Source organism: Arthrobacter sp. 05L44 (genome assembly GCF_056397605.1).
In genome coordinates, this window is sequence record NZ_JBFTNS010000002.1 from 397,873 (window position 1) to 625,647 (window position 227,775).

At 67.7% G+C, this 227,775-nt stretch carries 205 protein-coding genes, 8 tRNA genes and 2 riboswitches (2 of these 215 cut by a window edge); of the genes, 97 read left to right on the forward strand and 116 right to left on the reverse strand.

Annotated features, from left to right (window positions below; translation table 11 throughout):
- A protein-coding gene (locus AC1DHY_RS07095; protein WP_476903390.1) for an acyl-CoA dehydrogenase family protein crosses the window boundary here: on the forward strand, window positions 1–1,146 show its 3' portion. Its footprint begins 993 nt before the window's first position; 1,146 of the gene's 2,139 nt are visible here — the last part of the coding sequence; its start codon lies beyond the left edge, outside the window; it ends in the stop codon at window positions 1,144–1,146.
- Between the two features lie 73 nt (window positions 1,147–1,219).
- On the opposite strand, the gene glgA is transcribed toward AC1DHY_RS07095, so the two are convergent.
- The gene (gene glgA / locus AC1DHY_RS07100) at window positions 1,220–2,419 is read right to left on the reverse strand and encodes a glycogen synthase (RefSeq protein WP_476878338.1); all 1,200 of its coding nucleotides are present in this window, start codon (window positions 2,417–2,419) and stop codon (window positions 1,220–1,222) included.
- A gap of 101 nt (window positions 2,420–2,520) precedes the next feature.
- Here glgA and glgC point away from each other — a divergent pair, with 101 nt between their 5' ends.
- The 3 genes from glgC (at window position 2,521) to AC1DHY_RS07115 (ending at window position 6,023) form a co-directional block, all read left to right on the forward strand.
- Entirely contained in the window at window positions 2,521–3,921 is a 1,401-nt protein-coding gene (gene glgC, locus AC1DHY_RS07105) for a glucose-1-phosphate adenylyltransferase (protein ID WP_476903391.1), read from the forward strand.
- 39 nt (window positions 3,922–3,960) lie between these two features.
- Entirely contained in the window at window positions 3,961–5,469 is a 1,509-nt protein-coding gene (locus AC1DHY_RS07110) for an SDR family NAD(P)-dependent oxidoreductase (RefSeq protein ID WP_476878336.1), read from the forward strand.
- Between the two features lie 86 nt (window positions 5,470–5,555).
- On the forward strand, window positions 5,556–6,023 hold the full coding sequence (locus tag AC1DHY_RS07115; protein WP_476878335.1) for a pyridoxamine 5'-phosphate oxidase family protein: 468 nt from the start codon (window positions 5,556–5,558) through the stop codon (window positions 6,021–6,023).
- 40 nt (window positions 6,024–6,063) lie between these two features.
- Here the strand turns inward: AC1DHY_RS07115 and AC1DHY_RS07120 are convergent, their stop codons facing one another.
- Window positions 6,064–6,507, reverse strand: coding sequence for a universal stress protein (locus AC1DHY_RS07120; RefSeq protein WP_476878334.1), 444 nt, complete (start codon window positions 6,505–6,507; stop codon window positions 6,064–6,066).
- Window positions 6,508–6,876: 369 nt separating this feature from the next.
- Here AC1DHY_RS07120 and AC1DHY_RS07125 point away from each other — a divergent pair, with 369 nt between their 5' ends.
- Window positions 6,877–7,605, forward strand: coding sequence for a response regulator (locus AC1DHY_RS07125; protein WP_476878333.1), 729 nt, complete (start codon window positions 6,877–6,879; stop codon window positions 7,603–7,605).
- A gap of 43 nt (window positions 7,606–7,648) precedes the next feature.
- On the opposite strand, the gene AC1DHY_RS07130 is transcribed toward AC1DHY_RS07125, so the two are convergent.
- On the reverse strand, window positions 7,649–9,346 hold the full coding sequence (locus tag AC1DHY_RS07130; RefSeq protein WP_476878340.1) for a GAF domain-containing sensor histidine kinase: 1,698 nt from the start codon (window positions 9,344–9,346) through the stop codon (window positions 7,649–7,651).
- A 160-nt stretch (window positions 9,347–9,506) separates the two neighbouring features.
- Here AC1DHY_RS07130 and AC1DHY_RS07135 point away from each other — a divergent pair, with 160 nt between their 5' ends.
- Entirely contained in the window at window positions 9,507–9,992 is a 486-nt protein-coding gene (locus AC1DHY_RS07135) for a pyridoxamine 5'-phosphate oxidase family protein (protein ID WP_476878332.1), read from the forward strand.
- 28 nt (window positions 9,993–10,020) lie between these two features.
- Here AC1DHY_RS07135 and AC1DHY_RS07140 read toward each other — a convergent pair whose 3' ends face one another.
- From AC1DHY_RS07140 to AC1DHY_RS07150, 3 genes are read right to left on the reverse strand one after another with little or no spacing between them, the layout of a single operon-like run.
- On the reverse strand, window positions 10,021–10,872 hold the full coding sequence (locus tag AC1DHY_RS07140) for a transglutaminase family protein (RefSeq protein WP_476878331.1): 852 nt from the start codon (window positions 10,870–10,872) through the stop codon (window positions 10,021–10,023).
- Complete coding sequence (locus tag AC1DHY_RS07145; RefSeq protein ID WP_476878330.1) at window positions 10,869–11,795, reverse strand: alpha-E domain-containing protein; 927 nt, start codon at window positions 11,793–11,795, stop codon at window positions 10,869–10,871. The genes AC1DHY_RS07140 and AC1DHY_RS07145 overlap by 4 nt, the downstream gene beginning before the upstream one ends.
- On the reverse strand, window positions 11,788–13,383 hold the full coding sequence (locus AC1DHY_RS07150; RefSeq protein WP_476878329.1) for a circularly permuted type 2 ATP-grasp protein: 1,596 nt from the start codon (window positions 13,381–13,383) through the stop codon (window positions 11,788–11,790). Before AC1DHY_RS07150 ends, AC1DHY_RS07145 begins: the two co-directional genes overlap by 8 nt.
- 109 nt (window positions 13,384–13,492) lie before the next feature.
- Between AC1DHY_RS07150 and AC1DHY_RS07155 the strand changes: the two genes are divergently transcribed.
- Both AC1DHY_RS07155 and pepN read left to right on the forward strand, forming a co-directional pair.
- Window positions 13,493–14,527: a YeiH family protein gene (locus AC1DHY_RS07155; protein WP_476903392.1), complete on the forward strand. Its 1,035-nt coding sequence runs from the start codon at window positions 13,493–13,495 to the stop codon at window positions 14,525–14,527.
- A 46-nt stretch (window positions 14,528–14,573) separates the two neighbouring features.
- Entirely contained in the window at window positions 14,574–17,198 is a 2,625-nt protein-coding gene (gene pepN, locus AC1DHY_RS07160; RefSeq protein ID WP_476878327.1) for an aminopeptidase N, read from the forward strand.
- Between the two features lie 5 nt (window positions 17,199–17,203).
- Here the strand turns inward: pepN and AC1DHY_RS07165 are convergent, their stop codons facing one another.
- The 5 genes from AC1DHY_RS07165 to AC1DHY_RS07185 all read right to left on the reverse strand — a co-directional run bounded on the left by AC1DHY_RS07165 (window position 17,204) and on the right by AC1DHY_RS07185 (window position 21,295).
- Window positions 17,204–18,307 carry a lipoate--protein ligase family protein gene (locus AC1DHY_RS07165; protein WP_476878326.1) on the reverse strand — a complete coding sequence of 368 codons (1,104 nt, stop codon included), beginning with the start codon at window positions 18,305–18,307 and terminating at the stop codon, window positions 17,204–17,206.
- 122 nt (window positions 18,308–18,429) lie between these two features.
- Window positions 18,430–18,687 (reverse strand): type B 50S ribosomal protein L31, encoded by a 258-nt coding sequence (locus AC1DHY_RS07170; RefSeq protein ID WP_056739465.1) that lies wholly within the window; start codon window positions 18,685–18,687, stop codon window positions 18,430–18,432.
- A gap of 200 nt (window positions 18,688–18,887) precedes the next feature.
- Window positions 18,888–19,697, reverse strand: coding sequence for a TrmH family RNA methyltransferase (locus tag AC1DHY_RS07175; RefSeq protein WP_476878325.1), 810 nt, complete (start codon window positions 19,695–19,697; stop codon window positions 18,888–18,890).
- A 7-nt stretch (window positions 19,698–19,704) separates the two neighbouring features.
- Complete coding sequence (locus tag AC1DHY_RS07180) at window positions 19,705–20,490, reverse strand: sulfite exporter TauE/SafE family protein (RefSeq protein WP_476878324.1); 786 nt, start codon at window positions 20,488–20,490, stop codon at window positions 19,705–19,707.
- Window positions 20,491–20,509: 19 nt separating this feature from the next.
- On the reverse strand, window positions 20,510–21,295 hold the full coding sequence (locus tag AC1DHY_RS07185) for an ABC transporter ATP-binding protein (RefSeq protein WP_476878323.1): 786 nt from the start codon (window positions 21,293–21,295) through the stop codon (window positions 20,510–20,512).
- 133 nt (window positions 21,296–21,428) lie between these two features.
- On the opposite strand from AC1DHY_RS07185, the gene serB reads away from it, so the two are divergent.
- Complete coding sequence (serB, locus tag AC1DHY_RS07190) at window positions 21,429–22,325, forward strand: phosphoserine phosphatase SerB (RefSeq protein ID WP_476878322.1); 897 nt, start codon at window positions 21,429–21,431, stop codon at window positions 22,323–22,325.
- A gap of 76 nt (window positions 22,326–22,401) precedes the next feature.
- On the opposite strand, the gene AC1DHY_RS07195 is transcribed toward serB, so the two are convergent.
- From AC1DHY_RS07195 to fabG, 3 genes are all read right to left on the reverse strand, one after another.
- Window positions 22,402–23,166, reverse strand: a complete 765-nt coding sequence (locus AC1DHY_RS07195) for an SDR family oxidoreductase (RefSeq protein ID WP_476878321.1) — start codon at window positions 23,164–23,166, stop codon at window positions 22,402–22,404.
- Window positions 23,167–23,337: 171 nt separating this feature from the next.
- Window positions 23,338–23,757, reverse strand: a complete 420-nt coding sequence (locus AC1DHY_RS07200) for an Hsp20/alpha crystallin family protein (RefSeq protein ID WP_476903393.1) — start codon at window positions 23,755–23,757, stop codon at window positions 23,338–23,340.
- A 113-nt stretch (window positions 23,758–23,870) separates the two neighbouring features.
- Complete coding sequence (fabG, locus tag AC1DHY_RS07205) at window positions 23,871–24,596, reverse strand: 3-oxoacyl-ACP reductase FabG (protein WP_476879629.1); 726 nt, start codon at window positions 24,594–24,596, stop codon at window positions 23,871–23,873.
- A 150-nt stretch (window positions 24,597–24,746) separates the two neighbouring features.
- Between fabG and AC1DHY_RS07210 the strand changes: the two genes are divergently transcribed.
- The 4 genes from AC1DHY_RS07210 to AC1DHY_RS07225 are packed head-to-tail and all read left to right on the forward strand — an operon-like array spanning window position 24,747 to window position 26,819.
- Window positions 24,747–25,202: a DUF3099 domain-containing protein gene (locus AC1DHY_RS07210; RefSeq protein ID WP_476903394.1), complete on the forward strand. Its 456-nt coding sequence runs from the start codon at window positions 24,747–24,749 to the stop codon at window positions 25,200–25,202.
- Entirely contained in the window at window positions 25,199–25,453 is a 255-nt protein-coding gene (locus AC1DHY_RS07215) for a hypothetical protein (protein ID WP_476879627.1), read from the forward strand. Before AC1DHY_RS07210 ends, AC1DHY_RS07215 begins: the two co-directional genes overlap by 4 nt.
- Window positions 25,454–26,341, forward strand: a complete 888-nt coding sequence (locus tag AC1DHY_RS07220) for an SURF1 family cytochrome oxidase biogenesis protein (protein ID WP_476903395.1) — start codon at window positions 25,454–25,456, stop codon at window positions 26,339–26,341. It begins immediately after the preceding gene.
- Window positions 26,325–26,819, forward strand: a complete 495-nt coding sequence (locus AC1DHY_RS07225) for a YbaK/EbsC family protein (RefSeq protein WP_476879625.1) — start codon at window positions 26,325–26,327, stop codon at window positions 26,817–26,819. Before AC1DHY_RS07220 ends, AC1DHY_RS07225 begins: the two co-directional genes overlap by 17 nt.
- 222 nt (window positions 26,820–27,041) lie before the next feature.
- On the opposite strand, the gene AC1DHY_RS07230 is transcribed toward AC1DHY_RS07225, so the two are convergent.
- Window positions 27,042–28,640 (reverse strand): ABC-F family ATP-binding cassette domain-containing protein, encoded by a 1,599-nt coding sequence (locus AC1DHY_RS07230; RefSeq protein WP_476903396.1) that lies wholly within the window; start codon window positions 28,638–28,640, stop codon window positions 27,042–27,044.
- A gap of 289 nt (window positions 28,641–28,929) precedes the next feature.
- Between AC1DHY_RS07230 and AC1DHY_RS07235 the strand changes: the two genes are divergently transcribed.
- From AC1DHY_RS07235 to AC1DHY_RS07245, 3 genes are read left to right on the forward strand one after another with little or no spacing between them, the layout of a single operon-like run.
- Window positions 28,930–29,673: a biotin transporter BioY gene (locus AC1DHY_RS07235; protein WP_476879623.1), complete on the forward strand. Its 744-nt coding sequence runs from the start codon at window positions 28,930–28,932 to the stop codon at window positions 29,671–29,673.
- Window positions 29,670–30,509, forward strand: a complete 840-nt coding sequence (locus AC1DHY_RS07240) for an energy-coupling factor ABC transporter ATP-binding protein (RefSeq protein ID WP_476879622.1) — start codon at window positions 29,670–29,672, stop codon at window positions 30,507–30,509. The genes AC1DHY_RS07235 and AC1DHY_RS07240 overlap by 4 nt, the downstream gene beginning before the upstream one ends.
- Window positions 30,506–31,138 carry an energy-coupling factor transporter transmembrane component T family protein gene (locus AC1DHY_RS07245; protein WP_476879621.1) on the forward strand — a complete coding sequence of 211 codons (633 nt, stop codon included), beginning with the start codon at window positions 30,506–30,508 and terminating at the stop codon, window positions 31,136–31,138. Before AC1DHY_RS07240 ends, AC1DHY_RS07245 begins: the two co-directional genes overlap by 4 nt.
- A 516-nt stretch (window positions 31,139–31,654) precedes the next feature.
- Here the strand turns inward: AC1DHY_RS07245 and AC1DHY_RS07250 are convergent.
- Window positions 31,655–32,857 (reverse strand): thiolase family protein, encoded by a 1,203-nt coding sequence (locus AC1DHY_RS07250; RefSeq protein WP_476903480.1) that lies wholly within the window; start codon window positions 32,855–32,857, stop codon window positions 31,655–31,657.
- Between the two features lie 7 nt (window positions 32,858–32,864).
- Window positions 32,865–34,304 (reverse strand): class I adenylate-forming enzyme family protein, encoded by a 1,440-nt coding sequence (locus tag AC1DHY_RS07255; protein ID WP_476879620.1) that lies wholly within the window; start codon window positions 34,302–34,304, stop codon window positions 32,865–32,867.
- Window positions 34,305–34,362: 58 nt separating this feature from the next.
- Here AC1DHY_RS07255 and ypfJ point away from each other — a divergent pair, with 58 nt between their 5' ends.
- Window positions 34,363–35,247: a KPN_02809 family neutral zinc metallopeptidase gene (gene ypfJ, locus AC1DHY_RS07260; protein WP_476879619.1), complete on the forward strand. Its 885-nt coding sequence runs from the start codon at window positions 34,363–34,365 to the stop codon at window positions 35,245–35,247.
- Window positions 35,248–35,398: 151 nt separating this feature from the next.
- On the opposite strand, the gene AC1DHY_RS07265 is transcribed toward ypfJ, so the two are convergent.
- From AC1DHY_RS07265 to AC1DHY_RS07290, 6 genes are all read right to left on the reverse strand, one after another.
- Window positions 35,399–35,731, reverse strand: a complete 333-nt coding sequence (locus tag AC1DHY_RS07265) for a metal-sulfur cluster assembly factor (RefSeq protein WP_138769377.1) — start codon at window positions 35,729–35,731, stop codon at window positions 35,399–35,401.
- Window positions 35,732–35,744: 13 nt separating this feature from the next.
- Window positions 35,745–36,542 (reverse strand): Fe-S cluster assembly ATPase SufC, encoded by a 798-nt coding sequence (gene sufC, locus AC1DHY_RS07270; RefSeq protein ID WP_476903397.1) that lies wholly within the window; start codon window positions 36,540–36,542, stop codon window positions 35,745–35,747.
- Window positions 36,543–36,654: 112 nt separating this feature from the next.
- Window positions 36,655–37,014, reverse strand: coding sequence for a non-heme iron oxygenase ferredoxin subunit (locus AC1DHY_RS07275; RefSeq protein WP_476878767.1), 360 nt, complete (start codon window positions 37,012–37,014; stop codon window positions 36,655–36,657).
- Window positions 37,015–37,032: 18 nt separating this feature from the next.
- Window positions 37,033–38,319 (reverse strand): Fe-S cluster assembly protein SufD, encoded by a 1,287-nt coding sequence (sufD, locus tag AC1DHY_RS07280; protein WP_476878768.1) that lies wholly within the window; start codon window positions 38,317–38,319, stop codon window positions 37,033–37,035.
- A complete protein-coding gene (gene sufB, locus AC1DHY_RS07285; protein WP_476903398.1) occupies window positions 38,319–39,782 on the reverse strand; it encodes a Fe-S cluster assembly protein SufB in 1,464 nt (487 codons plus the stop codon). Before sufB ends, sufD begins: the two co-directional genes overlap by 1 nt.
- Window positions 39,782–40,612, reverse strand: coding sequence for a helix-turn-helix transcriptional regulator (locus AC1DHY_RS07290; RefSeq protein WP_476878770.1), 831 nt, complete (start codon window positions 40,610–40,612; stop codon window positions 39,782–39,784). Before AC1DHY_RS07290 ends, sufB begins: the two co-directional genes overlap by 1 nt.
- A 113-nt stretch (window positions 40,613–40,725) precedes the next feature.
- Between AC1DHY_RS07290 and AC1DHY_RS07295 the strand changes: the two genes are divergently transcribed.
- The 4 genes from AC1DHY_RS07295 (at window position 40,726) to AC1DHY_RS07310 (ending at window position 44,172) form a co-directional block, all read left to right on the forward strand.
- A complete protein-coding gene (locus AC1DHY_RS07295) occupies window positions 40,726–41,691 on the forward strand; it encodes an ABC transporter ATP-binding protein (RefSeq protein ID WP_476878771.1) in 966 nt (321 codons plus the stop codon).
- Window positions 41,688–42,467, forward strand: coding sequence for an ABC transporter permease (locus AC1DHY_RS07300; protein WP_476878772.1), 780 nt, complete (start codon window positions 41,688–41,690; stop codon window positions 42,465–42,467). The genes AC1DHY_RS07295 and AC1DHY_RS07300 overlap by 4 nt, the downstream gene beginning before the upstream one ends.
- Window positions 42,468–42,474: 7 nt before the next feature.
- Window positions 42,475–43,419: a COX15/CtaA family protein gene (locus tag AC1DHY_RS07305; protein ID WP_476903399.1), complete on the forward strand. Its 945-nt coding sequence runs from the start codon at window positions 42,475–42,477 to the stop codon at window positions 43,417–43,419.
- A gap of 114 nt (window positions 43,420–43,533) precedes the next feature.
- A complete protein-coding gene (locus AC1DHY_RS07310) occupies window positions 43,534–44,172 on the forward strand; it encodes a DedA family protein (protein ID WP_476878774.1) in 639 nt (212 codons plus the stop codon).
- On the opposite strand, the gene AC1DHY_RS07315 is transcribed toward AC1DHY_RS07310, so the two are convergent.
- The gene (locus AC1DHY_RS07315; RefSeq protein WP_476878775.1) at window positions 44,169–45,131 is read right to left on the reverse strand and encodes a heme o synthase; all 963 of its coding nucleotides are present in this window, start codon (window positions 45,129–45,131) and stop codon (window positions 44,169–44,171) included. The two genes, AC1DHY_RS07310 and AC1DHY_RS07315, sit on opposite strands and share 4 nt — an antisense overlap.
- Before the next feature lie 504 nt (window positions 45,132–45,635).
- Between AC1DHY_RS07315 and tkt the strand changes: the two genes are divergently transcribed.
- The 6 genes from tkt (at window position 45,636) to pgl (ending at window position 53,921) form a co-directional block, all read left to right on the forward strand.
- Window positions 45,636–47,753, forward strand: a complete 2,118-nt coding sequence (gene tkt / locus AC1DHY_RS07320; RefSeq protein ID WP_476903400.1) for a transketolase — start codon at window positions 45,636–45,638, stop codon at window positions 47,751–47,753.
- Between the two features lie 69 nt (window positions 47,754–47,822).
- Window positions 47,823–48,941, forward strand: a complete 1,119-nt coding sequence (gene tal, locus AC1DHY_RS07325) for a transaldolase (protein WP_476903401.1) — start codon at window positions 47,823–47,825, stop codon at window positions 48,939–48,941.
- A 6-nt stretch (window positions 48,942–48,947) separates the two neighbouring features.
- A complete protein-coding gene (locus AC1DHY_RS07330; RefSeq protein ID WP_476903402.1) occupies window positions 48,948–50,597 on the forward strand; it encodes a glucose-6-phosphate isomerase in 1,650 nt (549 codons plus the stop codon).
- Between the two features lie 15 nt (window positions 50,598–50,612).
- Window positions 50,613–52,175 (forward strand): glucose-6-phosphate dehydrogenase, encoded by a 1,563-nt coding sequence (gene zwf / locus AC1DHY_RS07335; RefSeq protein WP_476878778.1) that lies wholly within the window; start codon window positions 50,613–50,615, stop codon window positions 52,173–52,175.
- On the forward strand, window positions 52,172–53,113 hold the full coding sequence (locus tag AC1DHY_RS07340) for a glucose-6-phosphate dehydrogenase assembly protein OpcA (RefSeq protein WP_476878779.1): 942 nt from the start codon (window positions 52,172–52,174) through the stop codon (window positions 53,111–53,113). The genes zwf and AC1DHY_RS07340 overlap by 4 nt, the downstream gene beginning before the upstream one ends.
- The gene (gene pgl / locus AC1DHY_RS07345; protein WP_476903403.1) at window positions 53,103–53,921 is read left to right on the forward strand and encodes a 6-phosphogluconolactonase; all 819 of its coding nucleotides are present in this window, start codon (window positions 53,103–53,105) and stop codon (window positions 53,919–53,921) included. Before AC1DHY_RS07340 ends, pgl begins: the two co-directional genes overlap by 11 nt.
- On the opposite strand, the gene AC1DHY_RS07350 is transcribed toward pgl, so the two are convergent.
- From AC1DHY_RS07350 to AC1DHY_RS07435, 18 genes are all read right to left on the reverse strand, one after another.
- Window positions 53,874–54,269 (reverse strand): RNA polymerase-binding protein RbpA, encoded by a 396-nt coding sequence (locus AC1DHY_RS07350; protein WP_476879178.1) that lies wholly within the window; start codon window positions 54,267–54,269, stop codon window positions 53,874–53,876. The genes pgl and AC1DHY_RS07350 overlap by 48 nt on opposite strands.
- 117 nt (window positions 54,270–54,386) lie before the next feature.
- Window positions 54,387–54,644: a preprotein translocase subunit SecG gene (secG, locus tag AC1DHY_RS07355; protein WP_476879179.1), complete on the reverse strand. Its 258-nt coding sequence runs from the start codon at window positions 54,642–54,644 to the stop codon at window positions 54,387–54,389.
- Between the two features lie 49 nt (window positions 54,645–54,693).
- Complete coding sequence (tpiA, locus tag AC1DHY_RS07360; RefSeq protein WP_476879180.1) at window positions 54,694–55,509, reverse strand: triose-phosphate isomerase; 816 nt, start codon at window positions 55,507–55,509, stop codon at window positions 54,694–54,696.
- A gap of 77 nt (window positions 55,510–55,586) precedes the next feature.
- Window positions 55,587–56,813: a phosphoglycerate kinase gene (locus AC1DHY_RS07365; RefSeq protein WP_476879181.1), complete on the reverse strand. Its 1,227-nt coding sequence runs from the start codon at window positions 56,811–56,813 to the stop codon at window positions 55,587–55,589.
- 10 nt (window positions 56,814–56,823) lie between these two features.
- On the reverse strand, window positions 56,824–57,834 hold the full coding sequence (gene gap / locus AC1DHY_RS07370) for a type I glyceraldehyde-3-phosphate dehydrogenase (protein ID WP_476879182.1): 1,011 nt from the start codon (window positions 57,832–57,834) through the stop codon (window positions 56,824–56,826).
- Between the two features lie 266 nt (window positions 57,835–58,100).
- On the reverse strand, window positions 58,101–58,724 hold the full coding sequence (locus tag AC1DHY_RS07375) for a superoxide dismutase (protein WP_476879183.1): 624 nt from the start codon (window positions 58,722–58,724) through the stop codon (window positions 58,101–58,103).
- 175 nt (window positions 58,725–58,899) lie between these two features.
- Window positions 58,900–59,880: a DNA-binding protein WhiA gene (gene whiA / locus AC1DHY_RS07380; protein ID WP_066438143.1), complete on the reverse strand. Its 981-nt coding sequence runs from the start codon at window positions 59,878–59,880 to the stop codon at window positions 58,900–58,902.
- 10 nt (window positions 59,881–59,890) lie between these two features.
- Complete coding sequence (locus AC1DHY_RS07385) at window positions 59,891–60,910, reverse strand: gluconeogenesis factor YvcK family protein (RefSeq protein WP_476879184.1); 1,020 nt, start codon at window positions 60,908–60,910, stop codon at window positions 59,891–59,893.
- Complete coding sequence (rapZ, locus tag AC1DHY_RS07390; RefSeq protein WP_476879185.1) at window positions 60,910–61,833, reverse strand: RNase adapter RapZ; 924 nt, start codon at window positions 61,831–61,833, stop codon at window positions 60,910–60,912. Before rapZ ends, AC1DHY_RS07385 begins: the two co-directional genes overlap by 1 nt.
- A 116-nt stretch (window positions 61,834–61,949) precedes the next feature.
- On the reverse strand, window positions 61,950–63,959 hold the full coding sequence (uvrC, locus tag AC1DHY_RS07395) for an excinuclease ABC subunit UvrC (protein ID WP_476903404.1): 2,010 nt from the start codon (window positions 63,957–63,959) through the stop codon (window positions 61,950–61,952).
- Between the two features lie 91 nt (window positions 63,960–64,050).
- Window positions 64,051–64,719: a lysophospholipid acyltransferase family protein gene (locus AC1DHY_RS07400; RefSeq protein WP_476879187.1), complete on the reverse strand. Its 669-nt coding sequence runs from the start codon at window positions 64,717–64,719 to the stop codon at window positions 64,051–64,053.
- Window positions 64,720–65,122: 403 nt separating this feature from the next.
- Entirely contained in the window at window positions 65,123–67,978 is a 2,856-nt protein-coding gene (gene uvrA, locus AC1DHY_RS07405) for an excinuclease ABC subunit UvrA (RefSeq protein WP_476903481.1), read from the reverse strand.
- A gap of 183 nt (window positions 67,979–68,161) precedes the next feature.
- The gene (locus tag AC1DHY_RS07410) at window positions 68,162–68,554 is read right to left on the reverse strand and encodes a GntR family transcriptional regulator (RefSeq protein ID WP_476879510.1); all 393 of its coding nucleotides are present in this window, start codon (window positions 68,552–68,554) and stop codon (window positions 68,162–68,164) included.
- Window positions 68,551–70,410, reverse strand: coding sequence for an ABC transporter ATP-binding protein (locus AC1DHY_RS07415; RefSeq protein WP_476879509.1), 1,860 nt, complete (start codon window positions 70,408–70,410; stop codon window positions 68,551–68,553). The genes AC1DHY_RS07410 and AC1DHY_RS07415 overlap by 4 nt, the downstream gene beginning before the upstream one ends.
- Window positions 70,407–72,158, reverse strand: coding sequence for an ABC transporter ATP-binding protein (locus AC1DHY_RS07420; protein ID WP_476903405.1), 1,752 nt, complete (start codon window positions 72,156–72,158; stop codon window positions 70,407–70,409). The genes AC1DHY_RS07415 and AC1DHY_RS07420 overlap by 4 nt, the downstream gene beginning before the upstream one ends.
- Window positions 72,159–72,327: 169 nt before the next feature.
- On the reverse strand, window positions 72,328–73,107 hold the full coding sequence (locus AC1DHY_RS07425; RefSeq protein WP_476903406.1) for a trans-aconitate 2-methyltransferase: 780 nt from the start codon (window positions 73,105–73,107) through the stop codon (window positions 72,328–72,330).
- 96 nt (window positions 73,108–73,203) lie between these two features.
- Complete coding sequence (locus AC1DHY_RS07430) at window positions 73,204–73,836, reverse strand: alpha/beta hydrolase (protein ID WP_476879506.1); 633 nt, start codon at window positions 73,834–73,836, stop codon at window positions 73,204–73,206.
- Entirely contained in the window at window positions 73,836–74,477 is a 642-nt protein-coding gene (locus tag AC1DHY_RS07435) for an NADPH-dependent F420 reductase (RefSeq protein ID WP_476879505.1), read from the reverse strand. Before AC1DHY_RS07435 ends, AC1DHY_RS07430 begins: the two co-directional genes overlap by 1 nt.
- Window positions 74,478–74,661: 184 nt before the next feature.
- Between AC1DHY_RS07435 and AC1DHY_RS07440 the strand changes: the two genes are divergently transcribed.
- The 3 genes from AC1DHY_RS07440 to AC1DHY_RS07450 all read left to right on the forward strand — a co-directional run bounded on the left by AC1DHY_RS07440 (window position 74,662) and on the right by AC1DHY_RS07450 (window position 79,059).
- Window positions 74,662–77,208 (forward strand): DEAD/DEAH box helicase, encoded by a 2,547-nt coding sequence (locus tag AC1DHY_RS07440; protein WP_476903407.1) that lies wholly within the window; start codon window positions 74,662–74,664, stop codon window positions 77,206–77,208.
- Between the two features lie 20 nt (window positions 77,209–77,228).
- Window positions 77,229–77,729, forward strand: coding sequence for an N-acetyltransferase family protein (locus AC1DHY_RS07445; RefSeq protein WP_476878381.1), 501 nt, complete (start codon window positions 77,229–77,231; stop codon window positions 77,727–77,729).
- Between the two features lie 64 nt (window positions 77,730–77,793).
- Window positions 77,794–79,059, forward strand: coding sequence for an alpha/beta fold hydrolase (locus tag AC1DHY_RS07450; RefSeq protein WP_476878384.1), 1,266 nt, complete (start codon window positions 77,794–77,796; stop codon window positions 79,057–79,059).
- A 4-nt stretch (window positions 79,060–79,063) separates the two neighbouring features.
- On the opposite strand, the gene AC1DHY_RS07455 is transcribed toward AC1DHY_RS07450, so the two are convergent.
- The 4 genes from AC1DHY_RS07455 to coaE form a co-directional block, all read right to left on the reverse strand.
- A complete protein-coding gene (locus tag AC1DHY_RS07455) occupies window positions 79,064–80,416 on the reverse strand; it encodes an MFS transporter (protein ID WP_476878380.1) in 1,353 nt (450 codons plus the stop codon).
- A 74-nt stretch (window positions 80,417–80,490) separates the two neighbouring features.
- The gene (locus AC1DHY_RS07460) at window positions 80,491–81,519 is read right to left on the reverse strand and encodes a TerC family protein (RefSeq protein ID WP_476878379.1); all 1,029 of its coding nucleotides are present in this window, start codon (window positions 81,517–81,519) and stop codon (window positions 80,491–80,493) included.
- A 178-nt stretch (window positions 81,520–81,697) separates the two neighbouring features.
- Complete coding sequence (gene uvrB, locus AC1DHY_RS07465) at window positions 81,698–83,779, reverse strand: excinuclease ABC subunit UvrB (RefSeq protein ID WP_476878378.1); 2,082 nt, start codon at window positions 83,777–83,779, stop codon at window positions 81,698–81,700.
- A gap of 40 nt (window positions 83,780–83,819) precedes the next feature.
- Window positions 83,820–85,061 (reverse strand): dephospho-CoA kinase, encoded by a 1,242-nt coding sequence (coaE, locus tag AC1DHY_RS07470; protein ID WP_476878377.1) that lies wholly within the window; start codon window positions 85,059–85,061, stop codon window positions 83,820–83,822.
- A gap of 22 nt (window positions 85,062–85,083) precedes the next feature.
- Between coaE and AC1DHY_RS07475 the strand changes: the two genes are divergently transcribed.
- The 3 genes from AC1DHY_RS07475 to AC1DHY_RS07485 all read left to right on the forward strand — a co-directional run bounded on the left by AC1DHY_RS07475 (window position 85,084) and on the right by AC1DHY_RS07485 (window position 87,682).
- The gene (locus AC1DHY_RS07475; protein ID WP_476878376.1) at window positions 85,084–85,809 is read left to right on the forward strand and encodes an IMPACT family protein; all 726 of its coding nucleotides are present in this window, start codon (window positions 85,084–85,086) and stop codon (window positions 85,807–85,809) included.
- Window positions 85,793–86,356, forward strand: a complete 564-nt coding sequence (locus AC1DHY_RS07480; RefSeq protein ID WP_476878375.1) for a GNAT family N-acetyltransferase — start codon at window positions 85,793–85,795, stop codon at window positions 86,354–86,356. Before AC1DHY_RS07475 ends, AC1DHY_RS07480 begins: the two co-directional genes overlap by 17 nt.
- A gap of 888 nt (window positions 86,357–87,244) precedes the next feature.
- Window positions 87,245–87,682 carry a DUF1810 domain-containing protein gene (locus AC1DHY_RS07485; RefSeq protein ID WP_476878374.1) on the forward strand — a complete coding sequence of 146 codons (438 nt, stop codon included), beginning with the start codon at window positions 87,245–87,247 and terminating at the stop codon, window positions 87,680–87,682.
- Window positions 87,683–87,804: 122 nt separating this feature from the next.
- On the opposite strand, the gene rpsA is transcribed toward AC1DHY_RS07485, so the two are convergent.
- From rpsA to polA, 3 genes are all read right to left on the reverse strand, one after another.
- Entirely contained in the window at window positions 87,805–89,280 is a 1,476-nt protein-coding gene (gene rpsA, locus AC1DHY_RS07490; protein WP_476903408.1) for a 30S ribosomal protein S1, read from the reverse strand.
- 237 nt (window positions 89,281–89,517) lie between these two features.
- Window positions 89,518–90,804, reverse strand: coding sequence for a GNAT family N-acetyltransferase (locus AC1DHY_RS07495; RefSeq protein WP_476878372.1), 1,287 nt, complete (start codon window positions 90,802–90,804; stop codon window positions 89,518–89,520).
- A gap of 132 nt (window positions 90,805–90,936) precedes the next feature.
- Complete coding sequence (gene polA / locus AC1DHY_RS07500) at window positions 90,937–93,624, reverse strand: DNA polymerase I (protein ID WP_476903482.1); 2,688 nt, start codon at window positions 93,622–93,624, stop codon at window positions 90,937–90,939.
- Window positions 93,625–93,823: 199 nt separating this feature from the next.
- On the opposite strand from polA, the gene AC1DHY_RS07505 reads away from it, so the two are divergent.
- Entirely contained in the window at window positions 93,824–94,288 is a 465-nt protein-coding gene (locus AC1DHY_RS07505; RefSeq protein WP_476878370.1) for a hotdog fold thioesterase, read from the forward strand.
- A gap of 22 nt (window positions 94,289–94,310) precedes the next feature.
- On the opposite strand, the gene AC1DHY_RS07510 is transcribed toward AC1DHY_RS07505, so the two are convergent.
- The 10 genes from AC1DHY_RS07510 to AC1DHY_RS07555 form a co-directional block, all read right to left on the reverse strand.
- Window positions 94,311–94,859: a dihydrofolate reductase family protein gene (locus tag AC1DHY_RS07510; RefSeq protein WP_476878369.1), complete on the reverse strand. Its 549-nt coding sequence runs from the start codon at window positions 94,857–94,859 to the stop codon at window positions 94,311–94,313.
- A gap of 48 nt (window positions 94,860–94,907) precedes the next feature.
- Window positions 94,908–95,129, reverse strand: a complete 222-nt coding sequence (locus tag AC1DHY_RS07515; RefSeq protein ID WP_476878368.1) for a hypothetical protein — start codon at window positions 95,127–95,129, stop codon at window positions 94,908–94,910.
- Window positions 95,126–96,337, reverse strand: a complete 1,212-nt coding sequence (locus tag AC1DHY_RS07520) for an inorganic phosphate transporter (protein WP_476878367.1) — start codon at window positions 96,335–96,337, stop codon at window positions 95,126–95,128. Before AC1DHY_RS07520 ends, AC1DHY_RS07515 begins: the two co-directional genes overlap by 4 nt.
- Before the next feature lie 162 nt (window positions 96,338–96,499).
- Entirely contained in the window at window positions 96,500–97,183 is a 684-nt protein-coding gene (locus AC1DHY_RS07525; RefSeq protein ID WP_476903409.1) for a hypothetical protein, read from the reverse strand.
- A gap of 79 nt (window positions 97,184–97,262) precedes the next feature.
- Window positions 97,263–98,132 (reverse strand): universal stress protein, encoded by an 870-nt coding sequence (locus AC1DHY_RS07530; protein WP_476878365.1) that lies wholly within the window; start codon window positions 98,130–98,132, stop codon window positions 97,263–97,265.
- Between the two features lie 223 nt (window positions 98,133–98,355).
- Window positions 98,356–99,666, reverse strand: coding sequence for an erythromycin esterase family protein (locus tag AC1DHY_RS07535; protein WP_476878383.1), 1,311 nt, complete (start codon window positions 99,664–99,666; stop codon window positions 98,356–98,358).
- Between the two features lie 2 nt (window positions 99,667–99,668).
- Window positions 99,669–101,051, reverse strand: a complete 1,383-nt coding sequence (locus AC1DHY_RS07540) for an MBL fold metallo-hydrolase RNA specificity domain-containing protein (RefSeq protein ID WP_476903410.1) — start codon at window positions 101,049–101,051, stop codon at window positions 99,669–99,671.
- Between the two features lie 157 nt (window positions 101,052–101,208).
- Window positions 101,209–102,093 carry a hypothetical protein gene (locus AC1DHY_RS07545; RefSeq protein WP_476903411.1) on the reverse strand — a complete coding sequence of 295 codons (885 nt, stop codon included), beginning with the start codon at window positions 102,091–102,093 and terminating at the stop codon, window positions 101,209–101,211.
- Window position 102,094: 1 nt separating this feature from the next.
- On the reverse strand, window positions 102,095–103,798 hold the full coding sequence (locus AC1DHY_RS07550; RefSeq protein WP_476903412.1) for a multicopper oxidase family protein: 1,704 nt from the start codon (window positions 103,796–103,798) through the stop codon (window positions 102,095–102,097).
- Window positions 103,799–103,910: 112 nt separating this feature from the next.
- Window positions 103,911–109,370, reverse strand: a complete 5,460-nt coding sequence (locus tag AC1DHY_RS07555) for a peroxidase family protein (RefSeq protein ID WP_476903413.1) — start codon at window positions 109,368–109,370, stop codon at window positions 103,911–103,913.
- A gap of 353 nt (window positions 109,371–109,723) precedes the next feature.
- Here AC1DHY_RS07555 and AC1DHY_RS07560 point away from each other — a divergent pair, with 353 nt between their 5' ends.
- Window positions 109,724–112,075: an FdhF/YdeP family oxidoreductase gene (locus AC1DHY_RS07560; RefSeq protein ID WP_476903414.1), complete on the forward strand. Its 2,352-nt coding sequence runs from the start codon at window positions 109,724–109,726 to the stop codon at window positions 112,073–112,075.
- A gap of 103 nt (window positions 112,076–112,178) precedes the next feature.
- Here AC1DHY_RS07560 and AC1DHY_RS07565 read toward each other — a convergent pair whose 3' ends face one another.
- Window positions 112,179–112,496: a DUF6457 domain-containing protein gene (locus AC1DHY_RS07565; RefSeq protein WP_476880613.1), complete on the reverse strand. Its 318-nt coding sequence runs from the start codon at window positions 112,494–112,496 to the stop codon at window positions 112,179–112,181.
- Between the two features lie 108 nt (window positions 112,497–112,604).
- On the opposite strand from AC1DHY_RS07565, the gene AC1DHY_RS07570 reads away from it, so the two are divergent.
- The 3 genes from AC1DHY_RS07570 (at window position 112,605) to AC1DHY_RS07580 (ending at window position 115,340) form a co-directional block, all read left to right on the forward strand.
- On the forward strand, window positions 112,605–113,225 hold the full coding sequence (locus AC1DHY_RS07570) for an L-threonylcarbamoyladenylate synthase (protein ID WP_476880612.1): 621 nt from the start codon (window positions 112,605–112,607) through the stop codon (window positions 113,223–113,225).
- A gap of 358 nt (window positions 113,226–113,583) precedes the next feature.
- Window positions 113,584–114,015 (forward strand): LexA family protein, encoded by a 432-nt coding sequence (locus AC1DHY_RS07575; RefSeq protein WP_476880611.1) that lies wholly within the window; start codon window positions 113,584–113,586, stop codon window positions 114,013–114,015.
- A 35-nt stretch (window positions 114,016–114,050) separates the two neighbouring features.
- A complete protein-coding gene (locus tag AC1DHY_RS07580) occupies window positions 114,051–115,340 on the forward strand; it encodes a Y-family DNA polymerase (RefSeq protein WP_476903415.1) in 1,290 nt (429 codons plus the stop codon).
- A 39-nt stretch (window positions 115,341–115,379) separates the two neighbouring features.
- On the opposite strand, the gene AC1DHY_RS07585 is transcribed toward AC1DHY_RS07580, so the two are convergent.
- Complete coding sequence (locus AC1DHY_RS07585) at window positions 115,380–116,312, reverse strand: AfsR/SARP family transcriptional regulator (protein ID WP_476878669.1); 933 nt, start codon at window positions 116,310–116,312, stop codon at window positions 115,380–115,382.
- A 497-nt stretch (window positions 116,313–116,809) separates the two neighbouring features.
- On the opposite strand from AC1DHY_RS07585, the gene AC1DHY_RS07590 reads away from it, so the two are divergent.
- The 3 genes from AC1DHY_RS07590 to AC1DHY_RS07600 are packed head-to-tail and all read left to right on the forward strand — an operon-like array spanning window position 116,810 to window position 118,518.
- Window positions 116,810–117,250 carry a cupredoxin domain-containing protein gene (locus AC1DHY_RS07590; RefSeq protein WP_476878670.1) on the forward strand — a complete coding sequence of 147 codons (441 nt, stop codon included), beginning with the start codon at window positions 116,810–116,812 and terminating at the stop codon, window positions 117,248–117,250.
- Window positions 117,247–117,708: a hypothetical protein gene (locus AC1DHY_RS07595; RefSeq protein WP_476903416.1), complete on the forward strand. Its 462-nt coding sequence runs from the start codon at window positions 117,247–117,249 to the stop codon at window positions 117,706–117,708. The genes AC1DHY_RS07590 and AC1DHY_RS07595 overlap by 4 nt, the downstream gene beginning before the upstream one ends.
- Before the next feature lie 54 nt (window positions 117,709–117,762).
- Window positions 117,763–118,518 carry a CDP-alcohol phosphatidyltransferase family protein gene (locus AC1DHY_RS07600; RefSeq protein ID WP_476903417.1) on the forward strand — a complete coding sequence of 252 codons (756 nt, stop codon included), beginning with the start codon at window positions 117,763–117,765 and terminating at the stop codon, window positions 118,516–118,518.
- On the opposite strand, the gene ligD is transcribed toward AC1DHY_RS07600, so the two are convergent.
- The gene (gene ligD, locus AC1DHY_RS07605) at window positions 118,515–119,537 is read right to left on the reverse strand and encodes a non-homologous end-joining DNA ligase (RefSeq protein WP_476878673.1); all 1,023 of its coding nucleotides are present in this window, start codon (window positions 119,535–119,537) and stop codon (window positions 118,515–118,517) included. The two genes, AC1DHY_RS07600 and ligD, sit on opposite strands and share 4 nt — an antisense overlap.
- A gap of 53 nt (window positions 119,538–119,590) precedes the next feature.
- The gene (locus AC1DHY_RS07610; RefSeq protein ID WP_476878674.1) at window positions 119,591–120,874 is read right to left on the reverse strand and encodes a class I SAM-dependent methyltransferase; all 1,284 of its coding nucleotides are present in this window, start codon (window positions 120,872–120,874) and stop codon (window positions 119,591–119,593) included.
- 148 nt (window positions 120,875–121,022) lie between these two features.
- On the opposite strand from AC1DHY_RS07610, the gene AC1DHY_RS07615 reads away from it, so the two are divergent.
- From AC1DHY_RS07615 to AC1DHY_RS07635, 5 genes are read left to right on the forward strand one after another with little or no spacing between them, the layout of a single operon-like run.
- The gene (locus tag AC1DHY_RS07615; RefSeq protein WP_476878675.1) at window positions 121,023–121,373 is read left to right on the forward strand and encodes a hypothetical protein; all 351 of its coding nucleotides are present in this window, start codon (window positions 121,023–121,025) and stop codon (window positions 121,371–121,373) included.
- The gene (locus AC1DHY_RS07620; RefSeq protein WP_476878676.1) at window positions 121,360–122,085 is read left to right on the forward strand and encodes an alpha/beta hydrolase family protein; all 726 of its coding nucleotides are present in this window, start codon (window positions 121,360–121,362) and stop codon (window positions 122,083–122,085) included. Before AC1DHY_RS07615 ends, AC1DHY_RS07620 begins: the two co-directional genes overlap by 14 nt.
- On the forward strand, window positions 122,069–122,290 hold the full coding sequence (locus AC1DHY_RS07625) for a hypothetical protein (protein ID WP_476878677.1): 222 nt from the start codon (window positions 122,069–122,071) through the stop codon (window positions 122,288–122,290). The genes AC1DHY_RS07620 and AC1DHY_RS07625 overlap by 17 nt, the downstream gene beginning before the upstream one ends.
- 10 nt (window positions 122,291–122,300) lie before the next feature.
- Window positions 122,301–123,041, forward strand: coding sequence for a class I SAM-dependent methyltransferase (locus tag AC1DHY_RS07630; RefSeq protein WP_476878678.1), 741 nt, complete (start codon window positions 122,301–122,303; stop codon window positions 123,039–123,041).
- A 36-nt stretch (window positions 123,042–123,077) separates the two neighbouring features.
- Window positions 123,078–123,215 carry a hypothetical protein gene (locus AC1DHY_RS07635; RefSeq protein WP_476878679.1) on the forward strand — a complete coding sequence of 46 codons (138 nt, stop codon included), beginning with the start codon at window positions 123,078–123,080 and terminating at the stop codon, window positions 123,213–123,215.
- A 31-nt stretch (window positions 123,216–123,246) separates the two neighbouring features.
- On the opposite strand, the gene hrpB is transcribed toward AC1DHY_RS07635, so the two are convergent.
- A complete protein-coding gene (hrpB, locus tag AC1DHY_RS07640) occupies window positions 123,247–125,886 on the reverse strand; it encodes an ATP-dependent helicase HrpB (protein ID WP_476903418.1) in 2,640 nt (879 codons plus the stop codon).
- A gap of 114 nt (window positions 125,887–126,000) precedes the next feature.
- Between hrpB and AC1DHY_RS07645 the strand changes: the two genes are divergently transcribed.
- From AC1DHY_RS07645 to AC1DHY_RS07665, 5 genes are all read left to right on the forward strand, one after another.
- A complete protein-coding gene (locus AC1DHY_RS07645) occupies window positions 126,001–126,270 on the forward strand; it encodes a hypothetical protein (protein WP_476878681.1) in 270 nt (89 codons plus the stop codon).
- Window positions 126,271–126,650: 380 nt separating this feature from the next.
- Window positions 126,651–127,694 (forward strand): NAD(P)-dependent alcohol dehydrogenase, encoded by a 1,044-nt coding sequence (locus AC1DHY_RS07650; RefSeq protein WP_476903419.1) that lies wholly within the window; start codon window positions 126,651–126,653, stop codon window positions 127,692–127,694.
- 244 nt (window positions 127,695–127,938) lie between these two features.
- Complete coding sequence (locus tag AC1DHY_RS07655; RefSeq protein ID WP_476878683.1) at window positions 127,939–128,439, forward strand: N-acetyltransferase family protein; 501 nt, start codon at window positions 127,939–127,941, stop codon at window positions 128,437–128,439.
- Window positions 128,440–128,487: 48 nt separating this feature from the next.
- On the forward strand, window positions 128,488–129,423 hold the full coding sequence (locus AC1DHY_RS07660; protein WP_476878684.1) for a hypothetical protein: 936 nt from the start codon (window positions 128,488–128,490) through the stop codon (window positions 129,421–129,423).
- A gap of 111 nt (window positions 129,424–129,534) precedes the next feature.
- Window positions 129,535–129,684, forward strand: a complete 150-nt coding sequence (locus tag AC1DHY_RS07665) for a DUF7340 domain-containing protein (protein WP_476878689.1) — start codon at window positions 129,535–129,537, stop codon at window positions 129,682–129,684.
- 15 nt (window positions 129,685–129,699) lie between these two features.
- Here the strand turns inward: AC1DHY_RS07665 and AC1DHY_RS07670 are convergent, their stop codons facing one another.
- Window positions 129,700–130,074, reverse strand: a complete 375-nt coding sequence (locus AC1DHY_RS07670) for a winged helix-turn-helix transcriptional regulator (RefSeq protein ID WP_476878685.1) — start codon at window positions 130,072–130,074, stop codon at window positions 129,700–129,702.
- 101 nt (window positions 130,075–130,175) lie between these two features.
- Here AC1DHY_RS07670 and AC1DHY_RS07675 point away from each other — a divergent pair, with 101 nt between their 5' ends.
- The 3 genes from AC1DHY_RS07675 (at window position 130,176) to ggt (ending at window position 133,542) form a co-directional block, all read left to right on the forward strand.
- The gene (locus AC1DHY_RS07675) at window positions 130,176–131,039 is read left to right on the forward strand and encodes an NAD(P)H-binding protein (protein WP_476878686.1); all 864 of its coding nucleotides are present in this window, start codon (window positions 130,176–130,178) and stop codon (window positions 131,037–131,039) included.
- A gap of 108 nt (window positions 131,040–131,147) precedes the next feature.
- Window positions 131,148–131,633, forward strand: coding sequence for an NUDIX hydrolase (locus AC1DHY_RS07680; RefSeq protein WP_476878687.1), 486 nt, complete (start codon window positions 131,148–131,150; stop codon window positions 131,631–131,633).
- 82 nt (window positions 131,634–131,715) lie between these two features.
- Window positions 131,716–133,542 carry a gamma-glutamyltransferase gene (gene ggt / locus AC1DHY_RS07685; RefSeq protein ID WP_476903420.1) on the forward strand — a complete coding sequence of 609 codons (1,827 nt, stop codon included), beginning with the start codon at window positions 131,716–131,718 and terminating at the stop codon, window positions 133,540–133,542.
- 72 nt (window positions 133,543–133,614) lie between these two features.
- Here the strand turns inward: ggt and AC1DHY_RS07690 are convergent, their stop codons facing one another.
- Entirely contained in the window at window positions 133,615–134,130 is a 516-nt protein-coding gene (locus AC1DHY_RS07690; protein ID WP_476880447.1) for a mycothiol transferase, read from the reverse strand.
- A 234-nt stretch (window positions 134,131–134,364) separates the two neighbouring features.
- Here AC1DHY_RS07690 and AC1DHY_RS07695 point away from each other — a divergent pair, with 234 nt between their 5' ends.
- The 3 genes from AC1DHY_RS07695 to AC1DHY_RS07705 are packed head-to-tail and all read left to right on the forward strand — an operon-like array spanning window position 134,365 to window position 135,651.
- Window positions 134,365–134,784: an arsenate reductase ArsC gene (locus tag AC1DHY_RS07695; protein WP_476880446.1), complete on the forward strand. Its 420-nt coding sequence runs from the start codon at window positions 134,365–134,367 to the stop codon at window positions 134,782–134,784.
- Between the two features lie 44 nt (window positions 134,785–134,828).
- Window positions 134,829–135,185, forward strand: a complete 357-nt coding sequence (locus AC1DHY_RS07700; RefSeq protein ID WP_476880445.1) for a hypothetical protein — start codon at window positions 134,829–134,831, stop codon at window positions 135,183–135,185.
- A 37-nt stretch (window positions 135,186–135,222) separates the two neighbouring features.
- The gene (locus AC1DHY_RS07705; protein ID WP_476880444.1) at window positions 135,223–135,651 is read left to right on the forward strand and encodes an SRPBCC family protein; all 429 of its coding nucleotides are present in this window, start codon (window positions 135,223–135,225) and stop codon (window positions 135,649–135,651) included.
- A gap of 104 nt (window positions 135,652–135,755) precedes the next feature.
- Here AC1DHY_RS07705 and AC1DHY_RS07710 read toward each other — a convergent pair whose 3' ends face one another.
- Together AC1DHY_RS07710 and AC1DHY_RS07715 are read right to left on the reverse strand one after the other, a co-directional pair.
- Window positions 135,756–136,736 (reverse strand): TIGR03086 family metal-binding protein, encoded by a 981-nt coding sequence (locus AC1DHY_RS07710; RefSeq protein WP_476903421.1) that lies wholly within the window; start codon window positions 136,734–136,736, stop codon window positions 135,756–135,758.
- A complete protein-coding gene (locus AC1DHY_RS07715) occupies window positions 136,726–137,127 on the reverse strand; it encodes an ArsR/SmtB family transcription factor (RefSeq protein ID WP_476903422.1) in 402 nt (133 codons plus the stop codon). The genes AC1DHY_RS07710 and AC1DHY_RS07715 overlap by 11 nt, the downstream gene beginning before the upstream one ends.
- Window positions 137,128–137,353: 226 nt before the next feature.
- Between AC1DHY_RS07715 and AC1DHY_RS07720 the strand changes: the two genes are divergently transcribed.
- The 4 genes from AC1DHY_RS07720 (at window position 137,354) to AC1DHY_RS07735 (ending at window position 142,307) form a co-directional block, all read left to right on the forward strand.
- A complete protein-coding gene (locus tag AC1DHY_RS07720; RefSeq protein WP_476903423.1) occupies window positions 137,354–138,997 on the forward strand; it encodes a metallophosphoesterase in 1,644 nt (547 codons plus the stop codon).
- A 134-nt stretch (window positions 138,998–139,131) separates the two neighbouring features.
- Window positions 139,132–140,802, forward strand: a complete 1,671-nt coding sequence (locus AC1DHY_RS07725) for a phosphodiester glycosidase family protein (RefSeq protein WP_476880359.1) — start codon at window positions 139,132–139,134, stop codon at window positions 140,800–140,802.
- 59 nt (window positions 140,803–140,861) lie between these two features.
- On the forward strand, window positions 140,862–141,287 hold the full coding sequence (gene arfB / locus AC1DHY_RS07730) for an alternative ribosome rescue aminoacyl-tRNA hydrolase ArfB (protein ID WP_476880358.1): 426 nt from the start codon (window positions 140,862–140,864) through the stop codon (window positions 141,285–141,287).
- Between the two features lie 99 nt (window positions 141,288–141,386).
- Window positions 141,387–142,307, forward strand: coding sequence for an NmrA family NAD(P)-binding protein (locus tag AC1DHY_RS07735; protein WP_476903424.1), 921 nt, complete (start codon window positions 141,387–141,389; stop codon window positions 142,305–142,307).
- Between the two features lie 4 nt (window positions 142,308–142,311).
- On the opposite strand, the gene AC1DHY_RS07740 is transcribed toward AC1DHY_RS07735, so the two are convergent.
- Window positions 142,312–143,112 (reverse strand): chitosanase, encoded by an 801-nt coding sequence (locus AC1DHY_RS07740; RefSeq protein ID WP_476880356.1) that lies wholly within the window; start codon window positions 143,110–143,112, stop codon window positions 142,312–142,314.
- Window positions 143,113–143,206: 94 nt separating this feature from the next.
- Window positions 143,207–143,950: an SGNH/GDSL hydrolase family protein gene (locus tag AC1DHY_RS07745; RefSeq protein ID WP_476903425.1), complete on the reverse strand. Its 744-nt coding sequence runs from the start codon at window positions 143,948–143,950 to the stop codon at window positions 143,207–143,209.
- Between the two features lie 245 nt (window positions 143,951–144,195).
- Here AC1DHY_RS07745 and AC1DHY_RS07750 point away from each other — a divergent pair, with 245 nt between their 5' ends.
- From AC1DHY_RS07750 to AC1DHY_RS07780, 7 genes are all read left to right on the forward strand, one after another.
- Complete coding sequence (locus AC1DHY_RS07750; RefSeq protein ID WP_476879283.1) at window positions 144,196–145,233, forward strand: LacI family DNA-binding transcriptional regulator; 1,038 nt, start codon at window positions 144,196–144,198, stop codon at window positions 145,231–145,233.
- Between the two features lie 69 nt (window positions 145,234–145,302).
- Window positions 145,303–146,604, forward strand: a complete 1,302-nt coding sequence (locus AC1DHY_RS07755) for an ABC transporter substrate-binding protein (protein WP_476879284.1) — start codon at window positions 145,303–145,305, stop codon at window positions 146,602–146,604.
- An 11-nt stretch (window positions 146,605–146,615) separates the two neighbouring features.
- Window positions 146,616–147,581, forward strand: coding sequence for a carbohydrate ABC transporter permease (locus AC1DHY_RS07760; protein WP_476879285.1), 966 nt, complete (start codon window positions 146,616–146,618; stop codon window positions 147,579–147,581).
- Between the two features lie 2 nt (window positions 147,582–147,583).
- Complete coding sequence (locus tag AC1DHY_RS07765; protein ID WP_476879286.1) at window positions 147,584–148,462, forward strand: carbohydrate ABC transporter permease; 879 nt, start codon at window positions 147,584–147,586, stop codon at window positions 148,460–148,462.
- A 3-nt stretch (window positions 148,463–148,465) separates the two neighbouring features.
- On the forward strand, window positions 148,466–149,551 hold the full coding sequence (locus AC1DHY_RS07770) for a glycoside hydrolase family 130 protein (RefSeq protein ID WP_476879287.1): 1,086 nt from the start codon (window positions 148,466–148,468) through the stop codon (window positions 149,549–149,551).
- Between the two features lie 54 nt (window positions 149,552–149,605).
- The gene (locus AC1DHY_RS07775; RefSeq protein ID WP_476879288.1) at window positions 149,606–151,708 is read left to right on the forward strand and encodes a hypothetical protein; all 2,103 of its coding nucleotides are present in this window, start codon (window positions 149,606–149,608) and stop codon (window positions 151,706–151,708) included.
- 26 nt (window positions 151,709–151,734) lie between these two features.
- Window positions 151,735–152,835, forward strand: a complete 1,101-nt coding sequence (locus AC1DHY_RS07780) for a glycoside hydrolase family 130 protein (RefSeq protein WP_476903426.1) — start codon at window positions 151,735–151,737, stop codon at window positions 152,833–152,835.
- On the opposite strand, the gene AC1DHY_RS07785 is transcribed toward AC1DHY_RS07780, so the two are convergent.
- Complete coding sequence (locus tag AC1DHY_RS07785) at window positions 152,832–154,472, reverse strand: phospholipase D family protein (RefSeq protein ID WP_476879290.1); 1,641 nt, start codon at window positions 154,470–154,472, stop codon at window positions 152,832–152,834. The two genes, AC1DHY_RS07780 and AC1DHY_RS07785, sit on opposite strands and share 4 nt — an antisense overlap.
- Window positions 154,473–154,595: 123 nt before the next feature.
- On the opposite strand from AC1DHY_RS07785, the gene AC1DHY_RS07790 reads away from it, so the two are divergent.
- The gene (locus AC1DHY_RS07790; protein ID WP_476879291.1) at window positions 154,596–155,138 is read left to right on the forward strand and encodes a PadR family transcriptional regulator; all 543 of its coding nucleotides are present in this window, start codon (window positions 154,596–154,598) and stop codon (window positions 155,136–155,138) included.
- Between the two features lie 3 nt (window positions 155,139–155,141).
- Window positions 155,142–156,854 (forward strand): ABC1 kinase family protein, encoded by a 1,713-nt coding sequence (locus AC1DHY_RS07795; RefSeq protein WP_476903427.1) that lies wholly within the window; start codon window positions 155,142–155,144, stop codon window positions 156,852–156,854.
- 33 nt (window positions 156,855–156,887) lie between these two features.
- On the opposite strand, the gene AC1DHY_RS07800 is transcribed toward AC1DHY_RS07795, so the two are convergent.
- Together AC1DHY_RS07800 and AC1DHY_RS07805 are read right to left on the reverse strand one after the other, a co-directional pair.
- On the reverse strand, window positions 156,888–157,547 hold the full coding sequence (locus AC1DHY_RS07800) for a dihydrofolate reductase family protein (RefSeq protein ID WP_476903428.1): 660 nt from the start codon (window positions 157,545–157,547) through the stop codon (window positions 156,888–156,890).
- 112 nt (window positions 157,548–157,659) lie between these two features.
- Window positions 157,660–158,412 (reverse strand): lytic transglycosylase domain-containing protein, encoded by a 753-nt coding sequence (locus AC1DHY_RS07805; RefSeq protein WP_476880158.1) that lies wholly within the window; start codon window positions 158,410–158,412, stop codon window positions 157,660–157,662.
- 166 nt (window positions 158,413–158,578) lie between these two features.
- Window positions 158,579–158,653, forward strand: a riboswitch (cyclic di-GMP riboswitch).
- 183 nt (window positions 158,654–158,836) lie between these two features.
- On the opposite strand from AC1DHY_RS07805, the gene AC1DHY_RS07810 reads away from it, so the two are divergent.
- Both AC1DHY_RS07810 and AC1DHY_RS07815 read left to right on the forward strand, forming a co-directional pair.
- Window positions 158,837–161,044, forward strand: a complete 2,208-nt coding sequence (locus AC1DHY_RS07810) for a diguanylate cyclase domain-containing protein (protein WP_476880157.1) — start codon at window positions 158,837–158,839, stop codon at window positions 161,042–161,044.
- Window positions 161,020–162,420, forward strand: coding sequence for an EAL domain-containing protein (locus AC1DHY_RS07815; protein ID WP_476903483.1), 1,401 nt, complete (start codon window positions 161,020–161,022; stop codon window positions 162,418–162,420). The genes AC1DHY_RS07810 and AC1DHY_RS07815 overlap by 25 nt, the downstream gene beginning before the upstream one ends.
- 17 nt (window positions 162,421–162,437) lie before the next feature.
- Here AC1DHY_RS07815 and AC1DHY_RS07820 read toward each other — a convergent pair whose 3' ends face one another.
- Window positions 162,438–163,613, reverse strand: a complete 1,176-nt coding sequence (locus AC1DHY_RS07820) for a zinc-dependent alcohol dehydrogenase (protein WP_476880182.1) — start codon at window positions 163,611–163,613, stop codon at window positions 162,438–162,440.
- Between the two features lie 302 nt (window positions 163,614–163,915).
- Here AC1DHY_RS07820 and AC1DHY_RS07825 point away from each other — a divergent pair, with 302 nt between their 5' ends.
- Complete coding sequence (locus tag AC1DHY_RS07825; protein ID WP_476880183.1) at window positions 163,916–164,131, forward strand: hypothetical protein; 216 nt, start codon at window positions 163,916–163,918, stop codon at window positions 164,129–164,131.
- 69 nt (window positions 164,132–164,200) lie between these two features.
- On the opposite strand, the gene AC1DHY_RS07830 is transcribed toward AC1DHY_RS07825, so the two are convergent.
- Window positions 164,201–164,581 carry a hypothetical protein gene (locus AC1DHY_RS07830; RefSeq protein ID WP_476903429.1) on the reverse strand — a complete coding sequence of 127 codons (381 nt, stop codon included), beginning with the start codon at window positions 164,579–164,581 and terminating at the stop codon, window positions 164,201–164,203.
- A gap of 244 nt (window positions 164,582–164,825) precedes the next feature.
- Between AC1DHY_RS07830 and AC1DHY_RS07835 the strand changes: the two genes are divergently transcribed.
- Window positions 164,826–165,131 carry a hypothetical protein gene (locus AC1DHY_RS07835; protein ID WP_476880186.1) on the forward strand — a complete coding sequence of 102 codons (306 nt, stop codon included), beginning with the start codon at window positions 164,826–164,828 and terminating at the stop codon, window positions 165,129–165,131.
- 54 nt (window positions 165,132–165,185) lie between these two features.
- Window positions 165,186–165,719: an HPP family protein gene (locus AC1DHY_RS07840; RefSeq protein WP_476880187.1), complete on the forward strand. Its 534-nt coding sequence runs from the start codon at window positions 165,186–165,188 to the stop codon at window positions 165,717–165,719.
- An 81-nt stretch (window positions 165,720–165,800) separates the two neighbouring features.
- Here the strand turns inward: AC1DHY_RS07840 and AC1DHY_RS07845 are convergent, their stop codons facing one another.
- Window positions 165,801–167,159, reverse strand: a complete 1,359-nt coding sequence (locus AC1DHY_RS07845; RefSeq protein ID WP_476903430.1) for an ABC transporter substrate-binding protein — start codon at window positions 167,157–167,159, stop codon at window positions 165,801–165,803.
- 204 nt (window positions 167,160–167,363) lie between these two features.
- Between AC1DHY_RS07845 and AC1DHY_RS07850 the strand changes: the two genes are divergently transcribed.
- From AC1DHY_RS07850 to AC1DHY_RS07860, 3 genes are all read left to right on the forward strand, one after another.
- Window positions 167,364–168,329 carry a carbohydrate ABC transporter permease gene (locus tag AC1DHY_RS07850; RefSeq protein WP_476903431.1) on the forward strand — a complete coding sequence of 322 codons (966 nt, stop codon included), beginning with the start codon at window positions 167,364–167,366 and terminating at the stop codon, window positions 168,327–168,329.
- A complete protein-coding gene (locus AC1DHY_RS07855; RefSeq protein ID WP_476903432.1) occupies window positions 168,329–169,273 on the forward strand; it encodes a carbohydrate ABC transporter permease in 945 nt (314 codons plus the stop codon). The genes AC1DHY_RS07850 and AC1DHY_RS07855 overlap by 1 nt, the downstream gene beginning before the upstream one ends.
- 125 nt (window positions 169,274–169,398) lie before the next feature.
- Window positions 169,399–169,563, forward strand: coding sequence for a hypothetical protein (locus tag AC1DHY_RS07860; protein WP_476880429.1), 165 nt, complete (start codon window positions 169,399–169,401; stop codon window positions 169,561–169,563).
- A gap of 42 nt (window positions 169,564–169,605) precedes the next feature.
- Here the strand turns inward: AC1DHY_RS07860 and AC1DHY_RS07865 are convergent, their stop codons facing one another.
- A complete protein-coding gene (locus tag AC1DHY_RS07865; protein ID WP_476903433.1) occupies window positions 169,606–170,361 on the reverse strand; it encodes a GAF and ANTAR domain-containing protein in 756 nt (251 codons plus the stop codon).
- Between the two features lie 222 nt (window positions 170,362–170,583).
- On the opposite strand from AC1DHY_RS07865, the gene AC1DHY_RS07870 reads away from it, so the two are divergent.
- From AC1DHY_RS07870 to AC1DHY_RS07885, 4 genes are all read left to right on the forward strand, one after another.
- The gene (locus tag AC1DHY_RS07870; protein ID WP_476880431.1) at window positions 170,584–170,871 is read left to right on the forward strand and encodes a hypothetical protein; all 288 of its coding nucleotides are present in this window, start codon (window positions 170,584–170,586) and stop codon (window positions 170,869–170,871) included.
- 583 nt (window positions 170,872–171,454) lie between these two features.
- A complete protein-coding gene (locus AC1DHY_RS07875) occupies window positions 171,455–172,042 on the forward strand; it encodes a TMEM175 family protein (RefSeq protein ID WP_476880432.1) in 588 nt (195 codons plus the stop codon).
- A gap of 192 nt (window positions 172,043–172,234) precedes the next feature.
- Window positions 172,235–172,798 (forward strand): dihydrofolate reductase family protein, encoded by a 564-nt coding sequence (locus AC1DHY_RS07880; protein WP_476903434.1) that lies wholly within the window; start codon window positions 172,235–172,237, stop codon window positions 172,796–172,798.
- Between the two features lie 102 nt (window positions 172,799–172,900).
- Entirely contained in the window at window positions 172,901–173,344 is a 444-nt protein-coding gene (locus AC1DHY_RS07885) for a YdeI/OmpD-associated family protein (protein WP_476880551.1), read from the forward strand.
- Window positions 173,345–173,537: 193 nt separating this feature from the next.
- On the opposite strand, the gene AC1DHY_RS07890 is transcribed toward AC1DHY_RS07885, so the two are convergent.
- From AC1DHY_RS07890 to AC1DHY_RS07920, 7 genes are all read right to left on the reverse strand, one after another.
- Complete coding sequence (locus tag AC1DHY_RS07890) at window positions 173,538–174,575, reverse strand: LLM class flavin-dependent oxidoreductase (RefSeq protein WP_476903435.1); 1,038 nt, start codon at window positions 174,573–174,575, stop codon at window positions 173,538–173,540.
- Window positions 174,576–174,988: 413 nt separating this feature from the next.
- The gene (locus AC1DHY_RS07895; protein ID WP_476903436.1) at window positions 174,989–175,321 is read right to left on the reverse strand and encodes a hypothetical protein; all 333 of its coding nucleotides are present in this window, start codon (window positions 175,319–175,321) and stop codon (window positions 174,989–174,991) included.
- Between the two features lie 175 nt (window positions 175,322–175,496).
- Entirely contained in the window at window positions 175,497–175,784 is a 288-nt protein-coding gene (locus AC1DHY_RS07900; protein WP_476880311.1) for a DUF6221 family protein, read from the reverse strand.
- 605 nt (window positions 175,785–176,389) lie between these two features.
- A complete protein-coding gene (locus AC1DHY_RS07905; RefSeq protein ID WP_476880312.1) occupies window positions 176,390–178,342 on the reverse strand; it encodes a S8 family serine peptidase in 1,953 nt (650 codons plus the stop codon).
- A 688-nt stretch (window positions 178,343–179,030) separates the two neighbouring features.
- The gene (gene selB, locus AC1DHY_RS07910; RefSeq protein WP_476903437.1) at window positions 179,031–180,827 is read right to left on the reverse strand and encodes a selenocysteine-specific translation elongation factor; all 1,797 of its coding nucleotides are present in this window, start codon (window positions 180,825–180,827) and stop codon (window positions 179,031–179,033) included.
- A 3-nt stretch (window positions 180,828–180,830) separates the two neighbouring features.
- Window positions 180,831–182,162, reverse strand: coding sequence for an L-seryl-tRNA(Sec) selenium transferase (selA, locus tag AC1DHY_RS07915; protein WP_476903438.1), 1,332 nt, complete (start codon window positions 182,160–182,162; stop codon window positions 180,831–180,833).
- Between the two features lie 35 nt (window positions 182,163–182,197).
- Window positions 182,198–182,292: transfer RNA gene (locus AC1DHY_RS07920), tRNA-Sec, on the reverse strand.
- Window positions 182,293–182,336: 44 nt separating this feature from the next.
- Between AC1DHY_RS07920 and selD the strand changes: the two genes are divergently transcribed.
- On the forward strand, window positions 182,337–183,362 hold the full coding sequence (gene selD, locus AC1DHY_RS07925) for a selenide, water dikinase SelD (RefSeq protein ID WP_476880052.1): 1,026 nt from the start codon (window positions 182,337–182,339) through the stop codon (window positions 183,360–183,362).
- 15 nt (window positions 183,363–183,377) lie between these two features.
- Here selD and nrfD read toward each other — a convergent pair whose 3' ends face one another.
- From nrfD to AC1DHY_RS07945, 4 genes are all read right to left on the reverse strand, one after another.
- The gene (gene nrfD / locus AC1DHY_RS07930; RefSeq protein WP_476880053.1) at window positions 183,378–184,469 is read right to left on the reverse strand and encodes an NrfD/PsrC family molybdoenzyme membrane anchor subunit; all 1,092 of its coding nucleotides are present in this window, start codon (window positions 184,467–184,469) and stop codon (window positions 183,378–183,380) included.
- Entirely contained in the window at window positions 184,466–185,476 is a 1,011-nt protein-coding gene (locus AC1DHY_RS07935; protein WP_476880054.1) for a 4Fe-4S dicluster domain-containing protein, read from the reverse strand. Before AC1DHY_RS07935 ends, nrfD begins: the two co-directional genes overlap by 4 nt.
- 104 nt (window positions 185,477–185,580) lie before the next feature.
- Entirely contained in the window at window positions 185,581–188,913 is a 3,333-nt protein-coding gene (fdh, locus tag AC1DHY_RS07940; protein ID WP_476903439.1) for a formate dehydrogenase, read from the reverse strand.
- A gap of 150 nt (window positions 188,914–189,063) precedes the next feature.
- Complete coding sequence (locus tag AC1DHY_RS07945; protein ID WP_476878700.1) at window positions 189,064–189,366, reverse strand: antibiotic biosynthesis monooxygenase family protein; 303 nt, start codon at window positions 189,364–189,366, stop codon at window positions 189,064–189,066.
- Between the two features lie 894 nt (window positions 189,367–190,260).
- Between AC1DHY_RS07945 and AC1DHY_RS07950 the strand changes: the two genes are divergently transcribed.
- On the forward strand, window positions 190,261–191,040 hold the full coding sequence (locus AC1DHY_RS07950) for an alpha/beta fold hydrolase (protein WP_476878699.1): 780 nt from the start codon (window positions 190,261–190,263) through the stop codon (window positions 191,038–191,040).
- Window positions 191,041–191,265: 225 nt separating this feature from the next.
- Here the strand turns inward: AC1DHY_RS07950 and AC1DHY_RS07955 are convergent.
- A tRNA-Leu gene (locus tag AC1DHY_RS07955) sits at window positions 191,266–191,347 on the reverse strand.
- 208 nt (window positions 191,348–191,555) lie between these two features.
- Between AC1DHY_RS07955 and AC1DHY_RS07960 the strand changes: the two genes are divergently transcribed.
- Window positions 191,556–192,161: an ANTAR domain-containing response regulator gene (locus AC1DHY_RS07960; RefSeq protein ID WP_056739732.1), complete on the forward strand. Its 606-nt coding sequence runs from the start codon at window positions 191,556–191,558 to the stop codon at window positions 192,159–192,161.
- A 90-nt stretch (window positions 192,162–192,251) separates the two neighbouring features.
- Here AC1DHY_RS07960 and pyk read toward each other — a convergent pair whose 3' ends face one another.
- The 11 genes from pyk to hisI form a co-directional block, all read right to left on the reverse strand.
- Complete coding sequence (gene pyk / locus AC1DHY_RS07965) at window positions 192,252–193,751, reverse strand: pyruvate kinase (RefSeq protein ID WP_476878698.1); 1,500 nt, start codon at window positions 193,749–193,751, stop codon at window positions 192,252–192,254.
- Window positions 193,752–193,841: 90 nt separating this feature from the next.
- A complete protein-coding gene (locus tag AC1DHY_RS07970; protein WP_476903440.1) occupies window positions 193,842–195,299 on the reverse strand; it encodes a glutamate synthase subunit beta in 1,458 nt (485 codons plus the stop codon).
- On the reverse strand, window positions 195,292–199,908 hold the full coding sequence (gene gltB / locus AC1DHY_RS07975; protein ID WP_476903441.1) for a glutamate synthase large subunit: 4,617 nt from the start codon (window positions 199,906–199,908) through the stop codon (window positions 195,292–195,294). The genes AC1DHY_RS07970 and gltB overlap by 8 nt, the downstream gene beginning before the upstream one ends.
- A gap of 270 nt (window positions 199,909–200,178) precedes the next feature.
- A complete protein-coding gene (lgt, locus tag AC1DHY_RS07980; protein ID WP_476878695.1) occupies window positions 200,179–201,468 on the reverse strand; it encodes a prolipoprotein diacylglyceryl transferase in 1,290 nt (429 codons plus the stop codon).
- A gap of 3 nt (window positions 201,469–201,471) precedes the next feature.
- A complete protein-coding gene (gene trpA, locus AC1DHY_RS07985) occupies window positions 201,472–202,272 on the reverse strand; it encodes a tryptophan synthase subunit alpha (protein ID WP_476903484.1) in 801 nt (266 codons plus the stop codon).
- A gap of 29 nt (window positions 202,273–202,301) precedes the next feature.
- Window positions 202,302–203,660 (reverse strand): tryptophan synthase subunit beta, encoded by a 1,359-nt coding sequence (gene trpB / locus AC1DHY_RS07990; RefSeq protein ID WP_476878694.1) that lies wholly within the window; start codon window positions 203,658–203,660, stop codon window positions 202,302–202,304.
- 92 nt (window positions 203,661–203,752) lie between these two features.
- The gene (gene trpC, locus AC1DHY_RS07995) at window positions 203,753–204,568 is read right to left on the reverse strand and encodes an indole-3-glycerol phosphate synthase TrpC (RefSeq protein WP_476903442.1); all 816 of its coding nucleotides are present in this window, start codon (window positions 204,566–204,568) and stop codon (window positions 203,753–203,755) included.
- Between the two features lie 2 nt (window positions 204,569–204,570).
- Entirely contained in the window at window positions 204,571–204,858 is a 288-nt protein-coding gene (locus tag AC1DHY_RS08000) for an HGxxPAAW family protein (RefSeq protein WP_476878692.1), read from the reverse strand.
- A gap of 91 nt (window positions 204,859–204,949) precedes the next feature.
- Window positions 204,950–205,570 (reverse strand): Trp biosynthesis-associated membrane protein, encoded by a 621-nt coding sequence (locus AC1DHY_RS08005; protein ID WP_476878691.1) that lies wholly within the window; start codon window positions 205,568–205,570, stop codon window positions 204,950–204,952.
- Window positions 205,567–207,135 carry an anthranilate synthase component I gene (locus AC1DHY_RS08010; protein WP_476903443.1) on the reverse strand — a complete coding sequence of 523 codons (1,569 nt, stop codon included), beginning with the start codon at window positions 207,133–207,135 and terminating at the stop codon, window positions 205,567–205,569. The genes AC1DHY_RS08005 and AC1DHY_RS08010 overlap by 4 nt, the downstream gene beginning before the upstream one ends.
- 69 nt (window positions 207,136–207,204) lie before the next feature.
- The gene (gene hisI, locus AC1DHY_RS08015; protein WP_476880416.1) at window positions 207,205–207,636 is read right to left on the reverse strand and encodes a phosphoribosyl-AMP cyclohydrolase; all 432 of its coding nucleotides are present in this window, start codon (window positions 207,634–207,636) and stop codon (window positions 207,205–207,207) included.
- Between the two features lie 144 nt (window positions 207,637–207,780).
- Here hisI and AC1DHY_RS08020 point away from each other — a divergent pair, with 144 nt between their 5' ends.
- On the forward strand, window positions 207,781–208,425 hold the full coding sequence (locus tag AC1DHY_RS08020) for a TIGR03085 family metal-binding protein (protein WP_476880415.1): 645 nt from the start codon (window positions 207,781–207,783) through the stop codon (window positions 208,423–208,425).
- A 91-nt stretch (window positions 208,426–208,516) separates the two neighbouring features.
- Here AC1DHY_RS08020 and hisF read toward each other — a convergent pair whose 3' ends face one another.
- The 14 genes from hisF to AC1DHY_RS08090 form a co-directional block, all read right to left on the reverse strand.
- Window positions 208,517–209,293 carry an imidazole glycerol phosphate synthase subunit HisF gene (hisF, locus tag AC1DHY_RS08025; RefSeq protein ID WP_476880414.1) on the reverse strand — a complete coding sequence of 259 codons (777 nt, stop codon included), beginning with the start codon at window positions 209,291–209,293 and terminating at the stop codon, window positions 208,517–208,519.
- A gap of 64 nt (window positions 209,294–209,357) precedes the next feature.
- Window positions 209,358–210,200: an ATP phosphoribosyltransferase gene (gene hisG, locus AC1DHY_RS08030; RefSeq protein ID WP_476903444.1), complete on the reverse strand. Its 843-nt coding sequence runs from the start codon at window positions 210,198–210,200 to the stop codon at window positions 209,358–209,360.
- Window positions 210,201–210,301: 101 nt separating this feature from the next.
- A complete protein-coding gene (locus AC1DHY_RS08035; RefSeq protein ID WP_476903445.1) occupies window positions 210,302–210,565 on the reverse strand; it encodes a phosphoribosyl-ATP diphosphatase in 264 nt (87 codons plus the stop codon).
- 94 nt (window positions 210,566–210,659) lie between these two features.
- Window positions 210,660–211,145, reverse strand: coding sequence for a 6,7-dimethyl-8-ribityllumazine synthase (gene ribH, locus AC1DHY_RS08040; RefSeq protein ID WP_476877788.1), 486 nt, complete (start codon window positions 211,143–211,145; stop codon window positions 210,660–210,662).
- Between the two features lie 60 nt (window positions 211,146–211,205).
- Window positions 211,206–211,901: a GTP cyclohydrolase II gene (ribA, locus tag AC1DHY_RS08045; protein ID WP_476903446.1), complete on the reverse strand. Its 696-nt coding sequence runs from the start codon at window positions 211,899–211,901 to the stop codon at window positions 211,206–211,208.
- A gap of 23 nt (window positions 211,902–211,924) precedes the next feature.
- Window positions 211,925–212,608: a 3,4-dihydroxy-2-butanone-4-phosphate synthase gene (gene ribB, locus AC1DHY_RS08050; RefSeq protein WP_476903447.1), complete on the reverse strand. Its 684-nt coding sequence runs from the start codon at window positions 212,606–212,608 to the stop codon at window positions 211,925–211,927.
- Entirely contained in the window at window positions 212,605–213,273 is a 669-nt protein-coding gene (locus tag AC1DHY_RS08055) for a riboflavin synthase (protein WP_476877785.1), read from the reverse strand. The genes ribB and AC1DHY_RS08055 overlap by 4 nt, the downstream gene beginning before the upstream one ends.
- Complete coding sequence (gene ribD, locus AC1DHY_RS08060; RefSeq protein WP_476877793.1) at window positions 213,273–214,346, reverse strand: bifunctional diaminohydroxyphosphoribosylaminopyrimidine deaminase/5-amino-6-(5-phosphoribosylamino)uracil reductase RibD; 1,074 nt, start codon at window positions 214,344–214,346, stop codon at window positions 213,273–213,275. The genes AC1DHY_RS08055 and ribD overlap by 1 nt, the downstream gene beginning before the upstream one ends.
- A 272-nt stretch (window positions 214,347–214,618) precedes the next feature.
- Window positions 214,619–214,769, reverse strand: a riboswitch (FMN riboswitch).
- Between the two features lie 81 nt (window positions 214,770–214,850).
- Window positions 214,851–215,519: a ribulose-phosphate 3-epimerase gene (gene rpe / locus AC1DHY_RS08065; RefSeq protein ID WP_476877784.1), complete on the reverse strand. Its 669-nt coding sequence runs from the start codon at window positions 215,517–215,519 to the stop codon at window positions 214,851–214,853.
- A gap of 61 nt (window positions 215,520–215,580) precedes the next feature.
- Entirely contained in the window at window positions 215,581–217,170 is a 1,590-nt protein-coding gene (locus AC1DHY_RS08070) for an RsmB/NOP family class I SAM-dependent RNA methyltransferase (RefSeq protein ID WP_476877783.1), read from the reverse strand.
- Window positions 217,167–218,087 carry a methionyl-tRNA formyltransferase gene (fmt, locus tag AC1DHY_RS08075; RefSeq protein WP_476877782.1) on the reverse strand — a complete coding sequence of 307 codons (921 nt, stop codon included), beginning with the start codon at window positions 218,085–218,087 and terminating at the stop codon, window positions 217,167–217,169. The genes AC1DHY_RS08070 and fmt overlap by 4 nt, the downstream gene beginning before the upstream one ends.
- Window positions 218,084–218,674, reverse strand: a complete 591-nt coding sequence (def, locus tag AC1DHY_RS08080) for a peptide deformylase (protein WP_476903448.1) — start codon at window positions 218,672–218,674, stop codon at window positions 218,084–218,086. Before def ends, fmt begins: the two co-directional genes overlap by 4 nt.
- Before the next feature lie 104 nt (window positions 218,675–218,778).
- On the reverse strand, window positions 218,779–219,624 hold the full coding sequence (locus tag AC1DHY_RS08085) for a cytochrome (RefSeq protein WP_476877780.1): 846 nt from the start codon (window positions 219,622–219,624) through the stop codon (window positions 218,779–218,781).
- A gap of 86 nt (window positions 219,625–219,710) precedes the next feature.
- Window positions 219,711–219,782: transfer RNA gene (locus AC1DHY_RS08090), tRNA-Val, on the reverse strand.
- A gap of 1,199 nt (window positions 219,783–220,981) precedes the next feature.
- Between AC1DHY_RS08090 and AC1DHY_RS08095 the strand changes: the two genes are divergently transcribed.
- From AC1DHY_RS08095 to AC1DHY_RS08120, 6 genes are all read left to right on the forward strand, one after another.
- Window positions 220,982–221,054 (forward strand) — tRNA-Gly (locus AC1DHY_RS08095).
- A gap of 46 nt (window positions 221,055–221,100) precedes the next feature.
- A tRNA-Cys gene (locus AC1DHY_RS08100) sits at window positions 221,101–221,171 on the forward strand.
- A 40-nt stretch (window positions 221,172–221,211) separates the two neighbouring features.
- Window positions 221,212–221,286, forward strand: a tRNA-Val gene (locus AC1DHY_RS08105).
- 56 nt (window positions 221,287–221,342) lie between these two features.
- Window positions 221,343–221,415, forward strand: a tRNA-Gly gene (locus AC1DHY_RS08110).
- A gap of 49 nt (window positions 221,416–221,464) precedes the next feature.
- Window positions 221,465–221,539 (forward strand) — tRNA-Val (locus AC1DHY_RS08115).
- Window positions 221,540–221,697: 158 nt separating this feature from the next.
- The gene (locus AC1DHY_RS08120; RefSeq protein WP_476877779.1) at window positions 221,698–221,964 is read left to right on the forward strand and encodes an antitoxin; all 267 of its coding nucleotides are present in this window, start codon (window positions 221,698–221,700) and stop codon (window positions 221,962–221,964) included.
- Between the two features lie 273 nt (window positions 221,965–222,237).
- Here the strand turns inward: AC1DHY_RS08120 and zapE are convergent, their stop codons facing one another.
- Window positions 222,238–223,275: a cell division protein ZapE gene (zapE, locus tag AC1DHY_RS08125; RefSeq protein ID WP_476903449.1), complete on the reverse strand. Its 1,038-nt coding sequence runs from the start codon at window positions 223,273–223,275 to the stop codon at window positions 222,238–222,240.
- A 213-nt stretch (window positions 223,276–223,488) separates the two neighbouring features.
- Between zapE and AC1DHY_RS08130 the strand changes: the two genes are divergently transcribed.
- The 3 genes from AC1DHY_RS08130 (at window position 223,489) to ybaK (ending at window position 225,453) form a co-directional block, all read left to right on the forward strand.
- A complete protein-coding gene (locus AC1DHY_RS08130; RefSeq protein WP_476877777.1) occupies window positions 223,489–224,406 on the forward strand; it encodes a sulfurtransferase in 918 nt (305 codons plus the stop codon).
- 69 nt (window positions 224,407–224,475) lie between these two features.
- Window positions 224,476–224,946 (forward strand): SufE family protein, encoded by a 471-nt coding sequence (locus AC1DHY_RS08135; protein WP_476877776.1) that lies wholly within the window; start codon window positions 224,476–224,478, stop codon window positions 224,944–224,946.
- Between the two features lie 9 nt (window positions 224,947–224,955).
- On the forward strand, window positions 224,956–225,453 hold the full coding sequence (gene ybaK / locus AC1DHY_RS08140) for a Cys-tRNA(Pro) deacylase (RefSeq protein WP_476877775.1): 498 nt from the start codon (window positions 224,956–224,958) through the stop codon (window positions 225,451–225,453).
- Here the strand turns inward: ybaK and AC1DHY_RS08145 are convergent.
- A complete protein-coding gene (locus AC1DHY_RS08145) occupies window positions 225,450–226,667 on the reverse strand; it encodes an alpha/beta hydrolase family protein (RefSeq protein ID WP_476877792.1) in 1,218 nt (405 codons plus the stop codon). The genes ybaK and AC1DHY_RS08145 overlap by 4 nt on opposite strands.
- Before the next feature lie 254 nt (window positions 226,668–226,921).
- Between AC1DHY_RS08145 and AC1DHY_RS08150 the strand changes: the two genes are divergently transcribed.
- Together AC1DHY_RS08150 and msrB are read left to right on the forward strand one after the other, a co-directional pair.
- A complete protein-coding gene (locus tag AC1DHY_RS08150) occupies window positions 226,922–227,413 on the forward strand; it encodes a hypothetical protein (RefSeq protein WP_476877774.1) in 492 nt (163 codons plus the stop codon).
- A gap of 14 nt (window positions 227,414–227,427) precedes the next feature.
- Window positions 227,428–227,775 carry the 5' portion of a peptide-methionine (R)-S-oxide reductase MsrB gene (msrB, locus tag AC1DHY_RS08155; RefSeq protein ID WP_476877773.1) on the forward strand. It continues 174 nt past the right edge of the window, so the window shows 348 of its 522 coding nt (coding positions 1–348); its start codon is at window positions 227,428–227,430; its stop codon lies beyond the right edge, outside the window.

Consider the following 227,775-nt stretch of genomic DNA (forward strand, 5'->3'; position numbering starts at 1 on the left):
CAGTTCAACGCTTCCTCCCTGACGGACGAGGAAGTCCTCCTGGACTACCAGCGGCACCAGCGCCGGCTGTTCACCCGGCTCGCCACCACCTACGCCGCCGGCTTCGCCAGCGAACAACTGCTGCAGAAGTTCGACGACGTCTTCTCCGGCCGGAACGACACGGACGAGGACCGCCAGGACCTGGAGACCCTCGCCGCCGCCCTCAAGCCGCTAAGCACCTGGCACGCGCTCGACACCCTGCAGGAATGCCGCGAAGCCTGCGGCGGCGCCGGCTTCCTGATCGAGAACCGGTTCGCGTCGCTGCGCGCCGACCTCGACGTCTACGCCACGTTCGAAGGCGACAACACGGTGCTGCTGCAGCTCGTCGCCAAGCGGCTGCTCGCCGATTACGCCAAGGAGTTCCGCAACGTGGACTTCGGTGTCCTCGCCCGCTATGTCGTGGGCCAGGCCACCGGCGCGGCCATCCACCGGACCGGGCTGCGCGGCGTGGCCCAGTTCATGGCGGACTCCGGGTCCGTGCAGAAGGCCGCCACCGCCATCAAGGACGAGTCCGGGCAGCGTGCCCTGCTGACCGAACGGGTCCAGGCCATGGTGGCCGACGTCGGGGCCGCCCTCAAGGGCGCGAACAAGCTGCCGCAGGCGCAGGCCGCCGCGCTGTTCAACAGCCACCAGAACGAGCTCATCGAGGCCGCCCTGGCGCACGCCGAACTGCTGCAGTGGGAGGCCTTCACCGAGGCGCTCGGCACAGTCACCGACCCAGGAACCAAGGCAGTGCTCACCTGGCTGCGGGACCTCTTCGGCCTGTCCCTGATCGAAAAGCACCTCTCCTGGTACCTCATGAACGGCCGGCTTTCGATGCAGCGGGCCCGCACCGTGGGTGAATACATCAACCGCCTCCTCGTCAAGATCCGTCCGCACGCCCTGGACCTGGTGGACGCCTTCGGTTACGGCCCCGAACACCTCCGCGCGGCCATCGCCACCGGGGCGGAAAAGACACGGCAGGATGAGGCCCGGGAGTTCTTCCGGCAGCAGCGCGCCAGCGGCAGCGCCCCGCTCGACGAGAAGATCCTGCTGGCCCGTAAAGCCCGCGAAGGCAAACAGGGCGGCAAGACCGGGTCCGGTCCGGCGCGCGCCAAGCGCGGCTAGGTCCACCGACGCATAACGACGGCGCCGCCCCGGTTGGGGCGGCGCCGTCGTTGTTGCTACGGAGGTACTGGTCCTACTGCGGGAGGACCGAGCGGTAGACCTCAAGGGTGGTTTCCGTAATGGATTCCCAGGAGAAATGTTCCTCGGCCCGGCGCCGGCCTGCGCGGCCCATTTCACGGGCCCGGACAGGGTCGGAAACAACCTCGGTCAGGGCCGCCGCGAATTCCGTCACGAATTTCTCCGGATCCAGCGGCGTTCCGGTGCCGTCGGTGACCTGTTCAAGCTGCACTAGCAGGCCCGTCTCGCCGTGCTGCACAACCTCCGGGATGCCGCCGGTGGCGCTGGCCACCACAGCTGCTCCGCAGGCCATGGCCTCAAGGTTCACAATGCCCAGCGGCTCGTATATCGACGGGCAGGCGAAGGCGGTGGCGTGGCTGAGGACCTGGATCAGTTCCCGCCGCGGGAGCATCCGCTCCACCAGGACCACGCCGCTGCGCTGGGCCTGCAGCTCCTCGATCAGCCGCGCGGTTTCCGCGGCCAGCTCCGGGGTGTCCGCCGCGCCCAGGCACAGCACCAGCTGGACGTCCGCGGGAAGCTTCGCGGCCGCCCGCAACAGGTAGGGCACACCCTTCTGCCGGGTGTTGCGGCCCACAAAGACCACACTCGGGCGCTCCGGGTCGATGCCGAGGGCGCGGACGACGTCGTCATCCTTGTCCCGGTTCCAGAGGCTGACGTCGATGCCGTTGTGAACCACCCGGACCTTTGCCGGGTCCACGTCGGGGTAGCTGCGCAGGATGTCCTGGCGCATGCCTTCCGAGACGGCGATGATGGCGGCCGCGGCCTCGTAGGCGGTCTTCTCCACCCAGGAGGACAGTGCGTAGCCGCCGCCGAGCTGTTCGGCCTTCCACGGCCGCAGCGGCTCCAGGCTGTGGGCGCTGAGCACATGCGGGATCCCGTGCAGGAGCGAGGCGATGTGCCCGGCCATGTTCGCGTACCAGGTGTGCGAGTGCACCAGGTCCGCGCCGGCGATGTCCGGGACGATCCGCAGGTCCACGCCCAGGGTCTGTACCGCGGCGTTCGCGCCGGACAGATCCTCGGGCACGGGATATGACGTCACGGTGGCTCCGTGGTAGTCCGGGGTGCGCGGCGCGCCGAAGGCCCGCACCTGCAAATCGACCCTCCCGGCCAGCACCCGGCTGAGTTCGGCTACGTGGACGCCGGCGCCCCCATAGATTTCGGGCGGGAATTCCTTGGTCACAATGTCTATACGCACAACCCCAAGGTAGTCGTTCCGGCTGATCTGTTCTAGTGTGAAGAGGTCCGGGAACACCGGACAGTTTTGGGGAGCAACGAAGGCGTTCAGGAGCTATCACTATGCCGCATCAGAAGAAAGTCCTGGCCATTGTCCTCGCAGGTGGCGAGGGAAATAGGCTGATGCCATTGACGGCCGACCGGGCCAAGCCGGCCGTACCTTTCGCCGGCAGTTACCGGCTCATTGATTTCGCCCTTTCGAATCTGGTGAATTCGCGCTATTTGCAGATTGTGGTGCTCACGCAATACAAATCCCACAGCCTCGACCGGCACATTTCCGAGACCTGGCGGATGTCCACGCAGCTGGGCAACTACATCGCCTCCGTGCCGGCCCAGCAGCGCGTCGGCAAGAGCTGGTTCCTCGGCAGCGCCAACGCCATCTACCAGTCGCTGAACCTGATCCACGACGCGAATCCGGACATCGTCGTCGTCGTCGGCGCCGACCACGTCTACCGCATGGACTTCGCGCAGATGGTGGCCCAGCACGTGGCCAGCGGCGCGAAAGCGACCGTGGCCGCCGTCCGCCAGCCCCTCCACATGGCCGACCAGTTCGGCGTCATCGAAGTGGACCAGCAGAACCCCGAGAAGATCGCGGCGTTTGTGGAGAAGCCGTCCTCGACGCCGGGCCTCGCCGCCGACCCCAGCCAGTTCCTGGCCTCCATGGGCAACTACGTCTTCGACGCCGAGGCGCTGGTCGAGGCGCTGCACGTTGACGCCGAACGCCTGGACACCAAGCACGACATGGGCGGGGACATCATTCCCTACTTCGTGGACCAGGGCGAAGCCGGCGTGTACGACTTCACCCTCAACGACATTCCCGGCTCCACGGACCGGGACCGCACCTACTGGCGTGATGTCGGCACCATCGACTCGTTCTACGACGCGCACATGGACCTGATCTCCCCCGTCCCGGTGTTCAACCTCTACAACTCCGAATGGCCGATCTACACCCGGCAGAGCATCTCCCCGCCGGCCAAGTTCGTCCGCGGCGAGGGCCGCACGGTCGGCACGGCGCTGGACTCGATTGTGGCCAGCGGCGTGGTGATCTCCGGCGGCATCGTGGAGGGCTCCGTGCTCTCCAACGACGTCTACGTCGGCACCGCGGCACGGGTGCTCGATTCGGTCCTGATGGACAAGGTCCAGGTCGGGGCGGGCGCAGTGATCAAGCGCGCCATCATCGACAAGAACGTCCGGATCCCGGCCGGCGCCGCTATCGGCCTGGACCCGGACCTGGACCGGGCCCGCGGGTTCAAGGTCACCGAATCAGGCATCACCGTGCTCGCTAAGGGCCAGGAGGTTCCCGAACCCGGCGACGACGAACGGTCGCTGTCCGCGGCCAACCTCTACCTGGTCCCGGACGCCGTGAAGACGGCCACCGAGAACTGGCCGGCCGGACGCGAGTCAGTCGAGAAGGTTGGCGAGGTGCACGCGGCCGCCGTCGGCGTCGAACCCCCCGCGCAGTAGCTGTAAAACCCCTGCGCAGTTGGCTGTAAAATTGGGTCAATGAGCTCCCCCGATCTGCCTCCTGCGCCGTTCACTGAATTGCAGTCCAGTGAATCGCCGGCCACTGCTGAACTGACCCCCGAGGAGATCGAGGCCTGCCTCAAAGTCCTGAACAGCATCCACGTCTACGACGAGGAGCACCCGGACTACGTCTCGGTCCGCCGCGCCACGGGGAAAATGTTCAAGGCCGTCAAGCGCCACCGCCGGGTGACCAAGCGGGACCTGATTGCCGAAGCCGACCGCGCCGTGATTGCCCAGACCGCGACGGCGGCGCCGGACCGGATCGACGACGAGACCCGCGGCAACAAACTGGCGACCTCCGCCACCGGGGAGGTCGCCGGTCACCTGATCAGGTCGCGGCCCTGCTACATCTGCAAGCAGCACTACACCCAGGTGGATGCGTTTTACCACCAGCTGTGCCCCGAGTGTGCGCTGTTCAGCCACAGCAAGCGCGACGCCCGCACCGACCTGACCGGCCGGCGGGCCCTGCTGACGGGCGGACGGGCGAAGATCGGGATGTACATCGCCCTGCGGCTGCTCCGGGACGGCGCCCACACCACGATCACCACCCGTTTCCCCAAGGACGCGGCCCGGCGTTTCGCCGCGATGGAGGACAGCGGCGACTGGCTGCACCGGCTCCGGATCGTCGGCATCGACCTGCGGGACCCCTCGCAGGTGATGGCGCTGACCGACTCCCTGGACGCCGCGGGACCGCTCGATATCATCATCAACAACGCGGCCCAGACGGTGCGCCGCTCCGGGAACGCGTACAAGCCATTGGTCGACGCCGAAGACGAGCCCCTGCCGGCAGCCCTGGAGGCGGCCAACGGCGGCCCCGAGCTGGTCACCTTCGGGCACGCGCACGACAAGCACCCCCTGGCCCTGGCCAGTTCCGTGCTGGAACACCCCGTCCTGGCCGGTGACGCCATCACCTCGCTGGCGCTCTCCACCGGGTCGGCATCCCTTGAACGGATCGCTTCGGGCACCGCCATCGACGCCGGCGGCCTGGTCCCTGACCTCGCCACCATCAACAGCTGGACGCAGGTGGTGGATGAGGTGGATCCGCTCGAAATGCTCGAGGTGCAGCTCTGCAACGTCACGGCGCCGTTCCTGCTGGTCAGCCGGCTGCGCGGGGCCATGAAATGCTCCACGGCACGGCGGAAGTACATCGTCAACGTCAGCGCTATGGAGGGGCAGTTCTCCCGCGCCTACAAGGGGCCCGGCCACCCGCACACCAACATGGCCAAGGCCGCACTGAACATGATGACCCGCACCAGCGCCAAGGAAATGCTCGAGTCCGACGGCATCCTGATGACCGCCGTCGACACCGGCTGGATCACCGATGAGCGGCCGCACTACACCAAGGTCCGGCTGATGGAGGAAGGCTTCCACGCCCCGCTGGACCTGGTGGACGGCGCCGCGCGGGTTTACGACCCCATTGTGATGGGCGAAGCCGGCGAGGACCAGTACGGCGTCTTCCTCAAGGACTACAAGGCCTGCCCCTGGTAGCAACCGCGTTGCGGCCCCTCCCGGGCCCGGTTGCACGGGCCTTATGGCCCTAATGGGGTTCCGGAAGCGGTCCGTAACGTGGAGCCGTGACTACGACGACTCCGCAGCCGAATTTCCAGTTGTCCATCGACCAGTGCTGGGTGCTGCTCGACAGCGAGGTGGTGGGACGGATCGCCCTGATTGTGGACGCGCACCCGGAGGTCTTTCCGGTGAACTTCGTCCTGCACCGCCGCTCGATCGTGTTCCGGACCGCCGGCGGGACGAAGCTGTGGGGCGCGATCACGGCCAAACCGGTGGCCTTCGAGATTGACGGCTATGACGCCCACGAGCAGGCGGCATGGAGCGTCGTGGCCCGCGGCGAGGCCGAGCTCATCGAGGACCAGGCTGAAAAGGACGCCGTGGACGAGCTGCTGCTGGAGCCCTGGCAGCCCGGCGAGAAGAACTACTACGTACGGCTGGCACCCAAGGCCCTGACCGGGCGCCGGTTCAAAGTGAACAACCCCGATGTGTGGCGCACCCGGCTCGCGGATCCGCGGCGGGCAGCTTTCGAATAGAGCCGGAGGCCTGGGCGCTGCGGCTCAGCGCTTTACGGAGTCAGCGCTTCTCCGGGGCATGCACCACCAGCACGGGACAGTGTGCATGGGCCACGAGGGCCGAGCTCACGGACCCGAGCAGCAGCCCGCCGAAACCGCCGTGGCCGCGCCGGCCCAGCACCAGCAGGTCCGCCGTCTTGCTTTCGTCCAGCAGTACCCGGCGCGGATGCCCCTGCACCAACCGGGTTTCCACATTGGCAGGCAGGTCCTCACCGAAGGCCTTGGTCACCGTGGATTCAAGGAGCTCCCCGGCCCTGACGTCGAAGTCGTCGATGCCCATCGCCACGTAGCCGTCGTAGACCGGGGGAACGTCCCAGCAGGCCATCGCGATAATCGCGGCCGATAGCGGTCCGGCGAGCTGTTGGGCCTGCCGCAGCGCCTCGACGGACGCGTCAGAGCCGTCGACGCCCACCACGATTCTCCGGATGCCCGTTGCCTCGCTCATAACTCTTCCCTTCATCCCGCCCGGCCGGGCGTTGCACCAACGATCGCGCCGTGCCGCGCCGCGGGCTAGGGCCGAAGGTCACGGCGCCACGGCGGCGGGTCCGCTACAACCTGTCCAGTAGGCCTAAGGGCCCTTGCCCGGCGAGGGTACCAGCCGGAGACTTGCTGTGCGCGGCCAAGAAATATTCTGGCCCAGCAACCACTGCGGTCCCCCAGGGGCCACAATGGAGGATACTATTCCACCGCACTCCAGGGACCAGCAGCCGGGGTCCCGCACAACATGGACGGACGCGGCCTGCCACGGGCCCACACCGCGAGCTTGGGGGCTCGGCGGGACCCGGGGCCTGGCAAGCGCCCGGACGGGAGAAAGATGATTGCCTGGACGGACGCCGGTCTCACCGCAGCCGAGGACCCCACCGCGGTGATCCGCGTCTTCATCCTCGACGACCACGAGCTGGTGCGCCGCGGCCTGCAGGAGCTGCTGGAGGGTGAGGGTTTTCTGGTGGTCGGCAGCTCAGGTTCCGCAGTGGAGGCAACCCGGCGTATCCCCGCGCTGCATCCGGACGTCTGCGTCCTGGACGCGAGGCTGCCCGATGGCACCGGGATCGAAGTCTGCCGTGACGTGCGCTCCGTCGATCCCACCCTCAACTGCATCATCCTCACCAGCTTCGACGACGAGCAGGCCCTGCGCGGGGCGGTGCTCGCCGGCGCCTCGGGGTATGTGCTGAAGGAGATCGGCGGGACCGACCTGATCGGGGCCCTGCGGCGAGCCGCGGCCGGCGAATCCCTCTTCGAGGACGGCGTGGCCGCGGGCGTGGTGGAAAGCCTGGTGGAGACCGAAGAAGTGGACCCGCGGACGGCGGCCCTCACCCCGCAGGAACGCCGTGTGCTGGAGCTGGTCGGCGGCGGTCTGACCAACCGGCAGATAGCGGCCGAGATGTTCCTGGCAGAGAAGACGGTCAAGAACTACGTTTCATCGCTGCTGGCCAAACTCGGATTCGAGCGCCGCACCCAGGCGGCGGTCTTTATTGCCAGCCCCTCGGGGAATGCCGCGGCGGGCGTCCCGTCCGAAGCTGCCAGGCAGCACAGCGTCCACTGATCCCGGCGGCCCTTACCGGCTGGCGCCTGCCGCCGGGCAGGTGCTACACCGGCACGGACCATTCGACGCTGGTCCCGGCCTCCGGCGCCGTCGTGATGGTGCAGTGACCGTCCAGCATCCGGGCCCGGTCCTCGAGGTTGGCGAGTCCGTTGCGTTCCTGGTTCTCGTCAAACCCGGACCCGTTGTCCGTGATGACCACCGTGACCTGGCCCTTGATGACGGCTACCGATACCGAAATCGCGTCCGCCCCGGAGTGCCGGATCGCGTTGCTCAGTCCTTCCGAGACGACGGCCACCACGTTGTCTGCCTTCTCCGGAGTGACGGCGTCCACCGGACCGGTCAGGGTCAGCCGGGGCGTGAACGGCATGGATTTGGCGGAGCTGCGGGTGACCCGGCGGATCCGGCCGCTCAGCAGCTCTGTTTCGCCGCTGCTGCTGCGCAGCGAGTAGATCGTGTCCCGCAGACTCCTGATCGCCTCATCCAGTTCGCCGGTGATGTTCCGGATCCGCTCGGTGGCGAGTTCGTCCTTGGTGTAGCGGGTCAGGCTCTGCACGCTCAGTCCGGCGGCGAAGAGCCGCTGGATGACGAGGTCGTGCAGGTCCCGGGCGATCCGGTCCCGGTCGGTGAACACTAACAACTCCTCGCGGAGCCGGTGCACGCGGGCGAGTTCCAGGGCGAGGGCAACGTGCGATCCGAAGACGGCGCCCATCTCGATATCGGTGCGGGTGTACCGCAGGGACTCCGGCTTGCGGGCCAGGAGCAGGAGTCCGTGGTGTGCGCCCTGGGTGCTCAGGGCAACGGCCAGTACGGGCCCGAGCGAGCCGCCGTCGAAGTCCTGCAGCACTCCTGCCGAGGGCTCCACCATGACAGGTTCGCCGCCGGCGAGGACGTCCTCCAGCTCGGGCGCGCCGAGCTCCAACACTTTGCCGGTGAAGTCCTTCGCCTGCTCCCCCGCGGCCCCGGCCACCACGTAGCCGGTCCCGGACGCAGCCGGCGCCGCGATGAGCGCCAGCCGGGAATCCGATTCCTGCAGGGCGCGGGCGGCGATCGGGTCGAGCCCGCCCGCGGTGTAGTCCAGGTCACTGCCCAGCAGCAGCCCGGAGACGTCCATGCAGGCCTCGAGCCAGCGGGCCCGGCGGCGGGCGTCGTCGTACAGCTTGGCGTTTTCGATGGCGACGCCGGCAGCGGCTGCCAGCGCCACCGCAAGGCCTTCGTCCTCGTCGCTGAAGTCCCCGCCGCCCTCTTTTTCGGTCAGGTACAGGTTGCCGAACACGGTATCCCGGACCCGCACCGGCACGCCCAAAAAGGATTTCATGATCGGGTGGTGCTTCGGGAATCCGTAGGCTTCAGGATGTTTGCGCAGGTCCTCGAGCCGCAGCGGCCGGGGTTCCCTGGTGAGCAGGCCCAGCACTCCGTGGCCCACTGGAAGGGCCCCGATCTGGCTGGCCAGTTCGCCGTCAATCCCAACGCTGATAAAGTGGTTCAGCCCCTGGTCTTCCCCGATCACCCCCAGCGCCCCGTACCGGGCGCCCAGCAGGTGGCAGGCGGACTGGACGACGCGTTCGAGGACTGCATCAAGGCTGAGGTCCTCGGCAACGGCGACGACGGCTTCGAGGAGGCCGGCCATCCGCTCCTCGGACTGGTGCACGGCGCCGGCACGGGACACGAAATCCTTGAGCAGGTCCTCGATCCGGGACGCCCCGGAGCTCATGACTTCCGGGCTGTTACCAGGAGATTGCATCTTCAATGGCCCCAATCCTCAGCACGTACATCCGCGCCGATGCCGTGATGCCAGACTACCCTCATCCCTTACTAACGGGCCCCTATGACCGGTGGTTTATTACGCCGCCGGGCCCTTGTGCCCTACCCCGCCCGGCGCTGCCCGGCATAGGCTCGCCGCCATGAGCACCGATCCGAAAGCGGCTGCTGGCCAGCCCCACGCCGTCGAGAACCTGGATAACCACGAGTGCTGGCGGTTGTTGCGCAGCGTCACTGTGGGCCGGATGGCTGTGTGGGTGGACGACCACCCGGACATCTTCCCGGTCAACTACAAAGTGGACCACGGGACCCTGGTCTTCCGGACAGCGGAGGGCACCAAGCTGCAGGCCGCCACGGGCGACACGCCAGTGGCCTTGGAGGCCGATGGCGTCGATGCCGACAGCGGGGTCGCCTGGAGCGTGGTCATCAAGGGCCAGGCCGCCGCGGTGAAAAACCAGGAAGAAGTCCTCGACACGGTCGGGCTGCTGCTGTTCCCCTGGCAGGCCGGCAAAAAGGAACACTTTGTGCGCATTACGCCGGACACCATCACCGGCAGGCGGTTCAAGATTGTCCCGCCGCTGACCTGGTGGACGCCGCTGGACGACGCCACCCGGTCCGGCCTCGAGTAGCTCTGCCGGGACTCTCCGGGCCGTGCGACTAGGCCAGCCGGGTGATCTCCACCGTCACTGAGAGCGCCGATCCGCCGCCGCCGGAGAGGATGCCCTTCAGCGGGGGAACATCCCGGTAGTCCCGGCCGCGGGCCACCGTGACGTGGAAATCGCCGGCGGGTTTGTGGTTGGTCGGGTCCCAGCTGCGCCATTCCCCGTCCCACCATTCCAGCCACGCGTGTGACTGGCCTGCGACCGTCTCGCCGAGGTCCGCCGTCGAGCGCGGATGCAGGTAACCGGAAACGTAACGGGCAGGGATTCCGCAGCTGCGCAGCGCCCCGATCGCAAGGTGGGCGAGGTCCTGGCAGACACCCTGCCGCTGGTTCCACGCCTCTTCGGCGTTGGTGGTCACACCGGTGGAACCCTTCATGTAGCTCATCTCGCCGCGCATCCACTCGAATATGGCCATCGCCGCTTCGTGCGGGTTACGGCCCTCGACGACGCCCGGAACGATGGCGAGCACCTCGTCGCCCGGTCCGGTCAGCTGGGACTGCGGAATCCAGTCGCTGAACTGATTCAGGGTTTCCGGGGCGGAGAGCACGTCCCAGCCGACAATGTCCGCTTCCGCCGCGATCCGCTCCACGCGGTGCACTTCCACCGTGGTGGTGGAGAGGACCTCGAGGTGGTCGTGCGGCATCTGCATGTCGAAGGCCGTGACACGGGTCCCCCAGTAGTCCCGGTAGCTGCTGAGCGCGGCCTGGGACGGCGAGACCTTCATGGAGGACTCCAGGACCACCTGCTGAGGGTCCGTCAGCGGGGTCATCCGGGCCTCGTTGTAGGAGAGGGTGACCCGCCGGTTGTATTTGTAGGCGGTTTTGTGCGTGATGCTGAGCCGGGTCATGAAACTTCTCCCACCCAGGCCAGTTCGTCTGCCTGATTGAAGTACTTACGGGAAATGGCGTCCGAGGCCTGCGATACAGCCTTCTGCACGCGCTCCATGTGTTCGGGCAGCTCGGACATGAGGTCGTCTGTGCGGTGGAACTCGAGGAACGTCCGGGCCTGCCCGACGATCCGGCGGGCGTCGTTGATGAACCCGACTCGCTGGGCCGAGGGGTCCAGCTTGGCCAGGCACTCGTCCGCGTCCCGCAGGGCGTAGACGATCGAGCGCGGGAAGAGCCGGTCCAGCAGCAGGAACTCGGCCGCGTGCTGGTCGCCGAACGCGGCGCGGCGGGTGCGCAGGAACGATTCGTAGGCGCCGGCGCAGCGGAGCATGTTCACCCAGGACATCCCGGCAGAGAGCACGTCCCGGGTGGAGAGCATACGGGCCGTCATGTCGGCACGCTCCAGTGACCGGCCGAGGACCAGGAACAGCCAGCTCTCGTCGTGGCTGACCGTGGTGTCCGCCAGGCCGCTGACCATGGCGGTGCGCTCCAGCACCCAGTTGCAGAACCGGTACGTGCCCACCACGTCCTTGCGGTGCTGGTTCAGCCCGTAGTAGGTGGTGTTCAGGCTCTCCCAGAGCCCGGAGGACACGGTTTCCCGGGCACGGCGGGCGTTCTCCCGCGCCGCCCCGAGGGAACCGGCAATCGAGGTGGCGCTCTGCTTGTCGTAGGCCAGGGCGTGCAGGAGCTCGTCGAGGCCGAAGTCATCGGACTGCGGCCGGGCGCCCATCACGGCGAGGAGTTCCTGCGCGACGCTGCGCTGTTCGTCCATCGGGAGGTGGTTGAGCCGCTCAAGGTGCACGTCCAGGATGCGGGCTGTACCGTCGGCGCGTTCCACGTAGCGGCCGATCCAAAACAGTGACTCGGCAATACGGCTAAGCATTCGCGGCTACCTCCTGCGCGTCGGACATCTGCTGCTGTTGCTGCTCTTTCTGGCTGTCGCGCCAGTTGCTCTCCACGGGCCAGACTGAGACCCGCTCGCGGACCGCGATCGCCGGGCGTGGCAGGACCTCCACCGGGACCTGCGGGGAATCCGCCAGCACCCAGGTGTCCTTTGAGCCGCCGCCCTGGCTGGAGTTCACAATCAGGGACCCTTCCTTCAGCGCCACCCGGGTCAGGCCGCCGGGCAGGACCCAGACGTCGTCGCCGTCGTTGACTGCGAAGGGCCGCAGGTCCACGTGCCGCGGACCGAACTTGTCGCCGCTGAGGGTGGGGACTGTGGACAGCTGCAGGACCGGCTGTGCGATCCAGCCGCGCGGGTCTGCGATGATGCGTTTGCGCAGCGCCTCGAGTTCGTCCTTGGAGGCGTCGGGCCCGATGACCAGGCCCTTGCCGCCGGAGCCGTCCACGGGCTTGACCACCAGTTCGTCGAGCCGGTCCAGGACGTGCTCCCGGGCCTCGGCTTCTTCCAGTCGGAAAGTATCCACGTTGGCGATGACCGGCTCTTCGCCCAGGTAGTAGCGGATCAGGTCCGGCACGTAGCTGTAGACCAGCTTGTCGTCCGCGACGCCGTTGCCCACCGCGTTGGCGATCGTGACGCCGCCGGCGCGGGCGGCGTTGACCAGGCCGGGGCAGCCGAGCATGGAATCGGAGCGGAACTGCAGCGGGTCGAGGAACTCGTCGTCGATGCGCTTGTAAATCACGTCCACGCGCTGCTCGCCCGCGGTGGTGCGCATGTAGACGCGGTTGCCGCGGCAGATGAGGTCGCGGCCCTCGACGAGCTCGACGCCCATCAGGCCGGCCAGGAGGGTGTGCTCAAAGTAGGCGCTGTTGAACACGCCCGGGGTCAAGACCACCACGGTGGGGTCGTCCACGCCCGACGGGGCCGTCTTGCGCAGCGCGGAGAGCAACCGGCGCGGGTATTCCTCGACCGGGCGGATGAGCTGCTGGCCGAACGCCTCAGGCAGGCCCTTGGCCATGGCCCGACGGTTCTCCAGGACGTAGCTGACACCCGAGGGGACCCGGACGTTGTCCTCCAGGACCCGGAACGTGCCCGCGGCGTCGCGGACGACGTCGATGCCGGAAATGTGGACGCGGACGCCGCCGGCCGGCTCGAAGCCGTGGACCTGGCGGTGGAAGTGCGCGCTGGTGGTGACGAGCTGGCGCGGAATGACGCCGTCGGCGACTACCGCCATCTTGCCGTAGACATCGTTGAGGAACGCTTCAAGGGCCTTGACGCGCTGCGCCACTCCGCGTTCGAGGACAGCCCACTCGTCGGCCGGGATCACCCGGGGCACGATGTCGAGGGGGAAAGGCCGTTCCTCGCCGGCGAAGTCGAACGTGACGCCGCGGTCCAGGAAGGTCCGGGCCATGGAGTCGGCGCGGGCGGTGACGTCGGCCAGCGAGAGTTCCTGCAGCGCCCCGGCAACCTGGCCGTAGGAGCGGCGGGCCTCCTGGCCCGGAGTGAACATCTCGTCGTAGGCGCCGCTGCGGCCGGCGGCCTCGGAGTAATCCTGGAAAAGGTCAGACATGCCCACTAGCCAACCACCTTTTCGTTACGAAATCATTTCGACTGGCCCTGCGGGGCGTGTTGCAGCTCACGCTGCAATGTTTGTCCCGCGATTAGGGCAAGGTTGAGGCGTGCCCCGATTTGTTAACGTTTTCCGGCAGCGCCGCCCGGGTAGTTTCCGGCGGCTGGTGCCGGGCCTGCTGGCGTGCGCTGCCGCCGTCGTCCTCGCCCTCGGCGTCCACCTGCTGCTGCCCGCCGTGCCGGCCATGACGGTGGCGGTGGTCCTGGGGCTGCTGGCCGCCAATCTTCCGGGCCTGGCCGGCTGGAGCGCCGGGACGGGCCGGCCCGGCCTGGACTTCGCGGGCAAGCACCTGATGCGCAGCGGCGTGGTGGTACTGGGCCTAAAAGTCAGTGTGGTGGACGTCCTGGGCCTCGGCTGGCCCGCCCTGCTGCTGATTACTGGCGTGGTGCTGGCGGCGTTTGCCGGCACGTATGGCATTGGCCGGCTGTTCCGGCTGACGCCCACGGTGTCCCTTCTCATCGCCACCGGCTTCTCCATCTGCGGGGCCTCCGCGATCGGTGCCATGGCCGCTGTGCGCCGCATCCGGCAACAGGACACCGTGCTGCCGATCGCCCTCGTCACCCTGTGCGGCACCCTGGCCATCGGTGTGCTGCCGCTCCTGATCGGCCCGCTGGGGCTCGGGCCGGAAGCCTTCGGTGCGTGGGCGGGCGCGTCGGTCCACGACGTGGGCCAGGTGGTCGCCACGGCCCAGACCGCCGGCGCCTCGGCGCTCGCCGTCGCCGTGATCGTCAAGCTCACCCGTGTGCTGCTGCTCGCGCCCATGGTCGCAGCTGCCGGGATCCACCACCGGATCGGGTCCGACGCCGGCGGACGCCTCCCGCCCGTGGTGCCGCTGTTCGTCGTGGGCTTCATCGCGATGGCCGCCCTCCGCAGCACCGGCTGGCTCTCCCCCGGGGTGCTCGAGGCCGCCGCCCTGCTGCAGGACCTGCTGCTCGGGATGGCGTTGTTCGGCCTCGGCTCCGCCGTCCGGGTGGGGCACCTGCTGCGGACGGGGACCAGCGCGCTCCTGGCTGCGCTCGCGTCGTGGCTCCTGATCGCCGCGCTGGGCCTGGGCGCCGCCGTCGTCCTCGTGCCCGGACGGTAGCCGGCCCGCGGCGGTGCGGCGGCACCGCGCGTGATTAGATAGCGGAGTGTCGAACCAGAACCTGAGCCGTGACGAAGCGGCAACCCGCTCAGCCCTGATCACCACCCACAGCTACGACGTCTCCCTGGACGTCCGGCAGGCGGCCGATCCCACCGTGGCCGGCTACACCAGCCGCAGCGTCATCACCTTCTCGGCCAGCGAACCCGGCGCCTCCACGTTCCTGGACTTCATCGGCAGTTCCGTGCACAGCGTGTTCCTCAACGGCAAGGGCCTGCCGGTGGCCGACGTGGTGGATGGCTCCCGGATCCTGCTGGAGAACCTGCAGGCCGAGAACCAGGTCACCGTCACCGGAACGGCGCTCTTCAGCACCTCCGGCGAGGGCATGCACCGATTCTTCGATCCCGCGGACGGCCAGTGCTACCTCTACACCCAGTACGAGCCCGCCGACGCGCGCCGGGTGTTCGCGAACTTCGAACAGCCCGACCTCAAGGCCGAATTCACGTTCCATGTGATGGCACCCTCCGGGTGGCAGGTCTCCTCCAACGGCGCCGAAACCGGCCGGACGCAGCTGAGCAGCGATCCCGCGACAAGCCGCTGGGACTTCGCCCCCACCAAGCCCATGTCCACCTACATCACCACCGTCCTCGCCGGGCCCTACTTCAAGGCCGAGGACAGCTGGCAGGGAACCCTCAGCGACGGCTCGGCCCTGGACGTACCCCTGGCCCTCTACTGCCGGGCCTCGATGGCGTCCTCCTTCGACACGGACGAACTGTTCCGGCTGACCCGCAACGGCCTGGCCTTCTTCAACGAACTCTTCGACTTCCCGTACCCGTGGGGCAAGTACGACCAGGCCTTCGTCCCTGAATACAACCTCGGCGCCATGGAGAACCCCGGCCTGGTGACGTTCACCGAGAGCTACGTCTTCACGTCCCGGGCCGCCGATTCGCAGTACCAGGGCCGCGCCAACACGCTGCTGCACGAGATGGCCCACATGTGGTTCGGCGACCTCGTCACGATGCAGTGGTGGGACGACCTGTGGCTCAAGGAGTCCTTCGCCGACTACATGGGTACCCTCGGGGTGGACCGCACCACGGACTGGGACACCGCGTGGGTGAACTTCGCCAACAACCGCAAGGCCTGGGCCTACGTCCAGGACCAGCTGCCCACCACCCACCCCATCGTCGCGGACATCCCGGACCTCGAGGCTGCCAAGCAGAACTTCGACGGCATCACCTACGCCAAAGGCGCCTCGGTCCTGAAGCAGTTGGTGGCCTATGTGGGCTTTGAGGCCTTCATCGCCGGATCGCGCCGGTATTTCCGCGACCACGCCTACGGCAACACCACACTGGGCGACCTGCTGGCAGCCCTCAGCGCAGCCTCCGGCCGCGACCTGGCCGCCTGGGCCCGGCAGTGGCTCCAGACCTCCGGCATCTCCACGCTTACGGCCGATATCGAGGAGCACGACGGCGTGCTGGCTGCGGTTTCGCTGCACCAGCACGCTGAGGACCCCATCACCGGCCGGCAGGAACCCCGGCCGCACCGGCTGCGCATCGGCCTTTACAACCACAACGCCGCCGGCGCCCTGGTCCGCACGGACAGTGTGGAAACCGACGTCGACGGCGGCCTCACCCGGGTGGACCAGCTCGCCGGCAAGCCGCGGCCGGCGCTGCTCCTGGTCAACGACGAGGACCTCAGCTACGCGAAGGTCCGGCTCGATCCGCACTCCGAAGCCACCGTCCGGGCGTCCCTCTCGGCGATCAGCGATCCGATGGCCCGCGCCCTGTGCTGGACCGCGCTCTGGGATTCGGCCCGCGACGCCGTCAGCCCTGCCGCCCGCTACGTCGACGCCGTCCAACGGTTCGCCCCCGCGGAGCCGGGCATCGGCGTGCTCCTGGCCGTCCTGGGGAACGCCGGAACCGCAATCGAACGCTACGTCCCGGCCGCGGACCGGGACCGCGTCCGCCGCGAGTTCCTGGACACGGCAGCGGCGGAGCTGGCCCGGGCCGAAGCCGGCTCAGACCAGCAGCTGGCCTGGGCCCGCACCCTTGCCGCCACCAGCCGCTCTGACGCGGGCAGGCTCGACCTCATTGCAGCGCTCCTGGACGGCAGCACGGTGATCGAGGGGCTTTCCGTCGACGCGGAACTGCGCTGGAACTTCTGGCACACCCTGGCGGCGCACGGCCGGGCGGACATTGGCCTGCTCGACGCGGAACTGGCCCGGGACAACACCGCCTCCGGCAAATCCGGGCACGCGACGGCCCTCGCTGCACGGCCGGACCCGGCGGTCAAGGATGCGGCCTGGGACGCAGCCGTGCACGGCACCGCGTTGTCCAACCAGTTGCTCAGCGCCACGATCGCCGGGTTCAACACGGCTCCGGCCGCCCTGCTGGCTGGTTACGTCGAGCCGTACTTCGAGTGCATTGAACGGGTCTGGCGGGACCGCAGTATCGAGATCGCCAGCAGGATCGTCCGGGGGCTCTACCCTGCCGGGCAGGACCTCCCCCCGGCTGCGGCCGGCGGCGCGCCGCCGCGGCCTGAAGAGCACCCGGTCCTGGTGCGGACTGACAGGTGGCTCGCCGAGCACCCGACCGCGCCGCGGGCGCTGCGCCGCATCATCATCGAACAGCGCAGCCAGCTGCTGCGGGCACTCACGGCCCAGGCGGCCGGCTAGGACCACTACGGGACCCGGTGCAACCATTCGGTGGTGCCGAACTTGCTGTCGACCCGCTGCCGGGCGGCGTCGAGTTCGGCCTCCGTCAGCTCGGCCGGCGTCGCGCCGTAGCGTTCCGTGAAGACTTCCATCATGGCCGCGACGATCTCGGCGCGGGCCAGTCCGGTCTGCCGGCGCAACGGATCGACGCGCTTTTTGGCGCTGGTGGTGCCCTTGTCCGAGAGTTTTTCCTTGCCGATCCGCAGCACCTCAACCATTTTGTCGGCGTCGATGTCGTAGCTCATGGTGACGTGGTGCAGCATGCCGCCGTTGGCGAGCCGCTTCTGCGCCGCCCCGCCAATCTTGCCCTGGTCGGTGGCGATGTCATTCAGGGGCACGTAGAAGGCTTTGATCCCCACCCTGTCGAGGGCCGCCATGACCCACGCGTCGAGGAAACCGTAGGAGTCGGCGAAGCTGATGCCGTCCACCAGGGTCTGCGGCAGGTAGAGCGAGTAGGTGATGCAGTTGCCGGCCTCCATAAACATCGCGCCGCCGCCGCTGATCCGGCGGACCACGCTGATGCCGTGCCGGCTCACTCCGTCCGGGTGGACCTCGTTGCGGACGGACTGGAAGCTGCCGATCACCACGGACGGTTCCTCCCAGTCCCAGAACCGGAGGGTCGGGTTGCGGCGCCCGGCCCCGACTTCTTCGGTGAGGACTTCATCGAGGGCCACGTTCACGTGGGTGGGGAGCACCGACGGGCCGATGATGTTCCAGTGGTGGTCTCCCCAGCCCGTGGCCTTTGCCAGGGCGCGGCGGACGGCGATCGCGACGGCCTCGGCCGAGAAGCCGAACAGTACGGTGTCCTCGGGCAGCGCCGCCGTGACGGCAGCCGCGAGTTCTGCGGCGCTGGAGTCGGCCGGGAGCCCGGTGAGGCTGTGGTTGATCTCCGGCAGCGCCTCGTCGGGTTCGAGGAAGAAGTCCCCGCTGACCGAGACATGCGCCAGGACGCCGTCCGCGACCTCAAGGTCCACCACCACCAGTTTGCCGCCCGGGACTTTGTACTCGCCGTGGCGGCGCCCGCCGTCGTCCTCGGTGGTGGATTCTGCGGAGGCGGGGAAAGAAGTCATACCGCCATCCTCCCCCACTGCCGGGCCCAAACAGAACCGGGCGCCGGTGCGGCCGGCCCGGTACGCAAAAAGCCCGCACCGTTACCGGTGCGGGCTTTCCAAAAGACCTTGGGAGCAGAAAGTTACTTCTTGCCGCCGAAGCCCTTGAAGCGAGCGTTGAAGCGCTCGACGCGGCCTGCAGAGTCCATGATGCGCTGCTTGCCCGTGTAGAACGGGTGGGACTCGGAGGAGATTTCGACGTCGATGACCGGGTAGGTGTTTCCGTCTTCCCACTCGATGGTCTTCGAGGAAGACACGGTGGACTTGGTCAGGAACTTGACGCCGGAAGCCAGGTCGTTGAAAACAACAGCTTCGTACTTCGGGTGGATATCAGACTGCATAATTGGACCTTTGTTCGCGCAACTGGATTTTGCCAGCTGCCAGGTATGAGTGGGAGTGGCTGCCCGGCGCCTGAAGACGCAGCACGGCCAGCTACCAATACTAGCCCAGATCCGGCGGCCGGACGAACCTGGCCGTACACTGGCCTCCAGCGGATCTCCGCCGGTTGCCGGCCCGGTGCCGGCCCGGTGCCGTGGCCGCGTCAGTCGCGGGAGCGCAGCTCCCAGAACGCGACGGCGGAAGCCGCCGCGACGTTGAGCGAGTCGATGCCGGCGCGCATCGGGATTTTGACGGCGAGGTCGACTGCGGCCAGGGTCTCGGCGCTCATGCCCGCGCCCTCGGTGCCGAGGACCAGTGCCAGCCGTGCGGGGTTCCGGGCGGCGAGCACATCAACATCCACCGCGTCAGGGGTCAGTTCCATCGCGGCGACCAGGAAGCCGTGGTCCTTCAGCACCGACAGGTCACCGGGCCAGAGGTCCAGTCGCGCCCAGGGGACCTGGAAGACGGTGCCCATGCTGACCCGCACGCTCCGCCGGTAGAGCGGGTCGCCGCAGCGCGGGCTCACCAGCACGGCGTCGAGCCCCAGGGCGGCTGCGGAGCGGAAGATGGCGCCGACGTTGGTGTGGTCCACGATGTCTTCGAGGACGGCGATCCTCCGGGCGCCGGCGAGCAGTTCCGGCAGCGGCACCGGCGCGGGGCGGTGCATGGCGGCCATCGCCCCGCGGTGCAGGTGGAACCCGGTGATCTCCTCCAGCAGCGCGGCCGAACCGATGTAGGCCGGCACTTCCGGGTACGCGGCGAAAACGTCATCAAGGTCCTGCAGCCACTTCTCCGCGAGGAAGAACGAGCGCGGCCGGTGACCCGCCGCGAGGGCACGGCGCAGCACCCGGGAGGACTCAGCGATGTACATCCCCTCCGCGGGCTCCCTGAGTTTGCGCAGGTGAACGTCGGTCAGCTGGGTGTAGTCGGCCACACGCGGGTCGGCGGCGGAGTCGAGGTAGTGAAAGGTCACGGCCGGCTCAGTTCACCAGCTTGGCGATCATAAAGCCCAGCGCCACGGTGCCGAGGACGAAGATGACGCCGCGGAGGACCCGCGGGGAGAGCCTCCGGCCCACCTTGGAGCCGACGAGGCCGCCGATCAGCGAGCTGACGGCGATCAGGCCCACTGCACCCCAGCTGATCCGGTCGAAGGCGAAGAGCAGATAGGACGTGGCGGCGACGAGGTTGACCCCGAGGACCAGGATGTTCTTCATGGCGTTGGCGTTCTGCATGGTGCCGGCCATAAACACCCCGAGGATCCCGACCAGGAGGATCCCCTGCGCGGCCACGAAGTATCCGCCGTAGACGCCGGCGAGGAAAACGAGCACCACCAGCAGGAACCCGTGGCGTTTGTCCCGGCTGGCCTGTTCCGGGTCTGATTCCCGGTTCTGTACCCAGCTCTGGAGCCGGGGCTGGAACGCCACCATAAGCAGGGCCACCACGATCAGCGCGGGCGCGGCGTAGTGGAAGACCACCTCCGGGAGGTGCAGGAGCAGGTAGGCGCCGGTGATGCCGCCGAGCAGGGATGCCGGCAGCAGGCGGAGGAGCTGGGTCCGGCGTCCGGCCAGTTCCCTGCGGTAGCCCCACGCGCCGGCCGCGCTGCCCGCGACGAGACCCATGGCATTACTGATCGAGGCGGTGACGGGAGCGAATCCGAGCGCGATCAGCACCGGGAAGGTGACGAGTGTGCCGGAGCCGACCACGCTGTTGATGGTGCCGGCCCACAGGCCGGCGAAGAAGATGAGGACGCTGTTGAGTAACTCCACGCGCTGTCAGGGACCCCCGTCAGCGGCGGGCAGTGGCCGTGTACCGGCCGCCGGAGACATTGACGTCGAGTTCGACGCCGAACGTCTCACTGAGGTTTTCCGCGGTCAGCACCTCGCTGATCGGGCCGGAGGCGACGATGCCGCCGTCGCGCATCAGCAGGGCGTGGGTGAACCCGGGCGGGACCTCTTCGAGGTGGTGGGTGACCAGGACGATCGCCGGGGCGGCCTCATCGCGGGCGAGTCCGCTGAGCCGGTGGACGAGGTCTTCGCGGCCGCCGAGGTCCAGGCCCGCGGCGGGTTCGTCGAGCAGGAGCAGCTCCGGGTCCGTCATGAGGGCCCGGGCGATCTGCACGCGCTTGCGTTCACCTTCGGAGAGCGAGGCGAAGGGGCGGTTGAGCAGCGGGCCCATCCCCCATTCGTTCAGGAGGGCGAAGGCGCGCCGTTCGTCGTCTTTTTCGTAGCCTTCGCGCCAGCGGCCCGTGACACCGTAGGCGGCGGTGACGACGACGTTGAGGACCTTCTCGTGTTCCGGGATCTGATTGGCCAGTGCCGCCGAGGACAGGCCGATCCGCGGGCGGAGTTCAAAGACGTCCACGGCGCCGAGAATTTCCTCGAGGATCCCGGCCATGCCGCTGGTGGGGTGGATCCGGGCGGCGGCAACCTGCAACAGAGTGGTCTTGCCGGCGCCGTTGGGGCCCAGGATTACCCAGCGCTCGCCCTCCTTGACCTGCCAGTCGACCTTGTCCAGGAGGGTTTTCGCTCCACGTACAACGCTGACGGCGGCCAATTCAAGAACATCACTCATAGGAGTAGACATTAGGTCAAAAAACCAGACGACTGATAACCGGACAAACGGCCGCCGGGCGTCCCCATCCGCCTGCGTCACCGGAGCGAAACGAATTCAGGGCGGCCGGGCCGTGCTCGGTAGCATGGAAGCCATGAGTTCGAACGTGACCGCGGTCAGCTACGGCGCCCACCTTTCCGCCCCCGAGCTCGCGCAGGTCCGCGGGACGCTGGCAGCGATCGGGCTGGAGATCGGCGCCGAAAAAACCACGGGAGACGGCCGCTTTTCCGTCTACACCGCCGACTGCACCTCCGGGGCACCTGTCACGGCGGCCGGCCTGGCTGGACTGCGGCAGAGCCTGGCAGCGGCCGCCGTCCCCGGCATCGGCACTGCGCTCGTTCCGGCGGCCCTGCGGGAGGCTCCGCGGAAGTTCCTGATCATGGACGTGGACTCGACGCTCATCCGGCAGGAAGTCATCGAACTGCTTGCCGCGCACGCGGGCAAGCGCGAGGAGGTTGCCGCGGTGACGGAGGCGGCCATGCGCGGCGAACTCGACTTCGCTCAGAGCCTGCACGCCCGGGTAGCTGTCCTGGCCGGACTGCCGGCCGACGTCGTCGATTCCGTCCGGGCAGAAGTGCTGCTCAGTGACGGCGCCGCCGACCTGGTGGCGGCGTTTAAGGCGGCCGGGCATGTGGTGGCCGTGGTTTCCGGTGGCTTCAACCAGATTCTCGGGCCGATAGCCGAGGGCCTGGGACTGGACTACTGGATTGCCAATGAACTTGAAATCGTGGACGGTGCGCTGACCGGCAAGGTGCTCGGTGATGTGGTGGACCGTGCCGCGAAGGAGAAGTACCTCCGGGAGTGGGCGGCGGCGGAAGGCATTCCGATGGAGCACACCATCGCCGTCGGCGACGGGGCAAACGACCTCGATATGCTCGGCGCGGCCGGGATCGGGGTGGCGTTCAACGCCAAACCGGCCGTCCGTGCGGCCGCTGACGCGGCCCTCGACCTGCCCTACCTTGACGCGGTCCGGTACATCGCCGGCGTTTGAGGCCCGTTAACGCGGGATGACCCTTGGCGGCAGTGTCCTTGAAGAACACTGCCGCCAGGGGTCATCGCAGTGGTGGCTAGTTGGTGCCCGCGCCGCTTGACTTGTCGAAGTAGTCGGCGCCGCCGACGTATTCGGTGTGGCCGGTTTCGACGTCGGCGGTGGCCATCTTGGCGACCTCGGCAGCGAATTCCTTCACGGAGTACAGCTTGCCGGCCTCGGCGCGGCGGGCCTCGATGGCGCCGGGGTTGGAGCGGTCCAGCAAGGTGGCCGTGACGGTGCCCTCGATCATGTCGCCGGAGACAACCACCAGCGAGATGCCCTTGTCGGCCAGGGCAGGCACCAGGTCGCGGAGCGCGTCTTCGCCGGCGCGCTTGCTGCGGGCTACCGGCTCGTACTCCGGCATGGTGGGCACGGTGTCGATGAAGTGGGCCTGGTGGCTGGTCACGAAGACCACGCGGGAGCCCTCGGCCATCAGCGGTACGGCGGCGTTGAGCATGTTGACCTGGGCGTCGCGGTTGAGCTTGAGGGCGTAGCCCTCTTCCATACCGGATTCCATGCCGCCGGAGGCGTTCAGTACCAGCAGGTCCAGCGAGCCGAAGTTCTCCATCGCGGCGCTGGCCAGGGCCTGGACGCCTTCCTGCGTGGTCAGGTCGGCCCCAACGGCTGCCGCGCGGCCGCCCGCGGCCTCGATTTCCGCGACCACCTTGTTGGCGCGCGGCGCCTTCTGGCGGTAGTTGACGACGACGGCGGCACCCTCGGCGGCGAGGAACTTGGCCACGTCCGCGCCGATTCCCCGTGATGAACCGGTAACGATAGCGGTCTTGTTATCCAGCAGTCCCATACGAGCTCCTTTGTTCCAAACATCCAAATACTGGTGGGTCTGCTGTCCATCATGCCAGCGGTCCGGGCCAATCCGGTTGTTTGGGATCCACAAAGAAGCCGCACGGGCCTAGTTCAGGCAGCCGGGCGGCCGGGCCGCCAGTGCGCCCCGGCCTCCCTCGCGCGGCGGGCCTCAGCCGCGGTCCACCCGGATTTTGGTCCCGGACGTGTCCGGCGCCGCTACCGGGGCGGGCGCCCGCACTTCCAGGACCCCGTCCTTGTAGCTTGCCGTGATGTCTTCTTCTTTAGCTCCCGCCGGCAGGGCGATGCTGCGCTGGAACGAGCCATAGCGGAATTCGGAGCGGTAGCCGTCCTTCTCCTTGTGCTCGGACCGTTCCTCGCGTTCGGCCTTGATATGCAGCATGCCGCCGCTGACCGAGACGTCGACGTCCTTGTCCGGATCGATTCCAGGGATTTCCGCCCGCACCACCAGGGTGCTGCCGTCCTGGAACTGTTCAACCTTGATACTCGACGCCATGGTGAGGTCGCCATCAAGGAAGCGGCGGACAGGCTCCAGCATGTCCGATGGTGCCCACTTGCTCAGATCAGCCATGATTCTCCTCCTGGGTGCACGCCCCTGCCGCGCGTGGTCCGGGGCTGTGGGTCCATTACACGCCTGCGGCAGGGCGCGCGCCAAGGGCCAAAGACCCGCAGTCGGACTGTCTGTTAGTGGCCCATCCCGAGTCCGCCATCCACCGGGATGACCGCGCCGGAAATGTAGGCGGCCTCGTCGCTCGCGACCCAGCGGACGACGTCGGCCACTTCCGAGGCCTCGGCAAAGCGGCCGGCGGGGACCTTGGAGAGGTAGTCCTTCTGCGTTGCTTCGGGCAGTTCGGCGGTCATATCCGTGTTGATGAAGCCGGGTGCGACGACGTTGGCGGTGATGCCCCGGCCGCCCAGTTCGCGGGTGAGGGACCGGGCGATGCCCACGAGGCCGGCCTTCGATGCGGAGTAGTTGATCTGGCCCGGGGCGCCGTAGAGGCCCGAGACCGAGGAAATCAGGACCACGCGGCCCTTGCGGGCCCGGATCATGCCTTTGGAGGCGCGCTTGATGACCCGGAAGGCGCCGGTGAGGTTCGTGTCCAGAACAGAGGTGAAGTCGTCTTCGCTCATCCGCATCAGGAGGGTGTCCTTGGTGATGCCGGCGTTGGCCACCAGCACTTCGACGGGACCGTGCGCCGCCTCGACTTCGGCGAAGGCTGCGTCCACCGAGGCTTCATCGGTGACGTCCGCCTTCACGCCGAGGATGCCGTCCGGAAGGGTGGCCTGGCTGCGGTAGGTGACGGCCACCTTGTCGCCGTTGGCGAGGAAGGATTCGGCGATGGCCAGTCCGATGCCGCGGTTGCCGCCGGTGATGAGGACGCTGCGGCCGGTGGTGGGTGCTTCAGTCATGGTGGGCTCCGGGATTCTGCGGCGCACGGGCACCGCGTTGGGTCGGCTGGATTTTCCTGCCTCCGATCTTAGCCTCCGGCCGGCACCTTCCCGCCCGGCCCGCCGGCGTTTGGGCGGCCCTGCCGATGGTGAGAGAATCGAAGTAAGCCTATGGAGCGTGATCTGACAGCCGTGACAAACAAGAACCGACCCGGTGAACGGACGTCCGGGGAGGACTCCGGCGACACCGAGGTCCACAGCATTACGGACGCTGCCGCGGCCCACTCGGAAGAGATGCGCCAGCGGATGATCAAGTATGCCGTGGCCATGGGCATCCGTATGGTCTGCCTGGTCCTGGTGTTTGTGGTGGACGGCTGGTTCAAGATCCTGCCCGTGATCGGCGCCGTATTCCTGCCCTGGGTGGCGGTGGTGATTGCCAACGGCAGCGACCACGCCGAGGTGCACAGCGAGTCGCTGCTGGACTACGTGCCCATGGGCGAGCTGGACGCGCCCGGCCCCACGGAAACACCCGGGCAAGGGCCAGCCCCGGCGGACGATGTCCCCGGCACCCTGTTGCAGGGTGAACTGATTGACGACGACGAGGACCACGGACGGGCTGCATCATGAATATCTTTGACCTCGCGGGAGCCGCAGCCGAGCCTGCCGAAGCGACCTGTTCCCGCAAGGCCTGCCGCGCTAACGCCGAATGGCAACTGTTGTGGAACAACCCCAAGATCCACACCCCCGAGCGGCGCAAGATCTGGCTCGCGTGTCCGGATCACCGCGGGTGGCTGGAGGACTACCTGCAGACCCGGGGGCTGTGGAAGGCCACCGTTCCGCTGGACGACGCGGCCGATGCCGCGGGCAAGGCCTGCTGAATGTACCGCTTCCTCTTTTCCAGCAAATGGCTGGGCTATCTCCTGCTGGCCGCGATCTTCGCCACCGCCTGCGTCTTCCTCGGCCGCTGGCAGATGGACCGCCGGGCGGAGACGCTTGCCGAGATCAACCGGGTGGTTTCGAACTATTCGGCCACCCCGATTCCCTTCGCCGCGGCGCGCCAGGAGTTTATCAGCATGGACGCGGAGCGCGAATGGACGCAGGTGGAACTCCACGGCCGCTACGACGAAGCAGGCCAGCGGATTGTCCGCAACAGGCCGCTCAACGGTCAGCCGGGCTACGAAGTGGTGGTGCCGTTCAGGCTCGTCTCCGGAGAGACGGTGGTGATTGACCGGGGGTGGCTTCCGATCGGAAACAAGACCCCCGGCAGCCCGGACTCTGTACCGGCCCCGCCGTCCGGGGATGTGACGGTGGTGGCGCGGCTGAAGCCCGCCGAACCGGCCCTGCAGCGCGGCGCCCCCGAGGGCCAGTTGGCATCCATCGACCTGACCGCCTATTCCAAACAGCTTGGGTATCCCCTGCTCACCGGCGCGTACGGCCAGCTGGCCTCCGAGACGCCCCCGGTCGCGGACATGCCGGTCCCCTTCCTCAAACCCTCCACCGACGAGGGGACGCACCTGTCCTACTCGCTCCAGTGGTTTGCCTTTGGCGTCCTGATGTTCATCGGCTTTGGTTACGCCGCCCGCCAGCAGGCACGCAACGCCGCGATCGACGCGGAGGACGCCGAGGCCCAGGCGGCCCAGGCGGAGGAGGGCGTGTACGTGCATGCCAGCCGGCCGGGGCCCCGCCGTCGTCCGGCACCGCGGAAGGGAAGGAACCCCACGGCCGAGGAAGAGGAAGACGCCATCCTCGATGCCCAGGGATTCTGAGGTCCACGCCATGGATGACGACGCCGTCGCCAACGTCCGGCGGGCCCTTGTCGCAGCAGGTTCAACTGACACCGTGGCGGTGTTCGACACCGCAGTTCCCACCGCCGCCGCCGCGGCCGCCACCCTGGGCTGTGATGTCGCGGCGATCACCAACAGCCTCGTCTTCGACCTGGACGGCGCTCCCCTGCTGATTCTGGCCAGCGGCGCGGCGAAAGTGGACGTCCGGATGGTGGCCGACCGCCTGGGCTGCGGCAAGATTCGCCGGGCGGACCCGGAATTCGTCCTGCGCCACACGGGCCAGCACGTCGGCGGCGTCGCCCCGCTCGGCCACCCGCAACCCATCAGGACACTGCTGGACGAATCCCTGGCGGAGCACCCCCTCCTCTGGGCAGGAGCCGGTGACCACAACTCGATGTTCTCGATCACCTACAAAGAACTCCACCGCATCACAGCAGCAGAGGAACTCCAGGTCCGCTAGCGCCACGAGACGACGTCCGGCCGCGGCGTGACGGAACGCCAGCCAACAAAGCGGCGTTAGCATGCCGCGAATCAGCACGAAAACGCAAAGCGGCGAACGCGGGCGATTTGCGTAGCGTGCGTCTAAGCGAGGAACGAGCGAGCACGCGGCAAATCACCCGCGCGAGCCGCGGACCGGTGGGGCTGCAGGCCCGCACGGCTCGGCCTACGCCTACGCCTAGGCCTAGGCGAGCGTAATCAAGTCCAGGTAGTCCGCGTTCCACAGGTCTTCGACGCCGTCGGGCAACAGCACAACGCGCTCCGGGTTCAGCGCTTCTACGGCCCCCTCGTCGTGGCTCACCAGGACGACAGCCCCGGTGTAGTTGCGCAGCGCGCCGAGGATTTCGGAGCGGCTGGCGGGGTCGAGGTTGTTGGTGGGCTCATCGAGGAGCAGCACGTTCGCGCTCGAGGCAACGATGGTGGCCAGTGCCAGCCTGGTCTTCTCGCCGCCGGAGAGCACGCCCGCCGGCTTGTCGACGTCGTCCCCGGAGAACAGGAACGAGCCCAGGATGCCGCGGACCTCGGAGTCGTTCATGTCCGGGGCGGCTGAACGCATGTTCTGCAGCACGGTGCGGTCGACGTCGAGCGTCTCATGCTCCTGTGCGTAGTAGCCGACCTTCAGCCCGTGGCCCGGGATGACCTCGCCGGTGTCCGGTTTGTCCACGCCGGCCAGCATCCGCAGCAGCGTGGTCTTGCCGGCGCCGTTGAGGCCCAGGATGACCACCTTGGAGCCGCGGTCGATCGCGAGGTCCACGTCGGTGAAGATTTCCAGTGACCCGTAGGACTTGCTGAGGCCGTCCGCCGTGAGCGGGGTCTTGCCGCAGGGCGACGGGTCCGGGAAGCGCAGGGCTGCCACGCGGTCGTTCTCGCGGACCGCTTCGAGGCCGCCCAGCAGACGCTCGGCGCGCTTGGCCATGTTCTGCGCGGCGACCGCCTTGGTGGCCTTGGCGCGCATCTTGTTAGCCTGGTCCATAAGGACCTGGGCCTTCTTTTCCGCGTTGGCGCGTTCGCGTTTGCGGGCGCGTTCGTCCGTCTCGCGCTGGGTGAGGTAGCGCTTCCAGTCCATGTTGTAGAAGTCGATCTGCGCGCGGTTGGCGTCCAGCAGGAAGACCTTGTTGACCGTGGCCTCGAGCAGCTCGGTGTCGTGGCTGATGACGATCAGGCCGCCCTGGTGGTTCTTGAGGAACTCACGGAGCCAGGCGATGGAATCGGCGTCGAGGTGGTTCGTGGGCTCATCCAGCAGCATCGTCTCGGCGTCGGAGTACAGGATCCGGGCCAGCTCCACACGGCGGCGCTGGCCGCCCGAGAGGGTCTTGAGCGGCTGGTTCAGCAGGCGGTCCGGCAGCGCGAGGTTGGAGCAGATCGCCGCCGCCTCGGCCTCGGCAGCGTAGCCGCCGGCGGCGAGGAATTCAGATTCCAGGCGGTCGTAGCGGTTCATGGCCTTGCGCTGGATGGTGGCGTCCTCGCTGGCCATTTCCTCATGCGCGATGCGGAGCTTGCCGACGGCGATGTCGAGGCCGCGGGCCGAAAGGATCCGGTCCCGGGCGAGCTGCTCCATGTCAGGGGTGCGCGGGTCCTGCGGCAGGTAGCCGATCTCGCCGCTGCGCGTGACCTTGCCGGCGGCGGGCAGCCCCTCGCCTGCCAGCACACGGGTCAAAGTGGTCTTGCCTGCACCGTTACGGCCGACAAGGCCGATTTTGTCCCCCTTGTCGATCCGGAAGCTCACCGAGTCCATCAGCAGACGGGCGCCGGCGCGCAGTTCGAGGTCCTGGACGGTAATCAATGCAGGTAAGGCCTTTCACAACAGGGGACGCCGCGGCACGACGGATGGAGTCTGGACGGGGCCGGGGCAGTATGGCCGAGAGGACGGCCTCTGCCAGTCTACCGGCAGGTACTCCGGCGGGTGACATCGGGAAGTGCTGTGCACAACGGCGGGAGCTACCGTCCGGTTTGGCGGGGTTGTCCAGCCGGAGCGGCCCCGCTTAGTGGAGGGCCTACAAAATGGCGTGTGCGCCGCCGCCGTATCGTCGAAAGTGAGCTTCCCCACCACCGACCACCCGACAGGAACCAGCATGAGCAACACCGACAACGCCGTCAGCGGCACCACTGCGGGCAACACGACTGCCTCCCCGGCCGGCACCCGCCAGCCCCGGCGCCGCTGGGACACCACCGACCTTGCCCTCATCGCCGTCTTCGCCGCGATCATCGCGGCATTCGCGCTGATCGCGGCCATCCCGGTGGGCGGTTTCGGGGTTCCCATCACACTGCAGACGCTCGCGGTGATGCTGACCGGGCTCGCGCTGGGCGCCGGCCGCGCCTTCGCCGCCGTCGGACTTTATCTTCTCCTCGGCTTCGCCGGGCTGCCGATCTTCAGCGGCGGCCGCGGTGGGCTGGGTGTCCTGGCCGGCCCCTCGGCGGGCTACATCTTCGGCTTCCTGCTGGCGGCCACGGCGGTAGGCGCCTTGACCGCCGTCGTACTGCGCCGCACCGCGGGGCGCTCCTCGAAGGTGCGGGGGCTCCTGCTTTTCGGCGCCGCCATGGTGAGCAGCATTGTCTTCATCCACGGCCTGGGGGTCCTGGGCATGATGGTCAACGCCAAGCTCAGCTTCCCGGCGGCCTTCGTCGCCGACCTCGCGTTCTACCCGGGCGACATCATCAAGAACATCCTCGCCGTGACGGTGGCCCTGGCGCTGCACAAGGCGTTCCCGGACCTGCTGCTCCGCCGCGTGGGCCAGGGTCGTTCCGCGGGCCGGGCTCTTCCCGCGGGCCGGGCCGCTCAGGCCGACGGGGCAGCCGGGGCAGCTGTCCGGCCGTGAGCATCGTCCTAGACCGGGCCGGAGTCCGGGTGGTTGTTGACGGCCGCCCGGAGCCCAGGACCCTGCTCGAACCGGTCTCGCTCACGCTGGCGGAGCGGCGCATCGGCGTCATCGGCGCGAACGGGTCCGGCAAGTCCACCCTGCTGCGGATGCTCAACGGCCTCGTCGCCCCGACGTCCGGGACGGTGGCGGTGGCGGGCGCCGATACCGTCCGGGACGTCCGCGCCGTGCGCCGCAGGGTGGGCTTTGTGTTCACCGATCCCCTGTCGCAGCTGGTCATGCCGACCGGCCGTGAGGACGTCGAATTGTCGCTGCGCCGCTCGGTGCGGAACGCCGTCGAGCGCCGTGCCCTCGCCGAAGCCTGCCTCGACCGCTTCGCGTTGCTGGGGCTCGCCGACCAGAGCGTCTACGATCTTTCGGGCGGTGAAAGGCAGCTCGTAGCCCTGGCGGCGGTGCTGGCTGTGGACCCGGAAATCCTGGTGCTGGACGAACCGTCAACGCTCCTGGATCTCCGAAACCGGGAACTGTTGCGCCGGACGCTGGCGGGTCTCGACCAGCAAATCATTCTGTCCACGCACGACCTTGACCTTGCCCTCGACCTGGACAGGGTGCTGGTGGTCGACGCCGGCAGGGTCGTGTTCGACGGCGGTGCCGCCGACGCCGTCGCGCACTACCGGGCGCTGTGCGCGGTGGAGTCGGAACGCGTCGGCGGGGGCGTTGGCGGGGCCGGAGGTTTCGCAGGGGCCAGCGGGGCCGGGGCCGTAGGCCTCGCCGGGGGCGGGGGCGGGGGCCGCGGGGATGCGGCCGTGCGCCGCCGGGACGGCGACCGGCCGTGAGAGGCCACGGATTCCTGCTGGCCACTTTTGTGCCGGGGTCCTCTCTGGTCCATCGGGCGCCGCTGTGGCTGAAGTTTCCGTTGGTCGTGGCGTGCGGGATGGGCTCGTTCCTGATCGCCGATTGGGCCGCTGCCGCCGTGGGACTGGCCGTGCTGTGCGGGGTGTATCTGTTGAGCGGGGCCGGCCCTGGCCGATTGCTGCGTGCTGTCCGGCCGGTCCTGCCGGTGCTGGCCGTGGTCGGTGCTTTCCAGTGGTGGCAGCTCGGCGGTCCCGTGGCCGCCAAGATCGTGCTGAACGTCCTTGTCTGCGTGGTGGCCGCCGCAATTCTGACCGCCACGACGCCTGTGCAGACGCTCCTGGACGGCGTCGCGTCACTGGCACGCCCGTTCCGGCGGCTCGGCGCGGATCCGGAGCGGTTTGCCCTGACCATCGCGGTGATGTTGCGCAGCATCCCGTTCATCGCGGGCGCGTATGCCGATGTCCGCGATTCCGCCCGCGCCCGTGGCCTGGAGCGGAATCCGCGCGCCCTGGTGCTGCCGGTGTTCATCACGACAGTGGCCTTCGCCCGACAGACCGGCGACGCCCTGGCTGCGCGAGGCCTGGGCGAAACGGAAGACCACGACGCCTGACGGGTTTGTGGCCCTGCCCGGATGGACATGTCCGTCTGGTGCCTGCCCGGATGGACATGCTCATTCGTGGCCTCGGACAGTGGACATATTTGCACTATGTCCAACCCTCAAGACCAGGAATGGACATGCCCGTTGGTGCACCACGCAAGCCGACGGTCCACGGAGACGGCGGATGAGCATGTCCATCAGCGGGCTCAGGCAGTGGACATGTCCGCGCCTCGCTGGCGGCACCGGACATGTCCTTCCCAGTAAGCCACCGGCCTCCGGCTCCCGACTGCGCGCCGATGAGCATGTCCGCCCCTGGCATCAGCAAATGGACATGTCCAACCTTCAGTCCTACGGATGGACATGTCCGTTGCTGCACTGTCCAAGCCAGCCCTCGGAGCTACTCCGGATGAGCATGTCCACTCGCTGCGCCAGCCAGTGGACATATCGGCATTATGTCCAACGCTCAAGCCCAGGAATGGGCATGTCCATCTCTGGCGCCCGCGGATGGGCATGTCCGCCAGGAGGCAGCTACCTCAGCGCCCGGTATTCGAACAGCGCCGCGGTCCCCATCCCGCCGGCGATGCTGATCATGGCCAGGGCGAGGGTACCGTCCTGGGGTTTCCGGCGGGCCTGAGCCAGCAGCCGGGTGACGAGCACCGCACCGGATGCACCGTAGGCATGGCCCAGGGCGAGAGCTCCGCCGTCGAGGTTGGCCCGCTCCGGATCGATGCCGAGCCGGTCCAGGCACGCCAGTGTCTGGGAGGCGAAGGCCTCGTTGAATTCGATGAGGCCGAGGTCACCGGGGGCCACCCCGGAAGTGCCGAGGAGGCGCTCCGCGGCGGCAGCCGCGCCCATCCCGAGCAGTTCCGGGTCCACCCCGGCCGTGTCCGTCCCGAGCACCAGCAACCCGTCGCGGGCGCCGAGTTCCCTGGCCCGCGCCAGGGACGTGACGACGACGGCGGCAGCCGCATCAGCGTCGAAGCAGGAGTTGCCGGCCGTGACCGTTCCGCCGGGGACGAAGGCGGGACCGAACCGGGCCAGCACACCCGGGGTAAGGGAGGATCGGGGGCCGTCGTCGGTGACCACCGGTCCCGCGGGCCCCGGCAGGGCCACGATCTCGGCGTCGAAGGCGCCGGACGCCGCGGCGTCGAGGGCACGCCGGTGGCTGCGCAGGGCAAAGTCATCCTGCCGCTGCCGGGAAATACCGCATCGGGCCGCAACGTTCTCCGCCGCGGCCCCCATGTCCGGATCACCGAAACGCTCCGGGACGAACTGTGCGCGGCTGAAGAACTGCGGTCCGGCATCGGCGTCCGGACGGGCACGCAGCGGCGCGGTGCTGATGCTCTCCACACCGCCGGCGAGGTACACGTTGGCTCCCGGCCCGCCCGCAGCGACGAGCCGGGAGGCCAACACCACCGCGTCCAGGCCGGACCCGCACTGCCGGTCGACGGTGAGTCCGGGCACGTCGATGCCCAGTCCGGCTTCGAGGGCCGCGAGCCGGGCCACATTGCCGCCGCCGCCCACCGCGTTGCCGATCACGACGTCGGCCACCAGGTCCGGCGGCACCCCGCCGCCGGCCATCAGGCCGGCCAGGACCGGTGCCAGCAGTTCGTGGGCCTGCAGGGATTTCAGGGCGCCGTGGGCGCGCCGCACCGGGGTCCGCAGCGCGGCAATGATGACGGGCTGCCGGTCATCCGGCAGCAGCCGGGCGCGCGCCGGGGCCGGGGTCACCGGGTCCTCAGCCAAGGCGCCGGACCCGCGGGTCGTTGCCAAGGATCCATTCGAGGAGGAGCGGCCGGCTGGGCTTGCCCCGGTCCGTGACGGGCAGATCGGTGAGCAGGTAGTAGTCCAGGGGTCGTTTGTTCCGGGCCAGGATGTGCTCGAGGCCGGATTTGAGCAGGGTTGCCGTGAGCCCGCCGTGCGAGGGCAGTACGGCCGCCACCACGCGCTGGCCGCGGAGATCGTCGGCCTGACCTGCGGCAATAGCGGCGGCCACCCCCGGCACGGAGGCGAGGGCAAGTTCCACTTCATGCGGGTACACGTTCGTGCCGGCAGTGACGATCATGTCCGAGCGGCGGCCCAGCAGATGCAGGACGCCGTCAGAGAGGTAGCCCTGGTCCCCCACGGTGTACCAGCCGTCGAAGCACTGCAGCGCCTCGCCGTCGTCCCCCCAGAGGTAGCCGTCGCTGACGAGGCCGCTGCGGACGCAGACGTTGCCCGGCTGCCCGTCCGGAACCGGGGAGCCGGCGGCGTCAAGGATCCTGACGGCGACGCCGGGGAACGGGGCGCCGATGCCGGTCCCGCCGGCCGCGGGTACTTCGCCGGGCGGCAGTCCGGCGCCGGCGACGAAGCTGAGTTCCGCGGCGCCGTAGTACTCGAAAATTGTGGCGTTCGGTGCCCAGCGCCGCGCGGCCTCCAGGGTCCGCGCGTCGAGCTTGGAGCCGGCGCAGATGATGCTCCGCAGTCCGGAGCCGTCCACTCCCCCGGCCAGGCCGCGTTCGCTGAGCAGCCGCAGCATGGTGGGCACCAGGACCAGTCGGGTGATGCCGTCGTGGCTGACCGCGGCGTGCGCGTCGCCGACATCGAACTCCGCCAGGGTGTGGAACTCGGAACCCGCGTACAGGCATTCGGCGAGGGCGTAGAGGTTCAGGCTGGCCGCCAGCGGCCCCGGCGCCAGGGTTTTATCGCCGGTCCGCAGGCCAAAGAACTCCACGGAAGACTCGAAGGAGCGCCGCCAGGACTGCCGCGACCGGCTGAACGCCTTGGGCAGCGCAGTGGTGCCGGAGGTCAGTCCGATCAGGAACGGCGACGCCGCCGGGCCGTCCGCCAGCTCACTGCCCAGCTCACTGCCCGGCGCGACGCCCGGCGCGCTGCCCACCTCGCCGCCCCCGGCCGGGCAGGTTTCGGCGATCCGTCCGGTCAGGGCGTCCAGGAGCGGCCCGGGCCAGGTTGGATCCAGGACGGCGCAGCGGCGGCTTCCCGCTACGGCCGCCGCGAAGGAGACCGCGAAACCGGTGGAGTTCGGCTCGGCCAGCACCGTCACCGCCGGTGTGTCGGCAACAAGAGCGGCCGCGGCATCCCGCAGCCCGGACCAGCTCAGGCGCTGACCGGCCACGACGACGGCGGTGGCGTCGGGGCGGTCGTCGGCCCAGCGCTGGAGTCTGTCGAGAAAAGGCATCGGACCAACTTTACCGGGCAGCGACGTATCGGCGGGCGGCAGGGGATATTGTGACAGCATGAGCTTCAATGACAACGTCCAGCTGGACCCGTCCCAGGTCCAGAGCCGCGGCGGCATGGGTCGCGGCACCAAAATCGGCGGCGGGATCGGCGGCGGAATTGTGCTGCTCCTGGCAGCCCTCTTCGGCATCAACCCCAGCCTCCTCGAGGGCCTGACCGGCACCACCCAGGACCAGACCCAAAGCCAGGCAACGGCTCCGGCGTGCAAGACCGGCGCCGACGCCGACGCCCGCCTGGAGTGCCGGATCGTGGGTACGGTGAACAGCCTCAACGCGTTCTGGCCGGAGTATTTGGCGAAGTACAACAAGAAGTACCCGCAGCCGGAAACCGTCCTGTTCCGGGGCGGCACCAACACCGGGTGCGGCGCGGCGACCTCCGAGGTGGGCCCGTTCTACTGCCCCGCGGACCAGACGGCCTACTTCGATCCGGGTTTCTTCCAGGAACTGGTGGACCGGTTCGGGTCCTCGGGCGGGCCGCTGGCGCAGGAGTACGTCGTGGCGCATGAGTTCGGCCACCACATCCAGAACCTGCTCGGCACCATCGACCGGGCCCAGCAGGATCCGCAGGGTCCGCAGTCCGGTGCTGTGCGGGTTGAGCTGCAGGCCGACTGCTACGCCGGCCTGTGGGTTCGGTACGCCACCACCACCAAGGATCCCAAGTCCGGCCAGCCGTTCCTGGAGCCGTTGAAGACGCAGGACCTGCAGGACGCCCTGTCAGCGGCGTCCTCCGTGGGCGATGACCGGATCCAGAAGGCCGCCACCGGGCGGGTTTCCCCGGAGTCCTGGACCCATGGCTCCAGCGCCCAGCGGCAGAAGTGGTTCTACCAGGGCTACAAGACCGGTGACATCAACCAGTGCGACACGTTCAGGGCCGCCACCCCGTAGCCCCAAATCCATCGACTGCTCCGAAACGGCCGTGATGGGCCGCCAAAAGGGCCGTTGCGGAGCAACCGATAGAACGACGACGGCGGGCCCGCCTCCTGGAGGTGGGCCCGCCGTCGTCGTTCCTGCGGGTGCCGCGTGGGCGGCCGGGGATCTAGATGTTGAAGCCGAGGGCCCGCATCTGGTCGCGGCCGTCCTCGGTGATCCGTTCCGGACCCCATGGCGGCATCCATACCCAGTTCAGGCGCCAGTCGTCGACGATTCCGTCGAGGGCCTTGCCGACCTGCTCCTCGATCACATCGGTGAGCGGGCAGGCAGCGGTGGTCAGGGTCATGTCGATCAGGAGGGCGCCGTCGTCGTCTGAATACTTCAGGCCGTACAGCAGGCCAAGGTCAACAATGTTCACACCCAGTTCAGGGTCGATCACATCCTTGAGTGCCTCTTCGACATCCTCGAGGCCCGTGCGGGCCATATTGATTTCGGTCATGGCGTAGTCCTAACTAAGCCTGTGCTGCGGCGTCGGCGGCAGCGATGGTGGCGGCTCCGGCGCCCTGGACGTAGCGGTCGTAGCCTTCTTCTTCGAGGCGGTCGGCAAGCTCCGGGCCGCCTTCTTCAACAACCTTGCCGTCAACGAACACGTGCACGAACTCCGGCTTGATGTAGCGCAGGATCCGGGTGTAGTGCGTGATGAGCAGGGTGCCCATGTTGCCTCCGGAGTGGGCGCGGTTGACGCCCTCGGAGACGACCTTCAGCGCGTCGACGTCGAGGCCGGAGTCGGTCTCGTCGAGGATGGCGAACTTCGGCTTGAAGAGTTCGAGCTGGAGGATCTCCACGCGCTTCTTCTCGCCGCCGGAGAAGCCTTCGTTGACGTTGCGCTGGGTGAAGTCGGCGTCGATGCGCAGCTGGGCCATGGCAGCCTTGACGTCCTTGGTCCAGTTACGCAGCTTCGGGGCCTCGCCGTCGATGGCGGTCTTGGCGGTGCGCAGGAAGTTGGTCATGCTCACGCCCGGGACCTCCACCGGGTACTGCATGGCCAGGAAGAGGCCGGCGCGGGCACGCTCGTCCACGCTCATCGCGAGGACGTCTTCGCCGTCGAGCGTGATGGTGCCGCTCGTGACGTTGTAGCGCGGGTGGCCTGCGATGGTCGAAGCCAGGGTGGACTTGCCGGAGCCGTTCGGTCCCATGATGGCGTGGGTCTGGCCGGTCTTGATGGTCAGGCTGACGCCCTTCAGGATTTCCTTGGTGCCCTGCTCGGTGTCAATGCTGACGTGCAGGTCCTTGATCTCAAGAGTAGACATATGTCTTGTTCTCCTCTGCCCCGTGCCCCTCGGCGGCGGTGCGTGGTCTGGTCGAATACGTTTCTGGTGATGCTGGCCGGTCCGGCGGGGCAAGCGGGGCTTGCCGCCGGGTTCAGCTGAAGTTCGGTGCCTCGGCGCCGTTGAGGATGGTGCTGACATCCACGTAGACATCGTCATCCTGGATGGTGACAGCGAAGACCGGCACGGGGTCGTAGGCCGGCAGCTGGAGCGGCTGGCCGCTGCGCAGGTCGAACTGGGAGCCGTGGCCCCAGCACTCGATCTTGCAGCCTTCCACGTCGCCCTCGGAGAGCGAGATGTCCGCGTGCGAGCAGGTGTCGCCGATGGCGTGGATCTCCCCCATCGAGTCCTTCACTACGGCTACCGGGTAGTCGTCGATCAGGATCCGCAGCGCCTGCTTGAGCTGGATCTCGCTGGCGCTGCAGACCAGCTCGCCCTTTGGCTGTTCCGTCATGTTCGCTGTCCGTGTCCCTTAGTTGTCCGTGGCCGCGAGCTCGCGCTCGACGGCGGCCGTGAGGCGTTCCTCGATGGCCGGAACCCGGATCTGCTGGATGATCTCGTTCAGGAAGCCGCGGACCACCAGACGGCGGGCCACCTTTTCCGGAATGCCGCGGGCCATCAGGTAGAACAGGTGCTCGTCGTCGAAGCGGCCCGTGGCGCTGGCGTGGCCCGCGCCGGCGATCAGGCCGGTTTCGATCTCGAGGTTCGGCACGGAGTCGGCCCGGGCACCGTCGGTGAGGACCAGGTTGCGGTTGGCCTCGTAGGTGTCGGTGCCTTCTGCTTCCTTACGGATCAGGACGTCACCCACCCAGACGGTGTGCGCGTTGCGGCCCTGCAGGGCGCCCTTGTACAAGACATTGGACTTGCAGTTGGCTACAGCGTGGTCCACAAACAGCCGCTGTTCCAGGTGCTGGCCGGCGTCGGCGAAGTACAGGCCGAACATTTCCGCTTCGGCGCCGGGGGCGGTGAAGCGGGTGGACGGGGTGACGCGGACCAGGTCGCCGCCGAGGCTGACCACGATGTGCTTGAACTTGGCATCGCGGCCGAGCTTCGCCTGCTGGGAGGAAGCGTGCACGGCGTCGTCGTTCCATTCCTGGAGCGAGATGACGGTGAGCTGCGCGCCGTCCTCAACCAGGATTTCGATGTTTTCGGAGACGACGGCGGTGCCCTGGTGGTCCAGCACCACAACGGCCTTGGAGAACTTCTCGGCGATGATGACGACGTGCTGCGCGGCGGCCTCGGAGCCCTGGCCGGTGAGGAGCACGCTGACCTCGCCCTCGGCCTGGACCTCGGCGGGCACCGTGATGACCGTGGCTTCGGTGAAGTTTTCCCAGGCGTTGGCGGCTACCCGGTCTTCGGGGATGGCTGCCGAGCCGATGCGGGCATCGTCGCGGCCGACGGTTTCGACGCGGACGCTGTCCGGACCGGTGACGGACACGGCCGGAGCGGCGCCGTTGAGGACCTCGGTGTGCAGGCCGCGGAGGCGCTTGAGCGGGGTGAACCGCCAGTCCTCCTCCGTGCCTGTCAGCGGCTTGAAGTCCGCCAGCTTGTACGAGGTCAGGCGGCCGGCGCGGGAGCTGTCCGGGATGCCGACGCCGCCGCCGTGCGAGTGGGCCTTGACGGCTTCGCCGGCCAGCGGGGACTTCGACTCGGCCACGTTCAGCGGCGAAAGGCTTTCGCCTTCCTCCGTGAAACCGTCGATGAACGGCTGGGATGAGGGGGCGCCGATGCGCGCCTTTTCAGTAGTGATGTCAGTCATTAACCGACCGATCCTTCCATCTGCAGTTCAATCAGGCGGTTCAGCTCAAGGGCGTATTCCATCGGCAGTTCACGGGCGATCGGCTCGATGAAGCCGCGCACGATCATCGCCATGGCCTCGTCCTCGCGCATGCCGCGCGACATCAGGTAGAACAGCTGCTCTTCGCTGACCCGGGAGACCGTGGCCTCGTGGCCCATAACGACGTCGTCCTCGCGGATGTCGATGTACGGGTAGGTGTCCGAGCGGCTGATGGTGTCCACCAGGAGGGCGTCGCAGCGCACCGTGTTGGCGGAGTGCTTGGCCCCTTCGCGGACCTGGACCAGGCCGCGGTAGGCGGCGCGGCCGCCGCCGCGGGCGACGGACTTGGAGATGATGGAGCTCTTCGTGTTCGGCGCGATGTGCACCATCTTGGAGCCCGTGTCCTGGTGCTGGTTTTCACCGGCGAACGCGATGGAGAGGGTCTCGCCCTTCGCACCCTCGCCCACGAGGTAGACGGCCGGGTACTTCATGGTGACCTTGGACCCGATGTTGCCGTCGATCCACTCCATGGTGGCGCCCTCTTCGCAGATGGCGCGCTTGGTGACCAGGTTGTACACGTTGGTGGACCAGTTCTGGATGGTCGTGTAGCGGACGCGGGCGCCCTTCTTCACAACGATCTCCACAACGGCGGAGTGCAGCGAGTCCGAGGTGTAGATCGGCGCCGTGCAGCCCTCGATGTAGTGGACGTAGGAGTCCTCGTCCGCGATGATCAGGGTCCGCTCGAACTGGCCCATGTTCTCGGTGTTGATGCGGAAGTAGGCCTGCAGCGGGATGTCCACGTGGACGCCCTTGGGCACGTACACAAACGAACCGCCGGACCACACCGCGGTGTTCAGCGAGGCGAACTTGTTATCACCCACGGGGATGATGGTGCCGAAGTACTCCTGGAAGATTTCCGGGTGTTCGCGCAGCGCGGTGTCGGTGTCCAGGAAGATCACGCCCTGGGCTTCGAGGTCCTCGCGGATCTGGTGGTAAACCACCTCGGACTCGTACTGGGCGGCCACGCCGGAGACCAGGCGGCTGCGCTCGGCTTCCGGGATGCCCAGCTTCTCGTAGGTGTTCCGGATGTCCTCGGGCAGGTCCTCCCAGGTGGCGGCCTGCTTCTCCGTGGAGCGCACGAAGTACTTGATGTTGTCGAAGTCGATGCCGGACAGGTCCGCGCCCCAGGTGGGCATGGGCTTGCGGTCGAAGTACTTCAGGCCCTTCAGGCGCAGGTCCAGCATCCATTCCGGCTCGTTCTTCTTGGCCGAGATGTCACGTACGACGTCCTCATCGATACCACGGCGGGCGTTGGCGCCGACGTCGTTCTTGTCGGCCCAGCCGTACTCGTAGGTTCCGATTCCGTGGAGCTCGGGATTCTTTTCCAGAATCTCAGAGATCACAGTGGATTCAGCAACCTTCTTCTCTGATAGTTGGTCCGTCATCACGGCCTTTCTTGCAGATGGTTGGATACTTCGTCCGGGTTGCCCGGGCCTGCGGGGCTGGCGGCCCCTGCGGCGGCCGGACGGCCCGTAGGTATGTGGGTGGTGCAGACGTGCCCGCCGCGGGCGAGCGTGGAAAGCCTGCGCACGTCGACGCCGACCAGCCGGGAGAACAGCTCGGTCTCGACGTCGCAAAACACGGGGAACTGCGCCGCGAGCTGCTGGATGGGGCAGTGTCCCTGGCAAAGCTGGACGCTGGAGAGTGCGGCAGGGAGCGGAGCCTTGGCCTCGATTGACTGGGCCGAGGCAACGAACCCGTCGCGGCTCAGGGCCTCGGAGAGGGCCCGGGCACGGGCCGTAATATCCGTCCCGGCCTGCTCGATCTCCGGGGCGTACCGGCGTTCCATGTCCGCGAAGCGCTCGACGGCGAATTCCCGCACCGCGTCGGACCCGGCCATATCGCTGAGCTTCTGCAGCGCCGACCCGGCAATGTCGAGGTAGTCGTTGCCCAATGTCGACTGGCCCTGCGAGCTGAGCACATACCGCCTCGCGGGCCTCCCCGCGCCCGCGCCCGCCCGCGCGGCACGCTTGACCTCGATGACGCCGTGGCGTGAAAGGTGGTCCAGGTGGCGGCGGACCGCTGCAGGGGTGAACCCGAGGAGTTCGCCCAGTTCCGCGGCGCTGATGGGGCCGTGCTCCAGAACAGCGGCGAGGACGCGGTCACGCGTGCGGTCCTCCGCATCGGAGGCATGCGTCGAGGAAGCCGGCGCTCCCCCGGCGGGCTCATGCGCCTCCGCCCGCGCGGAAGGCACGGCAGACGTTGTTGGACTCATGGAATACACAACACAATCATGTCGTAATTTAGTCCCCTGATCCAGTAAGGCATGGCTTTGCTGGGCCCGCTCGCGGTCAGGGAACGTCCTACTACATCGCGTAGAATGCTCTGGTGCGATCTCCCGAATCCCCCGCCCTGACAATCAGCGGGCTCGTCAAGGACGTTGGCCCGCTGCCCAGCCTCGACGGCAAGATGCTGCGGGTGGTCAGCGACCTCTCCCTCACGGCCGAGCGCGGCCAGGTCACGGCCCTGTTGGGAGCCAACGGGGCCGGAAAGACCACCACCATCGAATGCGCCCAGGGCCTGCAGAAACGTACCGGCGGGAGCATCAGCCTGCTGGGCCATGACCCTGACACGTCCGGCGCGGAGCTGCGTGCCCGCGTCGGCGTGATGCTCCAGGACGGGGGCCTGCCTCCGTCGGCCCGCCCCATCCCCCTGCTCCGCCACATCGCGGGCATGTACCAGGACCCATGGCCGCTGGATGAACTGATCGGCCGGCTGGGCATCGAGGCCTTCAGCCGGACCTCCGTCCGGCGGCTCTCGGGCGGCCAGAAGCAGCGGCTGGCACTCGCGGCCGCCCTTGTGGGGCGCCCGGAAGTGCTGTTCCTCGACGAGCCGAGCGCCGGCCTGGATCCGCAGTCGCGGCAGCTGGTGTTCGAACTGATCGGCGAACTGCGGGACCGCGGGATGGGCATCATCCTGACCACGCACCTGATGGACGACGCCCAGCGCCTCGCGGACTACGTCTACATCATCGACGCCGGCAGGAACGTCGCCGAGGGCACCGTTGCCCAGCTCCTGCGCCATGAACTGGCACCGGCCGGCGGGCAACACATCCGCACCCTGCACTTCGAGGCCACCCCGGGGCTCGACCTCGCCGGCGTCCTGCCGCCGGGCATCGAGGTCCGGGAAACCCGCGCCGGAAGCTACACCGCCACGGGGGCGCTGACACCGGCCGACCTCGCGGCCATCACCGCCTGGTGGGCGGAGCGCGGCATCATGCCCGCGTCCATGAGCCTGGCCGCCCGCAGCCTCGAGGACGTCTTCCTCGACATCTCCGGAAGGGACATCCGATGACCCCGGTTACCGCCCCCGCAGGCAACCCGCTGGGCAGCGGACCGGCGCCGCTCCTGCGCCGTGTCCTGCTGCAGGGCAGGTACGAGACCGTCACCATGATCCGCAACGGCGAGCAACTGATCCTCGCGATCATCCTGCCGCTCCTGGCCCTGATCGGCCTGACCGTCACTCCACTGCTCGACGGGCTCGGCGCCAGCCGGGTCAACGTCGCAGTACCGGGCATCCTGGCCCTGTGCGCCATGTCCACCGCCTTCACCGGCCAGGGCATCGCCACGGGCTTCGACCGCCGGTACGGTGTGCTCCGTTTCCTGTCCAGCACTCCCCTGGGCCGCACCGGCCTGATCCTTGGCAAAGTGCTCGCCGTCCTCGCAGTGCTGCTGCTGCAGGTACTGGTGGTGGCCGCCGTCGCACTGCCCCTGGGCTGGCGGCCGTCCGCCGTCGGCATCCTGCCAGGCATCGGCCTGCTGATCCTTGGTGCGGCGGCCTTCACGGCCCTCGGCCTCCTGGTGGCCGGCACAGTCCGGCCCGAGGCGACACTCGCGATCACCAACCTGCTCTGGATCCTGCTCGGCGCTCTGGGCGGCATCGTTATTCCGGCCGAGCGGCTCCCGGCCCTCGCCCAGGCGGTGGTCCACTTCCTGCCCTCCGGCGCGCTGGGCCAGGCGCTGAGGGATGCCTTCCTGCACGGCAGCGTCAACCTGGCCGCCGTATTTGTCCTGCTGCTCTGGACGGCGATTGCCGGCTTCGCAGCAACCCGTTGGTTCAAGTGGAATTGAGAAAACTGTGAGTACGGCGTCCCGCCCTTCCCGCATCGTGTCCCGGATTTCCTCCCGGCTGCCCGTCACCGTCGACAAAACGATCCGCCGGCTGGCCGTCCTGTCCCTGATCGGCCAGACGGTCCTGGTGGTAACCGGCGGGGCTGTCCGGCTGACGGCCTCAGGCCTGGGCTGCCCCACGTGGCCCCGCTGCACCGACGGCTCGCTCGTGAACACCCCCGAAATGGGAATCCACGGCGTCATCGAATTCGGCAACCGGCTGCTGACTTTCGCGCTGGCCGCCGTCGCCGTCATGATGCTGGTCTACCTGTGGAACCTGCGCAAGGAACGCCGGGACCTCTTCCTGCTGGCCCTCGGACTGCTCGCCAGCATCCCGGCCCAGGCCGTAATTGGCGGAATCACCGTCCTGACGGGGCTGAACCCGTGGGTGGTGGGCCTGCACTTCCTGGTCTCGATGGCACTAGTGGTCCTGGCCACCCTTCTGGTCAACCGGGCCTACGGCAGGACCGGCCGCGCCCTGGCCCGCGAGCTTCCGGCGCTCCCCGGCGCCGCGCGCCCCGTGATGGCCGCCGTCGCCCTGTTCTCGGCCGTGGCCGTATGCCTCGGTGTTGTGGTGACCGGCGCCGGACCCCACGCCGGCGACGCCACTGCCCCGCGCAACAACCTCGACTGGGACCTGTTCTCGCACATCCACGCTGTCCCCGCGTACCTCGTGACCGCCGGCGCCCTCGTCGGCGTGTTCCTCGTGGTCCGCGGCCGCATCACCGGCCCGTTCCGTGCCGCCGTGCTGATGCTCCTCGGCGTCACCGTACTCCAGGCCGTTATCGGCTTCACGCAGTACTACAACGGCATCCCGGCACTCCTGGTCGGCGCCCACATGCTCGGCGCTGCCCTGCTGATGAGCGCATCCACCAACGCGGCGGACATCGCGCGGAACAGCCCGCGGAGCTGACCCGCCTCTTCCTGCAATCCCTCACACGGGGTCACTGGCCGCCTCTCCGGCGTCGGGTGGCCCCGTGTTGCGTTGTCGGCCGGTAACCTGACTCTGTCGAGGGAGAGGGCAGTAGTGAACGCGATCATCGAGGGCATCCTGAACATCAGCCCCGCGCTGGCGTTCACGCTCGTGGCCGGTCTGGTGTTCGCGGAGGACGCCATCTTCGTGGGCTTCGTCATTCCGGGCGAGACCGCCGCGGTGCTCGGCGGCGTCATCGCGAGCCGCGGTGAGGTGCCGCTGTGGGGCATGGCGGCCGTGGTGGTTGCCGCGGCCATCGCCGGTGACACGGTGGGCTACGAAATCGGCAAGCACGTGGGGACCCGGCTGCTGGATATCCGGCTGATGAAACGGCGGCGGCGCGGCCTGGCCAAGGCGCAGGCCTTCTTGCGCCGGCGCGGCGGTTCGGCCGTCTTCCTGGGCCGCTTCGTGGCGTTCTTCCGGGCGGTGATGCCCGCCCTGGCCGGAGCCTCGCGGACGCACTACCCGCGCTTCCTGGCCTTCAACGCAGCGGGCGGGGTGGTCTGGGGTACAGGGTTCGTGCTGCTGGGCTTCTTCGCCGGGAACTCCTACGACGCCGTCGCAAAAGTGGCCGGCCGTGACATCACCGCGGTGGTGGTGACCCTCGGCGTGCTGGGGCTGATCGTCTGGCACCTGCGCCGGACGCGGCGCGCCCGGCGGGAACCGGCAGGGGATGCCGGCGGCGGGAACTAGCCGCCGACGATCGCCGATCCGATGAACGGATCGACGGCCAGCGCGATGAACAGCAGCGTGAGGTAGCTGATCGAGCCGTGGAAAACCTTCATGGCTCCCTTGTTGGACACGTCCCCGCCCTGGGCCCGGTTGTACAGCGCATGGGACTCGTACAGGAACCAGGCACCCGCGGCGACGGCGGTAACGGTGTACACCCAGCCGGCCCCGCCCACCGGGATCAGGAGCAGCGAGCAGGCCACCATCGCCCAGGCGTAAAGCACCACCTGAACGGAGACCACCTTGGCGCCGGCGATCGCGCCGAGCATCGGGACGTTGGCGTTGCGGTAGTCCTCGCCGTAGCGCATGGACAGCGGCCAGTAGTGCGGGGGCGTCCAGAGGAAGATGACCATAAAGAGGACGACGGCGGGCCACTCGACGGTGTTGGTCACCGCGGCCCAGGCGATCAGTACGGGGAAGCAGCCGGCGGCGCCGCCCCAGACGATGTTCTGCGCGGTCCGGCGCTTGAGGATCATCGTGTAGATGACCACGTAGAAGACGATGGCGCCCAGGCCCAGCCAGGCGGACAGCGGGTTGGCGCCGAACCAGAGGATGACGATCGCGGCCGCGCCGAGGAGCCAGGAGAAGACCAGCGCTTCGCGCGGGGTCACTTCACCGGTGACCAGGGGCCGGTTCTCGGTCCGGTGCATCAGCTTGTCGATGTCCCGGTCGATATAGCAGTTGAACGCCCCCGCACTGCCGGCAGCGAAAGCCCCACCGACCAGGGTTGCCAGGATCAGGCCCAGCGACGGGAATCCGCGTTCAGCGTAAATCATGGTGGGCAGCGTACTGACCAACAGGAGTTCGATCACCCGCGGTTTTGTGAGCGCCAGGTAGGCCTTGGCTTTACGGCCGAAGCCGATGCGGCCGGGGGCCCGGGAAGCGTTCAGTGGCGTATCAGTTGTGCTCACGGTGGCAGTCACTCTGTTCTGTCTGGCTGTTCAGTCCGGCTGGTCATCGCAGTGCGTCCTGGATCCGGCGCACGGCATTCGGAGGGGGTCCACGCGCGGCGCACAGGCATGTCCTCGCCCCCGTTGGTAGCCACCACCCATCATACCGTGGCGGCACGAGCCGCCGGCCCTGCCGCGGGCGGCCATAATTCGGGCATGTTAACGCGGGTTCACCGCCCCGGTATTCCACGGTGATTCATATAAGCCGGAAAGCGGTCCAATTCGTGAGATGTACGCCGCTGGGCCGGTGGAATGGGGATAAGCTGTCACACAGATCAGCATGCTCGGCTGCCCGCCCTTTCGGGGCGTTAGGGCCGCCGCGGATGCGACTGAATGATAGATCAACGTTTCGATGGTGAACGGCTGGTACGAACCGCAGCGGGCACCGACCTGTGCTCCAGCGGGAAATCCTTCCCAAAGCGAAGAACCGTACCACCGGCCGTCAGCACAGAGAGGGGCCCGGTTTACGTGCCACATTTGGAAGAGCAAGAACTGTCATGGACCGACATCGACGCCCGAGCCGTGGACACTGTCCGGGTGCTGGCGGCGGATGCGGTGGAGAAGGTCGGGAACGGCCACCCTGGCACGGCCATGAGCCTGGCCCCGGCGGCGTACCTGCTTTTCCAGAAACTGATGCGGCACGATCCGGCGGATCCGGAGTGGCTGGGCCGTGACCGGTTCGTCCTCTCCCCCGGGCACACCTCCCTGACGCTGTATATCCAGCTGTTCCTCTCCGGCTACGGCCTGGAGCTGAAGGACCTCGAGGCGCTGCGGACCTGGGGGTCGCTGACCCCCGGGCACCCGGAGTACAAGCACACCGCCGGGGTGGAGATCACCACCGGCCCGCTCGGGCAGGGCCTGGCCTCCGCGGTCGGGTTCGCCTACTCGCAGCGGCGGATGCGCGGGCTGTTCGACGCCGAGGCGCCCGCCGGGCAGTCCCCGTTCGACCACACCGTCTGGGTCATCGCCTCCGACGGGGACCTGCAGGAAGGCGTGACGTCCGAGGCGTCCTCTCTCGCCGGGCACCAGGAACTGGGCAACCTCGTGGTGATCTACGACGAGAACCACATCTCCATCGAGGACGACACGGACGTGGCGTTCACCGAGGACGTCCTGGCCCGCTACAAGGCCTACGGCTGGCACACCCAGCGGGTCGACTGGACCCGGACGGGTGAATACAAGGAAGACATCGCCGAACTCCACGCGGCCCTGCTCGCGGCGAAGGCCGAGACGGACAAGCCCTCGATCATTTCGCTGCGGACCATCATCGGCTGGCCCGCACCGAAGAAGCAGAACACCGGCAAGATCCACGGCTCGGCCCTCGGCGCGGAGGAAGTCGCCGGCCTGAAGACGGTCCTCGGGTTCGACCCGGAGAAATCGTTCCAGGTCGAGGAGGACGTCCTCGCCCACACCCGGGGGGCCCGGGACCGCGGCGCCGCCGAGCGCAAGATCTGGCAGGAAGGCTTCGACGCCTGGCAGGCCGCCTACCCGGAGTCCGCTGCCCTGCTCGAACGCATCGAGTCCCGCACCCTGCCCGAGGGCTTCGACGCGGCGCTGCCGGTGTTCGAGGCCGGGAAGGACGTCTCCACCCGGGCCGCGTCCGGGAAGGTGCTGAACGCGATCGGACCGGTCATGCCCGAACTCTGGGGCGGCTCGGCCGACCTCGCCGAGTCGAACAACACCACCATCGAGGGCTCGCCCTCGTTCATTCCCGCGTCCCGGCAGACCGAGGCGTGGAAGGGCAACCCCTACGGCCGGGTCCTGCACTTCGGGATCCGCGAACACGCCGCCGCCTCGATCGTGAACGGCATCACCCTGGCCGGCCCCACCCGGGCGTTCTCCGGCACGTTCCTGATCTTCTCGGACTACCAGCGCCCCGCGATCCGGCTCGGCGCCCTCATGGGGGTCCCGTCGCTCTACGTCTGGACCCACGACTCGATCGGCCTCGGCGAGGACGGCCCCACCCACCAGCCGGTCGAACAGCTCGCCGCGCTCCGCGCGATCCCGGGCCTGGACGTCGTCCGGCCAGGTGACGCGAACGAGGTTGCCGCGGCCTGGAAGACCATGCTCGAAAACCACGCCCACCCCGCCGGGATCGTCCTGACCCGGCAGAACATCCCCACCTACGCCCGCGGGACCGGCGAGGCCGACGGCGACACGTTCGCCTCCACCGCCGGAGTCGCACGCGGAGGCTATGTCCTGGCCGAAGCCTCCACCCAGGGCCGGTCCGTGACACCCCAGGTCATCCTGATCGGCACCGGCTCCGAGGTCCAGCTCGCCGTCAACGCCCGCGAAGCCCTGCAGGCCGAAGGGATCCCCACCCGGGTCGTGTCCATGCCCTGCGTCGAATGGTTCCACCGCCAGGACCAGGCCTACCGCGACGTCGTGCTGCCCCCCGCTGTGAAGGCACGCGTCTCCGTGGAAGCCGGACTGGCCCTGGGCTGGCGCGAGTTTGTCGGCGACGCCGGCCGCTCCATCAGCCTCGAACACTTCGGCGCGTCCGCGGACTACAAACGCCTCTTCCAGGAATTCGGCATCACCACCGAAGCCCTCACCACCGCAGCCAAAGAATCCCTCCACGGACTCAACGCCTAAACCCCAACTTCACGCTTTCCGGGCCGCCGCCCCACTGACGGCGGCGGCCCCAGACTTCAGGAGTTACACATGAACACCACCCCCACCCAGCAGCTCTCCGATGCCGGCGTCTCCATCTGGCTCGATGACCTCTCCCGCGGCCGCCTGGCTACCGGCACCCTGCGCAAGCTGATCGAAGAGAAGAACGTCGTTGGGGTCACCACCAACCCCAGCATCTTCCACGCAGCCATCACCGCCGGCACCGATTACGACGCCACCATCAGCGAACTGGCCGCGGCGGGCGCCAGCGTTGAAGAGACCGTCTTCTCGATCACCACCACCGACGTCGCGGACGCCTGCGACCTCTTCGCACCGGTTGCCGCGGCAACGCAGGGCGTGGATGGCCGCGTCTCCATCGAGGTGGACCCCCGCCTGGCGTGGGACACCGCAGGGACCATTACCGAGGCCAAGAAACTCCACGGCCAGGTCAACAAGGACAACGTCCTGATCAAGATCCCCGCCACGGTCGAGGGCCTTGAGGCGATCACCGCCACGCTGGCCAGCGGCATCAGCGTTAACGTGACCCTGATCTTCTCGCTCGAACGCTACCGCGCAGTGATCAACGCGTTCCAGAGTGGACTGGAGCAGGCGAAGGAAAACGGCCACGACCTCTCCAAGATCCACTCGGTGGCATCCTTCTTCGTTTCCCGCGTTGACTCGGAAATCGACAAGCGCCTCGACGCCATCGGCACCGACGAAGCCCGGGCCCTCAAGGGCAAGGCCGGCCTGGCCAACGCCCGGCTGGCCTACCAGGTCTACGAGGAACTCTTCTCCACCGAACGCTGGGCCCTGCTCGCCGAGGCCGGTGCCCGCCCGCAGCGTCCGCTGTGGGCCTCCACCGGCGTCAAGGATCCGGCGTACCCGGACACCCTGTACGTAACGGAACTGGTCGCCCCCGGCGTGGTCAACACGATGCCCGAGAAGACCCTCGACGCCACCTACGACCACGGAGCCATCACCGGCGACACCGTGACCCGCGGTTACAACGACGCCAACGCCACCCTGAACTCCCTCGACGCGCTCGGCATCTCCTACAACGAGGTGGTGGCCCTGCTCGAGACCGAGGGCCTGGACAAGTTTGTGGCAAGCTGGAAGGAACTGCTGGCCGACGTCGAGGGCGCCCTCGCCGCTGCACGGAAGGACGCATAGCCTCCTATGACCACTCTCAGCTACGACGCCACGGGCGCTGCCCGCCAGGCCCACGAACAGCACCTGCCCGCCCTGCTTGAGGACCGGGTCGCCACCCGGATCTTCGCCAAGGACGCCACCCTGTGGGGTCCGGACGCCGAGTCCGAGGCCGCGGTCCGGCTGGGCTGGGTGGAGGCCGCTTCGGTCTCCCAGCCGCTCGTCGCGGACATCCTCGCCCTGCGTGATGCGTTCCGCGCCGAGGGCGTGAGCCGGATTGTCCTGTGTGGCATGGGCGGTTCCTCCCTGGCCCCCGAGGTCATTGCCGGAACCGCCGGCGTCGAGCTGACGGTCCTGGACAGCACCGACCCCGAGCAGGTCGCTGCCGCCCTCGCCGACCGCCTGGCCGAAACCGCCATCGTGGTGTCCTCGAAGTCAGGCTCCACCCTGGAAACGGACTCGCAGCGGCGCGTCTTCGAGCACGCCTTCACCGAGGCAGGACTCGACGCGAAGAGCCGCATCGTCATTGTCACCGATCCCGGTTCCCCCCTGGACAAGGCCTCCCGCGAGGCCGGCTACCGCGCCGTGTTCAACGCCGACCCCAACGTGGGTGGCCGCTACTCGGCGCTCACCGCTTTCGGCCTGGTGCCGTGCGGGCTGGCCGGTGTCGACATCCAGGCGTTCCTTGACGAGGCCGAAGAAACGGCGGAGATCCTGAACGATGACAGCGCGGAGAACATCGGCCTGGCCCTTGGCGCCGCACTGGGCGGCACCAACCCGCTGCGCGACAAGGTGGTCATCGCCGAGGACGGCTCCGGGATTGCCGGATTCGCTGACTGGGCCGAACAGCTGATCGCCGAATCCACTGGCAAGCTCGGCACCGGCGTCTTGCCGGTAGTCGCCGGCCCTAACGCCCCCGAGGTTACCGGCGGCGCCGCTGACGTCCTGGCCATCCGGCTGGTGGCCGCGGACGCCGACGTCGAACTCGGCGCCAACGAGGCGGCCATTGCCGGCGGCCTGGCCGCGCAGATGATGACGTGGGAGTTCGCCACGGCCGTCGCTGGCCGTCTGCTCGGCATCAACCCCTTCGACCAGCCCGACGTCGAGGCCGCCAAGGTGGCCGCCCGCGGGCTGCTGGACGCCCAGCCGGAGCCCACGCCCGCCAACTTCACCGACGGAACCATCGAGGTCCGCGGCGGCGACTGGCTGGGCGGCGCCGGGACGGCGGCGGACGCCGTCAAGGCCCTCCTGGGCCAGCTTGGCGCGGACGGCTACCTGAGCGTCCAGGCCTACTTTGACCGGCTCAGCTACGCCCCCCTCGAAGGCATCCGGGACGAGCTCGCCGCCGTAAGCGGCCGTCCCGTCACCTTCGGCTGGGGCCCGCGCTTCCTGCACTCCACCGGCCAGTTCCACAAGGGCGGACCGGCGATCGGGGTCTTCCTGCAGGTCACCGCGGCCGCGGCGACGGACCTTCCCATCCCGGACCGGCCGTTCACGTTTGGTGAACTGATCACGGCCCAGGCGGCAGGCGACGCGCAGGTCCTCAGCGAACACGGCCGGCCCGTCCTGCGGCTCCACCTCACGGACCGTGCTGCCGGCGTCCGCCAACTGCAGCAGCTCATCTCGTCGCTGGCCGGCACGTCATCGGCCGCCCGTCCGGCGTCATCCACCGAAAGCTAAGGCACTTCAGCAACCATGCCACTCTCGCAAAACGGCGGCGCTAAGTCCGCGGGCCGGGGGCGTAATCCGCTCCGGGACCCGCGGGACCGCCGACTGAACCGCATCGCCGGCCCGTCCTCCCTGGTGCTTTTCGGCGTCACCGGTGACCTCGCCCGCAAGAAACTCATGCCGGCCGTCTACGACCTCGCCAACCGCGGGCTGCTTCCGCCCAGCTTCGCGCTGGTCGGCTTCGCCCGCCGGCAGTGGGACAACGAGGACTTCGCCGCGGAGGTGAAGGAATCGGTCAAGAACTACGCACGCACGCCGTTCGACGAGACGGTGTGGAAGCAGCTCTCCGAGGGCATCCGGTTCGTGGAGGGCGAGTTCGACGACGACGACGCTTTCGAGCGCCTCAGCGAGACAATCGACGAACTCGACGAACAGCGCGGCACGCGGGGCAACCACGCGTTCTACCTGTCCATCCCGCCGAAGGCCTTTGAACTGGTCTGCCGCCAGCTCTCCAAGCATGGGCTGGCCCAGGCCGAGGGCGACAAGTGGCGCCGCGTGGTGATCGAGAAGCCTTTCGGGCATGACCTCGAGTCCGCGCGCCAACTCAATGACATCGTCGAATCGGTCTTCCCGCCGGACGCCGTTTTCCGGATCGACCACTACCTTGGCAAGGAGACGGTCCAGAACATCCTGGCCCTGCGCTTCGCCAACCAGCTGTTCGAACCCCTGTGGAACGCCAACTACGTGGACCACGTCCAGATCACCATGGCGGAGGACATCGGCACGGGCGGCCGCGCAGGCTACTACGACGGCGTGGGCGCGGCCCGCGACGTCATCCAGAACCACCTGCTGCAGCTCCTGGCCCTGACGGCCATGGAGGAACCAATCTCCTTCAACGCTGATGACCTCCGGGCCGAGAAGGAAAAGGTCCTGGCTGCGGTGCGGCTGCCCGAAGACCTGTCCTCGCACTCGGCCCGCGGGCAGTTCACCGGCGGCTGGCAGGGCGGCGAGGAGGTTCTTGGCTACCTCGAGGAGGAGGGCATTCCCGCCGACTCCAAAACCGAGACGTTCGCCGCGATCCGGGTGGACATCAACACCCGGCGCTGGAGCGGCGTGCCGTTCTACCTTCGGGCCGGTAAGCGGCTCGGCCGCAGGGTCACGGAAATCGCCGTCGTTTTCAAGCGCGCCCCCAACCTGCTCTTCCGCGACCACGGCGAGGACGACTTCGGCCAGAACGCCGTCGTGATCCGGGTCCAGCCCGACGAAGGCGCCACCATCCGCTTCGGTTCCAAGGTGCCGGGCACGCAGATGGAAGTCCGCGACGTCACGATGGACTTCGGCTACGGCCATTCGTTCACCGAATCCAGCCCCGAGGCCTACGAGCGGCTCATCCTGGACGTCCTGCTCGGCGAACCGCCCCTGTTCCCCCGGCATCAGGAAGTCGAACTGTCCTGGAAGATCCTTGACCCGTTCGAGGATTACTGGGCCGGGCTCAAGGAACAGCCCGAGCCGTACGCCCCGGGAAGCTGGGGTCCCGGCTCCGCCGATGAACTGCTCGCCCGCGACGGACGGACCTGGAGAAGGCCATGATCGTAGATCTCCCCGACACAACAACCTCCAAGATCTCCAAAAAGATCATGGCCCTGCGCGAACAGGGCGGCGTGATCGCCCTGGGCCGCGTCCTCACCCTGGTGGTGGTGACCAAGTCCGGGCTCGAAGAGGAAGCCATCGAGGCCGCCAACGAGGCCAGCCGGGAGCACCCCTGCCGGATCATCGTCCTGGCCGACGCCGGCGCCGAGGCACCTACCCGGCTGGACGCCCAGATCCGCGTGGGCGGCGACGCCGGCGCGTCCGAGGTAATCCTGCTCCGCGGCTACGGCGAACTCGCGGAGGAGAGCGAATCCCTGGTGGCCGCCCTCCTGCTCCCGGATGCACCGATCGTGGCCTGGTGGCCGCACGGCGCCCCGCGGAATGCCTGCGAAACCTCCATCGGCCGGATCGCGCACCGCCGGATCACCGACTCGGCCAACGAATCCGATCCCCTCGCGGCGCTGGACAACCTCCGGAGCACCTACAAGGCCGGCGACACCGACCTCGCCTGGACCCGCCTGACCAACTGGCGGATCCAGCTGGCCGCAGTCCTGGACCAGGTGGATGCCTCTCCGGTCACCGCGGTGGCCGTCGAAGGCGCCTCCGACTCCCCCAGCACCATGCTGCTGGCGGCGTGGCTGACGCTCGCGCTGGACGCTCCGGTGACCATCGTGGCGGACCCGGCCGGCACCGGCATCCGGCGGGTGCGGCTGACCCGCACCGGCGGCGATGTGCAGCTGTACCGTCCCGGCCTGACCGTGGCCGAACTGACCCAGCCGGGCCAGCCAGCGCAACGGATCTCGCTCCCCCGCCGCAGCCTGAAAGACTGCCTGGCCGAGGAGCTGCGGCGTCTGGACCCCGACGAAGTCTTCGGCGAAGTGATTACTATTGGACTGCCCCGTACCAACCTAAGGAGTGTCCGTCCCAGTGAGCGCTGACCCGAGAGTAAGCATCCATCCAGACTCGGCTGTCCTGATGGCGGCCATCGCGGCGCGCCTGATCACCAAGCTTGTGGACATCCAGGACAAGCACGGCGAGGCAACGGTGGTGCTTACCGGAGGAACAATGGGCATCGGCTCCCTCAAGGCAGTCGCCGAGTCACCGGCCGCCCGTGCGGTGGACTGGGCCAAGGTGAACTTCTGGTGGGGGGATGAGCGGTTCGTCGGCACCGACGACGCCGACCGCAACGCCCGCCAGGCCCAGGAGGCGCTGCTCTCCCATATCGACGTCGACCCTGCCCGCATCCACATCCCCGGATCCTCGGATGACTTCGGGACCCCCGAGGAGGCTGCCGCCGACTACGCCCGGCGGCTCGCCGAGGCTGCCGCGGCGGAACACTCCGCCGACATGTCCGATGACCGGCCGGAGGAACCGGGCAGCCTGCCGCGCCTGGATATTGTGCTGCTGGGTGTGGGCCCGGACGCCCATGTGGCCTCGCTCTTCCCCGAGCAGGCCGGCATCCGGGAGAAGGAGCTGACCGTCGTCGGCGTCCGCAACTCCCCCAAGCCGCCGCCGGCCCGCCTGTCCCTCACGCTGCCGACGATCAACACGGCCAGCGAGGTGTGGATGGTGGTGGCAGGTGACGACAAGGCCGGTGCTGTGGGCCTGGCCCTGGCCGGCGCCAATCCGGTCCAGGTACCCGCGGCAGGGCCTCGTGGCCGGTTCCAGACGCTGTGGCTGATCGACGAGGACGCGGCCTCACGCGTCCCCGAGCAGCTCGTCCGGAAGGGCGCGTCGGGCGCGTAGCCTTTCGAGCGCTCCGGCCAGCACGTCTTCGGCGTCCTGGCTGGAGCGCCGCTCTTTAACGTATTCGAGGTGGCTCTTGAACCCCTCGACGGCTTCGTCTTCCAGCGCGAACCGGGACTCGTCCCGCGTGGCCGCAGCACCGCAGCGCCGGCAGTCCCACACGCCCGGGATCTGGTCCTCGGGGATCTTCGCGAACACCAGCGTGGTTTCGTGGCCCTTGGCGCACGTGTAGGTCACACCGATCCGGGGTTGTCTGGCGCCACCGCCGTCGAGGGGTTCGTGGCGGGCCGGGGCTCCGGCGACAGCACCAACGCGGATGCCCCTGAATCCGGAAGCAGAATGCAGCATCGGGAACTCCTAGCTACGTGGCTGGTGGAATGGTGCTTGCCAGCGACAGTGTAATCCGGGAGTTCCCGATGCCGGGAGGGCCTCAAGGCCCCTTATGAAGTTATGGAAAGTGGCGTATTAAGAGACGGCGCCGGTGCTGAAGCGCATCAGCAGGCCGAGGGCGATAATAACGACGCCCCACGTGACACCGAGGATGATCGTGAAGCGGTTCAGGTTCCGCTCAGCCACGCCCGATGAGCTCAGGCCGGAGCTCATGCCGCCGCCGAACATGTCGGACAGACCGCCGCCGCGGCCCTTGTGGAGCAGGATGAGCAGGGTCAGCAGGAGGCTGGTGATGCCCAGCAGCACCTGGAGAATGACATGAAGAACGTCCACGACGGCCTTTCAGAAGATGGGGATTGCGGGGGCCACAACTGCGTCCGGACTAATCCGTCACCAGGTGACTCTCGAACCTGACAATATTAGCAAACTCGGCCGCATCCAGGCTGGCACCGCCCACCAGCAATCCGTCCACGTCGCGTTCCTTCAGGATGGACGCGGCGTTATTCGCCTTGACCGAGCCGCCGTAGAGGAGCCGCGTCTTGGCCGCCACGTCCGCCCCGAACAAGGTGGCGAGCTCGGCGCGGATAGCGGCGCACATTTCCTGGGCGTCTTCGGGGCCGGCGACTTCGCCGGTGCCGATGGCCCAGACGGGTTCGTAGGCGACGACGAGTTCCGCGGCCTGCTCGGCCGTGAGGCCCTCGACGCCGGCGCGCAGCTGCGCGAGCGTGTGGTCAACGTGGGTGCCGGCCTGGCGGACCTCCAGGCCCTCCCCGACGCACAGGACGGGTGTGATTCCGTGACGGAAGGCGGCCTTGGTCTTTGCGTTGAGGAGCTCGTCGGACTCCTGGTGGATGGTGCGGCGTTCGCTGTGGCCGACCAGGACGTAGCCGCAGCCGAGCTTGGCGAGGAACTGGCCGGAGATGTCTCCGGTGTAGGCGCCGGAGTCGAACTGGGACAGATCCTGCCCGCCGTAGACGACGTCGAGTTCGTCGCCCTGGACCAGGGTCTGTACGCCGCGGAGATCGGTGAACGGGGGGAAGACGGCGACCTCCACCCGGCTGTAGTCGTGCTTGGCGTCGGACAGGGTCCAGGCCAGCTTCTGCAGGAGGGTGATGCCCTGGACGTGGTCCATGTTCATCTTCCAGTTGCCGGCGATGAAGGGCTTGCGGTCGAACTTGCCGTTGGTTGACGTTGTCACGTGATCTCCAAAAGAGTCGTAGCAGTGAAAGAGCCGGCGGCGTGCCCGCAGTGCGGGCCCGCCGCCGGCTGGAGTTTCTAGCGGTCCAGGACGCTCAGGCCGGGAAGTTCCTTGCCTTCAAGGTATTCCAGGCTGGCGCCGCCGCCGGTCGAGATGTGCCCGAACTGGTTATCGGCGAAGCCGAGGGTACGGACGGCGGCGGCGGAATCGCCACCACCCACCACCGTGAAGCCACCGGTTTCCGTGAGCGCCTGGGCAACGGCCCGGGTGCCCGCGGCGAACGCGGGGAATTCGAAGACGCCCATGGGCCCGTTCCAGAACACGGTCTTGGCGCCCTTGATGCGTTCCGCGAAGGCGGCTGCCGAGTCGGGTCCGATGTCGAGGCCGATGCCGGCGGTGCCGAAGCTGCTGGACTCGATCGCGTCGGCCGGCACCGTTTCGTGCGCGGCGTCGGCGGCGAACTTAGCGGCCACCACAACATCGGTAGGGACGACGAATTCGGTGCCGGCATCCGCTGCCCGCTTGAGGTAGTCCTGCACTACGGGGATCTGGTCCTCTTCGAGCAGGCTGCCGGCGACTTTGTGTCCGGCCGCGGCGAGGAAGGTGAACAGCATGCCGCCGCCCACCAGGATCGTGTCAGCTTTGCCGATCAGGTTATCGATCACGGCGAGCTTGTCCGAGACCTTGGAGCCGCCGAGCACCACGACGTAGGGCCGCTGGGTGTCGGTGGTGAGCTTGCGCAGCACCTCAACTTCCGTGCGGACCAGATCGCCCTGGTAGGACGGCAGCCGGGTGGCGACGTCGTATACGCTGGCGTGCTTGCGGTGCACGGCCCCGAAGGCGTCATCCACGAAGGCCCCGTTGTCGCCGGTGAGGGCAACGAGCTCGTCCGCGAAGGCGCCGCGTTCGGCGTCGTCCTTGGAGGTCTCGCGGGCGTCGAAGCGCACGTTTTCAAGGACGAGGGCTTCGCCGTCCTGGAGGGCGGCGGCCGCGTCCCTGGCCGCGTCGCCCACGGTGTCGCCGGCAAGGGTGACCTTGAAGGTCGCCAACTCGGCGAGGCGCGCTACGGCGGGCTTGAGCGAGTACTTTTCCTCGGGCGCGCCCTTCGGGCGGCCCAGGTGGGCGGTGACGAGTACGCGGGCACCGGCGTCCGTAAGCTGTGAAAGCACTGGCAGGGAGGCCTTGATGCGGCCGTCGTCAGTGACTGCAGAGCCGTCGAGCGGCACGTTCAAGTCACTTCTGACCAGAACGTACCGCCCGCGGACACCATCAGCGATCAGTTCGTTGAGGGTGTGGAATGTCATGAGTCTTACCCTAGCCCAGCTTGGAAGCGACGAGCTCCGTGAGGTCGACGAGGCGGTTGGAGTAGCCCCACTCGTTGTCATACCAGGAAACAACCTTGACCTGGTTGCCAATGACCTTGGTCAGGCCGGAGTCGAAGATGGACGACGCCGGGTCCCCGACGATGTCGGAGGAGACGATGGGCTCGTCCGTGTAGGTGAGCAGGCCCTTGAGTTCCTCGGTCTCGGAGGCGGCCTTGAGGGCGGCGTTGACTTCCTCGACGGTGGTCTCGCGGGAAACGGTGACGGTGAGGTCGGTGGCGGAGCCGGTGGGGACGGGGACGCGGATGGCGTAGCCGTCCAGCTTGCCCTTCAGTTCCGGGAGGACCAGGCCGATTGCCTTGGCGGCACCGGTGGAGGTGGGGACCATGTTGATGGCGGCGGCGCGGGCGCGGCGGAGGTCCTTGTGCGGGCCGTCCTGGAGGTTCTGGTCCGCGGTGTAGGCGTGGACGGTGGTCATCAGGCCGCGTTCGATGCCGAAGGCGTCGTTGACCACCTTGGCCAGCGGGCCGAGGCAGTTGGTGGTGCAGGAGGCGTTGGAGATGATGTTGTGCGCGGCCGGGTCGTAGAGGCCGTCGTTGACGCCCATCACGATCGTGATGTCCTCGTCCGAGGCGGGGGCGGAGATCAGGACCTTCTTGGCGCCGGCGTCGATGTGCTTCTGCGCGTCGGCGGCCTTGGTGAAGAAGCCGGTGGACTCGATGACGATGTCCACGCCCAGCTCGCCCCACGGCAGCTTGGCGGGGTCGCGCTCGGCGAGGACCTTCACGGTCTTGCCGTCGACGACGATGTTCCCGTCCTTGACCTCGATGCTTTCGGCCAGGCGGCCGCCGACGGAGTCGTACTTGAAGAGGTGGGCGAGGGCCTCCGGGCTGGTGAGGTCGTTGACTGCAACGATCTCGAGGTCTGCGCCCTGGGCCAGTGCGGCGCGGAAGTAGTTGCGGCCGATGCGGCCAAAGCCGTTGATACCAATACGTGTCGTCACGTTTTCAGTCTCCTTGGTGCTCTATCAAGCACGACTAGTTGAGTAGGCGTTCAAGCCAACTAACAGATCCCGCACGCCATTGGGCAGAGATGATTACCAGATCGGAGGGCGACCAGCCACGTTGCTGAAGGCTAACCGCCTTCCGTGATCCATCTTACGTTTAAGTGTGCCCGCCCCCGCAACTGCAGGGGCGGGCGGTCCACGATTCGGGCCGAACGGCACGAAATGTGAGCTTTGTTACAGCCCGGTTTCGGCTGCGGCCACCCTTAAAGGGTGATCAGGCCGGTGGCGTTGGTGCGCGCGGCGTCGAAACGCTTGGCGACGTCGGCCCAGTTCACGATGTTCCAGAACGCCTTGACGTAGTCGGCCTTGACGTTGACGTAGTCCAGGTAGAAGGCGTGCTCCCACATGTCCAGCATCAGCAGCGGGGTGGTGCCCAGCGCCACGTTGCCCTGCTGGTCGTAGAGCTGCTCGATGACGAGGTTGCCGCCGATCGGTTCGTAGGCGAGGAAACCCCAGCCGGAGCCCTGCAGGCCCATGGCCGCAGCGGTGAACTGGGCGCGGAAGGCGTCGAAGGAGCCGAAGGCGTCGTCGATCGCGGCGGCCAGCTCACCCTCAGGCTTGTCGCCGCCGTCCGGGGAGAGGTTCTTCCAGAACACGGAGTGGTTGATGTGGCCGCCGGTGTGGAACGCGAGGTCCTTCGAGAGGCGGTTGATGTTGGCGAAATCGCCCTTCTCGCGGGCCTCCGCCAGCTGCTTCAGAGCGTTGTTGGCGCCCGTCACGTAAGCGGCGTGGTGCTTGCTGTGGTGCAGCTCCATGATCTTCGCGGAGATGTGGGGCTCCAGCGCGGCGTAATCGTAGTCAAGTTCGGGAAGTACGTACTCGGTCACAAAATCCTCCAATGTCGTGGACGGGTTCGTCCGGTTTTGCTAACTCTCGGATTGTGCATCCGGATGGTTGGACATCCGGAAATCTATGGATGCGGATCCAGTGGGCATAGCCTCCGGGTCCCCCTGGGTATTCCCGGCCGCCGTATCCGATTCTGTCCCTGTTTGCCGGCCGGGGCTACTCGTCGAGCATTTCCGGCGTAACGTTCGCCTCGGTCCCGGGGATGCCGAGGTCCTGGGCGCGTTTGTCGGCCATGGCCAGGAGCCGGCGGATCCGGCCGGCGATGGCGTCTTTGGTCATCACCGGATCGGCCAGCCGGCCAAGCTCGTCGAGGCTCGCCTGTTTGTGCGCCACGCGCAGTTCGCCGGCGTACTTGAGGTGGTCGGGGACGTCGTCGCCGAGGATTTCCAGCGCCCGGTCAACCCGTGCGCCGGCGGCCACGGCGGCCTGCGCCGAGCGGCGCAGGTTGGCGTCGTCGAAGTTGGCCAGCCGGTTGGCCGTGGCACGGACTTCCTTGCGCATCCGGCGTTCCTCCCAGACCATCAGCGCGTCGTGGGCGCCCATCCGGGTCAGCAGCGCCGCGATGGTGTCGCCGTCGCGGATGACGACGCGGTCCACTCCCCTGACTTCACGGGCCTTGGCCTGGATGCCCAGGCGGCGGGCCGCGCCGACGAGGGCGAGGGCGGATTCGGGTCCGGGGCAGGTGACCTCCATCGCGGAGGACCGCCCGGGCTCGGTGAGTGAACCATGGGCCAGGAACGCACCGCGCCAGACGGCCTCGGCGTCCGCCGCCGAACCGTTCACCACCACGGAGGGCAGGCCGCGGACGGGCCGGCCGCGGGCGTCGAGCAGGCCGGTCTGGCGGGCGAGGGCCTCGCCGTCGCGGACCACACGCACCACGTAACGGCTGCCGCGGCGCAAGCCGCCGCCGGAGACCACAATGATCTCGCTCTGGTGGCCGTAGACCTCGGCGATCGCGGCACGCAGCCGGCGGGCGGTCGAGGCGAGGTCCACCTCGGCTTCGATCACGATCCGGCCGGAGATGATGTGCAGCCCGCCCGCGAAGCGGAGCATGGCGGACACTTCAGCCTTGCGGACCGAGGATTTCTTGATGTCCAGCCGGGAAAGTTCTTCCTTGACTGATGCTGTCAGTGCCATGGCACCTTTCCTACCTGTTCCCGAAAATGTCGTGGTACGCCGTTGCCAGGCGCAGGGGGTCGTGGATCGGCCGGCGGCTCGACGCCCTTACTTTACCCAAGACCACCTCGGCGCCGAGCATCCCGGCGGCCTGCTGGAAGTCCGGGAGGTCAGGCACCGACGCAGGGTCGGCCAGGACGACGTCGACCGTGAATTCCGGCGCGTAGTCCCGCAGCACCCGCAGGTGGTCGGCGGCGGACATCCCGTGGGTTTCCTTGGTGTCCGTGGCGAGATTCATGGTGAGGCAGCGCCGGGCCTCGGTCTTGCACAGCGCATCCCGCATCTCGGGCAGCAGCAAGTGCGGCAGCACCGAGGTGTACCAGGACCCGGGGCCCAGGACCACCCAGTCGGCGAGTTCGATCGCCGTCAGCGCCTCCACGCAGGCCGGGGCCGAGTCGGGCAGCAGCCGGACCGCTTCCAGCGACCCGGCGACGGCGCATTTGGCCTGCCCGCGGACGGTCTGCAGCCCGGTGCTGCCGTCCGGGAGTTCCACCCGGGCTTCGCCCTCGATGGTCAGCGGCGTGGTGGACATCGGCAGCACCTGGCCCCGGGCACCGAGGAGCGCCCCGGCCCACTGGAGGCCGACGACGGCGTCGCCCAGCAATTCCCAGAGGGTGACGATCAGCAGGTTGCCCATGGCGTGTTCGTCGAGGGAGCCGCCGGAGCCCTTGCCGGGCTTGAAGCGGTGCTGCATCACGTCGCGCCACGTCCGGCCCCAGTCCGTGTCGTCGCACAGAGCGGAGAGCGCCATCCGCAGATCCCCCGGGGGCAGGACGCCGTACTCCTCGCGCAGCCGTCCGGAGGAACCGCCGTCGTCCGCCACCGTCACGATGGCGGTCAGCTCGGAGGTCAGCAGGCGCAGCGCCGACAGGGAGGCCGACAGTCCGTGACCGCCGCCGAGGGCGACGACGGAGGGTCCTTTGTCCTGCTGGCCGGCGGAGGCCGCGCTGGCGGCCGGCACCAGGGGCAGTGGCCCGGTCAGTAGCGCCATTACTCGCGGCCCAGATCCCGGTGGGTGGTGGTGACCGTGACACGGGGGTACTGCGCGAGCCGGCGGGAGAGTTCCACGGCCACGGCCACGGAGCGGTGCTTGCCGCCGGTGCAGCCGACGGCGATGGTGGCGTAGTGCTTGTTTTCGCGGCGGTAGCCGTCCAGGACGGGTTCGAGGGCCAGGACGTAGCGTTCCACGAAGTTGCCGACCCCCTCGGCCTCGAGCACGTAGTCGCTGACGTCCTTGTCCAGGCCGGTGTGCGGGCGCAGCTGCGGAACCCAGTGCGGGTTCGGGATGAAGCGGGCGTCGGCGACGAAGTTGGCGTCCACCGGCAGCCCGTACTTGAAGCCGAAGCTCATCACGTTCAGGCGCAGCGCCACCGGGCCGGTCTCGCTGAAGAGTTCGGTGATGGCGGTGGCGAGGCCGTGGACGTTGAGCGTGGAGGTGTCCAGGACGATGTCCGAGGATTCACGAAGCTCGTGCAGGAGGTCGCGTTCGGCGGCGATGCCGTCGAGGATCCGGCCGCCGCCCTGCAGCGGGTGCGGGCGCCGGCCCTGTTCGAACCGGCGCACCAGGACGTCGTCGCTGGCGTCCAGGAACAGCACCCGGAAGGTGATGCCGCTGGTTTCCAGGTTGCGCAGGGCGGTGCGGATGTCGGCGAAGAGGTCCTTGCTGCGGACATCCACCACAACGGCGAGCTTCGAGATGGAGCCGGGCGCGTGCGAGACAAGCTCCGCGAGGGTTCCAAGCATCTGCGGCGGGAGGTTGTCCACCACGTACCAGCCGTGGTCCTCGAGGGCATCCGAGGCGGTACTGCGGCCGGCTCCAGACATTCCGGTGACCACCAGCAGCTCGGCCTCGATCGGTTTGACGGGGGTTAAGCCGTCCGTCTCGGTGCCGGATCCCGCCGTTGACTCTGCCATCAGTCGTGCTCCATCTCTGCTGTCTGCTCTGCCATGAGGCCGGCGCACGTGGCAGTCGCCTGCCGGCCGCGGCCCGTACCTCAGCTCCTAACCCTAGCTAAGAATGCCGGGGCTAGCTAAGTTTCGAGGATTTCGCCGGTTGTCATGTTGATGGCGGGCGCCGCCGGTTCACCGGCGTCCTCCGCGGCAGAGAAATGCCGGACGATCGCCCCGGCGAGGGCCGGTCCGATTCCCTTGGCGGCCGTGAGCTCCTCGACGCTGGCGGCCTTGATGCTTTTGACCGAGCCGAACTGGTTCAGGAGGGCCTTGCGCTTCGAGTCCCCGAGCCCGGGGACCCCGTCCAGCGCGGACACGGTCATGGCCTTGCCACGCTTTTGCCGGTGGAAGGAGATCGCGAAGCGGTGCGCCTCATCACGGATGCGCTGGAGGAGGTAAAGACCCGCCGAGGCGCGAGGCAGGATGACGGGGAAGTCACTGTCTGGCAGCCAGACCTCCTCGAGCCTTTTAGCCAGCCCCACCACGTAGACGTCCTCGACGCCGAGCTCGGCGAGGGCCTTGGCGGCGGCGTTGACCTGGGGCTTGCCGCCGTCGACGACGACGAGGTTGGGCGGGTAGGCGAACTTGGCCTTGGGAGCCGGGGTGGTGGTGTCCTCCAGCGGTGTGTCGGCCACCGCGGCGGCCTGGGCGGCGGCGAGCGGGCCGGAGCCGGGCTCGGCCTTCTCCGCCTGTTCCTGCAGGTAGTTCCGGAAGCGGCGGGTGAGGACGTCGTGCATGGCCGCGGTGTCGTCGTTGGCCGCGGCGCCGGTGACCGAGAACTTCCGGTAGTCGGACTTCTTCGGCAGGCCGTCTTCGACCACCACCATGGACCCCACCACGTTGGTGCCCTGGATGTGGGAGATGTCGAAACATTCGATCCGCAGCAGCGCCACGGGCAGGTCCAGGGCTTCCTGCAGTTCCTGGAGGGCCTGGGACCGCATGGTGAGGTCGCCGGCGCGCCGGGACTTGTGCAGTTTGAGGGCGTGCTCGGCGTTGTCCCGGACAGTGGAGAGCAGCGTGGCCTTGTCGCCGCGCTGCGGGACCCGGATGTCCACCCGGGCTCCGCGCAGGCCGCTGAGCCACTGGGCGAGTTCGGCGGCGTTGCTCGGTTCCGCGGGGACCAGCACTTCGCGGGGCATCCGGCCCTGGCTTTCGCCTTCCTCGCCGTAGACCTGCTGGAGGAGGTGTTCGACGAGGTCCGGTGTGGTGGAGTCCTCGACTTTTTCGACCACCCAGCCGCGCTGGCCGCGGATCCGGCCGCCGCGGACGTGGAACACCTGGACCGCTGCCTCGAGTTCGTCCTCGTGCAGCGCGAAGATGTCGGCGTCGGTGTCCTCGGCGAGGACCACAGCGTTGCGTTCGAAGACCTTTTTCAGCGCGATGATGTCGTCGCGGACCCGGCCCGCGCGTTCGTAGTCCAGCTCGGCGACGGCGGCGGCCATGTCCTTCTCCAGGCGGGAGACGAAGCGTTTGGCCTCCCCGCCCATAAAGGCGCAGAAGTCCTCTGCGAGGGCCCGGTGGTCCTCGGCGGAGATCCGGCCGACGCATGGCGCGGCGCACTTGTCGATGTACCCCAGCAGGCAGGGCCGGCCGCTGGCCTGGGCGCGCTTAAGGACGCCGGGGCTGCAGCTGCGGACCGGGAAGACGCGCAGCAGAGTGTCCATGGTGTCGCGGATCGCCCCCGCCGTGTAGGGCCCGAAGTAGCGGGTCCCCTTCCGCCGCTCGCCGCGCAGGACCTGCACACGCGGGAACTTCTCCGCCATCGTGACGGCGAGGTAGGGGTAGGACTTGTCGTCGCGGAACATCACGTTGAACCGCGGTTTGAATTCCTTGATCCAGGTGTATTCGAGCTGCAGGGACTCCAGTTCGCTGCCGACTACGGTCCATTCCACGCTGCTGGCAGTGTGCACCATGGCATAGGTCTTGGGCAGCAGGCCTGCGGGGTTGGCGAAGTAGGAGTTCAGCCGGGAACGGAGGTTCTTGGCCTTGCCGACGTAAATGACCCGGCCGTGCGGGTCGCGGAAACGGTAGACACCCGGGTTGGTCGGGATCTCCCCCGTCTGGGGCCGGTAACTAGCTGGATTCGCCACTGGTCTATTCTACTAAGCCGGCCGGGTCCGCGCCCGACGGCGCTCCCCGGCGGCGTGTGCCGCGAACCGTGCGTTCCGCCGGGAAGCGCGCCTAGTCGACGCTTTTGCTCTGGTTGTAGGTGGTGGCCCGTTCCTGGCCGCTGAGTTCGGCGATCGCGTCCATGATCCGGTCCGTGACCTGGCGCCGTGCGGGCAGAGAGTGGTCCGGGCCGGTCTTGTCGAAGTAGAGCGGCTCCCCCACCTTCATGGTGAAGTGCTGCGGCCTGACCTTGTTGCTGTCCGCCGGCTGCAGGTTTTCTGTGCCGATGAGGCCCACCGGGATGACCGGGGCCCCGGTGGTGAGGGCCAGCCAGCCGACGCCGGTGCGGCCGCGGTAGAGGATACCGTCGCGGGAGCGGGTGCCTTCGGGGTAGATCCCGACGCCCTTGCCGGAGTCAAGGATGTCCAGCAGCGTCTTCAAGGCCTGCACGCTGGCGGCCTGTTCGCCGCGTTCGACCGGAATGGATCCGACGGCCTCGAAGAAGGACTTCATCAGCTTGCCCTTGGCGCCGCCGGTGGTGAAGTACTCGGCCTTGGCGAAGAACGCGACGGGGCGCGGCATCAGGGCCTGGACGATCACGCTGTCCAGGAAGGAGAGGTGGTTCGGCGCAACGATGAAGGGGCCGGACTTGGGCACATTCTCGAGTCCGATCACGGTGGGCCGGCAGGTGGACGTGACCAGACCACGCGTCGTCCAGCGGATTGCGTCAAACATTGCCAATGGTGTGCACCTCTTTTAGGGCTGTGGTCCCCGGGCAGTCGGAGATTCTGGTGATCGTAGCGGGTAACCCCGGGGCGGTGCGCGCAGGTTCAACTTCTCCGGCGGTTCGCCGGCCGCCGTCGGGCACAAAACCCCAGCCTACGCCCGCGGCGGGAGGCGGTGGTGCAGCCGTTCCGGCGGGCGGGCCGTCGAGGCCGGCAGGCACTCCCGCCGATGTATGCGTCACCGGAGTAGTTTCTCACGACGATGGGGATGCTTGAAATTCACATACCCCTGCAGGCATACGTCGCTGCCGACCGGCCTGCTGCCCGGCGACGCGCAAATGCCCTGCCGCGGCCGGAATAACCGGGGCGGCAGGGCATTTGCGCGTCGTGGGACAAAGACCGCGTCGCCAGGGGCGGGGTCAGCCCAGAATGTCCGCGAGGAACGTGGCCGTGTGGCTCTCCTTGGACTTGGCCACCTGCTCGGGCGTACCCGAGGTGACGATCCTGCCGCCGCCGGAACCGCCGTCGGGCCCCAGGTCGACAATCCAGTCCGCACTCTTGATGACGTCGAGGTTGTGCTCGATGGTGATCACGGTGTTGCCCTTCTCGACCAGGCCCTGCAGGACCATCAGCAGTTTGCGGATGTCCTCGAAATGCAGGCCTGTGGTGGGCTCGTCCAGGACGTACACGCTCCGGCCGTTGGACCGCTTCTGCAGCTCCGCGGCCAGCTTCACGCGCTGCGCCTCACCGCCGGAGAGGGTCGTGGCGGGCTGGCCCAGCCGTACGTAACCGAGGCCGACGTCCACCAGCGTCTTCAGGTGCCGGGCGATCGGCGAGAACGCGGCGAAGAACTCCGCGCCTTCCTCGATCGGCATGTTCAGGACGTCTGCGATGGTCTTGCCCTTGTAGTGCACCTCGAGCGTCTCGCGGTTGTAGCGCGCGCCGTGGCAGACCTCGCAGGGCACATAGACGTCCGGCAGGAAGTTCATCTCGATCTTCAGGGTGCCGTCGCCGGAGCAGGCTTCGCAGCGGCCGCCCTTGACGTTGAAGGAGAACCGGCCGGGCATGTAGCCGCGGACCTTGGCCTCAGTGGTCTCGGCGAAGAGCTTCCGGATGTGGTCGAAGACGCCCGTGTAGGTGGCCGGGTTGGAGCGCGGGGTCCGGCCGATGGGGCTCTGGTCGACGTGCACCACCTTGTCGAGGTGCTCGAGGCCCTGCACGGTCTTGTGCCGGCCGGCGACCTGCTTGGCGCCGTTGAGCTTGTTGGCGAGCACCTTGTAGAGGATCTCGTTGACCAGGGTCGACTTGCCGGAGCCGCTGACGCCGGTGACGGCGGTGAACAAGCCGAGGGGGAAGGCCGCGTCCACGTTCAGCAGGTTGTTTTCCTTGGCCCCGACGACTTTCAGCTCGCGCTTCTTGTCGTACTTGCGGCGTTTCTTCGGCACCTGGATGGACTTGCGACCGGACAGGTAGTCGCCGGTGAGGGATTCGGTGTTCTTCAGCAGGTCTTGGTAGGAACCGGAGTGGACCACCATTCCGCCGTGCTCGCCGGCGCCGGGTCCGATGTCGACCACCCAGTCGGCCTCGTGGATGGTGTCCTCGTCGTGCTCCACCACAATCAGTGTGTTGCCGAGGTCCCGGAGCCGGGTGAGGGTTTCGATCAGCCGCCGGTTGTCGCGCTGGTGCAGGCCGATGGACGGTTCGTCGAGGACGTACAGCACCCCCACCAGGCCGGAGCCGATCTGGGTGGCCAGCCGGATGCGCTGGGCCTCGCCGCCGGACAGGGTGCCGGAGGGGCGTTCCAGGTTCAGGTATTCGAGGCCGACGTCGAGGAGGAACGTCAGGCGGGCCTGGATCTCCTTGAGGACCTGGTGCGCGATCTGCGCCTCACGGCCGCTGAGCACCAGGGTGTCCAGGAAGTGCGCGCATTCGCGCATGGGCAGCGCCGCGACCTCGGCGATGGATTTGCCGTTGATGAGGACGGACAACGACGCCGGGTTCAGCCGGGCACCGTTGCAGGCCGGGCACGGGACCTGGCGCATGTACTCCTCGTAGCGGTCCCGGGCGGAGTCGGAGTCCGTCTCGGTGTGCTTGCGGTGCACGTACTGGACCACGCCTTCGAAGCCGGTGCTGTACTTGCGTTCGCGGCCGAACCGGTTGCGGTACTGGACCACCACCTGGTGGTCCTTGCCGTGCAGCACGGTCTGCCGGGCCTCCGCGGAGAGTTTCTCCCACGGGGTGGTCATCTTGAAGCCGATTTCCTTGGCCAGGCCGCCGAGGAGCCGGTTCCAGTATTCCGTGGTGGCCGTGCCGAGGGACCACGGGGCGATGGCACCCTCGGACAGCGAGAGCTCGGGGTTGGGGATGAGGAGTTCCTCATCGACCTCGAGCTTGGTGCCGATGCCGCTGCAGGCGGAGCAGGCGCCGAAGGGGTTGTTGAAGGAGAACGAGCGGGGCTCGATCTCGTCGATTGCCAGCGGGTGCTCGTTGGGGCACGCGAGGTGTTCGGAGAACGCGCGGATGCGTCCGGGATCGTCGGCCTCAAGGTCCACGAATTCGGCGAGGACCCGGCCCTCGGCCAGTCCCAGTGCGGTTTCGACGGAGTCCGTCAGGCGCTGGCTGATGCCGTCCTTGACCACCAGCCGGTCCACCACCACCTCGATGGTGTGCTTGAACTGCTTACCGAGCTTGGGCGGGTCGCTGAGCTGGATCAGCTTGTCGTCCACCCGGGCGCGGGAGTAGCCCTTGGCGGTGAGCTCCTTGAACAGCTCGACGAACTCGCCCTTGCGGCCGCGCACCACGGGCGCGAGGACCTGGAAGCGGGTGCCCTCGGGAAGTTCAAGGAGCTGGTCGACGATCTGCTGCGGGGTCTGCTTGGTGACCGGCTCGCCGCAGACGGGGCAGTGCGGGCGGCCCACCCTGGCCCAGAGCAGGCGCATGTAGTCGTAAATCTCGGTGATGGTGCCCACGGTGGAGCGGGGGTTCTTGCTGGTGGACTTCTGGTCGATGGAGACCGCGGGCGAGAGGCCCTCGATGAAGTCGACGTCGGGCTTGTCCACCTGGCCAAGGAACTGGCGGGCGTAGGCGGAGAGCGACTCGACGTAGCGGCGCTGCCCTTCGGCGAAGATTGTGTCGAAGGCGAGGGAGGACTTGCCCGAGCCCGAGAGTCCGGTGAAAACGATCATGGCGTCGCGCGGCAGGTCGAGGTCGACGTTGCGGAGGTTGTGTTCGCGCGCGCCCTTCACCACCAGGCGGGACAGGTCGGGACGGGCCAGCTCCGTACCGGACGACGCCGGGCTGGAGCGCTGTGGGGCCGCTTTTCCGGACTTCACCGGAACGGCGGCAGGCTGGACATCGACGGCAGGTTGATCAGCTACGGCTTTAGGCACGCCTCCAATGCTAATCGAAAACTTCTTCGAATATCCATTCCGGGCCGGGATGTGCTAATGGCGGCCCCGTTAGTGGCGGTCGTACGCCGCCGCGAGGAGTTGGACGGCCTCCGCGAAGCTGGCGCCCTGGGCCTTGGCGGCGTCAGCGAACTCCGCAGCGGCGGCGGCGAGCGAGCCCCAGGCCTCGTCGCGGGCGCACACGACGGTGCCGTTCCGACCGCGGGTGGCAACGACGCCGGCGGCTTCGAGTTCCTTGTAGGCCCGCGCCACGGTGTGCGGTGCAACGCCGAGCTCGGCCGCGAGGCTGCGCACGGCAGGGAGGCGGGTTCCTGGGGCCAGGGTGCCTTTGTCCGCGTGTTCGATGATGTTCAGCCGCAGCTGCTCGAACAGCGGCACGGAACTGCCGGTGTTGGGCTTCCAGGCGCCGGGGAACTGCGCCGCGGCATGCTCTGCGGCGCTCACCGGTCCGACTCCAGCACCCGTGCGGGCTGCTCGCGGCCGGCAAATTGAGCGCGGTAAAGCCCGGTGTACACACCGTCCGCGGCCATCAGGTCCTGGTGGGTCCCTTGTTCAACAATCCGTCCGTGGTCCATGACCAGAATTAGATCAGCGTCGCGGACTGTGGACAAGCGGTGGGCAATCACGAAGCTGGTCCTCCCCTGCCGGAGCCGGGCCATGGCCTGCCGGATCTGCATTTCCGTCCGGCTGTCCACGGAGCTGGTGGCCTCGTCGAGGATCAGGATGCTGCGGGCGGCCAGCTGGGCGCGGGCGATCGAGATGAGCTGGCGCTGGCCGCGGCTCAGGGAGTCGCCGTCGTTGCCCAGCATGGTGGCGTAGCCGGCCGGGAGGGCCCGGACGAACTGGTCCACGTGGCTTGCCTGGGCGGCGGCCACAATGTCGTCGTCGTCCGCGCCGGGCCGGCCGTATTCGATGTTCTCCCGGATGCTGCCGGTGAACAGCCAGGCGTCCTGCATCACGGTGCCGAAGGTTGCCCGCAGTCCGTCGCGGGGCAACTCGGCGATGTCCACCCCGTCGACCGTGATCCGCCCGGAGTCCAGCTCGTAGAACCGCATCAGGAGGTTGACCACGGTGGTCTTGCCGGCGCCGGTGTGACCGACGATCGCCACGGTCTGGCCCGGTTCCACGGTGAAGGTCAGGCCCTCGACGACGGGAGAGGCGGGGTCGTAGCCGAACGTGGCGCCCTCGAAGGTGACCCTGCCGGCGGGCGGCGGGGATCCGGCGTCGGCCGCGCGGGCCGCGGCGGCCCGGGCGGACCCGGCGGCGGGCCCGGCCGCGTCGGCGGGGATTTCCGGCGCGTCCAGCAGCGCGAAGACGCGCTCGGCGGAGGCGATGCAGGACTGCATGAGGTTCAGCATTCCGCCGATCTGGCCCATGGGCTGGCTGAAGAGCCTGCTGAACTGGATGAAGGCCTGCACCCCGCCGATGGTCATGGTGCCGGCGGCGACCTGCAGGGCTCCGATGACGGCCACGGCGATGTAGTTGAGGTTGGCGACGAAGATCATCAGCGGCTGCACAACCCCGGAGACGTACTGCGCGTTGGAAGAGGCCCGGAAGAGCCGGCCGTTGCTGGTGCTGAAGACGGCCGCCGCGGCCTCCTGCCGGCCAAAGGCCTTGACTACCTCATGGCCGGTGAAGAATTCCTCCAGGTGGGCATGGAGGGCCCCGGTGCTGTCCCACTGGTCGGTGAAATAGGCCTGCGATTTCCGGGCGACAAGCACGGTGATCAGCGTGGAGAGCGGAACCGAGGCCAGGGCAATGAGCGCCAGCAGCGGGGAGAGCCAGAACATCATGGCCAGGGCGCCGGTGAGCATCAGCACGGACATGATCAGCTGGTTGAGCAGCTGGTTGAGGGCCTGGGAGACGTTGTCGACGTCGTTGGTGGCACGGCTGAGCACGTCGCCGCGGTGCTGGTCGTCGAAGTGGCTGGAGGGCAGGACGTGCAGCTTTTGTTCCACCGAGGCGCGCAGCCCGTAACTGAGCCGTTGCACGGCCGTCGCCGTGAGTGCGCCCTGGATCCAGCTGAACAAGGACGCGCCGAGGTACATCAGCGCCACCGCCAGGAGCAGGCGACCGAGTTTTTGGTCGTTAAAGGTGCCGCCCACAACGCTGTGGACCACGACGTCCGTGGCGTCGCCGAGGTATTTGGGCGCTGCGACGTTGAGCGCCGCGAACCCGCAGGTGGTGGCGACGACGCCGGCCATACGAAGGCGCACGGGTTTCAGAAGTCCCAGCAGCCGGCCAGCCGCCCGCCACTTGGCGGCGGCTCCGGCCCGCGGTGCAGGGAATCCGGCGCTCATGGTGTTTCCTCGAGGACCAGCTGCGAGGCGGCGATTTCCCGGTAGGTCAGCGATGACGCCATGAGCCCGGCATGGGTTCCCTGGGCGACCAGCCGGCCCTCTTCAAGGACCAGGATGAGTCCGGCATCTTCAATCGTTGCTACCCGCTCGGCCACCACCAGCACGGTCGCTGAGCGCAGGAGGGGCTCCAGCGCCGAGCGGAGCCGGGCGTCGGTGCCGTAGTCCAGGGCGGAGAAGCTGTCGTCGAAGAGGTACACGGGAGCGGGGCGCAGCAGTGCCCGGGCGATGCAGAGCCGCTGGCGTTGTCCGCCGGAGAGGTTGGTGCCTCCCTGGCTGACCGGAGTTTCCAGGGCGTCGGGAAGATCCCGGACGAAGTCGGCTGCCTGGGCCGTCTCCAGCGCCGCCCACAGCTGGTGGTCAGTGGCTTCCGGATCACCGACGCGCAGGTTCTGGGCGAGGGTCCCGGAGAACAGGTAGGAGTGCTGCGGCACCACAGCCATCAGGTCCCGGAGCGACGCCAGCGGCAGCGTGTTGATCTCGCGGCCGCCGATGCTGATGCTGCCGGCGGTCGCGTCCAGGAACCGGGGCAGCAGGTTCAGGAGGGTGGTTTTGCCGCTGCCCGTGGCTCCGACGATGGCTGTCACCGTTCCGGGAACGGCGGTGAAGCTGATTCCGCTGAGGACGGGGGCTTCCGCCCCGGGGTAGCCGAAGGCCACGTCGCGGAATTCGACGGTTCCGGCGGCGACATGCCGGAGGGCCGCCGCTCCGGGCACCGGGGACGGAGCGGCCGACGCCGGGTCCGGGTCACCAATGGAGGGGTCCGTATCGAGGACCTCGCGGATACGTTCGGCGCACGCAGCGGCGCGGGGGGCGGTGGTGAAAACGTACATGGCCATCAGGATGGCGATGAGGATCTGCAGGATGTAGGCGATGAACGCGGTCAGGGCGCCGAGCCGCATCTGGCCGGACTGGATCCGGTGGCCGCCGAACCACACGATCGCGACGGAGGAAAGGTTCACCACCACCATGATCATGGGGTTCATTCCGGCGACCAGCAGCGCGGAGTCCAGGTTGTTCCTGGTGAGTTCCTTGTTGGCGGCATCGAAGCGGCGGATCTCGTGGTCCTGCCGGACGAAGCCGCGGATGACGTTCGCGCCGATGATCTGTTCGCGCAGCACCCGGCTGATCCGGTCAATGAGTGCCTGTCCGCGCCGGTAGAGCGGAATCAGCCGCCGCACGATCAGCACCATCAGGCCCGCGAGCAGCGGGATCACCACCACCACGACGCCGGACAGTGCGAGGTCCTGGTGCAGGGCGAGGACGATGCCGCCGATGAAGCTCGCGGGAGCGGCGACCAGCATTGTGAAGACCAGGACGGTGAGGTTCTGGATCTGGGTGACGTCGTTGGTGGCCCGGGTCACCAGGCTGGGCGCACCGAAGGCACCGACGTCTTGTGAGGAGAACGTCTGGACCTTGGCGAACAGCTCTTCGCGCAGTTCGTGCCCCACCCGCATGGCCACGACAGCGCCAAGGTAGCCGGCGGCGACGGCGGACCCGACCTGGAGGGCGGCCACCGCGGCCATCCAGCCGCCGAGCCGCAGGATCACCGGCGTGTCGCCGGCGACAATGCCGTCGTCAATGATGGCGGCGTTCAGGGTGGGCAGCATCAGGTTGGCGCTGGTCTGCACCAGCTGGAGGCAGATGATGGCCAGGACGGTCACCCTGTGGGCCGCCAGCAGGCGCCTCATCAGGCTAAGTAGCACCGAACCTCCATCACTAGAACAGGGCCCGGATGTGGAGCAGGACGCGGTCGCCCCAAAGACCGCTTTGTCATTGTAAGCCCCATCACATGCCGATCTTTGTCATGTGGCATGTCACATTGGTCAATGGTGCTGGCACGGGTGGCCCGGCCGGGTCTCAGCCGCGCTTGCGGGCGACGGCGAAGACCCGCCGGAAGGGGAAGACGGTCCCGCGGTCCCCGGGCGGGTAGGCGACGCGCAGCTGCCGGGCGTACTCGGCCTCGAAGCGTTCGGCGTCCGCCGGGCCCAGCGCCGCGAGGACCGGGCGCAGGCCGGTTCCCCGGACCCACTCAAGCACCGGATCGGTGCCGGGGAGGACCTGGAGGTAGGTGGTCTCCCAGGCGTCGGCGTCACAGCCGGCATCCAGCATGAGCTGGAGGTATTCGGTGGGGCCGGCCGCGGCGTCGCTGTGCCGGAGCACGCCGGCCAGGCGCCCGGACCAGTCGTCCGATTCCGCGAGGGAACGCATCAGGGAGTGCGAGGGGGCGTTGAAGTTACCTGGAACCTGCAGGGCGAACCAGGCGCCGGGTCGCAGGGCTTCGAGCCAGTGCGGCAGGAGTTCCAGGTGGTTGGGTACCCATTGCAGGGCGGCATTGGTGACCACGACGTCGGTGTCCGGTGCCGGCATCCAGTCGCCGATGTCCGCCTGGCGGAAGGAGAGGTTGTCCGTGCCGGCCGCCAGGCCGCCGGCCTTGGCGAGCATTTCGGCCGAGGAATCCAGCCCGGTGACGGCGGCTCCGGGCCAGCGGGCCGCCAGCGTGGCGGTGAGGTTTCCCGGGCCGCAGCCCAGGTCCGTCACCTGCTGCGGGGAGCCAGCGCGGATTCGCGACGTCAGGTCAAAGAACGGCCGGTCCCTGTAGCCGCCGAATTCCTCGTACTTTGCTGGATCCCATTTCACGCTTTGCCCCCGCTTCGCCGTGTCTTCAGCCGAAGCCTACCGCCGAGGGCCGGTCCCGAAGGACCGACCCGCGGCGGATTGGCGCCACTGCCGGGCCTAGGCTGCGGGCAGCCCTTCAATCCAGCTGCCGAGCTCCGCCAGCGTCTGGCCGGTAATGCCGTGCCCGCCGGGATCGCGGCGTGAGGTGGCGGCGGCTCCGGAGCCCGTCAGCAAATAGTCCCAGGTCTTTTCGAGGAGCTCGTGCGGGATGACCCGGTCCTGGTCGCCGTGGGCAACAAAGACCGGGACGCCAGCCAGCTGTCCTGGTGCGACCGGAACACCGGCGTCGAACGGCAGGGTGCCGTAGAGGATGGCAGCTCCGGCATAGCGTGACGGGTCGGCCAGCAGCAGGCCGCCGGCAAAGGCTGCCCCGCCGCTGAAGCCGACCAGCACCACCGGCCGGCCGGCCGGTGCCGCCGCGTCGAGCCAGGCGCGGAACCAGGCCATCGTCGCGTCCAGGGATTCGGCCACGGGCCGGCCGATGCCGCGATTGGCGAACCAGGCGTAGCCGCCGCCCTCGGCAATGGGAGCCCGGACCGCGGCGTAGGCGGGTCCGGCCGGCAGCCGGCCGGCGAGGCCGAGGATTTCCCGCTCGTCGGAGCCGCGGCCGTGGAGAAGCACCACCAGCGGAGCCGCCGGGTCGTCGGACCCGGCAGTTGCTACCACCGGGTCCGGGAAGATGGCTTCCATTAGTTGGTGACCTTCAGGCCGGTGTCCCAGTTGAAATCGGCGAACTCGGGGTTGGCTTGCATCGTCATGAGGACAAACTGGAAGCCTTCCAGCTCACCGGAGCGCTTGAGCGGGCCGACCACGAGCGGCCGCATGCCGGCGTCGGCAACGAAGCTGCTGACGGCCGAGGTGGCGGCGGCGTCGTCACCCGCGATGAACACATCCAGGGGCTGGCTGCCGGACTTGCCCGCCACCAGGGTTCCCGCGAACGTGGTGTTGAAGGCCTTGACCACTGCGGCACCGGCCGGGGCGAGCTTGGCAATTTCCTCGGCAGCGGACGTGCCCGGCTCCACCACCAGGGAGTCGAAGGTCTCGAAGTTGACCGGGTTCGTGATGTCCACGAGCGTCTTGCCGGCCAGGGCATCGCCATAGGCGCGCACCACGGACTTGGCGGCGTCGAACGGTACTGCGAGGACTACCAGGCTGCCCTGCGGCGCATCCGCCGTCGTGCCATAGCGCACACCCCCTCCGAGCTCCTCCGCCAGGGCCTGGGCTTTGGCTGCATCCTGGCCGAGAATCTCGACCGTCCGGCCGGCGGCGAGTGCGCGAGTGGCGATGCCGCGGGCCATGTTGCCGTTGCCGATGATGGTGATGTTGGTCATGGGGGTCTTCTTTCCAAAGATTCGGGCCAGGAAGTTCGTCATCAGATTCTGTTCGGTCGGATACTGGATGTTTTGTTGAAGCTACAACCAACATACGCCTAAAAGGTTGAATCATCAAGTACCTGCTGTCTGCGGTTATCCGGCCCGGCTGCGGGAGCGCCGCGGGACACTAAGCTGGAAGGCAATGAAACTCGTAGATCAGCTTCCCGCCCCGGCCGCCCGAGTCCCCGGCCGGACCGGCCTCGATCCGGATGAGCTTTACACCCGGTTCGTCGAATGGACCGAGAGCCGCGGCCTTGCCCTCTACACCGCCCAGGACGAGGCCGTGATGGAGCTGGCGGCCGGCGCCAACGTCATTCTCGCCACCCCCACCGGCTCGGGGAAGTCGCTCGTGGCCATCGCGGCGCATTTCCAGGCCATGGCCCGCGGCCAGCGCAGCTATTACACGGCCCCCATCAAGGCGCTCGTCTCGGAGAAGTTCTTCGCCCTCTGCGAAATCTTCGGGGCCGAGAACGTCGGCATGATCACCGGAGATTCGGGCGTTAACCAGGACGCGCCCATCATCTGCTGCACCGCAGAGATCCTGGCCAACATCGCCCTGCGCGAAGGGGCCGACGCCAGCCTCGGCGCGGTGATCATGGACGAGTTCCACTTCTACTCGGACCCCCAGCGCGGCTGGGCGTGGCAGGTTCCGCTGCTGGAACTCCCCCAGGCCCAGTTCCTGCTGATGTCCGCGACCCTGGGCGACGTGAGCCGCTTCGAGGACGGCATCACCGAGCTGACCGGCCGCCCGACGACGACGGTCAGTTCCGCCGAACGGCCCATCCCGCTGCACTTCTATTACCAGCAGACCCCCGTTCACGAGACGCTGGAGGAGCTGCTCTCCACCAAGCAGGTCCCCGTCTACGTGGTCCACTTCAGCCAGCTCGAGGCCATCGACCGGGCGCAGAACCTGATGAGCATCAACATCTGCACCCGTGAAGAAAAAGACAAAATCGCCGAGCTGATCGCGGGATTCCGCTTCGCCGCGGGCTTCGGCAAGACCCTCAACCGGCTGGTCCGCCACGGCATCGGGGTACACCACGCCGGGATGCTGCCCAAATACCGCCGGCTGGTCGAGCAGCTGGCCCAGGCGGGCCTCCTGAAGGTCATCTGCGGCACGGACACTCTGGGGGTCGGCATTAACGTCCCCATCCGCACCGTCCTCCTGACCGCGCTCAGCAAGTACGACGGCGTCCGCACCCGCCTGCTGAACTCCCGTGAGTTCCACCAGATCGCCGGCCGCGCCGGCCGGGCCGGCTATGACACGGCGGGCACGGTGGTGGTCCAGGCCCCCGAGCACGTGATCGAAAACGTCAAGGCCATGGCCAAGGCCACCGCGAAGTTCGGCGACGACCAAAAGAAGCTGCGCCAGGTGGTCAAGAAAAAACCGCCGGAAGGCTTTGTGTCCTGGGGCGAACCCACCTACAAGCGCCTGGTGGAATCCGTCCCGGATCCGCTGGGCTCGAGCTTCACCGTGACGCACTCGATGCTGATGAACCTGATGGAACGGCCCGGGGACCCCTTCAAGGCCGCGCGCCGGCTGCTCACGGAGAATCATGAGACCCGGTCCGCACAGCTGCAGCTGATGAAGAAGGCCCTCGGCATCTACCGCGAACTGCTGGCGGCCGGCGTCGTCGAGCGGATTCCGGCGGCAGAGCAGGGTCCGGACGGGCGCAGCGTCCGGCTGACCGTGCACCTGCAGGCGAACTTCGCCCTGAACCAGCCGCTCTCCCCCTTCGCCCTCGCGGCCCTCGACCTGCTGGACCCGGAGTCGCCGTCGTACGCCCTCGACGTCGTGTCGGTCATCGAGTCCACGCTGGAGAAGCCGCGGCAGATCCTGTCCGCCCAGCAGAAGAAGGTCCGCGGGGAGGCGATCGCCGCAATGAAGGCCGACGGCATCGACTACGACCAGCGCATGGCCATGCTCGAGGACGTCACCTACCCGCAACCGCTCGCCGAGATCCTCGGTGAAGCGTTCGACGTCTACCGCAAGGCCGCACCTTGGATCGGCGACTTTGAGCTGGCGCCCAAGTCCGTGGTCCGCGACATGTACGAACGTGCCATGAACTTCGGCGAATTCGTCCAGTTCTACGGGCTGGCCCGGTCCGAAGGCATCGTCCTGCGCTACCTGGCCGACGGCTTCAAGGCCCTCCGGCAGACTGTCCCGCAGGACGCCCTGCGCGAAGACCTCGCAGACCTGATTGCCTGGCTGGGCGAACTGGTCCGGCAGGTGGACTCCAGCCTGCTCGACGAGTGGGAGGAACTGACGTCCGGCGCCGCGCCGACCCCGCATGACGCCCCGCCGCCCCCGCCGCCGTCGCTGACCTCCAACGTGCGGGCCTTCCGCGTGATGGTCCGGAACGAGATGTTCCGCCGGGTGGAACTGTTCGCGGACGAGGCCGCCACTGCCCTCGGCGAGCTCGACGGCGGCTCGGGCTGGGACGCTGAGCGCTGGGAAGACGCGCTTGATGACTACTTCGAGGAACACGGCGACATCGGCACCGGCCCGGATGCCCGCGGCCCCGGACTGCTCATCATCACCGAGGAGCCCGGGGTGTGGAAAGTCCGGCAGATCTTCGACGATCCCGCCGGAAACCACGACTGGGGCATTTCCGCCGAAGTGGACCTGGCAGCCTCCGACGAAACCGGCACCGCTGTGGTCCGGGTCAGCGACGTGAACCGGCTGTAGCCGCTAGTAAACTCGTGCCCATGAGTGTAATCCGCCCGGCCGCCGCCGCCGACGTTCCCGCCATCCTCCGGATGATCCACGACCTGGCCATCTACGAGAAGGAACCGGACGCGGTCCGAAACACCCCGGAGATGCTGTCCGAGGCCCTGTTCGGCGAGAACCCGCGCGTTTACGCGACGATGGCGGAGAACGCCGCCGGTGAGGTCCAGGGTTTCGCGTTGTGGTTCCTGAACTACTCCACGTGGGAAGGCGTCCACGGGATCTACCTCGAGGATCTCTACGTGATGCCCGAGGCGCGCGGCGCCGGGCACGGCAAGGCCCTGCTGCAGCACCTTGCGACCACGGCCGTGGAGCGCGGCTACGCCCGGGTGGAGTGGAGTGTGCTGGACTGGAACGAGCCCTCGATCGCTTTCTACAAAAACCTCGGGGCGGCCCCGATGGACGAATGGTCAACGTTCCGTCTGACCGGTGAAGCCCTCGCCGGGTTCGGCGCGGCCCGGACGGCAACCGCCCGTGGTTAAGGCCGCAGCGGTGGCGCCCGGCGTCGTCCCGCACATCGTCAAAGCCCGGCATGACTACCGCGGCATGCGCACCACGGAACACTATTTCGAAGTGCCGCTGGACCATTTCGGTGCCGGCAGCGAGACCATCACGGTCTTCGCCCGCGAGTACGTCTCCGCCGACCACAGCGAAGAGGCTGCCGCGGACCTGCCGTGGCTGCTGTTCTTGCAGGGCGGCCCTGGGGGCCGCGGCAACCGCTTCCCGGCCCTTGGCGGCTGGAGCAAGGCCGCGGCCAGGGACTTCCGCATCCTGATGCTGGACCAGCGCGGCACCGGCCTGTCCTCCCCCATCGACCGCAACACGCTGCCGTTGCGCGGCGGTGACCGGGACCAGGTGGAGTACCTGGAGCACTTCCGGGCCGATTCGATCGTGGCGGACGCCGAGGCTATCCGCAGGGCCCTCGGTGCAGCGCCGTGGACCATTTACGGTCAGAGCTACGGCGGCTTCTGCGCCCTGACGTACCTGTCCTTCGCTCCCGAGGGCCTGCGGGAGGCGCTCATCACCGGCGGCCTCGCCCCGCTGGCCGGTCCCGCCGACCGGGTCTACCAGGCCACCTTCCGGCGCGTCGCGGCCCGCAATGCCGAATACTTCAGCTGGTATCCGCAGGACCGCGAACTGGTCACCCGGATCGCCCGGCACCTCCGGGACACCGAGGAAGTCCTTCCCGACGGCACCCGGCTCACCGTGGAGCGGTTCCAGATGGTGGGTGCCTACCTCGGCGGCAACACCCGCGTCGACGGGCTCCACCACCTGCTGGAGGATGCGTTCGTTGCCACGCCCGACGGCGGGCGGCTCTCCGACGGCTTCCTGGAGCAGGTCCGCGGCCTCGTTTCCCGCGCATCCAACCCGCTCTATGCCCTTATGCATGAGTCCATCTACGGCCAGGGCGAGGCCACCGATTGGGCTGCCCTGCGCGTGCTCCAGGACTTCCCCGAGTTCCGCCCTGACGCGGCCGAGCCCCTGCTGACGGGTGAGATGGTCTATCCGTGGTACTTTGACCAGGATCCGGCGCTGCGGCCGCTCCGCACGGTGGCGCAGTTGCTCGCGGAGAAGGACGATTGGAAGCCGCTCTATGATCCCGAGCGCCTGGCACTGAACAACGTCCCCGTGGCGGCGGCCGTCTACAGCGACGATATTTACGTGGACCGGGACCTCTCGCTGGAGACAGCACGTGCAGTCCGCGGCCTGCAGGTGTGGGAAACGGATGAGTTCCACCATGACGGCATTGCCGATGACGGGGAAGCCATCTTCGGGCGGCTGCTCGGCATGGCGCGCGCGGCCGGGGCCTGAGGACTCAGCCGTCCAGGGCCGGCTCCGTGCGCGGCGCTCGCGCTGCCAGGATCACGGCCAGGACCGTGACGGCGACGGCGGCGGCTACCAGGTTCAGCCCCTGGTAGCCGATTCCGCTCATCAGCAGTCCGGCGAAACCGGATCCGACGGCGCCGGCGATGCCCATCAGGGTGTCCGAGGCACCCTGCACGAGGACCCTGTCCCCGGGGGCCACACTTTCGGCGAGCAGCGTGGATCCGGCAATGGTGGCAGCGGACCAGCCCAGCCCCAGGAGCACCAGTCCGATGGTCACCAGGGCCGGCTGCGACTGGCCGAACCCGGCCTCGCATACGGCGATAAGAATCAACCCGTGGCCCAGCAGGATGACCTGGCGGCGGCCCACCCGGTCGGTGAGCCAGCCCATCACGGGTGAGAGCGCGTACATCCCGGCGATGTGCAGCGAGATGGTGAAGCCGATCAGCACGAACACATCGGTCCCGGTGGTGTGGGTGTGACCGGCTATGGGGCCGGCCATCGGCCCTTCGGTGAGCAATTGCAGGTGGAGCGGCGTCATGGACATCACGGCCGCCATGCAGCCGTGCGCGGCCACGACGGCGAGCAGCGCCAGCCGCGCCCGGGGCGAGGAGCGGACGGCACGGAGGCCGTCCCGCAGGGCGTGCCTCCCCCGGCTGCCTTGCGTTCCCTTGGCGGGACCCTCGGAGGCGGTACGCAGCCGGCCGGCCAGCAGCAGCGGGTCGGGCCGCAGCGCGACCAGCAACAGCAGGGCTGCGAGGAACAGTCCCGCCGTCGAAAACACGAACGGCCCTGAGATGGCGGGCAGCCCCAGCGCCTCCCCCACTACCGCGCCGGGCTGGATGAGGTTGGGGCCGGCCACGGCGCCAACCGTCACCGACCACACGACAATTGCGAGGGACCGTCCGCGGTGTTGGGCATCGGCGAGGTCGACGGCGGCAAAGCGCGCCTGCAGGTTGGCCGCGGTGCCAAGGCCCAGCAGGGCCGCAGCCGCGAGCAGGATCGGGAAGACCCCGGTCACGGTGGCCAGAATCACCAGCAGGGCGCCCGTCATCGCGCAGAGCAGGCCGGTCACGAGAGCGGCCCGGCGCCCCCTCCGGCCGGCCAGTCCGGCCAGCGGCAGGGCGGTCAGGGCTGCCGCGAGAGTCATGGTGGTGGTGACCGAGCCGGCCCAGGCGTTGGAGCCGGAAAGCTGGACCGCCAGCAGTGATCCCACTGACAGGCTCGCGCCGTTGCCGATTCCGCTCAGGAGCTGGGCGATGCTGAGGACAACAACGGTACGGCGCTGCACCCGTTGGGGGTGCAGCGCCGTATCGGCCGCCTGTGCGGCATCAAACGTTTTCACGCTCCGAGCTTAGCCCGTCGAGGGTCGGCCGCGGCCCAGGCGCGTGGCCTGCCCGTTCGGTGCCCGCGTGGTGGCTACTCGGCGTCGCTGAGGCTCTTGCGGGAGTCCTCTTCCAGCCGGCTGTCGAGTTTGGCCTTGGAGGCCTTGGAGCTGAGCAGGCTGGCGACCACCGCGATGATGATCGTGCCGATGATCACGGCGAGCGAGACGAACGTGGGGATCTCCGGCGCCCATTCGATGTGCTTGCCGCCGTTGATGAACGGGAGTTCGTTCACGTGCATGGCGTGCAGCACCAGCTTGACGCCGATGAAGGCCAGGATGACCGAGAGCGCGTGCTTGAGGTAGATGAGCCGGCTCATGAGACCGCCCAGCAGGAAGTACAGCTGGCGCAAACCCATCAGGGCGAAGATGTTGGCCGTGAAGACGATGAAGGCGCTCTGGGTGAGGCCGAAGATGGCCGGGATGGAGTCCACGGCGAACAGCAGGTCCGTCAGGCCGATGGTCACGAAGACGATGAGCATCGGGGTGAAGACCTTTTTACCGTCCACCACGGCGCGGAGCTTGCCGCCGTCGAACTTGTCGGACATCGGCAGGACCCGGCGGATCCGGGCGATCAGCGGGTTTTCCTTGTCTTCCTCGTCTTCGCCCTCGTCCTGGGCCTGCTTCCATGCGGTCCAGAGCAGGAAGGCGCCGAAGATGTAGAAGATCCAGCTGAACTGTTCGATCACGATCGCGCCGAGCAGGATGAAGATGCCGCGCAGGACCAGGGCGATGATGATCCCGACCATAAGCACCTCCTGCTGGTACTTACGGGGTACCGAGAAGCGCGCCATGATGATGATGAACACGAACAGGTTATCGATGCTGAGGCTGTACTCGGTGACCCAGCCGGCGATGAACTGGCCGCCGTATTCCGGGCCGGTAAACATGAACATGGCGCCGGCGAAGACGAGGGCCAAGGCAATGTAGAAGGAGACCCAAAGGCTTGCTTCCTTCATGGAGGGCTCGTGCGGACGCTTCAGGACCAGGAGCAGGTCGACGGCGAGGATGAGGCCGAGGACGACAAAGGAGCCGATCTCAAACCAGAGGGGAAGTTCGGGCACGAAGTGACCTTTCGCAGGGTACAGCTCAGCGGTGTAAGTCTCTCCGGCTAGGCTCCCGCACCCGGGCCGTGGCCTCCGGTGTCAGTCTGCTGCCCGCTACGCCCGGCATGGCATCTGTGCCCTGCGTGTTGACGATCGTAGCGCTTGGGATACTCCCCTACGTTCCATCTACTTTACCTTAGGCGTGACCCGCCGACTGCATCTGGCGCAGCTCCTTCTTGAGATCGCCGACCTCGTCGCGGAGTCGTGCCGCCAGTTCGAACTGCAACTCGCCGGCTGCCGCGTGCATCTGCTCCGTGAGTTGTTCGATCAGGCCCACCAGGTCCTCGGCGGGGGCGGCGGCAAGTCCGTCGGTGCGGACCTTGGCCCCGCCCTTGCCCTTGCCGCGGGCCTTGTTCGCGCTGGCCAGCAGCTCGCGGGTATCCGCGTCTTCCTTGGCCAGCTGGTCGGTGATGTCGGCGATCTTCTTGCGCAGCGGCTGCGGGTCGATCCCCCGCTCGGTGTTGTAGGCCACCTGGATGGCCCGGCGGCGGTTGGTCTCGTCGATGGCCTGGGCCATGGAATCGGTAATCCGGTCCGCGTACATGTGAACCTGGCCGGAGACGTTTCGGGCGGCACGGCCGATGGTCTGGATCAGGGACGTCGCGGAGCGGAGGAATCCTTCCTTGTCCGCGTCGAGGATGCTGACCAGCGAGACCTCGGGCAGGTCCAGGCCTTCACGGAGCAGGTTGATGCCGACCAGGACGTCAAAGACGCCCATCCGGAGTTCGCGGAGCAGCTCCACGCGGCGCAGGGTGTCTACGTCTGAGTGCAGGTATTCGACTTTAACGCCGTGGCCCAGCAGGTAGTCGGTGAGGTCCTCCGCCATCCGTTTGGTCAGGGTGGTGACCAGCACGCGTTCGTTGTTGGCGGTGCGGGTGCGGATCTCACCCAGCAGATCATCGATCTGGCCCTTGGTGGGCTTGACGATCACTTCCGGGTCGATCAGGCCGGTGGGCCGGATGATCTGCTGCACGAATCCGTCGGCCTTGCCGAGCTCGTATTTGCCCGGGGTCGCGGAGAGGTACACGGTCTGGCCGACACGCTCGAGGAATTCGTCCCATTTGAGCGGACGGTTGTCCATGGCCGACGGCAGCCGGAAACCGAAGTCCACCAGGTTCCGTTTGCGGGACATGTCGCCCTCGTACATGGCACCGATCTGCGGGACCGTAACGTGGGATTCGTCGATCACGAGCAGGAAATCGTCCGGGAAGTAGTCCAGGAGGCAGTGCGGAGCCGTCCCGCGGGCACGGCCGTCAATGTGCGACGAGTAGTTCTCGATGCCGTTGCAGAAGCCCATCTGCTGCATCATCTCAAGGTCATAGGTGGTGCGCATCCGCAGCCGCTGGGCCTCGACGAGCTTGTTCTGGCTCTCCAGGACCTTGAGCCGGTCGGCAAGTTCGTCTTCGATCCGTTTGATCGCCCGGGCCATCCGCTCGGGGCCGGCGACGTAGTGCGAGGCCGGGAAGACGTACATTTCCTCTTCCTCGCGCAGCACTTCACCGGTGAGCGGGTGCAGGGTCTGGATGTTTTCGATCTCGTCGCCGAAGAACTCGATCCTGATGGCCAGTTCCTCGTACATCGGGATGATCTCCACGGTGTCGCCGCGAACCCGGAAGGTCCCGCGGTGGAAGTCCATGTCGTTGCGGGCGTACTGCATGGAGACGAACTTCCGGAGCAGGTCGTCACGGTTCATTTCCGCGCCCTTGCGCAGGGTGACCATGCCGGAAATGTACTCTTCCGGCGTGCCCAGGCCGTAGATGCAGGACACGGTGGCCACCACGATCACGTCGCGGCGGGTGAGGAGTGCGTTCGTGGCGGAGTGCCGGAGCCGCTCCACTTCCTCGTTGATGGAGGAGTCTTTCTCGATGAAGGTGTCCGTCTGGGCCACGTAGGCCTCAGGCTGGTAGTAGTCGTAGTAGGAGACGAAGTACTCCACCGCGTTGTTCGGCAGCAGCTCACGGAATTCGTTGGCCAGCTGGGCGGCGAGGGTCTTGTTCTGCACCATCACGAGGGTGGGGCGCTGGACCTGCTCGACCAGCCACGCCGTTGTGGCGCTTTTACCCGTACCGGTGGCGCCCAGGAGCACCACGTCCTTTTCGCCATTCTTGATGCGCTCGGTCAGCTCGGCGATCGCGGCCGGCTGGTCGCCGGCCGGTTTGAACTCGCTGATGACTTCGAAGGGCGCCACAACACGGTTGATTTCCTGGGCAAGGCTCATGTTCCTAATCTACCGCTGCCCTCCGACAGGAAACCCTGATTCAGCTTTGGGCGCTACCCTGCGGTCCTGCGGCGGCGTACGACGGCGGCCGCCAGCCCGTTCGGCGGGCCCACTCATCCATCCGAGGGGCGGCCTGCGCAGTGAACCAGTCTTCTTTGTCTGCGGCGTAGGCCGCCGTGGACTTGTCCACCCCGTGCCGCCGCGCGGCGCGCCGCTTTTCGGCGAGGTAGTCGGTCCGCGCGGCGTCGTCGTCGCGCAGCCAGTCCCGGAAGCACAGGGCATAGCGCCAGCCCGGGGAGCCGGCAGCCCGGACGTGCAGGTTCACTGGCCGGCCCGGGTCCGCGCTGCCGTGGACGCGCTTGTCCCAGGCCGCAGGGTCCGGGTGGCCGGGCTTCGGGTTGTCGGGGCCGCTGCCCGGCCAGCGCGGGAATCCCGCTTCCGCCAGCAGCGGCTCCAGCCGGTCCGCGGCGGCGAGGTCGCGGACGGTGAGCTGCAGGTCCAGGACGTCCTTGGCGGCCAGCCCGGGAACCGCCGTCGAGCCGATGTGGTCGACGCCGAGGATGTCCTGCGGGGACACTGCCCGGAGCCGGGCGATGAGCCGGGCTGCCTCGGCTGTCCAGGCCGGGTTGGCGGGGCTGAGCACCGGCCCGCCGGTGCGCGGCGCCAGCCGGTGTTTGACCAGGTTCTCCGCGAACGGCACTAGCCGGCCGGACCAGAGCCGGTCCACGGCGTCGCGCAGTTCCTCCCTGGCGCCGGAATTGTCCAGGACCACATCCGCCGCTGCCAGCCGATGCTCGCGTGTTGCCTGGGCGCCCATTCTGGACCGGGCCTCATCGACCGTCATCTTCCGGTGCTCGACCATCCGCTGAATCCTGAGGTCTTCGGGTGCGTCGACCACCACCACCAGGTGGAAGTTGGCGCCCTGGCCGGTCTCGACCAGCAATGGGATGTCCTGGACCACGACGGCGCCTTTGGGGGCGGCAGCGGCGATGGCGGCGGCCCGTTCCCGGACGAGGGGGTGGATGATGCCGTTCAGCACGGCCAGCCGCTCGGGGTTTCCGAAGACGAGGGCGGCCAGGCGGGCGCGGTCCAGGGCGCCGTCGGATCCCACCACGGTAGAACTGAAGGCCGCCACAACGCGCGCCAGCCCGGGCGTGCCCGGTTCCACGACCTCGCGCGCCAGGGCGTCGGCGTCGACCACCACGGCCCCAAGCTCGCGCAGCCGCGAGGCCACCACTGACTTCCCTGAGGCGATGCCGCCCGTCAACCCGATCTTCAGCACCCCACCAGACTAAACTGAAGCGGTGCCAGTCGACGCGGTTTCCCCGGAAAGCAAGGCCAGCGCTTTCCCGGACAGCAGAGCCACGGCGTACACCACGCTGGCGGCCGGCGGCAGCTTCCGGCACGAGCTGGAGATCAAACGGTCCCGTTTCATTACCGTCCTGCAGCGCACGGCCGACGAGGACCAGGCCCGGGTGCTGGTGGCGTCGCTCCGCCGGGAATTCCATGACGCCCGGCACCACTGCTCGGCGTTCGTACTGGGCCCAGACCGTGAGGTGCAGCGCTCCAGCGACGACGGCGAACCCTCGGGAACGGCGGGTATCCCCATGCTGGAGGCCCTGCTGAAACGCGAAACCGGGCCCGGCCTGACCGACCTCAGTGACGTGACCGCCGTCGTCGTCCGCTACTTCGGCGGCATCCTGCTCGGTGCGGGCGGACTGGTGCGGGCGTACTCGGAATCGGTGTCTTCCGCACTGGAACGCGCGCCCCTGGTGCGGCGGCAGCGGCTGCGGATCTGTGCCGTGCCGGTCCCCCACGCTTCCGCCGGCCGGCTTGAAAACGACCTCCGCGCCGCCGGGTTCCTCATGGCCGGGACCAGTTACGATGCGCAGACAACGGTGCTCCGGCTGGCGTTGCCGGACAGCCCGGCCGGGCTGGAGCAGGCGTCGGCGCGGCTGGCTGAACTCTCGGCCGGAACTGCTGTGCTGTCGCCGGAAGGAACGGAGTGGGTCGATGCCGCCATCAACTGAGCCGTTACCGGTGGTAGCGCTGGTCGACGTGACGAACGCGGTGCTGGACGGGCTTCTGGCCGTGGCGTTGCATGACGCCGACGCCGACGAGGTCACCCCGCCGCTCGGCACGGCCGCCGGTTGGAACACCGAACGGATCAGCTGGTTCCGCGCCTACCACCGCGCCGCGGCGGCCGGGCTGGACGGTCCGGCCCGGCAGCGGACCTGGGCCATCACCGCCGACGGGGAGCTGGCAGGGTCGGTCCGATTGATGCGGGTGGACGGGGGTGGGGGTGATGTTCGTGCTCCGGAAGCCGGGGGCACGCTGGGTCCGCAGGACGGGGGCACGCTGGAGACCGGCATCTGGCTGGGCCGGAGTTTTCGCGGCCGGGGCATCGGCGGGGAGGCCCTGCGGCTCATCAAGCTCCAGGCAGCTGAGGCGGGAGCAGCCGACCTGGTGGCGGAAACGACCCCAGGCAACCTCGCCGCGCAGGCCCTATTGCGTTCGCTGGGTGCCGAACTGACATCAAACGACCAGCGGGTCCGGGCGACCTTCAAGCTTCCCTAGCGCGCGGGCTGCACCGGCGCACCGACGGATGGACATGCCCATCCCTGCCTCGCCGCGACGGACATGTCCACCGGCGGCCCTCAGTAATGGGCATGACGCCACTATGTCCAACGCCCGGCACCAAGCAGGGGCATGCTCGTACCTCGGCCGGCCCACGGAAGGGCATGCCCATACCCACCACCCCAGGACGGACATGTCCATCGGCGGACGTCAGCAATGGGCGTGATGCCACTATGTCCAACGGCCGGCACCAAGGATGGGCATGTCCGTCCCTACGCCGGCCCACGAAAGGGCATACCCATCCCCACCACCCAAGGACGGACATGTCCATCGGCGGACATCAGCAATGAGCATGATGCCACCATGTCCAACGGCCGGCACCAAGGATGGGCATGCTCGTCCCTACGCCGGCCCACGGAAGGGCATACCCATCCCCACCACCCAAGGACGGACATGTCCATCGGCGGACCCAGCGAATGGGCATGTTGGCCTTTGCGACCAACTCCGCATACCAGGGATGGACATGCTCGTCCCTAAGGCGGCCCAAGGAAGGGCGTGCCCATCGCTCACAACCACGGACGGACATGTCCAACGGCGGACCTCAGCAATGAGCATGATGCCACTATGTCCAATGCCCGGCACCACGGATGGGCATGTCCGTCCGTGGTGGAGCGGGGTGCGCCAGTTCCAGATGGTTGTTGCGGGAGGCGGGGCGGTGCTTGGATGAAGGGGATACGGGGCGAACCCCAGAAGCGCGCAACTCACCGGGCTCTCGAGGGCGTCTGTGACGGTCCAATGCGGAGGCCCGATGTTGCCTGGTGGCGCGCCGGAGACCACCGCAGACGCTCAGGGCTACCGCGGAGCGCCAAGACAACGAGGAGAACTGACGTGGATGATCCGTACAACCTGGCCCGTTTCGTCGAGGCGCAGGACTCGGCGGGCACATACCGGCAGGCGCTGTCGGAACTGCGTGCCGGGTCCAAGCGAAGTCATTGGATGTGGTTCATTTTTCCGCAGATCGCCGGGCTCGGGTTCAGCGCCACCTCGCGGAAGTATGCGATCGCCTCGGTCGACGAAGCCCGGGCCTATCTGGACCACCCGGTCCTGGGCGGCCGGCTGCGGGAGTCGTGTGACGCCGTCGTCGCCGTCGAGGGACGAACCGCAGAGCAGATCTTCGGCGGCATCGACGCGCGGAAACTTCACTCGTCGGCAACCCTGTTCCACCGGGCGGCCCAGGGGGAGCCGGTCTTTCAGCAAATTCTGGACAAGTACTTCGACAGCGAACCTGACGTTGCCACGGATCGCGTGCTCGGCAACGGCGCCTGACCGGCCGGGCCGCAGCCGGTCCCGCCGCAGCCACCCCCACCCCGCCCCTTAAACCACAACGGGCCCCCGCACATGGCGGGGACCCGTGGTGGCTGGCCCGGGCAAACCCGGGCCGGTGGCAACTAGTTGCCGGTCAGCTTCTCGCGCAGGGCAGCGAGGGCCTCGTCCGAAGCAAGCGTGCCTGCACCGGTCTCGGTCGCAGCCGGCTCGGAGGAGTAGCTGGTGGTGCCGGAGTCGCTCTCACCGGACGTTGCAGCAGCAGCGTCGTCGGCAGCGTGCTGGGCAACCTGCTTCTTGTGGGCTTCCCAGCGGGTCTGGGCGTCAGCGTACTGCTGCTCCCAGGCGGCGCGCTGCGTCTCGTAGCCTTCAAGCCACTCGTTGGACTCCGGATCGAAGCCCTCCGGGTACTTGTAGTTGCCCTCTTCGTCGTACTCAGCGGCCATGCCGTAGAGAGCCGGATCGAATTCGGTGCTGTCGGCGTCGACGCCCTCGTTGGCCTGCTTGAGGGACAGCGAGATGCGGCGGCGTTCGAGGTCGATGTCGATGACCTTGACGAACAGCTCGTCGCCAACGGAGACAACCTGCTCGGCCAGCTCAACGTGGCGCACGGCGAGCTCGGAGATGTGGACCAGGCCTTCGATGCCGTCTTCGACGCGAACGAACGCACCGAACGGAACCAGCTTGGTGACCTTACCCGGAACAACCTGGCCGAGGGCGTGGGTGCGAGCGAAGGTCTGCCACGGATCTTCCTGCGTAGCCTTGAGCGACAGGGAAACGCGCTCGCGGTCCAGGTCGACCTCGAGAACCTCGACGGTGACTTCCTGGCCAACTTCGACAACCTCGGACGGGTGGTCGATGTGCTTCCAGGACAGCTCGGAAACGTGAACGAGGCCGTCTACGCCGCCCAGGTCCACGAAGGCACCGAAGTTGACGATGGAGGAAACGACGCCGGGACGGACCTGGCCCTTTTCCAGCTTGTTGAGGAACGTGGAGCGGACCTCGGACTGGGTCTGCTCGAGCCAGGCACGGCGGGACAGAACAACGTTGTTGCGGTTCTTGTCCAGTTCGATGATCTTGGCTTCGATCTGCTGACCGATGTACGGAGCCAGGTCGCGCACACGGCGCATCTCGACGAGGGATGCGGGCAGGAAGCCGCGCAGGCCGATGTCGAGGATAAGACCACCCTTGACAACTTCGATGACGGTACCGGTGACGACGCCGTCTTCTTCCTTGACCTTCTCGATGTCGCCCCAGGCACGCTCGTACTGAGCACGCTTCTTGGAGAGGATCAGACGGCCTTCTTTGTCTTCCTTGGTGAGCACCAGGGCTTCGACCTGATCGCCAACGGAGACGACGTCTCCGGGGTCAACGTCGTGCTTGATGGAAAGCTCGCGGGAGGGAATGACACCTTCGGTCTTGTAACCGATGTCGAGCAGAACTTCGTCGCGGTCGACCTTGACGACGGTACCTTCGACGAGGTCTCCGTCGTTGAAGTACTTGATGGTCGCGTCGACAGCTGCGAGGAAGTCCTCAGCGGTACCGATGTCGTTAATCGCGACGACGGGGGTACCGGGCTTCTCGGTGGAGGTGATGGTCATGTAGTAGGGGCTCCGTTGTGGATAGTTAGTCGGTCAGGCAAACCGTCCCGACCGCGTCGGCGACACGGGCGAAGAGCGCGGCGAATCAAAGGCGATCAGCCGGGTCATCCTGATTTTGTGGATTTAGTTGCGCACACGTAGTACACGCCCGTTTAGTCTAGTCGTTTCCGCCAACGCGGGTCAAAGCGCGACGGGTCCGCCGGCCCCGTCGCGCTGCCCGTCGTCCTAGGCGTTGTCCTAGAAGTGGGTCAGGCAGTGCGGCGCGCGCTCGACGGCGAACATCAGCCGCGCAGCCAGGGCCGCCCCGGCCGAATGTTCGGCCACCCTGCCTGCGGAAGCCAGGGTCACGGGGCAGACGGCGCCGAGGTAGATCGAGCCGAGATCGGCCACATCCAGGGACAGGTCCGGCGCCGCTTCCGGCGAGGGCGTAACGGTGGCCTCTCCCCCGGCGACCGCCAGTGTGAACGTTCCGGCAGCGAATCCGAGGCTGTCGGCGACACGGAGCACCAGCGAACCGTCGGTCGGGTAGCGCCGCGCGGCCAGGGCTTTCTGCACATCCAGGACCCGCAGCCAGAGCATGTCCCGGGCGTCCGAGGCGTCCACGCAGCGCGGATCCTGCAGCGCCCACGGCAGTGGGTCGTCCACGGGAGCCTCGTCCCACGTCACACGCTCCACCAGGTCGATGGCGCCGAGGTACTGCCACAGTTCCAGGTACGCGTCGCGGGTGGCCGCCACCAGGTCCACGACCTCCATTGTGTACGGAGTGCTCGACCAGCCGCCGAACCGGTAGGAGACGTAGCCGTCCACATCGCCCTCGGGCCCGTAGTGCAGCGCGACCTTGACCTTCGGGTCCTCGTTGTCCTCGCGGCTGATGGAGCCGGAGACGAACTGCCGGTAGAACTCGTGCCGGCCGATGGAGCCCGGCGTCAGGCGGTGCGTGCGGTCGAAGACGACCGGGGCCAGCTCAAGGAGCACCTTGGGGTCCGCCACCTCGACGCTGCCCACCGGGGTGTGGTTGACGACGAAACGGGAGCTCGTGTCGACCTTGATCGACTGTTCGGACGTCGCGACGCCGAAGCCGAACCGGCCGTAGATGGACGCTTCCGAGGCGGTCAGCGCCGCCATGGCCAGGCCTTCCTGCTGTGCCTGTCCCAGCTCGTCGGCCATCATGCGGCGCAGCAGCCCGCGGCGGCGGTGCGACGTCCTGACGGTCACGGCGGTCACGAGCCGGGTGTCCAGGAGCCGCCCGAAGCCGATGTTCAGCGTTTTGGTCATGGTGCCGAAGGTCGCCACGGGAACGCCAGGCTCGAGTGCATGGGTGGCGACGGGACCGGTCTGGTAGACGCCGGTCAGGATCCGCCCGTCCGCACGCTGCATCTCCAGTCCCCGGTCGACCCGCTCGTCGCTGCGCCGGGCGTCGTGGAAACCGAAGGCGACGGCGCGCATCCAGGCGACGGACTCCGGGTATGCCGGGTGCTCCTTCGCCGCAGGTTCGAAGCGCCGGATTTCGTACTGCTCTGCCACGTGATTCTCCCCTTGAATAACTGCAACGTTGAAAAACCTGAAAACCTGGTGGCGCCGCAGCGTCAGTCCCACACCACCCCGGGCACCAGGCCGCGCCGGCCCGGCACTAGCCCCCGGTTTTAGTGCCCGGTTTTAGTGCCCGGCCTCGTACCAGCTGGCGCCGATGCCGATCTGGACGTCGAGCGGAACGCTAAGATCCGCAGCGGACCCCATCTGCTCGGTGACGAGCTTCTCGACCGCCTCGCGTTCGCCCTCGGCCACCTCGAGGACCAGTTCATCATGGACCTGCAGGAGCATCCGTGATTTCAGCCCCTGCTCGGCCAGCGCGCCGGAAACACCCAGCATGGCCCGCTTGATGATGTCCGCGGCAGAGCCCTGGATCGGCGAGTTCAGCGCCACCCGCTCCGCGTTCTCACGCAGCTGCCGGTCGGTGCTGGTCAGGTCCGGGAGGTACCGGCGGCGGCCTTCGATGGTGGCCGTGTATCCGTCGATCCTGGCTTGGTCCACCACCCCGCGCAGGTAGTCGCGGACGGCGCCGAAGCGGTCGAAGTAGTCCTTCATGAGGGTCCGGGCCTCGTCGACGGAAATCTCCAGCTGCTTCGACAGGCCGAAGGACGTCAGTCCGTAGGCGAGGCCGTAAGACATGGCCTTGACCTTCGAGCGCATGGCGCTGGTGACCTGGTCGGTGGGCACGTGGAAGATGTTGGAGCCGACGAACCGGTGCAGGTCCTCGCCGTCCTTGTACGCCTGGATCAGGCCGGCGTCGCCGGAGAGGTGGGCCATGATCCGCATCTCGATCTGCGAGTAGTCGGCCGAGAGCAGGCACTCGTAGCCGTCGCTGACCACAAAGATGCCGCGGACCCGGCGGCCCTCCTCGCTGCGGATCGGGATGTTCTGCAGGTTGGGATTGTTCGAGGAAATCCGGCCGGTGGCGGCGACGTTCTGGGCGTAAGTGGTGTGGATGCGCCCGTCCTCCGTCACGGATTTCTTCAGCGACTCCAGCATCTGGCGAAGCTTCGAGGATTCCCGGTGCGCCATCAGCTGGACCAGGAATTCGTGGCCGGTTTTTTCCAGCAGGTTTTTCAACGATGCCGCATCAGTGGTGTACCCGGACTTGATCTTCTTGGTCTTGGGCAGGCCCAACTCCTCGAACAGGACGGTCTGGAGCTGCTTGGGCGAACCGAGGTTCACCTCGTGGCCGATCGCCGCGAACGCCAGTTCCTGGGCATTGTCGATCACCTTGGCGAGGTCGGAGAGCTGCTCGTCCATCCGGGGCATGTCGATGGCGATGCCGGCCAGTTCCATGTCCGCGAGGACCCGGCTGACGGGAAGTTCAAGGGTGGTCAGCAGGTCCTGGGCTTTGCGCTCCCGGAGTTCGGCCTCGAAGTAGCGGCTCAGGGCCCCGACGACGGCGGCGACATGGACCAGCGCTCCGGCGGCTGCCGCGTCGTCGCCGTCGAACGCCAGCTCCAGCTGGCCCTCCTTGGCGGCGTCGGCCGACACCGAGACGTTGAGGTGGTGCAGGGCCAGTTCGGCGAGCTCGTAGCTGCGGCGGTCCGGCTGGATGAGGTAGCCCGAGATGGAGGTGTCATCCACCACCCCGTCGAGGGCGAGTCCGCGGGCGGTCAGGGCCTTCAGCGCGGCCTTGAACCCGTGCACCACCTTCGGTGCCTGCGCGTCCCGCAGCCAGTCTGCCAGGACGTTCTCGGCGTCGGCGTCCTGGCGGGAGAGCTCGATGTACGCCGCGGCGTCGTCGCGGACGATCGCCAGCGCGCTGGCGTCCTCGCCGATCCGGCCGGGGACCAGCTCAACGGCGACGGCTGAACGCTTGCCCGCCCCGGCGGCCAGGAAGGCGCTGAGCTGGGCGGCGTCCGCCGGGGTGATGAACTCCGGCATGTCGAGGGTTTCGCGCTCGGCCTCCGTCACTTCACTGCCGTAGAGGGCGAAGAGCCGGGTCCGGATGGTTTTGAATTCGAGGGCATCGAACAGTTCCTCCAGGGCGGCCTGGTCCGGGCGCGGGTCCGCCAGGTCCTCGAGCGTGACGGGCAGTTCGAGGTCCGTTCGAAGCCGGTTGAGCTGCCGGTTGCGTTTGACGTCCTCCACGTTCTCGCGCAGCGCGTCACCGACCTTCCCGCCGATCGTGTCCAGGTTCTCCAGGACGCCTTCCAAGCCGCCGTAGAGGTTGATCCATTTGGCGGCCGTTTTGGGTCCGACGCCGGGAACGCCCGGCAGGTTGTCCGCGCTCTCGCCCACCAGGGCGGCGAGGTCCGAGTACTGGGCGGGGGTGACGAAGTACTTGTCCTGGATGGCGCCCGCGTCCATCCGGGGGATGTCGCTGACGCCCTTCTTGGGGTAGAGCACGAACACGTTGTCGGTGATGAGCTGGAACGCGTCGCGGTCACCGGAGACCAGCAGGACCTCGTAGCCGGCTTTCTCGCCCATGGCGGCCAGCGTGGCCAAAATGTCATCCGCTTCCCAGCCGGGCATCTTGATGGTCTTGATGCCCCAGGCGCCCATAACCTTGTCAATGAGGTCGATCTGGCCGCTCATTTCCCGCGGCGTCTCGTTGCGTCCACCCTTGTAGCCGTCGTACTCGGCCTTGCGGTGCGTCGTGTCATCGGAGACGTCGAAGGCCACCGCCACGTGGGTGGGCTTTTGTTCCTTGATCAGATTGATCAGCATGGACGTGAAGCCGTGGACGGCGTTGGTGTGCTGCCCTGCCGCGGTGGAGAACTTGTCAGCGGGCAGCGCGAAGAACGCGCGGAACGCCATCGAGTGGCCGTCCAGCACCAGCAGCCGGGGCTGGTCCGTGAGGGGGATGACCGGCGCCTCGGTCGCGGAAACCTCCGCCGACCGGCCGCGCGGCTTCTTCACCGCGTCGGCCACGAGCACGGAGCCCCCGGCAATGTCCGTCAGGGTTTCCGGGGCGGTGCCTGCGGCGGCGTCCGTTGCGGTGCCCGCGGCAGAAAGGGATGGGGCCGGTTTGGTAGTTTCGCTCACAGGTGCCAGCCTAGTTGCCATGATCGACAATTTCACGCCCGCCCCGTTCGCCGCCGAACTCGAGGCGGCCGGTGTTCCCGCGGAACTGCATGGCTGGCTGGGCCGGATGGGCGTGGGCGCCCTGGTGGTAAAGATGGGGATCCACTTCCTGGAACTGGGCCCGGAGCGGACGGTCGCCACCATGCCGGTGGAGGGCAACACCCAGGTTGCGGGGATCCTGCACGGCGGCGCGCATGTGGTGCTGGCCGAAACCCTGGGATCCTTCGCGGCGGCGATGCACGCGGGGCCGGGGCGGCAGGCACTGGGGATAGAGGTCGGCGCGACCCATCACCGGTCCATCGCGTCCGGGACCGTCACGGGAACGTGCACGGCCATCCACCTCGGCCGGACCCTGACGACGCACGAAATCGTGATGACCGATGAGCAGGGCCGCAGGCTCTCCACGGCACGGATCACGAACCTGCTCCGCGACATCGACGCCTAACTCCTCCGCTCGTAAGGCCTGCTCAGGTACCGGCCGGGAGGCGGTAGCGGAGCTCGACGATGCCGCGGCCCATGGCCCGCGAGGCAGTCAACTCAAGCGGCGCCGTCGGCCGGGCCAGCGGGAGCAGCGGTTTCCCGGCGCCCAGGATCACGGGAATAACGGAGATGATCAGTTCCTGGAGGAGCCCGGCGGCGGCGAACTGGGCGGCCAGGACTCCCCCGCCGACCACCCAGACGTTCTGTCCGGCCGCGGCGTCCGTCAGGTCCTCGGCGAACTCGCCCACCGGTCCGCGGACGAAGGTGATGTTGGCGCCTTTCGGGGCGGGCAGTTCGTGGTGGGTGAAAACCCAGCAGGGTACGCCCGGGTAGGGCCAGTGGTCCGGTTCGTGCTCCAAGAGCCAGCTATAGGTCCCGCCGCCCATAACGATGCACCCGACGTCGGCCATAAAGGCGTCGTAACTGTCCTGGCCGCCGCCGAATCCGTCGAACTGCAGGAGCCAGTCGAGGTTGTCATCCGTGGTGGCGATGAAGCCGTCCACGGATGTGGCGACGAAGTACTGGAACAGCGGCATGGGCCCAGCGTAGCCAGTCCCGGCCGCTAAGCCCAGTGGGCCGTCAGGCTACTTGCTGAAGTACGGAATGATCAGGTACAGCCCGAAGAGCACGGCCACGCCGCACAGGCCGAAGCAGATGTAGGACAGCGGCCGGATCCAGGCGGGCTGGGTATTCCGCACGTCCCCGGCGATCGCGGTGAGCCGCACGCCGAGGGCGTACAGGACGACGACGGTCACGGCGGCGACGAGGGTTGCCCCGGCGACCATCACGAGTTCAAGCCATTTCATTTACGGCCACCCTTGGAGTTGTTGGTGCGGCTGACCGCAGCCGCCTTCTTCTTCGCGAACCGGATGGCCTGGCCGGCTTCTTCGACCTCGACGGCGTTGTGGTGGCCGACGTGGGACTTCCGGGAGGCGACGAACATGTAGACGACGGCGCCCGTGCCGGCGATTGCGGCGATCACGAATCCGACCGGTCCGGTGTGCACCAGGAGCGCGGTGAGGGCACCGACGATCCCGGCGGCCGGGAGGGTAAAGAGCCAGCCGACGACGATTTTGCCGGCGGTGCCCCAGCGAACGGTGGTGCCGCGGCGGCCCATACCCGAGCCGATGACCGAGCCGGACGCCACGTGGGTGGTGGAGAGCGCGAAGCCGAGGTGGGAGGAGGCGAGGATCGCGGCGGCGGTGCTGGTTTCCGCGGCGAAGCCCTGGGCGGGCTTGACGTCGGTGAGGCCGGAGCCCATGGTGCGGATGATCCGCCAGCCGCCGGAGTAGGTGCCGATCGCGATGGCGAGGGCACAGGCCGCGATGACCCAGAACTGCGGGCCGGAGCCCGGGGCCTGGCTGCCGGCCGAGATCAGGACCAGGGTGATGATGCCCATGGTCTTCTGCGCGTCATTGGTGCCGTGGGCCAGGGCGACCAGGCTGGAGGTGAAGATCTGCCCGGTGCGGAACCCGCCGCGCTTCTGGGTGAGCTTGCTGCCGGTCTCCGGGTCGTGCCGGGAGGTCAGTGCGTAGGCGAGCCTGGTGCACACATACGCCACGAGGGCTGCGATGACCGGGGCGAAGACGGCCGGCAGGAGGACCTTCTGCAGCACCGAGGTGAAGTTGACGGAATTCAGGCCGATGCCGGCGATCGCCGCACCGATCAGGCCGCCAAAGAGTGCGTGCGAGGAACTGGAGGGCAGGCCCTTGAGCCAGGTGATCATGTTCCACAGGATCGCGCCCATCAGCCCGGCGAAGATGATGTCCGGGGTGATCTGGACGCCGTCGGACCCTTCCCGGATGATGCCGCCGGAGACCGTCTTGGCCACTTCGGTGGAGAGAAACGCGCCGACGAGGTTCAGCACCGCGGCGAGGGCGACGGCGGTCCGGGGCTTGATGGCACCCGTGGCGATGGGCGTGGCCATCGCGTTGGCGGTGTCGTGAAATCCATTGGTGAAGTCAAAGAACAGAGCCAGCGCTATAACCAGCGCCACCATTATGGTGATTTCCACCTGTTGCCCAATCTGCAGAGTCGACGGTCAGCAGTTTCATTCCCCGTGGCGGCCTTGTTTTCTCATGTTCATCCGCTGGTTGGCGGCATGACGTGTGCGGTTCACCAAAGCTCTCCTGAAACCCTATAGATCGTACGTGCCAATCAGTGCAGGGCAAAACGCCTAGCCGTGCGCCGGCCGCGGTGCCGGTCCGGTATCGAGCATGCCGGCGATTTTCTCCTCCAGCGCCGCCAGCGTCGCTTCGGGCAGGACGATCAGGCCGTCGAGTTCCCGGCGCGCCCGTTTGTATGCCGTCTGCCGCTCGGCCGGTGTGGCTGCGGCGTCGGATGCGATCCTCAGCAGCTTCCGGGCGGTGGCGAGCCGTTCGCGTTCCGGGCCGGTGAAATTGCTGTCCTTGATCCGCCGGGCCTCGCGTTCGGCAACGTCAAAGGCCAGTTCGAAGCCGCGAACGGCGGCCCGGTACTCCGAGAGCCGGGCGGCCGTGCTGATCTGCGCCGGGGTGGCGGGCCGCAACCCGTCGGCTTCGCGTTTGGCCCGCAGGAACGCCACGGTCAGCGGTTCCCGGACATCGGTCATCACGGGGAAGTCAATGAGCTTGCCGATGTCCAGTTCGTAGTCCAGCCAGCGCCGGTTGACGTCGTCATGGGCATCGACCAGGGCCTGCACCTCGCCGACGCCGGCCTTCTCCACCTCGGCCTCGTGGTTCTTGAGCCGGTAGAGCTCCACCTTGCGGCGGTGCCGGCGTTCGGCCGCTTTGCTCCAGGACCGAGCCCAGCTGCCCAGCAGCGCGCTCATGGGGAACACGAGCCACCAGTTATGGCCGATGAAGTTGAAAAATGGATCCACGGAATCATCCTCCCACCGGGCCCGGGCAGCGGAAAGCCCCCTGCGGGAGGGGGCTCTCCGCCCAGCGGCGCCGGGGCGCCTAGTCCGTGTGCTTGACCTTGTGGACGCGCGTGACCACGGTGGGGCACGGCACGTTGAGCAAGACTGCGTGGGCCGTGGACCCGAGGACAAGGCGCGAGAAGCCGCCCCGCCCCCGGCTGCCCACCACCAGGAGCCGGGCTTCCCGGGCGAGATCCACCAGCGCTTTGGCCGGTTCGGTGTCCGTTTCCAGCCGCTGGTGGATGACGAGATCGGGGTATTTGTCGCCGAGTCCGGCCACCGATTCGGCCAGGACAATCCGGTCCTCCTCGACGATCGACTCGGCGAGTCCGCTCTCGGGCAGTTGGCGTTCCACCCAGCGGGCCGGGCTCCGGAAGGCCATGACCACGGTCAGCTCGTCACCGCCGCGGTCGGCTTCGGCGGCGGCGAAGGCCACGGCCTGGAGCGACTCTTCGGACCCGTCCACCCCAACCACGACGCCGCGTGCCCCCGCTGCGGGCTCGCGCGGTACAACCGCGACGGGACCATCGGATGCGGTGACGATCTGCAGGGCGCGGTCCGTCAGGGGGCCGCCGTCCATCCAGTGTTTGTCGTGGACGCCGACCACCACCATGGTGGCTTCCTGGGACGCCTCCCGCAGCGCCGAGCCGGGGCTTCCGTGCCGCAGTTGGACGTCGACGTCGATGTCGGGCGCCTTGCTCTTCGCGGCCGTCTTCGCTTTTTCCAGGAGTTCCAGGCCCGATTCACGAATGAGCTCGTGGTACTGGAAATCCGGTGACATCCACCGGTCGTCCACGGCGTGGACGCAGACCACCGGCAGCTTTTGCCGGGCAGCGCGGTCCAGCGCCCAGGCCAGCGCGGCTTCGCTGCCCGCTGAACCGTTGATCCCGACGACGATTGGTTTACTCATGCTGAATCCTGCTCGTTTCCTGTGCGTGAACGTGTGCGTGACCTCCACGGTGGTCCCTGCAGCGCACCATTCTGTGACCACTGCTGGAACCGCGGAAGGGACTGATCCCGGCGGCGGCCGTCAGGCGGCAACGGCGCCGGGGTCCCTGCCGACAATTCAGTGTGCCCCGCCCCCGGGAGCCAAGTTAGGGCCTTAAGCCCCGCCACGCGACGGCCCGGAGGGCCTAGAAACCTGTCGGCTCCGTCTCGAATTCCGGCTCCCGCGGAGGTCCCTCGTGGTGCACGGGGCGCAGCGCGGCAGAGCCCTCCAGCCAGACGAGGGCGTCGTACCGCTCCCCCATCCGGGTGGGGACATAGTTCCCCTGTTCCCGGTCCGGCCGGTAGACCACGCCGATCGCCCGGTGACCCAGCCAGCGCGAGAGCCACGGACCGCTCCGGTCCGCGCCGAAGTCCAATACCGCCGGGACGCCGAGGGCCTCGTGCAGTAAGTCCTCGTGGCTGCCGGGACGGGCGGCAGGGACGGCCATGATCCGTTCCGTGGTTCCCCAGGAGTCGGCCGCGATCACGGTGCCCCGGTGGGCGGCGAAACCCACCAGGAGCACACCGTCCACGGCATGGCGTTCGCGCAGGAGTTGGCCCACGTTGACCAGGCCGTCCTGCGCCATGTCGGTGGCACGGGCGTCCCCCACATGGGTGTTGTGCTCCCAGATGAGGCCTTTGGAGTCCGGACCCAGGTGCCGGCTCAGGCGGTCGATGGTGTCTGCCATGTGGTGGTCCCGGACGTTCCAGGACTGCCGGTCCCCGCGGACCATGATCCGGTAGTAGTGCTCGGCGTTGGCCGCCACTTCCGCGTTCTGGACGGCGTCGAAGGTTCCTTCGTCGTGCTCCCCCGGGCTGAACGCGCGGTTCCTGACCTCGCTGAGCAGGGCGACGACGTCGGCCTCGCAGGAATTCGGGACCAGCCGTGTACTCCACGCGTACTCGTGCGGGTCCTCATGGTGCGGCAGGAAACACTGCCAGGCCCGCATGGCCGCCGGCACGGCGTCGGGCTGGTTTCCCTGGAGCCACGCGATGATCTCGCGCAGGGAGTCCCAGAGCGAGTAGACGTCAAGGCCGTAGAATCCCACCCGGGCCTCAGGCGGCCTGCGGGCGTTCCAGCTGCGCAGCCAATCCAGGAAGCCGGCCACTTCCTCGTTCGCCCACATCCAGGTGGGCCAGCGCTGGAATCCGGAGAGCAGCGCGTGCACGCCCTGGTCCTGTCCGCTGTGGCCGCGGACCCATTGGTTGATCCGCCAGCAGTCGGGCCAGTCGCCTTCAACGCCTATCCAGGTGTACTGCTGTTCCTCGATCAGCCGGCGACTGAGCGTGGCGCGCCAGGAATAGAACTCGTGGGTCCCGTGCGAGGCTTCCCCGAGGGCGGTAAAACGGCAGTCCGCCGCCCGCCGGACCAGCCCGTCAAGGTCCCGGTCACTGCGGAGCGGCCGCGCGAGTGCATGGATCTCGCCCAATACAGCTGACCTGGTGGCGCTGTCCATGGTCACCGCGGGTTCCCGATCTCGATCCGCTCCAGGTGTTCGGGCACCCGGCTCCGCCAGCCCAGTTCGTGTTTGATCCGGGCCCGCAGGGCGTCCGAGGAATCGGGCTCGCCGTGGGTGATATAGGTCATCCGGGGCGCCTGCGGGGCGGCCTTCATCCACTCGATGAGTCCATCGGCGTCGGCGTGGGCCGAGAGGTTTTCCATCTGGATGACTTCGGCGCGGACAGTAATGTCCTCGCCGTAGACCCGGATGTCGCGTTGGCCGGCGGCCAGGGCGGCGCCGCGGGTGCCGCCCGCCTGGTAGCCGCTCAGGATGATGGCGTTCTTCGGGTCGGGGCCGTAGGCGGCCAGGTGGTGCAGGATCCTGCCGCCGGTGAGCATGCCGCTGGCGGAAATAATGATCATCGGGCCGCCGCGCAGGTTCAGCAGCTTCGACTCGTCCATGCTGCGGGTGAGTTTGGCGAGGCTGTACATGTTCGCGTATTCGTCCCGCGCCAGCCGGTGTTCCTCCGGGTGCCGCTGGTAGATGGCGGACGCGTCTATGGCCATGGGGCTATTGAGGTACACGGGGATGTCCGGAATGGCATGCTTACGGCGGAGCCTGGAGAGGTGCAGCATCAGCGTCTCGGCCCGTCCGACGGCGAACGCGGCGAACATCACCACCCCGCCGCGTTTGGCGACGCGGGTGATAATTTCCCCCAGCTGCTGTTCGGGATCCTGGCTGGAGTGCGTCCGGTTGCCGTAGGTGGATTCGGTGACGAGGACGTCCACGGCGCCCAGCGGCCGCGGCGGAAACATCAGCGGATCATCGGACCGGCCCAGGTCGCCGGTGAAGTGCACCGACTGCGAGCCGAACCGGACATGGACCTGCGCGGCCCCCAGGATGTGTCCGGCGGGCACGAAGGTCAGTTCCATGCCGCCGCCCAGGTCCACCGGGCTGTCGAACTCCCGGATCTTGAAGCTGTTCAACGACTTGACGGCGTCCGCGGCGGTGTAGAGCGGCAGGGCGGGGCTGTGCCGGGAGGAGCCGCGGTGGGTCGCGTACCGTGCCTCTTCCTCCTGCAGGTAGCCGCTGTCCGGCAGGATCAGCTTGCACAGTTCGGTGGTCCCGTCCGTGGCGTAGACCGGACCCGCGAACCCGTCGCGGACCAGCGCCGGGACGTATCCGGTGTGGTCCAGGTGCGCATGGGTAAGGACGACGGCGTCGATGGAGCCGGGCGGGACGGGAAACGGGGTGCGGTTGCGCTCGCGGCTGCGTTTGTACCCCTGGAACAATCCGCAGTCCACGAGGACCCGGCGGCCGCCGGCTTCGAGGAGATAGCGTGATCCGGTGACGGTGTCCGTGGCACCAAAAAACCGGAGGGTCGGCTGCTCGTGTCTCATGGTGCTTCCGTTCCCGAATCCTTAAGCCCACCATCCGCCCTCCCCGGGCCCTCCCCAAGGGCCGAAAGTCACAGCCGCAGGCCCGGCGGAAGGCTGGCAGGCGGCAGGCCCGGTGGAACGAATCCCGCCGGGCCTGCCGTTCAATGCCTATCCCCGCCTAATGGTCGGAACCGTCGTCGCCGCCGGTGTGGTGGCCGGAATCGTCCGTTCCCGCGTCGTGGTGGCCGGAGTCGTCCTCCCCGGCCTCCGCTGGCGCGGGTGCCGGCTCCTTGGACAGGTCCACACCGGTGCCCGCCGCGGAGCGGGCCCGGAGCTGCACGGCGGCCGGGCGGACACCGGCGCCGCGCGCCATCCCGGCCCGGACGGACTCCACCAGTGCGTCGCTGAGCAGCGGGCCGGTGTAGCCGATGGTGAGGTCCCGGGCCCCGAAGGACTCCTGATAATTGCCGAGCGCGTCCGCGAGGATGCCTTCGGTGGCGATGGCGGCCGCGAGCGCCTTCGGGTTGGCCGTCGCGATCCTGAACGCCAGGTCATGCACCAGGACCGACCCGACGTGGACATGTTCGACTCCCGCGAAGGAGCCCTCCTTGCCAAAGGCACGCTCGGCCAGCCGCTCGCCGTCGTCCTTGCTGCGTCCGGCCGGGAGCGCGGCGATGAGTTCGGGAACCAGGTGGTCCAGGACCGCGGCGTCAAGGACTGTCGGGGAGATGCTGGACAGTGCCATCCCGCCCGCCGACGCCGTCTGGTAGAGCCGCTTCCGGAGCGCCGCAACGTCGGCGTTCGGGGACGGATGGATGGCGACGACGATCCGGCGCTGCACCATCAGGCCGTCGTGGGAGCTCGCCGGCCGTCCGTTTCCGACGTCGGTTCCGGCTTCCAGGTCCGCGGCGGGCGCAGCGGCCGCGGTCAGGCTCGGTTCGGCGGTGGCAGCGGCCCCGGCGGGGGCGGTGCTGCCCCCGGCCGGTTCCTGGCCTCCCCCTGTGCAGGCGCTCAGTGCCAGGACCAGGAGGGCGGTTGCCGAGGCCTGTGCGAGGCGGCCCATCTCAGGTCCCCGGCGGGAGGCCGGGCCGGTAGACCGGCGGGAACGCGTCCAGGGGTGTGGTGTCCAGCACTGGCGGGTCGGTGCTGATGGGATCGTTGGTCCGGTAGTCACCCACCGAGAACTGCACCATCATGTCGTGGTCCTCATGCACCAGGTTGTGGCAGTGGACCATGTAGCGCCCTCCCTGCGAGGCTCCTGTGTCGAACTGCATGAGGGCGGTGACGGACTCGTTCTCGCCTGCGTAGAAGACGTCCTTGGGGCCGGTTTCCCAGGCGAAGGGCTTGCCGCCGTTGGTGTTCCGGCCAATGACCTTGGCATCGATCAGGTGGATATGCACCGGGTGGAACCAGCCGCCGGAGGCGTTGGTGATGGTCCATTGCTCCACGTCGAAGGGTTTGGGATTGCCGAACAGTTTGGAGAACCCGGATTTCTCGACGTCCGCCCAGGTCACCCCGTTGATGGTCCACTGGCCGTTGGCCCGCAGCACCTTGAGCTCACGCTTGGCCACGGCCATCTCCGGCGTGAGCGTCATGGTGGCGATTCCTCCCCGGGATGCGTTCGGCGAGCCGCCGTCCTCCAGCGTCGTGGGGATCGCCGGAATGGACCCGGTCCCGGACCCGGAGTCCGCGACCACCTTGAACCGCATGATCTTGCCCGTGTTAGCGAAGTCGATGTTGTTTTTATTGCCGAGGTTTAAAAGGTCGACGGTTTGCCCCGGCCTGTAGCGGCGGAAGTCAATAAGGACTTCGTAGCGTTCGGCCGTACCCTGCCGCCAGGACTTGAGCGCCTGGACCTTTGGCACCATACCGGCGTCGGTCGCCACGAGGTAGACAGGTTCCCCGGTAGAGAGGGTGGGGCGGTACGAGCGGGAGATCGAGGCGATCAGGACCCGGAAGCGGTAAATCCGCGGCTTGACCTGCATGGTGGGCCAAGGGACGCCGTTGACCATAATGATGTCCCCCCACAGCCCCTTGTGTCCGTTGTCGTTGTAGGCCAGGGAGCCGTCGGCGTTGAACATCGCATCCGAAATCATCAGCGGCACGTCGAATTCGCCCTGCGGCAGCTGGGCCCGTTCGTACTGGTCGCTCAGGGGGTAGAAACCGGCGAGGCCGGAGTAGACATTTTGCGCCGTGATGTGGTGTTTGTGGTCGTGGTACCAGAGCGTCCGCGCCGTCTGGAAGTTGGGGTAGTGGTAGTTCTTGACGTTGCCGGGCTGGGTGAAATCGTTGGCGTAGCCGTCGTACTGGGGCAGCGACGCGGAGCCGTGCAGGTGGGTGACGGTGTTGAAACCGTCCGGGGTCAGCAGGCCGGTGGCGGGAAGGCCGTTGCGCATCCTCACCTCGATCCTGGTCCCCTGCAGCGCCCGGATCGTGGGGCCGGGGAAGATCCCGTTATAGCCGGCCACGGTGGTGGACAGCCCGGGAACGAAACTGGCCTGGCCAAGCTTCTGGGTGAGGGCGTAGCGGGCAAAGGGACGGGCCGGGTCGCCGTCGTCGAATCCTGTGTCGAACGGCAGCAGCTCCGGCGGCCTACGGAATACGCCGGCATACGGGACGGGCATGTTCTGCGGGGCCAGCAGGCTGGCAACCGGCGGCAGGGTGGTGGTAGTGGTGGGTGGCGGTGCGTCGTCGCTTCCGCCTTTCATGCCGGCCAGGCCGAGCGCGCTGATCGCGCCCAGCTTCAGTACTTCGCGTCGTGTGGTCATGGCCCCTCCAAGGTGGGGAATCGAGCCTAAAAACAAGGTGGAAATGGAGTCCGGAGGCGCCGGCTGGCGGGTCGCTGGGAACCCGCCAGCCGGCAGTCTCATCGTCCTGGCCCTAGAGCCCGGTGCCGGTCGTGAACGTCCACGTGCGGGTGGTCAGCGGGTTGCCGGCGAGATCCCGGACCGCTGTTGTTCCCCCGGTGATGGTGACCCGGTACTGCGTCCGTGCCGCCAGTGAGGTGGTCGGGTTGAGCGTCAAGACCCGGCTGCCCGAGCTGACCCCGACTGTCGACTGGACCACCGCGCCGTTGGACACCCGGGTGATCCGGACCGTGGCCGTGGAGAACCCTGTGATGGCTTCACTGAAGGTCGCCGTCACGTTCCGGTTCCGTCCCACGCCGGTGGCTCCGGAGCCCGGAGTCGTCGAGGTGATCTGCGGGGCCGGGCCGGTTGTGAACGACCAGGTGCTGGTGGCCATCACGTTGCCGGCCGCGTCCCTGACCCCCGAGAGGGTCACCGTGTAGACCTGGTCGTTCAGCAGCGTGGCGTTCGGGTTGAGCGTCGCGGTCCGGGTGGCGGCGTTGTACGTCACCACGGCGTTGACTCCCGCGGTCCCGCGCCGCAACACGAAGTTGCTGCCCGTTAACCCCGTGACCGGTTCGCTGAACGTCGCCGTCAGGTTCGCCGTGGTGCTCACCGCGCGGGTATTCGCCGCCGGCGTCCGTGACGTGACCGTGGGGGCGGCCGTGTCAGGGGCTACCGGCGTGGCCGCTGCCGACCTGGCCGAGGTGGCACCGGTTCCCGCGGTGTTGATGGCGGCCACGTCGAACGTGTACGCCGTCCCGTTGGTGAGTCCGGTGATGACCGCCGAGCCGACGTTGCCGGTCACGGCCTGGGTGCGGGCCAGGACGGTTCCGGCGAAGGCCCTGACCGAGTACCCGGTGATCGCCGCTCCGCCGTTGTTGGCCGGCGCGGTCCAGGTCAGCGTCGCCGAGGCGTTGCCGGCCGTTGCGGTACCGATCGTCGGAGCCCCCGGCGCCGTGGCGGCCGGCGGTAGCGCCGGCGTCACAGTGTTGGACGCCGCGGAGAACAGGCTGTCCCCGAGGGCGTTGGACGCCTGGACCTGGAACCGGTAGGAGGATCCGTTGGTCAGGCCGGTGACAACGAGGCTCCCGGCACCTGCGGCAGCGCTGCGGAGCGCTCCCACCTGCACCCCTGCGGGGTCCGTCGTGACGTCCAGGACCTTGACCGAGAAGCTGTCCGCCAGGCCGGTGGCCGGTGCCGTCCAGTTGACCGTGGCCCGGGCATCGCCAGCCGTGGCGGTGCCGATCCCCGGTGCGCTCAGTGCGACGGTGTCGGAGAACTGCAGGAACTCGATGTTGCGGAGCGTATCCGTTCCGTCGATGCCTGCGCCGTTGTGCGTCACCGTGGTAACGGACCCGGGCGAGCCGAGGGTGCCGTCGCCGCCGGTGGTCAGGACCGTGTAGTTGGCCCGCACATCGGAGAAGATCGCGACGTCGCGGTTGCCTGCGGTCTCTGCAGCGGTCGGGGTGATGATTTCCCTAACAGCCACGAGGTTGCCCGGATCGATGGTGCCGGCCGCGACCGCAGCCGCCAGGGTCTGCGGGTTACCCGGCTGGTACGGGCGCTCCATCATGTCGGCCGAACCGATTTCGGTGCCCGCGTTGTCCCGGACGCTGATCCGGATCTTCAGGTACCGGTCACCGTCGATCACGTCGTTGCCGCCGCGTCCTTCGATCTTGTCGCTGCCAAGGCCGCCGATAAGGATGTTGCCGTCACCCCAGACCGGACCGGTCAGGGGGCAGACGCCCATCGGGGACAGCGCCGCCACCGGTCCGAGCGGCGTGCTCGGGGCGGGGAGGAGGGCGCCGAGGCCGGCGATCCGGTCGATGCCGGTCTGGTCGAGGACGTCGCAGCCGCTGAAGCCGGCACCGCCTACGGTGCTGGGCACTACGTCGTCACCCCGGATCACGTCGTCAAACTTGGAGCCGGAGTTGGCCTCGACTTCCTGCCAGCGGTCGCGGTTGACGATTACGGGCAACGGCAGACCGATCAGGTTGTTGTTGATCTTCATGTCATCGTCCGCCGCCACCGTGTCGTGCTGGTGCGTGGCCCAGTCGAAGCCGGCAGCGCCGGCGTACCGGTCCACGGCCGCGTTGCTGGTCATGATGTCGTCGCCGCCTTCGGCGTCGTAGTCGTTTTCACCGACCTGCCCGACGAAGATGTCATTGCCGGGCTTGGTCTGCGCCGGATCGTCGAAGAACGGGGCGCCGTGGTCGCCGATGAGCAGGTCCTGGCCGGATCCGCCCTGGATCCAGTCGTCGCCGCCGTCACCGAACGTCGCGTCCGCACCGTCACCGGACTGCACGAAGTCGTTGCCGGGGCCGGCGAACGTCTCGTTGTCGTTGGCTCCGCCGTTGATGAAGTCCTGCCCGTCGCCGCCCATGTTGATGTCGTCGCCGATGCCGGAGTTCAGGTAGTCATTACCCGGTCCGCCCTTGAGGACGTCGGCGCCGGACAGGTCAGTGATCCTGTCGTTGCCTTCGCCGCCGAGCGCGATGTCGTCGCCGCCGTTGCCTTCGATGACGTCGGCGCCGGCGTTGCCGAGGAACGTGTCGTTGTCATTGCCGCCCGTGACGCGGTCGGCGTTGGCCGTGCCGTTGTACACGGACTGGCCGTTGATCCCGCTCGGATCGACCGTGTTCTTCTCCATGTACTGGATGGTGCCGTCCGGCTTGCGCAGGAGCAGCAGGTTTTCCTTGCACTCGGTGGTCCCGTCGTCGGCGACCGTGGGCCCCGACGCGGTGTATCCGTCCGCGGTCCCGGCCAGGTTGCCCAGCTGGAACTTGCAGTCGGCGGTGCCGAATGCGTCCGCCTTCAGTGAGTGCGCGTTGGTGTTGCGCATGATCATCTCCGCGAACGAGTTGCTCTCCAGCTGGGTCCGGAGGTTCATGCCCGGGGTGCGCGCCAGGTAGTACAGGCGGTCGCCGTTCTGGAGGTCGGTGAGCTGGTTCTCGAACACGTAGTTGAACGTGCTGCCGAGCAGGCCGCCAAAGAGGTTGGTCTTCTCGGCGAGGCCGCCCACCCAGAGGTCAACCTTGTTCAGGCCGGTCTCTTTCGCTCCCCACGCCCCTGCACTGTTCATGAAGTCCAGCGCTTCGGCCGAGGGTGAGATGCCGATGCCCGGATCAACGATCGCCTTGGCCGCTGCCCGCTTGCCCGCCAGCGTGGATTGGCTGGTGATCGTCGGGAATGTGCCGTAAGCGGCCACAAAGTTGATCAGGGATTCGGGGTGCTTCAGGTTCTGTCCGAAGTCCGCCCAGCTCGTGTACGGGGTCAGCTGGCCGTCACCGGTGGCGTCGTGGATCTGGGTCCGCAGGACGTTCAGCGGCGGGACACCCTCGGAACGGGCGCGGGTCATGTTGATCGTGGCCAGGTCCAGGGGCAGGCCGAGGAGGTTGTTCCGCAGCGTGCCGGTCACGAACTCGTCGAGCTCGTTGCCGACCTGGTCGCTCATGCCCATCACGATGCTGCCGGCCGCCGATTCGGAACTCAGTTGTCCGGCCGACCCGCCGTTGGCGTATTCGGGCGGGTTCAGGAAGCCGTGCAGCAGCGAGATGGAGTTGTCGCTGCCGTCCGCGTTCGTGCGGGCGATGGTCTCGGTCAGCATGGAGTGGCCGAAGCGGTAGACCGCGTGGGCGAACTCGGCCCGGACGGCCGCGTTGATGTCCGTGTGGTAGACGTGGAACGGCTGGACCGCGGGCTGGACCTTGCGGGCAAACTCCTCGAACACCAGGTGCTGGTATTCCATCTCCGTGACGAAGCGGGCCGCCTGGAACAGGCGCTCGCCGTTCCAGCCGCTGGCACCGTCCGCAAGCTTCCATTCGGCGAGCGCTGCCACACCGGTGAGGGAGGTGTCCTCGGTGAGGGTTTTCTCGATGTCCGCCACAAGACGGTCGTGCTCCGAGTGGAATACCTGGTGGATGGTGGTCAGCCCGATGTTCTCGTTGACCCTGCCGTCACCGGCGCAGAAGTGCGCGTTGAGCATCTCGTCGTCGTAGGTGCCGGCCTGCTGGTTCGCGAAGTCCGCCGACGCGACAGTGTCGTCGTCCGGACGCGGAGCAACCGGCGGGGTTCCCGGGTTGTGGTCGGTGTCCTGAGGCGACGGGTCCGCGTTGTGGGCGATGTCGGTCAGGAACGGGGTGTCGAAGTACAGCACGTCTGCGGGCACCGGAACGGGGCTCGCCGTGTCGCCTTCCACCAGGCCGGAGCGGGTGACGTACTGCGGCAATCCTCGGGCGGGGCCCGGGATGAACTTGCCGTAGGGGTCAGCCGCCATCATGGGAATGTTGGTGACGTCCTTGTCCTCGAGCTTGAGGCCCAGCAGGCCTGCCGCCTGGGTCTTGACGTCCGCCCAGGTGGCCATGCCGCCGGCGTTGAGTTCGGTGCTTCCGCCCAGCAGCTTGCCGGTGGAAACCGGCTTGCCGCCGGTGTTGTTGGCGTATTCGCGCAGGAAGACCTGGTGCGAGGGGTGCGAGGTGTAGGTCTGCGACTGGTCCACATAGGGCGAGTCGGTGTTGGCCGCTTCCTGGATGTCGTCGCCGGTCCCCAGGATGTGGTCCGGGCCGGGCTGGTTCTGCGCCCGGGTCAGGACCATAAAGGCGTTGGGGCTGCCGGGGGCCACTTCGTCCCCGGTTCCCGGCTTGCCGTCCGGGCCGACGGTGATCAGCGGATCATCCCCCTTGAGCGGGACAAATACGGTTCCGCCGCCCTTGACGGTCTGGTCAACGCCGTGGTCGAAGAACTGGCCGAAGAGGGTGAACAGGGAGTTGTATGGCGGGGACAGTCCGACGTCGGTGGTGACGTTGGGGATGAACAGCGTGTCCCCGGTGGGCACGCAGCCCGCCGGGACGCCGGGGGTGCTACCGACAGGGTCCGTGGTGCAGGGGAAAAGCCCCGGATTGTTCTGGGTCCGGACCGGGAAGCCGGCGGCGGCGACGGCGGCCGGGTTGGTGGCCGTCTGGTCCACGATCAGGTTGCTGATCTCGCGCGGCTGGGCGTCGAAGACGTTGCCGGACTTCTGCGTGTAGCCGGAGGAACCTGGCTGGCCGAATCCTGCGGGGACGTCATCGGCTTGGCTGAAGATCGGCGTCGTCAACCGCGGGAACAGCTGGTCGGCTGCGCCGTAGCCCTCGCGGTCCTTGATCAGGTTGTTGCACGAGCCATCGACGGTGCGGAGGCCGTACGAGGTCAGCGGGTCGGGGATCTGGTTCGCCCCCTTCCCGACCAGGGCACCGCAGGGGCCCGTTGCCGACGTCGTATTGGCCACGTGATATTCGGCGATCTTGATCTGCTTGAGGATAAACGCCAGATCCGACGGAGTGACCGTGAACCCGGCCCCGACGGGGGCCGGCGCCGCACTGGCGCCGACCGCCGTCGTGGTGATTCCGAGGAAGCCGAGCAGCGCCATCGCTGTCCCGGCCGCTACCACCCGGGTCGGTTTGCCAAAGATGAATCTTTGGCCGCCGCCCTTCGTACCTGCGAACACATTCATTGCGCACCTGCCTGTGGGAGTGAGTGATGGAGCAAGAGTGCAGGGTGCGTCTTGGGAAATTCTTGGGCCCGGTGGCCGCGCACCGAGGGCAGCGGTACTCAGCCGCTACTGGGTTTTCGGGGCTTTTTTAGGTGCCGTGTACGCAGTACCTACGCGGTTGCCGCCTGGAGCCGGCACCGCCCCGCCGGCCCCGGAACGCCCGTGGAGGACCGCCGTCGCCGCGGCACGGCGCGGGTTTGCTTGCGGCGCTCCGGATACGCTGGTAGGCCTGTATTGGCCCTGCGGGTAGGGTGCGTAGTGGTACCTGTGCCCGCCGTCGGCGAGCCGCTGGTGTTTGCAGAAGGGAAGTTCACGTGACGCAGAAAAACCCTCGGGTCGAGGAAACGGACGAGAAAGACATCGAGGTGGCCGACCATCCGAAGAGCTGGGCCGCTGGTGTCCCGGGCGTCTACCATTCCATGAAGCCGGCCATCGAGCAGATGGGCCTCAACCGGACGCGCAAGACGGTCATGAAGATGAACCAGAAGGACGGTTTCGACTGCCCCAGCTGCGCCTGGCCGGATCCGCACCACCGCAAGGCCTTTGAGTTCTGCGAGAACGGCGCCAAGGCCGTCACGTGGGAGGCCACGCCGGTGGTTATCGACTCCGGTTTCTGGTCCCAGCATTCCGTAACGGAACTCCGCGGCCGCTCCGACTACTGGCTGGGCATGCAGGGCCGGCTCACCGAGCCCGTCTACAAACCGGCCGGCGAGGACCACTACAAGCCGATCAGCTGGCCGGAAGCCATAGCGGTCATCACGGAGAAGCTCAAGAGCCTCGACTCCCCCGACGAGGCCGCCTTCTACACCAGCGGCAGGACCTCCAATGAGGCAGCCTTCCTGTACCAGCTGCTGGTCCGCGGCTACGGAACCAACAACCTGCCGGACTGCTCCAACATGTGCCATGAGTCGTCCGGCTGGGCCATGGGCCAGACCATCGGCATCGGCAAGGCGACCGTCAACTTCGACGACTACGCCGATGCGGACCTGATCATCATCATGGGGCAGAACCCGGGTACCAACCACCCCCGGATGCTCACCGAGCTGGAAAACTGCAAGCACAACGGCGGCGAAATCGTGGCCGTGAACCCGCTTCCGGAAGCCGGGTTGCGGCGCTACAAGAACCCCCAGAAGGTCAAGGGCATCATCGGCCACGGCACCGAGATCGCGGACCAGTTCCTGCACATCCGGATCGGCGGGGACATGGCCCTGCTGCAGGCCGTCTCCAAACGCGTGCTGGACGCCGAGGCGAAGAACCCCGGGACCGTCCTGGACCACGCGTTCCTGGCGGAGCACTGCGAGGGGCTCGAGGAACTCAAGGAACACCTGGCGCTGCTGGATGAGCAGGCCGTCCTGGCGGCGACCGGGCTGCGCACCGAGGAGATTGACGAGCTCGCGGCCCGTTACCTGAAAGCCGAGAAGGTCATTATCACCTGGGCCATGGGGATCACGCAGCAGAAGAAGGGCGTGGCCACCATCAAGGAGATCATCAACCTGCTCCTGCTGCGCGGCAACATGGGCAAGCCCGGCGCCGGCGCCTCGCCGATCCGCGGGCACAGCAACGTGCAGGGCGACCGGACCATGGGCATCTGGGAGCAGATGCCGCAGTCCTTTATGGAGGCCCTCGGCGAGGAATTCGGCTTCGAACCGCCCCGGGAACACGGTGTTGACGCCGTCGAGACCATCAACCGGATGCAGGAAGGTGCCATCAAGGTCTTTATGGCCATGGGCGGCAACTTCGTCGGTGCCATCGCGGACACCAACGCGGCCGAGGCTGCCGTGGCCGGGACGGACATGTCCATCCAGGTCTCCACCAAGCTCAACCGCTCACACGTGGTCACCGGCGCTGAAGCCCTGATCCTGCCGACCATGGGCCGCACCGAGATCGACATCCAGGAGTCCGGGGAGCAGTTCGTCTCGGTCGAGGACACCGTCTGCGCGGTGCACCCGTCCTGGGGCAGTGTGGAGCCGGTATCGCACCACCTGTTGTCCGAACCGGCAATCCTGAGCCGGCTGGGCAAGGCACTGGTGGGCGACAAAATCAAGGCCGACTGGGACGGGTACGAGAAGAACTACGACCTCATCCGGGACCACATCTCCCGGGTGGTGGGCGGCTGCGAGGACTACAACACCCGGATCCGGCAGGAGGGCGGCTTTATCCTGGCCAACGGTCCGCGGGATTCCCGCACGTTCCCGACGCCGACCGGCAAGGCGGTGCTCACCGTCAACGAGCTCGAGCACGTGGAACGGCCGGAGGGCACCCTGATCCTGCAGACCATGCGCTCGCACGACCAGTTCAACACCACCATTTACGGCCACAACGACCGCTACCGTGGCATCAAGAAGGGCCGCCACGTGGTCTTCGTGAGCCCGGCGGACATCAACGACCTCGGCCTGGCCGACGGCCTGTTCGTGGACATCCACGGGGAGTACCACGACGGCGTCGAACGTGTGCTGCGGAAGTTCCGTGTGGTCTCCTACCCCACGGCCCCCGGGTGCGCCGCCGCGTACTACCCCGAGGCCAACGTCCTGGTGCCGCTGAACCACACCGCCGAGGGCAGCAACACCCCGGTCTCGAAGGCCGTCATCGTCCGCCTTGAACCAAGCCTGGACCAGACCCCCGACAGCCCGGACCGGCTGCACACCGCCGCTAACGCATCGGCCTAGCCGGCAACAGACAGGCCGCGCTCCCCGGCGGGAGCGCGGCCTGTCTGTTGTTTGGTGCTGTTGCGTCCGCTAGCCGGCGCTTACCGGGAGCATGACGGCGCCGCTACTGGGCCCGCTTGGCCCAGCCCTTCTCGTCCGGGCCGCCGGACTCGCCGTGCTCGCACAGTTCGATGACTTTATTGGATGCGGCGTGCACGGCCTCCTGGGTGCTCTTCCGGCCGTTGGTGGACGCGGTTCCTGCGGCGTAGCCGACGATGAAGGCGCTGATGGCGTCCGCGTGCGGGCCGACCGCCTTTACTGACTCTTCGGCGACTTCCACAATCTTCTCGTGGTCCACTTCCAAATCCAGGATCTGCAAGGCCTGGATCAGCCGGGCGCTCCAGTGCCGCAGTGCACTGTCTTCATCTCGGGGCAAAGTCATCTGCAACTCCTCATCGTCGGTGCTCGGGCGGTTCGGTTGTCCCTCAAGGGTTAGCACCGATCCCGGCGAATGCGCAATGCGCCCCCTCCCCGGGCGTAAGCTCATGCCATGGCGAGATACTTCGATGTGCACCCCGAGGACCCCCAGCCCCGCTCCATCACCCAGGTGGTGGACATGGTGAAGTCCGGCGGCCTCATCGCCTACCCGACCGACTCCTGCTACGCCCTCGGAGCCCAGGTGGGCAACCGGGACGCCCTGGACCGCATCCGCGCCATCCGGCAGCTGGACAACAAGCATCACTTCACCTTGGTGTGCAAAGATTTCGCCCAGCTCGGCCAGTTTGTCCAGATCGACAATGATGTGTTCCGCACCATCAAGGCCGTGACCCCGGGCAGCTACACCTTCATCCTTCCGGCCACCAAGGAAGTACCCAAGCGGCTGCTGCACCCGAAGAAGAAGACCGTCGGTGTGCGCATCCCGGACAACCGGGTGGTCCAGGCGCTGCTGGCCGAACTCGGCGAGCCCCTGCTCTCCAGCACCCTGCTGCTGCCGGATGAGGAAGAGCCGCTGACCCAGGGCTGGGAAATCAAGGAGAGGCTGGACCACGTGGTGGACGCCGTCATTGATTCCGGCGACTGCGGGGCGGAGCCGACGACGGTCATCGACTTCTCGAGCGGCGTGGCCGAGGTTGTCCGCCGCGGTATGGGCGACCCGTCCCGTTTCGAGTAGCCGCCGCATACACCAGCCACCGTGTCGCCGGCCCGGACTGTATATGTCGCCGCTCCGTCCGGGTTCGGCACAAACGCACCCGGGCTCCCAGCTGGGGGGACGTTGCCCCCGGACGTCGAGGACTGCACCGGCTCGAATCACGGCGGACCTGTTGAAGGACCTCGGAACCACCGGAGTGATACCGAATTCGTGCGCAACCATGTCCCCCGAATCGCCGTCGGCGCAGGTGTATTGCGTGGGGAGGCGCGTCCTGCCCCTGGTTCGCCGGGGCCCGCGATTCCGATTCCGCAGGGCCGGTCAAATGTCGGCGCCCGGGGCTACCCTTTATTCGAAGATATATTCGAATAAAGGGTGTGTTGTGAGCGTTGTTGTTGGTCCCCGCGTGATAGATGCGGGCGCGTCCTTGCTGTCGGTCCTGATCTCGCCGGTCGCTGTTGCGGCCGGATACCCGTCGCCGGCTCAGGACTACTTCGACGGCCGGATCGACCTCAATGAACACCTGATCAAGGACATCACCAGTACGTACGTCGTCCGGGTGTCGGGGGACTCGATGGAGGGGGCCGGAATCAGCGACGGCGATGAGTTGATCGTGAACCGGGCGCTGGCACCGCGTGACGGATGCGTCGTCGTCGCCGTCCTCGACGGCGAGCTCACGGTCAAGCGTCTCCGCATCACCGCCTCCGGCGTGGTGCTGCAGGCAGACAACCCGCGCTACCCGGACATCCGGGTCCCGGCCCTGTCCGACCTCGTCGTCTGGGGCGTCGCCACACGCTGCCTGCACCATGTCTGAACCTGAACGGGTGCCCGAGCAGGAAGGTTGGTGTGATGATTGAACCCCGGTCCGGCGGCAGCATCGCCCTCGTGGACGTGAACTGTTTTTATGCCAGCGCCGAACGCGCCTTCGACCCCTCCCTGGAGGGCCGGCCCGTCGTCGTCCTGTCCAACAACGACGGCTGCGCCGTCACCCGCTCCCCCGAAGCGAAGGCACTCGGCATCCCGCTGGGCGAACCGTGGTTTAAGCTCGCTCCGCGCGCCAAGGAGTGGGGGCTGGTGGCCAAGTCCAGCAACTATGAGCTCTACGGCGACATTAGCGCCCGGGTCATGGAACTCCTGGGGCGGTATTCGGCCTGGCTGGAGGTCTACAGCATCGATGAGGCATTCCTGGGAGTCACCGGCGGCCCCGCCGAGCTGCAACGCCTGGGGCACGCGATGAAGACTGCCGTCCGCCGCAACGTCGGCGTCCCGGTCTGCATCGGCATCGCCGGCACCAAGACGCTGGCCAAGCTGGCCAACAAGTGGGCCAAGCACAACCCGGCGTTCGACGGCGTCTGCCACTGGGAGGCCGTCCCGGCCGAGCGCCAGGCGCAGCTCATGGCGGACCTGTCCGTGATCGAGCTCTGGGGTGTGTCGACCCGCCTGACCAAACGCCTGAATGCGATGGGGATCCGGTCCGTCCTGGACCTGGCCCGGGCCGACCCCGTGACCATCAGGGACCGCTTCTCGGTGGTCCTCATGCGTACCGTCCTCGAGCTGCAGGGCACCCGGTGCATCCCGCTGGAGGAGGAGCGCGTCGGCCGCGACCAACTGATCTTCAGCCGATCGTTTGCCACCCCCGTAGGAAACCAGGCGGGAATGCGCCAGGTCCTGGGCCTCTACGCCCAGCAAGCCAGCGCCCGGCTCGCCAAGCACGGGTTGCAGGCAAAGCTGCTCACCGCTTTCGCCGCTACGTCCTACTACAACCCGCGGGACAGCTCCTATCCGTCGGTATGCGTCCCGCTCCCCATGCCCACGGCTGACCCGGTACTGCTGGCACGCGCGGCCTACGCCCTGCTCCCCCGGATCGGCGACGGCATCAAGTACGCGCGGGCCGGGATCATGGTCACCGACCTGCGCCCCACCGCCAACCAGGCCCCGCTGGCCCTGTTCGAGAACCCGCACGAGGAACGCGGCATCGGACCCCTGGTGGAGGAGATCAGCCGCAGATACGGCCGGGGATCCATCGGCCTGGGTCACGGAGGCATCCGCGGCGGCCCCGACTGGACCATGAAGCGTGACATGTTGTCACCGCGCTACACAACGCACTGGGATGAACTCCCCGTGGTCCGGGCGGCCTGACGGTGGGTGCCAGCACCCGGACCCCGGCCACCGGCCACGTCACACCGCGGCCCGGACCCGCTGGAGGAAGGAATCCAGGATTCGTCCGGCGTTCTGGTGCAGCCGGTCATCGGTCCCCGCACCCTGCGACCCCGGGTTGTGCAGCCAGCCGCCAAGGAACAGCAGGGCCGACAGCACCTCGGAGAGCTCCGAATCGGCCTCGGCGTGCTGCCGCAAGAGCCGCAGATGCGCGGCCTGGAGGGCCGGTCCCGGCGGGCAGGCGAGGTCTCGGTCGAAGAGACGGCGGCAGCGGTCGTAGGCGGAGAGACCCTCGGCGGGCAGGCCGGCGAGTTCGTAGGCCTCCACCAGCACCATCCAGGCCCGTTCGTTCAGGGGCTCGGACCGGATGGCCGCTTGTGCCCAGTTGATCGCCTCGTGGGGGCGCCTTAGCGCCGTTGCCGCCTCGGCAGCGGCGAGCATCGCGGCAACCCGTTCGGCATGCTGCCGCGCGCGGGCCTCGTCCGCCCAGTCAGCGACGAGCTCGAACCCCAGCAGTGGCTCGGCCGAGAGCGCCAGCGCCTCGACCAGCACCGGGTAGGCGTCTTCCGGGGCGGCCGTCGCCGCGGCATTGAGCAGGCAGCGGAAACGCATGAGGTCAAGGTCCACCAGGTGCGGATCCAGCAGATACCCGCTGTTGGCGGTCCGGAGCGGACCGGACTTGGTCTGCCCGGGCTGGATCGCCCGGCGGAGCCCGCTGATGTAGCTCTCCAGCGTCGCTACGGCCCCGTCGCTGGCGCTCGGTCCCCACAGGATCTCGATCAACTGCGTCTTTGAGACCGGGGTGCCGAGGTTCAGCAAGAGAATTTCGAGGATGTGGCGTGGTTTGCAGCCGCCGAGGTCCGCGGCTGTCAGCGCGACGCCGTCGCGCCGGATTTCCAGTGCTCCGAACAGCCGGACCGTTATGGCTGTATCTGCTCCCGGCAAGGTCTGCACGATGTTCTCCGATTCCCCAGGCAACGATTCAGAACGCGGCTCCACAAGTGTCGAGCTGAGGCCGAGAGAAACACCCCGGTGACCTTCAGTGCGGACTGAAACCCGACCAGCTTTCCGGCCTCTGCCAGCCACCGTGGCACGCGGACCAAGCGCCCAACAAGGCGGGGCAACTACCCGACTTTCGGGATGCCGAAAGTTGGGTACGGGCGGCAAACCAGTGAGTAAGCGCCCGCGAACACGGGCAGGTAATTTCTTTTTTGGCCCAAGTAGGGCCCGGCCCGAAGTGAGTCCCGGCCAGTACCCGGCCAACCTCACCTGCAACTTGCGCGATCACGCCAACCACGTAGTCCACGGCCTCCTGCAGCCCAGGATGGGAACACGCTGAACACCGCCTGCAGGGCAGCTGGAAACTCCGCGCCGCCCGGGCCAAACGGGAGCAGAATGGGAGCAGCCGGTCAACTTCTGCGGCCAGCAGATCCATGGTTTAGGGGTGCCCCATGAACACCAGAAATGTGCGCGCCACGCTAGTCCTGGCGGCGGTCCTGGTGGCCGCCCCGGGATGCTCGTCCGGGGGAAGCGGGGCATCACCGGCCGCCACGTCCGCGGGCGGCCCCTCGGCGACGGCCAGTATGCCCATGGGTTCGGGAAGTGCTCCGGGTACAGCCGCGCCGGGCAGTGCGACGGCAGGCCCGTCGGCCATCACGATCAAGGACTTTGCCTACGGCACCCCCCTGGTGGTCGCCGCAGGCACGCCGGTGACCATCACCAACATGGACAGCGCCGAACACACGGTGACCGCCGACGACGGCGCGGCGTTCGACGTCGACGTCAAGGGCAGCGGTGGTACAGCGAGCTTCACGGCGCCCTCCAAGCCGGGCACGTATACCTATCACTGCACCTTCCACCCCGGCATGCACGGAACGTTGACAGTCCAATGAGCGCTTCAGTCCGCGGCGGGGCGCCGGCCCGGAGGCGGGGACGCGGCGTTGGCCTGCGGTTACTGACAGCGGCGGCCCTCCTCGTCGACGCAGTGGTGCACATCCACTTGGCTCCCGGCTACCAGGCGGGGTCGCCGCAGGGCATTGGCCAGGGCACACTTTTCCTGCTCGAATCCGGTGCGGCGGTGCTGGCCGCACTGGCCGTCTTAGTGCGCGGCAGCCGGGCTGCCTACGCCTTCGCTTTCCTCGTGGCGCTCAGCGCGTTCGCCGCCGTCGTGGTTTACCGCTACGTCGATCTGCCGGCGTTCGGCCCGTTCCCGGCCATGTACGAGCCCGTCTGGTACTTCGAGAAGTCGCTGAGCGCCGTCGCCGAGGGTGCGGCGGCCGTGTTCGCCGGCCTCGGCGTCGCCCGGGCCGGCAGCGTGGCCCGCGCACAGGGCCCGCGGCCGGTGCCCTGACCGGCTGCAGGACCCAACCGGACGCCGCGTTGTTAGCATGGTGCCGAGGTGACCATGCCAAGCAGAATTTCCCGCCGCGCCGAGGCCGATGTGACCGTGGCCGCAGCCGCCTACCTTGCGTCGGCCGGCTGGCTCGCCGCGCTGGCCTCGCCCGCGGTTCCCGCCGGGATGCTGGCCGTGGCGGCAGGCGCGGCTGTGCTGGCGCGAATCGCCGGCATCGTCCTGCTGCGCGAACCCCGCGTGTGCACCCCGGCCGACCGTGTCACCCTGATCCGTGCAGTCCTCGTGGCCTGCTGTGCGGCGCAGGCTGTGCTGGACGTCGCCGGCGGCCACGCCCCGGGTTGGCTTCTTGTGGTGCTCGGCGCCTGCGCCTTCGCGCTGGACGCCGTCGACGGCCCCGTGGCACGGCGCACCAGGACGGCGTCGCCGGCGGGCGCGCGGCTGGACACCGAGACCGATGCGGCCCTGACCCTGGTGCTCTCCTGCGCCGCCGCGGCGGTCTTGGGCGGTTGGGCGCTGGTGACCGGGCTCCTCTACTACGGGTTTACCGCCGCTGGCGCCGTCCGGCCGGGCTTGAGAGGGGTCCTTCCGGTGTCACCCCTGCGGAAGGTGATCGGCGGGCTCCAGCCGCTAACCCTGCTGCTGGCGTTGACCCCCGGCGTGCCGCCCGGGCCCGGCACCTCGGCACTCCTGGTGGCTTTGGGGCTCTTGCTGTTCTCCTTCGGCCGTGACGCGGCCGCACTGGAGCGGATGCACCGTGCCCGTCCCGTTCCCGGCCGCCCCGTTAGCGCCCGCGGGGGCCGACGCTAGGCTTTGGTCCGGGCACGGCTGGGCTGCACGCGCGGCGGTTCACCGGGCATCTTCGGGAAGTCCGGCGGGAAGGGAAGCTCGCCGAGGCCCGCGGAGAGGTCACGCTCCCACCACCCCAGCAGGGTGTCGATGGTGCCGGGGTTCGTGTGCATGTCCGCCCAGGGATCCCCGACGGATTTGAGCCGGGCGGGGACGGTGGCCACGGTGAAGTCCTGCGGGTCGGCGCTGTCCAGTTCCTCCCACTCCAGCGGACAGGACACGGTGGCGGCCGGCAGTGCCCGGGGGCTGTACGCGCCGGCCATGGTCCGGTCGCGGTTGGCCTGGTTGAAGTCCACGAAGATCCGGCTCCCGCGTTCCTCCTTCCACCAGGCGGTGGTGACCTGCTCCGGCATCCGGCGCTCAAGTTCGCGGGCTGCGGCGATCACGGCGTGCCGGACCTCAAGGAACTCATGCGCCGGCTCAATCGGGGCAAAGACGTGCAGGCCCCGGTTGCCCGAGGTCTTGATAAAAGCGGTCAGCCCGGCCTCGGCCAGGACGGCTTTCAGCTCACGTGCGGCGGGGACGGCGTCCCGGAAGCTGGTACCCGGCTGCGGGTCAAGGTCGATCCGCAGCTGGTCCGGGTTATCCGGGTTCCCCGCCCGGGAGGCCCACGGATGAAAGACGACAGTGTTCATCTGCACCGCCCACACGGCGGCGGCAACCTCCTCGATCACCAGTTGCGGGTGGGACCGGCCGCTCGGGTAGACCACATCCACGGCGCCGACATAGTCGGGGGCGCCCTTAGGCGGGTTCTTTGAAAAGAACTGTTCGCCGTCGATGTCCCCGGAGAACCGCTGCAGCGTGATGGGGCGGCTGCCGTTGGCGGCCAGGAACGCCTCTCCCACGGCCATCATGTAGTGGGCGAGATCCAGCTTGGTCAGCCCGGCCCCGGGCCACAGCAGCCTGCTGGGACTGGAGATCCGGACGTCCCGGCTGCCGTGTGGTCCGTCGACGCTGACCGTGGTTTCTTCCCTTGCCATGAGGACAAGCTACCCCCGGGCACGGCACAACAAAAGACTGGCCGCCCGGGTCTTCAGAGCCAGGCCGACCGGCGCAGCGGTGGTTCGGTGCCTCCGGCGCGCCGCACCAGGACCTGGTTGACGCCGGTGGTCCCGGCCTCGAAACCCAGCGCGCTCGCAGCCATGTAGAGGCGCCAGACCCGGGCCCGTCCTAGGCTGCTGGTCCGCACCGCCTCGTCCCAATGGCTTTCCAGGTTCTGCACCCACGCCCGGAGGGTCAGCGCATAGTGCGGGCGCAGCGCCTCGACGTCGAGCACCTCGAAGCCGCCGCCCTCCAGGGCGCCCACCATCTCGGCCAGGCTGAGCATCTCCCCGTCCGGGAAAACGTAGCGCGGGATAAACGAATCCGGATCCTCAGCGTTGGGGCCTGCGTTCCAGGAGATGGCATGATTCAGCAGCCGGCCGCCCGGCCGCAGCAGCCCGTGCAGCCGGGAGACGTAGTGGCCCGTCTGTTCGCGGCCGACGTGCTCCGACATGCCGATGGAGCTGATCGCGTCGTAAGGGCCGTCGTCCACGTCGCGGTAGTCCTGGATCCGGATGTCGACCCGGTCGGTGAGGCCCGCCTCCGCGACCCGTTTCCGTGCCAGCTCGGCCTGTTCCGCGGAGAGGGTGACCCCGACGACGTCGGCCCCGTAGCGTTCGGCGGCGTGTATGGCGAAACTGCCCCAGCCGCAACCGACGTCGAGCACCCGCATGCCCGGGCCCAGCCCCAGTTTCCGGCAGACGAGGTCGAGTTTGGCTTCCTGGGCCGCGTCCAGGCCGGTGGCGGGGTCGTCCCACACGGCGCAGGAGTACACCAGCGACGGACCCAGGACAAGCGCGTAGAAGTCGTTGCCGACGTCGTAGTGGTGTGAAATGGCGGCAGCATCACGCTTCCGGGAGTGGCGCCGGCCCTTCCGTGCCACCCGGGCTTCTTCGGGGGGCGGGGCCGGGTTCGGTCCCAGCGCGCCGAGCCGCACCGCCGTGGCGGCCAGCGCTCCGAGTTCACGCAGGGTGGGGCGGCGGAAGGGCCCCGGCTGGGCGAACTTCCCTGCCGAGCTGAGCGCGGTGAAACTCGAGAAGATGTCCCCGGGCGCCTCGATGTCACCGGCGACGTACGCACGGCTGAGGCCCAGCTGGCCGGGTGCATACAGGATGCGCCGGAGCGCCCGCCGGGAGTGGAACACCAGCAGCGGGGCGCCGTCGGGTCCGGCCTCCGAGCCATCCCAGGCGCGCAGCCTGAGCGGGATATCCCTGGTTCCGAGCACGATGGCCAGTGCCCCGGCCAGCCGGCTCGCGGCCCCTCCTGGAGTCGACATGGTCCTTCCTCTCACCAGACGGCGTGTCCACCCCAATCTATTGGCCGGCCGCGCCGCGGAACAGGGGCCGGACGTCCCGTGTTCGCGTGCCCGGGGTCCCGGGTGCCCGCGCTGGTGCCGGGTCTCCGCCGTCGTTAGGCTGGCTCCTATGGCTGAGGCATTTACATCCCTGGTGGACACGTTCCGGAATGTGGGGGTCTCCCGCGCCTACGGGGCTCCCGTGCAACTTGGCGGCGAAGAACTGGTACCCGTGGCCCTGGTGTCGTTCGGCTTTGGCGGCGGCAGCGCGCCCGCCTCCGACGACGCCCCGGCCGGGGCAGGCGGGGGTGGCGGCGGCTTCGTACTCCCCCTCGGGGTCTACGCCGCCGGGCCCGGCGGAGGCGTGGGGTTCCGGCCCAACCCGGTGGCCCTGCTGCTCGCACTGGCGCCGGTGGTCTGCGCGGTGGGGCTCTCCGTCCGGGGGCTGGCACGGCGCGGGATCCTGCATGGCCGCCACTGAGGAGCAGCTGAGCATCGACGTCGACGGGTCCGCCGTGACGGGCATATACGCCCGGCCGGCCCGGGCCGTCGCGACGCTGGTGGTGGCGCACGGGGCAGGTGCCGGCATGGAGCACCCCTTCCTGCGCGGCTTCACCGCAGCCTTGAACGACGCCGGCATCGCCACGCTGCGCTTTAACTTCCCGTACCGCGAGGCGGGCCGGAAATTCCCCGACCGACCACCGGCAGCCGTTGCTGCCTGGCGGGCGGCGATGGACGCCGCCGCCGCCCGGTCCGAGGGCGAACCCCTGTGGGCCTGCGGCAAATCGTTCGGCGGCAGGATGGCCTCCATGGCAGTCGCCGAGGGCATGCCCGCCGCGGGACTCATCTACCTGGGCTATCCGCTGCATCCGCCGGGGAAACCGGAAAAGCTCCGCGATGAGCACCTCTACGGCATCACCGTCCCGATGCTGTTCCTCCAGGGCACCAGGGACACGTTCACTACCCCTGGACTGCTGGGGTCTGTAGTGGCGCGCATCGGTTCCGGCGCGGTCCTGCAGTGGGTGGAAGGCGGCGATCATTCGTTCGCCGTGGCCGGCAGAAAGCAGTCGGCGGAAGAAACCGGGGCCGGTCTGGCACCGGCGGCGGCGGGCTTCATCGCCCGGCACAACGCGGCAGCGGTTCCCAGAACGGCTCTTAGGCTGAAAGATGGTGTCCATGAGCAAACCACATGAAGCGTCGCGCCGCGTTGAATCCGACAGCCCCGAGGCCGTTACCACCGCCGTCCGTGAGGCCACCCGCGAACTGCGGGATGAGCTTCAACGCGACGGCATCGAGGTCAGCTTCCAGGACCTGGCCCTGCTGGGCCACTCCGAGTCCTGGGACGGGGAAGGCCAGCGCTGGGTCCACGTCGCGTGGGACGGCGCCGAGGCCGGGTAGCCCCTGACCCGTGACCGACTATGACCCGCGCCTGGTGCAGCTGTACGACGACGACAACCCGGACGGCCCCGACCACGACTACTTCCGGGCCCTCGCGGACCACCTCGAAGCACGCACCATCGTGGACCTGGGCTGCGGCACGGGGATCCTGACCGTCACGTTCGCCCAGGCCGGCCGCGCCGTGGTCGGCATCGACCCCTCCGCGAACATGCTCGCCTTTGCCCGCTCCCGGCCCGGTGCGGAGTCAGTGACGTGGCGGCTGGGCACTTCCGGCGCCATCGGCAAGGCTGAGGCGGACCTTGTGGTGATGAGCGGAAACGTCGCCCAGCACCTGACCGGCGCCGTCTGGCACGAGGCCCTGCGCGATATCTGCCGGGGGCTCCGCCCGGGAGGGGTGCTGGCCTTCGAGAGCCGCAATCCGGGCGCCCGCGCCTGGGAGGCCTGGACCCGGGAGGAGACTTTCCGTTCCCGTACCACCCCGCTGGGCCACCTGGCGGAATGGTACGAAGTCACCTCGGCCACGGACTCCGGCGAGGTGACGTTCAGCAGCCACACCCTCCTGACCGTCCCGGGCGCATCCGCCGCCGAGCGCATCACGGAGGAGTCCACCATCACGTTCCGCAGCCGGGACACCGTCCTGGCCGACCTCGCCGCCGCCGGGTTCGCCACGGCCGAGCCCTGGGGCGGGTGGCGGCGCCAGCCGCTGCAAGCAACCAGCCCGCTGATGGTGTTCGAGGCGAGACGGCCGTAGGTATCCGGCGGCGAGCCGCCTGATTAAGATGCTGGCATGGCCGCCAAACTTTTCGCCACCGGCATCATCGAACCCGAAAGCACCCCCTGGGGTGCCCGGCGGGCGAGGGTGATGGACCCGCAGGGTCAGGAGTGGAGTGTAGGGACGTACGAACCCGGGGTGGCCCGGACCTGACCGGCCCGGCGGCCGCCTCTCCGCCGGCACCTCACATCCGGCTTTTGACCTTCGCGGTGGCGGGGGCAGTCCAGGGATCCTCCGGCCACGGATGCTTGGGATAACGGCCGCGCATCTCCGCGCGGACCTGGGCGTACGGGCCGGACCAGAAGGAGGCCAGGTCATCGGTGACGGCGAGCGGCCGCCGCGCCGGAGAGAGCAGGTGGAACAGCACCGGAACTCTGCCCTCCACCAGCCGCGGGGTCCGGTCCCAGCCGAACACTTCCTGCAACTTAACCGCGACGACAGGCCTGCCGCCGTCGTCATCGGCTTCGGGGTAGTCGATCCGGATCCGCGAACCGCTGGGGACCTCCAGCGTCTCCGGCACCAGGTCAGCCAGCCGGGCGGCCTCCGGCCAGGGCAACAGCCGCCGCAGCGGGTCTGCCAGGCTGATGCTGCTGGTCGCCGCACCGCCGGCCAGGGCCTCAATCTCCGGTGCCAGCCAGTCGTCCAGCCGCGCCAGCAGCGCGGGTTCGGAGACATCTGGCCAGGGCGCCCCGAGTTCGCGGTGCAGCAGGGCCAGCCGCCGGCGCAACGCCTCAGCAGCCGCTGACCAGCCGATGGTCCGGAGTCCGGTGCGGGCCAGGGCCCGTGCCACGGCGGTGCGGCCTTCCGCTGCGGACGGCCGCACCGGCGTCGAGGAGAGCACGATGGCGCCGAGGCGCCGTTCCCGGCGTGCGGTGACCTTGCCGTCGCCGAAGGCGGCTTCCACGGCGTCGGTCAGGAGGTGCCGGGCGGCAGTCTCCGCGGCCTCGACCGTCAGCGGGGCAGCCGACCGGATGACGGCACCGGTGCCGGCGGCCCCGTGTCCGTCCGCACGCGAGACCTCGGCAATGGCCAGCCATTCGTGGCCGGCGAGGCGGCTCCCGCCAGGCAGGGCCGCCCGGGTACCGGAGGAGAGCAGATACCGCTCCCCCGGCCCGGCCACCTTTCGGGCCACCCGGTCCGGGAAGGCCAGGGCCACTACGAATCCGACGCTTTCCGGACCGACGCCGGACACGCCGGGCGCTGTCCCTGTGGCGGGCGCCGCCTGCCGCCCCAGGGTTTCCATCCGCCGCACATCATCTGCCCAGCGGGCCGAGCCCGCGGCTTTGCCGGACCGCAGGGTGGAGATCAGGCCGGGCAGGTCGGCCCCCGGCGCCCGTTCGGCGCCGGAAACGGCGGCGACGGTCTCGGCAGCGGTGCGGGAACCCACTCCGGTTGTGCCGTCGAGCAGCGCCCGGGCGAGCCGCGGGTCTGCCGGGACCCGCGCCAGAGTCTTGCCGAGCTCGGTAGCCTGTCCGTCGGGCCCGACGGCCCCGAGTTCGGTGAGCACCTCGACTGCTTCGTCCATCGCGGCCGCGGGCGGGGCATCCGGGAGCGCCAGCCCGCGTCCGCCGGGCGATCCCCAGCAGGCCAGGACCAGGGCTGCGCCGGTGAGGTCGGTAACGGCGATTTCGGGGGTCTGGTGGGCCGCAGCCGCGCCGTAACTCTTCTGGTCGTAGCAGCGCACCACCCGGCCCGGCCCCAGCCGGGCCGCCCTGCCGGCGCGCTGGTCGGCCGAGGCGCGCGAGCAGGACACGGTTACCAGCCCGGTCATACCTCGTCCGGCGTCCCGCCGTGGTTCGCGGGCCAGCCCCGAGTCCACCACCAGGCGCACGCCAGGCACGGTCAGCGAGGATTCGGCGAGGGCGGTGGAGACGATGATGCGGGCAGGTTCGCCGGGGCGGCGGCCCGAAACGGCCCGGTCCTGCATGGCAGCACCCACCTGCCCGTGGAGTTCCAGCACTTCCGCCGCGGACCGGCCACGTAGTCTGGCCGCGACGTGGGAGACCTCACGGGCGCCCGGAACGAACACCAGGGCATCGATGTCCTCCCCTCCGGCCTGAGCGGCGGCGTGGGCGTCGGCCGCCGTGTCCGCGACGTGGTCCAGGAAGGCCCGCGTCACACCGCGGGGGTCCAGGCGGGGACCCGGCGGCGGTGCCCACCGGACCTCGAGGGGGTACAACGAGGACGGACACCCGACCACCGGGGCTGCGCTGCCGGCGTCGTCGGCCAGCAGCGCTGCAAACCGCGGAGCGTCCAGCGTCGCGGACATGGCGACCACCGTGAGGTCTCCGCGCAACTGGCGCACCTCGGCGAGCATCCCGAGGAGCAGGTCCGTCTCCAGCCCCCGCTCGTGGACCTCGTCGAGCACCACCGCGCCCGTGCCTTCGAGCCCCGGGTCGGCCAGCAGGCGGCGCAACAGAATCCCGGGCGTCACAAATTCAACCCACGTCTGCGGTCCGGCCTGCCGCTCACCGCGGACCGTGTAGCCAACGCGCCCGCCCAGCGGGCCGCCGTCGAGCGCCGCCAGCCGCCGCGCCGCGGACCGCGCAGCGACCCGGCGGGGCTGCGTGACCACCACGCGCGGGACGATTCCAGTGCCGGTTCCCGTGCCACGCTGCTGGGCCAGGTTGGCGAGCAGCGGCGGCACGAGCGTGGTTTTGCCCGTGCCAGGTGGCGCCTCAACGACGGCGGCCTTGCCCGCGGCGTGGTCCCCCAGCGCGGCCGCCAGCTGGCCGAGGGAGCCGCCGAAAGCCAGGCCGGACCCGATCGCGTCCAGGTCGAAGGGCCGTTGCGCCGGGATACGGCCGGTAGGTGCGGGAGTCACGCCTCCATTGTCCCCTGCCCCGACCGCCCGCACCCCCGGACCGCACCGCCGAGGCCACGGCAGCACGGAAACTACGGAAGACTGGAAGTTCCCAATCATGAAGGTGGAAACGCAATGATCAATCTCCAGCAGAATGCCGAGGGGTTCATCCGGATGAACCGGCACTTCCCGGCCAGCAGCCCCGTCACCATCACCTTCGCCGACGGGTCCTCCGAGGAATTCACCGGACGCCAGCTGAACGCGGCCTATGACCAGGCGCTCGCGGAGTTCCGGGCGCAAAACCACCTGGACGCCAAGGGTTTCTCCCGGGCGCCGAAGAAGCGGGTCGACTCCGGCAACAAGATCGAGTTCGTCCGCGTCCGCCCCGGCCTGGCGGAGCAGTAACGGCTGCGGAGCAGTAACGCCCGGTTCAGCAGACGTCCGGCCCCGGCCGTAGCTCCAGTCAGGTCCAGGGGTGTCCTGCCGGTACATGCATCAGCAGTGACTCCCACGCTGCGTTGCAATGCGGTTGGCTTGAAGCATGGGCATCCACGCGACCAACTTTTGCCGCCACCGGGCACCGACCTGAAATTGGCCCAGCCTGGAAAAGTGGTCGCTCCCGGCGGAACAAACCGGCTCCGCGGGGTGTTGGCCACTACTGTGGCGGCGGACGATCCGCGACCCGGCCGCCCGGCGGCGGCCGCAGGGGCACCCGAGGTGCCCGTCCGCCACGACCATCCCTCTCCCCCACGACCCCAACTCTCAACGACTCATACTGGAGAAAAATGCTTACCGTAAACTCTTACGCTGCCCCGTCCGCCACTGAGGACCTCGTCCCCACCAAGATCCAGCGCCGGGACGTCGGCCCGAACGATGTCCTGATCGAGATCAAGTTCGCGGGCATCTGCCACTCAGACATCCACACGGTGCGCGGCGACTGGGGACCGCAGTCCTACCCGCTCGCCCCCGGCCACGAGATCGCCGGCATTGTGACCGAAGTCGGCTCCGCAGTCACCAAGCACGCCGTGGGCGACCGCGTCGGCGTCGGCTGCATGGTGAACTCCTGCGGCGAGTGCGTCAACTGCCAGGCCGGCGAGGAGCAGTACTGCCTCAAGGGCAACACCGGCACCTATGGCGCCGTGGACCGCGACGGCACCATCACCCAGGGCGGTTACTCCACCCACGTCGTCGTAACCGAAGACTTCGTCGTCAGGATCCCGGAGGGCATCGAGCTCGACGTCGCAGCGCCCCTGCTGTGCGCCGGCATCACCACCTACTCGCCGCTGCGCCACTGGAACGCCGGCCCCGGCAAGAAGGTCGCGGTTGTCGGCCTGGGCGGCCTCGGACACATGGCCGTCAAGATCGCCCACGCCATGGGCGCCGAGGTCACCGTGCTCTCGCAGTCCCTGAAGAAGCAGGAAGACGGCCTGAAGCTGGGCGCGGACCACTACTACGCCACCAGCGACGAGAACACCTTCAGCGAGCTCGCCGGCAGCTTCGACCTCATCATCAACACGGTCAGCGCCTCGATCGACATCAGCTCCTACCTCCAGCTGCTGAGTCTGGACGGCACCCTGGTCAACGTGGGCGCCCCGGCCGAGCCGCTGCCGGTCAACGCGTTCGCCCTGATCGGCGGCCGGCGTTCCTTCGCCGGCTCAATGATCGGCGGCATCCGCCAGACCCAGGAGATGCTGGACTTCTGCGCCGAGCACCACCTCGGCGCCGAGATCGAGGTCATCCCGGCCGAGAAGATTAACGAGGCCTACGAGCGCGTCCTTGCCTCGGACGTGCGCTACCGCTTCGTCATTGACACCGCGACCCTCGTCTAGCCGGTACTCCCAGCGTGGACTGAGATCGCACCTAAGGCCCGGTGCCGCGGATTCGCCGCGGCACCGGGCTTTTGTGTGCCCGGCGCCCCCGCCGGGAACCCCACATGGCCAGCAACCGTTAACCCCTTCACTGGCTTTCCCGACGCCTGAATATCACCGTCCGGAAACGCTGCCGCAACACAACGGGAGCACGCTGGAAGGGACGCCCCGTGGCGTCGTCGTTGCAAGAGAGAGCAGGGCCGCCGTGAATCCCTTGATCATCCTGACCGCAGCCACCGGACCCAGCGACGGCGGGCGCCCCGGGACGGCCATCCGCCCGATCCGCGCCTCCGACCTCCCGGAGCTGGCCGAAATGTACAAAGACTCCTACGCGGACAGCCTGCCGCAGCCGGCGGACCGGGCGGTCGGCTGGATCGATGCGCTGCTCGGCGGGGCGCAGGGCCGTCACGTTGCGGAGGCCTCCGCCGTCAAAGCCGGACCCGACGGCCAGCTCGCGGCCGCCATTATCGTGACAGAGCCCGCGCCCGGGACGGCAGGCGACTGGGACACCGTCATCGCCGAGCTCTTCACCCACCCGGACCACCGCCGCCAGGGCCTTGCCGAGGAACTGCTGGGCCATTGCCTGTACACGCTCCACAGCCTGGGCCGGGAGCGGGTCGCGGTCACGGTGGACAGCGGCAACTCGGCGGCGCTGGCCCTTTATCTCTCCCGGGACTTCCGCCGGACGGCCGACGACGACGGTTAGGTCCGGCGCCCCCTGCCCGCCTGCCGACGCCGGTGCTAGCTTGGCCGGATGGACGTCCTAGACTGGCTGCTCGATTCCGACCCCGCCCTCCGCTGGCAGGTCCAGCGCGACCTGGCCGCCGCCCCGGAGGAGGTCTACTCCGCCGAGCGCGCCCGGATCCACGCTGAGGGCTGGGGTGCCCGCCTGCTCGCCCTGCAGGGCGCGGACGGGCAATGGGACGGCGGCACGTACTTTCCGGACCCGTACGACAATTCCGAACCAGGCCAGCCCTGGACCGCCACCACGTACAGTCTTTTGCTGCTTCGGGACTTCGGGCTCGACCCTTCGAGCGGGCCTGCCCGTGCCGCCGTCGGCCGCGTCCACAGGCTCAGCCGCTGGGAGGAAGCCGGGCAGCCCTTCTTCGATGGCGAAGTGGAGCCTTGCATCAACGGCATGGCGGTAGCTTTGGGGTCCTACTTCGGCCACGACGTCGACGGCATCGTGGCCCGGCTCCTCGATGAGCAGCTCGACGACGGGGGCTGGAACTGTGAGGCGGAACGGGGCTCCGTCCGTTCCTCGTTCGACACCACCATCAACGTCCTGGAGGGGTTGCTCGAGTACACCAAGGCCGGCGGAGGTGCCCCCGGGGTGGCGGCGGCCCGGCAGCGCGGGGAGGAGTACCTGCTCGAACGCGGCCTGCTGCGCCGCAAAAGCACCGGCGCGCTGATCAATCCGGCATGGCTGCAGTTCTCCTACCCGACCCGCTGGCGCTACGACGCCTTGCGCGGCCTGGATTACTTCCGGGCCGCGGGCCGGGTCCCGGACAGCCGGATGGCGGAAGCCCTCGACGCGGTCCGGTCGAAACGGCAACCCGACGGCACCTGGCCCCTGGAGAACACCCATCCGGGACGAACCCACTTCCCCCTGGACGCGGGCGACGGCCGTGCGAGCCGCTGGAACACGCTGCGGGCGCTGCGGGTGCTGGGCTGGGCCGGACTGTCCTAGGCATTTTCACTCGTCCGGTATTTGTAACTTCGATGGAAATATGGCTAGATTTGGAGGACTGTTTCGACGTTCTTGGGGGGACATATGAACAAGGCGCAACGCCGCGCGCACATGGAGCCGCCGTGTCCGGACTGCGGTGCGAGGGTGGTGCCGACATGGAGGGACGACCGCGTGTCCACCGCCGGCCAGCCCGACTGGCAGGTTGATGCCCGGCAGTGCAGCAGCCAGGCCTGCGGGAAGTATGACCCCCGGAACTGGTGACAGCCGGGCTTGGGGCTACCTGCCGCCGATGATCTCCTCGGCGTTCTCCTGCACCCAGCCAAAGAGGGGCATCAGGTGGCCGGTGAGTTCCCGGCCCCGTGGCGTCAGGCTGTAGTCCACCCGCGGCGGAATGGTCGGCCGGGCTTCGCGGTGCACCAGTCCGTCGCGTTCCAGGGTTTTGAGCGTCTGGGCCAGCATCTTTTCACTGACGCCCTCGGCCCTGCGGCGCAGCTCGCTCCAGCGCTGCTGGCCGTCCGCGAGTGCCACCAGGATCAGGACGCCCCACTTGCTGGTCACGTGGTCCAGGAGGGTCCGGCTGGGACAGTTGGCGGGAAAGACCGCCCCGCCGGCGGCCGCAGGGGCCTGCGGGGAGTCAAAACTTACCGTCACGTTGGTGCCTTACTTTAAAGTGCGTACTCTCTGTTGGGAAGTTTAGCGCAGGCAGGGTGGTTGTGCATTCCGGAAGATCAACCACGTGAAAGGACCTCCCCATGAGCATCGTCGTTACCGGCGCCACCGGACAGCTGGGCCGCCTCGTCATCGAATCCCTGCTGGAGCGCGGCGTCCCCGCCGGACAGATTGTCGCCGCCGGCCGCGCTACCGAGCGGCTGGCCGACCTCGCCGGCCGCGGCGTCCAGGTCAAAACCATGGACTACGACGACGCCGCCACGGTCGCCGAGGCACTGAAGGGCGCCACGAAGGTGCTGCTGATTTCCGGCAGCGCCGTCGGCCAGCGCGTGGAGCAGCACCGCGCCGTGATCGACGCCGCGGCAGCCGAGGGCGTCGAACTCCTTGCCTACACCAGCATCGCCAACGCCGACACCACGGGCATGAAGCTGGCCGCCGAACACCAGGCCACCGAGGAACTGCTGGCAGCCTCCGGACTCCCCCACGTCCTCCTGCGCAACGGCTGGTACCTGGAGAACTACACCGAGCAGCTTCAGGGCACCCTCGCACAGGGCGCCTTCGCCGGCAGCGCCGGGGAGGGCACGGTCAGCGCCGCGGCCCGCGCGGACTATGCCGAGGCGGCCGCCGCCGCGCTCCTGGCAGACGGCCAGGCCGGAAAGGTCTACGAACTCGGCGGCGACTCGGCCTTCTCCATGGCCGAACTGGCCGCCGAGATCGCAGCGGCGAGCGGGCAGCCCGTCACGTACAACAACCTGCCCGCGGACGACTACGCTGCCCTGCTTGCCGGATTCGGCGTGCCGTCGGACTTCGCCGGAATCCTCGCGGATTCGGACCTGGGCATTGCCCGCGGTGATCTCCACGTCAGCAGCACCGCCCTGAGCCAGCTGATCGGCCGGCCAACCACCGCCATGCCTGCCGCCGTCGGCGCGGCCGTCTCGGCCCTGTAGGCCTCCGGGAGGGGTGCCGGCCCGGCACCCCTCCGTCGCCGGCTCGGCTTGCCATCGCGCCGTCAGCCGTCGACGATGGTCCGGAGCGGGCCGCGGAAGGGAGGCGCCATGAGCGTTCAAAGCGCAGGGCTGCTGCTGTACCGCCGTGCTCCCGGCTCCCCGCTGGAAGTCTGGATCGCCCATATGGGCGGACCCTTCTGGGCCCGCAAGGACGCCGCTGCCTGGTCCATTCCGAAGGGCATCTTCACTGCGGACGAAGACGCACTGGCGGCCGCCCGGCGGGAGTTCACCGAGGAAATCGGCACGCCGCCGCCCGACGCGGAGTATTTCCCGCTGGGCAGCTTCCGTCAGGCCTCCGGAAAAGTCGTTACGGTCTTCGCGGCAGAGACCGATTTCCACCCGGCGCGAATTGCCAGTAACACCTTCCCGCTGGAGTGGCCCAAGGGATCAGGGAACGTGCGCAGCTTCCCGGAAATCGACGACGCCGCCTGGTTCAGCGTGCCAGAGGCGAGGATCAAGCTGGTCCGGGGACAACAGCCGCTTCTGGATGCACTCCTGCGGCACTTGGAGATCACGGGATCCCCGCCTTTGTGACAGCGTTCCATTGAAGTGTCACAAGGCGCCCAAGTAGTGTGACAGACATTGTCAGCTCACATGACCGACCCCGGGAGCACCCATGCAACATGTTGGACGCCGATTGTCCGCCCTCACAACCGCACTGGCACTGGGGGTGGCCGGCGGCGCCGTCGCCGGTCCCGCGTCGGCGTCGCCCCGCGAAACCGGGAAGACCGCCACGGCCACGGGGTACGGTGGCGCCGTGAGCACCGTGGATCCCGAGGCATCGGCCGCGGCCATCGAGGTGCTCCGCAAGGGCGGCAACGCCGCAGACGCCGCCGTGGCCGCGGCGGCCACCCTTGGGGTGACCGAGCCCTACAGCGCCGGGATCGGCGGGGGCGGCTACTTCGTCTACTACGACGCGAAAACCGGCAAGGTCGGCACCGTTGACGGACGTGAAACGGCACCGGCCGCAATGCCCCACGACGCCTTCATCTACCCCGCCACAGGCCAGCCCTACCGGTTCACCCCGGAACTGGTCACCAGCGGCGTCGCCGTCGGAGTGCCCGGGACGCCCGCCACCTGGGAACGGGTCCTCGGCCGCTGGGGAAGCCTCAGCCTGGGTGATGCGCTGCGCCCAGCGATCAAGGTAGCCACCCGCGGATTCGTCGTCGACAAGACCTTCCGGCAGCAGACCCTCGACAACAAGGCCCGCTTCGCCGCTTTCCCCGCGACCCGCGCCCTTTTCCTCCCCGGCGGGGACGCTCCCGCCGTCGGCAGCGTGTTCCAGAACCATGACCTTGCCGCCACATACCGGCTGCTCGCAAAGCAGGGAACGCCCGGATTCTACCGCGGATCCCTCGCCGCCGACATTGCGGCCACCGTGCAGTCACCGAAGAAATCCCGGGACACCACGCTTCCCGTTCCGCCCGGATACATAACGACGGCGGACCTCGCGGCCTACCGCGCGCTGGACCAGGATCCGACGCACGTGAACTACCGGGGACTGGACGTCTTTGGCATGGCGCCGTCCAGCAGCGGCGGCACCACTGTCGGCGAGGCACTGAACATCCTGAATCCGTCCAACCTCGCCGGGATGACCCAGGCCGGCACCCTCCACCACTACCTCGAGGCAAGCGCCTTGGCGTTCGCCGACCGCGGCAAGTACGTGGGTGACACCGCGAAGGTGAAGGTCCCAACGGCGGCCCTCACCGATCCGGTGTTCGGCAAGGAGCGGGCGTGCCGGATCGACCCGAGGCACGCCGCCGACAAGCCCGTGGCCCCGGGCGATGTGAGCGCGTACGACGGCGTGTGCCCGGCGACGAGCGTCCCGGCCGCGGACGAGAAGGACACCGAAAACATTTCGACCACCAACCTGACCGTGGCGGACAAGTGGGGCAACGTAGCCGAGTACACCCTCACCATCGAACAGACCGGCGGTTCCGGCATGGTGGTGCCCGGCCGCGGGTTCCTGCTCAACAACGAAATGACTGACTTCTCCACCGTCTACGACGCGAAGGATCCGAACCGGATCGAACCCGGGAAGCGGCCCCGCTCCTCGATGGCGCCCACCATCATCCTCAAGGACGGGGACCCGTTCCTGGCGCTCGGCTCCCCCGGCGGATCAACGATCATCACCACGGTCCTGCAGACCATCCTCAACCGGGTGGACCTGGGCATGACCATTTCGGAGGCGATCGCGGCTCCTCGCGCCGCTCAGCGGAACACCACCAAGGTCACCGCCGAGCCCGGGTTTATTTCGGCGTACGGCGGCGAGCTGGCCCCGTACGGGCACCAGTTCACCCCGTCCGGGGACGCCTTTACGTCGGCCGCCGAGATTGGCGCGGCAACGGCCATCGAGTTCGGGCCCGGCGGCCGCCTGGTCGCCGCGGCCGAGCCGGTGCGGCGCGGCGGCGGTTCGGCAATGGTCCTTAGCCAGTCGCGCTAGGACCGGGGCGTCACAGGGCCGGGGCGTAACAGGGCCGGACCGCCATAGGGCCGGGGCGTCCACGCCCCGGCCCTAGCCGCGGGAGGCGGCGGGGCCCAGGCCCTTGACATACATGGCCTGCCCGGCGTGCTGGAGGCAGTCGGCGAGCATACTTACCAGGCGCACGCCAAGGGTCACCGGAGGGTTCCAGCGCTTATCGATGACGCGGTCCAGGTCTTCCTCGCCGAGATCCTTCAGGAAGTCAGCGGTCTGACGGTGGACGGCGTCGTAATACTCGCCCAAGAGCCCTGGATCGGCCCGGACGCTGTCCACCTCCCCGGAGGTGTGCCCGTAGCCGGTGTCACCCGAGGACAGCGGCAGGTCGAATCGTTCAGCGAACCCTTGGGACGTCCACACCTGCTCAAGCCCGGCCGCGGCGGCGAGCTGCGCGTCCTCACCCCGGCTCAGGTGCCACACGAGCCAGACAATCGGGTTCCCGGTCCCGGCCGGCCGCCGGACCAGAGTGTCGGCGTCGATCCCGTCCAGCGTTGCCCTCACTACCTCGTGGACCCGGCCGAACCCGTCCAGCAGCACTTCGTTGGCTTTCATTGCGTCCCCTCCGGTGCGTTCATGGCGCTGGTTCTGTCGCTGAACCCATGCTTGCACGCAGCCCGACCGACGGAAAGGTATCTGGGCCAGCGCCGCACCGCCGTCGTGCGCCACAGTTTTGTGGCCGCAGCCTGGATGGCCCGGAACGGTGGCACCCCGGGTGCGGTACGGTTGGTTGGCCCGGCGTCAGTGGCAATCCACCCGCCGGCATCCCCAGCTTTTCGAGGAGATCCCATGGCTAGTGACGCCAGCCCGAAACCGTCGGTCCTGTTCGTCTGCGTGCACAACGCCGGGCGGTCGCAGATGGCCGCCGCGTTCCTCGCCGCCCTCTCCGATGGGGCGATCGAGGTCCGCTCCGCAGGCTCACAGCCCGCGGACCAGGTCAATCCAGCCGCCGTCGAAGCCATGGCTGAGGTTGGCATCGACATGTCCGCCGAGACCCCCAAGATCCTCACTACCGACGCCGTGAGGGAATCCGACGTCGTGATCACCATGGGCTGCGGCGACACCTGCCCGATCTTCCCGGGAAAACGCTACGAGGATTGGGAGCTGGCCGACCCGGCGGGCCAGGGCGTCGACGCCGTCCGGCCCATCCGAGATGACATCAGGGAGCGCGTTCAGGCCCTCATCCTGTCCCTCGTCCCCGGCAACTAGCTGCCGCTGGGAGGCGCGCGGGAACCCGGGACCATAATGGACGTATGAAGACTGAGCTGCTGACGATTCCGGGTTGCCCGCATGGAGAAACGGCGCGGGCCGTGTTCAGCCGTGCGCTCGAGCTGGAAGGCGTCGGCTCCGCCGGGCTGGCCACCACGGAGATCACGTCGGATGCAGCCGCCGCGGCGGCGTCCTTTCACGGGTCTCCGTCGTTCCTCCTCGACGGAACGGATCTCTTTCCGTCGACGACGCCGCCCGCCATGGCGTGCCGGGTGTATACCACCGCGGGCGGCCTCGCAGGGCAGCCCGACCTGGAGTCCCTGCGGCTGGCCATTCGCCGCGCACGGCAGGCCGGGCCGGCCAACGGGGCGCACACCGGGCCAGAGGCCGGCGCGAGGTAGTCTCTCATCAGGTCACCGCATCCATTGAGAGGAACCCATGGCACACGCGGAGAATGAAATCACCATCGACCGTCCCGCAGCAGAGGTTTACGCGTACCTGGCGGACGGGCTGAACAATCCGGCATGGCGGAACGGCGTGCAGAGCATCGCGCTCCAAGGCGGCGCCCCTGGCGAGCCCGGCAGCGTCTACAGCCAGACCCTCACCGGTCCCCGCGGAAAGGCCATCCAGGGCGACTATCAGATCACCAGCGCCGAGCCTGGACGCCTGCTGGAGTTCAAGGTCATCGCCGGCCCGGCACGACCCACCGGCCAGTACACGCTGAGCGAATCCGGCGGCCGCACCACCGTCCGCTTCATCCTGGACCTGAAGCCGTCCGGACTGATGAAGGTCCTGGACGGGCTGATCACCAAGACGATGCAGGCCGAAGTCAGCCAGCTGCAGAACCTGAAAGCGGTCATCGAGTAGCGCTAACGCGGCCGTCCGGCATGGCAGCGGCACTCCCGGCCATGACGGCCATGACGGCCTCTCCCCTGGGGCGTTGTCACATCCCGGGAACGTGCTGAAGGAGGTCAGGCGGCGACCGAGCGCCCGGTGAACGCGATGAGGCGCTCCAGGCTGCCGGCCGTTTCCGCCACCGGCTGCGCCGTCGCGAAACTTCCGCTGGCGCGGACCTGTTCGGAGATGGTCAGCAGCGCAAGTTGTTCAACGTAGTCAGTGACAACGTCGGAGACGACCAGATTCTGGCCGGTGGCCGTCGCGAAATCCCACGCGTGCACCAGCAGTTCGAGGTTGACGATGCCGGCAACCACCGTCGCCGGGAGTTCAGCGAACCCCATATCGATGGTCCCTTCCACGCCCCGCCGGGTGAATGCCTCGAGCACGGGCTGGGCGAGGGCTGCGATGCGCACCTCGGGCGCCGTTTGGACGTCCTCGCCCAGATTGGCGCCGAGGACACCACCGATCTGCTTCAGGGACCCCGCAAGGTGTTCCAGCAGTTCGTGGGTGTTGAAGTCCTCGCACGGCGTGGGCTTTTCCCGATCCGCCGGAGTCAGCTTCCGCAGGACCCCCAACAGGACGGCCAGGGAAGCCTCGGCCGAGGTCAGCGGGTTGATGCCTTCCGGCGCTGCGGACCACTCGTCGGGCCCGGCACCCGCAGGCGACGACGTTTCGGCGATCAGGCGGTCCAGGTAGTGGTTCCAGCCCTCGGCGTGGGCCGCTGCCTGGTCGGGGGTGAGGCCCTCATGGACCAAACGCAGCGACGTGCCGTCGGCGTCGGGCTCCATGGTGATCGTTACCGTGGAGGCGCCCGGCGCCAGGTCCATGCCGGCCTCCCAGCCCCAGGTGAAGACGACGCGCTTGCCGGGTTCAATTTCAGTGAACGTCCCGGATGCATGGTTGCCGGGGGTGACGGTCCAGCGGTACTCGCCGCCCACCCGCAGGTCAACGCGGGCGGCGACGGTCTGCCAACGCCGGAGGCGTTCCGGATCGGTAATGAGGGCAAATGCTTCGTCGACGTCGACGGGCAGGTGGATGGTCTTGTCAAAGGTCATGGGAGGGTCCTTCGTCGGTTAGGGAGACGTGGGTGGGGGTGGGATGGGCAGGTGCGGGCCCGGTGGTCCGTTGCGCCGCGAGGGCGGCAGCATCTGACGCCAGCAGATCGAGCTCGTGGGTCCAGAAGCCCTCGACCAGGATCCGCAGCCGTGCCATGCCCTCGGAGTCGAGCCGGTAGTACCTGTTCCGCCCTTCTTTTCGTGCGGCCACGAGGCCCGCCTGCTGCAGCAACAGCAGGTGCTGCGACACCGCAGAACGGCTCACCGTGAATTCCGCGGCCAACTGGCTCACCGACTGTTCCTGGCGCGCCAGAAGATGCAACAGACGGCGCCGGTTGGGTTCCGCGGCGATTTCCAGGGCATCTAGCACGGTCAATACGTTAGCGGTCACTAACGCATTGAGCAAGCCGCTGGCGCTCACCGACCGTGAGGTACCGGGCCCGGGGGCAGAGAGACCCCCCATCCGCTCCCCCCTCGTAGGCCGAAGGACCGAATTCCGGTGTAAGCCAGCAGGGCATTAGGACTTTCCTCTCCCGCTACAACCAGGCGCGAAAGTTGCATTTCTATATCTTTTTCTGCGAGCACGTGGTCTAATGTGAGGAATTGGAAGAATAGGGATGACAATGGTCGCCAGAAGCTACAGATTCCGATTTTTCATATTGTTCGTCGCGGCAGCCGCGTTGATAGCCCCGGCGTCAATTTCATTCATCCAGACTTCGGTAGCCCTGGACGAAAACTCATTTACGTTTGTGCAAGTACCGGATACGCAGATGGAAGTCCTGTCGGATACTAATCCATTGCTGCCGGACAGGTACCAGTGGATAGCGAATAACGCCGCCAGCCTCAACATCAAGTTCGTCCAGCACACCGGCGACCTTGTGAATTGGGGCGTCGTGGACCCGGTTCAATTCACCCGCGCCGACCGCGCCACCCGAATCTTGGATTCTTCGGGCATCCCGTATGGCTACTCCATCGGAAACCACGACGGCGCCGCCGTCATGGCCGGAGGCTCAGCGGCGCCCGGTGACACGCGAACAAACTTGCGCGACACGAGAGTTTTCAATCAGATTTTCCCATTGAGCCGTTTCAGAAATGTTGGCGGAGTGTTTGAGCCCGGCAAAATTGACAATATGTACCAGACATTCACCGCCGCTGGTTCGGATTGGCTGGTTCTATCACTTGAAATGTGGCCACGCCAAACGGCATTGGACTGGGCAAAAGCTGTGGTGACCACCCATCCGCAACACAATGTTGTCATCAGCACCCACGCCTACATTGACCAAACGGGCGCCAGACCCACGTCCGGCAATTACGGTGACGCCAATGCGGTGACAATGTGGAATCAGCTCATTTCACAATATGACAACATCAGATTCGTTGTCAGCGGCCATTATGGAGCCTCCCCCAGCAGCTACTACTCCGAGGCCACCGGAGTGCACGGCAATAAGATCGCCCAGATTATGACGGCATATCACAGCAACTACCAGGACCAGGTTCGGCTGCTGAAAATAGATGTTGCTGCCGGGACCATATCAAGCTCGATTTATGCCCCAACGTCAATCAACGCGTCCTACCCCTCAGGCTTCCTCACCGATCAGTACTCGAACGCATCGTCCGCAGGCATGAACTGGGTTCCGTCAACAACGGCTCCCCCCACAAGCACGGCGACGCCCACCGTGACGGCCACGCCGACTGCAACGGTGACACCCACGCCGACTCCAACGGCTACCCCCACGCCGACTCCAACGGTGACGCCGACGCCTACCCCCACGCCAACACCTGCCGCGAATTTGCTCAGCAACGGCGGCTTCGAAAACACGCTCGCCCCGTTGGCGGCCTACAACAACACGTACTCCTCACTGACGTACACGCCGAACCCGGTCCGTGGGGGCACGTCCGCCGGCCAGGTTACGAGCAAGGCCTCCACACCCGGGTCGGCAGGCTTCAATTTCGGGTTGGTCAAGAATATTGCCGCCTCCACGCTGCTCAGCGGCCAGTGCTACGTGACGGCCAATGTCGCGGCCAAGTACAAAGCGCGTCTGCGCATCACGGAGCTGACGCCCACCGGCTCGGTGATACCCCAGAATGTCAGCGAGACAGTGACTGCTTCGGGCGTCAGCTCGGGCTCCTGGCAGCTTCTGTCGGTCACATACCGCAAGCAGCAGAGCGCCAACCAAGTCATTCTTTCCGCCTATTCAAATGATCTGACATCCACCAACGGCGGGCGTCTGGTGTTCGACGATTGCCAGCTGACGCAGTAGCCGTCCGGCCCGCGGAGTCCGCGCCGCCGGTCGTCGGGGCCCGGCACCGGCTGTCCGTGAACAGTCGGTGAACGTCGCCCAAACGGGCCCATATCCGGGCGCCCGGCGCCCCGGGCCGACTGTAGCGTCGAAGCATGATGACTCCCCCTCACCGTCTGCGCAAGGCTGCGCTGGCCGCCGTCGCCATTGGACTTCCGGCCGCCCTGCTTGCCCCGACCGGTCCCACGTTTGCGGCCGCCAACCCACCGGCCGCCCCGGCAGAGACCAGCCGTGCGGCCCGGACGTTGGACCTCGGCGCCCGGGATCTCCCCGAGGCCCGCACCGTCACCACCCTGGCTCCGGGCCTGACGCGGACCGCCATCACCCGTGGAGCTCCGGACGCGGCCCTGTTCTGGACCGCGGAAATCGCTATCCCGTCCACGTCCCCGGACCCCGATGCGCCGGCCAGCGCACTCTCCGATGGGGCCGCGGCCCGTGCGGTTGCCCGGAGACTCCAGGATGCCGGGCTCCAGCCGCGGGTTGAGCATGTCCAGTCCCCCCGCCTCGCCGATGCCGGTGGAGACCTCGGCTACCGTGTCCGCGTAGGCTCGTTTGCGTCCAAAGCCGACGGCGCGGCAACCGTCGACCGGATTAAGGCCGCAGGTTTTGCCGCCTCGGTGCTTTACACCGGGTGGGACGGGGACACCGACGACCTCCATGCCACGCGCGGCCAGTGGAAGCTGAACGTCCTGACCATCGATCCGAAGACCTTCAAGGGCGAGCTCGCCTCCGGCGTCGGCCCGGACCTCGAAGGCAGGGAAACAACAAGCCAGCTCGCCGCGGCGCAAGGCGCCCTCGCCGCGGTCAACGGCGGATACTTCGTGATGGACCCCAAGGCCGGCGCCCCGGGAGACCCGGCCGGGACCGCCGTCGTCGGCGGCAAGCTGCTCAGCGAACCGGTTGGTGACCGGCCCTCGTTTGTCCTCGACGGGACTACCAACAGAGCTTCAATCCAGCGGCTGACCTGGCGGGGCCAGGTATCGTCCCAGGCAGACGGCTCCAAGCTGGCTTTGGACGGCCTGGACCGGGTGCCCGGACTTATCCGCAATTGCGGCGGCACCGGCGACTCACCCACCAACCTGCCGCTCCACGACGTCACCTGCACCGACGCGGACGAGACGGTCGCGTTCACCGAAGAGTTCGGGGCCGCCACCCCGTCCGGTCCGGGACTGGAAGTGGTCCTGGACAAACACGGGGCGGTCACCGCCGTCCACAGTTCGCGCGGTACGGCCGTCCCGGCCGGCGGCCGGACGGTACAGGCCACGGGTTCGGACGTCCCCGCCCTCAAGGCTATGGCGGTCATCGGTCAGCGGCTCGACGTCGGGACCACGCTGATCGACGCCGCAGGCAAAAGCGTGCGCACCCACCGCGACACTTCCATCGTGAACGGCGGACCGGTCCTGGTCTCCGGGGGTACGGAGAACATCACCGCCCGGCGTGACGGCATGGTCCACAGCGGTGACAGCAACAGCTTCTATTACGGCTGGGTCCACAAGCGGAATCCCCGCACCATCGTGGGCGTCGACGCGCAGGGGCGCACCCTGATTGTCACCGCCGACGGACGCCAGACGGCGTCGCTCGGGCTCAGCATCAAGGAGGCAGCCGACGTCGCCCGGTCACTGGGCATGGTCGAGGCCATTAACCTCGACGGCGGCGGCTCCACCACCATGGTGGCGGGCGGCGGCGTGGTCAACACCCCGTCGGACGCCGCCGGTGAACGCGCCGTCGGCGATGCACTGCTGGTTCTTCCCCGCCGCCGGGACTGATCAGTACCGACTGAGCCGAACCGACTGGGACAAAGCGGCTGATATGCGAGGCTGGGTGCATGGACCTGGAAGTTTTTCCCGCACTCACGATTCCCGCAGCTGAACTTCGCTGGCGGTTCTCGCGCTCGTCCGGGCCGGGCGGCCAGCACGTCAACACCTCGGACAGCCGCGTCGAACTCTCCTGGAACGTGGCCCGTTCGGCGGCGCTTTCGGACGAGCAGCGGCTGGTGTTGCTCGCCGGGATCGGACGACGTCGACTCATCGGCGGCGTCCTCACGGTCACCGCTTCGGAACAACGGTCCCAGTTGCGCAACCGGGAGACCGCCCTCGCCAAGCTCTCGGAACTGGTCACCGAGGCCCTCGCCCCCGGCGCGGCTCCCCGAAAGCCCACCAAACCCACCAAGGGCTCGAACCGGCGCCGGCTGGCGGCTAAGGAACAACGCTCGGCGACCAAGCTCCAGCGGCGACGGCCCGTTGCCGAATAGTCGGGCCGGCCACAGGATCGCCGCGGAAATGGCGGCGCCGGGGCGTTGGTACTGTGGAGCCGACCCGCTCGCGCACTGACTAGCACCAAGGTAGGAACAATGACCGCCACACCACCTCCTTCCGGCGTCGTCCTCCTGGCCGGTGCCACCGGCGACCTTGGCGGCCGGATCCTGGCGAACCTGGTCGGCCTGGGGGCCACCGTCCGGGTCCTCACCCGCCCCGGTACGGACGCAACCCGCATCGCGCAGGTGGAAGCCGCTAGTGCGCGGGTGGTCAAGGCCCGCTATGACGATCCGGATGCCCTCCAGCAGGCATGCGCGGGCGTCGATTGCGTGGTCTCCGCGATCAACGGTCCGGACGACGTGATCGTCGGCGCCCAGTCCAAGCTGCTGGCCGCTGCTGCCGCCGCGGGGGTACCGCGTTTTATCCCCTCGGACTACTCCATTGACTACCGGCGCATCAGCCCGCGCAGCAACAGGAACCTGGAGCTCCGCCGGGACTTCGCCCAGCAGCTGGACGCCACCGAGATCCGTGCCACGTCGATCCTCAACGGCGCCTTCACGGACATGCTCACCGGGCAAGCCCCAATGATCCTCTTTGCCCGGCACCGGGTGCTCTTCTGGTCCGACGCCGATCAGGTGCTGGACTTCACCACCAAGGACGATACCGCGGCCTACACCGCCGCCGCGGCCCTCGACGAACGCGCGCCCCGCGTCCTGCAGATTGCCGGCGACACAGTGACCGCGCGGACCCTGGCGGCGACCATGTCCGAGCTGACAGGGACTCCGTTCAAGCCGATGTTCGCGGGGACTGTCGGTTCACTGTCGGCCATGAGCCGGGCCATGAAGGCGTTCACGCCGACGTCGGACGAGCCGTTCCCGCCCTGGCAGGGTATGCAGTACTTTGCCAGCATGTTTAGTGGCGACGCGGTGCTGCACCACGTCGCCAACAACCGGTACGGCAACCGCCCGTGGACCACGGCACGGGATGTCCTCGCGCAGCATCTGCAGGCCGGCTGAGCACCTACCGTACCTGGGGGTATGACCCAAGCTGATACGGGTCCCCATAGACGGACCAGCTGATCGGCGGGACGAGCCCCAGGTTGCCGGAGCCCAGCAGGCCCTCGTGGATGTCCTGGCGGCCGTGCTTCTGGTAGTCGCCCCATTTCTTGAGGATCTTCACCCGGGCGTCCACGACGCCGGCCAGATACCTGGACTCGTCGCCGCCCTGCGCCGGCGGCGGGTTGTCTTTCCGGGCCTTGGCCAGGATGCCGCCGAACGACTCTTTGTCATCCCCCGGGCCGTGGTTGACCGAAACGTCGTAATAGATCGCGAGTCCCAGCGGGCCGACGCCGTCACGGGCTGCCTCATCGAAGGCCGGCTGCCAGTACACCCTGTCCCGTTCCTGCTGCTGGGCGCGCTGGAAGGCCGGGTCGTTTCCGGCCGCTTTCCAGGCGGCGGGGAAATCCGGGTCCAGGAGCCGATGGCTCAGCGAGGGGCGCTCCTTGTCGGGCGCATCCATGATCTGCTTGAGCTGCGGCACGTAGCCCTCCAGGGGATTCCCCGGCGCCGCTGCGGCGTAGGCCTCCACGAGTTCGAGCATGTCGCCGGTGCCGCTGCACCAGCCCACCAGGCCGCCCGTGTACCCGCGCCCGTCGTCGATGTCCTCGATGTAACCGTAGGACGTGGTCCAGTCGGGCGTGGAGTTCTCGGCAGTGGAGGTCAGTTGAAGTGCAATCTCCTTGTAGACGGGGCTGGCGATATCAACTCCGGTTTGCCCGCCCCCCGCCCGCTCTCCCGGCGGAATCCATAGTTGACCCGGCATCTGACCTCCCGAACTAGTCGTGACGCCGAGACTAACAGCCGGCGGAACCGTGAAACAGGGCCCGGCGACCGTGGACAGAAGTAATTCGGGTGGTTCAGCCGGGGAGGTTGCCGGTGATGATCTTCTCCATGTTGGCCTGCAGGTAGTGCTGGCCCGCCACGCTGGGGTGGTCCCCGTCCGGCCCGATCAGCTGATCGGCCTGCCCCATGATCCATTGGTCCTGGATGGGATCGATGAAGACAGCGCCGGCCTCGTTTGCGGCGGCCCGGTCCTCGTCGCGCACTTCGAGCCGGGACGCCTCGGGATTGTCGGTGTAGGACGGCGGCCCCACCACCACAATCTTGGCGTCGGGTGCCTTGGCGTTGATTTCTGCCAGGGTCTTGGCTGCGGCCTGTTTCAACTGGGTGGCGTCGGAGCCCATGTCGTTCTCGGAGCCGAAAATGAGTACCAGCTGGGTGGTTTTTTGAACGCTCTCATCGACCTGGGACAGGAAAGTGGAGCCGCCGTCGCCGGTACTGACGTAACCGCTGCCGTTGGCCGAGGCGTTAACGATGGAGAGCGGGTGCTGCCCTCCCCGGGTGTCACCCTGGACCAGGTTCGGCCACGCCAGGTCCGGACTCGTTCCGTGTCCGGTGCTCAGCGAGTCTCCGATGATGACCACTTGGGTGGCAGGTGCCGAGCCGGCACCCTGCGTCGCCCGTACCGGCAACGCCGGCCCCGAGGACTGCCCCCAAAATTGGGGTGCGTTCGGGGCAACGACGGCGGCCGCTCCGGTCAGTGCGGCGACCGCGACGGGCACCGCGAACAGGAGTGTTTTGCGTCGTGCGGATGGTTTCAAGAGGCTGATCCTGCAGGTGGAAGGCGGATGTAAGCGTGAACTCCAGCCTAACAGGACCCCCCGTCGCGGCTGCCTGACGCGGCCTCCCGAAACGCCGCGGGTGAGCCCAAGCTGGCCGCCCCGTGCACCGGCCTGCGACTGGACCGCCTCTACCCCCCGGCCTTGACACGAGAGAAGTGAACCGGTTAAGTAGTCACTAACAAAACCGGTTCAGTGATGTGGATCACGACAGCAATGAGGCTCAGATGACAGTGACGATCAACGACGTGGCCCAGGCGGCCGGCGTCAGTAAAGGCGCTGTGTCCTACGCCCTCAACGGGCAGCCCGGCGTCAGCAAGGACACCAGGGACCGGATCCTCCGGGTCGCCAAGGAACTCGGCTGGACTCCGAACCTCCGCGCCAAGGGCCTGTCCTCGGCCAAGGCCTACGCGCTGGGCCTGGTGGTCGCCCGCGATCCCTCGCTGCTCGGCTCCGACCCCTTCTTCCCGGCGTTCATCGCCGGCATCGAAGCGGCCCTGGCAGAACACGAGTACGCCCTGGTCCTCAGCGTCGCCACGGAGCCGGGCGCCGAGGAACGCTGCTACCGGAAACTTGTCGACAACGGCCGGGTCGACGGCGTCATCCTCACCGACGTCCGCCAGGACGATTCCCGCATCGCCCTCATGCTCGAACTGAAGCTTCCCGCCGTGACGCTCAACCGGCCGGACGCGGCGTCGCCGTATCCCGCGGTATCAGTCGACGAATCCGCCGGCATCGCGGCCGCCGTGGAACACCTGGTGGGACTCGGCCACACTCGCATCGCCCACGTCGGCGGCGGCCAGGAATACATCCACGCCCGCAGCCGCCGCAAGGCATGGGAAGACGCACTGGCCGCCGCGGGCCTGCTCCCGGACCTGTTTTCTGCGGCCGACTTCACGGCAGCCGGCGGGGTCGCCGCCACCGCAGACCTGCTCGGCCGCACCGACCGTCCCACGGCCATTGTCTATGCCAACGACCTGATGGCGACGGCGGGCCAGTCCTACGCCCAGTCCCTGGGCCTCAGCATCCCGGGCGACCTGTCCATCACCGGCTACGACAACGCCGAGTTCACGCAGTACCTGAACCCGCCGCTAACCACCCTTGCCACGGACCCCATGCTCTGGGGGCGGGTGTCGGCCCAGGTTTTGCTGGACCAGCTTGCCGGCGCGCACCGGGTTGAAGACACCACCCTCCCGGCCCCCCGCCTGGTGGCCCGGGCCTCCACCGGCCCGGCCCCAGCCCGGACCGCCGGCGCCTTCCCCTAGCCACTTCCCCTTTTATTTCTCGCACATCCTCAATACCAAACCCCTTTCCACCCCTTCCAAGGAGTCGCAATGAAGCGCTTTACCACTGCCACGCGCGTACTGTCCGTGGCCGCCCTGACGATCATGGGCGCCGGCCTTGCAGCCTGCGGCGGCGGTGCCGGCGGCAGCTCGGCGTCGTCAGCCACCACCGCCAAGGGCCCGATCAAGATCTGGTACTCGAACAACGAGTTCGAGGTTAAGTGGGGTAAGGACATGGTGGCCTCGTGGAACGCCGCCCACCCGGACCAGAAGATCGACGCCCAGGAGATCCCGGCGGGCAAGAGTTCCGAGGAAGTCATCGGTGCCGCCATCACCGCCGGGAACGCTCCCTGCCTGGTCTTCAACACCGCCCCCGTGGCCGTGCCCCAGTTCCAGAAGCAGGGCGGCCTGGTCGCCCTGGACTCGTTCCCTGACGGCGCCCAGTACATCAAGGACCGCACCGGCGACCTCGCCGGCCAGTACAAGTCCGCGGACGGCAAGACCTACCAGATGCCGTGGAAGTCCAACCCCGTGGTCCTCTTCTACAACAAGGACCTCTTCAAGAAGGCCGGCCTGGATCCGGAGAAGCCCAAGCTGGCCACCCAGGACGAATTCCTGGACGCCGCCCGCACCATCGTGAAGTCCGGCGCCGCAGCCAAGGCCGTGTGGCCTTCCCCGGCCAGCGATTTCTTCCAGTCCTGGTTCGACTTCTACCCCTTCTACGCAGCCAACTCGCAGGGCACCCCGCTGGTCAAGGACGGCAAGGCCACCTTCGACAGCGACCAGGGTAAACAGGTCGCCACCATGTTCCAGACCCTTTACAAGGAGAACCTGGCCTCCAAGGAGGTCTACCAGGGCGATTCGTTCGCCGAGGGCAAGGCCGCGATGTCGCTGGCCGGCCCGTGGGCCATCGCCGCGTACAAGGACAAGGTCAACTGGGGCGCGGTCCCGGTTCCGGCAGCGCAGCCGCAGACTGACGGGGCCACGTTCTCCGACGCCAAGAACATCGGCATGTACTCCGCCTGCAAGAACCAGGGAACGGCCTGGGACGTCCTGAAGTTCGCCACCAGCAAGGAAGAGGACGCCAAGCTCCTCTCCGGAACCGGCCAGATGCCCATGCGCAAGGACCTGACCAGCGTCTACGCGGACTACTTCGCCAAGAACCCGCTGTACAAGCAGTTCGCCCAGCAGGCGGCCCGGACCGTTGAAGTTCCGAACGTGCCCAACTCGGTGGAGGTCTGGCAGACCTTCCGGGCGGCCTACGCCAAGTCCGTGATCTTCGGCAACGAAAGCATCGACGACTCCTTCAAGGGCGCAGCGGACAAAATCAACCAACTGGTAGCCCAGAAGTAGCGGTGAGCCCCATGTCACTTCGTTCCGTCCGCGGCGGGCCGCCCGCCGCGGGCCCGGCCGGGCGGACACCGGCCCCTCGGCCGGCGGCAAGGAAACGCCCGGGTTTCCTTGGGCGCCAGCCGCTGGGCCTGCTGTTCAGCGCCCCGTACGTTATCTACATCCTCGGCGTCCTGGCCTACCCGCTGGGGTACGCAGTGTACATCTCCTTCCACGACTTCTTCTTCACCGCCCCCGGGGTACAGGTGGACCGGCCGTTCGTGGGGCTGGATAACTACGTCACGGTCCTCTCGGACCCCGCCGTCCAGCGTTCCTTCGCGAACATCGGCGTTTTCCTGATCATCAACGTACCGCTGACCGTCGGGCTGTCCCTGGTCCTGGCCAACGCGCTCAACCGCGTCAGCAGGCTCAGGACCTTCTTCCGGGTCAGCTACTACGTCCCGTACGTCACGGCGAGCGTCGCCGTCGTGGGTGTCTGGCTCTTCCTGTTCCAGCAAAACGGCCTGGTCAACGGGCTGCTGGGGCCGCTGGCCCCGAACCCGTCATGGCTGACCAACTCCTGGCTCGCGATGCCCACCGTGGCGCTGTACGTGACGTGGAAGCAGCTGGGATTCTTCATCCTGCTGTACCTGGCCGCGCTGCAGAACATCCCGGATGAACTCTACGAGTCCGCGTCCGTGGACGGCGGAAACAAGTGGGTCCAGTTCTGGAACATCACCGTTCCGGGCGTCCGTCCGGCCAGCGTGCTGGTGACCCTGCTGGCCACCATCACCGGGGCGAACCTCTTCACCGAACCGTATCTGCTCACCGGCGGCGGCGGTCCGGACGGGGCCTCGGCGTCGCCGGTGTTCCTGATGTACCAGAAGGGCATCCTGCAGGGAAACCCCGACGTCGCCGCCGCACTCGGCGTCGTGCTGGTCATCGGTGTACTGCTTATCGCTCTGATCCAAAAACGCCTCGTGGGCGGAAAGGAGGACTGACAATGTCGACTCAGGACACTTCAACCGGCCAGGCCTCCGGGGTGGAGAAGCGCAGGAACCTCGGCGTGGGCAGCTTCGTGCTGCTCGCCGTCGGCGCCTTCGTCTTCCTCTTTCCCTTCTACTACATGTTCATCGGGTCCCTGCAGACCTCCCCCGACACGTCCGTGGGCGGTGCCTTCCCCAACCCGGGGAACATCACCGGAGAGAACTACACCAACATCAACAACTCCATCGACCTGCTCAGGGGCCTGGTCAATTCGGGGATATTCACCGGCGGTGTGATCTTCTTTACCGTCGTCTTCGGCCTGCTGGTGGGCTACGCCCTGGCGCAGATGCAGTTCCGCGGCAAGGGCCTGGTGTTCGGCATGATGCTGCTGGTCCAGATGATCCCGTTCCAGCTGCTCCTGATCCCCCTGTACGTCATGATCGTGCGGGACTACGGGCTCGCGGACACCTACATCGGCATGATCCTGCCGTTCGCGATCAACTCGACGGCGGTGTTTGTGTTCCGCCAGTACTTCCTGCAGCTGCCCTCGACGCTGTTCGAGGCCGCCCGCATCGACGGTGCGTCCGAGCTGCGGATCCTCTGGCAGATCGCCGTTCCCCTGGTCCGGCCCGCCATCGTCACGGCCGTGCTGCTGACTTTCATCGGCCCGTGGAATGAGTTCCTGTGGCCGTTCCTGGTCACCAAGGACCAGTCCCTCCAGCCGCTGGCCGTCTCACTCGCCAACTACATCTCCAACATCGCCGCGACGGCATCCAACCCGTTCGGCGCCATCCTGGCCGGCGCCTGCGTCCTGGCGGCCCCCGCCGTCGCGCTTTTCATCTTCTTCCAGCGCCAGTTCATTTCCACCAATATCGGTTCCAGCGTAAAGGGCTAATCCATGACCTCCCCCCAAACTTCCGCACTGCCCACCGTCCCGTTCACCCTCACCCGCGCCGGCGTCATTATGGCCCCGGAGCCCGGCAACGAGTTCGAGGCCGAAGGCGTCCTGAACCCGGCCAGCGGCCGGGGGCCCGACGGCGCCCTGTACCTCCTGCCCCGGCTCGTCGCCGAGGGCAACGTCTCCCGCGTGGGCTTGGCGAAGGTGACCATCGGCGACGACGGCGTGCCCACCGGCGTCGACCGCGAGGGCATTGTGCTCGCCCCCGACGAGGGCTGGGAACGCGGCACCAACAACGCCGGCACCGAGGACCCGCGCACCACGTGGGTTCCGGCGCTCGGCAAACACCTCATGACCTACGTGGCCTACGGTCCCCTGGGCCCGAGGCTGGCCTTCGCCGCCTCCAAGGACCTGCGCAGCTGGGAACGGCTGGGGCCGTGCCACTTCGGCTACCAGCCGGACCTGTCCATGGACCTGAACCTCTTCGCCAACAAGGACGCGGTCTTCTTCCCCGAACCCGTCAATGACCCCGACGGCGTCCCGTCCTTCGCGATGCTGCACCGGCCCATGTGGGATCTGGGATGGATCCGGGACGGCGAAGGCGAACACCTCCCGGCCGGCGTTACCGACAACCGGCCCGGCATCTGGATCTCCTACGTTCCGGTCGCCGAGGTGGAGCAGGACCTGCGCAACCTGGTCCACATGCGCAACCACCGCCAGGTTGCCCTGAGCGAGTTCGACTTCGAGGCCCTCAAGATCGGTGCCGGCCCCGCTCCCATCCGGGTGGACGAGGGCTGGCTGCTGATCCACCACGGCGTCTCCGGGGTGATGGCCAAATCGGACTTTGCCCAGCAGCAGAACGTGAACTACGTGGCCGCCGCCATGATCCTCGACGCCGAGGACCCCTCCAAGGTCATCGCCCGCAGCGACAAGCCCCTGCTCGCGCCGGAAACCGCTGAGGAGAAGGCCGGCATCGTCCCGAACGTTGTCTTCCCGACCGCCATCGAGAAAATCGGCGAGCAGCTGTTCGTCTTCTACGGCATGGCCGATTCAAAAATCGGCGTAGCCCGGCTGGACCGCGTCTAGAAACCGCCCCTTCGGACGCCTGCCCGCCCCGCCCCACCGCCCTAGGAGCCAGACATGACCCGCTTCACTGTTCACGCACGCCTGAGATGCGCCCCGATCGCAGTCGTCGCCTCCTTGTCCATGCTCCTGGCCGGGGTGGGGCCGGTTTCGGCGGCGCCGCAGGCCCCTGCCGCGCCGCAGACACCGGCCCCCGCGCCGCACGTCCCCTCCCCCGCCCGGCGGGCCCCGCTGACGAACTTGTCCCACCTGAACTTCCTGCTGGACACCGTTCCGCTCCGGGCGGTCGCGGGACACACCACGTACCAGATCGCCGACCGGCCCGCCGCGCAGGCGCCCTGGACGTACGCGAATAAAAACGCCGACGGCACCTACACCCGGGTTGGCGGTGGTACCAGGGACGCCGCCTCGGGCCATTGGAGCCAGGGCGCGTTCAACGCGGACGACATCGCCCGGACCGCCGTCGTGTACCTCCGCCACTGGCGGCAGACCGGGGACGCCTCCAGCCGGGAGCGCGCCTTCGAGGTGCTGCGTTCGCTGACGTACCTGCAGACCACCACCGGGCCCAACGCCGGTAACGTGGTCCTGTGGCAGCAGCCCGATGGGACACTCACGCCCAGCGCCACGCCTGCCGAACTCCCGGACCCCAGCGACTCGGCCGAGTCGTACTGGCTGGCCCGGACGGTGTGGGCGCTCGGTGAAGGCTACGCCGCGTTCAAGTCGGCCGATCCCCAGTTCGCTGCCTTCCTGCAGGCCCGGCTGAAGCTCGCCGTCACCTCCCTGGCCGGTCAGTCACTGGCCAAGTACGGGCGCTACGACGTCGCCGACGGCGCCAGGGTTCCGGCCTGGCTGATCACCGGCGGCGCGGACGCCTCCGCGGAAGCCGTGCTGGGGCTCACCGCCTACACACGGGCAGCCCCCGACGACGGCGCGGCGGCCGGTGCGCTGGCCAAACTCACCGAGGGCATCGCAGCGATGTCCGCCGGATCCGCCGGGCAGTGGCCCTTCGGGGCGATACTGCCCTGGAACCAGTCCCGGACCCTGTGGCACGCCTGGGGCGGCATGACGGCGGCCGCCGTCGCCGACGCGTCAAAGCAGCTCAAGCGTCCCGACCTCCTGGCCGCGGCGGTGCGCGACTCCGCACAGTTCACCCCGCAACTGCTGGCCGCGGGCGGACCGGACAACGCCTGGAGCCCGGTCCCGGGCGAGGCGCAGATCGCCTACGGCGTGGACTCGCGGATCGAAGGACTGGTGGCAACTGCCAAAGCAGCTGACGCACCCGGCCTAATCGACGTTGCCGCCGTCGCGGCCGGCTGGTACTTCGGCGCCAACCGCAGCGGGAAGCCCGCCTATGACCCGGCGACGGGCACCGCAATCGACGGCATCGAAACCGACGGCCGCATCAACCCCAACTCCGGCGCGGAATCCACCATCCATACCCTGCTGTCCATGCTCACCCTGGACGCCCGCCCGGCGCTCAAAGCCAAGGCCCTGGGGATCAGCCGCACCACCGGCACGGACGGCCTCCGGGTAGCCGAAGCCGAATCCGGAACCGTCACGGGCGGCACGGTGGTGAAACCGGCCTCCTCATGGACCGGCGAGGCCAACTGGTCCGCCGGCGCCTACGTCGCCCTGAACCCCGGCGGCTCGGTGGTCATCCCCGTTTCCGCATCCCAGCAGGCACGCAACGTCTACGCCGTGGTCAATCAGCGCCCCGCACCGTCCGGCACCGCCTCCTGGAAGGCCCGCGGAACAGTCCTGGGCAGCACGGCCAACGGAGGGGCCGGTGCGCAGGGCATTACAGCGGCCCCCGGCATCCTCTTCCCGTTCGCCCTCGGCCGGCCCCTGCCGGCCGGGGCGACCAGCGTCACCGGAACAACCGGAGGCGACGCCGCGATCGACGCGGTCCTGCTGCAGCCCCTGGTCTCCACGGTCTCCGTAGCTGGCCCGGCGGGTGACTCCACGCTGTACATCAGCGCCGCCCCGCAAAGCACCACCCGGCGCGTGCCCGTGCCCAGGGGCTTCCACCTGCAGCAGGAGGCCTTCGACGCGACCGGCTGGCCTGTCAGCCCCGCCCCGGACCGGACCGGCGAAGACCGATCGGGCCGCATCACCGTGGCCCCCGGAGGGTTCACCTGGGTGAACCTGGTCCGGAACTGACACCTCACTCCTACAGGAAGAACCCCATGCAGAAGATCACCACCGAGGCCCTGCGCATCACCTATGAAGCCGCGCTCACGTTCAGCAACCCCCTGACCGACACGATCTCGACCGACCAGTTCTCGGCCGAGTATCCGGAGCATCCCGAATGGGCAATCGGCCCGTTCCGCAAGGACGATGCGCTGACCTTCCGCCAGGTCGAGGACTGGGAGGACCCCGTCGGCATCGGCTGGACCGCGGACTCCATCTTCAACCCCTCCCTCATGGAGCGCGACGGAAAGCTCTACCTTTTCTACCGGGCTTCTCCACGCAAGGAATCGGTCTCCAGCCGCATCGGCGTCGCCGTCTACGATCCGGCGGCCGGGTGGCTGGATAACCCCGCCAACCCTGTGGTGTACCCCACGCTGGATAACGAGATCCTCGGATGCGAAGACCCGAAGGTTTACCGGGCCAACGGCCGCTACTACATGTTCTATAACGGGATCTGGACGATCGACCGCTCCGAGGCGGACGCCGGCCAGGACCCCGAGGTGTATCCCCTGGGCGACGTCGGGTGCGACATCAACGTTGCCGTCTCGGATGACCTCATCCACTGGGAGAAGCTCGGGCTGGCAGTCCCCCACAAGGTTTCCCGGTTTTGGGCCAAGGGCGCCGTTATCCCCCGGAACGCCCGGGGTGAAGCGGTCAAGATCGACGGGCAGTACCTGATGTACCTGTCCGAGGGATGCGGCGGCACTACCCATGTGGGACGTTCCACCGACTTCGAGACCTGGACCTTTGAGCCGCAGGACTACCTGGACCTTGGCCCGCTGCAGGGCTCCCTGCACGAAGTGGCCTGCGCCATTGTCGATGAGGACAACGGCGCAGGCACCACCCTGGTCCTGGACTTCTTCTACGGCGACGCCTACGGGCAGTTCTCCGCGGCCCAGGCCCTCTACGACGTGCGGCAGCCCTTCACCCAGAAAGCCGTGCACCGGGGAGGTTCCCTGGCGTGGGGCGGCCTGCTCAAATTCGACGGGACCTGGATGTTTGCCCAGGGCTGGGATGCCCCGTCCGGTTCCCGGGAAATGTACTTCTACCGCGCCGTCCCCGGGAACAGGCCTAAGACCAGGGCTGGCGCGGCCTAGAACTCGGTCGTCCCCCGGAGCTGCCGCGGGCGTCCGTCCGGGTCGACGATGAAGCGGTTGATGGGATCGGCCCAGAGCCGTTGGAGCGCGGTTACCGGTTCCAGGACGTGGCGCCGTGCCTGTCCCGGCGGGCGGGCCGCGGTGTGGCCGGTCTGGTGCCAGCGGTCGAGGGCCGCTACTGCGCCATTCCAGAGCTCCAGTCCGCGCGCCGGATCCTGGAGCCGGGGATCGTCCTGGTCCATTCCCAGATGTTCGGCCCAAAGCTGGCACCGAAGCTTGTGCGCCAGGGAAACGGCCGGGGCGGGGCCGTCGTTTGCGTCAGGGCCGTTGGCCTGGCTGTCTTCAGGGCCTGCCTGTTCGCCGCTGGGCGTGGTGTCCACCACGGCGCAGGTGAGCTCACTGTCCGTGGTCCACGACCGGCGGTTGAAGTTATCCGAGCCGCAGGTAAACCAGGTGTCGTCGATGATGCAGATCTTGGCGTGGATGTAGATCGGTGTTCCCGCACTGTTCTCCAGGTCGAAGATGCCCACCCTGTCCGGCGCCGCCCGGCGCAGGGCACTGATGGCGCGGGCCTGCCCGATCCGCTTTGCCGGTCCTGCCACCGGGCCATCCGTATCGGGATACCGGGGCACGACGACGATGACTGTCAGGTCCGGGTTCCGGCGCAGGGCGGCGGCGATGCCTGCGGCAATCTCCGCGGACCACAAGTACTGGTCCTCGATGTAGATCAGCGAACGGGCGCGGGCGAAAGCCTTCGCGTAGGCGCGGGCAATACTGCGTTCCCCGGCCGGCGCGAAGGGCAACGGCGGGCGTTTCACGCCGTACGTGCGCAGCAGCTGCACGGCGTGCGGGCCCGCCGGCGGCGGCGGGGGTGCAGTCGCCGGCAGCGGTCCAGGGTGGCGCGGCATCCGGGCCAGGCGCTGCAGCAGCATCCGGTAGGGGGTGTGCCGGTCCAGAGGATGGGGGTCGTTCCACCGTTCGGCGAAGACCGCCAGCACGTCGGCCACCACCGGGCCCCGCAGTTCCAGGGCGGCATCGTGCCAGGGCGGCCGCTTCCCGTACCGGGCATCCATGGTCACGGCCTGCGGGTCCCCTTTATGGCCGGCGTCGTCGCGGCGGCTGTGCGAGAGGTCCAGGCCACCCACAAAAGCAACATCCTTCGACGGGTCGTGGCGGCGTCGGATGACGAACATCTTTTGATGGTGCGAACCGAACAGCCGGACGCGCTGGTCCAGCAGCACCTCGCCGCCGGCCTCGTTAATCTCTCGGCCCAGGAGCTCGTTGGAGCGGCCGCTGATCGGGGCCGAAATGCGCTCTCCGTGGGATCTCCAGACCAAGCCGCGGACTTCCACTCCCGCCCGCGCGAGGCCGGCGAGGACATCCCCGATCGTCGGCCCGTCCGGGAGCAGCCGTTCATCGGCGTCGCCCCGCCAGTCGGTGAACCAGACACGATCGCCTGCCCGCAGGGCCGTCAGCTCCGCATGCAGCCGGGCGAAGTAGGCGGCACCATGGACAAGGGGCGTCACCAGGTTACCCTCGGACCACTCCCGTCCACCGTCCACGCCGGTGTGCACGTCGGAGGCCTGGTTCCCCCGCTCAGACCGGCTAAGGAACCAATGACCCGGGTCTTTGTCCATTCGGTGCACTTTACGGGACGCCGGGGCACACGTCTGCCCCGCGGCTCCGGAAACCCACCGTTGGTTTCGCGGGTATCGGGACGTATCGTTGACTATCGTTCGCTATTCACTAAGGAGAGCAACATGCGTAACTCGTTCCCGGCCGGCGGCTTCGGCGGCCCCAACATTGACGGCATGTGGCAGGCTGTCGAAGAACTTCGTTCACGCTTTGAAAAACGCTCCGGCACCCGCGCGGGACGGGGCGAGGTGCGCTCGGCCGTGCTGGCCCTGCTGGCGGAGCGGCCGATGCACGGCTACCAGATCATCCATGAAATCGAGGAGCGCAGCGGCGGCAGCTGGAAGCCCAGCGCCGGCTCCGTTTACCCGACCCTCCAACTGCTCGCCGACGAGGGTCTGATCCTCGCGGAGGAGTCCAACGGCCGCAAGATCTATTCCCTGACCGAGGCGGGCCGGGAAGATGCTGCCCACGCCGGGGCGTCGTCTCCCTGGGAGGCGGCCGACGGCGGGTCCGGCACCGGATTCGCCGCCCTGCCCAAGGCCGGCGTCGAGCTTGCCCAGGCAGCGTCGCTGGTGGGCCGGACCGGCACGCCGGAGCAGGTGCAGCAGGCGGTGGCAGTGCTCAATGACGCACGACGCCGGCTGTATTCGATCCTCGCCCAGGACTAGGGGGTGACGTCTGGCCGCCGGGACCGAGCAAATCCGGTGAGCGGCGCCGGGAACACCCGCGCCCGCTACCGCCGCATCCTGCGCTTCGCCGCGTGGCATCTTTCCAAGACGTGGTGGTTTGAGCTGTTCCTCCCCCGCATTGGGCTGGGCGGAATCACCGAGCGCACCAGGTCAAAAAGAATGCAGGGCTTCGCGGAGCGCTTCCACGCGCTCGCCCTGGACCTGGGTGGGCTCATGATCAAGGTGGGCCAGTTCCTGTCCTCCCGGCTCGACGTGTTGCCACCCGAGATCACCAAGGAACTCGAGGGGCTCCAGGACGAGGTTCCTCCGGTGCCGTTCGCGGACATCCGTGCCCTCGCCGAAGCCGAGCTCGGCGCGCCGCTGGAACGTGTTTTCGCCTCCGTCGAGGAGACGCCCATCGCCGCAGCCTCCCTCGGACAGGCCCACCTGGCGCGGATGCTTCCGGCGAACGCCGCCGACGCCGGCCTCGAGAGCGTTGTCCTGAAGGTGCAGCGTCCCGGCATTGATGCGATCGTCGACGTCGACCTCGCAGCCCTGCGCAAGGTAGGGGGCTGGCTCAGCCGCATCCGGCTGGTGTCACGGCGGGCGGACATGCCCGCCCTGGTGGAGGAATTCGCGCAAACCAGCCTCGAGGAAATCGATTACCTGCATGAAGCCGCGAATGCCGAACGCTTTGCGGCCGAGTTTACCGACGACCACAGGGTGGACGTTCCCGCCGTGGCCTGGGAGTGGACCACACGCCGTGTGCTCACCCTGGAGAACGTCACCGCCATCAAGATCACGGACGCCCAGGCCCTTCGTGCGGCGGGCATCGATCCCGCGGAGGTCGCTCCGGTGTTCGCGTCGGTCATGTTCGAGCAGCTCTTCACCAACGGCTTTTTCCATGCCGATCCCCACCCCGGCAACATCTTCGTCACGCCGGCATCCGATCCGGCGGCAGGGCGTCCCTGGAAGCTGACGTTCATCGACTTCGGCATGATGGGCGAGGTCCCGCCCGGCACCCGCAGCGGACTGCGGAAGCTGCTGATCGCCGCCGCCTCGCGTGACGGCCAGGGACTCGTGGCGGCGATCAGCGACATCGGCGTGCTGGTCCCCTCCGCCAACAGGGCCGAACTCGAGCGGGCCATGACGCACCTCTTCGCACGCTTTGGCGGGATGGGCTTCGCCGAACTTCGCGAGGTGGACCAACGCGAGTTCCTGGAATTCGCGGTGGAGTTCGGTGACCTCATACGCTCCCTGCCATTCCAGTTGCCCGAGAATTTCCTGCTCATCATCAGGGCCATGTCCCTGACCTCGGGCGTGTGCAGTGCATTGGATGCACGGTTCAATCTGTGGGACGCGGTGGAACCGTTTGCTGGCCAGCTGCTGCGCGACGAGCGCGGCAATATCGTGCAGGATGTGGCCCAGCAGGCGCTCGACGTCGCGGGGGCAGCCCTGCGTCTGCCGAAACGCCTCGACGGGCTCATCACCCGCTTCGAAGACGGGTCAGTTTCAGTCTCCAATCCGCGGCTGGAGCGTCAGATGGCGCGGCTGGACCGGGCTGTGCAGCGGGCGGGATCGGCGGCGGTTTTCGGCGCGCTGCTGGTGGCGGGCTCGATCGTTCTCGCCGACGACGGTGTGCTCGGCCGGGTGCTGATGATCGCCTCAGTCGTTCCGCTGCTGCACGGGCTGTGGGCCGGGCGCCGCAGACTCTGACGTCACGCCGTCGACGGCGACGGCGGGCCCTGCCTACTTGGCGGGCCGTCGGGTGAAGATCAGGTGGACCACGCCCTGCGGGGACGCGGTGGCTTCGATGTCAAAGCGCTGTTCGAGTTCTTCGAGGCCGTCCCAGAGCCGTTCCCCCCGGCCGAGGACGATCGGCACAAGAACGACGTGCATGTGGTCGATCAGGTCAGCCTCAAGGAACTGCCGGATCGTGCTGACGCCGCCGCCGATCCGGATGTCGAGGTCGCCGGCCAGGGCGCGGGCCTGCTCGAGCGCGGAAACGGGGTCGGCGTCGACGAAATGGAACGTTGTCCCGCCTTCCATTTCGAGGACCGGCCGGGGGTGGTGGGTCAGCACCACCACGGGCGTGTGGAAGACCGGGTTATCGCCCCACCAGCCCTTCCATTCCTCGTCGGCCCACGGCCCGCGCTGGGGACCGAATTTGTTCCGCCCCATGATCTCCGCGCCGATCCCGGGACCCCATGCGCTGGCGAACGCCTCATCGACACCCTGGGATCCCTCGCCTTCCCCGGGGAGCCCCATCTGCCGGAAGGTGCGCGTCTCGAAGGCCCATTTCATCAGGCGCGAACCCGCGTGGCCGAAGGGTGCCTCGAGCTGCTGGCCCTCGCCGGTGCCGAAGCCGTCGAGGGAAACCGAGAAATTGTGCACGCGGACGAGGGACATGGCATCTCCTGAAGATTGGCGGGTCGCCCTCACCTTATGGTGATCCTGCACCGCGGCTCAAGACCCGACGGAGGATGAACTTCCCGAGGCCCGTTGCGCCACGGTTCCGGGCCTAGCCTGCGGTACCCGCCTTGGCGGCGTAGGCGGTCGCTTCGGCCCGCACCTGGCGAATGTAGGCGCCGGACTGGTTATACGAATAGATGGCGTCGGTCCACCCCTGGTCTGTGCTGAGGTCACGGCCGTGGTCGCAGAGATAGGTGGCTGCGCTGAGGGCGGCGTCATCGATGTTGAACGGGTCCGCTTTCCCGTCCCCGTTTCCGTCCCGGCCTACAAGCCGCCAGGTGGTGGGGATGAACTGCATGGGCCCGACGGCGTGGTCCCAGCGCGCGTCGCCATCGAGGGCGCCTCCGTCCGTATCGGCGATGGCGGCAAACCCGTCGCCGTCAAGACTCGGGCCCACAATCGGGCCGCTCGCATGCCCGGCGGCGGTAAGGCTGCCTCCGCCGTAGGTTCCGTGCGCCGATTCAACGAAGCCGACGGCGGCCACAGTGTTCCAGCCGATGCCGCAGCCCGGAGTGGAGCTGTTAGCTGCGGACGCTGCCGCAACATAGGCCCGGAGGGCCCGGGCAGGGATCCCGGTCCCGGCCGCGGCGCGGCTCAGCCACACGGCGTCGGGATTCCGGGTCACGTTAACCGCGGAACTGATCCCGCCGGTCAGCGCTTCAAGCTTGGCCTCCGCCCGGGGCGGTGCCGAGAAAGCGGTGCGGGCGTCAACACCGGGTTGCCGGATGGCCCAGAAGGAGAATGCGGTGATGACGCCGAGGGCGAAGAGGCCGAAGACCAGCAGGCGTTTGAGGTGGAGCACTGACTAATCAAACCACCTCCGGCCGGGGGCTCTTCCGCCCGGAGCGTCTCAGGGGGTGGTGGGTGGGAATTCCGGTCAGGAAACGGCATGGATTCCGCCTCCGTGTCCTTTTTGACGCGGATTCTTGGAAGTTCTTGCTAATATCACCATCGATTGGGCATCCGCTCGTCGAAAAGGGCAAACCCGGTGCGAGCCGGGGACGCAAAGCCACGGGACCCTCGCGGTCAGCCGGGCTACCGAACAGCAAAGGTCAATGGCATGCTCCCTCTGCCCACGTTTAGGCCCCTCCCAGCCCTGCGCGGCCTGGCCGTTGCATCCTACTGCGGCGCCCGCCAGCAGTAAACGTCCCGTTCAGCCAGACGCGTGCGGCTATGACATATCTGCAGCCACGGGCCGAAGACGAGTTTTGGGGGAATTGATGAGTATGACCGGCAATCTGGTACCCGGATCGTCCACGGGTATCACTCGCGTTTTATTGCGGGTTGTTGAAGAGGAGGCCGGTGCGGCTGGTGTCGACCGGATTCTGCACCGGGCCGGACTGAGCGACCGGAGGGACGTGCTCGAAAGTGCTGTGGGGAGAATTTCCTACACGGAAAAGCTGCGGCTCTTCGAAGCGGCCGCCGACGAACTGGCCAACCCCAGGATCGGGCTGCGGCTCGGTGCAACCTACTTTCAGGATCCGGGAATGGAGCGGTGGCGGCACCTGGGCCGTGAATATGGCTCGCCGGCAGTCGCGTTCCGCAGCGTCTCCCCCTTCTCGACGCGGGTTGATTCCGCGACGTTGCTCACGTGCGAACGGTCCGACGACGGCTCGGCGTCAATCAGCTGGAAAGTGCTGCCGCCTTACCAGCCCAACCGGGTCGACTGCGACAGCCAGATCGGCTTCCTCGCCCAGGTACCGGTCCTGTTCGGGTTGGCTCCCGCGCGGGTGGAGCACGGAAAGGGCTGTCAGGCGGACGGCGCAACCGAGTGCCGCTACGACATCAAGTGGGCCGTGTCCCCGCTCCAGCGCCTCAGGTCCCTGCTGCAAAAACCCGCCCGGAGTGAACCACCCGCCGACCACCGCTCGAAGACCGAACACAGGCTGAGGACTCTAGAAGGGGCCGCATCGGACCTCGCGAACAGCGAGTCCCTGGAAGACATTCTTGACCGCATCCTGGACCGAACCGACAGCGCGGTGCACGCACCGGGCCACCTGCTGGCCGTCCGAACACCCGCAGGGGGCCGGCATGTCCGGACGCGTGGATTGGGAGACGTGTTGGCAGCGGCACTGGACGGGACCGGGATCTCGCTTTCCCGCGACTCACCCGCCCTCGACGGGCTGCCTGTGGTGAGTGTTCCAGTCGAGTCCGGAAAGCATTCTTACGGAATCCTGGCCGCCGTGGCGCACAGCGGGCAACAATTCTTTCCCGGTGACACCGAGGCCCTGGCGGCCTACGCACGACACGCCGCCGTCAGCCTCGACATCGCCGGTGTTGTCGCGGAGGCCCGGGAACACGGCGAAACGGCGCGCCTATTGTTGGATGTTTCGAATTCTCTGGCCGAACACTCCACGGTGCCGTCTTTGGCCAATTCCATCGCCGACGCCGTGCCGGCCCTGTCGGGTGCCGACCGGTCGGCGATCGCACTGTGGGATCCCGAGACGGGCCGCGTACGCATAGCAGGCATGAGCGGCTGGCACGGCGGGCTCGCGGACCGGCTGGCCGCATATATCGTCGCCGCCCAGGATAGCCCGGAGCTGACGGAGCTGGTCGCCACGTGCGCACCGATGCTGGTGACCAAGGCCGGGTCGGACTGGGCGCGGGGCATGCTGGAAGAGTTCAACATTTCGGCTCTGGCCGCGGCCCCCATTATGGCCGGGAACCAGCTCGCAGGGATCGTACTGGCGCACTGGGTGGGGCCGGGCCCTGCGAGCCTGGAGGGCTCCGTCAGCGAACGCCTGGGCGGGCTGGCAGCTTTGGCTGCCATCTCGCTGGAAAAGATCCGGCTTCTTGAGGATGCCCGCCGACAGGCCCTGCATGATCCGTTAACCGGTTTGCCCAACAGGGCCCTCCTGGAGGACCGGCTGGAGGCTGCCCTCGCCAGTGCCGCCCGCACGGGAAGCCAGGTGGGCCTTCTCTTCTGCGACGTCAACCGGTTCAAGAGGATCAACGACGGCCTCGGCCACAGCGCCGGCGACACTGTACTCCGGCATATCGCTGCCCAACTGGTGGGCACCGTTCGTGACGGAGCTACCGTGGCCCGGTACAGCGGGGATGAGTTCGTCGTCCTGGTACCCGAGATCGACACGTTGTCGGACCTCGACCGGATTGCCGACGAGATCCGGTCGAGCCTGGCCCACCCGGTTGAGATCGACGGCAGGAAGGTCTTCCTCGACGTCGCCATTGGATGCACGGTGGGCGGCGCCTCCCCTGGCGGTGACCCTGGCTCGCACGCTGAATCGGGCCGGCGTCTGGTCGCGAAAGCGGACTTTGAGATGTACGGGCGAAAGCACGGGCGCGTGGCCACACTCCGCCCAAGGTTCAGCGCCAGGACTACCTGCGGCTCGAGAGCGATCTGCGGGGCGCAGCCGCCCGCGGTGAGCTGCGCGTTCATTTCCAGCCGCAAATTGACACGATCACTAAAGCCGTAGTCGCCGCGGAAGCGCTCGTCCGGTGGGAACACCCCGACCTCGGCTGGCTGGCACCGGGCGAGTTCATTCCGCTGGCCGAAGACAGCAACCTGATCGCCGAGGTCGGCGCCCATGTGCTCTCTGAGGCCTGCCGGACGGGCGCCAGCTGGCAGGCAGCCGGCCACACAATCGATATAGCCGTGAACGTGTCCTCGGCCCAACTCAGCGACGCCGGCTTCCCCGCCCTCGTCCGGGAAACCTTGGCACAAACCGGGTTCACTGCCGCCGCCCTCACCTTGGAGGTCACCGAGTCCCAAGCTATGACCGACTCCCCCGTGAACGACCGCAACCTTCGGGAACTTCGCGAACTCGGCGTGGGAATTTCCATCGACGATTTCGGGACGGGCTTTTCTTCCTTGGCCCAGCTCCACAGGTTGCCGGTCACAGAGGTCAAGATCGACCGGTCGTTCGTCACCCGGCTCGGCGAAGACGGTTCTGACGCCTTCGTCGCCGGAATCCTCGGACTCGCCAGGGGCCTTGGCCTGCTGGTCGTCGCGGAGGGGGTCGAGACGGCTGATCAGCTCTCCGCCCTGACCCGCATGGGCTGCGACCGGGCCCAGGGCTACCTTCTCGGCAAACCCATGGAGGCCCGGGACCTGGAAAAACACCTTGGACGGACGTGTCCCGCCCCGCCCGTCAAAGAACAGGCCACCCCCGCTCCCGTCGGGGTCACCTGGACGCTCACGACCGACGCCAGGGAGGCCCGGCAACTCATTCAAGCAGCCGCCGGAGCAGCCGGCTACAGGGTAGAACCGAGCGAGGGGAACGAACTCCGGCTCCACGTCCCCCGGTCTATCCGCCGCCGTCGTCGTCCTGCGCGGTTGGCCGGTACCGTAACAGCCGCCGGACAGCGCACCGATGTCCGCTGGACTTCGGACGACGCCGGTCCGGAACTCCACGCTGTACTGCTTGAAGCCGAGGAGCATCTTCCGGAGGGGCTCGTGTACTCCCACGGCCTCAAGAACGCAGCGGAACGTGCGGGGCTTAAATTCGACGACAGACACGCCATTCGCCGGATCGTCAACCTCCTGGACGCACACGACGTCGTCCGCGCGGCAGGGCGGGGGCACCTTAACGGCGCCGTCGGCTTCCTCGTCCTCACGCAGACGAGGCTCATCTTCGTCCCGGATGGACCAGACGCCGCCAGTGGGGTCACCGACCTGCCGCAGACCTCGATCGAGTCGATCCAGCTCGGCAAGCGAAGTTCCGGGGAGATCCTGAAAATTTCAGCGGCGGGACGAATCCTGGAGGTCAGCCGGCTCGGGCACGGGGAAGGCCACGGCATAGCAAGAAGCTTCCGGGAGATCGGGGCCGAACGTCAACGCACCCCGGAGTAGCCCACGGCATCATTCCGCTAAGGCTTTAGCACCACTTTGATGCAGCCGTCTTCCTTCTTCTGGAAGAGCTCGTAGGCGGCTGCGGCCCCGTCCAGGGCGACCTCGTGCGTTTTGAGGTCCATGACGCCGAGCGGATCCGCGGGATCCTCCACGAGGGGCAACAGTTCTTCCGTCCACCGGCGGACGTTGCATTGCCCCATCCGGAGTTGGAGCTGCTTGTCGAACATCGTGAGCAGCGGCATCGGACTCGCCGTTCCCCCATACACGCCGCTGAGCGAGACGGCGCCTCCCCGGCGCACCGAATCTATGGCCGCGTGGAGTACGGTCATGCGGTCCACACCCGCGGTTTCCATGGCCTTTTTGGCCAGCGCATCCGGCAGGAGCCCCACAGCATGTTGGGCGAAGGCTCCGACCGGGGAGTGATGGGCCTCCATGCCGACGGCATCGACCACCGCGTCCGGCCCCCGGCCGTCCGTCATGTCGCGGAGCTGCTCGGCGATCTCGTCCGTGAAATCGACGGTTTCCACTCCGTGCCGCTCAGCCATCTGGCGGCGTTCAAGAACAGGCTCGACGGCGATGACCCGCTGGCCCAAGTGGCGGCCCACCCGGCTGGCAAACTGCCCAACCGGGCCCAGGCCGAAGACAGCCAGAGTTCCGCCCGGACGGGGGTCCGCGTATTTCACGCCCTGCCACGCCGTAGGAAGAATGTCCGAGAGGTAGAGATAACGCTCATCGGGGAGTTCCTCCCCCACCTTGATCGGCCCGTAATCCGCGTGCGGAACGCGAAGGTATTCCGCCTGCCCGCCGGGGACCGATCCATAGAGTTCGGAGAACCCGAAGAGGCTCGCGCCGCTGTTGTGGGCATGAACCTGGGTGGTCTCGCACTGGGACTGCAGGCCCTGTTTGCACATCCAGCATTGGCCGCACGAAATGTTGAACGGGATCACAACCCTGTCGCCCGGCTTGAGGTTGGTAACTCCGGAGCCAACTTCTTCAACTACGCCCATAGGTTCGTGGCCCAGGATGTCGCCGGCCTTCATGTACGGCCCGAGGACTTCGTATAGGTGCAGGTCCGAGCCGCAGATCGCCGACGACGTGATTTTGACGACGGCGTCGGTCGGCTCCTGGATCACCGGATCCGGGACGATCTCCACGCTGACGGACCGTTTGCCCTGCCAAGTTAGTGCTCTCATGCTCGCTCCTTCAATCGAAAACGGTGATTGATAAGTATGCTGACCAATTCGATTATGCCCCGACGGAACGTCCGTGTGAAGGACATCCGGATTGTTCGGCCGGAGATGAGCGCCGCCCCTGCGTCGAAGAGTGGCTGCTACGTATTGACCCGGGCGTACCCGCGGAACAGGATGGATTCAGGCCGGAATGGCTGCCGGACAACGGTCCGGCGCAGCAACCTGCCGGGCCAAAACGAGGCATGGCGGGCTTGCCTGGGGATTCTGACGCGAAGGTCCGGCAGCCGACAACGAAAGGGCTTACCGTGAGCGAAACCCCGAACACCGAGAGGCACCACGCCCAGGAACCGGCTGAAGGCGGGACAGATGTTCCGGCCGAGTTCCTGAACGAACGGCAGCACTCCGAAGAGCCTGCGGAGGGAGCCGACGCAGACGAGGCGGCCCCGCGCCGGCCGGCTGACGGCGGCACCGCAGCGCCGGGCTCCCAGGGACCGACGTCGGGGCCGCGCGAGGATTCCTGACGCGAACCGTCCCGGGAGAGCACCGACGGTGAAGACCGGTACCCGGACGGAGCTTGCCTTTCCTCGTTGTTATCCGGCCGCTGTGTCGGTGCCATTTCGGCGTCGGAGTTCCTCGACGGCGAGTTCGAACCAGCTCAACGCACCGAAAGCCGGCCGGACGGAGTCCAGGTGGACGAACAGGGCATCGACCAGTTCTGCCAGCTCTTCATCGGCCAGCGCCCGCACCGTCGGTGCGGGGTCCAGGTTCCCGTCATAGAAGTCGCAGAGGTTACGGCCGTGGAGTCGGCCACGGTTTTCTCCGGCGCCGCCGCTGGCCACGCAGGAAGGTGAGTGCCGGGTATGCCGGCCCAAGCTGATGAGGGCAGCCTTGCCGGCCAAACCCCGGGCCACGAGGGCGCCTGGGTTCCGCTGGGAGCGTTCACCAGGCTCAGCCTGTGGTTGGTGCTCCATGAACCCTCCATCGACTCCGTCGCGTAATTTTTAGCCGGCCCTGCATCCGTGGAACTAAGCCTAGGAAGAGCAGCACGTGAGGACAAGTGCCGTGTTGGGGACATACGGACGCTCGCTGGATCCGCGGGACAAAGCAGCCTCGACGGCCCGGCATACAGGGGTCTGGACGACGGCTTGTCCTGGTGGTACCTCTAATGAGGACCAAGGAATGTGGTCTGGAACTTCACAGATGAGGAGCACTGAGATGGGCGTTGGAGACAGCATCCGCAAGGCAGCAGACGACGCAATGAAAGACCTCGGCGGCAACGCCATGCCACCGGACGACGGTCAGACGCCCGAGCCCGGTGCGGAGTCCGATGGCGTTCAAGTCCATTCATCGATCAGCGAAGGCTCCAACGCCGGCGACGACGCCGGCGACGACGACGGCGGCCGCCCGGCGGATGAGGCCGCCAGGGACTCGCTCGCGGGCGACCTTACCCGCAGCATCGATCCGGACCAGGACGACCCCGGCACGGATCCCTCCGCAGAGGCGCGCCGGACAGGAAATTAGGGCTTCAAATGGTCGCCCGTTTCACCGGGCCGCGAGGAAGGACAAACGTCGCCGTTGAGATTCCCCTTGCTGAAGCGGCTGGCATCCGGCCGGCGGACCGTGGGGCCAGCAGCCTACGCCGCTGTCCTGTCGCTCATCGTCCTGGCCCTGGCCGGCGCAGTCGGTCTGGGCCTGCACCTGCCCTGGCTGTTTCCCAGCCTCGGGCCGACGGTGATGCTCTTCTTCGAGTCCCCCGAGCAGCCTTCGGCCCGGCCGGCCAATACTTTGATAGGACACCTGACCGGCCTGGCCATGGGCATCATTTGCTTCTACGCCCTCGGTCTCCATGGCAGCCCATCGGCACCCGTCGGCGGACTCACACTCCCCTACGTGGTTGCCGGGGCGCTCTCCGTCGCGCTGACGACGCTCGTGCTGACCCTGTTGCGCAAACCGCATCCTCCGGCGGGGGCGACCACGCTGATCGTGAGCCTGGGCATTCTGAGCAGCCCGGCCCAACTGTTGTCCATGGCGGGAGCCATCCTTCTAGTCACCGCGGCCGGCTGGGGCCTCAATGTGTTCCTTGGCACCAAGCCGGCCGCCCGGCATTGAGCCGCAACCGGGGCGGCCGGCACGCGAGGGGGTGCCCGGGACTTGACCCGCCGTCTCCCCTCGCAACAACCCTCGTGTCTTCTAGGAACCAGCCTGGTCAAACGCCCGCTTCGCGGCCGCCTGGGCATCAGCCAGGGCCTTGTCGGGTGCCTTGCTGCCAAGCAAAGCAGCAGCGATGGCGTTGTTGACTTCCGTCTTTATGGTTTGGCCCGCAGGCGATGCCCCAAGGGACTTTCCGGCAGGGACCACCTCGTAGTAGGTGGCAATGGTTTCGTCGAATCCTGCGTTACCGCTGGGCTTCACGTACTTTTCCCGGATCAGCTTGTCCGCCGAGGGTGAGCCAGTGAAGAGGCCGGTGTTTATCCCCCCGGGCGTCGAAGAAATCTTTTCCGCCCTGGCAGCTCCGGCCGCGGACCAGGCATCGTCGGTTACCAACGACGTCATCCACGCGCACGCGGCGTCGGCGTTCTTCGCAGCAGCAGGGATCACGAACGAGGTACCCCCGGCCACGGTGAAAGGCTTCCCGTCTTTGTCTTTAAAGGGAACAGCCGAGATGCTCAACGATTTCGAATACGGCGCGAGGACGTTGACGTACCACTGTGCATCGACCTGTGCACCGACCTGGTTCTTGACGAACTGGTTGTCTTTGCCGAACGTGTCGAACGAGTCACTGAAGCTCTTGGCCTTCGCATAGCCGCCTTGGGCGTCGTAAATTTCCTTAAGGAACGTCAACGCCTGGACGTTAGCGGGATCGTCCAGGGCTGGCGCCCCCTTGTCATCCATGAGTTTGCCGCCCTGGCCGAGGATCCACAGTTCGGCCTGGCCGCCCGCTACCGGGTCGAAGCCAAGGGTTGCCGGATTGTCGCCGTTCGATTTGTGAGCCTTGGCGACGGCGTCCAGCAACTTCTTCTTGTCCGAGGTGTCAATGCTGTCTTTGGATACACCGGCAGCCTCCAGAACATTCTGGTTGAGGATAATAGCGGCGGGCTGGTAGAACTGCGGCACGGCCCATATCTTGTCCTGATAGGTGACCTGCTGGGTCACGGCCGGATAGAACTGCTTGGCCGGATCCATGCCATGGGCCTTAAGGCATCCATCCAGAGGCTTAATAAGGCCCTTTGCGGCGTACGTGGCGACGAAGGCTCTGTCCATTTGGACGACGTCGGGAACGTCACCGCTGGCGGCTCGCGTCGTGAATTTCTGGGCGTCGAACGGGGTTTGATCCATGGTGATTTTGACGTCCCCGAGCTGCTCGGCCGCATATTTCATCCGGGCTTTACCCACATCGTCCGCGTTGTCGAAGGCCCATGCGTTCAAAGTCCCCGAGGACTCTTTCTTGAATTCCGTTGTCTCCCCGGGTGCGGCACTGCCGCTGCCGCACCCTGTCAGCCCCAGGGCGACCACGGCCAGAACCACCGAGCTCTTCTCCCACACACGCATTTGCATCCTCCCCAGTTTCCGCTTCATTGACTTCGCAGCTAGGAATTCTTCGGCGAAACGCCCCCGTAACTGCCACATTGTAAGTAAGCTTGCTAAATCGAAAGTTAGCCGAAGCAACCGACTGACGCAAGAGGTCGCCCACGCGCTGTTTGCGGGCGGCGGAACGCTGATTCGAGCCTAAGAATCAGGGATTGGGGGCCAGCGATGACCGCAAGCGCATCCGGCAAGGTCGTGCCACCAAAGGCAAAGCGCGGCGCTCGTCCGGGACGTCAGAAATACAACCGCCGCGAAGCGGTGGCGGGCTATTTGTTCATTGCGCCGTGGCTCGTAGGGTTTGTCGTGTTCATGCTCGGCGCCATGGCATACAGCTTGGTCATTTCCTTCAGCCGGTACAACCTCGCCACCAACGTGGCGCGGCCAGCCGGGACAGCAAACTACGCGCAACTCTTCGAGGATCCCAAGGTTGCTTCCTCACTAGCCAATACGCTGTTTTACGCTGTGTTGGCGGTGCCGTTGGAGATCTGCGTGGCCTTGGGGCTCGCGCTCCTGCTGAACCGGGTCGGGCGCGGCGCCGGTTTCTTTCGCACCGTCTACTACCTCCCCAAAATGACGCCATCAGTCGCCACCGCCGCAGTCTTCCTTCTGCTGTTGAACGGGAATACCGGAGCCATCAATCAGGCGCTTGGATTCTTCGGAATCACCGGACCCCAGTGGCTGATTGATCCGGCTTGGGTAAAGCCCTCAATCGTCCTCATGACCCTGTGGGGAGTCAGCGGCACGATGGTTATCTTCCTGGCGGCGCTCAAGAGCGTCCCGAAGGACCTTTACGAGGTGGCGTCCCTGGACGGCGCAGGTCCCGTCCGTCAATTTTTCTCCATAACGGTCCCCATGATTTCGGGAGCCATCTTCTTCAACGTGATTGTACTGACGATTGCGGCGCTGCAGATCTTCGATCAGGCTTATCTTCTTTTCTGGCGCGACCAGACCAGCACGGCCCCCGAGGCGTCGCTGTTTTACGGCATCTACCTCTTCCAGCAGGCGTTCCGGGAGTTCAACTTCGGGTTCGCCGCCGCCATGGCCTGGGTGCTGTTCGTCTTCATCCTGCTGATCAGCCTTATCCAGGTGAAAATCGGGAATCGGTTCGTCTACTACGAGGGGGAAAAACGCTGATGGCGACACTACGGACACAAGCCACGGCCGAACCGGCCGCCGCTGCAGAGACTTCGGTCGTTTCCTCCGGCGGCCGGCGACCCCCACGGAGGGCGCGGGGTGCACGTCCTGCGGCGGCCAGGTTGGCGCTTTGGACGATCTTGATCGTGATCAGCGGTGCTTTTCTCTACCCGCTGGTGTGGCTTATCGCGGCCAGCCTAAAGCCGCGCTCGGAAGTGTTCGACAATGCGCTGATCCCCCGCACGTTCTCACCGCAAAACTATCTGCAGGTTTGGGACCAGCTACCGCTGGTTCACTGGGTGGTCAACAGCTTCCTCATCGCAGTGCTGGCCGCCACCCTCGTCACGGTTTCCAGCGCTATGGTCGCGTTCGGTTTCGCCTACTTCCGCTTCCCCGGCCGCAGTTTCCTTTTCGGACTTGTGCTGGCCACCATGATGCTTCCGGGTGCCGTCACGATGGTCCCGCAGTACCTGATTTGGAAGAACCTGGGGGTTCTTGGCACCTGGATTCCTCTCTTCGGAATGAACCTATTCGGCTCGGCCTTCTACATTTTCCTGCAGCGGCAGTTCTTCCTCGGGCTCCCCCGCGAACTGTTCGAGGCGGCCCGAATCGACGGGGCCAGCTACTTCGGACTTTTCCGGCGGATAGCCCTGCCGCTGTCCATCCCGTCGCTGGTGGTGATCTTCATCTTCGAGTTCCAAGCGAGCTGGAACAATCTTCAGTCCGCGCTAATCTACCTGAACGCCGGTTCCGTCGAAGGCTTCACCGCGCCCTTGGGGATCGCCTACGCGATGACCAAGTACAGCCCCACCAACGGCGGCCAGGGCGACTACCAGTACGTGATGGTCGCAACGCTGCTCATTACATTGCCGATGCTGGTCCTGTTCGCCTTTGGCCAACGTCATTTTATCGAGGGCGTAGCCACAGAGGGCAGGAAAGGCTGACAAGGGGCCTGGGATAAGCGAGGGTGGACCTCGGAGACTACCGCGGAGTTGCCCCACCGGAGCCCGGCACCAGCTGTATACGAAAAACCATCGACACCTTTGCAACCGGCACCTACCGTGGTGCCATGGACATACGACCGACGAACGACCCACCTGATCCGGACCACGCAACCGCCGGCGATGAGGTGCCGGCCGATGCATTTTCCCCGGTGGTCGACCCCGATCTCACACCGGGCCCCTCTCCCGACGAGAAGCAGGCGCAGAGCCCGCATGACGAGGAACAGGCATAACAACTGCAACGGGCGCGGGGCGCTGCCTTTAGCCGCGCCGCCCTAGTCAAAGTGCGTGGTGACTTTTCCTCCGCCCGCGGATTCGACGACGGAAGCTGCTACATCGCGGAGCTTCAGGTTGCGGTGGTTCGAGGCAGACTTGATTAGATCAAACGCCTCCTGTTGCGTGCACCGGTTCTGCGCGATGATGACGCCAACAGCCATGTCGATCACCGTGCGCGACGTCATCGCCAGCCGCAGGCTCTCGGCTGCTTGGCTGTGCTGAGAGAGCAACACCGCCAATCTCAGGCCCTTGGAGGCTTGAGAGACGAACTCCTGGGCAAGGTTTACCGCTCCGCCGCCAAACGCGTTGGCTTTTTCCGAATAAAGGTTTAATCCCGCGCGGACCGTGTTGTCAGGGAGGTGAAACGGGACGGCGAGGATGGATCTGATGCCGTTAGCGGTGGCAATGGCGTTGTAGTTCGGGAAAGTCTCGTCACCGGCCAAGTCTGGAATGTGGACCAGCAATTGCCTGCGGCTGGCCATCAAACATGGTCCCTCATCGAGCTGGTACTGCAGCTCGTCGAGCTTGAGTGCCTTTTCACCGCTGCTGGCCACCGTTCCCGCCGAGCCGTGACGTAACAACGTAATTCCGCAGAACACCTCATTGCTGCCCGAGGACAGATTGGCAGCGGCATAACAGGCAAGCTCATCGAGGAAATCCGCAACATCCTGAGTCGCCAGGAGCAAGTCCTGAATTTCCGCGACCACCGGTTCCCGCCGGTCGTCGATCGGGCCGGGCATACTCGTCGGTTCCATACCTAACTATGTACCCCTCTAAGACCGGGCGGGCTACCCCGCGGACCTCAAGACCGGCACTCCGCCTGCGCCGACCGGACCCTGGATGCTGGACCCCGCCCCCACAACGCACTGTGGGCTACGAGTGTGACCTAAGTTACTTCCGCGTACAAAAGTGGTGCCCTACGATATTTTTTGGGTCAAGGCGCGGCCCGTTCGTTTTTCGTAGAGAGCTTCAGATCTATGACTACCGGCAAACTCAGCGTCACGATCTCAGTGGACCTCGACGCTTCGACTGTCACGATCCGCCCGGTTGGCACGCTGACCACGCGCAACATCCAAGTCCTCCTCACCCTTCGCCACCGGGCTGAGCGCGTCCTCCCCCAGTGCGAGGTCGACCTTGACAGCAGTCAACTTCGGTACGACGCGGCGGGCACCCTGGACGCCCTGGCCAGCTCTGGACTCCATCCGGGCGCCATGCGGCACAGCGGCAGCAACAGGTCTCAGCCCACCCTGAGGCAGGCCGCATGAACGCCATCCGTACAAGCGCCTGCGACCGTACCGTGCACTCGTATACCGGTTGGGCCGCCCTGCCGCCGCGCGAACTGACCGCACTACGACAAGCTGCGCTCACTGCGAACGGCACAGAAAACCCGGCTCTGGTATCTGAGCTTCTCGCACTGATCGACCGGGAATTAGCCAAAAGGGGGCCGAGACTCCCCCGCTCCCCACACCGGCTCTAACCGCGCCCCAGGCACCTGAAGATATGGCCGTCCATTGGGGGACGGCCATATCCCGGGAACCGCAACGCTGCATTTACGCATTCAAAAGCAGCCGCACCGTGGCCACCCCACGAGATCGCGCGGGAGATAACGGGCAACATACCGCTCCGAGCTGCCGCCTTGGACGGCGTGGGCAGGCCGAACACCGCGAACAGGGACCTGCATCGATGCGAAGCCGGCCCTACGGTATTGGTTGCCGCGGCCGCAGCGTCCGGGTAGATTTCAAGGAGTTCGCTCCTCAGTGGAGGCCAGCCGCAGCCTGGCCGGCCCTCGGCGCCTTCCGGCGTTGTTCGATCGGACCGCATTCTCGGGTACTTGATGGAATTCTCAGCATGAACAAAAACCGCCTCGAGGCCTTCAGCGACGGCGTGCTCGCCATCATCATTACGATCATGGTCCTGGAGTTGCGGGTACCCCTCGAGCCGAGCTGGGCGGGATTGGCGGACGTGCTGCCCACGTTCTTGAGCTATCTCCTAAGCTTCATATACGTGGGGATCTACTGGAACAACCATCACCACATGATCCACCTCGCTGAAAAGGTCAACGGATCCATCCTGTGGGCCAATCTGCATCTTCTGTTTTGGCTGTCCTTGTTTCCATTCACCACGCGCTGGATGGATGAGTTCGTTTTTGCTCAGGTGCCAGTATTGGTTTATGGACTCAATTTGTTCTGTGCCGCCGTCGCCTATTTTGTTCTGCAACAGTCTCTGATCCGCCAACAGGGGCACGAAGGCGCCCTCTCACGAGCCGTGGGGCGCGATTGGAAAGGCAAAGCCTCACCCCTGATCTACCTCCTTGGCATGGCTTTAGCGACGCTGCAACCGTTGCTGGGCCTCGGGCTCTATACCGTTGCAGCCCTGCTCTGGCTGGTTCCGGACCGCCGTATGGAGCATGTCCTCAAGACCACGAGCCAGGCCTAACTGCTGAACGAAAAAAGCCATGGCGTCGACGATCAAAAATAGGTCCCCTGTCCTCCGCTCGTCCTTATCCTTGCGGCGACTTTCGCACGACGGCTGTCCCGCCATCAGAGCAGCCAACTGGAAACCGTTCACGAGCGTATTCCATTCATATAGGTCTTTACGACGTCGACCTCCCGATGGAAAGCTGGCGCCATGCGGAACCTCATTTTCGCCATGAACGTGACCCTCGACGGCTATATCGCCGCACCTGGCGATGACATCGGTTGGGGCGTGCAAAGCGACGAGCTCTTCCAGTGGTGGCTGGACGTGGAGCTGGCCAACAGCCTGTCCCTGTACGGGCGAAAGCTCTGGACCGTCATGAGTTCCCACTGGCCCACCGGCGACCAGCAGCCCAACGCCACCTCCGCGGAGATCGAATTTGCGCGGAACTGGCGGGACACACCGAAGGTGGTGTTCTCCTCGACGATCGACACGGTCAACTGGAATGCCCGCCTGGTCACCCGCGACGCGGTCGCCGAGATCACCCGGCTCAAGGCCGACGACGGCGGTCCGATGAGCATCGGGGGCGCAACCCTGGCCGCGGCGGCCATGCGGGCCGGGCTCATCGATGAGTACGCACTGGTCACCCATCCTGTCCTGGTGGGCGGCGGCACACCGTTCTTTACCGCACTGGACAGCCGGGTGAACCTGAACCTGGTCGAGCAAAAGACGTTTCCCGGCGGTGTCGCCATGAGTAGGTATGAGGCTAGGCGCTGAGCGCAATCCCGAAAAGCGCCGTCGCCCGTCTGGACAACAGCCGCCACTTCCCTGGCCTGCGCGGCGCCGCGCTATCGAAATTACCGGAGGCATACTGTGATCATGAAGTTCACCACAACCATCCTAGGTAGCGGCAACAAGGCGGGCATCGAAGTCCCCGAGGAAATCGTCAGCGCTCTGGGCGCGGGCAGGAGACCGCCGGTCGTCGTCACCATCAACGGGGCAAGCTACAACAGCAGCATCGCAGTGATGGGCGGCCGCAACATGGTCGGCGTCAGCGCCGTAAACCGGACACTCACCGGAGTATCTGCCGGCGACACCGTCGAGGTCGATCTCGCGCTGGACCTCCAGCCGCGCGTCGTCGACGTTCCAGCTGACCTTGCCGCCGCTCTGGAATCGGAGCCCGAGGCGAACGCGTTCTTTGCGACACTGAACTACAGCAGCCAGCGGCGCTACGTTGAACCGCTCGCGGCCGCTAAAACAGCAGAGACCCGCTCCCGCCGAGTCGCCAAGGTGGTGACCGACCTTCTGGCCGGCAAGAAGTAGCCCGTCTGTATCCTCGGCCGCGAACGCCGCCGAAGACCAATGGCGCCTCGCCCGACCCTAACGGGAACCGTCGAAACGACGACACGGTCTCCGCTGGAGTTCATGAAAGGCGGCCGCCGGCCGGCCCGGCCGCCGTGACCGGAGCCCGTGCCGGCCCCGCTGGGTAGTCTGCTAGGGGAACCTGACGCGTGGGTCAGCGCCAGCCGAGCTGCGGCGCCACGTACTTCAGGATCGACTCGATGACGTGGGCGTTGTAGTCGACACCGAGCTGGTTCGGGACCGTGAGCAGAAGGGTGTCTGCCGCGGCGATCGCCTCGTCCTCGGCCAGCTTCGCGGCCAGTTCGTCCGGGGCACCCGCGTACGATCGGCCAAAAACCGCGCGCGTTTTCTCGTCGATGTTGCCCACTTGGTCGGAGCTGTGGCGGTCGCGGCCGAAGTATTGCCAGTCGCGGTCGTCCGTCAGTGCAAAGATGCTGCGACTGACCGAGACGCGCGGCTCCCGTTTGTGCCCCGCATCCTTCCAGGCCTGCCGGTAGAGCTCGATCTGCTCGGCCTGCTGGACGTGGAAGGGCTTGCCGCTCTCGTCGTCCTTAAGCGTGGAGCTCTGCAGGTTCATCCCGAGCTTCGCCGCCCAGATGGCCGTGGCGTTAGAGCCGGAACCCCACCAGATGCGCTCACGCAAGCCCTCTGAGTGCGGCTCCACGCGTAGCAGGCCCGGAGGGTTCGGGAACATTGGGCGGGGGCTCGGCGCCGCGAAACCCTCGCCAGCGAGCACGTCGAGCAGACGCTCAGTGTGTCTGCGGCCCATATCGGCGTCCGACTCGCCCTCAGCGGGGACGAAGCCGAAGTGACGCCACCCGTCGATGACCTGCTCGGGTGAGCCCCTGCTGATGCCCAACTGCAGCCGGCCACCAGAGATCAGGTCGGCCGCGCCGGCGTCCTCCGCCATGTAGAGCGGGTTCTCGTATCGCATGTCGATCACGCCGGTACCGATGTCTATGCGGCTTGTCCGTGCCCCAATCGCAGCGAGCAACGGGAACGGGGAGGCGTATTGCTGCGCGAAGTGATGGACCCGGAAGTAGGCTCCGTCCGCACCCAGCTCCTCGGCCGCGACCGCGAGGTCGATCGCTTGCAACAGCGCTTCCGACGCGTTGCGCGTGCCGGACTCCGGGTGGTCGGTCCAATGGCCGAAGGACAGGAAACCGATGTTTTTCACACCCAAAAAGAACATAGCGGCGGGGGTTCTTATTCCCGCGGGCCCCAGTTCGCGCCCCTCCCGCGGCACGGACCGACTCCGCGCCTGCCGCCGTTGCGGCCCGTCCGCCGCTTCCCACGGGGTCATTGGCAGGAGAGGCCGGGGGCCTTGCGGGCCTCCGTGGTCGGGGCGTTCGACGGCCGCGGGGCGCTGGCCGGTTCCAGCGCCCTGATCAAGGCACGGGGCTCCGGGAGGCTTACCAGCGCGCAAGAGGCGATCCTGGGGCTTTAATCCTGGTCTACGTCACATATCAGTACGGGTTGGAGCGTCTAAAGAGCCCGCACGCCTGCGCCGCCACCGAGGGTGTGCTCGACTCCGTCCAAGAGGATTGCCGTTTCGCTGCCACCGGCGATCGTGGCACGACCTTTCCGTGACACCTTTTGTAACTGTCAGGGCACGTCGGCAGTCGCGGACGCAACGGCAGGACCCGCTCCTGTCTGTGGCGAAGGTTGCAGATCGGTCCGGGCCAGAAGAGCGGCAACAACTTCGGCGACGAGATCTTCCTTGTCGCGCTTCTCGGCGTCTTCCGCCTGCGCGACTTCCACCCGTGCGGCTTGCCACGCCGACCAATGGCCGGAAACGAGCGCCCACAGCGACAGCGCCGAAACATAGGTCACGGAATCAAGCCAACCCATCATCAGCGAGACGGGGATCATCAGGATCCAAAAAACAGCGAGCCAGCCGTTGACCCGTCGCATGAAGATCGGGTCGCCCTGCACCATGGCCCACAAGCTTTTTACCGGCCCCAAGATCGTCCTCCTAAGGAATTTCGCGGGACAGCCCCGCCGACCGGGACGTTAGCGCGGCTTTCTGGGAAAAACCTGAATAGCTGGGGCCCGGACCTATCCGCTTCGACCCCTTCGTTACCCTTTCGAGCTGAAGCAGGGCGGCGGCAACCTAGTCCCGCCAGTCGGTCGGGAAGTCCGGGTGATTCCTGTACGCGGCGGCGAGGATACCTAGGGCGCCCCGTCGCGCCACTGCCATGCTGTCCATTGCTTCAGCGGCCGAAGAGATCCCAGCCTCCTCCGCAGCCTGCTTCCAGTCCTCGATGATTGCGCGCTTTTGGGCGCACTCCGCTAGCAGGCGCCGCGTGAGACGCGCCGCCGAAGGAGAACCCGCTTCGGCATGCGCGAGGCGGGCTTCTTCCTCGTCGATACGGTCCTCCAGGAATTCAACGATGCGCACCGGTGAATTTTGCCACATCCGGGTGCGCTCCGACGCACCGGCCACAATGGCCCGGAGCAACCGGGGGACGATGCCAACCGTTCGATCTGGGGGTTGACCCGCAATTACGCCGGCTGTACGTTGATCCGAGTTCTTCCACCCCCCAATGGCGGGAGAACGCCCCGAAGACGTCCCCGCACGTATGGTCGCGCCGACCGGTGCGGGGGCGTTTTTCGGCAGCCGTGGCGTTTTCCTCTCACCCCACAGCAAGTGCCTGCTTAGACCAGGGCCTCCAGGGATCCGACCCAGGGCTACTGTCCGTCCCGGCTCAGGCAAGCTCAGCGCTCTCTGTCCGGCATCGGCGTTCGGTAGGACAATTAATTGCGGTCCTGGGGCGACCCATTTGCATCGGAGACGACCATGCTCAATTCACTGCTCTGTCGGTTCAATATTCGGCACGATTGGCACACCGAACACGCCGACGATGGCACGCTGTATAGGCGGTGCCGACGTTGCGGCAAGGATGACGACGGAGGAGGCACCGGTAAGCCCAACCCCGGTGCGTGGGCCTTCCCCAGCTAGAAGACCTACGGGACCGCAGCGCCTGTGCAGGATCCCTTGGTGCGTCAGCGGAAGATGTTGTAGCTTCCCCAGCCGGTTCCGACGACGGTGCGGGTTCCCCAGGTTCCCTGGCGGTAGGGATAGTACGCGAGCCGGCCGTCGGTGATCCGCGCGGTGAGTCCGTGGCCGCCGGCTCCCCGAAAGCCGTCCAGGCGCGTGATGCTGTTGATGCTGTTCCAGCCGGTGCCCACGGTGCGGCGGGGTTCGGAAATGAAGCCGCCGGTTCCGGTGGAACGGTACAGCACCAGGCTACCATCGGTGCGCTTGGCCAACAGGTCTTGCGCCCCGTCCTGGTCGAAGTCGGCCATGGTGACGTACAGGCCTCCCCAGCCGGTCCCTGTCTTGATACGAGGACTGAGGGTTTTTCCGGTGCTGTTGCCGTAGTACCACAGGGTGCCCGCGGAGTCATACGCGACGACACCTGGGTATTTGTCGGTGGTGCGCCAGCGGCCGACGGTGACGTTGTAGCTGGCCCAGCCGGTTCCGATAGCTTGGGCAGGGGCAAAACCTCCGCCGGGCTTTCCGGGGTAGAAGGTCAGCCGTCCGTCCTTCCATTGGGCGATCACGTCGAAGACACCGTCCGCGTTCCAGTCGGTCACGAATCCGTGGATCAGCCCAGACCAGCCGGTACCGATTTTTTCCCGCGGCTGGAAGCCGCCCTTGCCGGTCGCCCGGTAGTTCCACAGCACGCCGTCGGACGCCGCCGCGACGGTGTCCGCGGCGCTGCCGATGGACGGGCGGAAAACTGTACCGACCGGGAGGGGAGCAAGGCGTGCAGCGTCTGTATTCAACAGCCGGTTGGGCGTGCCGACGCCCGGGGCTGCGATCACGCCGGGGCTGGCCTCGGCGGTCAACGCCGCGGCGACGGCCGCGGGGCTCAGCGCCGGGCTGTGCGACAGGACCAGGGCAGCAGCGCCAGCCACGTGCGGGGTCGCCATGGAGGTGCCGCTCATGGTGGCCGTCGCCGTCGTCGTGCCGATGCCGTCTGAGGTGATACCCACGCCCGGGGCGTAGAGGTCAACGCAGGCGCCGAAGTTCGAAAACGAGGCTTGCCGGTCCGAGGAGTCGCTCGCTGCGACCGTCAGGGCGTCCGGCAGCCGGGCTGGGGAACTGTTGCACGCGTCGACTGAGGCGTTGCCGGCGGCCACGGCGACCGTAACCCCGTCGTTGATCACCGCCTGAACCGCGGCATCCACCATAGAGCTGGCCGCGCCACCCAGGCTCAGATTCGCCACGGCCGGCACGCCGTCCTGATGGTTGGCGGCGACCCAGTCAAGGGCGGCCACCACATCCGAGTTGAAACCGGAGCCGGAGCAGTCCAAGACCCGTACCGGAATGATCGTGGCAGCCTTGGCGACCCCGTACGTCTTGCCGGCGATGGTCCCGGCCACATGGGTTCCATGGCCGTTGCAGTCACCCGTTCCGAGCCCGTCGGTGACCGCCGTCCAGCCCGCTGCGACGCGGCCGCCGAAGTCCGTGTTGCCGGCGAAAACACCGGTGTCAATCACGTACGCGCTCACGCCCGCGCCCGCGGCCGTGTAGGTGTAGGAACCGGACAGGGGCAGGGTGCGTTGATCGATGCGGTCCAGACCCCACGGTGCAGGCTGTTCGGTGTCCGAAATCTTTACGCGTGCGTCGGGCTCGACGCCGGCAACGCCGGCCGAGCTCCTCAGCTCTGCCGCCTGGGCCGCGGTGGCTGTGACAACGGCGCCGCGAACCGCTCTCGAGAAAGTGCGTCCGACGGCGATATGCCGGGACCGGAGGCTACGCACCTTTGCGGCGACGTCGGACCCGGGAACATAGCGCACCAGGTAACGGCCGGTTTCGGTCTGGCCGGTTTGCGCCGTCGCCGGGAACCCGGGCGCCGGCGGCGCGGCGATCGCGGATGCTGCCGAAGGCACCGAAAGACAGACCAGCAACATAGAGGCCAGGCAGGAGCGGAGGGTCGAGAGGCGCATTTTGATTTCCTTGAAACGGTGGGGCGGCAGGGGCAAAACCGTCATCTTCAAGGGTAGGGGCGGAGGCCAACCCGGGCCGTGGAACCGCATTAATCCTGCGGGAATCCTTTGGCACCCATAAGCCGTTCCCCCATCTCCGGGCTCGGTTCAAACGAGGATTGATGTGTCTACGCCCCGCCGCCGGCTCCCGCAGCTACGCCGGGACTCCGCCGTGTCCGGGACCGACACGATGCAGCACCGTTCACAGACAGCGGACCGGCCACGCTGGAGCGACGGGGAGCTGCCGTCGTTTCAGGCTTGCGTCGGACGCCTTTATTGTCGAGCCCGGCGGCATTGGCCCGATGCTCCCCGTTCGCTCAGTCACTTCTCGCGCCGACATGGAGGCTATATCCCTGGTCGAGATCCGAACATTTCCGAAGACGCGCCGTTGTTCAGAGGCATAAACTAGCGTCGATTCAACGGGGTGTCGAGAGGACACAGTCCAGGCTTTCGGCCGCCGGCCATCCGTGCGGCCGGTGGCGTCTTGGCGCTGTCGGGGCGCTGCCGCAGGGAGGATCGAGGAGGGACAGTGCCAGTGGGTGTGCGGGCGAAGTACCCTTCCAGGGGGCGGATTCACTGCCTGTCATCGGCAGCCGTTCATCGCTATTAGGGGGTGCCAGGGGTTCTGGGTCTTGGGAAATATTTTGGGTCAGCGCACAACGTTGCGGTGGCCCGCATCCAGGCGCTGGGTCCAACCTCGTGAATCAAGATGTTCCAGCAGTGGGATCGCGACCCGGCGTGTTGTGTCGAGGGCCTGACGGGCCTGGCTTGTGGTGAACGGCTGATCCAGGCCGGCAAGGGTGCGCATCGCAAGGGCCGGCGCCGTTGGCAGCAGCACCACGCCGTCACGCAGCCGAAGCAGGCGCCCCGCCCGTTCGGCGGCGGCCAGCTCCCGGTTGCCCAGACTGAGGTTGGCCAGCTCGTCGGCTTCCGGCGCGTGGAAGGGATGTACGGTGAGCCGGCGTTCCAACGCGGCGATCGCCGGCTCGACGGGGCCGAGTTTGTCTTTGCTGCCGGGGATCCGGATATGGCCGCCGTCCGCTTCGAGCTGTGCGCCGTCGATGACGTGGGGCAGCAACCTTTCGTCGGGCAGGGAGAGCAGGCCGACGGCCGCCCCCATCGACAGCCCGGGAGCCAGCGGGTCCCGCTTTTGCAGCTCCTCGACGGCGGCACGCAGACGCTGCCGCCAGGCCCCGAGGACGGGCGCGTGCACCCACCATTCACCAAGTACTTTCAGGCCCGGCAGCTGGGCAGAGTCCTGGCCGGACAGCAGCCCGAGCCGGTTCAGATGCTCTGCCCGGACCGCCCCGCGGGCCGCCACTTCTCCCAGCAGGTCACCGGCGGCATCCATACCGGCGAGCCGCTGCGCCCACGTGGCGCCGTCGCCGCGCCGCACGAGGGGTGGCGGGTCGGCGTCGAGGATGCGGGCGCCACCCAGCACGGAGTGCCGCCCCGGGTCACGCAGCACCAGGCGGTCGCCAAGGACCAGCGGCAGGCGCCTTTCGAGGATGAGCCGGGCGTGGTCGGCGCCGAATGGCCTGAGCCGGGCCGGCACCGACGCGGTTCCCACGTGCACCATGAGTTGTTCCGGCACGTCCGTATAGGCGACGCCCGAGGTGCGGTGAATGCCGACGACGCCGGTGGAGGGCCACGCGTCCGGAGTCACCAGGGCGTCTCCCCTGCGGATTTCTGCGGCAGCGACGTCGCGAAGGTTCAACGCCACCCGGCTGACCGGCATTACCGAGTCGCGGGCGGTGTCGCAGCTCTGCAGGCCGCGGATAACCACCGGGCGGGAATTGTCATGGCCGATCAGTTCCATCCGGTCACCCCGGGCAAGCGTTCCTGCCGCCAGCGTTCCGGTGACCACCGTTCCCGATCCGGTGATGGTGAAGGACCGGTCCACCCACAGCCGGACGCGCCCTGTGGGGGTAGGCGCAGGTATCCGGGCCAGGACGTCGTCGAGTGCAGCGCGCAGTTCGGGCAGACCGGTTCCGTCGAGGGCCGACACCGCGACTGCGGGCGCCCCCTGCAGCCCCGTTCCGCCCAGCTCTGCCCGGGTTCTGGCGAGTACGTCCGCGAGCCGGTCTCCCGAGGCCCGGTCCGCGCGGCTCAACACCACCACACCGTGCTCGATGCCGAGGGCGAGGACAGCATCGCGGTGATCGCTGGATTGCGCCTGCCACCCCTCATCGGCGGCGACGACGAAGCAGACGACCGGCGCCGGGCCGATTCCCGCCAGCATGTTTCCGAGGAATCGTTCGTGGCCGGGGACGTCAACGAACGCTACGCCTGTCCCGGAGGGCAGGGTGGTCCACGCATAGCCGAGGTCGATGGTCAGGCCGCGGCGCCGCTCCTCCTCCCACCGGTCCGGCTCCATCCCGGTGAGGGCGCGGACCAGGGTGCTCTTGCCCGAATCGACGTGCCCGGCCGTGGCGATGACGTGCACTGTTTAGCCCGCTCCGCCTGCGTCGGCAGCCGTCAGGGATGCCCGGGCCTGCCGTACAGCATGGAGAATCCGTTCGTCGTCCGCAGCGGGAACGCAGCGCAGATCGATCAGGCAGGCGCCGTCGTGGACGCGGGGCAGTACGGCCGGGTCACCCGTGCGCAAGGAGCGCGCGAGGCGCTCCGGGAGCCGCAGCGCCCATCCCGGCAATGGAACTCCGGGGGCGCCGCCGCCACCTACCCGGCCCTCATGGGCCACGACGGGCACATCGAGGGCCTCGGCAAGCCGGTCCGTGCGCCGCCGCAATTCATCGGCGTCGGCGTGCAGGGCCTGAAGAACCGGAGGCGGTCCCCCGGCAAGCGTCGCCTCCAGGGCGGCGAGGGCGAGTTTGTCGGCGCGGACCGCCCGGGCCAGCGGGTGGCGGGCCAACCGCGCGATCATTTCCTTGCTGCCCAGCAGCAAGCCCGCTTGCGGGCCGCCGAGCAGCTTGTCGCCGCTGGCGATGACGACGTCGGCCCCGCCCACCAGCGCGGAGGTCACGTCCGGTTCGTCGGGGAGGAGGGGGTCCGGTGCGAGCAGCCCACTGCCGAGGTCCGCCACGAGCGGCACGCCGTTGGACTCGGTCAGCGGACCCAGTTCGTGCAGCGGCACGGCCGACGTGAAGCCATCGACCCGAAAGTTGCTCGGATGGACCTTGAGCACACACCCGGTCTGCGGTCCCAGCGCGTCCGCGTAGTCGCGCAGGCGGGTGCGGTTGGTGGTGCCAACCTCCCGGAGCGTCGCGCCGGTTGATTCCATCAGGTCGGTCAACCGGAAGCCGGCACCGATCTCGACCAGCTCGCCCCGGCTAATGACCACCTCCCGGCCGGAGGCCAGGGCGGTGGTGGCCAAAACCAGTGCGGCCGCACCGTTGTTGACCACCAGGGCGTCCTCGGCGGCGGGGCAAGCGGCGAGCAAGGCGTCCCGGGCGCCTGCTCCCCTGCGTGACCGGGTCCCTTCGGCGAGGTTCAGCTCGACGTCAACATAGCCGCTGGCGGTGACGATGGCGTCCACCGCGGCTTCGGAGAGCGGGGCGCGTCCCAGGTTGGTATGGACGACGACGCCGGTGGCGTTCAGGACCGCGTGCAGCGTTGTTGGCCGCCGTGCGGCGAGGGCGGCAAGCAGTTCCCGCTCGACCAGCCGGGGTGGGAGCTCACCGCGGCGCGCCCGCTCCTGGGCCTGCGTGATGAGGTCACGGATAATCCGCTCACTGAGCCGGGACCTGGCCTCGCGCACGGCTGGCAGCGCCAGGAGATCATTGGTCCGGGGAATCAAGCGCCGGGGGTCAACGTGGTCCACAGCCCTCCTCCGGCGCCGGCGGTCATGCTTGAAGTTGGCGGTGGCGGACGGGAATCGAACCCGCCAGGCCGAGATACTCAACCGCACCGGTTTTGAAGACCGGGGGGCCCACCAGGACCCGGACGCCACCGCGCATCAATATAGCAGGGTTGCCTCGGGAGGTACGCTAGGCGGGTGAATGAGGCTCAGACCACAGCCCGGCAGCTCAAGGACGGCAGCCCGGGGACATTTCGGCTCACCGACTTTGCCCACGGAGGGGGGTGCGCCTGCAAGATTCCTCCCGGCGAACTCGAAGATGCCGTCCGGGGCCTCATCGGCCAGGCCGGCCCGGAGGTGCTCGTTGGCCTCGACAGCGGGGACGACGCCGCGGCCGTTTTGGTGCGCGATGATCTGGCTGTCCTCACCACCGCCGACTTCTTCACTCCCGTCGTCAACGATGCGTACGACTGGGGCCGCATCGCGGCGGCCAATGCCCTCTCGGATATCTATGCGATGGGTGGACGGCCCGTCACGGCCATCAACCTGGTCGGCTGGCCGCGGGGTGTCCTGCCGATGGAACTCATGACCGAGGTGCTCCGCGGCGGGCTGAGCGTGGCAGCCCAGGCCGGGTGCCCGGTCCTGGGCGGGCACTCCATTGATGATCCGGAGCCGAAGTACGGCATGGCGGTCACCGGCGTCGCCCATCCGGACCGGCTGCTGCGCAACGACGCCGCCCGCCCCGGGCTGCCCATCACGCTGACCAAGCCGATCGGCGTCGGGCTCCTCAACAACCGCCACAAACAGACCGGCGAAATCTTCGAAGAGGCAGTCGAGACGATGGCCAGCCTCAACCGTGACGCCGCCGAGGCCGCGGTGGCCGCCGGCGTCAAGGCGGCCACCGACGTGACCGGCTTTGGACTGCTGGGGCACCTTTTCAAGATGGTCCGGGCCTCGGAAGTGGGTGCCGTCATCGATGTCAGCGCGGTGCCCCTCGTCGACGGCGCCCGGGAGGCGCTGCACGATGGCTTCGTCTCGGGCGGGACCCGGCGCAACCTTGACTGGGTCCGGCCCCACCTCGGCGCGACCGCCGGCATCAGTGAGGACGATCTTTTGCTGCTGGCCGATGCCCAGACCTCCGGCGGCCTGCTGGTTGTCGGTGAGTTGCCAGGCTACCCCGTCATTGGCCACACCACGGCCGGCCGGGGTATCCAGATCCGCTAGGTCGGGGTCGGCCGGTCAGCCGCCGGTGGTAATCGCGTCACCGGTGATGCCGGCAGCACGGCGGGCAGCGAGCCGGTTCTTCTGCGGTTCAATGGTGTACCGGGGGTCCTTGGCCGAGGCTAGGCCGGCCTCGAACACCCCGAAGCGGGTCAGGGCCGAGGCGGCCAACAAGGCCACTCCCGAAGCTGCCGCTGCCACACGGTTACGTCCACCCAGGAGTGTCCCCAGTCCCCCGGCCAGGGCAAGCCGTTCGCTCCATTTCAGCATGGCGCCGGCCTTGCCCTGGTGCAGGGGTTCTGCTGCCACCGGGTCCATCCGCCGCTCCATCATCTTCATCGCGATTACATCGCCCACGACGCCGAGGACCGCGAGTTTCCGCGCGGGGCCGGCTTCGCGCACTGGTGTGGTGATCATGGCGAGGCCGCCGGACGCGAGGCTGGCCGAGCTCACGAACACGAACGGCAGATCCTCGTGGCCGGCGTGCCACGTCGGGGTGGCGGTGTCGCCGAGCAGCACGGCCGTATAAGCCGCCAGGGGCCCGGCGAACAGCGCGGCCTCGAAACCTGCCGGGCCCTCTACCGCCCGCAGCACTGTCCGCAAGGGACCGAGAGGCAACCGCTCACCGCTCATCCGGTTGATCTCCGCCACAGCGGCGACGCCGGTCCCGGCGCTGAAAGCGCTAAGAATCCAGGACCCGACGCTCATCGGCGAGGTCACCTTGAACGTCCGCAGCATGTTCAGGAATCGTTCCGGCCTGCCGAGGTCCTTGATCAGTGCGACCGCGCCGAGGCCCACCGCGGCGAGGGCACTCAGCCGGGCGTTGCGGCGCAGCGCCGGCCGACCGGTGAGCTGGCCGCCGAGCCCGAGCAGGGCCGAGCCGCCCGCGACCCCACCCAGGAACAGGTAGATGGCAACGTCGTCGCCCCATGGAGCCGGTTTGACCACCGGACGGCCGTAGTACGAGGTGAACTCCGGCTCCGGCACCATCGGCATTTCCCGCGAGCCGTCACTGTTGTCACGGCGGCGTCCGGTGCCGCGTTTAACGCCGGTCCGGCGGCGCCTGGCGGGCTCTGCCGGCCGGAAACTGTCGAATTCTGAAAGTGTCACTCCCGCCCTCCCAGGAAAGCCACCGCTGCGGCAACGGCCATGCCGGCTACCGCCAGGCCGGCCCGCTGGTACATTCTGGGCAGGTCTGCGGTGGGGACCCGAGGATCCGGCGGGAGTCCGTATACCTCGGGCTCGTCGAGCAGGAGGAAGACCGAGCCGGTTCCGCCAACGCCGTCGTTTTCGTTGGCACCATAGAGCCTCGCCTCGGTCATGCCCTGCGCATGCAGGTCGGCGACCCGTTCCCGGGCCGCCTCCACCATGTCGTCGTGGTCGCCGAACTTGATGGACGTCGTCGGGCAGGCCTTGGCGCAGGCGGGCGTCTCGTCGGCCACTAAGCGGTCGTAGCAGAGGGTGCACTTCTGGGCGATGCCCGCGTTGGGGACGGCGGGATGCCCGGCGTGCTGGTCCTCCCGGCTGGTGGCGACCTTCACCGTGCCGTTGCTGCGGCGCTCGATCACGCCGAAGGGGCAGCCGGCCACACAGGTGCCGCAGCCGTTGCAGACATCGTCCTGGACCACCACGGTACCGAATTCGGTACGGAACAGTGCTCCGGTGGGGCAGACATCGAGGCATCCGGCGTGGGTGCAGTGCTTGCAGACGTCGGAGGACATCAGCCAGCGGAAGTCTGCTGTGTCCGGCGGGGTGGTATCCGCCGCCGCGAGGTCCGTCACGGCAGCCCCGGCCGGGGCGGGCGGTCCGATGCGCGGCATGCCAAGGCTCACCAGCGCGCGGCCGGACTCCCGCGCCTCGACGATCCGCTCCTGACCCTGTTCGATGAACGCGACATGCCGCCAAGTGCTGGCGCCCAGCGCTCCGGTGTTGTCGTATGAGGACCCGAGGAGCTCCAGGTTTCCGTCCTGCGGGTTGTGGTTCCACTCCTTGCAGGCAACCTCGCAGGCCTTGCAGCCGATGCAGATGGAAGTGTCGGTAAAGAACCCCTTGCGCGGATGGTTGTGCTCCCAGTGGGCATCGGCGGTGGGGTCGGTCGGTCCGGCCAGCTGGCCCATCTAGTCCTCCAACGTCGGGTCGGTGTCCGGAAGGCCGCCATCAGGGGTCGGCCGTCCGGGCGGGGCAAAGTGTGCGGTGGCCGCGGCAGCAGCAGTCGCGTCGATCACTGCGCCTCCCCCTCGGGGCGTTGGTCCCTGCCGGAGCCAGGGTCGATGCCTTCCGCTTCAGGATCGGTCACCGCGCGGTTCCCGGTCTCGGTGGTCACCCCGGCGCGGGCTTGGTATTCGGCGACCAAGGCAAGCAGTTCGGCACCACGCGGGCGGCGCCCCGGGCAGATGTCGCAGGAGGCTACCTTCGATTCCTGGATCTGGACGTTGGGATCCAGCGTCACACCGAGCAGGTCATTGGCCGCATCGCCGCTCACGACGGCGTTGCTGCCGACGCCCCAGTGGTAGGGCAACCCGATTTGGTGCACGGTGTGGCCGCCGACTTTCAGCGGTGTCATCCGTTCCGTGACCAGCACCTTGGCCTCGATAGCCGATCGGGCGGAAATGATCGTGGCCCACCCGTAGGGTTCCAGTCCGCGCTCGGCGGCCAATTCCGGCGAGACCTCGCAGAACATTTCCGGCTGCAGCTCCGAGAGGTACGGCAGCCACCGACTCATGCCGCCCGCCGTATGGTGCTCGGTCAGCCGGTAGGTCGTGAACACGAACGGGTAGACGTCAGCTCCGGGGGTGCCGGCGCTTGGCGCGCTGAGATTGTCTTTCCGGGGATACACCAGGCGTGCCGGGCTCTGCTGCTGCGGGTAAAGCGCGTTGGCCACGGGCGATTCCTGGGCCTCGTAGTGCGTGGGAAGGGGCCCGTCCACGAGGCCTTTCGGCGCGAACAGCCAGCCCTTGCCGTCGGACTGCATGATGAACGGGTCATCGCCGCTGAGTGCGGCCGGACCACCGAGCGCGGGGTCGGGCCTGCTGCCCGGTGCGAGGTCCACCGGGAAGTCCGGCACGTCGTCGCCGATCCATTTGCCTTGTTCCTGATCCCACCAGATGTATTTTTTCCGCTCGCTCCACGGTTTTCCGGCCGGGTCAGCGGAGGCCCGGTTGTAAAGGATCCGGCGGTTGGCCGGCCAGGCCCAGCCCCATTCCGGAGCGGCGGGCCCCTGTTCCTGGCCCGGCTTCCGGTTGGCGGCGTGGTTGATGCCGTCAGCGTACACACCGGTATAAATCCAGCAACCGCCGGACGTAGAACCGTCGGCGCGCATCTCGGTGTAAGCGGAGAGCGGCTTGCCGGCATCCGGTCCGTCCAGGTGCCAGCCGTTGATCTCGGCAAGCACCGCCGCTGGATCCGGATCGCCGTGTTCATCCGTGGGGTAGTCCCACGTCAGATCCAGCAGCGGACGGTCGCGCTCATCCTGGGAACCGGCCAGCTTCTCCCGGATCCGCTGGCCCAGTTCGAAGAAGAACTGCAGTTCGCTTTGGCACTCCCCCGGCGGTGCCACCGCCTGGTGCCGCCACTGCAGGAGCCGTTGGGTCTGCGTGAACGATCCGGCCTTCTCGACGTGGGATGCCGCCGGCAGGAAGAACACCTCAGTCTCAATGTCCTCCGTGCGCAGTTCCCCGGACTCGATCTCCGGGCCGTCCTTCCACCAGGTTGCCGACTCGATCATGTTCAGATCCCGCACCACCAGCCACTTCAGATGCGACATGCCAAGCCGTTGCATCCGGCCGTGGGCCGAGCCGACGGCGGGGTTCTGCCCGAGCAGGAAGTATCCCTCCACCTCGTCGTCGAGCATGCTCATCACCGTCTCGTAGGTGCCGTGCGCTCCGGTCAGCCTCGGGAGGTAGTCGTAGGCCCAGTCGTTGTCCGCGGTCGCGGCGTCACCCCACCAGGCCTTCAGCAGGCTGATGGTATAGGCATCGGCGTCCGCCCAGAAACCCTTCTGTTGCTTCGACGCGTTGGCGTCCAGATAGTCCTGCAGCGTGTCGTGGCGCCCGACGCTGGGCATGGGCAGGTAGCCCGGCAACAGGTTGAAGAGCGTCGGGATGTCCGTGGAGCCTTGGATGCTGGCATGGCCGCGCAGCGCCATGATGCCGCCGCCCGGACGTCCCACGTTGCCCAGCAGCAGCTGGAGGATGGCCGCAGCCCGAATGAACTGCGCCCCCAGGGAGTGCTGGGTCCAGCCGACAGCGTAGGCAAAGCACGTCGTCCGCTCGCGCCCGGAGTTTTCCGTGATTGCACGGGCCAGATACTCGAAGTCGGCGGCTTTGATGCCGCACATGTCCTCGACCATCTCCGGTGTGTAGCGGGCGTAGTGCCGCTTGACGATCTGGAAGACGGTCCTGGGGTCCTGCAGGGTGTCGTCCCGCTGCACCTCGGCATGCTCCAGGGACGGGCCGCCGCTGCCGAAGAGGTCGCCCGCAGCCCGAGCGCCAGCATCTGCTCCATGTTCCGGTCCCGCGGGCTCACCAATGGCGCCGCCCTCTTCTTCCGCGTACGACCACGACGACGTGTCATAGGCTCCGGTTTCAGGATCGAACCCGGAGAACAGGCCGCCCAGATCCTCGGCGTCGCGGTAGTCCCCGTGGACCAGCGTGGCGGCGTTGGTGTACGCGCCGACGTATTCTCTGAACCAGAGGTCGTTAGTAATGACGTAGTTAATGAGCGCGCCCAAGAGAACAACGTCAGAGCCAGCCCGGATGGGAATGTGCTTATCCGCGACCGCGGAAGTACGCGTGAACCGGGGGTCGATGTGGATGACCTTAGCTCCGCGCGCCTTAGCCTCGGCCACCCACTGGTATCCCACGGGATGGCATTCGGCCATGTTGGAACCCTGAATGACGATGCAGTCGGCGTTACCCATGTCCTGCAGTGATTGCGTCGCACCACCGCGTCCAAACGAGGCTCCCAAACTGGGAACCGTGGCGGAGTGTCATATGCGGGCCTGGTTCTCGGTCTGCACCGCCCCGGCTGCGGTGAAGAGCTTCTTGATCAAGTAGTTCTCTTCGTTGTCCAGGGTTGCGCCGCCCAACGAAGCGATGCCCATGGTGCGCCGCAGCAGCCGTCCTTTATCGTCTTCCTGCTGCCAGGTCCTGCGGCGGGTTTCGATGAACCGGTCCGCCACCATGTCCACGGCGGTAGCGAGGTCCAGCCGTTGCCACTCGGTGGAACGCGGGGCACGGTATAACACCTTTGTCTGCCGGCCCGGCGAGTTAACCAGCTGCTCGCTGGCCGAGCCCTTGGGGCACAGCCGGCCGCGGGAGATGGGCGAATCGGGATCGCCCTCAATCTGGACAACCTTCTCGTCCTTGACGTAGACGCGCTGACCGCAGCCGACGGCGCAGTAGGGGCACACACTCTGCACAACACGGTCCGCGGTTGATGTACGCGGGACTATCGCCTGGGTCTTGGCGGAGGTGACTGACGGCCCGCGGCCCAGCAGATCGCCGGTGCTCAGCTGCCGGACGACCGGCCATTGAAGAAAACTTCGCGGTGCCATCTTCGGAGCTTATCCCAGATCACATTGGGAGCAACAGGAAAGCGATCCGCGATTCGTGTCGCGCGCTCTGATAGAACGTCTTTCCCGAGATTCGTCCTGCTGTCATAAGCCATGGCTGCTACAGTCTCTTGCGCCACCGCGCTACCTACGCTACTGAGGAGCGGAGCTCACGAGCTCGAAGTGTTCGACCAAAGGAAACGGCTTGTAGAACTTATGCAGAAGCTCCCGCCACTGCTGATACTGCTGGGATTCCCTGAAGCCAACCGTGTGGTCCTCTAGGCTGTCCCACTGCACGAGAAGTAAGTAGGTGTTGGGTGTTTCGATCGAGCGTGAGAGCGACAACGAGACGAAGCCACGCATCGACGCTATAACCGAACGAGCGCGGTCGAATGCTGCCTGGAATTCTTCTTCTTGGCCGGAAATGACGGGAAGCAGCGCGTGTTCGGTAATCATCCGGTCAGTCTTGCAGATTCCCGCCGCGGCGGGATAAGGAACTTCCTAGGACGACTGACATGCATCTTTTCAACGTGCGGGCCCGGCTTGTCGGCCGGTCGTCAGAACTTCATGTGTCGGGGGCGGATGGCCACCACCTTAATGATCCCGGCCAGTCCCGGCGGCACTGCTACAAGGGCCGCGAAATGGGGCAGGAGGCTGTCCCCCGCCGTACCGCTTACCGGATCGTACGCCAGGCTGATTGTTCCGGTGTAGTTGTGGTCCCGCAGGCCAATCGTCAGAGCGACGCAACCCCCAGATGTGTCGGCACATTAAAGCAAAAACCCCTCTGACGAGGGGTTATGCGTGCCCGAGGTGGGACTCGAACCGGGTCCCAGCCCCTGAATTTCCGCCGCTCCCCGATAACCTCCGCAATCCGGCCCAGTCCGGCACCAGCACGACCCGTTCCGAAGTCCGGGGTGTGCAAATTGCACACCCTCGCTGGTGACCACTTTGGCGCAACAGGCTGCCAAAGCGGCAGTCCGCGGGGGCAGTTGTGGCTTGAACGCGATTTCGCTCCGATTTGACGAGTAAGCCTCCGGAACCGGGCCGGCTTCGAACAAGCACAGCACTACGGGGCGGCCCTCATGCCGGAAATCGATGACGATCACGCCGGCGGTTCCTCCTTCCGACATCACCGACCGCTCCGGCGCGGACGGGACAGAAAACGACCTACGCGGGTTCGGCCCGAGGACACCCGGAAGTTCTCACTGTCGCCGTCGTATCCGGCGCTCTCCACCACGGTGGTACTGCTGTTTCTAGCACTGCGCTCAGCGCCGCGTATCGCTGTGCCGTCGAGCCTTTCGCCGGATGACTCTTGACCAGACATGTTGCACCGCCCCCTAGAGTGAAGTCATGCTGCACTCAACCCGGCAAGGCTCCGGTAAGCCACTCCTCCTGGTCCATGGACTCGGTTCCAGTATTGGTAACTGGAATCCGGTAATCCCGGCGCTGGCCGCTGAACGCGATGTAATCGCCGTCGACCTCCCCGGTTGCGGCGAATCCGCGCCGCTGACCGGCGAAACCACCATTGCCACGCTGACCGATGCCGTCGAAGCCTTTATCCGCGACGAGGAACTGGGTGACATTGATCTGGTAGGCAGCTCCATGGGCGCCCGGATGGCATTGGAAATGGCACGGCGAGGGCACGCTGGCACCACGATCGCACTGGACCCTGGTGGATTCTGGAATGACCGCCAGGCAGCGATCTTTGGTGCAAGCATCAAGGCATCCGTCGCACTGGTGCGCCGCATCCAACCGGCGCTCCCCTTCCTCACGGGCAACCCCGTGGGCCGGACGGCCCTGTTGGCTCAGTTCTCCGCCCACCCATGGAAGCTGCCGCAGGATCTGGTGCTGCATGAGCTTCGCGGGTTCAAGACATCGACCAGTCTGGACCCGGCCCTCAACGCGCTGATTCACGGACCCCGCCAGGAAGGCGCACCGGCTGGTTCTCTCAAGGGCAAAGTGGTCATTGGATGGGGGCGGAAGGACAAGGTCACCGCTCCGAGAGAGGCGGCGCGGGCCACGGAGCTGTTCCCGGATGCAACGCTGCACTGGTTCGAAAACTGCGGTCACTTCCCGCACTGGGACCAACCAACGGAAGCGGCGCGCCTGATCCTCGATAGCACCGGCTGAGCTGCGGCTGAGCGCCGGGGCGGAGCCATTAACGTTGAGTTGGCTTCAGAAAGATGGAACCTGCCCCGGCTCGAAATGATGCATTTGTTGCATTTGACGGAGGATGTTCACGCGGTGACCAAGAGCCTTAGTCCGCCCGTTGAAGGCGCCCTCACGGACGCCCCAAAAAAGTTCAGCCTTTTCAACACCAAACCAACAAAAAAGCCTTAACCTGCGATAACACTGTGCCCGAGGTGGGACTCGAACCCACACACCTTTCGATACCGCATTTTGAGTGCGGCGCGTCTGCCAATTCCGCCACTCGGGCGCGGAGTACACCGGCTGTCATATTCGCGGCCCCAGGTCTCCTGTGAGCAACGCGATCGCTTCCGGTGCGCGAAATTACTCTACATGCAGATAGGCTGAATTCCAGAATCGCGCCAGTGACGCCGCATCGATCCCTACCGGCCCCCAGTACACCCGCGGACGCGCCACAGAATGGCTCACCGCCCGCCGTACCTTTCCAAGGAGTTCCCGTGTCAGAACAGACGGAGTCAACCCCCACTTCCCAGCCCGCGCGCCGCGTTGTGGTCGCCGAGGATGAGACCCTCATCCGCCTGGACATCATCGAAATCCTGCGCGGCGAAGGCTACGACGTGGTCGGCGAGGCGGACAACGGCGAGAAGGCCGTGCAGCTCGCCGAGGAACTGAAGCCGGACCTGGTCCTCATGGACGTCAAGATGCCGGTCATGGACGGTATCTCCGCCGCTGAAAAGATCGTCAAGGCACGCATCGCCCCCGTGGTCCTGCTGACCGCGTTCAGCCAGAAGGAACTCGTGGAGCGGGCCCGCGACGCCGGTGCCATGGCCTACGTGGTCAAGCCCTTCACCCCGGCGGACCTGATCCCGGCCCTGGAGATCGCTCTGTCCCGGCACGAGGAGATCAAGGCCCTCGAGAGCGAGGTCAGCGACCTGCAGGAACAGTTCGCCACCCGCAAGCTCGTCGAGCGTGCCAAGAGCCTCCTGACCACCAAGATGGGCCTGACGGAGCCGGAAGCGTTCCGCTGGATCCAGAAGACCTCCATGGACCGGCGCCTCAGCATGCGCGAGGTTGCCGAGACCATCATCAACCAGGTCAACTAGCGCGAACACAAAAAACACAAGCACAAAAGGGAGGGTCCCCGCCGCTGAAACCCAGCGGCGGGGACCCTCCCTTTGTGTCTCCGGCGAAGACTAGAGCTTGGCGCTCTTCTTCTTCTTTTCCGGCCACGGGCCCACCTTGTCCTTGGCCCCGGCGTTCTCGCTGTGGCTGCCGGCGTCGGCGAGGTCGCCCACCTTGTGGACCTTGAGCATGTTCGTGGACCCGGCCTTACCGGGAGGGGAACCGGCGGCAATGACCACCATGTCGCCGTCGTCCACCAGGTCCATTTCCAGCAGGCTGCGGTCAACCTGTGCGGTCATCTCGTCGGTGTGGCCCACCATCGGGACCAGGACGGGCTGGATGCCCCAGGTCAGCGCGAGCTGGTTCCAGACGTGCTCCACGGGGGTGAAGGCGAAGACCGGACGGATCGGGCGCAGGCGGGAGAGGCGGCGTGCCGAGTCACCGGACTGGGTGAAGGTACAGATGTACTTTGCTTCCAGCTGGTCGGCGATTTCGACGGCGGCACGGGTGATGGCGCCACCGCGGGTCTTGGGCTTGGTGCCCAGCGGGGGGACGCGCTCCAGGCCGTGGACCTCGGTGGATTCGATGATCCGGGCCATGGTCTTGACGGTCTCGATCGGGAACTTGCCCACGCTGGTCTCGCCGGAGAGCATCACGGCGTCCGCACCGTCGAGCACGGCGTTGGCGCAGTCGGAGGCCTCGGCACGCGTCGGGCGCGGGTTGTCGATCATGGATTCCAGCACCTGGGTGGCCACGATGACGGGCTTGGCCCAGCGGCGGGCCAGCTCGACGGCGCGCTTCTGCACGATCGGCACTTCCTCAAGCGGAAGCTCAACACCGAGGTCGCCGCGGGCCACCATGATGGCATCGAACGCGTCGATGATTTCGGGGAGCTGCTCCACGGCCTGGGGCTTCTCGATCTTGGCGATCACCGGCACGCGGCGGCCTTCTTCGTCCATGATCTCGTGGACGCGCTTGATGTCCGAGGCGTCGCGCACGAAGGAGAGGGCCACCATGTCCACGCCGCGGCTCATGGCCCAGCGGAGATCGTCCTCGTCCTTTTCGCTCAGCGCCGGCACGTTGACGGCCACGCCGGGGAGGTTGATGCCCTTGTTGTTGGACACGTAGCCGCCGACCACTACAGTGGCGACGACCTTGACGTCGTCGACCTCGATGGCGCGCAGCGCCACCTTGCCGTCATCGATCAGGAGGGCATCGCCCGGGTTGACGTCCTCGGTGAGGCTCTTGAGCGTCGTGGAGCAGATGTCCTTGGTGCCCGGGACGTCCTCGGTGGTGATCGTGAACGTGTCACCGACGGCCAGCAGGTGCGGTCCGTCGACGAAGCGGCCCAGGCGGATCTTGGGGCCCTGCAGGTCGGCCATGATGGCAACGGCCTTGCCGAGCTGCCCCGCGGCCTTGCGGACGTTCTCGTAGGTGTTGTCGTGCACGGAGTAGTCTCCGTGGCTCATGTTCATCCGGGCAACGTCCACCCCGGCTTCCAGAACAGCGAGCGTGTTCTCGAAGCTCGCGATCGCCGGTCCAAAGGTGGCCACAATTTTAGCGCGTCTCATATACCTACCCTAGTTGTCTCTTGGTTGTTTTTAGTTGTCGCGGAGAAGAACGGCCGATGGCCGGCCCGGGCCCGGAGGGGGCCGGACCGGCTACAGGACCGCGATCGCCCGGTCGGTCGGCGCTACTGGCGCCGGGAGAACGGTGCTTCCCATCAGGAATTTGTCCACCGCCGCAGCGCACGCCCGGCCCTCGGCGATCGCCCAAACGATCAGGGACTGGCCGCGGCCGGCGTCTCCGGCGACGAAGACCCCTTCGGTGTTGGTCATGTAATACCCGTCACGGGCCACGTTGCCGCGGCCGTCGAACTCGGCGTTGACCTGTTCGGTGATGCCGGCCGGTTCGGCGCCGGTGAAGCCCAGGGACAGGAAGACCAGGTCCGCCGGGATCACCCTCTCGGTACCTGCCTTGGGCAGCCGCTTGCCGTCGACGAATTCCGTCTCAGCGACCTTCACGCCGGTCAGCTTGCCGTTCTCGCCGACGAACTCCACGGTGGAGGCGAGGTAGCTGCGTTCGCCGCCTTCCTCGTGGGCGCTGGCCACCTCGAAGAGGGTGGGGAACGTAGGCCAGGGCTGGTGCGCCGCACGCTCGGCGGAAGGCTGCTTGCCGATCGCCAGCGTGGTCACCGACGCCGCCTGGTGCCGGTGGGCGGTGCCGAGGCAGTCCGCGCCGGTGTCGCCGCCGCCAAGGATGACAACGTGCTTGCCCGCGGCGTTGATCTGGTTTTCCACCGTCTCCCCCGCGACCACGCGGTTGGCCGGGACGAGGTAGTCCATGGCGAAGTGGACGCCCTCGAGCTCACGGCCCGGGATGGGCAGGTCCCGCGGGACGGTGGCCCCGGTGGCGACCACCACGGCGTCGTAGCGCCGGCGCAGCTGCTCCCAGGTCACGTCGGTGCCGACTGCGACGCCGGTGCGGAAGCGGGTGCCTTCGGCCTTCATCTGGTCCAGGCGGCGGTCCACCTGCTCTTTTTCCATCTTGAAGTCGGGGATGCCGTAGCGCAGCAGCCCGCCGATTTTGTCGTCGCGTTCGTACACGGCGACGGTGTGGCCTACGCGGGTCAGCTGCTGCGCGACGGCCAGTCCGGCGGGGCCGGAGCCGACGACGGCGACCGTCTTGCCGGAGAGGCGGGCCGGCGGCAGCGGGTTGACCCAGCCGTTGTCGAACGCCTGGTCAACGATGGAGACCTCCACCTGCTTGATGGTCACGGCGGGCTGGTTGATGCCCAGTACGCAGGACGCCTCGCAGGGTGCCGGGCAGAGCCGGCCGGTGAACTCAGGGAAGTTGTTGGTGGCGTGCAGCCGCTCCATGGCTTCCTCGCCCTTGTCCCGCCAGACGAGGTCGTTCCATTCCGGGATGAGGTTGCCCAGCGGGCAGCCCTGGTGGCAGAACGGGACGCCGCAGTCCATGCAGCGGCCGGCCTGGCTCTTCAGGACACCCTTTTCCTGGGCTTCGTAGACCTCTTTCCAGTCCATGATGCGGACCGGGACGGGACGGCGCGGCTGCGTTTCACGCTGGCGTACTTTCAGAAATCCGCGTGGATCAGCCACCGGTCACCTCCAGGATTCGAGACCAAACTTCTTCGCCGTCGGGGTCCAGGCCCTCTTCGATGGCGTCAAGACGGGTTTGCAGGACGGCCGCGTAGTCGCGCGGCAGCACCTTGGTAAGGCGGGCTGCGGTGTCATCGAAGTTCTCCAGCAGCCGGGCCGCGAGCTGCGACTCCGTCTCCTCGAGATGCTTGACCAGCAGGCCGTGGACAATGTCGCGGTCCTCGGCGTCGAGCTCGCGCAGCTGCAGCTCGCCGGCGTCGAGGGCCTGCTTGTTGACCCGTTCGGTCTGCAAGTCCAGGACGTAGGCGGTGCCGCCGGACATGCCGGCGCCGAAGTTGCGGCCGGTGCGGCCGATGATCAGTGCCTGGCCGCCGGTCATGTACTCGCAGCCGTGGTCGCCGATGCCTTCGACCACCGCGGTGGCGCCGGAGTTACGCACCATAAACCGCTCCCCCACCTGGCCGCGGAGGAACAGCTCGCCGCTGGTGGCGCCGTAGCCGATCACGTTGCCGGCGATCACGTTGCGCTCCGCCTGGAAGACGTTGGTGCGGTCCGGGCGGACGATGATCCGGCCGCCGGACAGGCCCTTGCCGACGTAGTCGTTCGAGTCGCCGAACATCCGCAGGGTGATGCCTGCGGGCAGGAACGCGCCCAGGGACTGGCCGGCGGTGCCGGTCAGGGTGACGTCGATGGTGTCCGTGGCGAGCACGTCCGTGCCGAAGGTCTTGGTGACCACGTGGCCGAGCATGGTGCCGACCGACCGGTCCGTGTTGATCACGTCGACCGAGATCTTCACCGGGGTGCGGTCGCTCAGGGCCTCGGCGGCCATCGCGATCAGGCGCTGGTCGAAGTGCTTGTCGAGTTCGTGGTTCTGGCCGGTGAGGTTCCGCAGCGGGGCGTCGTCGTCGAACTCTAGCCCGTGCAGGATGGGGTCCAGGTCCAGGCCCTCGGCCTTCCAGTGGCTGATCGCCTCACGGGTGTCGAGCATTTCGGCGTGGCCGATTGCCTCCTCCAGGCTCCGGAAGCCGAGCTCGGCCAGGATTTCCCGGACCTCTTCGGCAAGGAACTCGAAGAAGTTGACCACAAACTCGGGCTTGCCGTCGAACCGGGCGCGCAGTTCGGGGTTCTGCGTGGCGACGCCGACGGGGCAGGTGTCCAGGTGGCAGACGCGCATCATGATGCAGCCCGAGACCACCAGCGGTGCGGTGGCGAACCCGAACTCCTCGCCGCCCAGCAGCGCGGCGATCACAACGTCGCGGCCGGTCTTCAGCTGGCCGTCCACCTGCACCACTACGCGGTCGCGCAGGCCGTTGAGCATCAGGGTCTGCTGGGTCTCGGCCAGGCCGAGTTCCCAGGGGACGCCCGCATGCTTGAGCGAGTTCAGCGGCGAGGCGCCGGTGCCGCCGTCGTGGCCGGACACCAGGACGACGTCGGCCTTGGCCTTCGTGACGCCGGCGGCAACGGTGCCGATGCCCACCTCGGAGACGAGCTTGACGTGCACTCGGGCCGAGGGGTTGGCACGCTTGGCGTCGTAGATCAGCTGCGCGAGGTCCTCGATCGAGTAGATGTCGTGGTGCGGGGGCGGGGAGATGAGGCCGACGCCGGGCGTTGAGTGCCGGGTCCGGGCCACCCAGGGGTAGACCTTCTGGGCCATCAGCTGGCCGCCCTCGCCGGGCTTCGCGCCCTGCGCCATCTTGATCTGGATGTCATCGGCGTTGGAGAGGTACAGGCTCGTGACGCCGAAGCGGCCCGAGGCGATCTGCTTGACGGCCGAACGGCGGGTGGGATCCAGCAGGCGGTCCACGTCCTCGCCGCCCTCACCGGTGTTGGACTTTCCGCCCAGCCGGTTCATGGCGATGGCGAGGGTCTCGTGCGCCTCCTGCGAAATGGAGCCGTAGCTCATGGCACCGGTGGAGAACCGCTTGACGATGCTGGAGACGGGCTCCACTTCCTCGAGCGGGACCGCCGGGCGCAGGCCGCCCTTGAACTTCAGGAGCCCGCGCAGGGTCATGAGGTTCTCGGACTGGTCGTCGACGCCGCGGGTGTAGGACTTGAAGATGTCGTAACGGCGTTCGCGGGTGGCGTGCTGCAGCCGGAAGATGGTCTCCGGGTTGAACAGGTGCGGTTCGCCGTCGCGGCGCCACTGGTACTCGCCGCCGCCCAGCAGCGGCTGGTGCGGCAGTTCGATGCCGCTTTCGGGGTACGCCATCCGGTGCCGGGCAGCGACCTCGGCGGCGATGATGTCCAGGCCGACGCCGCCAAGCTGGGAGTGGGTGCCGGCGAAGTATTCGTCCACGAGTTCCTGGCCGAGTCCCAGGGCCTCGAACGTCTGGGCGCCGGTGTAGGAGGCCACCGTGGAGATGCCCATCTTGGACATGATCTTCAGGACACCCTTGCCGAGGCCCTTGATCAGGTTGTAGACGCCGTCCTGCGGGGTGACGCCGGTGACGTCACCGGAGCTGATGAGCTGCTCCACCGACTCCATGGCCAGGTAGGGGTTCACGGCTGAGGCGCCGTAGCCGATCAGGACGGCGACATGGTGGGTCTCGCGGACGTCGCCGGCCTCGACCACCAGCGCGGTCTTGGTGCGGTTGGCGCTGCGCAGCAGGTGGTGGTGCACGGCGCTGACCAGCAGCAGCGACGGGATGGGGGCCCACTGGGCGTTCGAGTCGCGGTCCGAGAGGACGACGTACTGCACGCCGCGGTTGATGGCGCCGGAGACCTGCTCGCAGATTTCGGTGAGCCGGGCGCGCAGGGCGTTTTCGCCGCCGTCGGGCCGGTACAGGCCGCGCACTTTCATGGCGACGCGGTCGCCGTCGGCGTTCTCGATGTTGGCGATCTTGGCCAGCTGGTCGTTGTTGATCACGGGGAACGGCAACGAGACCTGCGGCTGGCGGACCTGCTTGGTGTCCAGCAGGTTGCCGTTGGGCCCGATGGCACAGGTCAGGGACGTGACCAGTTCCTCGCGGATCGCGTCCAGCGGCGGGTTGGTGACCTGCGCGAAGGACTGCACGAAGTAGTCAAAGAGCAGGCGCGGCCGCTTGGAGAGCACGGCCACGGGGGTGTCCGAGCCCATGGCGCCGAGCGGTTCGGCGCCGGTGCGGGCCATCGGGCCGAGCAGGATCTTCAGTTCCTCGGTGGTGTAGCCGAAGGTCCGCTGGCGGATGTTGACCGACGCGGCGGTGTGGACCACGTGCTCGCGCTCGGGCAGGTCCTTGAGGTCGATCAGGTTGTCCTTGAGCCATTCGGCCCACGGGTTGGCCGCGGCAACCTCCGCCTTGACCTCGGCGTCGTCGATGATCCGGCCGGCGTCCGTGTCCACGAGGAACATCTTGCCGGGCGAGACGCGGCCCTTCTTGACCACCTTGGCGGGTTCGACGTCGATCACGCCCACCTCGGAGGCGAAGACCACCAGGCCGTCCTCGGTGATCCAGTACCGTCCCGGGCGCAGGCCGTTGCGGTCCAGGGTGGCGCCGACCAGGTTGCCGTCGGTGAAGGAGACGGCCGCGGGGCCGTCCCACGGTTCCATCAGCAGGGAGTGGTACTCGTAGAACGCGCGCCGGGCCGGATCCATCGTGGCGTGGTTTTCCCAGGCCTCGGGGATCATCATCATGATCGAGTGCGTGATTGGGCGGCCGGAGAGCCAGAGCAGTTCGGCGACCTCATCGAAGGACGCCGAATCGGAGGCGCCCGGCGTGCAGATCGGGTACAGCTCCTCGGGGCTGTCCCCGAGCAGCGGGTTGGCAAGCTGCGACTGGCGGGCGCGCATCCAGTTCCGGTTGCCCTTGACCGTGTTGATCTCACCGTTGTGCGCGATAGTGCGGAACGGCTGGGCCAGCGGCCAGGACGGGAAGGTGTTGGTGGAGAAGCGGGAGTGGACAATGGCGAGCTTGGTCTTGAAGCGCTTGTCCGAAAGGTCAGGGTAGAACGGCTCCAGCTGCGCGGTGGTCAGCATGCCCTTGTAGACGATGGTCCGGGATGAGAGCGAGGGGAAATACACGCCGAACTTGTTCTGGGCGCGCTTGCGGATCCGCCAGGCCCGGGAGTCCAGTTCATTGCGGGACAGCGTTTCGCCGGTGCTGGAGGCGAAGAACGGCTGCGCGAAGTACGGCATACAGGCCCTGGCCATGGCGCCGACCAGGTCCGCGACGATCGGCACTTCGCGCCAGCCCAGGACGGTTAGTCCCTCGTCGGCCGCGAGGCCTTCGATGCCGGCTTTGGCGCCGTCGGACTCGCGCTGTTCGGCGGGCAGGAAGGCGGTGCCGACGACGTATTGGCCGGCGGCCGGGAGCTCGAAGTCGGTGACTGCGCGGAAGAATTCGTCCGGAACCTGCATAAGGAGGCCGGCGCCGTCGCCGGTTCCCTCGTCGGCCCCGACGGCACCGCGGTGTTCGAGGTTGCGCAGGGCGGTCAGGGCGGCGTCAACAATGTCGTAGCCGGGCTCGCCGCGGAGGGTGGCGATGATGGCCAGGCCGCAGGCGTCCTTCTCCTGCTCCGGGTTGTACAGCCCGGCCGCTTCCGGCAGGGCCGCGAAGAGCTTGAAGGGTGAAACAGCCGCGCCGGGCTGGTCCGGACCGGACCAGCTGGGGCTGTGAAGAGTTTGGGTCATGGGAGACGTCCTTCCTCCTGATCGTGCGTATGGGAGGGACAACATTGGCCCGAATCGGTGCGCCGGTGTGACGGGCACAACAACGTGATTTTCCTACTGGAATTGTAGGCCAGCGCCGCTTCCTGTACGAACAGTTACGCGGGCCGCAAGCCCGGGTTTGCCTAGCGCGCAGCTGTCTGCTGCCTGCTGTCCTACGCACACCCCTTGCCACAACGCTGTGGACCCGGACCCAGCTGGCGGTCGCCCTGCAGTCCGGTTACCGGCGCTGTGTTACTTGGTGATCCCAGCGTCCGGGGCGGCCCCGGAAGCCCGGCGTCCGGATACTCCGGTTGCCGGTTCTTCCTCCATGGCGGGCGTGGTGCCGCCCGTGGATTCCCCGGCCGCCACAGCCTGGGCTGCGGGGCGGTCCGGACCGCTCTGGTTATCCCGGAGATTATCACGCGATTCATTATCTGAGACAGCGGCGTCCGAATGGCGGACGACGTCGGGGCGCGCGGCAGTGTCCGCCTCGGCGGTGTCCGTGGTGGCGGCAGCGCCGTCGTCGGAAGTGCCGGCGTCTGCCTTTTCGGCGTCGACGGCGTCCGCCGTCTCGGCGTTGTCAGCGTCGGCGTCGTTGCCGGCAACGGCGCCCTCCTCCGCGTTGTCGGCCGCGGGTTCGGGCTCACGGCCGGGCAGGTACGGGGTATCCGTCCCGTCCGTCTTGCGTAGGCCGAGGAGCACGAAGATCACGGCCGCGGCGATCAGCACGAAGATGCTGGTCCAGACGTTGAGCCGGGTGGTGATGCCGAAGAGGTTGATCTGCTCCGCGTCGTCGATCCGCATGGCCTCGATCCAGACGCGGCCCAGGGTGTAGTAGATGGCGTAGAGCCAGAAGAGGCGGCCGCGGCGGAACGAGAACTTCCGGTCCAGGGCCAGCAGCACCACAACGCCCACAAGGTTCCAGAGGGATTCGTAGAGGAAGGTGGGGTGGAAGAGTGTGTCGGCGGGCATACCGGCCGGGAAGTTGGGGCTGTTGGGGTCCACCTGGAGACCCCACGGCAGTGTGGTGGGTCCGCCGAAGAGTTCCTGGTTGAAGTAGTTGCCCCAGCGGCCGATGGCCTGGGCCAGCAGGAGGCCCGGAGCTGCGGCGTCCATAAAGGCGCTGAGCTTGACGCCGGCCCGGCGGCAGCCGATCCATGCGCCGAACGCCCCAAGGACCACGGCGCCCCAGATGCCGAGGCCGCCGCGCTGGATCTGCGGGATCAGCGACAGGTCGCCGGTGCCGTCGAAGCCGGGGCCGAAGTAGGCATCCGGCGAGGACACCACGTGGTAGAGGCGGCCGCCGATGATGCCGAACGGGATGGCCCAGATGGCGATGTCCCAGACGCTGCCCTCAGGGGCGCCGCGGCGGGCCCAGCGACGTGAGGTCAGCCAGAGCCCGACGATGATGCCGGCCAGGATGCAGAGCGCGTAGGCGTGGATGCGCAGGGACCCCCAGGGCAGCGGGATATCGAAGCCGGACCAGACCGGGCTCGGAATGCTCGCGGGAACCATCGCTGCCGCGTGGAGGACTGACTGCATTGCTTACGCTTCTTCCTTGGTAAGGCCGGTGCTGAGCTCTTTCGTCAAGGACGCTACAGCATCCACGCCGCCCTCACCGATCGCCGCGACGAGGGCGGTGCCAACAATGACACCGTCGGCGTAGGCGGCGATTTCGCGGACGTGGTCAGCGTTGGAGACGCCCAGGCCGACGCAGACCCGCTTGGCGCCTGCACCGTGGGCCGCGGCGACAACGTCCTTGGCTGCGGTGCTGACGGAGGCGCGGGCGCCGGTGACACCCATGATGGAGACGGCGTAGACGAACCCGCGGCTCGCGTCGACAGTGCGCTTCATGCGCTCCGGCGACGACGACGGGGCCACGAGGAACACCCGGTCCAGTCCGTACTTGTCCGAGGCCGCCATCCACTCCGCAGCCTCGTCCGGAATGAGGTCGGGCGTGATGAGCCCCGCTCCCCCGGCTTCGGCCAACTGGCGGGAAAATTCGTCCACGCCCATCCGGACAACGGGGTTCCAGTAGGTCATGACGAGGACGGCGGCGTCGGTCTTGCTGGTGATGCCGCGGACGACGTCGAAAACCTGCTTGACGTGGAATCCCTTGGCGAGGGCTTCCACGGTGGCGGCCTGGATGACCTGGCCGTCCATCACGGGATCCGAGTACGGGATGCCGATCTCGATCAGGTCGGCGCCGTTTTCAGCCAGGGCGATGCCGGCGGCGATGGTGTCCTCGACGCTCGGGTAGCCGGCGGGCAGGTACCCGATGAGGGCGGCGCGGCCCTGGGCGCGGGCGCGGTCGATGGCGGCGGCGGACTTACTGGTGTTGGGCATGGTGCCCCCGGCGCTGTTCTCGGCAGTGTTCACAGCTGCTCCCCCTCCTGGGCGATCTCGTGCTCGGGTGAATCCTTGTCCAGCAGGTCGAACCATTCCGCGGCGGTGGCCACGTCCTTGTCCCCGCGGCCGGAGAGGTTGACGATCACGACCTTGCGGGCCGCTTCCTCGGCGTCGCCGGCGTCGGCGGCGAGCCGCCGCCCCACCTTGATGGCGCCGGCGAGGGCGTGCGCGGATTCGATGGCCGGGATGATGCCCTCGGTCCGGCACAGCACGCGGAACGCCTCCATGGCTTCGCTGTCGGTGATGGGTTCGTAGCTGACCCGGCCGATGTCGGAGAGGTAGGCGTGCTCCGGGCCGACGCCCGGGTAGTCCAGGCCGGCCGAGATGGAGTGCGACTCGATGGTCTGGCCGTCGTCGTCCTGCATGAGGTAGGAACGGGCACCGTGCAGCACCCCGGGCTTGCCGAGGGTGATGGTGGCCGCGTGCCGGCCGGTGTCCACGCCGTCTCCGCCGGCCTCGAATCCGTAGATTTTCACCGACGGATCGTCCAGGAAACCGTGGAAGATGCCGATGGCGTTGGAGCCGCCGCCGATGCAGGCGCAGACGGCGTCCGGCAGCCGGCCGGTCTGGTCCAGGATCTGGGCGCGTGCTTCCTCGCCGATGACCTCGTGGAAGTACCGGACCATGGCCGGGAAGGGGTGCGCCCCGGCGGCGGTGCCCAGCAGGTAGTGGGTAGTGCCCACGTTGGCGACCCAGTCGCGGAGTGCCTCGTTAATGGCGTCCTTGAGGGTCTGGGAGCCGTTGGTCACGGGGATAACGGTGGCGCCCAGCAGTTCCATCCGGGCCACGTTGAGGGCCTGCCGGCGGCAGTCTTCGGCACCCATGTAGACCACGCATTCGAGGCCCAGCAGGGCGGCGGCGGTGGCACTGGCGACGCCGTGCTGGCCGGCGCCGGTCTCGGCAATCACGCGGGTCTTGCCCATCCGCTTGGCCAGGAGCGCCTGGCCCAGGACGTTGTTGATCTTGTGCGAGCCGGTGTGGTTCAAGTCCTCGCGCTTGAGGAAAATGCGCACCCCGCCGGCGTGCTCCGCGAAGCGCTTGGCTTCGGTGAGCAGGGAGGGCCGGCCGGAGTAGTTCTTGTTCAGGTCCGCGATTTGCGCGATGAACTCGGGATCGGCCTTGGCTTTCTCGAAGGTGTCCTCGAGCTCGTCCAGGGCGGCGATCAGCGACTCCGGCATCCAGCGGCCGCCGTAAGACCCGAAATAGGGTCCCGGGGCGTGGCGCAGGGACGGCGTTGCTTCAGTCCCGCCGCCTTCCGGCCGGTTGCCTTCCAGGAACGCGTCCACGGGGTTGTCTTCTGAGCCGGCTGTTGGCGCATCGACCATCAGTCTCACCATCCTGTTCCACTGCTAACTAGATCTGGGGTGCCGCACGGAAGCACCGCGTACTCCGGCCAGCTGCCCGGCCGGTCCGCGGGTCAGGAACGTGCGGCGATTTCTTCGGCGCCCGCAGCCATAAATTCGGCGATCCGTTCGCGCGGGGTAGCGTCGCTGACCAGCGCCTCGCCCACCAGGACCGCGTTGGCGCCGCTGGCCGCGTAGTGCCGGACGTCGTCCACACCGCGGACCCCGGACTCGCCCACCACAAGGGACCCGGCGGGAATGCCGGCGGCGAGCTGCGCGAACAGCGACCGGTCGACGTCGAGCGTCTTCAGGTTGCGGACGTTGACGCCAATGATTTTGGCTCCGGCGTCCACGGCGCGTTCGATTTCGCCGGGCGTGTGGGTTTCCACGAGCACATTCATGCCGAGCTCGTGGGCGAGTGCGCTGTACTCACGCAGCTGGGCATCCGTCAGGGACGCGACGATCAGCAGGATCAGGTCGGCGCCGTGGGCACGGGCCTCCCAGAGCTGGTACTCGTCGATCATAAAGTCCTTGCGGAGCAGCGGAATGTCCACGGCCGCACGGACAGCATCGAGGTCCGCCAGGGATCCGTTGAAGCGCCGCTGTTCGGTGAGGACGCTGATCACGGCGGCACCGCCGTCGGCGTACTGGACGGCCAGGGCTGCCGGGTCGCCGATGCTTGCGAGGTCGCCCTTGGAGGGGCTGCGCCGCTTGATCTCGGCGATCACCTTCAGCTGGCTCCGGTCGGAGGGGCCGCCGAGGGCAGCCCACGCGTCCCGGGCGGGTGCCGCCGCGGCTGCACGCTCTTTCAGTTCGGCAAGCGTGACGAGGCGCTGGCGCGCCTCCATATCCTCCCTGACACCGGCGTTGATGTCATCGAGAACAGTCACTCTTAGTGGCCGGAGTTCTTCAGCTTGCTGCCACCGACGCCGTAGCCGGCTTTGCGCATCACGAAGCCCACCACGAGGCCGATCAGCATCACCACGGCGCCCGCGACAAAGATCGGGGTGTTGGCGATGACGAAGGCGATGGCTGCGATGAGGGCGCCGATCAGCATTACGATCACCGTGGTCCAGGCCGCCGGGCTGTTGCCGTGGCCGGTCGGCTCGCTGTGGTCGACGTCGTCATAGATGCCGGTGCCGGCAGCGGGCTGGGGTGCGGAAACAGGGGCTTTGCTCATGGAAATCTCCTCAGGATCAATACTGCTTACATTCTGCCATTTTTTGGCGGTGCTATTGGCCGCATTGCGCGCCAGGCCCGCTGTACCCGGCTCAGGTGGGGTCGTCACCGCGGGACAGGCGGTCCCAGCTGTCGATCTCGTCAGTCGGCCGCGGGGTGCCCGAAGCGCCGCTGGTGGCGGCGGCGTCGTACTTCGTGCGGCTCTTCCAGTACCGTCCGGCGGGGACCAGGGCCAGCGCGCTGAGTCCCAGCAGGGCACCGGCGACGACGGCGATCACCGGGAAGACGGTCACGGCGACCTGCACGTTGCTGCCGCTGATGCCGGTGGCGGCTGCGATGGAGCCCTGCGCCGCAGCGAGCGGGCCGGCCAGCACGGTTGCGGCGGCGGCAACGATCCCGGCGGCGGCCAGCAGGATGATCGCGGTGATGACCCAGCGGGCGATGCGTCCGGCGATGGATGCGGCGAGCCCGCCGGCCAGGGCAACGAGCGCGAGGGCGGTCACGGTGGTGGCCGCCTTGCTGCCCTGGACCTGCAGCCCGTCCTGGCTGCTGACGCCCTGGCCGAGCTGGCTGGGATCAAGGTGCACGGTCAGCCACGTCTGGGTGGTGGTGCCGAACACCGCGAGAGCCAGGGCCGCGATCACCAGGACCAGGGTGGATTTGCGCGCCCAGCGGGGCACCGCCGGGCTGGTGCTCTTGATAGTGCCGGTCATGGCTGCTCCGTTCCGGTGCCGGCCACCGTCTCGGCGGTGATGTTGTGCAGCGACCCGGCCGTGTGCACGGCACGCAGCGGCGCGGCGGCCTTGTTCACGGTTTCCTGCGCCTCGGTCGGATTGACCGAATCGGCCACTATCCCGCCCCCGGCCTGCACGTAGGCGCGGCCTTCGCGAAGGAGCGCCGACCGGATGGCGATGGCCATGTCCATGTCGCCGGCGAAGTCCAGGTACCCCACCACGCCGCCGTAGATGCCGCGGCGGTGGGGTTCGAGCTCGTCCAGGAGGCGCAGGGCGCGGGGTTTGGGAGCACCGGAGAGGGTGCCGGCCGGGAACGTGGCCTTGAGGACGTCGTAGGCGGTGGCGTCCGGGGCCAGCTTGCCCACCACCGTGGAGACCAGGTGCATGATGTGGCTGAAGCGCTCCACCTCCATAAACTGCGTCACGTCCACGGATCCGGCGACGCAGACCTTGGAGAGGTCATTGCGGGACAAATCGACCAGCATCAGGTGCTCGGCGCGTTCCTTCTGGTCCGCGAGCAGTTCCTCCGCCAGGGCCTTGTCCGCCTCGATGGTCTTGCCGCGGGGCCGTGAGCCGGCGATCGGGTGGGTGATGACTTCCTCGCCGGTGACGGTGACCAGGGCTTCCGGGGAGGAGCCCACAATCGAGTACTGCCGGCCGGCTGCGTCCTCGAGGCTGAAGATGTACATGTAGGGGCTCGGGTTCGTGTTCCGCAGGACCCGATACACGTCCAGCGGGTCGGCCCCGCATTCCATTTCGAACCGACGGGAGATCACCACCTGGAAGACCTCACCGTCGACGATCGCCTCCTTGCCGCGGTCCAGGGCGGCCAGGTACTCGTTTTCGTCCCAGCGTTCCTGCACGCTGGAGGCGAAGTCCAGGGCCGCCGACTGCAGCACGGACACCGGCTGCTCCGTCGGGGTGCTGACCTTGGCCAGCAGGTTCTTGACCCGGGCGACGGCGTCATGCCAGGCCTCGTCAACGCGTTCGGAGCTGTTGTCGAAGTTGATCGCGTTGGCGATCAGCAGCACGGTGCCGTCCATGTTGTCGTGCACGGCCATGTCGGTGACCAGGTTCAGCGCCATTTCCGGCAGCTCGAGGTCATCCTCCGGCGGGCTGGTCAGTTTTTCCCAGTGCCGGACGGTTTCCCAGCCGAGGAAGCCCACCAGGCCGGAGGTGAACGGCGGCAGCCCGTCGAACCGGTCGGTGTGCAGGGCGCGGACCGTGTCGCGGATGGCGTCCACCGGGCTGCCGTCGAGGGGCACACCCACCGGCGGCTCGCCGAGCCAGTGCGCCTGGCCGTCCTTGGTGGTCAGCGTGGCGCGGGAGCGGGCACCGATGAACGAGTAGCGGGACCACGCGCCACCCACCGCAGCGGATTCCAGCAGGAACGTGCCCGGCTGGCCCTGCGCGAGTTTCCGGTAGAGCCCGATGGGGGTTTCGGCGTCGGCCAGGACTTTCAGCCGGACCGGAATGACGCGGCTGTGGCCGGCGAGTTCCCGGAACTCCTCCAGGCTGGGGCTGATGATTCCGAGGTCCTGCATGGCTGCGTAGTCCGCCTGTTCTGGTTGGTCTGAAGCTGGTGGGGTGCCGGTGTGTGCTGCTGCGCCGGCTCAGTCGGCCTGGCCGACGACGGCGTCCAGCGCGCGTCCGTCGAAGCACGTCCGGGTTCCGGTGTGGCACGCGGCGCCCACCTGGTCCACCCGGACCAGCAGGGCGTCGCCGTCGCAGTCCAGGGCGAGGGATTTGACCCACTGCACGTGGCCGGATGTGTCGCCCTTGCGCCAATATTCCTGCCGGGATCGGGAGTAGAACGTGACCCGCCCGGTGGTCATGGTGCGGTGCAGTGCCTCGTCGTCCATCCAGCCAAGCATCAGCACCTCGTTGGTGTCGAACTGCTGGACGATCGCGGCCACCAAGCCGGCGCTGTCACGTTTGAGGGACGCCGCCAGGTCCGGCTGCAGAGGACCGGCAGGGTGCCCTGACCCGGGGTCCGCGGGACCGGCGGTCGAGGGTACGGGGGCGGGGGCAGGCTGCTCAGACATCACCACAAGTCTAGTGCCTCGGCGCGCGGGGCCGCCCGGCGCGTGCAGCCCCGCGCTTAACATGGCCGCCAATAGCCCGCCGAGGCCAAAACCACGGCCCTTCCTGTGCACACTGGCGGGCGTCTCGTGCTAGTTTCACAAGTGATGCATTTCGTCGATCCGTCCCGAGAAGTTCTGGCCGAAACCTTGCTGGCGGCCGGTCCGGACTCCCCCACGCTCTGCAAGGGCTGGCTCACGCGCGACCTCGCCGCGCACCTGTACCTGCGGGAGCGCAAAGCCCGCGTTGGACTGGGGCTGCTGCTCAAGCGGCTGGCCAAAGCTTCCGACCAGGCCACGGCCGAGCTCGCCTCCGAGGTCAGCACCCCGGACGCCTACGCCAAGCTGGTCAACACCTTCCGCGCCGGACCCCCGGCGCTCTCCCCCATGCGGATCAAGGCCCTGGATGAGAGCTCGAACCTCATCGAGTACTTCGTCCACACCGAGGACGTCCGCCGTGCCGTGGACCGCTGGGCACCGCGCGCCCTGGATGAGGCCTACTCGGACGCCCTCTGGGACGAACTGATCAAACGCGCCGCCATCCTGTACCGCGGCGTGGACCTGGGCATTGTGCTGGTGCGGCCGTCCGGTCCGCGGCATGTTGCCAAACGCGCTCCCGTGTCGGTGGCCATCGTCGGCGAACCGGGCGAACTCCTGATGCACGCCCACGGCCGCACCCGCCACGCGCTGGTGACGTTCGAGGGCCAGCCCGACGCCGTCGCACTGCTGCAGTCCGCCGAAGTCGGCCTCTAGTCCCCACCCGCTCCCTAACCTCGCAAGCTCGGCCAGGGAACCCTGCGGGCGTGGGCCCAGGCACTAGCAAGGTTGGCTTGGACAAACCCGGTTAGCGGACGTCGAAGCCGGCGGCACGGATGGCGGCCTTGACCTGGGCGATCATGTCCAGCGGACCAAAGTGGAACACCGACGCCGCCAGGACGGCATCGGCACCGGCAGCCACGGCCGGCGGGAAATGTTCGGGCCGGCCGGCGCCGCCGGAGGCGATCAGCGGCACCTTGACGCTGGCGCGGGCCAGCCGGATCAGTTCGAGGTCGAAGCCGTCCTTGGTGCCGTCGGCATCAATCGAGTTGAGCAGGATCTCGCCCACCCCGCGGTCGGCGGCCTCGCGCGCCCAGGCCAGCGCGTCGATGCCCGTGCCCTGCCGGCCGCCATGGGTCGTGACCTCAAACCCGGAGGGTGTTGGCTGGGAGCCCGGGCGGGTGCGCCGCGCGTCCAGGGACAAAACCAGGACCTGGGAGCCGAAATGCCGGGTGATCTCGTCAATGACTTCGGGCCGGGCGACGGCGGCGGTGTTGATGGCGGCCTTGTCCGCGCCGTAGCGCAGCAGTTTGTCCACCTCCGCCACACCCCGGACGCCGCCGCCAACGGTCAGCGGGATGAATACTTCCTCGGCGGTGCGGCGGACGACGTCGAACGTCGTCTCCCGGTTGCCCGAGGACGCGGTGACGTCGAGGAACGTCAGTTCGTCGGCGCCGCCGTTGTCGTACCGGTGCGCGAGTTCCACGGGGTCGCCGGCGTCGCGGAGGCCCTCAAAATTGATTCCCTTGACCACACGGCCGGCGTCGACATCCAGGCACGGGATCACGCGGACGGCTACGGTCATGGCTGCTCCCGGGCTGGGCGGACAAAGGGCGGGGTGAAGGTTGATGGCTGCACGGCTGGCCCGGCTAGATCCGGCAGGCGTGGATACTGCTGACCAGGATGGCGCGGGCGCCGAGGTCGTACAGCTCGTCCATGATCCGGTTGGTGTCCCGCTTGGGCACCATCGAGCGGACGGCCACCCAGTCCGAGTCCCGCAGCGGCGACACGGTGGGCGATTCGAGGCCCGGCGTGAGGGCGGCGGCCTGCTCGACCAATTCCTTGCGGATGTCGTAGTCCATCAGCACGTACTGGCGGGCCACCAGCACACCCTGCAGGCGGCGGATCAGCACGGCGGTGGCGGGGTTCTGCTTGCCCTTGCGGCCGATCAGGACCGACTCGGAGTGGAGGATCGGCTCGCCAAAGATTTCCATTCCGGCGGCCTTGAGCGTGGTACCGGTCTCGACGACGTCGGCAATCGCGTCCGCGACGCCGAGCCGGACGGAGGACTCGACGGCGCCGTCGAGCCGTACCACCTTGGCGTTGATCCCGCGCCCGGCGAGGTAGCCGCGCAGCAGTCCGTCGTAGCTGGTGGCGAGGCGCTTGCCTTCAAGCTGGTCGATGGCTGTGAAGTCCCCCACCGGGCCGGCGAAGCGGAAGGTTGAGGCGGCGAATCCGAGCGGCAGCAGTTCCTCTGCTTCGACCTCGGCATCGAGGAGCAGGTCGCGGCCGGTGATGCCGACGTCCAGCGTTCCCTGGCCGACGTACACGGCGATGTCGCGGGGGCGGAGGAAGAAGAATTCAATGTCGTTGTCCGGGTCCACCATGACCAGTTCGCGGCTGTCGCGGCGCTGGCGGTAGCCGGCCTCGGCGAGCATGGCGGAGGCGGCTTCGGACAGGGATCCCTTGTTCGGGACGGCAACTCTAAGCATGGGAGGTTCTTTCTGGTGAGGACGTCATCGGTACAGGCACTGCGGGCCACGTGATGCGCCGCTCCCACGGACCTGGGGTCCGCGGGAACGGTGCGGCGTGGCTAGAGATGCTTGTAGACGTCTTCCAGGCTGAGGCCTTTGGCGAGCATCAGAACCTGCAGGTGATAGAGCAGCTGCGAAATTTCTTCCGCGGCGGCCTCATCGGATTCGTACTCGGCAGCCATCCAAACCTCGGCGGCTTCCTCCACGACTTTCTTGCCGATGCCGTGGACTCCGGAATCCAGTTCGGCGACGGTGCGGGAGCCCTCCGGGCGGGAGGCTGCCTTCTCACTCAGTTCTGCGAACAGCGATTCGAAATTCTTCACGCCCTCCAGCCTACTTGTTCACGGCAAGACCACGCCTGCCGGGCCGCCGCATGACGGCGCCGATGTGAGCGAATACACAGCCTGCGAGGCCAGGTTAGGAGTACTGCTTGAGCGTGACCGCCGTGGCCAGGGCCGCCGCCACGGCTTCGTGGCCCTTGTCCTCGGTGGAGCCGGGGAGGCCCGCACGGTCAATGCCCTGCTGTTCGGTGTCGCAGGTCAGCACGCCGAAGCCGACCGGAACGCCGGTGCGGACACTGACCTCGGTGAGGCCCAGCGTGGCGGCTTCGCAGACGTATTCGAAGTGCGGGGTGCCACCGCGGATCACGACGCCGAGCGCCACGACGGCGTCAAAGTGCGGTGCCAGCCGGGCGGCCGCGACCGGCAGCTCAAAGGTTCCGGGAACGCGCAGCACGGTCGGTTCGGCAATGCCGGCGTCCTTGGCTGCCCGCAACGCGCCGTCGAGCAGGCCGTCCATAATCTTGGTGTGCCAGCTCGCGGCCACAATGGCCAGCCTCAGCTGGGAGGTCTGCTCGGGTTCGAAAGTGGTCAGGTCAATCTGGGGTGCGCCGTGGCCGCTCATAGGGATTCCTTGCTGTGGGAAGTCGGTGGGGTTTGCGAGGTGCGGGCCGGGCCCGCGGCCTCAGTCCTGCTCGTGCTCGAAGCCGCGCTGTCCGTTGGCCGGCGCGGCCGGTTCCATGTCAAGAACCAGCCGGTGGTCCATACGGTCCTTTTTGGTCTGCAGGTAGCGCAGGTTCTGTTCGCGGGACGGCACCTCGGTGGGGACCATCTCAACCACCCGCACTCCTGCCTTGGCCAGCCGGTCCTGCTTGTCCGGGTTGTTGCTCAGGAGGCGGATCTCGTGCAGGCCCATCTCAGCGAGGATCTGCGCGGCGGCCTTGTAGCAGCGGGCGTCGACGGGAAGTCCGAGCTGTTCGTTGGCTTCCACAGTGTCGAACCCGGCCTCCTGCAGGGCGTAGGCCTTGATCTTGTTGGCCAGGCCGATGCCGCGGCCTTCCTGGCCGCGCAGGTAGAGCAGGGTGCCGCCGAATTCGTGGATCATCTCCAGGGCGTAGGCCAGCTGTTCGCCGCAGTCGCAGCGGTAGGAGCCGAAGACGTCTCCGGTCAGGCATTCGGAGTGCAGCCGGACCAGGGGTGCCTGGCCGTCGGTGGCCGGCAGCGGGGAGCTGACGGCGAGGTGCTCCGCGCCGGTCTCCAGGTCGGTCCAGGCCTGGGCCACAAAATCGCCGTAGGCGGTGGGCAGCTGGACGATCGGTCCGCCGCTGACAGGGTGCAGCCGCTGGGCCGGGGTGGCCGGCTGCGCTTCAGAAGTCGTCATTGTTTCTCCTCAGTCCAAGGGTCTCAGGCGGATTCCGCCGCGTGGCTGCCGGTGTTGCCGGCTTCAAGGTACGCCACCAGATCAGCAATCGAAATCAGCGGGCAGCCGTGTTCGAGGGCAAAGCCGCGAAGTCCATCCAACCGCATCATTTCTCCGTCGTCGTGCACCACTTCTGCAATTACGCCTACGGGTTCAAGGCCCGCCAGCCGGCACAGCTCAACGGCTGCCTCGGTGTGGCCGGGACGCTCCCGCACACCACCCTTAACGGCGCGAAGCGGAAAAACATGCCCGGGACGGGTCAGGGAATTTGGCCGGCTGGTGCCGTCCGCGAGGATCCGGGCGGTCAGGGCTCGGTCGGTGGCGGAAATACCGGTGCTGACGCCCACGGCCGCATCGCACGACACCGTATACGCGGTGCCCTTGGAGTCCTGGTTGATGGCCGTCATCGGCGGCAGCTCCAGGGCGTCGGCACGTTCGCCCGTCAGCGGCACGCAGATCACGCCCGAGCTGTAACGGATGGTCCAGCCCATCAGGGCCGGGGTGGCGTGCTGCGCGGCAAAGATGATGTCGCCTTCGTTCTCGCGGTCCTCGTTATCCACCACCAGCACGGGGCGGCCGGCGGCCATGGCGCGGATGGCGTCCTCGATCGGGTCGAGGCCGGCCGAGGCGTCGACGGCCACGCCGTGGCGGTCCTGGAGCCCGCTCATTTTGCGGCCGCCTGGCTGTGGGCGGGCTCAGCGTGGCGGGCCCCGCCGTGCCCGGTGGGGGCGAAGGCGAGCAGGCGTTCGGTGTACTTGGCCAGCACATCCACCTCAAGGTTGACGCGGCCGCCCAGCGGTTTGGCGCCCAGGCCGGTCTCGGCGAGGGTGGTGGGGATCAGGCCGACTTCGAACCACGGTGCCGGGTCCGGCGCGGGGCTCACGGCAGTGACGGTGAGTGAGACGCCGTCGACCGCGATGGAGCCCTTTTCCGCGATGTAGCGGGCCAGCCCGGACGGGACGGCGAAGCGCAGACGGTCCCAGTTGCCCAGCGCCTCACGTTCCACAAGTTCGCCGACGCCGTCAACGTGGCCCTGCACAACGTGGCCGTCGAGCCGGCTACCGGCCTGGACGCAGCGTTCGAGGTTGACCGGGTCCCCCGCTGCCAGCGCGCCGATGGTGCTCCGGACCAGGGTCTCGCCCATGACGTCGACGCTGAAGTCCGTGCCCTCGATGTCCGTGGCGGTCAGGCAAACCCCGTTGACCGCGATTGAACCGCCGAGGGCCAGGCCGTCGGTGCTGCTGGGGGCGTGCAGGCGCAGCGTGGCGCTGGTGTCGCCGTCGCGTTCGACGGAGAGCACCTTGCCCTGTTCGGCGATAATTCCGGTAAACATCAGTTGCCTCCTGCGGCGGTGTCCGCGGCGTTGCGCGGGGTGGAATCGGATGAAGTGTCGGTGGCCCCGGCGGCGGGGCGAAGGTGCAGCCGCAGATCGCGGCCCAGCATCCGCACGGCGCCGCCGGTGGCAGCGTCCCAGTCCCACAGCTGGGCGTCGGCGAGGGTGCGGATGCCGAGGTCTTCCAGGGCCGGAGTGCCGGAGCCGAGGAGCGTCGGGGCCAGGTAGACGATCAGCTCGTCGACCAGTCCGGCGGCCAGGAAAGCGCTAAGGATGCGTGAACCGCCCTCGACCATCAGGTGCCTGACACCGGCGTCGAACAGCTGGTCCAGGGCCTCGCGGGGGTCCCGGGTGGGCAGGTGCATTACCTTGCCGTCGGCACCATGAACGGCAGCGTCGTCGGGGATGCCGCGGAGCCCCATGACCGCGCGGAGCGGTTGCTTGGGCGCCGGCGTTCCGTCCGGTGTGCGCGCGGTAAGCCGGGGGTCGTCCACCAGCACGGTCTGGGTTCCCACCAGGATGGCGTCGATCCGGCCCCGCAGGGCGTGGTTGTCGGCGAGGGACTCCGGGCTGGAGATCCATTGGCTGGTGCCGTCGCCGGCCGCGATCCTGCTGTCGAGGGTCTGGGCGATGTGCAGGGTGACGAAGGGGCGCTTGGCGGCCACGGCGTCAAACCAGCGGCGGTTGAGGTCCAGCGCTTCGACGGCGGCCAGGCCGGAGCGAACGCGCACTCCGGCGGCGCGCAGGGTCGCGGCTCCCCCGGCGGCCGGGTCGTGCGGGTCATCGACGGCGTAGACGACATCGGCGATGCCCGCGTCAATGATGGCTTGGGCGCAGGGGCCGGTCCGGCCGCAGTGGTTGCAGGGTTCAAGCGTGACCACCATGGTGGTGCCGCTGAGGTCCAGGCCCGCCGCCCGGGCCTGCTGGATGGCGTCGGCCTCTGCGTGCGGGGTGCCGGCACCACGGTGGTAGCCGGTCACCAGGGGTGTGCCGTCTGTCCCAATGACGACGGCGCCCACGAGCGGGTTCGCGCCGCGCGGGCCCTGGGCTGCCGCTGCGAGGGCAGCGTCCATCGCCGCCGTTTCTGCGGCGCTAAAGCCGGCCGCGCTGAAGCCGGCCGCGGTGAAGCCGGCCGCGGCGAAGTCTTCGTGGTCTTTGTCTTGCGGCCCGGAAGCCGTTTGGACGCTCATGCGCCGTTCCTCGGGTCCCCGGGGACCTCGGAGTGGGCGAAGAGCCATCGCAAGGGGTTCATGTGTGTGTCGTTCCTTCCCTCTAGAACCGCGATGGCTCCGGGGGTATACGACAGCGCACTGCCGCGGCACCGAAGGGCGCCGCAGTAACAGCTGTACGTGCTTCTCTCATCCAGACTTTAACTGTCGGTACCGGAATTCCACCGGTTCAACCGTCCGCCGTTAGCTTCCCAGTGGGAAGTGCCGGCTCGCGGGTCGCGGACTATAACCGCCGGTTCGGACTTACACCGACCCCGGAGCACGTATGTGTGTAGCTATTCTGACACAACTGCGGCCGCCGCCCGGCTATTCCCGCGGGCGGACGGTACACCGTTCGTCATGTTTTAGTCAGCTGCCCGGCCAGCTGCCGGCCGCTTCACGGAGGCGGGCGATGGCGTCCGCGGGGTCGTCGGCGCCGTAAACCGCGGACCCTGCGACGAAGACGTCGGCGCCGGCCTCGGCCGCCCGCCAGATGGTCTCCTCGGTGATGCCGCCGTCGACCTGGAGCTTGATGTCCAGTCCCGACGCGTCAATGGCGGCCCTGGCCCGGCGGATCTTGGGCAGCGTGAGATCAAGGAACTCCTGGCCGCCGAAGCCGGGTTCCACGGTCATGATGAGGATCATGTCCAGTTCGCCGAGCATGTCCAGGAACGGTTCCACGCTGCTGCCGGGCCGCAGTGCGATGCCCGCCTTGGCGCCCCGGGCGCGCAGTTCGCGGGCCAGTTTCACCGGTGCGATGGAGGCCTCGGCGTGGAAGGTCACCGACGCCAGCCCGGCGTCGGCGTAGGCCGGTGCCCAGCGGTCGGCGTGATCGATCATCAGGTGTGCGTCCAGCGGGATCGGGCTGACGTCCTGCAGCCGCTGGACCACGGGAAGCCCCAGCGAGAGATTGGGCACGAAGTGGTTGTCCATAACGTCCACGTGCACGGCGTCGGCAGTCTTGATTCTCTGCAGTTCGGACTGCAGGTTAGCGAAGTCCGCCGAAAGGATGCTCGGGTGGATACAGCGGTGGGCCATGGATGTCCTTGTCGTAGCGCGGGTCGGAAATCGGGAAACTGGTGCCAGTATGGCCCTGGGCTCAGGCTTTTTTGCGGATGAGCGCCAGGAACATGGCGTCCGTGCGGTGCAGGTGCGGCCAGAGCTGGGCGGTCAGTTCGTGGCCGGCCTCAAGGTGTCCGGTGAGGCTGACGGCGTCCAGGGCGGCTCCGGCGTCCAGCAGTTCGAGGTCCTCGCGCTTGCGCAGGGCATCGGTGACGACGGCGGTGGTCTCGGCCGGGTGCGGGGAACACGTCACGTAGGCCACAACGCCGCCGGGCTTGACCGCATCGAGCGCCGACTTGAGCAGGTCGCGCTGCAGCGGGCCGAGATCCACCAGGTCCTTCGGCGTGCGCCGCCAGCGGGATTCGGGGCGGCGGCGCAGTGCGCCGAGTCCGGTGCAGGGCACGTCAACCAACACGCGGTCGAAGCTCCCGGCCATCTCGGCGCCAACCTCGCGCCCGTCGCCGGTGCGGACGTCCCAGACCTCGGACGGCACGGCCGTCAGCGCCTGCCGGACCAGTTTCGCGCGGTGGGGTGCGGGTTCGTTGGCCAGCAGGGTGGCACCGTGCTGGCGGGCCAGGGCGCCGAGCAGGGCAGCCTTGCCGCCGGGGCCGGCGCAGAGGTCAAGCCAGCGTTCGCCGTCGGGCCCGGCACCTGCGTCGGTGAGGTCCACGGAGGCCAGCGCGCGGGCCACCAGCTGCGAGCCGACGTCCTGGACGCGGGTGCTGCCCTCCCGCACGGAGGCGAGCCGGCCAAGGTCACCGCCGCTGGAGAGCGCGGATCCCTCCACGAGCTCCCCGGGAGTGGCACCGCCTTCGAGCGCCTCGTCGAGGCTGCCGAGGCCGGGCAAGGCCACCAGGTTAACGACGGGGGCCGCGTTGTCCGCCTCGAGGAGGTCGTTGATTTCCGTGACCGGACGACCATGCGCCACGAGGGACTGCCGGAAGGCGCGGACGATCCATTCGGGGTGGGCGTAGCGGACGGAGGCCACCTTGGTCTCGTCCTGTTCGTCGCGGAGGATCAGCTCCAGCCATTCCTCGAGTGTGTGCGCGGTAACTTTGCGGAGCACGGCGTTGATCAGGCCCGACGGGCCGGCACCGATCACGGCGCGGGCCAGGCCCACGGTTTCGTCCAGGGCAGCATGCGCCGGGACCCGCATGGCCAGAAGCTGGTGCGCCCCGATCCGCAAGGCATCGAGGATGGCGGGATCGAGCTGGTCCAGGGGACGGTCCACGCAGCGGGCGAGGATCGCGTCATAGGTTCCCTGGCCGCGGAGGGCGCCGTAGCTGAGCTCGGTGGCAAAACCGGCGTCGCGCTTGTCCAGGCCGTGGTGCCGGATCCGGGCGGGCAGCACCAGGTTCGCGTAGGCGTCCTCGGCGGCCACGGCACGCAGGACCTCGAAAGCGACCAGCCGGGCGGGATCGGCGCGCCGGGTGCGCTGGGAGGGAGCGTTCTCGGTGAATCCCCGCTGCGGGCCACGGTTCCGCTCCCGGCCCTGGGCGTTGCGCTTGGAGTTGCGCTGGCCCTGGCCGCCCCGGTTGCCCTGGCCGTTCTGGTTGCCTTGGCCGCCTTGGCCGCCAGATTGCTCCCCCCGGCCCCGGCCGCTGCCGCTTGTTCCGGACTCGCTCATTCGAAGACCACGCTTTCCAGTGTTGCCTGCCCGCGCGCCCAGTCGGCGGCGTTCATCATTTTCTTGCCCGAAGGCTGGACCCGGGTGAGTTCCACAGGATGTGAGCCGGTACCCACCAGGACGGCCTTGCCGTCGAGCACCAGCTGGCCCGGGCGGAGTGCCGGCGCGCCGGGCCGCAGCACGAGCGGCTCAAGCTTGACCCGCTGCCCGTCCCACATGGTCCAGGCGCCGGGCTCGGGGGTGACCCCGCGTGCCCTGCGTCCAATCGCCAGGGCCGGCTGCTGCCAGTCGAGGCGGCCATCGTCAAGGCCAAGTTTGGGGGCGAGGCTGACCTCGCCCTGTTGTGGAATGGCCGAGGCCCTGCCGGCGTCGACGGCGGAAAGGGTCTGGCTCAGCAGCACGGCGCCGCTGTGCGACAGCCGTTCCAGGAGATCCCCGGCAGTGTCCGTGGGCCGCACCGCCTCGGTGACGGTGCCGAACACCGGGCCGGTATCGAGGCCTTCCTCGAGCCGGAACGTCACGGCGCCGGTGATGTCGTCACCGGCGATGATGGCGCGCTGCACGGGTGCGGCACCGCGCCAGGCCGGCAGGAGCGAGAAGTGCAGGTTGATCCAGCCGTGGCGCGGGATATCGAGGGCCGCCCGCGGAATCAGGCCGCCGTACGCGACGATCGCGGCGACGTCGGGCGCGGCCGCCGCGATTCGTGCCGTCACCGCGGCGTCGACCCGGGTGGCGTGGATGATCTCGATGCCCAGCTCGGCGGCGCGGGCGGCCACGGGCGACGGCGTCAGGATGCGCTTGCGTCCCAGCGGCGCGTCCGGCCGGGTCAGCACGGCGACGACGTCGAAACCGGCAGCGACGAGGGCGTCCAGTGCAGGGACGGCCACGGCGGGAGTCCCTGCGAAAAGAACCCTCACTGGCCGATCCCGAAGGACGAACCCTGGCCGAAGCTGCCGCCCCCGAAGCTGGAGCCGACCGTCTTGGCGCGCTTCGACGTCGTCTGCTCCGTAATGGCGTCATAGTTTGCATTGCGGATGGCGCGCAGGGCCGCCTTGCGGTCCTCGCCCTCGAGCCGGTCGGTGAACAGGATGCCGTCCAGGTGGTCGGTCTCGTGCTGGAAAACGCGGGCGAGCATCCCCTCGCCGTCGAGCACCACCTCGTTGCCGTGGACGTCGACGCCGGTGACCCGGGTGGCGCGGTGGCGCCGGACCGGGAAGCCCAGGCCGGGGATGGAGAGGCAGCCCTCAACTTCGTCGGGCTGGAAGTCATCGCTGTTCTCCAGGACGGGGTTAATAATGTGCCCCTCAACCCCACGGATGCGGTAGGTGAAGACTCGCTGACTGATGCCGACCTGCGGCGCGGCCAGGCCGGCGCCCTCCACGTCCTCCATGGTTTCGATCATGTCGGCGACGAGCTTTTCCAGCTCCGGCCCGAATTCCGTCACGGGATCGGCAACTGTGCGCAGCACAGGGTCCCCGATGATGCGGATATTCAGTATGGCCATGGTCAGTCTGTCCTCACGGTGGGCGGCTAGGGATCCCGACCAGTTTAGTGGCAGCCCCGGGTTTCGTTCATGGCGGCCCGGGGATTCAGGGTCAGCGGTTAGGGTCAGCGGGCCACCGGCGGGGCGATTGGCAGCAGGGCCGGCCCGGCCGCCGCCGTGTCCGCGGACATCTCCCAGACCCTGCGCAACGCACAGAACTTCCACCAGTGGTGCTTGAGGACATCCGGGTTGGCCCGCACCGGCCGGACCTCCGTCTCGCCGATGGCGACCGCGAGCAGAAGCGGTGAATCCCCGTGCTGCCACGGCTCCCACTCCCCCGCGACCGGGTCCACCAGGCTTTCTTCGGCCTTCATCCCGGCCACCAGCTGCATCACGACCTTTGCGTCGAGGGGCTTGACCGTCCCGTCCCGGCTGGTCCCCTTGGTCTTGTAGTCGATGAGGCACGTGCGGCCGTTGATCCGGGCCACCAGGTCCAGCGTGCCCGCGTAGCCCACGGTCTGGTTCCACACCGTGATCTCCGGGGCAATCGGCTCCACCTGGAAGAGCTCCCACCATTCGTCGAAGCGGGCGGCAAAGGCTTCCTCCCCGTTGGCAGCCAGTGCCTCACGGGTTTCCTTCATCTGGTGCGGGCGGCCAAGAGCGCGCAGAGCCACCTGTTCGCAGTAGTTGTGGACCCGGTCGCCGCGCTTGGCGGCGTCGTCCCGGTGGGTCTCGGCGGCTTTGGCCGCGCGGCTCACTGCCTGCCGGACCTTCGCGGGGCTGCCCAGGATGGCCGGCAGTGTGGGGTCCGAGGCGAGGCTGTTCGCTCCCATGTACCCGAACCAGCCGTCCAGGCCGTGCGGTTGCTGGCCGATCACCGTGGTGATGGACGGAACGGTGAACTGCGCCGAAGTGGAGCGGGCGTACATCCGGCCGTATTCGGTGGCGTGGGCGAGAAGCGGGGCGGTCATAGAAAGACTCTTTCACGGGGGTCGGACGCTGTAGGAAAACAAAATGGTCCGCCCCGCTCTGAGAGCGGAACGGACCATTTTCCAGGTGGGCGATACTGGGTTCGAACCAGTGACCTCTTCGGTGTGAACGAAGCGCGCTACCACTGCGCCAATCGCCCCGGTGCCATTGAATGCTAGCCCACCCTGGCGGAATATCGAAATCGGCCATTCCGACGGCGGTTTGGGTGGGCGCGGGGTCTGGACGTGGGGTTGGCGCTGCGCCCATTTGCCAGAAGTGGCCGCTAAGTCGCTCGGATAGCGGCCATCTTTGGCGAATCGACGTACTGGATGGCCACCTGGTCGCATTCGGGGGCCCGTAGCCAACGTGGCCCGTCGCTCCCCAGGCCCCCGTCGTCGACGTCGTCGTTCGGTTGCCCGTGATCGTGACGGCACTGCAGACGCACGAGCCGGCGGTTTCGGCGCCCATTTGCCAAAAGTGGCCGCTAAGTGGCTGGGATAGCGGCCATCTTTGGCGAATCGACGTACTGGATAGCCAACTTGTCGCATTCGGGCGACGGTAGCGAACGAAGCGCCACGATCCCCTAGGCCCCTGTCGTCGACGTCGTCGCCCGGCTGCCCCGCCGCAAGGCCGTCGTCGAAGCCGGCCAAGATGGTTGGCGCTGCGCCCATTTGCCAGAAGTGGCCGCTAAGTGGGGTGGCTTACCGGCCATCTTTGGCGAATCGACGTTGCCGGTGGCCGCCTGGATCCTTTAGATGAGCCGCAGCCGGCGTCGTATGACGTCGACGCCACCCCGGCGTCGTCACCCATCCTCGCCAAGGTCGGCGTCGTAGTTCAATGGCAAGGAACCGCTCTTGTCCTCCCTCATCCGTCCGGGTCGGCTGGGCTCGGCGCCCAATTGCCAGAAGTGGCCGCTAAGTGGATCGGGATAGCGGCCATCTTTGGCGAATCGCTGCATTAGGCCGGTACCTGGCTCCGTGGGTAGCCCCGTGGCCGCTGACGTCGCTGAATCGGACTGAGATCGCTGGTTTGTGCGCCCAATTACCAGAAGTGGCCGCCAAGTGGGTCGGGATAGCGGCCATCTTTGGCGAACCGACGCACCGAAGTACTCCCAACCTCACGGCGCCGACCCCGCCGCGGCAGCCCCAGGCCGCTCGTCAGAACAACAACGCGCCGCCCCGGAAGCCAGCGCTAATTACACTCCTGTAATTAGCAAAATCCCCTAGATTGCAGGGAAGGACGGGGGTCGGTCGCCGTCAACGGACGCCCGATTTGTAGATTGCCTGAACCTCCTATAGAGTTCTTACTCGTTGGAACGCGAGGAAATGCCGAATGCGGCAGGGAATCGCAGGCAACATTGCGGACGTAGCTCAGCTGGTAGAGCACCACCTTGCCAAGGTGGATGTCGCGAGTTCGAATCTCGTCGTCCGCTCGCAGGACACTGTCACGGCAAAGGTTCTTCGGAATCCTGTCTACACGGTGGGTTGGCCGAGAGGCGAGGCAGCGGCCTGCAAAGCCGTATACACGGGTTCGAATCCCGTACCCACCTCGGTGAAAACCCTGGTTTCCGGTTCCGGCCGGATGCAAAGGGGCGATTGGCGCAGCGGTAGCGCGCTTCCCTGACACGGAAGAGGTCACTGGTTCGATCCCAGTATCGCCCACCAAAGCGAGGAAACTTGCTTGATCCAGTACCACCGGCCTGGCCGGAACGGACTAAAATGCGGACGTAGCTCAGCTGGTAGAGCACCACCTTGCCAAGGTGGATGTCGCGAGTTCGAATCTCGTCGTCCGCTCTGTTGTTTTTCAGCTTTACACAACTCCACTCCGGATCCTTCCGGTTGCGGGCGATTGGCGCAGCGGTAGCGCGCTTCCCTGACACGGAAGAGGTCACTGGTTCGATCCCAGTATCGCCCACCACACAGCAGCTCCCCCGGAGCTGCTTTTTTCGTATCCTGACCCCTCACGCTGCGGGGGTCTTTCTCCTCTGGGCGGACAACCCTTGGCACCCCCCAACCCTCCGGTTAGGATCGAAAGTGCTAGGAGCGATCTGGCTCCGCGACAGAAGGGAGGTGCCCGTGGGTTTACTTGACGATCTAAAGGGCAAGGCTCAGCATCTGATTGATGGCAACGAACAGGCCATCAAGGACGGTATCGAGAAGGCGGGTGACTTCGTCGATTCCAAGACCGGCGGAAAGTACGCCGACAAGGTCGATTCCGTCCAGCGTGGCGCCTCTGACTTCGTGGACAAGTCGAACGTGGAACCGGAAACGGCCCCCGTCGTCGAACCGCACGTCGCGGAGGAGCCGCCAGTCGCCGGGGAAACCCGGCCGCAGGGCCTCTGACCCAGGTACGTCAATGAGGTGCCGGTCCCGCCGAGAGGTGGCGCCGGCACCTTTGGCGTTTAAAGGCCGAGGTGGACGCGTGGGGTCGCGTACGATCACCGGGCGGGGACCAACGCGGCGGGCTTCCCCACCGTGCCCTGAAACCGCCGGCACCCGATGCAATCACCCGCGGCGTTCACCCGCGGCGTTCGCCGGCGCTCCCCCGCGGCACTGCGGCACTGCTGCCAACAGCCGCACGCCCGCAGCTACCAGCTACCAGCTACCACCACCCGCCTACGACGGTTCGTGGTTCTGTCCTTCGCGGGCCAGGGCGGTCAGCCGGGACACGGCACGGAAGTACTTCTTCATGTACCCGCCGGTCATCATCTCCTCGGTGAAGAGCTGGTCGAACGGCACGCCGCTGGCCAGGATCGGCACGTCCTTGTCGTACAGCCGGTCCGCGAGGACCACAAAGCGCAGCGCCACGGCCTGCTCGGTGATCGTCTCGACGTTGCGCCACACGACGCCGTCGATCCCGTCGATCAGCTGACGGTAGCGGCTCGGGTGCACACCGGCGAGGTGGTTGATCAGGGTGCTGAATTCGTCCTTGGCCACGGTCTGGCCGTCGAACTCCGCCTTCATGTGGTGCGCCAGTTCGTCGTTGCGCAGGGGCGCGGGCGCCTTCGGCAGGCCGCGGTGGCGGAAGTCCTCGCCGTCGATGCGGACGACGTCGAACTGGTCCGCCAGGACCTGGATCTCGCGGGCGAAGTCGACGGCGGCAAACCGGCCGTCGCCGAGCGAGCCCGGCAGGGTGTTGGACGTTGCCGCGAGCTTGACGCCGGCGTCGGCCAGCTCGCGCATCAGCCGGGACATCAGGACCGTGTCGCCCGGATCGTCGAGCTCGAATTCGTCAATGCAGACCAGTTTGTAGTGGCTCAGCGCCTCCACGGTCTTGCGGAAGGACAATGCGCCCACCAGGTTGGTGTACTCCACGAACGTCCCGAAGGCCTTGGGCCCAGGAGCCGCGTGCCACAGCGACGCGAGCAGGTGGGTCTTGCCCACCCCGAAGCCGCCGTCCAGGTAGATGCCTGCCCGGGACGTGTCCTTCTTGCCGAACAGCCGCTTGAACAGGCCGTCGCCGTCCCCGGACCCGACGCCGGCGGCGAAGTTCTGCAGGGCGTGGACGGCTTGGGCCTGGCTGGGCTGCGCCGGATCCGGCCGGTAGCTGGCGAAGGAAACCTCACCGAAGCGCGGCGACGGATAAAACCCGTTCAGGAGTTCATCCACGGAAACCGCCGGTGTTCTGGCGGCGAGCTGTTCGATCTGTACCAAGGTGGTCCGTTCTGCTGGTCTCGTGTCCCCAGAAAGGATACCGGCAAAGGCGGATTTCCCTTCCGGGCGACGAACGGGAGTGAGCAAGCCCATATTTCAGAGTATGTAGTCGGGGAAGCAATCCCGCCGGGGCGTGGTTAGTGTGGGTAAAGGCCCGGCGCCGCGCAGCACCTCACGCCAGGCCTCCCCGACGCCCAGTGAAAGGCCAACTTCATGCCCTACCCCGTTGAGCAGAACGAGAAATTCACCGCCTACGCCCACCCCGAACGCCTTGTGTCCACCGGGTGGCTCGCGGCGGCCATGGAAGGCGGCGCGCTCGACGGCGGCAAGCTCGTGGTGGTCGAGTCCGACGAGGACGTCCTGCTGTACGAGACCGGCCACATCCCCGGCGCGGTCAAGATCGACTGGCACACCGACCTGAACGACGAGGTCACCCGTGACTACGTCGACGGCGCGGCTTTCGCGGCCCTTGCCGCCGCCAAGGGCATCTCCCGGGACAGCACCGTAGTGATCTACGGCGACAAGTCCAACTGGTGGGCTGCCTACGCCCTCTGGGTCTTCACCCTGTTCGGCCACGAGGACGTCCGGCTGCTTGACGGCGGACGCGACAAATGGATCGCCGAAGGCCGCCCGATCACCACGGACAAGACGGTGCCAGCCCCGGGCGACTACCCCGTGGTGGAGCGAAACGACGCCCCGATCCGGGCCTTCAAGGAAGACGTCCTGGCGCATTTCGGCAAGCCCCTGATCGACGTCCGCTCGGCCGAGGAATACACCGGCCAGCGCACCCACATGCCTGCCTACCCGGAAGAGGGCGCCCTGCGCGGGGGCCACATCCCCACCGCAGCTTCCATTCCGTGGGCCCGGGCCGCGGCCGAGGACGGCACCTACCGCAGCCGCCCCGAACTGGAAGCCCTCTACCTCGAGGAAGCCGGCCTGAAGGACGGCGACGACGTCGTGGCGTACTGCCGGATCGGCGAACGTTCCAGCCACACCTGGTTCGCCCTCAAGTACCTCCTGGGCTTCGAAACCGTCCGCAACTACGACGGCTCCTGGACCGAATGGGGCAACGCCGTGCGTGTCCCGATCGCGAAGGGCACCGACCGCGGCACCGTTCCGGCCGGACGGTAGCCGGGATGGGCGCGAGGAGCTTAGACGCCGGCACGCCAAAACCAGCGGGCCGTGCGTAAGCTGGGAATGATGAATACTTCAGCTCTTCCCGCCGCGCTGGCGGACATTGTGGACGACTTCCAGGCCCTCGAGGAGGCGGAGCGGCTCCAGCTGCTCCTCGAGTTCTCGCGCGAGCTGCCGGATCCCCCTGCCCGGCTCCAGGACCACCCGGAACTGATGGAACAGGTGGTGGAGTGCCAGTCACCGTTGTTCCTGACCATTGAGACCGAACCAGCGGACGACGGCGGTGCGGGCTCCGGTCCGGAGCGGGTCCGGTTGTTCTTCAAAGCCCCGCCCGAGGCACCGACAACCCGCGGCTTCGCCGGGGTCCTGCACGAGGGCCTGGACGGGCTCAGCCCGGCCGAGATCCTGGCGGTCCCCGACGACATGCCCGAACTGCTGGGCCTGACGCGGGCTATTACGCCGCTGCGCATGCGCGGCATGACGGCAATGCTGGGCCGGATCAAACGCAAGGTCGCGGCACTGCCGCAGCAGGGCTGAACCAGTCCGGTGGCACGCAAACATGCGTCCCAGGGAACCCCGGCCACCGCGGCTCTCGCGGCGGCCGGGGTTCCCTTTACCGCGCACCCCTACAGCCATGACCCCGCCGCCGCCAGCTACGGCCTCGAAGCGGCCGAGGTGCTGGGGATCGAAACCTCCCGGGTGTTCAAGACCCTGATGGTCGACGTCGACGGGCGACTCGCTGTCGGCGTCGTACCGGTTAGCGGCAACCTGGACCTGAAGGCGATAGCCGCCGCGCTGGGCGGCAAGAAGGCCGTCATGGCGGACCCGGCAACGGCCGAGCGCCGCACCGGCTACGTGCTGGGCGGCATCTCTCCCCTGGGCCAGCGGCAGCCCTCCCCCACCGTGGTGGACGAGAGCGCCCTGGACGTGGAGACCATGCTTGTCTCGGGCGGCCGCCGCGGCCTGGACCTGGAGCTGAGCCCGTCCGACCTCATCCGGCTGACTGGGGCGGCCACGGCCAGGATCGGCACGCCGCGAAGCTAGCCCGCGGGTGTGGCGTCCGGGGCAGTCATGGGATCGGGCCTGCCCGGGTTCGGCCGGGGAGCAAGCTGCTGCCGCAGCCAGGCGCTGACCAGCGACTCCCAGCGCTCCGGGTCAACGTTCCACTCCTTGGTGTGCCGCGCGGTGTCGAAGGCCTCGAATGTCACCATCTCGGGGTTCTTTTCGGCGAGGGCGGCCGACGGGCCGTAGGGGACGTATTCGTCATCCACGGAATGCAGGATCAGGGTTGGCGTCCGGAGCTCCACCGCGCGGGAGACCCAGTCCATCGCCTTCAGGTCCACCGGCGCGGCCAGCCCGGTCAGCCGGCGCCCCAATGGATGGCTCATCATCAGCTGCCCGTAGCGGCCGACGGCGGACGGGATCCGGTTCAGCTCGGCGTGGTGGGCCAGCACGTTCACCCAGTTAATAACCGGCGCATCCAGGACCATGGCCCGGATCAGGTGGTGGTGGCGGGAAAGGTCCGCAGTCTGCAGGCAGATGGCACCGCCCATGGACCAGCCAAAAAGCACCACCTCCCGCGCGCCGTGCTCCAGCGCATAGCTGATGGCGGACTCCACATCGCGCCACTCCGTGGACCCCAGGCCGTAACGGCCGTCCTCGGCCGAGGGTGCCAGCCCGTCGTTACGGTAGGAAATCAGCAGGCTGGACAGCCCCAGCTCCCGGGCAACGCGCACGGCCCGGAGGCCCTCCTGGCGCGTGGCGCCGCGGCCGTGCACCATAATCGCCCAGACTTCCGACGGCGGCGCATCGGCCGAGGGGGCGGCCGGGATCAGCCACGCCGGGGCCAGGCCGCCGTCGACCTCGATCTGCACTTCGGTGGCGGGCAGCCCGATGGACCCGGGATCGGGCTGGACGGCCCCGCTCCAGTAACCGCGCCGCGCCGTGGTCAGGTCGCCGCTGTAGACCGCCTCGACCTCCCGCAGGACCGTTTGCTCGGCGGGTGAATACGAGAGGATCCGTCCGAGCCGTGCGTGGCCGCGCCCGCCGTCGAAGAAGAAGCCGTACACCCCTTCCACGGTGGAATCCGGGGTGGCCTTGAGGATGACCTGCAGCCCGCGGCCTTCGCGGATGACGGCCAGCACTTCCTGGTCTTCCTCGCGGACCCGGACCGGAGTGATGACCCTGCGGGCAAAGTAGAGGGCCAGCGCCGAGGAACCGGCGGCCAGGAGGCCCGCTGCCGCTCCGCCGCCGATCATGCCGCCCACGGCCCACTTCGCGTTACCCGAGACCCGCGTCTCGGGCAGTCCCAGGTCCGGCGCGGCGCCGCGGCGGGCGGGCACCGGAAGCGCACGGGACGTTGCCCGGGCGGTGGGCGTGCGGGGGGCTGGCGGGACGAGGCGCTGGGTGGAGGCCATGGAACCATTCTTACCGAACTCCCCGCCAAGCACGGCATCCGGCGCACCGTCGGCTAATCCGTGCGGCCCGGTGAGGGCGGGACTAGGCTGGGGGCATGAGCGATCCCATCGTCATCCTGACAGAAGAGCCCCTCGGCGCGGACGACCGCGTCAACATCGAGACCCTCGTGGCCGACGGCGATGCGCCGCTGGTGGTGCTGGTACCGGCAAACACCGAACGCCATCTGCTGGTGGATTTCCTGGAGAACCTCTCCATGCTGGAAATCGCCAAGGCCTTCCGGCAGCTGACCGCCAAGCAACCCGACCCCGGCGTGGAACGGACCGCCGCGGCGGAAACACTTGCCACCTCGCTGGCGGCCCTCGGCGGAATCGGCGGCGGCGTGAGTGGCGAGATCGTGGAAGGCCGGGCCGTGGACGGCCTCGTTGCCAAGGTCAAGGAACTGAATGCCGGGCAGGCCGTCGTGATTACCCGTCCGCACGCGGTCGCGGACACGTTCCACACCGACTGGGCCAACGAGGCGCAGGACAAGCTCGGCCTGCCGGTGCTGCACCTGTATGCGGGCTCGGGATTTATCGGGGACTCCTGAGCGTTGATGAGGGCATGAGTATCTTCAGCAACAAACCCAAAGTCGCTCCCGTCGCCTCCCCCGCAACCGGCACCGACGCGGCGGCCGGCCATTCGGCCGCGGCAGGCCGGTCCCCGGTTGAAAAGACCGATCAGCAGTGGCGCGAGGAACTCACCCCGGACGAATACCGGGTGCTGCGCCAGGCCGGGACCGAGCGGCCGTACACCGGGGAGTACTGGGACACGCACACCGAGGGTGTGTACCAGTGCCGGGCGTGCGGCGCGGAACTCTTCACCAGCCGGGAAAAATTCGATTCCCACTGCGGTTGGCCCTCCTTCTGGGCGCCCCTGGCTGATGGCACCGTCCGCTATATCCACGACCGC

Bases quoted from the DNA above. Each gene is read 5' to 3' on its own strand.
- glgC (WP_476903391.1), top strand. From the start codon at position 2,521: ATGCCGCATCAGAAGAAAGTCCTGGCCATTGTCCTCGCAGGTGGCGAG.
- AC1DHY_RS07110 (WP_476878336.1), top strand. From the start codon at position 3,961: ATGAGCTCCCCCGATCTGCCTCCTGCGCCGTTCACTGAATTGCAGTCC.
- AC1DHY_RS07120 (WP_476878334.1), bottom strand. From the start codon at position 6,507: ATGAGCGAGGCAACGGGCATCCGGAGAATCGTGGTGGGCGTCGACGGC.
- AC1DHY_RS07125 (WP_476878333.1), top strand. From the start codon at position 6,877: ATGATTGCCTGGACGGACGCCGGTCTCACCGCAGCCGAGGACCCCACC.
- AC1DHY_RS07130 (WP_476878340.1), bottom strand. From the start codon at position 9,346: ATGCAATCTCCTGGTAACAGCCCGGAAGTCATGAGCTCCGGGGCGTCC.
- AC1DHY_RS07135 (WP_476878332.1), top strand. From the start codon at position 9,507: ATGAGCACCGATCCGAAAGCGGCTGCTGGCCAGCCCCACGCCGTCGAG.
- AC1DHY_RS07140 (WP_476878331.1), bottom strand. From the start codon at position 10,872: ATGACCCGGCTCAGCATCACGCACAAAACCGCCTACAAATACAACCGG.
- AC1DHY_RS07145 (WP_476878330.1), bottom strand. From the start codon at position 11,795: ATGCTTAGCCGTATTGCCGAGTCACTGTTTTGGATCGGCCGCTACGTG.
- AC1DHY_RS07150 (WP_476878329.1), bottom strand. From the start codon at position 13,383: ATGTCTGACCTTTTCCAGGATTACTCCGAGGCCGCCGGCCGCAGCGGC.
- AC1DHY_RS07165 (WP_476878326.1), bottom strand. From the start codon at position 18,307: ATGACTTCTTTCCCCGCCTCCGCAGAATCCACCACCGAGGACGACGGC.
- AC1DHY_RS07170 (WP_056739465.1), bottom strand. From the start codon at position 18,687: ATGCAGTCTGATATCCACCCGAAGTACGAAGCTGTTGTTTTCAACGAC.
- AC1DHY_RS07185 (WP_476878323.1), bottom strand. From the start codon at position 21,295: ATGAGTGATGTTCTTGAATTGGCCGCCGTCAGCGTTGTACGTGGAGCG.
- serB (WP_476878322.1), top strand. From the start codon at position 21,429: ATGAGTTCGAACGTGACCGCGGTCAGCTACGGCGCCCACCTTTCCGCC.
- AC1DHY_RS07195 (WP_476878321.1), bottom strand. From the start codon at position 23,166: ATGGGACTGCTGGATAACAAGACCGCTATCGTTACCGGTTCATCACGG.
- AC1DHY_RS07200 (WP_476903393.1), bottom strand. From the start codon at position 23,757: ATGGCTGATCTGAGCAAGTGGGCACCATCGGACATGCTGGAGCCTGTC.
- fabG (WP_476879629.1), bottom strand. From the start codon at position 24,596: ATGACTGAAGCACCCACCACCGGCCGCAGCGTCCTCATCACCGGCGGC.
- AC1DHY_RS07210 (WP_476903394.1), top strand. From the start codon at position 24,747: ATGGAGCGTGATCTGACAGCCGTGACAAACAAGAACCGACCCGGTGAA.
- AC1DHY_RS07215 (WP_476879627.1), top strand. From the start codon at position 25,199: ATGAATATCTTTGACCTCGCGGGAGCCGCAGCCGAGCCTGCCGAAGCG.
- AC1DHY_RS07220 (WP_476903395.1), top strand. From the start codon at position 25,454: ATGTACCGCTTCCTCTTTTCCAGCAAATGGCTGGGCTATCTCCTGCTG.
- AC1DHY_RS07225 (WP_476879625.1), top strand. From the start codon at position 26,325: ATGCCCAGGGATTCTGAGGTCCACGCCATGGATGACGACGCCGTCGCC.
- AC1DHY_RS07235 (WP_476879623.1), top strand. From the start codon at position 28,930: ATGAGCAACACCGACAACGCCGTCAGCGGCACCACTGCGGGCAACACG.
- AC1DHY_RS07255 (WP_476879620.1), bottom strand. From the start codon at position 34,304: ATGCCTTTTCTCGACAGACTCCAGCGCTGGGCCGACGACCGCCCCGAC.
- ypfJ (WP_476879619.1), top strand. From the start codon at position 34,363: ATGAGCTTCAATGACAACGTCCAGCTGGACCCGTCCCAGGTCCAGAGC.
- AC1DHY_RS07265 (WP_138769377.1), bottom strand. From the start codon at position 35,731: ATGACCGAAATCAATATGGCCCGCACGGGCCTCGAGGATGTCGAAGAG.
- sufC (WP_476903397.1), bottom strand. From the start codon at position 36,542: ATGTCTACTCTTGAGATCAAGGACCTGCACGTCAGCATTGACACCGAG.
- AC1DHY_RS07275 (WP_476878767.1), bottom strand. From the start codon at position 37,014: ATGACGGAACAGCCAAAGGGCGAGCTGGTCTGCAGCGCCAGCGAGATC.
- sufD (WP_476878768.1), bottom strand. From the start codon at position 38,319: ATGACTGACATCACTACTGAAAAGGCGCGCATCGGCGCCCCCTCATCC.
- sufB (WP_476903398.1), bottom strand. From the start codon at position 39,782: ATGACGGACCAACTATCAGAGAAGAAGGTTGCTGAATCCACTGTGATC.
- AC1DHY_RS07290 (WP_476878770.1), bottom strand. From the start codon at position 40,612: ATGAGTCCAACAACGTCTGCCGTGCCTTCCGCGCGGGCGGAGGCGCAT.
- AC1DHY_RS07300 (WP_476878772.1), top strand. From the start codon at position 41,688: ATGACCCCGGTTACCGCCCCCGCAGGCAACCCGCTGGGCAGCGGACCG.
- tal (WP_476903401.1), top strand. From the start codon at position 47,823: ATGAACACCACCCCCACCCAGCAGCTCTCCGATGCCGGCGTCTCCATC.
- AC1DHY_RS07330 (WP_476903402.1), top strand. From the start codon at position 48,948: ATGACCACTCTCAGCTACGACGCCACGGGCGCTGCCCGCCAGGCCCAC.
- zwf (WP_476878778.1), top strand. From the start codon at position 50,613: ATGCCACTCTCGCAAAACGGCGGCGCTAAGTCCGCGGGCCGGGGGCGT.
- AC1DHY_RS07340 (WP_476878779.1), top strand. From the start codon at position 52,172: ATGATCGTAGATCTCCCCGACACAACAACCTCCAAGATCTCCAAAAAG.
- AC1DHY_RS07350 (WP_476879178.1), bottom strand. From the start codon at position 54,269: ATGCTGCATTCTGCTTCCGGATTCAGGGGCATCCGCGTTGGTGCTGTC.
- AC1DHY_RS07365 (WP_476879181.1), bottom strand. From the start codon at position 56,813: ATGACATTCCACACCCTCAACGAACTGATCGCTGATGGTGTCCGCGGG.
- whiA (WP_066438143.1), bottom strand. From the start codon at position 59,880: ATGGCACTGACAGCATCAGTCAAGGAAGAACTTTCCCGGCTGGACATC.
- AC1DHY_RS07385 (WP_476879184.1), bottom strand. From the start codon at position 60,910: ATGGCGCTACTGACCGGGCCACTGCCCCTGGTGCCGGCCGCCAGCGCG.
- rapZ (WP_476879185.1), bottom strand. From the start codon at position 61,833: ATGGCAGAGTCAACGGCGGGATCCGGCACCGAGACGGACGGCTTAACC.
- AC1DHY_RS07415 (WP_476879509.1), bottom strand. From the start codon at position 70,410: ATGAGCGCCGGATTCCCTGCACCGCGGGCCGGAGCCGCCGCCAAGTGG.
- AC1DHY_RS07420 (WP_476903405.1), bottom strand. From the start codon at position 72,158: ATGAGGCGCCTGCTGGCGGCCCACAGGGTGACCGTCCTGGCCATCATC.
- AC1DHY_RS07430 (WP_476879506.1), bottom strand. From the start codon at position 73,836: ATGGAAGCCATCTTCCCGGACCCGGTGGTAGCAACTGCCGGGTCCGAC.
- AC1DHY_RS07435 (WP_476879505.1), bottom strand. From the start codon at position 74,477: ATGACCAACATCACCATCATCGGCAACGGCAACATGGCCCGCGGCATC.
- AC1DHY_RS07440 (WP_476903407.1), top strand. From the start codon at position 74,662: ATGAAACTCGTAGATCAGCTTCCCGCCCCGGCCGCCCGAGTCCCCGGC.
- AC1DHY_RS07445 (WP_476878381.1), top strand. From the start codon at position 77,229: ATGAGTGTAATCCGCCCGGCCGCCGCCGCCGACGTTCCCGCCATCCTC.
- AC1DHY_RS07450 (WP_476878384.1), top strand. From the start codon at position 77,794: ATGCGCACCACGGAACACTATTTCGAAGTGCCGCTGGACCATTTCGGT.
- uvrB (WP_476878378.1), bottom strand. From the start codon at position 83,779: ATGAGCCTTGCCCAGGAAATCAACCGTGTTGTGGCGCCCTTCGAAGTC.
- AC1DHY_RS07480 (WP_476878375.1), top strand. From the start codon at position 85,793: ATGCCGCCATCAACTGAGCCGTTACCGGTGGTAGCGCTGGTCGACGTG.
- rpsA (WP_476903408.1), bottom strand. From the start codon at position 89,280: ATGACCATCACCTCCACCGAGAAGCCCGGTACCCCCGTCGTCGCGATT.
- AC1DHY_RS07505 (WP_476878370.1), top strand. From the start codon at position 93,824: ATGATCGACAATTTCACGCCCGCCCCGTTCGCCGCCGAACTCGAGGCG.
- AC1DHY_RS07510 (WP_476878369.1), bottom strand. From the start codon at position 94,859: ATGCCGCTGTTCCAGTACTTCGTCGCCACATCCGTGGACGGCTTCATC.
- AC1DHY_RS07515 (WP_476878368.1), bottom strand. From the start codon at position 95,129: ATGAAATGGCTTGAACTCGTGATGGTCGCCGGGGCAACCCTCGTCGCC.
- AC1DHY_RS07530 (WP_476878365.1), bottom strand. From the start codon at position 98,132: ATGAGTAAACCAATCGTCGTCGGGATCAACGGTTCAGCGGGCAGCGAA.
- AC1DHY_RS07535 (WP_476878383.1), bottom strand. From the start codon at position 99,666: ATGGACAGCGCCACCAGGTCAGCTGTATTGGGCGAGATCCATGCACTC.
- AC1DHY_RS07540 (WP_476903410.1), bottom strand. From the start codon at position 101,051: ATGAGACACGAGCAGCCGACCCTCCGGTTTTTTGGTGCCACGGACACC.
- AC1DHY_RS07545 (WP_476903411.1), bottom strand. From the start codon at position 102,093: ATGGGCCGCCTCGCACAGGCCTCGGCAACCGCCCTCCTGGTCCTGGCA.
- AC1DHY_RS07550 (WP_476903412.1), bottom strand. From the start codon at position 103,798: ATGACCACACGACGCGAAGTACTGAAGCTGGGCGCGATCAGCGCGCTC.
- AC1DHY_RS07555 (WP_476903413.1), bottom strand. From the start codon at position 109,370: ATGAATGTGTTCGCAGGTACGAAGGGCGGCGGCCAAAGATTCATCTTT.
- AC1DHY_RS07565 (WP_476880613.1), bottom strand. From the start codon at position 112,496: ATGACTTTGCCCCGAGATGAAGACAGTGCACTGCGGCACTGGAGCGCC.
- AC1DHY_RS07570 (WP_476880612.1), top strand. From the start codon at position 112,605: ATGGCGAGATACTTCGATGTGCACCCCGAGGACCCCCAGCCCCGCTCC.
- AC1DHY_RS07580 (WP_476903415.1), top strand. From the start codon at position 114,051: ATGATTGAACCCCGGTCCGGCGGCAGCATCGCCCTCGTGGACGTGAAC.
- AC1DHY_RS07590 (WP_476878670.1), top strand. From the start codon at position 116,810: ATGAACACCAGAAATGTGCGCGCCACGCTAGTCCTGGCGGCGGTCCTG.
- AC1DHY_RS07595 (WP_476903416.1), top strand. From the start codon at position 117,247: ATGAGCGCTTCAGTCCGCGGCGGGGCGCCGGCCCGGAGGCGGGGACGC.
- AC1DHY_RS07600 (WP_476903417.1), top strand. From the start codon at position 117,763: ATGCCAAGCAGAATTTCCCGCCGCGCCGAGGCCGATGTGACCGTGGCC.
- ligD (WP_476878673.1), bottom strand. From the start codon at position 119,537: ATGGCAAGGGAAGAAACCACGGTCAGCGTCGACGGACCACACGGCAGC.
- AC1DHY_RS07610 (WP_476878674.1), bottom strand. From the start codon at position 120,874: ATGTCGACTCCAGGAGGGGCCGCGAGCCGGCTGGCCGGGGCACTGGCC.
- AC1DHY_RS07615 (WP_476878675.1), top strand. From the start codon at position 121,023: ATGGCTGAGGCATTTACATCCCTGGTGGACACGTTCCGGAATGTGGGG.
- AC1DHY_RS07620 (WP_476878676.1), top strand. From the start codon at position 121,360: ATGGCCGCCACTGAGGAGCAGCTGAGCATCGACGTCGACGGGTCCGCC.
- AC1DHY_RS07625 (WP_476878677.1), top strand. From the start codon at position 122,069: ATGAGCAAACCACATGAAGCGTCGCGCCGCGTTGAATCCGACAGCCCC.
- AC1DHY_RS07635 (WP_476878679.1), top strand. From the start codon at position 123,078: ATGGCCGCCAAACTTTTCGCCACCGGCATCATCGAACCCGAAAGCACC.
- AC1DHY_RS07645 (WP_476878681.1), top strand. From the start codon at position 126,001: ATGATCAATCTCCAGCAGAATGCCGAGGGGTTCATCCGGATGAACCGG.
- AC1DHY_RS07650 (WP_476903419.1), top strand. From the start codon at position 126,651: ATGCTTACCGTAAACTCTTACGCTGCCCCGTCCGCCACTGAGGACCTC.
- AC1DHY_RS07660 (WP_476878684.1), top strand. From the start codon at position 128,488: ATGGACGTCCTAGACTGGCTGCTCGATTCCGACCCCGCCCTCCGCTGG.
- AC1DHY_RS07665 (WP_476878689.1), top strand. From the start codon at position 129,535: ATGGAGCCGCCGTGTCCGGACTGCGGTGCGAGGGTGGTGCCGACATGG.
- AC1DHY_RS07675 (WP_476878686.1), top strand. From the start codon at position 130,176: ATGAGCATCGTCGTTACCGGCGCCACCGGACAGCTGGGCCGCCTCGTC.
- AC1DHY_RS07680 (WP_476878687.1), top strand. From the start codon at position 131,148: ATGAGCGTTCAAAGCGCAGGGCTGCTGCTGTACCGCCGTGCTCCCGGC.
- ggt (WP_476903420.1), top strand. From the start codon at position 131,716: ATGCAACATGTTGGACGCCGATTGTCCGCCCTCACAACCGCACTGGCA.
- AC1DHY_RS07690 (WP_476880447.1), bottom strand. From the start codon at position 134,130: ATGAAAGCCAACGAAGTGCTGCTGGACGGGTTCGGCCGGGTCCACGAG.
- AC1DHY_RS07695 (WP_476880446.1), top strand. From the start codon at position 134,365: ATGGCTAGTGACGCCAGCCCGAAACCGTCGGTCCTGTTCGTCTGCGTG.
- AC1DHY_RS07700 (WP_476880445.1), top strand. From the start codon at position 134,829: ATGAAGACTGAGCTGCTGACGATTCCGGGTTGCCCGCATGGAGAAACG.
- AC1DHY_RS07705 (WP_476880444.1), top strand. From the start codon at position 135,223: ATGGCACACGCGGAGAATGAAATCACCATCGACCGTCCCGCAGCAGAG.
- AC1DHY_RS07710 (WP_476903421.1), bottom strand. From the start codon at position 136,736: ATGACCTTTGACAAGACCATCCACCTGCCCGTCGACGTCGACGAAGCA.
- AC1DHY_RS07720 (WP_476903423.1), top strand. From the start codon at position 137,354: ATGACAATGGTCGCCAGAAGCTACAGATTCCGATTTTTCATATTGTTC.
- AC1DHY_RS07725 (WP_476880359.1), top strand. From the start codon at position 139,132: ATGATGACTCCCCCTCACCGTCTGCGCAAGGCTGCGCTGGCCGCCGTC.
- arfB (WP_476880358.1), top strand. From the start codon at position 140,862: ATGGACCTGGAAGTTTTTCCCGCACTCACGATTCCCGCAGCTGAACTT.
- AC1DHY_RS07735 (WP_476903424.1), top strand. From the start codon at position 141,387: ATGACCGCCACACCACCTCCTTCCGGCGTCGTCCTCCTGGCCGGTGCC.
- AC1DHY_RS07740 (WP_476880356.1), bottom strand. From the start codon at position 143,112: ATGCCGGGTCAACTATGGATTCCGCCGGGAGAGCGGGCGGGGGGCGGG.
- AC1DHY_RS07750 (WP_476879283.1), top strand. From the start codon at position 144,196: ATGACAGTGACGATCAACGACGTGGCCCAGGCGGCCGGCGTCAGTAAA.
- AC1DHY_RS07755 (WP_476879284.1), top strand. From the start codon at position 145,303: ATGAAGCGCTTTACCACTGCCACGCGCGTACTGTCCGTGGCCGCCCTG.
- AC1DHY_RS07760 (WP_476879285.1), top strand. From the start codon at position 146,616: ATGTCACTTCGTTCCGTCCGCGGCGGGCCGCCCGCCGCGGGCCCGGCC.
- AC1DHY_RS07765 (WP_476879286.1), top strand. From the start codon at position 147,584: ATGTCGACTCAGGACACTTCAACCGGCCAGGCCTCCGGGGTGGAGAAG.
- AC1DHY_RS07770 (WP_476879287.1), top strand. From the start codon at position 148,466: ATGACCTCCCCCCAAACTTCCGCACTGCCCACCGTCCCGTTCACCCTC.
- AC1DHY_RS07775 (WP_476879288.1), top strand. From the start codon at position 149,606: ATGACCCGCTTCACTGTTCACGCACGCCTGAGATGCGCCCCGATCGCA.
- AC1DHY_RS07780 (WP_476903426.1), top strand. From the start codon at position 151,735: ATGCAGAAGATCACCACCGAGGCCCTGCGCATCACCTATGAAGCCGCG.
- AC1DHY_RS07785 (WP_476879290.1), bottom strand. From the start codon at position 154,472: ATGGACAAAGACCCGGGTCATTGGTTCCTTAGCCGGTCTGAGCGGGGG.
- AC1DHY_RS07790 (WP_476879291.1), top strand. From the start codon at position 154,596: ATGCGTAACTCGTTCCCGGCCGGCGGCTTCGGCGGCCCCAACATTGAC.
- AC1DHY_RS07800 (WP_476903428.1), bottom strand. From the start codon at position 157,547: ATGTCCCTCGTCCGCGTGCACAATTTCTCGGTTTCCCTCGACGGCTTC.
- AC1DHY_RS07810 (WP_476880157.1), top strand. From the start codon at position 158,837: ATGACCGGCAATCTGGTACCCGGATCGTCCACGGGTATCACTCGCGTT.
- AC1DHY_RS07820 (WP_476880182.1), bottom strand. From the start codon at position 163,613: ATGAGAGCACTAACTTGGCAGGGCAAACGGTCCGTCAGCGTGGAGATC.
- AC1DHY_RS07830 (WP_476903429.1), bottom strand. From the start codon at position 164,581: ATGGAGCACCAACCACAGGCTGAGCCTGGTGAACGCTCCCAGCGGAAC.
- AC1DHY_RS07835 (WP_476880186.1), top strand. From the start codon at position 164,826: ATGGGCGTTGGAGACAGCATCCGCAAGGCAGCAGACGACGCAATGAAA.
- AC1DHY_RS07845 (WP_476903430.1), bottom strand. From the start codon at position 167,159: ATGCGTGTGTGGGAGAAGAGCTCGGTGGTTCTGGCCGTGGTCGCCCTG.
- AC1DHY_RS07850 (WP_476903431.1), top strand. From the start codon at position 167,364: ATGACCGCAAGCGCATCCGGCAAGGTCGTGCCACCAAAGGCAAAGCGC.
- AC1DHY_RS07855 (WP_476903432.1), top strand. From the start codon at position 168,329: ATGGCGACACTACGGACACAAGCCACGGCCGAACCGGCCGCCGCTGCA.
- AC1DHY_RS07860 (WP_476880429.1), top strand. From the start codon at position 169,399: ATGGACATACGACCGACGAACGACCCACCTGATCCGGACCACGCAACC.
- AC1DHY_RS07865 (WP_476903433.1), bottom strand. From the start codon at position 170,361: ATGGAACCGACGAGTATGCCCGGCCCGATCGACGACCGGCGGGAACCG.
- AC1DHY_RS07870 (WP_476880431.1), top strand. From the start codon at position 170,584: ATGACTACCGGCAAACTCAGCGTCACGATCTCAGTGGACCTCGACGCT.
- AC1DHY_RS07875 (WP_476880432.1), top strand. From the start codon at position 171,455: ATGAACAAAAACCGCCTCGAGGCCTTCAGCGACGGCGTGCTCGCCATC.
- AC1DHY_RS07880 (WP_476903434.1), top strand. From the start codon at position 172,235: ATGCGGAACCTCATTTTCGCCATGAACGTGACCCTCGACGGCTATATC.
- AC1DHY_RS07885 (WP_476880551.1), top strand. From the start codon at position 172,901: ATGAAGTTCACCACAACCATCCTAGGTAGCGGCAACAAGGCGGGCATC.
- AC1DHY_RS07890 (WP_476903435.1), bottom strand. From the start codon at position 174,575: ATGTTCTTTTTGGGTGTGAAAAACATCGGTTTCCTGTCCTTCGGCCAT.
- AC1DHY_RS07895 (WP_476903436.1), bottom strand. From the start codon at position 175,321: ATGGTGCAGGGCGACCCGATCTTCATGCGACGGGTCAACGGCTGGCTC.
- AC1DHY_RS07905 (WP_476880312.1), bottom strand. From the start codon at position 178,342: ATGCGCCTCTCGACCCTCCGCTCCTGCCTGGCCTCTATGTTGCTGGTC.
- AC1DHY_RS07935 (WP_476880054.1), bottom strand. From the start codon at position 185,476: ATGGGCCAGCTGGCCGGACCGACCGACCCCACCGCCGATGCCCACTGG.
- AC1DHY_RS07945 (WP_476878700.1), bottom strand. From the start codon at position 189,366: ATGATTACCGAACACGCGCTGCTTCCCGTCATTTCCGGCCAAGAAGAA.
- AC1DHY_RS07950 (WP_476878699.1), top strand. From the start codon at position 190,261: ATGCTGCACTCAACCCGGCAAGGCTCCGGTAAGCCACTCCTCCTGGTC.
- pyk (WP_476878698.1), bottom strand. From the start codon at position 193,751: ATGAGACGCGCTAAAATTGTGGCCACCTTTGGACCGGCGATCGCGAGC.
- gltB (WP_476903441.1), bottom strand. From the start codon at position 199,908: ATGACCCAAACTCTTCACAGCCCCAGCTGGTCCGGTCCGGACCAGCCC.
- lgt (WP_476878695.1), bottom strand. From the start codon at position 201,468: ATGCAGTCAGTCCTCCACGCGGCAGCGATGGTTCCCGCGAGCATTCCG.
- trpA (WP_476903484.1), bottom strand. From the start codon at position 202,272: ATGCCCAACACCAGTAAGTCCGCCGCCGCCATCGACCGCGCCCGCGCC.
- trpB (WP_476878694.1), bottom strand. From the start codon at position 203,660: ATGGTCGATGCGCCAACAGCCGGCTCAGAAGACAACCCCGTGGACGCG.
- AC1DHY_RS08000 (WP_476878692.1), bottom strand. From the start codon at position 204,858: ATGAGCAAAGCCCCTGTTTCCGCACCCCAGCCCGCTGCCGGCACCGGC.
- AC1DHY_RS08005 (WP_476878691.1), bottom strand. From the start codon at position 205,570: ATGACCGGCACTATCAAGAGCACCAGCCCGGCGGTGCCCCGCTGGGCG.
- AC1DHY_RS08010 (WP_476903443.1), bottom strand. From the start codon at position 207,135: ATGCAGGACCTCGGAATCATCAGCCCCAGCCTGGAGGAGTTCCGGGAA.
- hisI (WP_476880416.1), bottom strand. From the start codon at position 207,636: ATGTCTGAGCAGCCTGCCCCCGCCCCCGTACCCTCGACCGCCGGTCCC.
- AC1DHY_RS08020 (WP_476880415.1), top strand. From the start codon at position 207,781: ATGCATTTCGTCGATCCGTCCCGAGAAGTTCTGGCCGAAACCTTGCTG.
- hisF (WP_476880414.1), bottom strand. From the start codon at position 209,293: ATGACCGTAGCCGTCCGCGTGATCCCGTGCCTGGATGTCGACGCCGGC.
- hisG (WP_476903444.1), bottom strand. From the start codon at position 210,200: ATGCTTAGAGTTGCCGTCCCGAACAAGGGATCCCTGTCCGAAGCCGCC.
- ribH (WP_476877788.1), bottom strand. From the start codon at position 211,145: ATGAGCGGCCACGGCGCACCCCAGATTGACCTGACCACTTTCGAACCC.
- ribA (WP_476903446.1), bottom strand. From the start codon at position 211,901: ATGACGACTTCTGAAGCGCAGCCGGCCACCCCGGCCCAGCGGCTGCAC.
- ribB (WP_476903447.1), bottom strand. From the start codon at position 212,608: ATGAGCGGGCTCCAGGACCGCCACGGCGTGGCCGTCGACGCCTCGGCC.
- AC1DHY_RS08055 (WP_476877785.1), bottom strand. From the start codon at position 213,273: ATGTTTACCGGAATTATCGCCGAACAGGGCAAGGTGCTCTCCGTCGAA.
- ribD (WP_476877793.1), bottom strand. From the start codon at position 214,346: ATGGACGCTGCCCTCGCAGCGGCAGCCCAGGGCCCGCGCGGCGCGAAC.
- rpe (WP_476877784.1), bottom strand. From the start codon at position 215,519: ATGGCCCACCGCTGTATCCACCCGAGCATCCTTTCGGCGGACTTCGCT.
- AC1DHY_RS08070 (WP_476877783.1), bottom strand. From the start codon at position 217,170: ATGAGCGAGTCCGGAACAAGCGGCAGCGGCCGGGGCCGGGGGGAGCAA.
- def (WP_476903448.1), bottom strand. From the start codon at position 218,674: ATGGCCATACTGAATATCCGCATCATCGGGGACCCTGTGCTGCGCACA.
- AC1DHY_RS08085 (WP_476877780.1), bottom strand. From the start codon at position 219,624: ATGACCGCCCCGCTTCTCGCCCACGCCACCGAATACGGCCGGATGTAC.
- AC1DHY_RS08130 (WP_476877777.1), top strand. From the start codon at position 223,489: ATGCCCTACCCCGTTGAGCAGAACGAGAAATTCACCGCCTACGCCCAC.
- AC1DHY_RS08135 (WP_476877776.1), top strand. From the start codon at position 224,476: ATGAATACTTCAGCTCTTCCCGCCGCGCTGGCGGACATTGTGGACGAC.
- AC1DHY_RS08145 (WP_476877792.1), bottom strand. From the start codon at position 226,667: ATGATCGGCGGCGGAGCGGCAGCGGGCCTCCTGGCCGCCGGTTCCTCG.
- AC1DHY_RS08150 (WP_476877774.1), top strand. From the start codon at position 226,922: ATGAGCGATCCCATCGTCATCCTGACAGAAGAGCCCCTCGGCGCGGAC.